201 protein-coding genes, 1 tRNA gene and 2 pseudogenes (1 of these 204 cut by a window edge) are annotated in these 230,686 nt (G+C 48.2%); 120 read left to right on the forward strand and 84 right to left on the reverse strand.

Annotated elements, in window-relative coordinates; genetic code table 11:
* The 3 genes in view from BQ8005_RS01050 to BQ8005_RS01060 are tightly spaced (at most 50 nt apart) and all read right to left on the reverse strand, a layout consistent with a single transcriptional unit that may run on beyond the window.
* Positions 1–284: the beginning of an efflux RND transporter permease subunit gene (locus BQ8005_RS01050; protein WP_075316777.1), read on the reverse strand. 2,851 nt of this gene lie to the left of the window's left edge; 284 of the gene's 3,135 nt are visible here — the first part of the coding sequence; it begins with the start codon at positions 282–284; its stop codon lies off the left edge, out of view.
* Positions 285–305: 21 nt separating this feature from the next.
* A complete protein-coding gene (locus BQ8005_RS01055) occupies positions 306–1,430 on the reverse strand; it encodes an efflux RND transporter periplasmic adaptor subunit (RefSeq protein ID WP_075316778.1) in 1,125 nt (374 codons plus the stop codon).
* A gap of 50 nt (positions 1,431–1,480) precedes the next feature.
* On the reverse strand, positions 1,481–2,644 hold the full coding sequence (locus BQ8005_RS01060; protein ID WP_075318825.1) for an IS4 family transposase: 1,164 nt from the start codon (positions 2,642–2,644) through the stop codon (positions 1,481–1,483).
* A gap of 386 nt (positions 2,645–3,030) precedes the next feature.
* Between BQ8005_RS01060 and BQ8005_RS01065 the strand changes: the two genes are divergently transcribed.
* The gene (locus BQ8005_RS01065) at positions 3,031–3,951 is read left to right on the forward strand and encodes a helix-turn-helix transcriptional regulator (RefSeq protein WP_075316779.1); all 921 of its coding nucleotides are present in this window, start codon (positions 3,031–3,033) and stop codon (positions 3,949–3,951) included.
* An 8-nt stretch (positions 3,952–3,959) separates the two neighbouring features.
* On the opposite strand, the gene BQ8005_RS01070 is transcribed toward BQ8005_RS01065, so the two are convergent.
* Positions 3,960–4,853, reverse strand: coding sequence for a sensor histidine kinase (locus tag BQ8005_RS01070; RefSeq protein WP_234983981.1), 894 nt, complete (start codon positions 4,851–4,853; stop codon positions 3,960–3,962).
* A 187-nt stretch (positions 4,854–5,040) separates the two neighbouring features.
* The gene (locus tag BQ8005_RS01075) at positions 5,041–6,375 is read right to left on the reverse strand and encodes a sigma-54-dependent transcriptional regulator (protein ID WP_075316781.1); all 1,335 of its coding nucleotides are present in this window, start codon (positions 6,373–6,375) and stop codon (positions 5,041–5,043) included.
* A gap of 461 nt (positions 6,376–6,836) precedes the next feature.
* On the opposite strand from BQ8005_RS01075, the gene BQ8005_RS01080 reads away from it, so the two are divergent.
* The 5 genes from BQ8005_RS01080 (at position 6,837) to BQ8005_RS01100 (ending at position 13,905) form a co-directional block, all read left to right on the forward strand.
* Positions 6,837–8,189 carry a TolC family protein gene (locus BQ8005_RS01080; protein WP_075316782.1) on the forward strand — a complete coding sequence of 451 codons (1,353 nt, stop codon included), beginning with the start codon at positions 6,837–6,839 and terminating at the stop codon, positions 8,187–8,189.
* 89 nt (positions 8,190–8,278) lie between these two features.
* Complete coding sequence (locus BQ8005_RS01085) at positions 8,279–9,484, forward strand: efflux RND transporter periplasmic adaptor subunit (RefSeq protein WP_394334109.1); 1,206 nt, start codon at positions 8,279–8,281, stop codon at positions 9,482–9,484.
* Positions 9,484–11,889: an ABC transporter permease gene (locus BQ8005_RS01090; protein ID WP_075316783.1), complete on the forward strand. Its 2,406-nt coding sequence runs from the start codon at positions 9,484–9,486 to the stop codon at positions 11,887–11,889. Before BQ8005_RS01085 ends, BQ8005_RS01090 begins: the two co-directional genes overlap by 1 nt.
* Before the next feature lie 140 nt (positions 11,890–12,029).
* A complete protein-coding gene (locus BQ8005_RS01095) occupies positions 12,030–13,193 on the forward strand; it encodes an IS4 family transposase (protein ID WP_075318825.1) in 1,164 nt (387 codons plus the stop codon).
* Between the two features lie 46 nt (positions 13,194–13,239).
* Positions 13,240–13,905 carry an ABC transporter ATP-binding protein gene (locus BQ8005_RS01100; protein ID WP_075316784.1) on the forward strand — a complete coding sequence of 222 codons (666 nt, stop codon included), beginning with the start codon at positions 13,240–13,242 and terminating at the stop codon, positions 13,903–13,905.
* Positions 13,906–13,958: 53 nt separating this feature from the next.
* On the opposite strand, the gene BQ8005_RS01105 is transcribed toward BQ8005_RS01100, so the two are convergent.
* A complete protein-coding gene (locus tag BQ8005_RS01105; protein ID WP_075316785.1) occupies positions 13,959–15,077 on the reverse strand; it encodes a glycerate kinase in 1,119 nt (372 codons plus the stop codon).
* A gap of 88 nt (positions 15,078–15,165) precedes the next feature.
* On the opposite strand from BQ8005_RS01105, the gene BQ8005_RS01110 reads away from it, so the two are divergent.
* The 3 genes from BQ8005_RS01110 to BQ8005_RS01120 are packed head-to-tail and all read left to right on the forward strand — an operon-like array spanning position 15,166 to position 17,511.
* On the forward strand, positions 15,166–15,765 hold the full coding sequence (locus BQ8005_RS01110) for an IMPACT family protein (protein ID WP_021847687.1): 600 nt from the start codon (positions 15,166–15,168) through the stop codon (positions 15,763–15,765).
* 37 nt (positions 15,766–15,802) lie between these two features.
* Positions 15,803–16,927 (forward strand): HpaII family restriction endonuclease, encoded by a 1,125-nt coding sequence (locus BQ8005_RS01115; protein WP_075316786.1) that lies wholly within the window; start codon positions 15,803–15,805, stop codon positions 16,925–16,927.
* A 20-nt stretch (positions 16,928–16,947) separates the two neighbouring features.
* Positions 16,948–17,511, forward strand: coding sequence for a nitroreductase family protein (locus BQ8005_RS01120; protein ID WP_075318827.1), 564 nt, complete (start codon positions 16,948–16,950; stop codon positions 17,509–17,511).
* Positions 17,512–17,612: 101 nt separating this feature from the next.
* Here the strand turns inward: BQ8005_RS01120 and BQ8005_RS01125 are convergent, their stop codons facing one another.
* From BQ8005_RS01125 to BQ8005_RS01150, 6 genes are all read right to left on the reverse strand, one after another.
* Positions 17,613–18,158 (reverse strand): NUDIX hydrolase, encoded by a 546-nt coding sequence (locus tag BQ8005_RS01125; protein WP_394334089.1) that lies wholly within the window; start codon positions 18,156–18,158, stop codon positions 17,613–17,615.
* A gap of 18 nt (positions 18,159–18,176) precedes the next feature.
* Entirely contained in the window at positions 18,177–21,026 is a 2,850-nt protein-coding gene (gene gcvP / locus BQ8005_RS01130) for an aminomethyl-transferring glycine dehydrogenase (protein WP_075316788.1), read from the reverse strand.
* Positions 21,027–21,081: 55 nt separating this feature from the next.
* Entirely contained in the window at positions 21,082–21,720 is a 639-nt protein-coding gene (locus tag BQ8005_RS01135) for an MBL fold metallo-hydrolase (RefSeq protein WP_075316789.1), read from the reverse strand.
* A gap of 48 nt (positions 21,721–21,768) precedes the next feature.
* On the reverse strand, positions 21,769–22,389 hold the full coding sequence (rsmG, locus tag BQ8005_RS01140; protein ID WP_075316790.1) for a 16S rRNA (guanine(527)-N(7))-methyltransferase RsmG: 621 nt from the start codon (positions 22,387–22,389) through the stop codon (positions 21,769–21,771).
* Between the two features lie 5 nt (positions 22,390–22,394).
* Positions 22,395–23,237, reverse strand: a complete 843-nt coding sequence (locus BQ8005_RS01145) for a DUF3298 and DUF4163 domain-containing protein (protein WP_075318828.1) — start codon at positions 23,235–23,237, stop codon at positions 22,395–22,397.
* Between the two features lie 130 nt (positions 23,238–23,367).
* A complete protein-coding gene (locus tag BQ8005_RS01150) occupies positions 23,368–24,201 on the reverse strand; it encodes a helix-turn-helix domain-containing protein (RefSeq protein ID WP_021847679.1) in 834 nt (277 codons plus the stop codon).
* A gap of 30 nt (positions 24,202–24,231) precedes the next feature.
* Between BQ8005_RS01150 and lipB the strand changes: the two genes are divergently transcribed.
* The 6 genes from lipB to BQ8005_RS01180 all read left to right on the forward strand — a co-directional run bounded on the left by lipB (position 24,232) and on the right by BQ8005_RS01180 (position 30,417).
* Positions 24,232–24,927 (forward strand): lipoyl(octanoyl) transferase LipB, encoded by a 696-nt coding sequence (lipB, locus tag BQ8005_RS01155; RefSeq protein WP_262484400.1) that lies wholly within the window; start codon positions 24,232–24,234, stop codon positions 24,925–24,927.
* A 129-nt stretch (positions 24,928–25,056) separates the two neighbouring features.
* Entirely contained in the window at positions 25,057–27,519 is a 2,463-nt protein-coding gene (gene pheT / locus BQ8005_RS01160) for a phenylalanine--tRNA ligase subunit beta (RefSeq protein ID WP_021847677.1), read from the forward strand.
* 47 nt (positions 27,520–27,566) lie between these two features.
* A complete protein-coding gene (locus tag BQ8005_RS01165) occupies positions 27,567–28,298 on the forward strand; it encodes a YebC/PmpR family DNA-binding transcriptional regulator (RefSeq protein ID WP_021847676.1) in 732 nt (243 codons plus the stop codon).
* A 9-nt stretch (positions 28,299–28,307) separates the two neighbouring features.
* Complete coding sequence (locus BQ8005_RS01170) at positions 28,308–28,553, forward strand: TIGR03905 family TSCPD domain-containing protein (RefSeq protein ID WP_021847675.1); 246 nt, start codon at positions 28,308–28,310, stop codon at positions 28,551–28,553.
* Between the two features lie 108 nt (positions 28,554–28,661).
* Positions 28,662–29,924, forward strand: coding sequence for an Nramp family divalent metal transporter (locus tag BQ8005_RS01175; protein ID WP_021847674.1), 1,263 nt, complete (start codon positions 28,662–28,664; stop codon positions 29,922–29,924).
* Positions 29,925–29,949: 25 nt separating this feature from the next.
* Complete coding sequence (locus BQ8005_RS01180; RefSeq protein WP_075316792.1) at positions 29,950–30,417, forward strand: C-GCAxxG-C-C family protein; 468 nt, start codon at positions 29,950–29,952, stop codon at positions 30,415–30,417.
* A 27-nt stretch (positions 30,418–30,444) separates the two neighbouring features.
* Here BQ8005_RS01180 and BQ8005_RS01185 read toward each other — a convergent pair whose 3' ends face one another.
* Positions 30,445–30,753, reverse strand: a complete 309-nt coding sequence (locus BQ8005_RS01185; RefSeq protein WP_021847672.1) for a hypothetical protein — start codon at positions 30,751–30,753, stop codon at positions 30,445–30,447.
* Positions 30,754–31,364: 611 nt separating this feature from the next.
* Here BQ8005_RS01185 and BQ8005_RS01190 point away from each other — a divergent pair.
* Positions 31,365–31,565, forward strand: a complete 201-nt coding sequence (locus tag BQ8005_RS01190; protein WP_075316793.1) for a winged helix-turn-helix domain-containing protein — start codon at positions 31,365–31,367, stop codon at positions 31,563–31,565.
* A gap of 86 nt (positions 31,566–31,651) precedes the next feature.
* Here BQ8005_RS01190 and BQ8005_RS01195 read toward each other — a convergent pair whose 3' ends face one another.
* Positions 31,652–32,554, reverse strand: a complete 903-nt coding sequence (locus BQ8005_RS01195) for a D-isomer specific 2-hydroxyacid dehydrogenase family protein (RefSeq protein WP_075316794.1) — start codon at positions 32,552–32,554, stop codon at positions 31,652–31,654.
* A gap of 115 nt (positions 32,555–32,669) precedes the next feature.
* Here BQ8005_RS01195 and lepA point away from each other — a divergent pair, with 115 nt between their 5' ends.
* The 4 genes from lepA (at position 32,670) to BQ8005_RS01215 (ending at position 38,013) form a co-directional block, all read left to right on the forward strand.
* On the forward strand, positions 32,670–34,451 hold the full coding sequence (gene lepA, locus BQ8005_RS01200; RefSeq protein ID WP_021847669.1) for a translation elongation factor 4: 1,782 nt from the start codon (positions 32,670–32,672) through the stop codon (positions 34,449–34,451).
* 46 nt (positions 34,452–34,497) lie between these two features.
* A complete protein-coding gene (gene nhaA, locus BQ8005_RS01205; protein ID WP_075316795.1) occupies positions 34,498–35,817 on the forward strand; it encodes a Na+/H+ antiporter NhaA in 1,320 nt (439 codons plus the stop codon).
* 167 nt (positions 35,818–35,984) lie between these two features.
* Positions 35,985–36,350 carry a BlaI/MecI/CopY family transcriptional regulator gene (locus BQ8005_RS01210; protein WP_075316796.1) on the forward strand — a complete coding sequence of 122 codons (366 nt, stop codon included), beginning with the start codon at positions 35,985–35,987 and terminating at the stop codon, positions 36,348–36,350.
* 7 nt (positions 36,351–36,357) lie between these two features.
* The gene (locus tag BQ8005_RS01215) at positions 36,358–38,013 is read left to right on the forward strand and encodes a M56 family metallopeptidase (protein WP_075316797.1); all 1,656 of its coding nucleotides are present in this window, start codon (positions 36,358–36,360) and stop codon (positions 38,011–38,013) included.
* A 106-nt stretch (positions 38,014–38,119) separates the two neighbouring features.
* Here BQ8005_RS01215 and BQ8005_RS01220 read toward each other — a convergent pair whose 3' ends face one another.
* Positions 38,120–38,779, reverse strand: coding sequence for a DUF1349 domain-containing protein (locus BQ8005_RS01220; RefSeq protein WP_075316798.1), 660 nt, complete (start codon positions 38,777–38,779; stop codon positions 38,120–38,122).
* Positions 38,780–38,942: 163 nt separating this feature from the next.
* Here BQ8005_RS01220 and BQ8005_RS01225 point away from each other — a divergent pair, with 163 nt between their 5' ends.
* A complete protein-coding gene (locus BQ8005_RS01225) occupies positions 38,943–39,662 on the forward strand; it encodes a response regulator transcription factor (protein WP_317044822.1) in 720 nt (239 codons plus the stop codon).
* 15 nt (positions 39,663–39,677) lie between these two features.
* Here the strand turns inward: BQ8005_RS01225 and BQ8005_RS01230 are convergent, their stop codons facing one another.
* The 5 genes from BQ8005_RS01230 to map all read right to left on the reverse strand — a co-directional run bounded on the left by BQ8005_RS01230 (position 39,678) and on the right by map (position 45,025).
* Positions 39,678–41,009: a nucleobase:cation symporter-2 family protein gene (locus BQ8005_RS01230; protein ID WP_075316800.1), complete on the reverse strand. Its 1,332-nt coding sequence runs from the start codon at positions 41,007–41,009 to the stop codon at positions 39,678–39,680.
* Between the two features lie 87 nt (positions 41,010–41,096).
* Entirely contained in the window at positions 41,097–41,663 is a 567-nt protein-coding gene (xpt, locus tag BQ8005_RS01235) for a xanthine phosphoribosyltransferase (protein WP_021847664.1), read from the reverse strand.
* A 4-nt stretch (positions 41,664–41,667) separates the two neighbouring features.
* Positions 41,668–43,170 carry a DNA recombination protein RmuC gene (gene rmuC, locus BQ8005_RS01240; RefSeq protein WP_075316801.1) on the reverse strand — a complete coding sequence of 501 codons (1,503 nt, stop codon included), beginning with the start codon at positions 43,168–43,170 and terminating at the stop codon, positions 41,668–41,670.
* A gap of 44 nt (positions 43,171–43,214) precedes the next feature.
* Positions 43,215–44,156, reverse strand: coding sequence for an eCIS core domain-containing protein (locus BQ8005_RS01245; protein WP_075316802.1), 942 nt, complete (start codon positions 44,154–44,156; stop codon positions 43,215–43,217).
* A gap of 14 nt (positions 44,157–44,170) precedes the next feature.
* A complete protein-coding gene (gene map / locus BQ8005_RS01250) occupies positions 44,171–45,025 on the reverse strand; it encodes a type I methionyl aminopeptidase (RefSeq protein WP_075316803.1) in 855 nt (284 codons plus the stop codon).
* 182 nt (positions 45,026–45,207) lie between these two features.
* Between map and BQ8005_RS01255 the strand changes: the two genes are divergently transcribed.
* The 4 genes from BQ8005_RS01255 (at position 45,208) to BQ8005_RS01270 (ending at position 50,033) form a co-directional block, all read left to right on the forward strand.
* Entirely contained in the window at positions 45,208–45,396 is a 189-nt protein-coding gene (locus BQ8005_RS01255) for a hypothetical protein (RefSeq protein WP_234983982.1), read from the forward strand.
* Positions 45,397–45,532: 136 nt separating this feature from the next.
* Positions 45,533–46,663, forward strand: a complete 1,131-nt coding sequence (locus BQ8005_RS01260) for a glycosyltransferase family protein (protein ID WP_075316804.1) — start codon at positions 45,533–45,535, stop codon at positions 46,661–46,663.
* Positions 46,664–46,707: 44 nt separating this feature from the next.
* Complete coding sequence (locus tag BQ8005_RS01265; RefSeq protein ID WP_075318829.1) at positions 46,708–48,801, forward strand: RNA degradosome polyphosphate kinase; 2,094 nt, start codon at positions 46,708–46,710, stop codon at positions 48,799–48,801.
* A gap of 326 nt (positions 48,802–49,127) precedes the next feature.
* The gene (locus BQ8005_RS01270; protein ID WP_075316805.1) at positions 49,128–50,033 is read left to right on the forward strand and encodes a Ppx/GppA phosphatase family protein; all 906 of its coding nucleotides are present in this window, start codon (positions 49,128–49,130) and stop codon (positions 50,031–50,033) included.
* Positions 50,034–50,044: 11 nt separating this feature from the next.
* Here BQ8005_RS01270 and BQ8005_RS01275 read toward each other — a convergent pair whose 3' ends face one another.
* Complete coding sequence (locus tag BQ8005_RS01275) at positions 50,045–50,563, reverse strand: DUF6515 family protein (RefSeq protein WP_159436188.1); 519 nt, start codon at positions 50,561–50,563, stop codon at positions 50,045–50,047.
* Between the two features lie 138 nt (positions 50,564–50,701).
* Here BQ8005_RS01275 and BQ8005_RS01280 point away from each other — a divergent pair, with 138 nt between their 5' ends.
* Positions 50,702–51,112 carry a hypothetical protein gene (locus BQ8005_RS01280; RefSeq protein WP_075318830.1) on the forward strand — a complete coding sequence of 137 codons (411 nt, stop codon included), beginning with the start codon at positions 50,702–50,704 and terminating at the stop codon, positions 51,110–51,112.
* 115 nt (positions 51,113–51,227) lie between these two features.
* On the opposite strand, the gene BQ8005_RS01285 is transcribed toward BQ8005_RS01280, so the two are convergent.
* Both BQ8005_RS01285 and rlmD read right to left on the reverse strand, forming a co-directional pair.
* Complete coding sequence (locus tag BQ8005_RS01285; RefSeq protein WP_075316807.1) at positions 51,228–52,136, reverse strand: RluA family pseudouridine synthase; 909 nt, start codon at positions 52,134–52,136, stop codon at positions 51,228–51,230.
* 12 nt (positions 52,137–52,148) lie between these two features.
* The gene (gene rlmD / locus BQ8005_RS01290; protein ID WP_075316808.1) at positions 52,149–53,591 is read right to left on the reverse strand and encodes a 23S rRNA (uracil(1939)-C(5))-methyltransferase RlmD; all 1,443 of its coding nucleotides are present in this window, start codon (positions 53,589–53,591) and stop codon (positions 52,149–52,151) included.
* A gap of 202 nt (positions 53,592–53,793) precedes the next feature.
* Here rlmD and ppdK point away from each other — a divergent pair, with 202 nt between their 5' ends.
* The 19 genes from ppdK to BQ8005_RS17295 all read left to right on the forward strand — a co-directional run bounded on the left by ppdK (position 53,794) and on the right by BQ8005_RS17295 (position 72,463).
* Positions 53,794–56,523, forward strand: a complete 2,730-nt coding sequence (gene ppdK, locus BQ8005_RS01295) for a pyruvate, phosphate dikinase (protein WP_075316809.1) — start codon at positions 53,794–53,796, stop codon at positions 56,521–56,523.
* A gap of 315 nt (positions 56,524–56,838) precedes the next feature.
* Complete coding sequence (locus BQ8005_RS01300) at positions 56,839–58,335, forward strand: tyrosine-type recombinase/integrase (protein WP_022162034.1); 1,497 nt, start codon at positions 56,839–56,841, stop codon at positions 58,333–58,335.
* A 1,122-nt stretch (positions 58,336–59,457) separates the two neighbouring features.
* The gene (locus tag BQ8005_RS01310; protein WP_075318831.1) at positions 59,458–59,850 is read left to right on the forward strand and encodes a plasmid mobilization protein; all 393 of its coding nucleotides are present in this window, start codon (positions 59,458–59,460) and stop codon (positions 59,848–59,850) included.
* 31 nt (positions 59,851–59,881) lie between these two features.
* Complete coding sequence (locus tag BQ8005_RS01315; protein WP_075316810.1) at positions 59,882–61,444, forward strand: relaxase/mobilization nuclease domain-containing protein; 1,563 nt, start codon at positions 59,882–59,884, stop codon at positions 61,442–61,444.
* Between the two features lie 214 nt (positions 61,445–61,658).
* Complete coding sequence (locus BQ8005_RS01320) at positions 61,659–62,363, forward strand: ParA family protein (RefSeq protein WP_083610473.1); 705 nt, start codon at positions 61,659–61,661, stop codon at positions 62,361–62,363.
* Positions 62,364–62,389: 26 nt separating this feature from the next.
* The gene (locus tag BQ8005_RS01325; RefSeq protein WP_022163571.1) at positions 62,390–62,803 is read left to right on the forward strand and encodes a hypothetical protein; all 414 of its coding nucleotides are present in this window, start codon (positions 62,390–62,392) and stop codon (positions 62,801–62,803) included.
* A 2-nt stretch (positions 62,804–62,805) separates the two neighbouring features.
* Positions 62,806–63,393 (forward strand): hypothetical protein, encoded by a 588-nt coding sequence (locus BQ8005_RS01330; protein WP_022163570.1) that lies wholly within the window; start codon positions 62,806–62,808, stop codon positions 63,391–63,393.
* Positions 63,394–63,405: 12 nt separating this feature from the next.
* A complete protein-coding gene (locus BQ8005_RS01335; RefSeq protein ID WP_022163569.1) occupies positions 63,406–63,858 on the forward strand; it encodes a hypothetical protein in 453 nt (150 codons plus the stop codon).
* 88 nt (positions 63,859–63,946) lie between these two features.
* A complete protein-coding gene (locus BQ8005_RS01340) occupies positions 63,947–64,303 on the forward strand; it encodes a DUF4134 domain-containing protein (RefSeq protein WP_022163568.1) in 357 nt (118 codons plus the stop codon).
* A gap of 18 nt (positions 64,304–64,321) precedes the next feature.
* Positions 64,322–64,606: a DUF4133 domain-containing protein gene (locus BQ8005_RS01345; RefSeq protein WP_075316811.1), complete on the forward strand. Its 285-nt coding sequence runs from the start codon at positions 64,322–64,324 to the stop codon at positions 64,604–64,606.
* A 13-nt stretch (positions 64,607–64,619) separates the two neighbouring features.
* Positions 64,620–65,975: a TraG/VirB4 family ATPase gene (locus tag BQ8005_RS01350; protein WP_075316812.1), complete on the forward strand. Its 1,356-nt coding sequence runs from the start codon at positions 64,620–64,622 to the stop codon at positions 65,973–65,975.
* A gap of 235 nt (positions 65,976–66,210) precedes the next feature.
* On the forward strand, positions 66,211–66,936 hold the full coding sequence (locus BQ8005_RS01355; RefSeq protein ID WP_048317560.1) for a helix-turn-helix domain-containing protein: 726 nt from the start codon (positions 66,211–66,213) through the stop codon (positions 66,934–66,936).
* Positions 66,937–67,275: 339 nt separating this feature from the next.
* On the forward strand, positions 67,276–68,415 hold the full coding sequence (locus BQ8005_RS01360; protein WP_048317558.1) for a site-specific integrase: 1,140 nt from the start codon (positions 67,276–67,278) through the stop codon (positions 68,413–68,415).
* Positions 68,416–68,440: 25 nt separating this feature from the next.
* The gene (locus BQ8005_RS01365; protein WP_048317556.1) at positions 68,441–68,890 is read left to right on the forward strand and encodes a helix-turn-helix domain-containing protein; all 450 of its coding nucleotides are present in this window, start codon (positions 68,441–68,443) and stop codon (positions 68,888–68,890) included.
* Positions 68,891–68,987: 97 nt separating this feature from the next.
* Positions 68,988–69,830 carry a hypothetical protein gene (locus tag BQ8005_RS01370; protein WP_048317554.1) on the forward strand — a complete coding sequence of 281 codons (843 nt, stop codon included), beginning with the start codon at positions 68,988–68,990 and terminating at the stop codon, positions 69,828–69,830.
* A 230-nt stretch (positions 69,831–70,060) separates the two neighbouring features.
* Positions 70,061–70,456, forward strand: coding sequence for a plasmid mobilization protein (locus BQ8005_RS01375; RefSeq protein WP_048317552.1), 396 nt, complete (start codon positions 70,061–70,063; stop codon positions 70,454–70,456).
* A complete protein-coding gene (locus tag BQ8005_RS01380; RefSeq protein WP_048317550.1) occupies positions 70,453–71,718 on the forward strand; it encodes a relaxase/mobilization nuclease domain-containing protein in 1,266 nt (421 codons plus the stop codon). Before BQ8005_RS01375 ends, BQ8005_RS01380 begins: the two co-directional genes overlap by 4 nt.
* 19 nt (positions 71,719–71,737) lie before the next feature.
* A complete protein-coding gene (locus BQ8005_RS01385) occupies positions 71,738–72,286 on the forward strand; it encodes a hypothetical protein (protein WP_048317548.1) in 549 nt (182 codons plus the stop codon).
* 21 nt (positions 72,287–72,307) lie between these two features.
* Positions 72,308–72,463, forward strand: a complete 156-nt coding sequence (locus tag BQ8005_RS17295) for a hypothetical protein (protein WP_153093198.1) — start codon at positions 72,308–72,310, stop codon at positions 72,461–72,463.
* 80 nt (positions 72,464–72,543) lie between these two features.
* Here BQ8005_RS17295 and BQ8005_RS01390 read toward each other — a convergent pair whose 3' ends face one another.
* Positions 72,544–72,906, reverse strand: a complete 363-nt coding sequence (locus BQ8005_RS01390; RefSeq protein ID WP_053078087.1) for a hypothetical protein — start codon at positions 72,904–72,906, stop codon at positions 72,544–72,546.
* A 119-nt stretch (positions 72,907–73,025) separates the two neighbouring features.
* On the opposite strand from BQ8005_RS01390, the pseudogene BQ8005_RS17155 reads away from it, so the two are divergent.
* Positions 73,026–73,406, forward strand: a pseudogene (locus BQ8005_RS17155) (hypothetical protein); the annotation flags it as partial.
* A 325-nt stretch (positions 73,407–73,731) separates the two neighbouring features.
* On the opposite strand, the gene erm(F) reads toward BQ8005_RS17155, so the two are convergent.
* The 3 genes from erm(F) to BQ8005_RS01410 all read right to left on the reverse strand — a co-directional run bounded on the left by erm(F) (position 73,732) and on the right by BQ8005_RS01410 (position 76,668).
* Positions 73,732–74,532 (reverse strand): 23S rRNA (adenine(2058)-N(6))-methyltransferase Erm(F), encoded by an 801-nt coding sequence (gene erm(F) / locus BQ8005_RS01395; RefSeq protein ID WP_075316813.1) that lies wholly within the window; start codon positions 74,530–74,532, stop codon positions 73,732–73,734.
* 299 nt (positions 74,533–74,831) lie between these two features.
* Positions 74,832–75,512: a UpxY family transcription antiterminator gene (locus BQ8005_RS01405; RefSeq protein WP_049129570.1), complete on the reverse strand. Its 681-nt coding sequence runs from the start codon at positions 75,510–75,512 to the stop codon at positions 74,832–74,834.
* Positions 75,513–76,227: 715 nt separating this feature from the next.
* Entirely contained in the window at positions 76,228–76,668 is a 441-nt protein-coding gene (locus tag BQ8005_RS01410; RefSeq protein WP_048316574.1) for a retropepsin-like aspartic protease, read from the reverse strand.
* Between the two features lie 748 nt (positions 76,669–77,416).
* On the opposite strand from BQ8005_RS01410, the pseudogene BQ8005_RS01415 reads away from it, so the two are divergent.
* The 12 genes and pseudogenes from BQ8005_RS01415 to BQ8005_RS01470 all read left to right on the forward strand — a co-directional run.
* Positions 77,417–78,973 (forward strand): annotated as a pseudogene (locus tag BQ8005_RS01415) (TraG family conjugative transposon ATPase); the annotation flags it as partial.
* Positions 78,967–79,707, forward strand: a complete 741-nt coding sequence (locus BQ8005_RS01420; RefSeq protein ID WP_022163566.1) for a hypothetical protein — start codon at positions 78,967–78,969, stop codon at positions 79,705–79,707. The pseudogene BQ8005_RS01415 and the gene BQ8005_RS01420, both read left to right, overlap by 7 nt.
* A 24-nt stretch (positions 79,708–79,731) precedes the next feature.
* Positions 79,732–80,433 carry a hypothetical protein gene (locus BQ8005_RS01425; protein WP_022163565.1) on the forward strand — a complete coding sequence of 234 codons (702 nt, stop codon included), beginning with the start codon at positions 79,732–79,734 and terminating at the stop codon, positions 80,431–80,433.
* On the forward strand, positions 80,423–81,106 hold the full coding sequence (locus BQ8005_RS01430) for a DUF5045 domain-containing protein (RefSeq protein ID WP_022163564.1): 684 nt from the start codon (positions 80,423–80,425) through the stop codon (positions 81,104–81,106). The genes BQ8005_RS01425 and BQ8005_RS01430 overlap by 11 nt, the downstream gene beginning before the upstream one ends.
* A gap of 47 nt (positions 81,107–81,153) precedes the next feature.
* Entirely contained in the window at positions 81,154–82,281 is a 1,128-nt protein-coding gene (locus tag BQ8005_RS01435; RefSeq protein WP_075316816.1) for a TraJ family protein, read from the forward strand.
* A gap of 18 nt (positions 82,282–82,299) precedes the next feature.
* A complete protein-coding gene (gene traK, locus BQ8005_RS01440; RefSeq protein WP_075316817.1) occupies positions 82,300–82,896 on the forward strand; it encodes a conjugative transposon protein TraK in 597 nt (198 codons plus the stop codon).
* An 11-nt stretch (positions 82,897–82,907) separates the two neighbouring features.
* Entirely contained in the window at positions 82,908–83,399 is a 492-nt protein-coding gene (locus BQ8005_RS01445; protein ID WP_022163561.1) for a hypothetical protein, read from the forward strand.
* Complete coding sequence (gene traM, locus BQ8005_RS01450) at positions 83,396–84,595, forward strand: conjugative transposon protein TraM (RefSeq protein ID WP_022163560.1); 1,200 nt, start codon at positions 83,396–83,398, stop codon at positions 84,593–84,595. Before BQ8005_RS01445 ends, traM begins: the two co-directional genes overlap by 4 nt.
* A gap of 49 nt (positions 84,596–84,644) precedes the next feature.
* Positions 84,645–85,532 (forward strand): conjugative transposon protein TraN, encoded by an 888-nt coding sequence (gene traN, locus BQ8005_RS01455; protein ID WP_022163559.1) that lies wholly within the window; start codon positions 84,645–84,647, stop codon positions 85,530–85,532.
* Positions 85,529–86,002, forward strand: a complete 474-nt coding sequence (locus BQ8005_RS01460) for a hypothetical protein (protein ID WP_022163558.1) — start codon at positions 85,529–85,531, stop codon at positions 86,000–86,002. Before traN ends, BQ8005_RS01460 begins: the two co-directional genes overlap by 4 nt.
* Positions 86,003–86,023: 21 nt before the next feature.
* Positions 86,024–88,348 carry a type IV secretory system conjugative DNA transfer family protein gene (locus tag BQ8005_RS01465; protein WP_022163557.1) on the forward strand — a complete coding sequence of 775 codons (2,325 nt, stop codon included), beginning with the start codon at positions 86,024–86,026 and terminating at the stop codon, positions 88,346–88,348.
* Between the two features lie 14 nt (positions 88,349–88,362).
* Positions 88,363–89,061 (forward strand): TraX family protein, encoded by a 699-nt coding sequence (locus BQ8005_RS01470; protein WP_075316818.1) that lies wholly within the window; start codon positions 88,363–88,365, stop codon positions 89,059–89,061.
* A gap of 57 nt (positions 89,062–89,118) precedes the next feature.
* Here BQ8005_RS01470 and BQ8005_RS01475 read toward each other — a convergent pair whose 3' ends face one another.
* Complete coding sequence (locus BQ8005_RS01475) at positions 89,119–90,168, reverse strand: Abi family protein (protein ID WP_022163555.1); 1,050 nt, start codon at positions 90,166–90,168, stop codon at positions 89,119–89,121.
* A 78-nt stretch (positions 90,169–90,246) separates the two neighbouring features.
* Positions 90,247–90,861 carry a glucosaminidase domain-containing protein gene (locus tag BQ8005_RS01480; RefSeq protein WP_022163554.1) on the reverse strand — a complete coding sequence of 205 codons (615 nt, stop codon included), beginning with the start codon at positions 90,859–90,861 and terminating at the stop codon, positions 90,247–90,249.
* Between the two features lie 83 nt (positions 90,862–90,944).
* Between BQ8005_RS01480 and BQ8005_RS01485 the strand changes: the two genes are divergently transcribed.
* From BQ8005_RS01485 to BQ8005_RS01535, 11 genes are all read left to right on the forward strand, one after another.
* On the forward strand, positions 90,945–91,724 hold the full coding sequence (locus BQ8005_RS01485; protein WP_200806319.1) for a DUF3945 domain-containing protein: 780 nt from the start codon (positions 90,945–90,947) through the stop codon (positions 91,722–91,724).
* 12 nt (positions 91,725–91,736) lie between these two features.
* Complete coding sequence (locus BQ8005_RS01490; RefSeq protein ID WP_022163552.1) at positions 91,737–92,978, forward strand: MutS N-terminal domain-containing protein; 1,242 nt, start codon at positions 91,737–91,739, stop codon at positions 92,976–92,978.
* Between the two features lie 55 nt (positions 92,979–93,033).
* A complete protein-coding gene (locus BQ8005_RS01495; RefSeq protein ID WP_022163551.1) occupies positions 93,034–93,264 on the forward strand; it encodes a hypothetical protein in 231 nt (76 codons plus the stop codon).
* Positions 93,248–94,582, forward strand: a complete 1,335-nt coding sequence (locus tag BQ8005_RS01500; protein ID WP_075316819.1) for an ArdC family protein — start codon at positions 93,248–93,250, stop codon at positions 94,580–94,582. The genes BQ8005_RS01495 and BQ8005_RS01500 overlap by 17 nt, the downstream gene beginning before the upstream one ends.
* Positions 94,583–94,618: 36 nt before the next feature.
* Positions 94,619–95,803, forward strand: a complete 1,185-nt coding sequence (locus BQ8005_RS01505; protein WP_022163548.1) for a DUF3991 and TOPRIM domain-containing protein — start codon at positions 94,619–94,621, stop codon at positions 95,801–95,803.
* A 20-nt stretch (positions 95,804–95,823) separates the two neighbouring features.
* Positions 95,824–96,540 carry a hypothetical protein gene (locus BQ8005_RS01510; RefSeq protein ID WP_394334110.1) on the forward strand — a complete coding sequence of 239 codons (717 nt, stop codon included), beginning with the start codon at positions 95,824–95,826 and terminating at the stop codon, positions 96,538–96,540.
* Positions 96,541–96,575: 35 nt separating this feature from the next.
* The gene (locus BQ8005_RS01515; protein WP_022163546.1) at positions 96,576–97,121 is read left to right on the forward strand and encodes a topoisomerase C-terminal repeat-containing protein; all 546 of its coding nucleotides are present in this window, start codon (positions 96,576–96,578) and stop codon (positions 97,119–97,121) included.
* Positions 97,118–97,660: a hypothetical protein gene (locus BQ8005_RS01520; RefSeq protein ID WP_022163545.1), complete on the forward strand. Its 543-nt coding sequence runs from the start codon at positions 97,118–97,120 to the stop codon at positions 97,658–97,660. Before BQ8005_RS01515 ends, BQ8005_RS01520 begins: the two co-directional genes overlap by 4 nt.
* Positions 97,661–98,043: 383 nt before the next feature.
* The gene (locus BQ8005_RS01525) at positions 98,044–98,529 is read left to right on the forward strand and encodes a hypothetical protein (RefSeq protein ID WP_022163544.1); all 486 of its coding nucleotides are present in this window, start codon (positions 98,044–98,046) and stop codon (positions 98,527–98,529) included.
* 19 nt (positions 98,530–98,548) lie between these two features.
* Positions 98,549–98,971 (forward strand): PcfK-like family protein, encoded by a 423-nt coding sequence (locus BQ8005_RS01530; protein ID WP_022163543.1) that lies wholly within the window; start codon positions 98,549–98,551, stop codon positions 98,969–98,971.
* Positions 98,972–98,974: 3 nt separating this feature from the next.
* Positions 98,975–100,249, forward strand: a complete 1,275-nt coding sequence (locus BQ8005_RS01535) for a PcfJ domain-containing protein (RefSeq protein WP_022163542.1) — start codon at positions 98,975–98,977, stop codon at positions 100,247–100,249.
* A 62-nt stretch (positions 100,250–100,311) separates the two neighbouring features.
* Here BQ8005_RS01535 and BQ8005_RS01540 read toward each other — a convergent pair whose 3' ends face one another.
* The 22 genes from BQ8005_RS01540 to BQ8005_RS01640 form a co-directional block, all read right to left on the reverse strand.
* Positions 100,312–102,459, reverse strand: a complete 2,148-nt coding sequence (locus BQ8005_RS01540) for a hypothetical protein (RefSeq protein WP_022163541.1) — start codon at positions 102,457–102,459, stop codon at positions 100,312–100,314.
* Positions 102,419–103,489 carry a hypothetical protein gene (locus BQ8005_RS01545; RefSeq protein ID WP_075316821.1) on the reverse strand — a complete coding sequence of 357 codons (1,071 nt, stop codon included), beginning with the start codon at positions 103,487–103,489 and terminating at the stop codon, positions 102,419–102,421. The genes BQ8005_RS01540 and BQ8005_RS01545 overlap by 41 nt, the downstream gene beginning before the upstream one ends.
* A complete protein-coding gene (locus BQ8005_RS01550) occupies positions 103,486–103,962 on the reverse strand; it encodes a DUF1810 domain-containing protein (protein WP_234983983.1) in 477 nt (158 codons plus the stop codon). The genes BQ8005_RS01545 and BQ8005_RS01550 overlap by 4 nt, the downstream gene beginning before the upstream one ends.
* Before the next feature lie 114 nt (positions 103,963–104,076).
* Positions 104,077–106,761, reverse strand: coding sequence for a calcium-translocating P-type ATPase, PMCA-type (locus BQ8005_RS01555; protein WP_022163538.1), 2,685 nt, complete (start codon positions 106,759–106,761; stop codon positions 104,077–104,079).
* 15 nt (positions 106,762–106,776) lie between these two features.
* Entirely contained in the window at positions 106,777–107,115 is a 339-nt protein-coding gene (locus BQ8005_RS01560; protein ID WP_390891789.1) for an SPFH domain-containing protein, read from the reverse strand.
* A gap of 103 nt (positions 107,116–107,218) precedes the next feature.
* Complete coding sequence (locus BQ8005_RS01565; protein ID WP_022163536.1) at positions 107,219–107,644, reverse strand: hypothetical protein; 426 nt, start codon at positions 107,642–107,644, stop codon at positions 107,219–107,221.
* A 33-nt stretch (positions 107,645–107,677) separates the two neighbouring features.
* Positions 107,678–108,076, reverse strand: a complete 399-nt coding sequence (locus BQ8005_RS17005; RefSeq protein ID WP_022163535.1) for a hypothetical protein — start codon at positions 108,074–108,076, stop codon at positions 107,678–107,680.
* A gap of 194 nt (positions 108,077–108,270) precedes the next feature.
* A complete protein-coding gene (locus tag BQ8005_RS01570) occupies positions 108,271–109,104 on the reverse strand; it encodes a hypothetical protein (protein ID WP_022163534.1) in 834 nt (277 codons plus the stop codon).
* A 1-nt stretch (position 109,105) separates the two neighbouring features.
* Positions 109,106–110,143 (reverse strand): PrsW family glutamic-type intramembrane protease, encoded by a 1,038-nt coding sequence (locus tag BQ8005_RS01575; RefSeq protein ID WP_022163533.1) that lies wholly within the window; start codon positions 110,141–110,143, stop codon positions 109,106–109,108.
* Positions 110,143–111,306 carry a DUF2569 family protein gene (locus tag BQ8005_RS01580; RefSeq protein ID WP_022163532.1) on the reverse strand — a complete coding sequence of 388 codons (1,164 nt, stop codon included), beginning with the start codon at positions 111,304–111,306 and terminating at the stop codon, positions 110,143–110,145. Before BQ8005_RS01580 ends, BQ8005_RS01575 begins: the two co-directional genes overlap by 1 nt.
* Before the next feature lie 4 nt (positions 111,307–111,310).
* Positions 111,311–112,810: a helix-hairpin-helix domain-containing protein gene (locus BQ8005_RS01585; protein WP_022163531.1), complete on the reverse strand. Its 1,500-nt coding sequence runs from the start codon at positions 112,808–112,810 to the stop codon at positions 111,311–111,313.
* Between the two features lie 12 nt (positions 112,811–112,822).
* Positions 112,823–114,391, reverse strand: coding sequence for a PP2C family serine/threonine-protein phosphatase (locus tag BQ8005_RS01590; protein ID WP_022163530.1), 1,569 nt, complete (start codon positions 114,389–114,391; stop codon positions 112,823–112,825).
* A 3-nt stretch (positions 114,392–114,394) separates the two neighbouring features.
* Positions 114,395–115,441, reverse strand: coding sequence for a TerY-C metal binding domain-containing protein (locus tag BQ8005_RS01595; protein WP_022163529.1), 1,047 nt, complete (start codon positions 115,439–115,441; stop codon positions 114,395–114,397).
* Between the two features lie 14 nt (positions 115,442–115,455).
* The gene (locus BQ8005_RS01600) at positions 115,456–116,109 is read right to left on the reverse strand and encodes an AIM24 family protein (RefSeq protein ID WP_022163528.1); all 654 of its coding nucleotides are present in this window, start codon (positions 116,107–116,109) and stop codon (positions 115,456–115,458) included.
* 13 nt (positions 116,110–116,122) lie between these two features.
* Complete coding sequence (locus BQ8005_RS01605) at positions 116,123–116,761, reverse strand: vWA domain-containing protein (RefSeq protein WP_022163527.1); 639 nt, start codon at positions 116,759–116,761, stop codon at positions 116,123–116,125.
* A gap of 61 nt (positions 116,762–116,822) precedes the next feature.
* Positions 116,823–117,461 carry a vWA domain-containing protein gene (locus tag BQ8005_RS01610; protein ID WP_022163526.1) on the reverse strand — a complete coding sequence of 213 codons (639 nt, stop codon included), beginning with the start codon at positions 117,459–117,461 and terminating at the stop codon, positions 116,823–116,825.
* Between the two features lie 6 nt (positions 117,462–117,467).
* Entirely contained in the window at positions 117,468–118,190 is a 723-nt protein-coding gene (locus BQ8005_RS01615; protein WP_022163525.1) for a TerD family protein, read from the reverse strand.
* A gap of 15 nt (positions 118,191–118,205) precedes the next feature.
* Positions 118,206–118,844: a stress protein gene (locus BQ8005_RS01620; protein ID WP_083610475.1), complete on the reverse strand. Its 639-nt coding sequence runs from the start codon at positions 118,842–118,844 to the stop codon at positions 118,206–118,208.
* 2 nt (positions 118,845–118,846) lie between these two features.
* On the reverse strand, positions 118,847–119,515 hold the full coding sequence (locus BQ8005_RS01625; protein ID WP_075316823.1) for a TerD family protein: 669 nt from the start codon (positions 119,513–119,515) through the stop codon (positions 118,847–118,849).
* Between the two features lie 3 nt (positions 119,516–119,518).
* Positions 119,519–120,091 carry a TerD family protein gene (locus BQ8005_RS01630; protein WP_022163522.1) on the reverse strand — a complete coding sequence of 191 codons (573 nt, stop codon included), beginning with the start codon at positions 120,089–120,091 and terminating at the stop codon, positions 119,519–119,521.
* Positions 120,092–120,237: 146 nt separating this feature from the next.
* A complete protein-coding gene (locus tag BQ8005_RS01635) occupies positions 120,238–121,632 on the reverse strand; it encodes a hypothetical protein (protein WP_075316825.1) in 1,395 nt (464 codons plus the stop codon).
* 432 nt (positions 121,633–122,064) lie between these two features.
* The gene (locus BQ8005_RS01640) at positions 122,065–123,273 is read right to left on the reverse strand and encodes a site-specific integrase (protein WP_022161830.1); all 1,209 of its coding nucleotides are present in this window, start codon (positions 123,271–123,273) and stop codon (positions 122,065–122,067) included.
* A 712-nt stretch (positions 123,274–123,985) separates the two neighbouring features.
* Between BQ8005_RS01640 and BQ8005_RS17570 the strand changes: the two genes are divergently transcribed.
* The 6 genes from BQ8005_RS17570 to BQ8005_RS01670 all read left to right on the forward strand — a co-directional run bounded on the left by BQ8005_RS17570 (position 123,986) and on the right by BQ8005_RS01670 (position 125,928).
* Positions 123,986–124,180, forward strand: coding sequence for a hypothetical protein (locus BQ8005_RS17570; RefSeq protein ID WP_075316826.1), 195 nt, complete (start codon positions 123,986–123,988; stop codon positions 124,178–124,180).
* Positions 124,181–124,191: 11 nt separating this feature from the next.
* Entirely contained in the window at positions 124,192–124,512 is a 321-nt protein-coding gene (locus tag BQ8005_RS01650; RefSeq protein ID WP_022161829.1) for a hypothetical protein, read from the forward strand.
* A gap of 1 nt (position 124,513) precedes the next feature.
* Positions 124,514–124,684 (forward strand): hypothetical protein, encoded by a 171-nt coding sequence (locus tag BQ8005_RS01655; protein ID WP_022161828.1) that lies wholly within the window; start codon positions 124,514–124,516, stop codon positions 124,682–124,684.
* Between the two features lie 2 nt (positions 124,685–124,686).
* A complete protein-coding gene (locus BQ8005_RS01660) occupies positions 124,687–125,049 on the forward strand; it encodes a hypothetical protein (protein WP_022161827.1) in 363 nt (120 codons plus the stop codon).
* 56 nt (positions 125,050–125,105) lie between these two features.
* Positions 125,106–125,468, forward strand: a complete 363-nt coding sequence (locus BQ8005_RS01665; protein ID WP_022161826.1) for a hypothetical protein — start codon at positions 125,106–125,108, stop codon at positions 125,466–125,468.
* 91 nt (positions 125,469–125,559) lie between these two features.
* On the forward strand, positions 125,560–125,928 hold the full coding sequence (locus BQ8005_RS01670) for a hypothetical protein (RefSeq protein ID WP_022161825.1): 369 nt from the start codon (positions 125,560–125,562) through the stop codon (positions 125,926–125,928).
* 15 nt (positions 125,929–125,943) lie between these two features.
* Here BQ8005_RS01670 and BQ8005_RS01675 read toward each other — a convergent pair whose 3' ends face one another.
* A complete protein-coding gene (locus tag BQ8005_RS01675; protein WP_022161824.1) occupies positions 125,944–126,198 on the reverse strand; it encodes a helix-turn-helix domain-containing protein in 255 nt (84 codons plus the stop codon).
* 596 nt (positions 126,199–126,794) lie between these two features.
* On the opposite strand from BQ8005_RS01675, the gene BQ8005_RS01680 reads away from it, so the two are divergent.
* Positions 126,795–127,376 carry a type IV toxin-antitoxin system AbiEi family antitoxin domain-containing protein gene (locus BQ8005_RS01680; RefSeq protein WP_022161822.1) on the forward strand — a complete coding sequence of 194 codons (582 nt, stop codon included), beginning with the start codon at positions 126,795–126,797 and terminating at the stop codon, positions 127,374–127,376.
* The gene (locus BQ8005_RS01685) at positions 127,376–128,260 is read left to right on the forward strand and encodes a nucleotidyl transferase AbiEii/AbiGii toxin family protein (RefSeq protein ID WP_022161821.1); all 885 of its coding nucleotides are present in this window, start codon (positions 127,376–127,378) and stop codon (positions 128,258–128,260) included. The genes BQ8005_RS01680 and BQ8005_RS01685 overlap by 1 nt, the downstream gene beginning before the upstream one ends.
* Positions 128,261–128,322: 62 nt before the next feature.
* On the opposite strand, the gene BQ8005_RS01690 is transcribed toward BQ8005_RS01685, so the two are convergent.
* From BQ8005_RS01690 to BQ8005_RS01705, 4 genes are all read right to left on the reverse strand, one after another.
* Entirely contained in the window at positions 128,323–131,556 is a 3,234-nt protein-coding gene (locus tag BQ8005_RS01690; protein ID WP_022161820.1) for a DNA primase, read from the reverse strand.
* Positions 131,553–131,756 carry a hypothetical protein gene (locus BQ8005_RS01695; protein WP_022161819.1) on the reverse strand — a complete coding sequence of 68 codons (204 nt, stop codon included), beginning with the start codon at positions 131,754–131,756 and terminating at the stop codon, positions 131,553–131,555. The genes BQ8005_RS01690 and BQ8005_RS01695 overlap by 4 nt, the downstream gene beginning before the upstream one ends.
* 100 nt (positions 131,757–131,856) lie before the next feature.
* Positions 131,857–132,168 carry a hypothetical protein gene (locus BQ8005_RS01700; RefSeq protein WP_022161818.1) on the reverse strand — a complete coding sequence of 104 codons (312 nt, stop codon included), beginning with the start codon at positions 132,166–132,168 and terminating at the stop codon, positions 131,857–131,859.
* 20 nt (positions 132,169–132,188) lie between these two features.
* Entirely contained in the window at positions 132,189–132,380 is a 192-nt protein-coding gene (locus tag BQ8005_RS01705) for a hypothetical protein (protein WP_022161817.1), read from the reverse strand.
* 146 nt (positions 132,381–132,526) lie between these two features.
* Between BQ8005_RS01705 and BQ8005_RS01710 the strand changes: the two genes are divergently transcribed.
* Positions 132,527–132,979, forward strand: a complete 453-nt coding sequence (locus BQ8005_RS01710) for a helix-turn-helix domain-containing protein (protein ID WP_022161816.1) — start codon at positions 132,527–132,529, stop codon at positions 132,977–132,979.
* A 439-nt stretch (positions 132,980–133,418) separates the two neighbouring features.
* Here BQ8005_RS01710 and BQ8005_RS01715 read toward each other — a convergent pair whose 3' ends face one another.
* Positions 133,419–134,582, reverse strand: coding sequence for an IS4 family transposase (locus BQ8005_RS01715; RefSeq protein WP_075318825.1), 1,164 nt, complete (start codon positions 134,580–134,582; stop codon positions 133,419–133,421).
* Between the two features lie 507 nt (positions 134,583–135,089).
* Here BQ8005_RS01715 and ileS point away from each other — a divergent pair.
* The 4 genes from ileS (at position 135,090) to BQ8005_RS01735 (ending at position 140,753) form a co-directional block, all read left to right on the forward strand.
* Positions 135,090–138,578, forward strand: coding sequence for an isoleucine--tRNA ligase (ileS, locus tag BQ8005_RS01720; protein ID WP_075316827.1), 3,489 nt, complete (start codon positions 135,090–135,092; stop codon positions 138,576–138,578).
* A 53-nt stretch (positions 138,579–138,631) separates the two neighbouring features.
* Positions 138,632–139,012 (forward strand): TraR/DksA family transcriptional regulator, encoded by a 381-nt coding sequence (locus BQ8005_RS01725; RefSeq protein ID WP_021846236.1) that lies wholly within the window; start codon positions 138,632–138,634, stop codon positions 139,010–139,012.
* A gap of 86 nt (positions 139,013–139,098) precedes the next feature.
* The gene (locus BQ8005_RS01730; protein WP_075318834.1) at positions 139,099–139,773 is read left to right on the forward strand and encodes a lipoprotein signal peptidase; all 675 of its coding nucleotides are present in this window, start codon (positions 139,099–139,101) and stop codon (positions 139,771–139,773) included.
* Positions 139,770–140,753: a DUF4296 domain-containing protein gene (locus BQ8005_RS01735; RefSeq protein ID WP_075316828.1), complete on the forward strand. Its 984-nt coding sequence runs from the start codon at positions 139,770–139,772 to the stop codon at positions 140,751–140,753. The genes BQ8005_RS01730 and BQ8005_RS01735 overlap by 4 nt, the downstream gene beginning before the upstream one ends.
* Positions 140,754–141,048: 295 nt before the next feature.
* Here BQ8005_RS01735 and BQ8005_RS01745 read toward each other — a convergent pair whose 3' ends face one another.
* Positions 141,049–141,822, reverse strand: coding sequence for an RNA methyltransferase (locus tag BQ8005_RS01745; RefSeq protein WP_075316829.1), 774 nt, complete (start codon positions 141,820–141,822; stop codon positions 141,049–141,051).
* A 297-nt stretch (positions 141,823–142,119) separates the two neighbouring features.
* Between BQ8005_RS01745 and tamL (BQ8005_RS01750) the strand changes: the two genes are divergently transcribed.
* The 6 genes from tamL (BQ8005_RS01750) (at position 142,120) to BQ8005_RS17840 (ending at position 151,066) form a co-directional block, all read left to right on the forward strand.
* A complete protein-coding gene (tamL, locus tag BQ8005_RS01750; RefSeq protein ID WP_075318835.1) occupies positions 142,120–144,429 on the forward strand; it encodes a translocation and assembly module lipoprotein TamL in 2,310 nt (769 codons plus the stop codon).
* Between the two features lie 25 nt (positions 144,430–144,454).
* Positions 144,455–146,122 carry a M23 family metallopeptidase gene (locus BQ8005_RS01755; RefSeq protein WP_075318836.1) on the forward strand — a complete coding sequence of 556 codons (1,668 nt, stop codon included), beginning with the start codon at positions 144,455–144,457 and terminating at the stop codon, positions 146,120–146,122.
* Between the two features lie 34 nt (positions 146,123–146,156).
* Positions 146,157–147,800: a C69 family dipeptidase gene (locus BQ8005_RS01760; RefSeq protein WP_075316830.1), complete on the forward strand. Its 1,644-nt coding sequence runs from the start codon at positions 146,157–146,159 to the stop codon at positions 147,798–147,800.
* A 78-nt stretch (positions 147,801–147,878) separates the two neighbouring features.
* Complete coding sequence (locus BQ8005_RS01765; protein ID WP_075316831.1) at positions 147,879–149,618, forward strand: phospho-sugar mutase; 1,740 nt, start codon at positions 147,879–147,881, stop codon at positions 149,616–149,618.
* Between the two features lie 104 nt (positions 149,619–149,722).
* A complete protein-coding gene (locus BQ8005_RS01770) occupies positions 149,723–150,811 on the forward strand; it encodes an aldo/keto reductase (protein WP_083610592.1) in 1,089 nt (362 codons plus the stop codon).
* Positions 150,812–150,829: 18 nt separating this feature from the next.
* Positions 150,830–151,066, forward strand: a complete 237-nt coding sequence (locus BQ8005_RS17840) for a hypothetical protein (protein WP_075316832.1) — start codon at positions 150,830–150,832, stop codon at positions 151,064–151,066.
* Between the two features lie 325 nt (positions 151,067–151,391).
* Here BQ8005_RS17840 and BQ8005_RS01780 read toward each other — a convergent pair whose 3' ends face one another.
* The 10 genes from BQ8005_RS01780 to BQ8005_RS01825 form a co-directional block, all read right to left on the reverse strand.
* Positions 151,392–152,303, reverse strand: a complete 912-nt coding sequence (locus tag BQ8005_RS01780) for a glycosyltransferase family protein (RefSeq protein WP_075316833.1) — start codon at positions 152,301–152,303, stop codon at positions 151,392–151,394.
* 120 nt (positions 152,304–152,423) lie between these two features.
* Complete coding sequence (gene tamL, locus BQ8005_RS01785; protein ID WP_075316834.1) at positions 152,424–154,787, reverse strand: translocation and assembly module lipoprotein TamL; 2,364 nt, start codon at positions 154,785–154,787, stop codon at positions 152,424–152,426.
* Between the two features lie 12 nt (positions 154,788–154,799).
* Complete coding sequence (locus BQ8005_RS01790) at positions 154,800–159,320, reverse strand: translocation/assembly module TamB domain-containing protein (RefSeq protein ID WP_083610593.1); 4,521 nt, start codon at positions 159,318–159,320, stop codon at positions 154,800–154,802.
* Between the two features lie 200 nt (positions 159,321–159,520).
* Positions 159,521–161,815: a hybrid sensor histidine kinase/response regulator gene (locus BQ8005_RS01795; RefSeq protein ID WP_075316835.1), complete on the reverse strand. Its 2,295-nt coding sequence runs from the start codon at positions 161,813–161,815 to the stop codon at positions 159,521–159,523.
* 3 nt (positions 161,816–161,818) lie between these two features.
* Entirely contained in the window at positions 161,819–163,156 is a 1,338-nt protein-coding gene (locus BQ8005_RS01800) for an MATE family efflux transporter (RefSeq protein ID WP_021848727.1), read from the reverse strand.
* A 129-nt stretch (positions 163,157–163,285) separates the two neighbouring features.
* Complete coding sequence (locus tag BQ8005_RS01805) at positions 163,286–163,702, reverse strand: DUF5675 family protein (RefSeq protein WP_075316836.1); 417 nt, start codon at positions 163,700–163,702, stop codon at positions 163,286–163,288.
* A complete protein-coding gene (locus BQ8005_RS01810) occupies positions 163,674–166,043 on the reverse strand; it encodes a BT4734/BF3469 family protein (protein WP_075316837.1) in 2,370 nt (789 codons plus the stop codon). Before BQ8005_RS01810 ends, BQ8005_RS01805 begins: the two co-directional genes overlap by 29 nt.
* A 105-nt stretch (positions 166,044–166,148) precedes the next feature.
* Positions 166,149–166,463 (reverse strand): hypothetical protein, encoded by a 315-nt coding sequence (locus BQ8005_RS01815; RefSeq protein ID WP_075316838.1) that lies wholly within the window; start codon positions 166,461–166,463, stop codon positions 166,149–166,151.
* Positions 166,464–166,677: 214 nt separating this feature from the next.
* Complete coding sequence (locus BQ8005_RS01820) at positions 166,678–167,142, reverse strand: hypothetical protein (RefSeq protein ID WP_075316839.1); 465 nt, start codon at positions 167,140–167,142, stop codon at positions 166,678–166,680.
* An 8-nt stretch (positions 167,143–167,150) separates the two neighbouring features.
* A complete protein-coding gene (locus tag BQ8005_RS01825) occupies positions 167,151–168,242 on the reverse strand; it encodes a hypothetical protein (protein WP_075316840.1) in 1,092 nt (363 codons plus the stop codon).
* A 651-nt stretch (positions 168,243–168,893) separates the two neighbouring features.
* On the opposite strand from BQ8005_RS01825, the gene BQ8005_RS01830 reads away from it, so the two are divergent.
* From BQ8005_RS01830 to BQ8005_RS01840, 4 genes are all read left to right on the forward strand, one after another.
* Entirely contained in the window at positions 168,894–169,388 is a 495-nt protein-coding gene (locus BQ8005_RS01830) for an HU family DNA-binding protein (protein ID WP_075316841.1), read from the forward strand.
* Positions 169,389–169,554: 166 nt separating this feature from the next.
* On the forward strand, positions 169,555–169,656 hold the full coding sequence (locus tag BQ8005_RS17300; protein WP_159436189.1) for a smalltalk protein: 102 nt from the start codon (positions 169,555–169,557) through the stop codon (positions 169,654–169,656).
* A gap of 527 nt (positions 169,657–170,183) precedes the next feature.
* The gene (locus tag BQ8005_RS01835) at positions 170,184–171,302 is read left to right on the forward strand and encodes an ImmA/IrrE family metallo-endopeptidase (RefSeq protein ID WP_075316842.1); all 1,119 of its coding nucleotides are present in this window, start codon (positions 170,184–170,186) and stop codon (positions 171,300–171,302) included.
* Positions 171,303–171,308: 6 nt separating this feature from the next.
* A complete protein-coding gene (locus BQ8005_RS01840; protein WP_075316843.1) occupies positions 171,309–171,794 on the forward strand; it encodes a DUF4411 family protein in 486 nt (161 codons plus the stop codon).
* 331 nt (positions 171,795–172,125) lie between these two features.
* On the opposite strand, the gene BQ8005_RS01845 is transcribed toward BQ8005_RS01840, so the two are convergent.
* The 5 genes from BQ8005_RS01845 to BQ8005_RS01870 form a co-directional block, all read right to left on the reverse strand.
* Positions 172,126–173,172: a PDDEXK nuclease domain-containing protein gene (locus BQ8005_RS01845; RefSeq protein WP_075316844.1), complete on the reverse strand. Its 1,047-nt coding sequence runs from the start codon at positions 173,170–173,172 to the stop codon at positions 172,126–172,128.
* A gap of 29 nt (positions 173,173–173,201) precedes the next feature.
* A complete protein-coding gene (locus tag BQ8005_RS01850) occupies positions 173,202–174,278 on the reverse strand; it encodes a DUF2971 domain-containing protein (RefSeq protein WP_075316845.1) in 1,077 nt (358 codons plus the stop codon).
* On the reverse strand, positions 174,265–177,705 hold the full coding sequence (locus BQ8005_RS01855; RefSeq protein ID WP_075316846.1) for an Eco57I restriction-modification methylase domain-containing protein: 3,441 nt from the start codon (positions 177,703–177,705) through the stop codon (positions 174,265–174,267). Before BQ8005_RS01855 ends, BQ8005_RS01850 begins: the two co-directional genes overlap by 14 nt.
* A 33-nt stretch (positions 177,706–177,738) precedes the next feature.
* Complete coding sequence (locus tag BQ8005_RS01860; protein ID WP_075316847.1) at positions 177,739–180,984, reverse strand: helicase-related protein; 3,246 nt, start codon at positions 180,982–180,984, stop codon at positions 177,739–177,741.
* 525 nt (positions 180,985–181,509) lie between these two features.
* Complete coding sequence (locus BQ8005_RS01870) at positions 181,510–183,432, reverse strand: fimbrillin family protein (protein WP_075316849.1); 1,923 nt, start codon at positions 183,430–183,432, stop codon at positions 181,510–181,512.
* A 179-nt stretch (positions 183,433–183,611) separates the two neighbouring features.
* Here BQ8005_RS01870 and metA point away from each other — a divergent pair, with 179 nt between their 5' ends.
* The 20 genes from metA (at position 183,612) to BQ8005_RS01965 (ending at position 208,610) form a co-directional block, all read left to right on the forward strand.
* Positions 183,612–184,532, forward strand: a complete 921-nt coding sequence (metA, locus tag BQ8005_RS01875) for a homoserine O-acetyltransferase MetA (protein WP_075316850.1) — start codon at positions 183,612–183,614, stop codon at positions 184,530–184,532.
* On the forward strand, positions 184,529–186,364 hold the full coding sequence (locus BQ8005_RS01880; protein WP_075316851.1) for a peptidase U32 family protein: 1,836 nt from the start codon (positions 184,529–184,531) through the stop codon (positions 186,362–186,364). The genes metA and BQ8005_RS01880 overlap by 4 nt, the downstream gene beginning before the upstream one ends.
* A gap of 95 nt (positions 186,365–186,459) precedes the next feature.
* Complete coding sequence (locus BQ8005_RS01885; protein ID WP_075318838.1) at positions 186,460–187,413, forward strand: hypothetical protein; 954 nt, start codon at positions 186,460–186,462, stop codon at positions 187,411–187,413.
* Between the two features lie 143 nt (positions 187,414–187,556).
* Positions 187,557–188,807, forward strand: a complete 1,251-nt coding sequence (locus BQ8005_RS01890; RefSeq protein ID WP_075316852.1) for an efflux RND transporter periplasmic adaptor subunit — start codon at positions 187,557–187,559, stop codon at positions 188,805–188,807.
* Between the two features lie 115 nt (positions 188,808–188,922).
* Entirely contained in the window at positions 188,923–190,227 is a 1,305-nt protein-coding gene (locus tag BQ8005_RS01895; RefSeq protein WP_075318839.1) for an ABC transporter permease, read from the forward strand.
* A gap of 6 nt (positions 190,228–190,233) precedes the next feature.
* Positions 190,234–191,544 (forward strand): ABC transporter permease, encoded by a 1,311-nt coding sequence (locus BQ8005_RS01900; RefSeq protein WP_075316853.1) that lies wholly within the window; start codon positions 190,234–190,236, stop codon positions 191,542–191,544.
* 493 nt (positions 191,545–192,037) lie between these two features.
* Positions 192,038–193,351: an ABC transporter permease gene (locus BQ8005_RS01905; RefSeq protein ID WP_075318840.1), complete on the forward strand. Its 1,314-nt coding sequence runs from the start codon at positions 192,038–192,040 to the stop codon at positions 193,349–193,351.
* Between the two features lie 153 nt (positions 193,352–193,504).
* Entirely contained in the window at positions 193,505–194,809 is a 1,305-nt protein-coding gene (locus tag BQ8005_RS01910) for an ABC transporter permease (RefSeq protein ID WP_075316854.1), read from the forward strand.
* 153 nt (positions 194,810–194,962) lie between these two features.
* Positions 194,963–195,628 carry an ABC transporter ATP-binding protein gene (locus tag BQ8005_RS01915; RefSeq protein WP_075316855.1) on the forward strand — a complete coding sequence of 222 codons (666 nt, stop codon included), beginning with the start codon at positions 194,963–194,965 and terminating at the stop codon, positions 195,626–195,628.
* A 30-nt stretch (positions 195,629–195,658) separates the two neighbouring features.
* Entirely contained in the window at positions 195,659–196,285 is a 627-nt protein-coding gene (locus BQ8005_RS01920) for a GIN domain-containing protein (RefSeq protein WP_075316856.1), read from the forward strand.
* 83 nt (positions 196,286–196,368) lie between these two features.
* Positions 196,369–197,661, forward strand: coding sequence for an ABC transporter permease (locus BQ8005_RS01925; protein ID WP_075316857.1), 1,293 nt, complete (start codon positions 196,369–196,371; stop codon positions 197,659–197,661).
* A 27-nt stretch (positions 197,662–197,688) separates the two neighbouring features.
* Positions 197,689–198,945: an ABC transporter permease gene (locus BQ8005_RS01930; protein WP_075316858.1), complete on the forward strand. Its 1,257-nt coding sequence runs from the start codon at positions 197,689–197,691 to the stop codon at positions 198,943–198,945.
* Between the two features lie 36 nt (positions 198,946–198,981).
* Entirely contained in the window at positions 198,982–200,265 is a 1,284-nt protein-coding gene (locus BQ8005_RS01935; RefSeq protein WP_075316859.1) for an ABC transporter permease, read from the forward strand.
* Between the two features lie 287 nt (positions 200,266–200,552).
* Positions 200,553–201,032, forward strand: a complete 480-nt coding sequence (locus BQ8005_RS17845; protein WP_317044823.1) for a hypothetical protein — start codon at positions 200,553–200,555, stop codon at positions 201,030–201,032.
* Between the two features lie 13 nt (positions 201,033–201,045).
* Entirely contained in the window at positions 201,046–201,720 is a 675-nt protein-coding gene (locus BQ8005_RS17850; protein ID WP_317044824.1) for an ABC transporter permease, read from the forward strand.
* A 30-nt stretch (positions 201,721–201,750) separates the two neighbouring features.
* On the forward strand, positions 201,751–203,100 hold the full coding sequence (locus tag BQ8005_RS01945) for an ABC transporter permease (protein ID WP_075316860.1): 1,350 nt from the start codon (positions 201,751–201,753) through the stop codon (positions 203,098–203,100).
* Between the two features lie 2 nt (positions 203,101–203,102).
* Positions 203,103–204,356, forward strand: coding sequence for an ABC transporter permease (locus tag BQ8005_RS01950; protein ID WP_075316861.1), 1,254 nt, complete (start codon positions 203,103–203,105; stop codon positions 204,354–204,356).
* A 36-nt stretch (positions 204,357–204,392) separates the two neighbouring features.
* Positions 204,393–205,883 (forward strand): TolC family protein, encoded by a 1,491-nt coding sequence (locus tag BQ8005_RS01955; protein WP_111936048.1) that lies wholly within the window; start codon positions 204,393–204,395, stop codon positions 205,881–205,883.
* 39 nt (positions 205,884–205,922) lie between these two features.
* Complete coding sequence (locus tag BQ8005_RS01960) at positions 205,923–207,275, forward strand: sigma-54-dependent transcriptional regulator (protein ID WP_021846963.1); 1,353 nt, start codon at positions 205,923–205,925, stop codon at positions 207,273–207,275.
* A gap of 12 nt (positions 207,276–207,287) precedes the next feature.
* Positions 207,288–208,610 (forward strand): sensor histidine kinase, encoded by a 1,323-nt coding sequence (locus BQ8005_RS01965; protein WP_075316862.1) that lies wholly within the window; start codon positions 207,288–207,290, stop codon positions 208,608–208,610.
* Between the two features lie 85 nt (positions 208,611–208,695).
* On the opposite strand, the gene BQ8005_RS01970 is transcribed toward BQ8005_RS01965, so the two are convergent.
* From BQ8005_RS01970 to BQ8005_RS02000, 7 genes are all read right to left on the reverse strand, one after another.
* Positions 208,696–211,143, reverse strand: a complete 2,448-nt coding sequence (locus BQ8005_RS01970; RefSeq protein ID WP_075316863.1) for a TonB-dependent receptor — start codon at positions 211,141–211,143, stop codon at positions 208,696–208,698.
* Between the two features lie 95 nt (positions 211,144–211,238).
* Entirely contained in the window at positions 211,239–211,547 is a 309-nt protein-coding gene (locus BQ8005_RS17880) for a type II toxin-antitoxin system RelE/ParE family toxin (protein WP_021846960.1), read from the reverse strand.
* Positions 211,541–211,783: a hypothetical protein gene (locus BQ8005_RS01980; protein ID WP_021846959.1), complete on the reverse strand. Its 243-nt coding sequence runs from the start codon at positions 211,781–211,783 to the stop codon at positions 211,541–211,543. Before BQ8005_RS01980 ends, BQ8005_RS17880 begins: the two co-directional genes overlap by 7 nt.
* 98 nt (positions 211,784–211,881) lie before the next feature.
* Positions 211,882–212,490, reverse strand: a complete 609-nt coding sequence (locus BQ8005_RS01985; protein WP_075318842.1) for a response regulator transcription factor — start codon at positions 212,488–212,490, stop codon at positions 211,882–211,884.
* Between the two features lie 20 nt (positions 212,491–212,510).
* Positions 212,511–214,193, reverse strand: a complete 1,683-nt coding sequence (locus BQ8005_RS01990; RefSeq protein WP_075316864.1) for an NAD(P)/FAD-dependent oxidoreductase — start codon at positions 214,191–214,193, stop codon at positions 212,511–212,513.
* Between the two features lie 6 nt (positions 214,194–214,199).
* On the reverse strand, positions 214,200–215,567 hold the full coding sequence (gene radA / locus BQ8005_RS01995; protein WP_021846956.1) for a DNA repair protein RadA: 1,368 nt from the start codon (positions 215,565–215,567) through the stop codon (positions 214,200–214,202).
* A 10-nt stretch (positions 215,568–215,577) separates the two neighbouring features.
* On the reverse strand, positions 215,578–215,790 hold the full coding sequence (locus BQ8005_RS02000; RefSeq protein WP_075316865.1) for a hypothetical protein: 213 nt from the start codon (positions 215,788–215,790) through the stop codon (positions 215,578–215,580).
* Between the two features lie 691 nt (positions 215,791–216,481).
* Here BQ8005_RS02000 and BQ8005_RS02005 point away from each other — a divergent pair.
* On the forward strand, positions 216,482–217,024 hold the full coding sequence (locus BQ8005_RS02005; protein ID WP_075316866.1) for a beta-class carbonic anhydrase: 543 nt from the start codon (positions 216,482–216,484) through the stop codon (positions 217,022–217,024).
* Between the two features lie 3 nt (positions 217,025–217,027).
* On the opposite strand, the gene BQ8005_RS02010 is transcribed toward BQ8005_RS02005, so the two are convergent.
* Positions 217,028–218,065 carry an asparaginase gene (locus BQ8005_RS02010; RefSeq protein ID WP_075316867.1) on the reverse strand — a complete coding sequence of 346 codons (1,038 nt, stop codon included), beginning with the start codon at positions 218,063–218,065 and terminating at the stop codon, positions 217,028–217,030.
* A 464-nt stretch (positions 218,066–218,529) separates the two neighbouring features.
* On the opposite strand from BQ8005_RS02010, the gene thrA reads away from it, so the two are divergent.
* The 3 genes from thrA (at position 218,530) to thrC (ending at position 223,620) form a co-directional block, all read left to right on the forward strand.
* On the forward strand, positions 218,530–220,962 hold the full coding sequence (gene thrA, locus BQ8005_RS02015) for a bifunctional aspartate kinase/homoserine dehydrogenase I (RefSeq protein ID WP_075316868.1): 2,433 nt from the start codon (positions 218,530–218,532) through the stop codon (positions 220,960–220,962).
* A 90-nt stretch (positions 220,963–221,052) separates the two neighbouring features.
* Positions 221,053–222,300, forward strand: a complete 1,248-nt coding sequence (locus tag BQ8005_RS02020; protein ID WP_075316869.1) for a cofactor-independent phosphoglycerate mutase — start codon at positions 221,053–221,055, stop codon at positions 222,298–222,300.
* An 18-nt stretch (positions 222,301–222,318) separates the two neighbouring features.
* The gene (thrC, locus tag BQ8005_RS02025; protein ID WP_075316870.1) at positions 222,319–223,620 is read left to right on the forward strand and encodes a threonine synthase; all 1,302 of its coding nucleotides are present in this window, start codon (positions 222,319–222,321) and stop codon (positions 223,618–223,620) included.
* 113 nt (positions 223,621–223,733) lie between these two features.
* Here thrC and BQ8005_RS02030 read toward each other — a convergent pair.
* A tRNA-Met gene (locus BQ8005_RS02030) sits at positions 223,734–223,810 on the reverse strand.
* 273 nt (positions 223,811–224,083) lie between these two features.
* Here BQ8005_RS02030 and BQ8005_RS02035 point away from each other — a divergent pair.
* From BQ8005_RS02035 to BQ8005_RS02050, 4 genes are all read left to right on the forward strand, one after another.
* Positions 224,084–224,470, forward strand: a complete 387-nt coding sequence (locus tag BQ8005_RS02035) for an START-like domain-containing protein (protein ID WP_075318843.1) — start codon at positions 224,084–224,086, stop codon at positions 224,468–224,470.
* 76 nt (positions 224,471–224,546) lie between these two features.
* Positions 224,547–226,451, forward strand: coding sequence for an LptF/LptG family permease (locus tag BQ8005_RS02040; protein ID WP_075316871.1), 1,905 nt, complete (start codon positions 224,547–224,549; stop codon positions 226,449–226,451).
* Between the two features lie 22 nt (positions 226,452–226,473).
* Positions 226,474–227,688 (forward strand): bifunctional 3,4-dihydroxy-2-butanone-4-phosphate synthase/GTP cyclohydrolase II, encoded by a 1,215-nt coding sequence (locus BQ8005_RS02045; RefSeq protein ID WP_075316872.1) that lies wholly within the window; start codon positions 226,474–226,476, stop codon positions 227,686–227,688.
* Between the two features lie 83 nt (positions 227,689–227,771).
* The gene (locus BQ8005_RS02050) at positions 227,772–228,965 is read left to right on the forward strand and encodes a pyridoxal phosphate-dependent aminotransferase (protein WP_075316873.1); all 1,194 of its coding nucleotides are present in this window, start codon (positions 227,772–227,774) and stop codon (positions 228,963–228,965) included.
* Positions 228,966–229,288: 323 nt separating this feature from the next.
* On the opposite strand, the gene BQ8005_RS02055 is transcribed toward BQ8005_RS02050, so the two are convergent.
* The gene (locus BQ8005_RS02055) at positions 229,289–229,621 is read right to left on the reverse strand and encodes a DUF4907 domain-containing protein (protein WP_075316874.1); all 333 of its coding nucleotides are present in this window, start codon (positions 229,619–229,621) and stop codon (positions 229,289–229,291) included.
* Between the two features lie 2 nt (positions 229,622–229,623).
* The gene (locus BQ8005_RS02060) at positions 229,624–230,685 is read right to left on the reverse strand and encodes a Kelch repeat-containing protein (protein ID WP_075316875.1); all 1,062 of its coding nucleotides are present in this window, start codon (positions 230,683–230,685) and stop codon (positions 229,624–229,626) included.
* Position 230,686 lies beyond the last annotated feature (1 nt).

The following is a 230,686-nucleotide window of genomic DNA, read 5'->3' on the forward strand; positions in this document are numbered from 1 at the left end:
AAGTAAACAGTGATGCTTCCCGAACCGTTGTTGGTGGCGGTAGAGGTCATGTAGGTCATGTTTTCTACACCGTTGATGGCTTCTTCCAGTGGGACAATGACACTCTTTTGTACGGTTTCGGCATTGGCACCTGTATAGCTGGTCGATACCGATACGGTAGGTGGTGCGATGTCGGGATATTGTTCCATAGGCAGATTGAACAGGCTGATGAGGCCCAGCATCAATATCAAAACTGATATGACGCATGCCAGAATGGGGCGGTCAATGAATGTTCTAAGTTTCATAACGTAATCCTCCTTTCAGATTTAATTGGCAGGTGCGTTATCGGCTGCTGGGGTACCTACTACGGTTCCTTCCTGAACCAGACCGGCCCCTTCGGCAATGATGGTTTCACCTTCTTCCAGTCCGCTTTCTACAATGTATTCTTTTCCATTGTTTACGGGGAATACGCTCACTTGGGAAGATGTAGCCTTTCCGTCTACTACTTTATATACGAATATTTTGTCCTGGATTTCGTAGGTGGCTTCCTGTGGTACGATAAGTACGTTTTCCTTTATATAAGGAAAGATGACGGTTCCACTTCCTCCGTTACGCAACATGTGTTCGGGATTGGGGAAAGTTGCTCTCAGACTTACAGCTCCCGTACTGGTATCGATTGTTCCACTTATGGCGTCGATGCGTCCCTTATGGGCATATGTCAAGCCATCGCTGAGTTTCAGTTCTACTTCGGGCATTTGTTTCATGGCTTCATCCAGTGTTTTGTACTGACGTATCAGTGAAAGTACCTGGCTTTCGGTCATGGAGAAATAAACATACATCTCTGTATCGTCGGACACGGTAGTGAGGGGTGTAGTGATCGATGCGTCTACCAAGGCTCCTACACGATAGGGGAGCATACCCGACACACCGTCTACAGGACTTTTCACTTCGGTATACGATAGGTTATTACGTGCGTTCACTTCTTCAGCTTTGGCTTGTGCCAGTGTAGCTTCGGCTTGTAGCAAACTGTTGCGTGCAGTTTGTAGATCGAAGGCTGATACTACGTTCTCTTTGAAAAGTTGTTCTTTACTGTCTGCTGTCAGTCGGGCCGTGGCTACCGAGGCTTCAGCGCTTTTGACGTTGGCAATGGCTGTTTCGAGGGCTGCTTTATAAGGCACTTGATCTATGATGACCAGTGTCTGTCCTTTTTTTACTTGAGCTCCCTCGGCAATACATACCTGGGTGATGGTTCCGCTAACTTGCGGGCGTATTTCTACACTTTGTCGTCCGTTGATGACGGCTGTATAACTTTGACTCAGTGTACGTGATCCGCGTGACACTTCCATTGTTTTGTAGTTTCCTCCGTTCATATTTAGAGGAGCATTCTTACATGCGGTGGCAAGCAGGAGGCAGAGGCTCCATGTGCTTGCGCGTAAAAACATTCTTTTCATTCTTAACTTAATTCCATTAGTGTCCCGTTAAAATGGGACGAGTTAAACAATTAATCAAAAAGCCCCGGAATCAGGGGATCATTTAGATCTTTGACATCATTGAAATTAGTCTTGTCGAACAGGTCACGCAAGTGGGTTTTGTCAGTCAATGATATACTGAGAATTTGCAAAACTTCATAGGTTGAACGTTTCAACTTCATATCATGTTGGACAATAGCCACAAGACAGTACGTGATAATAGCCACACTGATTTGTATGCGAACAGCGTTCTCTGTTGTGCCCCAGAATTTCTTTATCTTGAGATGCTGCTTGAGCCATTTGAAGAACAGCTCGATTAACCATCTTTTCTTATAAAGATTGGCGACATCCAGTGCAGAAAGTTGTTTTGCATTCGTCAAGAAAGTGAACTCACGGTCATCCTCTTCGTCGTAATATCGGACGAGTCTGAATGACTCCGGATATTTCTTCCCGGAGAGATAACCGGTCAGTTTCACTTCTGCATCTGTCATTATGTTCTTTGGCATTCTCCGCTTCCATTTGACTGTCTTATACTTTAAGTTCGTCTTGGCCCTGACAACAAAGAAAGAGTCTGTAAGATGTATCCTATAGAGCTCTTTAAAAGAATCATAAGCCCTGTCGAATATATAATAAGCATTTGGTTCATAATGGATTGAAGACATCGCTGTAGAATCATGCTTTGAGGCAGTGGTTACAGTATAGAAGGCAGGAACTTGTGCTTCAATGTCGTATAAGACATGAGCTTTCACTCCTCCTTTCTTGCTTCGGAACTTTGCCCACGGGAATGTTGCAAGACATAACGGAATCGTTGTTGAATCAAACGCATATTTCTTTCCGGAAATGTCAAGGATGTTGGTCGTCCGCTTCTCGCAGGCTTCCTTCATCATATAGAAAGCAAAGTCTTCGAAGATTCTGTAATCGCGGTTCTGGTTGGCTGTGGCAAGAGTTGTCTTGGCTATCGGTTCACGACCTAACCCAAGATGATATTGCTTGCCCCTATGCGCCTCGAAAGCAACGATTAAGTCTCGCAGGCTCTCACGGTTACTCAGTTGCCCAAACATCATTGCAAGCATCTGATTCCAGCAAGTGAAATGTTTCACATACCGGTTGCCATCATACTTGCGAACATAGTTGTTGAACTGAGTCCTGTTCAGAAAAGCGGTTAATTGAGAGAATACGTATTTGTCTTGGAACATAGCAGCCATTTGTATTAGACTGCAAAGTTGCAAAATCAAGTCCGTTTCATCTCAAGAAACCACGTAATTGACTATATTTCAATAATTTCAAAGAACTATTTATCCACTTTTACGGGACAGTAGTGACTTAATTCATTTAAATGATTATGGCCGCAAAGTTATCGGCAATGTGGGGGCTTCTTTTGGTTTGGTTTCACTTCAGATTGGTTTGAAATCACGTATTACCACTTTTTTGCTTTATATTTTTTAATAAGTGAAAAAAGGCTTCGGACTTTCAAGTCTTTCTTCTATATTTACCCTCGAAAAAGAGTAAGAGATGCTCTTGAACAAGGTTCGCTGGAAGAGAGAGAAAGCAGATGGTTTCATAATAAATTGATGAATGGAATATGGTAAATCTGAAAGAGTATGTTCTCGACTGGTTAGGACCGGATAGGGTGCAGGCCGGTATTGTGGAAATGGCGGCATGCGGTAGTGAAGTGATAATGGTGAAGTTGGCAGGGGCTTGTCTGACATTGGGTCGAAAGCTTCCTGATAGAGAACATCACGTTAGTATGCTGATGACCAGAGGTGAGCTTCGTCTGACATTGAACGGTGATCGCGTGGGGTTGTTTGCTCCGGCTTATATTGACTTTATTGCTTCTAACCAATGGAAAAATGTGACGGTAGAAGGAAATCTGGAAGGTTATCTGTTGGTGGTTGAACGGAATTTTTTTCTTGAAACGACTTCTAAATTGCGTTCTAGAATCTCAGAGAAGATGATGGCTTATGCTAAACGACCTTTTGTCTCACTGAACAGTGAAGAGGTAGTGGGACTTCAGGGACTCTCTTCTTCTTTATTTGCTTTGATGTCGGCAGAAAAGAATGGCATCTTTCATCGTGAATTAGTACAGAGCATGTTGCGTGCCTGTCAGTGTGAGCTATGGAATATTGTTTTTCGTCAGGGTGAGTCTGTAGAGAAAGCGGAAGAACCTTATCGTTTGGGAGAAATGGTTGCACATTTTCTTTATCTGGCTCACACCTATTGTTGCGAACGTCACGAAGTGAACTGGTATTGCGAACAGTTGGGTGTGTCGCCCAATGCCTTGATTGCAACATTAAAAAGATTTTATGGGAAAACAGCCCGTAGCATTATAGACGACTTGCTTATAACTGAAGCGAAGGTTGCTTTGAGAAACCCTGAATTAAGCGTGCAGGATATATCAGACAAACTTTGCTTCAGTGACCAGTCGGCTTTCGGCAAGTTCTTCAAGCGTTATTGTGGAATGTCTCCTGCTCTTTTTCGTCGTGAGCAGGAGAAGGAAAAATAGGTTGATCATTAATAATTGTTGAATATATTGTGATTGGATTTTTGTGGCAGAGAAATTGTAAACGAAGTTTTATGATAGGGGTGGGAGATTACAGATAATTCTCCACCATGCATACGTATAATTTGCCGGGATAAACTGAGGCCTATGCCTGTTCCATTCGTTTTTGTGGTAAAAAAAGGTATAAATATATCTTCAATTAGGTTAGATGGAATACCAGAACCGTTATCTGTTATCTTTATGAATAGTATCGTTTCTTTGCGATATATTTCTATATGTATTTTTTTATTAGATTGTTGTGTAAATGCTTGTATTGCATTTTTCAACAAATTGATTAAAACTTGCGATAACATTTTCTCATCTGCATAAATTTTTATTTCTGGTTGAAAAAGGTCAACCGAAAAATCGATATGTTGTTGTATTAAATCTTCTTTATATAGTGTCTGAATGCTTTCAATTAAATCTGTTAATGAAAAGTACTTCATTTCAGGATGTTTTAATCCTGAAAATTGTCTATATGATTCTGTGAAATAAATTAGATTTTGTCCCTGACTTTTGATGGTTTCGAGTCCACGTATTGTTTTTTCAATAGTGTGATCCGTAATGTGTTTTGTGTGTTCTGAAGTATTTTTTATTTGAAAATAAGAAAGAAGGGTTTCAGATAGTGAAACAATGGGTGTGATAGAATTCATTATTTCATGTGTCAAGACTCGCATTAGCTTTTCCCAAGACTCATATTCTTTTTGATGTAATTTACGCTCGAACTCAATCTTTTTATGTTCTGATATTAAAGTATATACTCTATTAAAAGATGCATATAAATATCGTTGTTCTTTGGATCCAATATTTTCTGGAAAATAAAGCATGGATTCATTATCTTCTATAGAATCAAAAAAAAATTTCATTTTCCGATTATAAGAATTCAAGTAATAAACAAGTCTCCCAATAAGGCCAAAAGCTATTAGAATCGTAATTGTTCCTAGTATTATAGCTTTTCTTGAAATAATACCTGCAAGCCCGAGCCCAAGTGTAAAGACTATGAGTAATACAAATAAAAGGATGTGTATGTATAAACGAGTGCTAAACATTTAATTAAAAATTGAAACGTGTTAATTTGTTATATAATGTTTGTCTACTGATACCTAATTGTTCGGCTGCTGCTGTTAAATTTCCTGAATTTTGAGATATAGCTGCTAATATAGCTTTTCTTTCTACTTCTTTTAAATTAGGAACTCTATCAAAAGAAAATGTATTATCTAAATGTATAGAGATATCAGATGGTTTTATTATATCTTTTTCTGCTAAGATCACAGCTTTTTCAATGGTATATTGTAATTCCCTAATATTTCCAGGCCAATTATGACTTTCCAGCTTTTGTATGGTTTTGGGATGTAAGGATAATCCTGTCCGTTTATACAAATTAGCGTATTTTTTTAAGAAAAATTCTGCAAATGTCGCTATGTCTTCTTTACGGTGTCGTAAAGGAGGAATTTCTATTTGTATAGTGTTTATACGATAAAATAAATCCTCACGGAAATGAGCTTGCTTTACCATTTCAAGTAAATTCCGATTAGTGGCGGCAATTAATCGTATGTCAATTGGAATCTTTTTATTACTTCCAAGTCGGGTTATTTCTCTATTTTGTAAAGCAACTAATAACTTTGCTTGCAATCCTAAAGATAAGTTTCCAATTTCATCAAGAAAAAGTGTACTTCCATTTGCCGCTTCAAATTTACCAATTCTACTCTCGTATGCATCTGTAAAAGCTCCTTTTTCATGTCCAAACAATTCACTTTCAAATAATGTTTCACTGATAGATCCCATATCAATATTAAACATTTCATACTGACTGCGAAGAGACAAACGATGAATCTCTCGAGCTAATACTTCTTTGCCTGTACCATTTTCACCCAAAATTAAGATGTTTGCATCTGTTTTGGCTACTTTAGTTACAAGTCTTATTATTTTCATCATCGCTGGAGAATGGCCAATAATCATTCCTGGTTCACTAGCTCCTTTAATAGAATTAGCAGGTAATTTATGTTTTGCTTCTTGTAATGTAGTTCTTATTTTTTTTATCAAGTTGTCATTATTCCAAGGTTTTAATACAAAATCTGCTGCTCCACTTTTTAATGATTTTACAGCAAGATCAATATCTCCATAAGCCGTTAGCATAATAACTGGTAGTTCAGGTCTAATTTCATGTATGCGCTGGAGCCAAAACAAGCCTTCATTACCTGTATTAAAACCAACAGAAAAATTCATATCTAAAATGACTAAATCAATTATGAATTCATCTAAAATAGAAAATATCTTATTGGGATCAGATACAGTCTCTATTTTCTCAAATTCTCTTTCCAAGAGAAGTTCTAGAGAAGTTAATACGCTTTTGTTGTCATCGACAATTAGAATAGTACCAGTTTGCATATGTTCTTTTTTTTAAAGGTAAAAATACCTGTTTTACAGATGTCGAACAAAAAAACGCCTAAATATTTGACACTTCAGAAATTTTATTTATGCCCCTTTCTTAATTTTTATAATTATAATGATGTTTTTGTGGAAGGATAACTAAAATAACACAAGTGGAATTATTCTTTGTGTACAAGAATTGTTTGTTGAGAAAAGACTAAATCAAAAATCCTATAATAAATATAAATGTTTAACTGAGAATCAATCAAAATGTAAGTCTTCCGAGATTTGTGGAGTTTAAGATAAGAGCGATATGTACATACATCATTCTTAGTGTCAAAAAGATAGACGTTTATACGTCAATAAATTGGACGTTTAGTTCTATTTTGATTTTATAAACATCTAGTTTCCAATGTATTATGATAGTGGCACACAATTTGTATCATATAAGCCAAATAGAATAATGTAAAGTAATCGATATGAGTTCTGAAACACCTATTAGGCAATGTTTATTGATTTTTTTATCGATTTGTTATTTCGTTTTGCCTGAAATTAGTAATGCGCAATCCGAATGGACCGAATCTGAATGTATACGATATGCAATTGAGCATAATTTACGGATACAAAATAAAAAATTGGATGCTAAAATTGCCAATACAGATATTATAGCTGCTTATGGTAATTTTTTACCTTCAATTAGTACTATCAGTGTATTGGGAAAGCAGTTTGGACATTCCATAGATCCATTAACAAACCAATATACTTCTGAGTCTTTTTTAGAAAATACGATCGGACTAAATATTTCTCTCCCTGTATTTGAAGGCTTTTCGCGTGTTGATAAATTGTTGTTTTATAAAATGAACAAAAAAATTAATGTGTTGTCAAGTAAAGTGGAAGAAAATAATTTGGCTTTTGAAGTTTTAGAAGCATTTTATCGTTATTCTTTCGATAAAGAAATGCACAAACTTGCAGTTGAACAACGGAAACTAAGTGAATATTATTGCAGGCAGATGATGGAATATGTTGATTTAGGAATACGTTCCCTTTCCGACTTACAAGAAGTAAAAGCACGGTTACAATCCGATGTTTATCAAGAAACGGTGAAATCTAATAATTGCAATCTTTCTCTATTAACTCTGAAAGAACTTATGAATATTAAAGAAACTGATACATTGTCTATTGTCATCACAGAGAGTAGGATGGATATAACTGACAGTCTTTTAAGCTTAAATGAACTATATTCCATTTCTGAATTAACTCTTCCAGAATATCATATTATGAATATGAAAGAAAAAGCTTCTCGTAAACTATGGTCTATGGCAAAAAGAGTTTTTTACCCTTCAATTCGTCTGGAATTTAATTTAAATACTGGATATTATAATACGGCAAAAAATAAATCTGGTGATATTATCCCCTATCGAGAACAATTAAATAATAATATGAATAGGTATACTGGAATATGCGTATCTTTACCGATATTCAATGGTTTATCTCGTTTAGAGAATATAAGAAAAGAAAAACTTCGTTTGCAGCAAGTACAGAATGAAAATGAACAACAACGTTTATCATTATATAAACAAATACATAATACATATCTTTCTTTTCAATCTGCACTTAAGGAATGTCAATTAGCTAAAGAACAACTTCGTGCGGATTCTATTACATGGAAAGAAAGTGAAGAAAAATGGAGGGAGGGTATGATATCTATGTTCGAATTGTTGGAAAAACGCAATCAATACATGCGGAGTAAAGCAGAGATAATACGTACCAAACTGCGATATAGTCTTCAAAAAAGAGTGATACGATTCTATCAGGAAGGAACATTTTTGTAATAAAAATTAATTATAAAATAAAAATGAAGCAGATTGATTATAACGGCATGGATACAAAAATTGAGAAAAAATCCAAATTTTCAAAGAAAATGATTTGTATTATAATTGGTTCAATTACTATTCTTTTGGGGGTATTATGGATAACATTTCGTGTCAATTCATCCTCTATGAATGTAAACAAAGATGGCATAACAATTTCTACTGTACAAAAGGGAGAATTTAATGATTACATAAGAGTAGTTGGACAGGTTATTCCGGATCATATCATATATTTGGATGCTATTGAAGGGGGACGAGTAGAGGAACGTTTGATAGAAGAAGGAACGCAAGTAAAAGCTGGAGATATAATTCTTCGTCTTAGTAATCCGCTGTTAAATATTGGTATTTTACAAAGTGAGGCAAACTTGGCTTATCAGGAAAATGAACTTCGTAATACTCGCTTGAATATGGAACAAGAGCATCTTAGTTTGAAGCAAGAACGTATTACACTGAATAAAGAATTAATACAGAAGCAACGTCGTTTTCAACAATACTCACATCTATTTCAAAAGAATTTAATATCCAGGGAAGATTATTTACAGTCACAGGAAGATTATAATTCAATTTCAGAACAAGTCAAAGTTTTAGATGAAAGGATCAAACAAGATGTACAGTTACGTGATAATCAATTACAAAGTCTAAATGAAAATATACGAAACATTAAAAAAAGTCTTTTACTTGTACGTGAACGTTTAGAGAACTTAAAGATAAAAGCGCCTGTTGATGGACAATTAGGAAATATAGAAGCTCAAATAGGACAATCTATATCTCAAGGTGAACGTATAGGACAAATTATTACTCCAGAATTAAAGGTAGAAGCAAAGATTGATGAGCATTATGTGGAACGTATACATTCTGGCCTTTTGGCTAATTTTGAGCGTGAAGGAAAAAAGTATAGTTTGAAAATAACAAAAGTATATCCGGAAGTACAAAATGGACAATTTCGCACTGATTTGCATTTTATTTCTGATAGACCTGTGAATATCCGTTCTGGACAAACATATCACTTAGATTTACAACTGGGTGATCCTATAGAAGCAGTTCTTATTCCACGTGGAAGTTTTTACCAGTCAAGTGGAGGGGAATATGTATATGTAGTAGATGAGAAAGAAAAAGTGGCTCATCTGCGCCAAGTTCGATTAGGACGACAGAATCCTTTGTATTATGAAGTTCTGGATGGGTTGAATCCTGGAGAGAAAGTTATTATTTCCGGATATGATTTATTTGGTAAAAATGAACACTTAAAATTACGATAATGGAATATTTTTCTCAAATTATTAAAAGTCAGAGGGTAAAGAAGTCTCTTACAGCCCTTAATTTATTGGGCCTTTCTGTGTGTATAGGTTCGGCTCTGTTGATTCTTTTTTATGTACGGTTTGAATTAAGTTTTGACACATTTCATGATGGTGATCGAATTTATCGTGTAGAAAGTCGTCTTTATGAAGGGAACGTTTTGACGGACAATTGGGCTACAACGACATTTGGCCACGCTCCTGTCATGTTTCGTGAGATTCCTGGCATCGAACAATATGTAAGGGTGACAGCACAAGACCGTGAACAAGAAGTTACATACAAGGATCGTCAGTTTATAGAGGAAAAATATTGTTATACGGAACCTGCCTTTTTTGATTTATTTAATTTCCCCATAATTAAAGGGGAGAAGGAAGGACAATTAGTTCGTCCAAATACAGTTGTAATTACGGAAAGTACTGCACATCGCTATTTTGCAGATAGTGATCCTATTGGTAAAATCTTGACCTTTAAGACACCTTCATCTGAACAGCATTTTGAGGTTACAGGAATAATTGCAGATATGCCATATAACTCTCATTTACGTTACGATTTTTTATTGTCGTATTCTTCTATTCCAGAAGCAAGACGTGACATTTGGTATATTCATGGTGTGTATACTTACATACGTCTTAAACCCGGTAAAAGTCCAAGCGATATAGAAGAAAATTTTCATTCTATATCAGAAAAATATAAGACATCTGCATTAAAGTATAAAGATTGGAGAGTTGAACTTATTCCTTTAAAAGATATACATTTGACTCCTCGTAAATCATATGAAAAGGAAGAAAAAGGTAGCAAAACAGCTGTCCAGATTCTTTTTATTATGGCTGTAGCTTTATTGTTAATCGGATGGGTAAATGCTTTGAACTTAACTATTGCGCGATATTTGGAAAGGGGTAAGGAATTTGGGCTTAGAAAAGTACTCGGAGCTTCTCGTCGGCAGATTGTAATACAAGGATTACTTGAATCAGGGTTATTCAACTTATTGGCATTGGTCTTAGCTTTGGGATGGATAGAAGTATTGTTGCCTATTGTTTCCCGTTGGGTTGGACAAAATTTTGCATTTGACGTTTTTAACTCATTAGAATGTTGGAGTATGGTATTAATGATATTTGTCTGTGGAACCTTTTTTATTGGTTTATATCCGTCATTTCTACTTACTCATATTAAGCCTTCAGACATCATGCGAGGTAAATTTTTACATAGTCGAAAGGGAAATAAAATTAGGAAAATATTAATTGTCATTCAATTTATAGCTTCTTTTATTTTAGTTTCAGGAACAATTGTAGTAATTAGACAAATACATTTTATACAACAAGAAACTTCTTCTGCTATGTTTGATCGAGTTTTGGTTTTGAAATATCCTGCTTTAACAGAAAATATGTCTGTACAAATGATGAACTTTAAGAAAAGACTGGAACAGGAGTCCTTTATAAGTCATGTGGCAGTTTCTGGTGCAGTTCCAGGTGCGGAAGTAGCAAATTATTTCACTAATCGTCCTTATGGAAGCGACATATCAGAAATAAAACTGATACAAATGTTTGCTGTAGATTATGATTATTTGACTCTGTATTCTCTTAAAATCATTTGTGGCCGTATTTTTTCTGAGAATTATGGAAATGAACTAAACAAGGTCGTCTTGAATGAGGAGGCTGCCAGATTACTTGGATACTCTTCTCCTGAAGATGCATTAGGCAAACAATTGGCCATGGAAGTCTTGGAAGAACCTCTTGAGATTATTGGTGTTGTGAAAAATTACCACCAACAATCACTTGCTGAACCATATAAGCCAATAATGTTTTTTATAAAAGAACGTGTTCCTTTTATTGCGACACCGTATATTTCTATTCAATTAAATACAGAAATTAATGCAAAACAAGTTGCAAAGATAGAGCAGATATATAAAACATATTTTCCTTCAGCCGTATTTTCATATTTTAGGTTGAGTGATTACAATGATGATTTGTATAAATCAGATCGTAATTTTAGTTGGATTTTTACATGTGCATCATTGCTTGCAATATTTGTAGCTTGTTTGGGGTTATGGATTATGACTCTTTTTTCTACAATGGCTCGTGTAAAAGAAATTGGAATAAGAAAGGTGTTAGGGGCTGATAAGATAAGTCTTTTTGGGGTTTTAACACGGGAGTTGATATTACTTACGATATTGGCTACAGTATTGGGAACTCCTCTTTCTATTATTTTGATGGATGAATGGCTTGGAACTTATGCCTTTCATATTGTTTTGCCTTGGTGGGGATATGTAATAGCATTTGTGTTAATGATATTTGTCGCTTTATTGACAGTAGCTCATCAAGTTTGGCGTGTAATTCGTTTAAAACCAATGCGTATCTTGAGAAATGAGTAATTTAAATTTTTAAAACACTACTGTCCCGTAAAAGTGGATAAATAGTTCTTTGAAATTATTGAAATATAGTCAATTACGTGGTTTCTTGAGATGAAACGGACTTGATTTTGCAACTTTGCAGTCTAATACAAATGGCTGCTATGTTCCAAGACAAATACGTATTCTCTCAATTAACCGCTTTTCTGAACAGGACTCAGTTCAACAACTATGTTCGCAAGTATGATGGCAACCGGTATGTGAAACATTTCACTTGCTGGAATCAGATGCTTGCAATGATGTTTGGGCAACTGAGTAACCGTGAGAGCCTGCGAGACTTAATCGTTGCTTTCGAGGCGCATAGGGGCAAGCAATATCATCTTGGGTTAGGTCGTGAACCGATAGCCAAGACAACTCTTGCCACAGCCAACCAGAACCGCGATTACAGAATCTTCGAAGACTTTGCTTTCTATATGATGAAGGAAGCCTGCGAGAAGCGGACGACCAACATCCTTGACATTTCCGGAAAGAAATATGCGTTTGATTCAACAACGATTCCGTTATGTCTTGCAACATTCCCGTGGGCAAAGTTCCGAAGCAAGAAAGGAGGAGTGAAAGCTCATGTCTTATACGACATTGAAGCACAAGTTCCTGCCTTCTATACTGTAACCACTGCCTCAAAGCATGATTCTACAGCGATGTCTTCAATCCATTATGAACCAAATGCTTATTATATATTCGACAGGGCTTATGATTCTTTTAAAGAGCTCTATAGGATACATCTTACAGACTCTTTCTTTGTTGTCAGGGCCAAGACGAACTTAAAGTATAAGACAGTCAAATGGAAGCGGAGAATGCCAAAGAACATAATGACAGATGCAGAAGTGAAACTGACCGGTTATCTCTCCGGGAAGAAATATCCGGAGTCATTCAGACTCGTCCGATATTACGACGAAGAGGATGACCGTGAGTTCACTTTCTTGACGAATGCAAAACAACTTTCTGCACTGGATGTCGCCAATCTTTATAAGAAAAGATGGTTAATCGAGCTGTTCTTCAAATGGCTCAAGCAGCATCTCAAGATAAAGAAATTCTGGGGCACAACAGAGAACGCTGTTCGCATACAAATCAGTGTGGCTATTATCACGTACTGTCTTGTGGCTATTGTCCAACATGATATGAAGTTGAAACGTTCAACCTATGAAGTTTTGCAAATTCTCAGTATATCATTGACTGACAAAACCCACTTGCGTGACCTGTTCGACAAGACTAATTTCAATGATGTCAAAGATCTAAATGATCCCCTGATTCCGGGGCTTTTTGATTAATTGTTTAACTCGTCCCATTTTAACGGGACACTAATGTTTTTAAAATATGATTAGAACAGAAAATCTTTCCATGGTCTTTACGACAGAAGATGTACAGACCAGAGCATTAAACAATGTAAATTTGGAGATTAAACAAGGGGAATTTGTTGCCATTATGGGGCCATCAGGATGTGGAAAGTCAACGTTGCTAAATATTTTAGGAACGCTAGACATACCTACGTCTGGGAAATATTTTATTAACGAGAAAGAGATGACCAAAATGAATGAAAATCAGTTGAGCTCTTTTCGTAAGAAAAATATTGGCTTTGTGTTCCAAAGTTTTAATCTGATAGATGAATTAACGGTATTTGAAAATGTTGAGTTACCATTAGTTTATCTGGGTATTCAGAAGAAAGAACGAATATCAAAAGTAATGGATGTATTAGAACAAATGAATATAGCCCATCGTGCCAAACACTTTCCACAGCAATTGTCAGGAGGGCAACAACAACGAGTGGCCATTGCTCGTGCTATAGTCACAGATTGTCCTTTGATATTAGCAGATGAGCCAACTGGTAATTTGGATTCAACAAATGGTATTGAAGTCATGACGTTACTACAACAACTTAACAAACAGGGAACAACAATTATAATGGTTACACATTCGGAAAGAGATGCTGGTTATGCCAATCGAGTGATTTATTTGTTGGATGGTAGAATAATAAGTAAGTAATGGTAATGTAATAATATATCAGTTAATTCTTAAAATATTCTATTATAGGAATTTTATTTCAGGAGGTTTTCTATGGTCCGGCTGATGTTTGTTTGGGCCACATCTTTCTGCATGGCAGTGCTGAGGGGCATATCCGGAGGGGTGGTGGCATATACTTGGCTGAAACCGGCCGAACGAAGTATTTCTTTGTCGGCTACTTGGCCGGCTATCAGAACGACAGGAATACCTGTTTGGCGGGATTCGTTCAGTACGCCTGCCGGAACTTTCCCCATCGTAGTCTGTTGGTCGGCGCGGCCCTCACCTGTAATGATCAGGTCTGCTCCCTTTATCTTGTCCCTAAATCCGTTGGCTTCCAGCAGCAAGCTGATGCCCGGACGGAGTTCGGCGTTCAGAAAGGCAGCCAGTGCACCGCCCAGTCCTCCTGCCGCTCCTGCGCCGGGTAGGGTGGCAATGTCATGTCCTGTCGTTTGTCGGTAGAGTTCGGCCAGGTGGCGCAGGCCTTTGTCAAGCAGTTGCACCTCGTCGGGAGTAGCACCTTTTTGTGGAGAGAAGATATAGGCTGCACCTTCGGGACCGTAGAACGGATTGCGGACATCGCAGGCGGCGGTACATCGGACGGTCTTTAAGGCTGGGTGGGCAAACGAGGTATCTATTCTGTCTGTTTCTTCCATGTCGCAACCCCTTCCTTCCAGTTCCTGACCCTGACGGTCTAGAAAACGGATACCTAAAGCGCTGAGCATGCCCATCCCTCCGTCGTTGGTAGCACTGCCACCCAGTCCGATGACCATGTGGTTGCATCCCCTGTCGAGGGCATCGCGCATCAGTTCGCCTGTCCCACGGGTAGTGGTTAGCAGAGGATTGCGTTGGTTTTCAGGCACAAGGGGGAGTCCGCTGGCCGAAGCCATTTCGATGTAGGCCGTTTGTCCGTCGGAACTTATCAGATAACGTGCTTTCACTTTCTCGTCCAAAGGTCCCTGTACACGGAGGCGCACTTCCTGTGCACGTAAGGCAGAAAGGGCTTCCAGCATACCTTCGCCACCATCGGCTATCGGGATACAGACGATTTCAGCTTGAGGATACACCCGCCGGATGCCTTCGAGAGCAGCGGCTTCGGCCTCGGCAGAGGTGAGGCTCCCTTTAAAGGAGTCGATGGCAAGGACTATCTTTCTCATGACTTCAGTGGATTGGTGTGTTGCAAAATTAGGATTTTTGTCGGGAATAGGCGAGGAGTAAGTGGAAAAATGCATTATCTTTGTCGGTATGAACGAAGACGTATACAGAACCATAGCCGCTCCTGCCGAGGGTATTTATACGGAGAAGCGGAGCAAATTCATAGCCATTGCCTTGCCTGTACGTACGGTAGACGAAGTGAAGGCTTTGCTGGAGGAGTATCAGAAAAAATATTACGATGCCCGTCATGTGTGTTATGCCTACATGCTCGGTCCCCAGCGCAAGGACTTTCGGGCGAACGACAACGGAGAACCGTCGGGTACGGCCGGAAAACCTATCCTGGGACAGATAAACTCCAACGAATTGACGGACATCCTCATCATCGTGGTGCGCTACTTCGGAGGCATCAAGTTGGGGACGAGCGGGCTGATTGTGGCCTATAAGGCCGCCGCAGCCGAAGCGCTTGCCGCCGCCGAGGTTGTGGAGAAGACGGTGGACGAATGCATCCGCTTCTGGTTCGAATATCCTTTCATGAACGACGTGATGCGGGTGGTCAAGGAAGAAGGTCCTGAGATTGTAGAGCAGGGTTACGACATGGATTGCCGCATGACACTCCGCATACGTAGCTCCCTGATGCCACGCTTGCGGGCACGGCTGGAGAAGGTGGAGACATTGAGGATAGAAGAGTAGGGATTTACATCGATAACTTTACACATTATATATAAGTATGTTCAAAGCAACAAAAAGAGAATTGGGCGAGATTTATGCCTTTTTCCGTCTGTTGGCGGATGGAAGCGTGTATATGGGTACACCTCAGGTACAGAAGGACATGAACCGTTGCTGGCCGGTAGCGCTGGTTCAGCGTGAGGAACACGACGGCACGCGTCGGTATTACATAGAAGAGGACGAAATCCGCATGGTATCGGGCGAGGTAGACCGTAGTGGGCAGTTTGTGCCGAAGGAGGAGGCTGAGTCGGTTACCTTTCCAAGGGCCGACTTTGGCGAGGCGGCCGACTATGTGCTCGATATCCTGAAACATTCGTCGGGCGAAGAAGTCGAAGTGCCCGACGGCTTGGAAGGTTTTCTCGACGCCGTACGCATTTACGACCTGGAAGCCAAGACCGATGACCGTACCGACTTCAAGATAGCTTTCTGGCAGAAAGACGCTCCCTTGACGGGCTTTTGTGTACGTTGTCGCCTGAGTCCCATGAATCCGTTGCTCGACGGCGGACGTACGGCCAACCTGAAGCTGGAGCAGACAGGCTTGAAATTTGCCGTGCCTACGGTCAACAAGGTGAACGCCCTGCCCGAATCGCCCAACGAAGTGGCCGAGCGTATGCTGATGATTGAGCGGCTGGGTGGTGTGCTGAAGTATAGCGACGTGGCCGACCGCGTGTTCCGTTGCAACCTGCTGATGATTGACCTGCACTTTCCCCGCATGCTGGCCGAGATGGTTCGCCTGATGCACCTCGAAGGCATCACGCGCGTTGCCGAACTGACGGAACGTATCAAGGAACTCAATCCGCTGAAGATAAAGGATGAGCTCATCCAGAAACACGGTTTCTATGAATACAAGATGAAGCAGTTCTTGCTGGCTCTGGCCTTGGGCATGCGTCCTGCCAAGATTTTCAGAGGTACCGATTCGGCTGTCGAAGGCATGTTGTTGGTTGATGGGCAAGGCGAGGTACTCTGCTATCATCAGTCGTGCCGACAGGACTTTGCCGAATTTCTGTATCAGAATACACGCTTCGAGAAAGGAGCGCTGGAGAAGGACAAATACGGCTTTCTGGAGCGTGAGAACGGCTCCTGGTATTTCAAGTTGAATGTCAAGATAGGACTGGTAAAACGTTGAACCTGATAAATAGAGGAATGATGAACGAAGTATTGCAAAACATCAAGGCACGCCGTAGTGTGCGTGCTTATACCGACCGACAAGTGTCGGCACAAGATCTGGATTTGATTCTTGAAGCTGCTGCTTATGCTCCCAATGGCATGCACTATGAAACGTGGCACTTCACGGCCATTCAGGATACAGCCATATTAACCGAATTGAACGAGGTTATCAAAGGAGCCTTTGCCAAGAGTGACGAACCCCGCTTGCGCGAACGCGGACAGAGTGAAACCTATTGTTGCTACTATCACGCCCCTACGTTGGTGATAGTTTCCAACGAACCTACGCAGTGGTGGGCGCCGATGGATTGTGCCTGTGCGTTGGAAAATATTTTCCTGGCAGCCCGTTCGCTGGGCATTGGTTCCTGTTGGATCAATCAGCTGGGTCAGACTTGCGATGATCCGGAAGTCCGTGCGTTGCTCACCCGTTTGGGAGTCCCTCAAAATCATAAAGTCTATGGTTGTGCAGCTTTAGGGTATGAGCCGGCCAATACATCTCAGAAAGAGAAGTGGATCAAGGAGGGGACGATCACAATCGTCAGATGAATACTCGAGTGATATCATTTATAGAAAAAGGTGGGCAACTCAAGATTTATATTCACTTGGTTTGTCCACCTTTTTTAAGTCATTTACAGAACATAGATTAACTATTTCCTTTCAGCAAAATATTTCCATAACGGAGCTGCCATGAGAGCCTGACGTATTTGGTCTTTTCGTAACAAGTCGAACACCTCATCTGCAGTGAGCAGATGGATGCTAATATCCTCTGTTTCTTCCAAATGTTGGGTAGAGATAGGTTCTACATCTGTTGCGATAAAGCAATGACAAAGGTTTGTCATGGTGCTGGTATTAGCTGATATTGTCAGATGGTGTGTCCACTGTCCACCACCGTAACCAGTTTCTTCATAGAGTTCGCGACGTGCGGCATCAATCGGCTCTTCGCCAGGCTCGCATACACCGGCACATATTTCATAGCCGGTGTAGCGTAGTCCATGACGATATTGTCGTTCCATGAGGAAGTGTCCGTCACGGGTTAGGGCGATGACATTTACCCAATCAGGGTATTCCAGTACGTAATATTCCGGATTTTCCACACCGTTAGGCAAGCGCACATGATCACGTCGTGCTGTTAGCCAAGGGCGACGGATCAGGTATTCACTGTGCAGGACTTCCCATTTCTTTTCGTCATCCATGATTCTGTTTTTTCCTTTTTATTCAAATTTTCCGTAGCGTGTAGGCAATAATTTGCGGTCACCTAATGTGTTGTCTACGCGGGCTACATTTATCCAGAACTTGTTTTCGCGGACAGCTTCTGTGGGGTAAGCGGCTTTCTGCCGTGTGTAACTGTGCTCCCATTGATCGGATACAACCTCATATTCAGGGTGAGGTGCATTGAGAAGGACATTATCTGTCTTGTCGGCACGTCCTTCTTTTACTTCCTGAATTTCTTCCCAAATGTGGAGCATTACGTCCACAAAATTGTCCAATTCTGCCAAGCTTTCGCTTTCGGTAGGTTCTATCATCAGGGTACCGTGTACAGGGAAGGAAAGGGTTGGAGCATGATAACCATAATCCATCAGACGTTTGGCTATATCGTTCTCACTGATACCTGTCTCTTCGTGTACCTTGCGGCACTCCAAAATCATTTCATGTCCTACAAAACCTTGTGCACCGCGATAAACAATGCCGTAAGTGTTTTGCAGGCAGGCGGCCAGATAGTTGGCATTGAGGATGGCTGTACGGGTAGCTCGTGTCAGACCTTCTGTACCCATCATGCGGATATACCCATACGTGATGGGGAGGATACCTGCACTGCCGAAAGGAGCTGCAGATACTTCATTGGTAGCGTTCCCAAATAGTACATGTCCGGGCAAGAAGGGAACGAGGTGGGCTGCTACACAGATGGGACCTACACCGGGACCTCCTCCTCCATGAGGCGAAGCAAAGGTTTTATGTAGGTTTAGGTGGCAGACATCGGCACCGATAAATCCAGGATTGGTTAAACCTACCTGTGCATTCATGTTAGCGCCGTCCATGTAGACTTGTGCGCCGCAAGCATGGATAATCTTGCATATTTCTACAATTTCGGTTTCGAAAATACCGTGGGTAGAGGGGTAGGTAATCATCAGGGCTGCCAGCGAATCCTTATTCTCTTCGGCTTTGATACGTAAGTCGGTCATATCAACATTGCCATGGTCATCACAAGCACAGGTGACGGTAGTAAAACCGGCTTGTACGGCACTGGCCGGGTTGGTTCCGTGTGCTGATGCAGGGATAAGTATCTTGTTTCGGTGTCCCTGACCGATGCTTTCCAGATAGGCGCGAATAACGCGTAGACCCGTGTACTCGCCTGCTGCTCCAGAGTTGGGCTGAAGGCTGACACCTGCAAATCCTGTAATGATTTTCAGTTCCTCGCAGAGATTATGAATCAGTTCATGATACCCTTGAGCTTGATCTTCTGGTACAAGAGGATGGAGGTTCATAAACTCAGGACGACTCAATGGAAGCATTTCTGCAGCCGCGTTGAGCTTCATGGTACAGGATCCCAGAGAAATCATGGAGTGAGCCAATGAGATGTCCTTGCGGTCGAGACGTTTGATGTAACGCATCATTTCAGTTTCTGTGTGATAACGACAGAATACTTCGTGTGTTAAATATGGGCTCTGGCGTCGGAATGTTTGAGGTAGGGTGCAAGCTTCGGTCACATCGGTTGTTTGTGGTGCTTCGACTCCAGCGGCAATGGCAAAGATAGCGAGCAGAGTGTTGATGGCAGCGATATCCGTTGTTTCGTCAATGCTCATGCCAACGTCGCCATTGTCAAAATATCGTAGGTTTACTTCTTTACTCAAAGCGATAGTACGTATCTGTTGGGCAGAAGTGCTTTCTGGTAGAGAAAAACGCAAGGTGTCGAAATAGACTGAATTCTTTTGCGTATAACCCAGTTTACTGAGTGATTTCTCCAAGAAAACGGCAATGCTGTGGATGCGGGTAGCGATAGCACGAATGCCTTCCTGCCCATGATAGACCGCATAAAATCCTGCCATGGTAGCTAGCAAGGCTTGTGCTGTACAAATATTTGAGGTGGCCTTTTCACGTTTGATGTGTTGTTCACGTGTTTGGAGTGCCATGCGGTAACATAATTTTCCATATTTGTCTTTAGACCATCCGATGATGCGTCCCGGCATGTTGCGTTTGTATTCGTCTCGGGTAGCGAAATAGGCTGCTGACGGACCACCATAGAACATGGGTGTACCTAGTCGTTGGGTTGAGCCGAATACGATATCTGCTCCCCATTCACCCGGGGGAGTGAGCAGGGCAAGGCTCAAAATGTCGGCAGCAACCGCTACTTTACATCCTGCTGTATGGGCTTGCTCTACGAATGTCCGGTAATCTTCTACATTTCCGTTGGCATTGGGATACTGGAGGACACAGGCGAATATGTCGGATGTCAACTCTGCCTCATTATATTTTCCTGTACGCAGAACCATGCCTTGAGGGATGGCACGGGTAGTCATGACTGCCAGGGTTTGAGGGAAAATAGATTCATCCACAAATACAACGTTGGCTCCATCTTTCTGTTGCTGGCGCGAACGGAGAGCGTACATCATAGTGACGGCTTCAGCTGCGGCTGTGGCTTCATCTAGCAGTGAACAGTTGGCTAAGGGCATTCCTGTCAGGTCTGATATAGCGGTTTGGAAATTCATCAGGGCTTCAAGGCGGCCTTGCGATACTTCGGTCTGATAAGGTGTATAGGAAGTGTACCAAACCGGATTTTCAAAAACGTTGCGTTGGATAACAGCCGGAGTAATGGTACCATACCATCCCATACCGATATAGGTTGTGTAGAGTTTGTTCTTAGAAGCGAGTTGGGCAATATGTTGTGCAAACTCGTATTCGGTCATGGGCTTGGGCAGATCGAGTGGCTCCTTCAGACGGATATTCGAGGGAATGGTCTTGTCGATCAGTTCATCTAAGCTGCTCACGCCTATTTTGCGAAGCATGGTCTCTTCATCTTTTGGGCCGATGCCATTATGGCGTCGGGATAAAAAGTCGTTTGTCATGGCGATATTATTTAAGATAGTAAATGTTTTATTGGTTATGAATTGTTTTTTTCTTTTATCTGAAAAACGGATTTTCTGCTTTCTCGATTCCAATGGTAGTCGGAGCCCCATGGCCGGGGTAGACAATCGTTTCGTTGGGAAGGACAAACAGGCGGCTGCAAATATGCTCGATCAGTGTATCGAAATTACCTCCAGCCAAGTCGGCCCGTCCGATGCTTCCTTGGAAAAGTACATCTCCAGAGAACATGCAGTGCTCTGCTGCACAATAATATACCAGGCTTCCAGGTGAATGTCCCGGTACGTGGATGCATTCTAATTGTGTATGACCGAAAGTGATAATATCACCGTCATACAGGTATTTTCCCAACGGTGGAAGCTCTTCCTGAAACTGGAAGCCGAACATACGACTCTGTTTGGGAGCGTTCTCTATCCAATATTCATCAGCCTGGTTGGCTTCTGCTTTCAATCCGAATTCTTTCAGTACGAATGGATTTCCAAAAATATGGTCTAGATGGAGATGCGTGTTGAGCAGGTGTTTTACTTGCAGATTGTTTCCCTGGATGAAGTTTTTCAGGGCTTGTTTCTCTTCTTCGTAGAAACAGCCGGGATCGATAACTACCGCTTCGTTGGTTTCATCCCACAGCAAGTAGCAGTTCACAGGAAACATATTGAATTCAAATCTTTTTATTTTCATAATTTGTACAGGTCTTATTCTTGTTGCTTGTTTCGGGCAAATTGTTTTTTATCCTGCCACGTATACTACTTTTTTTGTTTCAAAAAAATCTTCGTCAAAATAGTCGCTCAAATTCCACATTGTGGTCTTGTTTCGGAAGGGCATCGTTTCGTGTTCCAGTTCTCCCCCTTTCAGGCAGATGAGTCCATTAGGTAAAGCATTCTGTTGGTGGGTAGAGAAATTTTTCCGTATGATTTTCATCAGGTCGGTCAGTGGCATTACTGCGCGACTCACCACAAAGTCATACATGTCTTTTATCTCTTCGGCACGCGCATGGCTGAAAGTGACATTTTTTAGCCCGATACTGTTTGCTACTTCAGAAGCTACACGTACTTTCTTGCCGATGCTGTCTACCAGATGGAATTTGACTTCCGGGAAAAAGATAGCCAAGGGGATGCCGGGAAATCCTCCGCCAGTTCCCAAATCCATGATTTTGGTTTCAGGACTGAAATGGATTACCTTGGCAATGCCCAGCGAATGGAGTACATGATGTTCGTACAGGTTGCCAATATCCTTGCGTGAAATGACGTTGATTTTGGCATTCCAGTCTGTATAGAGTTCTCCCAGCGCTGCAAACTGTTCCTTTTGTTTTTCGTCCAGTTCGGGGAAATATTTTAATAACAGTTCCATAAAATTCAGTTGATTTGGCTGATAATGGTATTCTCGTTCAACAGATGTCTTACGGCATCGTAAGGCAGTTTGATTTGGATGGCTCCCATTACATACGGTGCAATATCGTAAATGTTATAATGGAAAGTGATACCATCGGAATCTAGGAAAAAGTTTTCAGTAGGAGTCAGTTCTCCTGTGCTGGTGTATCCCATGTTTTCAAGTTCTTCGTGGGTTGTAACCTGATTGTCTGCCATCAGTTGGTTCCAAAGCAGATCGGTCAGGGCATCCTTATAGTTGGGGACAAACAAGTCATCCAGGCGAATAGGGGTCAGGGTGTCCAGTCTTAGATTGAGGTAGGAGGTCATATAGACGCCATGTGCTCCACCTGTGTATTCGTTGTAGTCGATTCGGTAAACAAGTAAGTTTCCGTTGTAGAGTTGTACGTGTCCTTCCAAACCTTTATAATAAGAATACCATGCACCGATATTGGCCGAATCTTCTACGGATTCTTGTTTGTACATCGGTTCCAGATCTTTGCGGTAATTCTCAATATAAGTTTCCGCATATTTATCTGGTACGTTTTCTGGTGCTATTGTCATGTATTTGTCGCCAAAGCACATGGACAAGAAGTATTTGTTTACACTGTCCTTCATCTGTTCGTCAGACGATTTTGTGATATAGGTGAAATTGATGTTGATGTTACAGGCGGGTTTGGCTGTGTCTCCGAAGAGGTGTGCCGTCTGATTTACTTGAAGACTGTCGAAGGTAAAGTCGCCTGTATGTTGGTTCATTGTGTCATTGCATGAGAAGAAAAAGCTGCTTGCTGCAAGCAAAATGACAAGTAGAATGACAGAATGTTTTTTCATTTCGGTTTTCATTTATAAAACAATAATCGGTTGTTGAAACAGTACCTACAAATATAGAATTAATTACTCAATCCGTGTATAGCAGGAGGATTTTTTTTCTCATTGTTTTAGCACGTCTGTCGGCAATGGTTTAGCTGTTTCGATATTCCTGCGGACTCATTCCAACATGGCGCTTAAAGTATTTGCCAAAGAATGAAGCGTTGGGGAAGTTTAACGAATAAGCTATTTCCTGTACGGTCATGTCGGTCGACTTTAGTTTGGATTTTACATCTATCAGAACAACATGGGCGATAATGTCAAGAATGTTCTTCCCTGTAGCTTGTTTTACGGTGGTACTCAGGTGCTGTAGTGAAATACCCATTTTGTCGGCATAGAACTGGGCTCGGCGTTCGTGGGTATAGTTTTCGATGACAAGTTGCACCAATTTACGGCAGATTTCTTCTTTTCGGCTTTGCGTCCGGACGTCTTGCATGGGGACATCGCTGTATAGCTTGTCCACGCCATAGAGCATACCTTCCAGAATGTGTCGGATCATTTCTGTGTCCAGTGTATGAGAGCCGGTGGTAATGCGGCCCAGCAATGCAAAGTAATCTTGAAAGTAGGATGCTACGGCTGGGTCGATGTGGAGTACAGGTGAGCGTAGGATGGAAGAGAGGGAGTGGAAGGTCGATTGGACGACATTCACCTTTGTAATGCACTGCTCTGAGAACCCTACAAATCCGATACGGACTTTCTCCTGTTGGGAATAGAACTGGATGATGGTGCCGGGCAGGAGCACGACAAAATCGCCCTGCTTGATTTCTGTTTCCATCAGATTGATGGATACGGTGATGGTACCTTCGATGCACACGGCGAAAATACATGCTTTCAGACGGCATGATTGCTTGTAGATGTTCAGAATATCTTCGGTCACATCGGTCCATGCGATGATGTCTACCGGTAGGTCAACGTGAGGAAAATCCATAACGCTATCATATTTTTTTATGCGGCAAAGATAAGGTTTTTCTCGAAATCTTTTACCTTTGCAGACATGAAAACATTGGTAGAAAATTGGGGAATTATCTCCTATGAGCAGGCTTGGAAAAAGCAGGCTGAATACTTTGAAACGTTGGTACAGGCCAAGCAGTGTGGTCATGAGTATCTGAATCGTATTGTCTTCTGCGAGCATCCGCACGTCTATACATTGGGACGTAGCGGTAAAGAACGGAATATGCTCTTGAGCGAAGGGCAACTTCAGCGGATAGGTGCTACCTATTATCATATTGACCGTGGAGGCGACATTACTTATCACGGTCCTGGTCAGCAGGTGTGTTATCCCATTTTAAATCTGGAAGATTTTGGTCTTGGCCTGAAGGAATATGTTCATCTGCTCGAAGAGGCTGTCATTGGTGTGTGCGCTTCCTATGGTATTGTGGCCGGAAGGGTGGACAAGGCTACAGGTGTCTGGTTGGAAGGAGACACGTCGCGTGCGCGTAAAATTTGTGCCATCGGGGTACGTAGCAGCCATTACGTTACGATGCATGGCTTAGCCTTTAATGTGAATACCGATTTGCGCTATTTCAGTTACATCAACCCTTGTGGTTTTGTGGACAAAGGTGTCACTTCCCTGCAAAAGGAACTGGGGCATGATGTGCCGATGGAAGAGGCTCGTCTGCGCTTGGAGTCCGAATTGCAGAAACTTCTTTCATAGGGACGTATCGCTACGTTCATGACCTTGCATGGGCTTTTTGCGTATTTTCTTGGGGGATAATTCCCTACGAAATAAAAAATCTTATTAACTTTGCAGGTCACTTTTGGAAACAATAAAAAACATTACGATATGAATATCTCTTATAATTGGCTGAAAGAGTATGTCGATTTCGACTTGACGCCGGACGAAGTGGCCGCTGCGCTCACCTCCATCGGACTGGAAACAGGCGGTGTGGAAGAGGTGCAGACTATCAAGGGCGGACTGGAAGGTCTGGTGATTGGCGAAGTGCTGACATGCGTTCCTCATCCTAATTCAGACCACATGCACGTCACTACCGTCAATCTCGGTTCGGGCGAGCCTGTACAGATTGTGTGCGGCGCACCTAATGTAGCTGCCGGACAGAAAGTGGTAGTTGCTACACTGGGCACCAAGCTCTATGACGGAGAACAGTGCTTTACCATTAAGAAATCAAAGCTTCGCGGAGTGGAATCCAATGGAATGATTTGCGCGGAAGACGAGATAGGTATCGGCACCGACCATGCCGGTATCATCGTGCTGCCCGCCGATGTAGTTCCCGGTACGCTGGCCAAGGATTATTATCAGGTGAAGAGCGATTATGTGCTCGAGGTGGACATTACTCCCAACCGTGCTGATGCTTGCTCGCACTACGGTGTAGCTCGCGACCTCTATGCCTGGTTGATTCAGAATGGACGTACAGCTACCTTGAAGCGTCCGTCGGTAGAGGCTTTTGCCGTCGAAAACCACGACCTGGACATCAACGTGACGGTCGAAAACGCTGAGGCCTGTCCTCATTATGCCGGCGTTACAGTCAAAGGGGTTACGGTCAAGGAAAGTCCCGCCTGGTTGCAGGACAAGCTTCGCACCATTGGTTTGCGTCCTATTAATAATGTAGTCGATATTACCAACTATATCGTTCATGCTTTCGGCCAGCCGTTGCACTGCTTCGATGCCGATACCATCAAGGGGGGAGAGGTTATCGTGAAGACTATGCCCGAAGGTACACCGTTCGTGACATTGGACGGCGTGGAGCGTAAGTTGAGCGAACGCGACCTGATGATTTGCAACCGAGAAGAAGCCATGTGTATCGCTGGTGTATTTGGCGGACTGAACTCAGGTTCTACTGAAGCAACCAAGGATGTATTCCTTGAGAGCGCCTATTTCCATCCCACTTGGGTGCGTAAGACGGCCCGTCGTCATGGCTTGAGCACCGATGCTTCATTCCGCTTCGAGCGTGGTATTGATCCCAACAGTGTTATTTACTGCCTGAAGTTGGCTGCCCTGATGGTGAAGGAACTGGCCGGGGGTACCATTTCATCCGAGATTAAGGATGTGTGTGCAGGTCCTGTGGCCGACTTCCGCGTAGAGCTTCCTTACGAAAAGGTACATTCACTCATCGGCAAGACCATTCCTGTAGAGACCATCAAGAGCATCGTGAAGAGCTTGGAGATGAAGATTGTAAGTGAAACCTCTGAAGGACTGACGCTCGACGTGCCTCCCTATCGGGTAGACGTACAACGCGATTGCGATGTCATCGAAGATATCCTCCGTATCTATGGATATAATAATGTAGAGATACCTACGACCTTGAAGTCCAGCCTGACCACAAAGGGTGAGTGTGACAAGTCGAACAAGATACAGAACCTCATTGCCGAACAGCTGGTAGGTGCCGGCTTCAACGAGATCCTGAACAATTCGTTGACGCGTGCCGCCTATTATGACGGGTTGGAATCTTATCCGTCTGCCAATCTGGTAATGCTGATGAATCCGTTGAGTGCTGATTTGAATGCCATGCGTCAGACTCTCCTCTTCGGTGGTTTGGAAAGCATCGTGCGCAATGCCAACCGTAAGAATGCCGACCTGAAGTTCTTCGAATTCGGTAACTGCTACCACTTCAATGCCGAAAAGAAGAACGACGAGAAACCTCTTGCCGCCTATTCAGAAGAATATCACCTGGGCTTGTGGCTTACCGGTAAGAAGGTGTCCAACTCGTGGGCACATGCCGATGAAGACAGTTCGGTATACGAACTCAAGGCCTATGTAGAGAATATCTTGGCCCGTGTAGGTCTACACATGCACGACTTGGTTATCGGTAACCTGACCGACGATATCTATGCAGCTGCTTTGTCTGTAAACACACGTGGAGGAAAACGTCTGGCAACGTTCGGCGTTGTGACGCGTAAGATTCTGAAAGCTTTCGATATCGAAAATGAAGTCTTCTACGCCGACCTCAACTGGAACGAGCTGATGAAGGCTATCAAGAATATCAAGGTCAGCTATACGGAAATTTCCAAGTTCCCGGCTGTGAAACGCGACCTGGCTCTGCTGCTCGACAAGAAAATCCAGTTTGCCGAAATCGAGAAGATTGCTTATGAAACCGAGAAGAAGCTCTTGAAATCCGTTGAGTTGTTCGATGTGTACGAAGGCAAGAATCTCGAAGCCGGTAAGAAGAGTTATGCCGTCAGCTTCCTGTTGCAGGACGAAAATGCCACGCTCAACGAGAAGCAGATCGACAAGATTATGCAGAAGCTCATCGCCAACTTGCAGAACAAGCTGGATGCCAAACTGAGATAAAACTAATTGAACGAATCATTTAAAATCAAAATAAAAACATTACTCCCATGGGAAGAGCGTTTGAATATAGAAAAGCTACCAAGCTGAAAAGATGGGGCCACATGGCCAAAACATTTACACGTCTGGGCAAACAAATCGCCATCGCCGTAAAGGCTGGCGGTCCGGAACCTGAAAACAACCCTACATTGCGTTCAGTTATCGCCACTTGTAAGCGTGAGAACATGCCGAAGGACAACATCGAGCGTGCCATCAAGAATGCAATGGGTAAGGACCAGAGCGACTATAAGGGAATGACATACGAAGGCTACGGCCCTCACGGCATTGCTGTATTTGTAGATACGCTGACTGATAATCCGACCCGTACTGTTGCCGATGTCCGTTCGGTATTCAACAAGTTCGGTGGCAACCTTGGTACAATGGGTTCGCTGGCTTTCCTTTTCGACCATAAGTGCGTATTCACGTTCAAGAAGAAAGACGGCATGGATATGGAAGAATTCATCCTCGACATGATCGATTTCGATGTAGACGAAGACTACGAAGAAGACGAGGAAGAAGGCACTATCACTATTTATGGTGATCCGAAGAGCTATGCAGCTATCCAGAAACACCTTGAAGAGTGCGGTTTCGAAGATGTCGGTGGTGACTTCACCTATATCCCCAACGATCTGAAGGACATCGAGCCCGAGCATCGCGAGACGATCAATAAGATGATTGAGCGTCTGGAAGAGTTCGACGATGTACAGACGGTTTATACCAATATGAAGCCCGAAGAGGAATAATCTATTGAAATGACTTACCATTACAAAACAAAAGGTACGTGTAGTACTGATATCAATCTTGAAGTGGAAGACGGTATCATCAAGGATATCGAATTCTGGAGCGGTTGTAACGGTAATCTGCAGGGTATCTGTCGGTTGGTGAAAGGCATGCCTGTAAAGGATGTCATCAGCCGTCTTGAGGGTATCCGTTGTGGTATGCGTCCTACATCGTGTCCAGACCAACTTTGTCAGGCACTTCATGAAATGGGATATTGAACAATATACCTTTAATTTTTGTTTATAATTTAAAAGCCGGATGGAAATTATCCTTCCGGCTTTTTTTATCACATTATTTTGTATTTTTGCCGAGTATAATAAAGGGATATGAAGAACATTCTGAAGGATCTTAAACGGAAAGATCATAAACGTTATTTGGGTGGACTCGATGTGCTTAAGTATATCGGGCCGGGTATGCTGGTGACGGTTGGTTTTATCGATCCTGGTAATTGGGCATCCAATTTTGCCGCAGGTTCAGAGTTTGGCTATGCTCTTTTGTGGGTAGTGACCTTGTCTACCATTATGCTCATTATCCTGCAACACAACGTAGCCCACTTGGGTATCGTTACTGGTCTCTGCCTATCCGAAGCTGCTACGAAATACACCCCTGCCTGGGTCTCAAAGCCCATATTGGCAACAGCTGTCTTGGCTTCCATCTCCACATCTTTGGCTGAAATCTTGGGTGGAGCTATTGCTTTGCAGATGCTGTTTGGCATTCCCATTCCGTGGGGAGCAGTGCTCACTACCGTATTTGTGCTGCTGATGCTCTTCACCAATTCCTATAAAAAAATTGAGCGGGCTATTATAGCTTTTGTTTCCATCATCGGACTTTCGTTCATTTACGAACTATTCTTGGTAAAAATTGACTGGACGTTGGCGGCTGCTTCATGGGTTACGCCTTCGTTGCCTCAGGGTAGCATGCTCATTGTCATGAGTGTGCTGGGGGCCGTCGTCATGCCTCACAATCTGTTCCTGCACTCTGAAGTTATCCAGAGTCACGAATACAATAAGCAGGACGATGCTTCCATTCGTCGTGTCTTGAAGTACGAACTGTTTGATACCCTATTCTCCATGCTGGTAGGTTGGGCTATCAACAGTGCTATGATTCTACTGGCTGCTTCCACTTTCTTTCAGGCAGGCGTTCCCGTGGACGAACTTCAGCAGGCCAAGTCACTACTTGAACCATTATTGGGCAGCAATGCCGCCGTCATCTTTGCCTTGGCTTTGCTTATGGCAGGCATTTCGTCTACTATCACCAGTGGTATGGCGGCAGGTTCCATTTTTGCTGGTATGTTTGGTGAGTCCTATCATATCAAGGACAGCCATTCGCAGGTTGGCGTTGTGCTCTCGTTAGGTGTGGCCTTGTTATTGATATTCTTTATTGGCGATCCTTTCAAGGGATTACTGATTTCGCAGATGGTATTGAGTCTCCAGTTGCCGTTTACGGTTTTCCTTCAGGTTGGTCTGACCTCTTCACGTCGAGTAATGGGACCGTATGCCAATAGCCGGTGGAGTAGTGGAGTGCTCTATTTTATAGCTTCTGTTGTTACCGTACTCAATATTTGGTTGATTGTTTCAGAATTGTTGTAAACATAAATCTTGTGATAGAAAATATATGGAAGAAAACGAGAAAAGAATAGAAAAGGCTGTTGCTCTCTTCAAGAGTGGTTTTAATTGCGCCCAGTCGATAGTGACGGCTTTTGCCGACCAATACGGCTTTACCGAGGAACAGGCTTTGCACATGGCCGCTTCGTTTGGTGGCGGTATCGGGCGTATGCGTATGACGTGTGGTGCAGCCTGCGGCTTGTTCATGTTGGCTGGACTGGAGAAATGTGCAATTGAAGGAAAAGACCGTGAAAGCAAAGGAGCTAACTATGCCCTTGTACAGCAGTTGGCCGAAGAGTTCAAGAGACGCAATGGTTCGTTGATATGTGCTGAACTTTTGGGGTTAAAGAAGCCTGAAATTACAAGTATTCCCGATGAACGTACCAAGCAATATTATGCCAAACGTCCCTGTGCTTACATGGTCGAAGAGGCAGCTCGCATTTGGGTAGAGTATTTGGAAAGAAAGAATGGCATTTGATAATGCCTTAGTATTGGATACTTTCTATTAATCGTAATACTCTATTTCCAGTTCGTCGCTTACGTTGAAGTCTTCGTGATAACCGTCGTCATACAGATAGACAATGCGTAGGTTGCGATAGACCGACGGCACTTTTAGTGTGTCTAGTAGGTGCCATTTCGGTTTGCCGAAGTCATACGAACTTCTGTCAAGGATAATCCGGTTCGATACATAGTCAAAGCGGTAATAACCTCCACCGATACATTGGTCGCCTGCCTGTAGCAGGTCTTTATGTTGGTAAACCATTCCCAGGCGGAAATATCCGTCCAGCGTGATGATAAATTTGGGTTGTGTCATGCCGATGTCCAGATTAATAAATGATGGTATTTTTATTCACAAAGTAGCTTGGAGCAAAGTTATAAAAACTTTCAGATTCTGATTGGAAAATATCTGTAAATCGCATCTGCTTTTTTAGTTGTTGTCAAAATATCTACTTAAAAAAACTCTATTCAGGGTGATGATAAATTTGTATGGTGTTATGTTCGCGTCAAGATTGCACACTGATTGTTGCTTTCACCGTGAAAGATCTTGCTTTCACTATATCAGTCAGTAAATCATTGTGTTGTGATGGCGTGAAAGCGTGAATGATGAATATAGAACGTGAAAAAAGATAGTAGGAAAAAGAGAGATGGAGTCAGTTTGTTGGAATGGAAGAATTTTGATGTGTGGTTAGTAACATCCATATTGGCATTCATAAAGTGGCACTTTAGATTTCTAAAGAGGGACTTTACGCCGCTAAAGTGGCACTTGACGAACGTTGATTTACCTCTTTTTCTTACATAAACTTGAAAAAAAACAGTAATAATGTGCTAAATAACATAAAAATAACTATCTTTGCACGCAAAATAAAATCTGAAACCATCAGAGAGGTTCGATTTTATGGCATGTCTAACTTAAATTTGAAGAAAATGTTGAAAGAAAAAGCTGGTGAAACAGCAGGAAAAATTTGGAACGCACTGAATGAAACTGAAGGCTTGACTGCTAAACAGATCAAGAAAGCAACAAAGTTGGTCGACAAAGATTTGTATCTGGGTCTGGGATGGTTGCTGAGAGAAGACAAAATTTCTACTTCTGAAGTAGAAGGTGAATTGTTTGTAAAGCTGAACTAATTTTATCTGAAAGACTATAAAAAAGATGCGTTGGCGGGGAATACCCGTCAGCGCATCTTTTTTATATGCCTGTGTATCGCAAAGGTTTAATGCGTATTTAGATAGCTCTCTATATTATTCAAGGCCTTTTGGGATAGGCGTTCTATGCTTTGAATGGACTTACCGGAGATATAGGGCGTGTAAAGAACGTTGGGAAAGGGAGTGAGTTCTTCTGCCAATGTTCCCATACCCGTAGCGTCACATAGATAATAATTGGAAGAACACTCTTGAAGCCATTTCTTTAAAGCTTCTGTTTGAAAAGTGGCTCCAACGGAGGTGTTGACCAGTATTTTCCCGTTCCCCATCAGGTGGAACTCATTTTCGCCTAGCAGGTAGTTGTTACGAGGCAAGCAGGTACAAACAATTTCTGCTTCGTTTAATAGCTTGTCCAGTGGTCGGTATGTGACGCCTTTGGCTTCTGCATCGGGTTTACGGGTACGACTGTAGTAACACAGATTGGCTCCAAAAATTTGAAGGGCGTCTGCTATCATGCCGCCGGTTTTCCCCAAGCCAATGATGCCTACTTTTCTTCCTGTCAGTTCGGTACTTTCTTTTTCCCAGCGGATGCCTCCGAAACCATGGAGTAGCCGCACCAATTCGCTGATTACATATTCGACAACTCCTTCGTCGCCATAGTCTTTTACTCCTAATACGGTGATCCCCCTACGTCGTGCTTCGATGACATCGACATTGCTACTTTCCGGATTGTAGAGCGTACAACACATGCCGATGTAGCGCAGATTGGGGCAAGCATCAAGCACGTTGCGGCGGATAGGGGTACGAAAAGATACCAGCAGGCAGTCGGCAGCACTGATGCGGCGGATTATTTCACTTTCTTCGGTAGGGAAATCGTGGTAGATTTCTACTTCTTCACCTAATGAATGGAGACGGGCAAGAGCATTGGCATTGAGTAGGGTTTCGTCTACTGCTACTATTCTTTTGAATGTCATATCTTCTTCTGGTTAGTTTTTTGCAAAGTTAGCTTTTATCTCCTAAGAAAACTAATTTAAAAACTCGCTTTTTTTCCGTATATTTGTGCCCGCTTTTATTTATTATGACTTTCAAATGAAGAATATACGCAACTTTTGTATCATAGCCCATATTGACCACGGGAAATCGACACTGGCAGACCGACTGCTGGAATTTACCAATACTATTCAAGTGACCGAAGGCCAGATGCTGGACGACATGGATCTGGAGAAGGAACGAGGGATTACTATTAAGAGCCATGCTATTCAGATGGAATATGTGTACAAGGGTGAGAAATATATCCTGAACCTGATTGACACGCCGGGACATGTGGACTTCTCGTACGAAGTGTCACGCTCTATTGCTGCCTGTGAAGGAGCGTTGCTTATTGTGGATGCATCACAGGGGGTGCAGGCGCAGACTATCTCAAACCTTTATATGGCCATTGAACATGATCTGGAAATTATCCCTGTCATCAACAAATGTGACATGGCCAGTGCCATGCCCGAAGAAGTGGAAGATGAGATCGTGGAACTTCTTGGCTGCAAGCGCGAGGAGATCATTCGTGCATCGGGCAAGACGGGCATGGGTGTGGAAGAGATATTGGCTGCCGTTATCGAACGCATTCCCCATCCCGAAGGCGATGAAAATGCTCCGTTGCAGGCGCTGATTTTCGACTCGGTGTTCAATTCCTTCCGTGGTATCATTGCCTATTTTAAAATAGAGAACGGTATCATTCGTAAGGGAGATAAGGTTAAGTTCTTCAATACTGGCAAGGAGTATGATGCCGACGAGGTAGGCGTGTTGAAGATGGACATGGTGCCTCGAGACGAACTGCGAACGGGTGACGTGGGTTATATTATTTCAGGTATCAAGACTTCACGTGAGGTGAAAGTCGGCGATACCATTACACACATTGCCCGTCCGTGCGACAAGGCTATTGCAGGCTTTGAGGAAGTGAAGCCGATGGTGTTTGCTGGTGTCTATCCTATCGAGGCTGAAGATTTCGAGGACCTGCGTTCTTCGTTGGAGAAGCTCCAACTGAATGACGCGTCGCTGACTTTCCAACCCGAATCTTCGTTGGCCTTGGGCTTCGGTTTCCGTTGTGGCTTCCTTGGTCTGCTTCACATGGAGATTGTTCAGGAACGTCTGGACCGTGAATTCGATATGAACGTCATCACCACCGTGCCCAACGTTTCTTATAATGTTTACGACAAGCAGGGACATGTCATGGAGGTACACAACCCCGGCAGCATGCCCGATATTACGATGATAGACCATATCGAGGAGCCTTATATCCGTGCTTCGGTCATCACGACCACCGACTACATCGGACCGATTATGACTCTTTGTCTTGGCAAGCGCGGCGAACTGGTGAAGCAGGAGTATATTTCGGGCAACCGTGTGGAAATATACTATGATATGCCATTGGGTGAAATCGTTATCGATTTCTATGATAAGCTGAAGAGCATCTCCAAAGGATATGCTTCGTTCGACTATCATCCCAACGGTTTCCGTCCGTCCAAACTGGTGAAGTTGGACATCCTGCTCAATGGTGAGCCGGTAGATGCCTTGTCTACGCTGACGCACTTTGACAATGCTTATGAACTGGGCCGTCGCATGTGTGAGAAACTGAAGGAACTCATCCCGCGTCAGCAGTTCGAAATAGCTATTCAAGCAGCTATCGGTGCCAAGATCATTGCTCGCGAAACCATTAAGGCTGTGCGTAAGGATGTGACGGCCAAGTGTTATGGCGGTGACGTGAGTCGTAAGCGCAAGTTGCTGGAAAAGCAGAAACGAGGTAAGAAACGCATGAAGCAGATTGGCAACGTGGAAGTGCCGCAGAAGGCGTTCCTGGCTGTGCTGAAGTTGGATTAACTATTACTTTTATTTTACATATATAACCCCCTAATCGAGGCTATTTATGATTATTTTACGTTCCATGAAAAACATCTCGTCGCTCAATCTTGTGGCGAGTGTTTTGTTGTTTGTGACAGCTATTCTGGCTGCCGTAGTGGCTAATTCTTCGTTGGCACCTGCCTATAACAGCTTTTTGTCCCATGAGCTGCATTTACGAATAGGCGATTTCAATCTGTTTTCGCATGGAGGCCATCCGCTGACCATGTTGCAATTCATCAATGACTGTCTGATGACCATCTTCTTTTTGGCTGTCGGACTTGAAATCAAGCGTGAGCTGTTGGTGGGAGAGTTGTCTTCGTTTCGCAAGGCAATCCTGCCTTTTATTGCCGCATGTGGCGGTATGATTTTGCCGGTTGTCATTTATTTCCTTTTGGTAGAACCCAGTTCTCCAGAAATGCAAGGAATGGCTATTCCGATGGCTACTGATATTGCTTTCTCACTAGGCGTGTTGAGCTTGCTGGGTAAGCGTGTTCCCTTGTGTCTGAAGATTTTTCTCACGGCCTTTGCTGTGGTCGATGACATTGGTGGTATTTTGGTAATAGCTATTTTCTATAGCGGGCATGTGTCTTATTGGTATCTGGTAGCGGCTTTTATTCTTTATCTTTTCCTTTATTATATGGGACGCATGGGTGTGACAGAAAAGCTGTTTTATCTGTTTTTTGGTGTCATTATCTGGTATCTGTTCCTGCAGTCTGGTATTCACAGTACCATTTCGGGTGTGATTCTTGCTTTTGTGATACCGGCTCGTCCTCGTCTGGATGCAGGCAAATATATAGAGAAGATACGTGGTATCATTGATGAGTTTCCGGTGGTGAACTCGGATCATATTGTATTGACTAAAGAACAAATCGCTAAATTGAAACGGGTGGAAAGGGCTTCGGACCATGTCATCAGTCCCCTCCAGTCGTTGGAAGACAATCTGCATGGCCTTGTCAACTTTGTCATTCTTCCTTTGTTTGCTTTTGCCAATGCCGGAGTGGTTTTGGGTAGTGGCGATAGTTTGGTTGGAAATGTGAGTACGGCTGTTGCTGTTGGACTTCTGGTTGGTAAGTTCTTGGGTATTCTGGTCTTTACCTGGGCTGCTATCAAGTTTGGGGTGGCTCGTATGCCCGAAGGTATGAATTGGAAAAACCTGACGGGTGTTTCGTTGTTAGGAGGAATTGGTTTTACGGTTTCTCTTTTCATTGCCAATCTCTCGTTTGCTGAATGCCATCCAGAATTACTTAATCAGGCGAAATTTGGTGTTTTACTCGGAACGGTACTTTCAGGTTTTCTGGGTTATCTGGTTTTGAATAAAGTGTTACCTCAAAAGATAGAAAAATAATTCTTGAGGCTATTGTTTATAAGGTTTCTCAATAGGAATATTCGTTAGACTACTGCTAACTTTAGTTAATCTACTGCAATTTATAGTTGATAAACTAATATGTTTAGTTGTTTGTTTGAAAATAATTGTTATCTTTGCATTGTTCAATGATGTAAAGCAAGACGATTATGAAACGACTGACCGTAAAAGAAGAAGAAATCATGCGGATGTTCTGGGAACATGGTCCTATGTTTGTCCGCGAACTCCTGGTTTTCTATGAAGAACCGAAGCCTCACTACAATACCGTGTCTACGCTGGTGCGCGGGTTGGAAGAGAAAGGATTCGTGGGTTATAAGGCCTACGGTAATACCTACCAGTATTATCCGCTGGTGTCGGCGAAGGACTACAAGCGTTCGGCACTGAACGAGGTTGTGGCCCATTACTACGACAATTCCTTTGCCAACGTTGTCTCCGCCTTTGTCGAAGAGGAGGGCATGCCGCTCGACGAGCTGAAGGAGCTGATAGCGCGGATTGAAAACAAACGCCAAGCCTGACAGGGATATGGGTGCCTTTCTGTTCTATCTGTTCAAGTCTACGCTCTGCCTGGCGATGCTTTATCTGCTCTTCCGGCTGTGCTTCAGGGGTGATACGCTGTTTCGCACCAACCGCTTTCTGCTGTTGGGCGGTACGGCTGGCTGCCTGTTGCTGCCTTTGGTGCAGGTAGACGTACCGCAGGAAAGCCTGTGGCAACGCCCTTTGGTAGCGGTGGAAGCCGTATTGACGAAACCTTTGGCGGAGGAAGCCTCGGCAGAAGGTACGTTGTCCGAAGCAGATGCGGACTTGATGCGCCTTGCAGAGACCGCTGGGTTGACAAAGACATCGCGGTCGGAAACGTCGTTTGACTGGTTGTACATGCTGGTGACTCTTTATGCAGGTGGAGCGGTGATGACGTTGGGTTTCTTTCTGCTTTCGCATGGACGTATGCGGCAGTTGGTGCGCCGTTGTTCCGTTAGGGAGTGTGGCGGCTACCGGCTGGTCATCGGTCCGTGCGGACAACAATCCTTCAGTTGGGGGCGGACCGTCGTCCTCTCGCAGGAAGACTATGAGCAGAACCGCGAAACGGTGCTGCTGCATGAGCGGATGCACCTGCACTACTGCCACACGGCTGACCTGCTGTGGATGGAACTGCTGATTGTGTTCCATTGGTTCAACCCTGCCGCCTGGTTGCTGATGCGCGAACTGTGCGAAGTGCACGAGTTTGAAGCAGACAGCGGCGTACTTTCTCATGGCATCGATGCCACTCAATATCAACTTTTGCTCGTGAAGAAATCCGTCGGCACAAGGCTCTACTCTATGGCCAGCGGATTTGGACACAGCAAGCTAAAACAACGTATCAATATGATGTTAAAGAAAAGAACCAACGGACTGGCTCGACTGAAGCTGTTGCTTTTCGTGCCGGTGGTGTCGGGGACGCTCTATGCGTTTGCCCGGCCCGAAGTGAAGAACGCGGTGGAACAGGTGGTGAAGCCGCAAGTCTGCGAACCCTTGCAGGACACCGTCCGTCAGGACGAGCGCGAACTGTTGGAGCAATATTTTGCGCGGAAGTTCAGAGAAGGCGGAGGTAGCGTAGCTCCTGCCCTGGGAGAGGCGGCACACACGCTCTTTGTTAACATGAGAAATCAGATTATGATAGACCGGCAAGGGGCAAAGACTGATTGTGCCGACTTTATCCGCAAGCATCTGGCCGACGCCTTGCGGAAAGATTATCAACAGGCAAAACAGTCGGGACAGCCGTTCCGTTCCGATTTGCAGATACGCTACGACCGCGGGACGACTACCGAAGCCATGCGCCTCTATCTGCGTACGGTGAAGGAAGTCTATCAGCAGCTTCGCCGGGAGGTCGCTGTCGAGCTGGGTACAACAGATGAAGCCGCTCTGGACAAAGCATTCCCCATCCTTGTCACGTTTGCAAAGCCGAAGGAATATAAGAAAATGGTGGTGGACGCTGCGGAGAAACTACCGCTGGAAGTGACGCTGCTTGTTTCCGGCCAAAGCAAGACACTGAAGAACTTTTCCTTGGACGAACTTCGGAAAGAAATGAAGGCCTTCCGTTCCGGCAAGTCCGATATGACCATCTCGCTGAAGGTGGACAAGGACATTCCGATGGGGGTAGTGCAGGATGTGAAAGAAGAGTTGAGGAAAGGATTTAGGAAGTAGGTATGAGGTATGGATGAGCCCTGTCAGGCTGCCCTTACGGATGAATCAAGATCTTGTAATCTTCGTCCGAGGGGGCAGTGTGAAAGGGTTTTTACAACACGGTCTGTTATTGGTTTGAAGTGTTCTTCTTCAGCCATTCTGTTCGGCGCTGGTCGGGTAGATGTTTGATGGAAAAATCTTCAAATAGTGCGCTGAATCCATTGCCGTCGGGACTGGCTCCCATGATACCTACCATGACGGGACGGTTGTCTTGTAGCCAGGCATTTCGCATCATGGTATATTCTTTATCGTCGAAGGAATAGAAAATTTCTACGGCATCCAGCCTTCTGATCGCCTTAATCCAGATAAAGGGTATAGGTTTTTCCAGCGGAATGATGCTCCAGTCACTCGTATGATGGGTTACAACCGTACTCAGATTGTATTTCCCGTCCACAAACTCGATACCGGCCTTGATATAATTCTCATGATCGATACGCAGCATCAGTCCTGCCTGGTCGAAACGGGCCTGATAATCACCCGATATTTTCACCTTGACTTCAAACTCCCCTCCGCGCAACGCATACAGGAAAGGGGCATCATCTACGGTAAATCCATAATGGGATATCCGCCAATAGTCAGTTTGTGGTGTGACATCCATCAGGAGCGTGTTGTTCTTGATTTCCCACTGTTCCGGTTCGTTGAACCATTGCATCTTTTCCAATGATTGTGCCATGCAGACACATGAAGCGGCAACCATACATCCGCTTAACAACATTGACTTCTTCATATTCATATAAATTTTTATGTAATCTTTTCCGTTTACCGTGAATAACTATTCTTTTTTTACCTTTGCAAAGGTAAATCGTTGTAAACGAACCTGCAATGATTAATAATAACCATTCTTTTTCGGACAGATGGATACTGTGGATATATTGAACAAAGAATTTTCCATGCAAGACTTTACAGGAGACCAGCCCTATGATGAAATGCTGGTCAGATACAAGGATATTGCCTGTAACTATGCTCGGATGGAGAATGTGATTGCTGTATTGAGTGACTTGCGTACCCGATCCAGCTATATCTATTATGGTGGCTTCTCGCAAATGCTTGAAAGAGGAGGAAGGAAACGGGAGGATAAAGTTTCTTCCATTTGGGAAAAAGAACTTTTCGGGCTTATGCATCAGGATGATTTGGAGAACAAGCACTGGCAGGAACTTTGTTTCTACCATTTCATGAAACGGCAGCCCAAAAGAAAACGTTCCGATTATTATCTGGCCAGCAAGATACGAATGATGAGCTGCACGGGAAGTTATCTGTCTGTGTTGCATCGGATGTTTTATGTTCTGCTTCCTTCCAGTGACAGCCTTTGGCTGGCATTGTGCCTGTACGGTCCTCTAACCATTGAACTTCCTTCACAGTGCATGATAGTCAATTCTGTTACGGGACATGTCACAGAACTGGAAAAACAAAATAGCAAGAAGATATTGTCTGCCAGGGAAAGGCAGATATTGACTATGATAGACAAAGGTTTGACGAGTAAGGAAATAGCCAGACTGCTTTCTATCAGTATAAATACGGTCAGTCGTCACAGACAAGAAATTTTAGCTAACCTGCAAGTGAAGAATTCTATCGAGGCTTGCAGGATAGCTAAAGATCTGAAGTTGATTTAAGTAAGGTTTGTTCGTCTATTCCTTGATTCGTATCAGCGCATTCGCTACGATGGCAGTCAGGCCGCCCGTAGTGATGCCCGATGCGAAAATGTTGCGCAATGTTTCGGGGAGTTGGCACAGTATTTCGGGCACTAGTTCAACGCTCAGTCCCAGCGAGAAGCTGACGGCAATGACCAGCGTGGCCTTGCGGTTCATCTCCTGCGCGGCGATGATGCGGATACCTGCTGCTGCCACCGTGCCGAACATCAGCAGCGTAGCACCTCCCAATACCGGTTCGGGCATCAGCGAGAATACCAGTCCTACAGCGGGGAACAGTCCCAGTACAACAAGCATGCCTGCTATGTAGTAGCCCACGTAGCGGCTGGCTACGCCCGTCAGCTGTATCATGCCGTTGTTTTGTGCAAACACCGAATTGGGGAAGGCACAGAGCATGCCCGAAATCATGGAGTTGAAACCGTCGGCAAAGATGCCGCCCGACGCCCGTCGGATGAAGACTTCGCCCTCGACCGGTTCGCCCGAAATCATGGAATTGGCCGTGATGTCGCCGTACGCCTCGATAGCCGTGATGACAAAAATCAGTGCCAGTGCCAGTACGGCAGACAGGCTGATATCCAACCCGAAACGGAAGGGGTGGGGGACGGTGACACCGCCGAAACTCTGTACCAAATCGAAGTCAATCATGCCCATCAGCCACGCCACGACGTAGCCCGTAGCCAGGCCGATGACGATGGAGCTCATGCGCAGGTACCGGTTACTGCTTCGGTTGAAGATCAGAATAAGTACCAGTACCAAGGCTGCCAGGCCTACGTAGCGCAGGCTTCCAAATGTTCCGTCGGCCTGGGCTGCTGCACCACCTCCGCAGGCCGTGATACCCACCTTGATGAGGCTCATGCCGATGAGGGTCACTACGATGCCCGACACGAGCGGGGTGATAATCTTTCGTGTGTACTTCAGCAGGCGGCTGATAATCATTTCTACCGAAGCGGCTGCCATGCACGATCCGAAGACCAGTGCCAGTCCGCCCGTGGTGCCCGCAGCAATGATTGGGCCAATGAACGAGAAGCTGGTACCCTGGATGCACAGCAGCCCCGTACCAATAAAGCCGAAGCGGCGGCATTGCACGAAGGTGGCGATGCCCGAGGCGATGAGGGCCATGGATACGAGATAGCCCGTTGTTTCAGTATCAAGTTTCAGTGCGCCCGAGATGATGAGCGGCGGTGTGATGATGGCCACGAAGATGGCCAGTAGATGTTGCAGTGCGGCGAAGAAAGCTTCGCGGAAAGGTGGGCGGTCGTTCAGACCATAGATGAGGCCGTTCTTCAGCGTTGTTTGTGGTTGTTCTTCCATATATCGAAAATGTGAGAGGCGCGGATGGTACGGTTGCTTTCAGGCAAGCAGTCCGTGCGCTCCGCGCCTTTGATGATGAAAAAAGGTTTATCTGATCTTGATTTCGCAGTTGTCCAGACTTTCTATGATAGCCAGGCTCTCTACGTGGATGCCTGCCGCACGCAGTTCGTCGCCTCCGTGCTGGAAGGCCTTTTCAATGATGAAGCCCATGCCGACCAGCTCGGCGCCGGCCTGTTTCACCAGTTCGATGATACCTTTGGCTGCGTTTCCGTTGGCCAGGAAGTCGTCGATGAACAGCACCTTGTCGCCCGGACAGAGGAAATCGCGGCTGACACAGACATCATACGTGCGCTGCTTGGTGAAGGAGAAGACCGAGGTGGCCAGCATATTCTCCATCGTACTGGGCTTTTTCTTCTTGGCAAAAACGACGGGGAGTTCGAGCAGGTAGCCTACCATGATGGCCGGAGCAATTCCGCTGGCCTCTACCGTGATGACTTTGTTGATTTGGGTTGATGCGAAACGGCGTACGAATTCTACGCCTATACTTTTCATCAGGATGGGGTCCATTTGATGGTTGATGAAGTTGTCTACTTTCAGGATTCCTCCGGGGAAGCAGCGTCCGTCGCGAAGGATGCGGTCTTTCAATGTCTTCATTGCCTTATTCTTTTGTTGTTGTTTGGTTCAGTTCGGATGTTTCTTCTGTCTTTTCTTCCTCTTCTCCGGCCGGCAGAAGTCGGGGCGATATGCGCTTCTTGGGTGTCAGGCTCATGCCACGCAGCTGTTCAGCCTGTCGGACGACGCTACCCGCTCCGTCCGACAGCTGGTTCAAAGCTTTGTCGTAGTCCTTCTGAAGGCTGCCCAGACGGTCGCCCAAGGTGAGGAACGTGTCGGTGAAGCCGGCAATCTTTTCGTAGAGCGACGTGCCCCGCTTGATGATGGCCTGCACGTTCTTTACCTGATTCTCGCGTTTCCACAGGTCAAGCGAGAGGCGCAGGGCACTGATGAGGTTGGTGGGGCTCATCAGGACGACCTTCTTGTTATAGGCATATTCCCACAGGTTGGCGTCGCTCTGTACGGCCAGCAGATAGGCTCCTTCGGTAGGGATGAACATCATGACAAAGTCGGGTGCCTTGACGTCGTAGTGCGAGTAGTCCTTGCGGCTCAGTTCGTCGATGTGGGCACGGACGGACTGCAGATGTGCCTTCAGGCAGCGGGCTTGCTCTTCCTTATTCTCGGCGGCGGTATAGGTGGCGTAGGCCGATAGGGAAACTTTGGAGTCGATAATCATTTCACGGTCATCGGGATAGCGGACGATGATGTCGGGCTGCATGCGCTGACCGCTTTCTTCGTTGGTCAGTGCTTCACCCCGCTCGTCGCGCAGGAACTCCTGGCGGACGTAATGTTCGCCTTCGATGAGGCCCGATGCCTGGAGCAGGCGTTCCAGAATGACTTCGCCCCAGTTACCCTGCATTTTCGAGTCGCCCTTCAGGGCGCGGGTCAGGTTGTTGGCCTCTTCGCTCAGGCGGTTGTTCAGTTCCACAAGGTCCTTGATGCGTTCGCCCAGTGAGAAGCGTTCCTTGGCTTCGGTGTTGTATACCTGTTCTACCTTTTCGCGGAAGTCTTTGAGATTTTCACCCAAGGGGCGGAGCAGATTGCCGATGTGTTCGGCATTGAGTCGCTTGAAGTCGTCGGCCTTGTTTTGGAAGATGCGGTTGGACAATGCTTCGAACTCAGTGTTCATGCGGCGGTGCAGTGCTTCGGCCTCTTCACGCTGTTCGGCCAGGCGCTTTTCCAGTTGCTGCCGTTGTTCGGCCAGTCGTTCGGCGAATTGTTGTTCACGGCTGCTGTTCTGTTCATTGAACAACCTCTCCTGTTCAGCCAGGCGGTTGGCAAAAAGACGTTCCTGCTCGGCCAGTCGTTCACCAAACTGTTTTTCTTGTGCGGCCAGTCGTTCGGTGTTTTGCTGCCCGATGGCTTTCAACCGCTCCTCGGCAACCGCTTTCTCTCGTTCGATGCGTTCGTTGGTCGTACGGTTCAGCAAGTCTTCACGTTGCTGTGCGGCTTCAAGCTGCGCTTTCAGTGCGGTGGATTTACGTCCCGCAACCAACATTCCGATACCTGTCCCGACGCCCAGTCCTATAATCAGTAATACGATTTCCATGATGTACAATATTATGTCCGTTTGTTAAAACCAATCCCCGCCGGTTATCTTTGTGGCTGCAAAGCCTGCCGCATCTTTTCAATCAGTTCGGGAGTGCCGCTAACAGGCTTGCGGGTCAGCAGGAAGGCAAAGTTCTCGGCCAGTATTTCTTCGGGATTGATGATGTAGTTGGTATTCCTTCCTACCTGTTCAAAGAAATTCTCTGCATCCTTTATTCCGTATATCACCGTTTTTCCGTCTTTCTGTTCTGCCTTACCGTCTTTCAGCGGCATCAGGCCGATTGTCAGATAATTGAAGAAGCTGCCTCCTTCGTATGGCTTGTTGGCATAAATTAGCATCGCACAGGGACGTTCTTCACCCTTGATGCGAAAACGGGCGTAACTGTCGAAGCGGTTGACATCGGGATTAGTAATCACCACATCGCGCAAATCGGCCGGTACTTCAAATTCTTCAGGTACGATGTTGAAGCCGATGAGCTTGTACATTTTCTCACGGAAATCCGGATTGTTGCGTGTCAGCACATGGAAAAGTTCGTGTGCCAGCAGATAACTTGCTTGCTGGGACTTCATGCGGGCTATTTGTTCTTCCACTACGATGTAGTCCATACGAGTATATCCGCCTGCACCGCCTTCTTCGGCCATGGTTGTTTTCAGAATTCTGATTTCCTGCGGAAGAGTCAATGACAGGTTCAGGGCTTTGATGTGGCTGTTCAGTGAATCGGCCGCTTCTTGCATGCGTTGTTTGTCCTCCTTGCTCCAGTCGCGTGCCTGATCGGCAATGAAACGCATCAGCTCCTGCCGAGTGCCTCCTTTTTTGCCCAACCGGGCTTCGTAATCGAAACGACTCCACTGACGGGTGGTAGCATCTTCTTTCGAAAGCAGAGTACGGGCTTCGTTGGCATCTATGTAATGCAGATTGATTTGTGCATACATATCTGTTGCACAAAGGCTAAGAGATAAAAGTGCTGTAGTCAGAAATTTTTTCATGCGAAGATGTCTCCTTATTCTGTCAGCACTTCGTTTCCGTTCTCGGTAATCAGCACCATACTTTCCCACTGAGCTGAGGGCAGGCCGTCGTCGGTGCAGACGGTCCATCCGTCGGCTTCGTCGATGAATACTTCATAACTGCCCATGTTGATCATTGGTTCGATGGTGAACGTCATGCCCGGCACGATCATCATGCCTGTACCTCGTTTGCCGAAATGCTCTACGTCGGGCTCTTCGTGGAATTTGACACCGCATCCGTGGCCGCACAGGTCGCGTACCACACTGTAGCCGTTTTTCTCGGCATGTTCCTGGATGGCGGCACCTATGTCTCCCAGGCGTGTCCAGGGCTGTGCCATGCGTACGCCGATGTCGCGGCATTCGCGGGTCACTTCAACGAGACGTTTCATTTCGGGACTCACTTCGCCGATCATGAACATGCGTGAGGCGTCGGAGAAGTAGCCTTTGTAGATGGTCGATACATCGACGTTGACGATGTCGCCGCTCTTTAGGATTTCCTTGGTACTGGGGATGCCGTGACACACAACGTCGTTGATGCTGGTGCATACGCTCTTCGGGTAACCTTCGTACATGAACGGTGCAGGAATGGCATCGTGATCGGTTGTGAAGCAGTAGACCATGTGGTCTATCTCAGCGGTGGACATGCCTTCGCGGATATTCTCAGAAATATAGTCGAGCAGGGCGGTATTGATTTTGGCACTTTCACGGATACCAGCCAGTTGCTCTTCGGTACGGAGCAGGTGGCGTTGTGGCAGGCGGACGCCTTCATGTTTATACTGTTGTATTTTAGCTTCTACTTCATCGGAATAGTTTCTGGGAGTGAAGCGGGCTCCCTTTATCAGTTTCTTCATAGTGAAAACTCCTTTTTATTTAGTTGTGCAAAAGTACGTAATTCCTTTGGGAAACGGGCGGACTTGTGCAGGAAAATGATAGGTTTGTGTTTTTGGTCGCATTTAGCAGATTTGTAACGTCTTCTCAACACCGTTGCAATAAGGTTTGTGCACTTTTGCAATGCCAAATAAAAATAGGAGGAATGATTATGCAACTGAATCAGAATGATTACACTGTAGAAGCTGCCGCCGGCGGCGGATTCTTTGCTTACTACATGAACAACCTGTTGTGCAGCGCGTACGGCGAAACGCCGGATGAAGCTTGCGAGAACTTGGAACGTGTCGTAGACGATTTTGTCAGCGATATGTTCATGGTCGAAGAATATATCTGACCTCGATACGGAGAGAGGCATTTCTTACGTAAATTCATATATTCTCTTTTGGATTCCGCATCTGCGTGATGCAGGTGCGGATTGATTTGAAATCTTTATTTGTGGAATACACATCTATTATATACATTGAAGTCCTATGAAAGTATTGTTCATCATTCAGGGCGAAGGGCGGGGACATCTCACCCAAGCTATTACATTGGAAGGCATACTGCGCCGTAATGGTTACGACGTGGTCGAGGTGCTGGTGGGCCAGAGTAGTTCGCGTCGTCTGCCCGGCTTCTTCAACCGGAACATCAAGGCGCCCGTCAAACGTTTCCTGAGTCCAAATTTTCTGCCTACACCGGCTAACCGCCGGGTAAGCCTGACACGCAGTGTGGTTTACAACCTGTTGCGTTTGCCTGCCTACTTCCGCAGTATGCGTTACATAGATCGTCGTATTCGAGAAACGGAAGCCGAACTTGTTGTCAACTTCTATGAGCTGCTTACGGGACTGACTTATTTCTTTTTCCGTCCATCGGTGCCGCAGGTCAGCATCGGACATCAGTATCTTTTCCTGCATCCTGAATTTCACTTTCCGCAAAAAAGTGGATGGAGTCTTTCTCTGTTGCGCTTCTTCACCCGTCTGACCAGTATCGGAGCCTGCCGCAGATTGGCGTTGTCATTCCGTCCGATGGATGACAGTCCGGCTTCACGCATTCGTGTGGTTCCTCCGCTGCTGCGGTCGGAAGTGTTGGCTTGTGAGAGCGAAAGGGGCGACTACCTGCACGGCTACTTGCTTAACGCGGGTTTTGCCGACGACGTCTTGGGGTGGCACAGCCGCCATCCGCGTGTACCTCTCCATTTCTTTTGGGACAAGCCTGGTGAAGAAGAGACGTGCTGCATGGACGACACGCTGACTTTCCACCAGATAGACGACATGAAGTTTCTGCGCTACATGTCCGGCTGCCGTGCCTACGCCACGACGGCGGGGTTCGAGTCGGTCTGTGAAGCCATGTATCTGGGAAAGCCGCTGCTGATGGTGCCTGCCCACATCGAGCAGGACTGCAACGCCTACGACGCCGCACGGACGGGAGCGGGCATCGTGGCCGATTCGTTCGACCTGCAACGTCTGCTTGACTTCGAACGCAACTATCGTCCGAACGTGGAGTTCCGCTATTGGGTGCGGAGTGCCGAGCGCATCATCCTGGAGGCGCTGGAGGAAGCTGTACATTCCGGTCGGTTACCTCTGGGAGTACCGTATGAATATTGTAACGGATTTGAAATCTGAATGTAATACCCGTCCTCTACTTTTGCGGAAAAATAATGAAACTTATGGCAAAAAGGACGGTCAACAAGAAAAACTTGTCGGAGGCATATGTGGAGCGTGATCTGAGTTGGATGTATTTCAACCGACGCATTTTACAGGAGGCCACCAAGCAACAGATCCCGCTGCTGGAACGGTTGGGATTTCTGGGTATTTACTCAAACAATCTGGACGAATTCTTCCGCGTGCGTATGGCGACGCTGAGCCGCATCGCCGAGTGTGAGGACCGGAGTGTGAAGGCCGAACGCGAACATGCCCGGCAGCTCATCAAGCAGATCACCAAGCTGAACAACAAGTACGCCAAGGAGTACGAACTGGCCATTCGTGATGTCACCCAGCAGCTGCGTGCCGAGCATATCTGCCTTTTGAAGGAGGATGAACTTGACGAAGAGCAGCAACAGTATGTGCGTACGTTCTTCCGCCAGCAGCTGAGCGGATTTGTCAGTCCCGTGTGGATTTCGGCGGTGAAGCAGCTGGCCGACGAAACGGACGAGAACATCTACCTGGCCGTCAAGATGCAGGCCGAACATAAGAAGCAAGCCGAGTATGCTTTGATCGAACTGCCTGTTTCGGTCTGCGGACGTTTTGTGCGACTGCCCGACAAGAACGGCAACAACTACCTGATGTACCTGGACGATGTCATCCGGTTCTGTCTTCCGATCATCTTCAGCGGACTGAACTACGACCACTTCGAAGCGTATGCCTTCAAGTTTACGAAGGATGCCGAGATGGAGATAGACAACGACCTGCGCAACGGCATGTTGCAGAAGATATCCAAGGGAGTGAAGAGTCGGAGGAAAGGCGATGCCTTGCGCGTCATCTACGACGCCGCCATGCCGAAAGACCTGCACAAGCGTGTGATGAACATGCTGAATCTCGACAAGCTGGACACGGTGCTGGCCGGAGGTCGTTATCATAACCACAAAGACCTGATGTCCTTCCCCGATTGCGGCCGGAAGGACTTGAAATACCCACGTTGGGAACCCTTGGTACGTCCTGAACTGGATAGCGGCGAGAGCCTGCTGCGGCTGGTGCAGAAGGGCGACCGTTTCATCCACGTGCCTTACCATAGCTTCGACTACTACATCCGCCTCTTGCAAGAGGCCGCCATCCATAAGGAGGTGAAGAGTATCAAGACCACGCTCTACCGCCTGGCCAAGGACTCGAAAGTGGTGCGCGCCCTTATCTGTGCCGCCCGTAACGGCAAGAAGGTGACGGTCGTCATCGAATTGCTGGCCCGCTTCGACGAGGCGTCCAACATCAGCTGGTCGAAGAAGATGCAGGATGCCGGCATTCATGTCATCTTCGGCGTGGAGAACCTGAAAGTGCACTCCAAAATCACCCACATCGGCATGAAGAACGGGCTCGACATCGCCTGCATCAGTACGGGAAACTTCCACGAAGGCAATGCGCGCGTCTATACCGACTACCTGCTGATGACGGCTGCCCGCAACGTGGTGCGCGATGTCAACTCCGTCTTTACCTTCATCGAGAAGCCCTATGTACCTGTCTCCTTCAAGGAACTGCTCGTCTCGCCCAACGAGATGAAGAAACGTTTCCTCCGTCTGATAGACAACGAAATCAAGAACCGCCAGCAGGGAAAGCCCGCCTATATCCGTGTCAAGATCAACCACATCACGGACACGGACATGGTGCGGAAGCTCTACGAGGCGTCGGCCAGTGGCGTGCCTGTCGACCTGCTTGTGCGAGGCAACTGTTCGCTGGTCACCGGCATCCCCGGCGTGAGCGACACGATACGCATCTGCGGCATCATCGACCGCTATCTGGAACATTCGCGCATCTTCATCTTTGCCGCCGGAGGCGAGGAAAAATGCTTCATCGGTTCGGCCGACTGGATGCCCCGCAACCTGGACAACCGCGTAGAGGTCGTGGCGCCCGTCTACGACCCCGCCATCAAGGCCGACCTGGCCCGTGTCATCGACTACGGCTTGCGCGATACGATGCAGGGACGCATCGTCGACGGCAGGGGAAGGAACGAGCCTTGGACGACAGGCGAGGAGAGTCCTTTCCGTTCGCAAGAGGAGTTGTACCGGTATTATAAGGAGGCGAACCGGCTCCTGCCACTCGATCCGGCCGAATAATCTGCTGCGAAAGCTTCCCGCAGCGTGCAGGACGGAATCGCGGAGCGCGAAAGCTTCCCGCAGCGTGCAGGACGGAATCGCGGAGCGCGAAAGCTTCCCGCAGCGTGCAGGGCGGAATCGCGAACTGCGAAAGCTTCCCGCAGCGTGCAGGACGGAATCGCGGAGCGCGAAAGCTTCCCGCAGCGTGCAGGACGGAATCGCGGAGCGCGAAAGCTTCCTGCAGCGTGCAGGACGGAATCGCGGAGCGCGAAAGCTTCCCGCAGCGTGCAGGACGGAATCGCGAAACAGGCAAATGATGTTCAACCTGAAAGAAATAAGAAAAAGATATGTGTAAGAAATGTTATGCCGCCATCGATATCGGCTCGAACGCCGTGCGGCTCCTGATTAAGAAAGAAGAAGAAAACGAAAACCTGGTCAGCCGTCGGCTGTCGAAGGTGATGATGCTCCGTGTGCCCCTCCGTCTGGGTTTCGACGTCTTCTCGCTGGGCGAGCTTTCGGACGGCAAAGCCGTGAAACTGCGTCGCCTGATGAAAGCCTTCCGCCAGCTGATGAAGATATACGAAGTGACCGACTATCGCGCTTGCGCCACCTCGGCCATGCGCGACGCCCGTAACGGCAAGGCCGTCATCAAGAAAGTACTGAAAGATACGGGTATCCGCATCGAAATCATCGACGGACAGGAAGAGGCCCGCATGATTTACAACAACCACGTGGAGTGCCTCGAAGACCGTACCGGCAACTACATCTACGTCGACGTGGGCGGTGGAAGCACCGAAATCAATCTCCTGACGAACGGCGTGCTGGTACAGTCGCTTTCCTACAACGTAGGTACCGTGCGCATGTTGAGCAACGCAGTGCGCGAAGAGGTCTGGGAACAGATGAAAGACGACCTGACTCGCCTGACTGCTGACTTCCCCGACATCAACATCATCGGTTCGGGCGGCAATATCAACAAGCTTTATCGTCTGGCCACCAAGAAAGACAAAAAGCTCCAGCGGATGCCCATTGCCTCCTTGCAGGAACTCTACGACCAGCTCAGCCCCCTGACGCCCGAGCAGCGCATGAAGGAATTCAGCCTCAAGGCAGACCGTGCCGACGTCATCGTCCCCGCCGCGCGGATATTCCTGACCATTGCCGAAACGGTAAAGGCGCAGTACGTCCACGTGCCCGTCATCGGTTTGGCCGACGGCATCATCGACAGCCTCTACTCCAGCAACAACCTGCCGGAGTAAAGGCTGCTCCGTTAGAGGAAACCTACAATCTTGAAGTGCAGGTTTCCTCCGGACTTGAAGGGACGGTAGAGGACATCGTGGCAGACATACAGTATCTCTCCTTTTTTCTTAATCCGGTACACGCCGGTTTCTGGCAAGAGAGGCACAATCATGCCTGTTTCGGGGCGTACCACGACGTAACTTGCATTGGCATAGCGGTAGAAAATACCTTCTGCAAAAAAGTAGGGTGCATGATTGAAGCTGATACTTATGCAGTGCTGGGGACGTTCCCTGTAATGTGTCCCTACGGGCGGCATCGGTCTTCTGGGTGGACGGTGACCGTGAACTTTGTGAGGCGGCTCGGGTTTCCGGTGATGGACTTTATGAGGCGGTTCGGGCTTCTTGTGGTGAGGTTTCTTTGTTTTGTGGTCTTTAGGATCTTTATCAGTCACGGCAGTCGGATTAGAGGCCTCGACACTCATCGTACAGGTAGGCAGGTAGCCGAAAGAAAGCGCAGCTGCCAATAAAAGGATAGTTGTAGATTTCTTCATAATCGTCATTTTTTAAGTTAAGTTTCTTATTTTGTTAGACAATGTCATCGTCGGAAAGTTTAAATGCCTTTGGCAAAAAGCTTGTCTCATCCTGTTTTTTTCATTATGTTTGCCGCCGTTATCAATAAAAACAGATTTATGAAAACTTGTAATTTTGTGAAAATGCTGACAGCCTGCATGCTGTCATTCCTCTTTCTGTCGTGTGGTGACGATATCGTCTATGAAACCATTAAGAATACAGATGAAGGCTTGTGCGACAAGACTTGGATCATGCAGACCGAACAGGATGGTGCCGTAGTGCGCCAATATAAGCTGACTTTCTATTCGAAAAACCAGAAGGGACAAGAATTGACCGTGACGTACGACGAAGATGGAAAGACTTCCGTAGATCGGGAATTTTCATGGAGATGGGTAGATAATAGCAAAGAAGCTTTGCTCCTGACATTTACTACCGGCGAGAAAGTGTTCGAAAACGTATGGGTACGCGAACATTACCTTTCTGGCAGATTGGACGGAGAAATCATCGTGCTGACAGAAGAAGGTTATTGACGGCACTCTATCATCATTCGGCTTGAAATACGAACGCCATGGATTTACACTTTTCAATCCTGTAAATCCATGGCGTTTTTTATATCTGGGAAACCGTTGGGATGGTCGTGTCAGTTCATTTCTTTACCAGCAGGTTCTTGAAGCTGGGTGGATAGGGCGTTTCAAATTCCATCTTTTCTCCGGTGACGGGATGATAGAAGCAGAGCTTGAATGCATGGAGCGCCAAACGGCCGATGGGGTTGAGGTCTTCGATGCCATAACGTCCGTCACCAATGATGGGGTGTCCCAAGTCCTGCATGTGGACGCGTATCTGGTTCTTTCGCCCTGTTTCAAGATGCAGTTCGACGAGTGAATATCCGTTGGCCCGCTTGATAGTGCGGTAATGTGTGATGGCTTCCTTTCCGCCGTCATCCGATGGACTGGAGTAAACATACAGTGTTCGGTCCGTCAGCCAGGAGCGGACGATGCCGCTGTCTTTTTCCATTTCACCTGCCACGACGGCCACGTAACGGCGGTCAAATACAATCTGATGCCAATTGTCGCGCAGTGTATGCTGCGTCTTTTCATCTTTGGCAAACATCATCAGTCCGGAAGTGTCACGGTCGAGGCGGTGTACTACGTAGACGCGGTTGTTACGTCCCGAACGCTTCAGATATTCGTTCAGGATGGTACAGGCGGTACGCTCCTTCTGCCGTTCGGTACTGACCGAGAGCAGCCCTTGCATTTTCTCTACAACGATGAGATAGGCGTCTTCGTAGACAATTTTCAGCAGCTTGTGGCGGAACTCACGGTTGCCCTTGTCGCGGCTGATTTGTACCTTCATTCCTGGTTGCAGGGGAAAATTATATTGGGTGGTGATGACGTTGTCTACAAACACAATACGTTTGCTCAGAAGCGATTTCAGCTTGGTACGGCTTGCCTGAGGCATCTTGGCTGCCAGAAATTCCATCAGTTCCATCGACTCTTTGACAAAGTAATCCGTATATTGGGCACGAGCCCTTGCAGTTATTTTTTCTTTTGACACGTGAAGAGATTTTTATTGGTTTTCAGTTGCAGATTGTTCTTTCAGTTCAAGCAGTACAACATTTTCCACATGGTGTGTATGGGGAAACATATCAACGGGTTGTATGGCTTTGACGCGGTACTTCACATCCAGCAGTTGCAGGTCACGGGCTTGTGTAGCGGGGTTACAGCTGACATAGACAATGCGTTGGGGTTGTGCTTCCAGAATAACGTTGATGACGTCGGGATGCATGCCTGCGCGGGGTGGGTCAGTGATGATGACATCGGGCCGTCCGTACTGGCTGATAAAGTCCTGTGTCAGGATATCTTTCATGTCGCCGGCAAAGAAGAGTGTATTGTCGATGCCGTTGATTTCTGAATTTACTTTTGCATCTTCGATAGCTTCGGGCACGTACTCGATACCGATGACTTGGCGTGCCTGTCGGGATACAAAGTTTGCAATGGTTCCTGTGCCTGTATAAAGATCGTACACCAGTTCGTTACCGGTTAGTCCAGCAAAGTCGCGTGCTACCTTGTACAGTTTATAGGCTTGTTCTGAATTTGTTTGGTAGAACGATTTGGGCCCTACTTTGAAGCGCAACCCTTCCATCTCTTCGAAGATATGATCCTTGCCCTTGAATGTTTGCACATCGAGGTCGGTAATTGTGTCGTTCACCTTATTGTTTATTATATATAATAAGGAGGTGATCTCGGGGAACGAGTCGGCCACGTATTGAAGCATCGCTTTGAACTGTACCATTTCTTCGTCTCGTTCGATGCGGCACACTAATATAACCATCAGTTCACCTGTCGAAGAAGTACGTATGATAAGGTTGCGCAGCATACCTTCGTGGGTACGGATATTGTTGAAGGTATAGTTATGTTCGTATGCGTAGTCGCGGATTGCATTACGGATACGGTTGGATATATCGTCCTGAAGCCAGCATTTTTCAATGGCCAGTACCTTGTCAAATGAGTTGGGAATATGGAAGCCCACAGCGTTCATCTGTTCATACACCACGTCTTGTTCTACCTCTTCAGTTGTAAGCCAACGTTTGTTGGAGAATGTATATTCCAGTTTGTTTCGATAAAATTCTGTCTTGTCTGAACCTAAAATGGGAGAAACTTCCGGTAATTGCACTTTCCCGATACGCGTCAGGTTGTCGGTTACCTGTTTTTGCTTATACTTGATTTGTTCAGCATAAGGAAGTACTTGCCATTTGCATCCGCCACATACGCCATAGTGCTGGCAGAATGGAACGGATCTTTTGGGGGAGTATTCGTGGATTTTTACCGCTTCTGCTTCGGCGTAGTGATGTTTCTTTCTTTTGATTTGTAAGTCGACTATATCTCCAGGTACAACATAAGGTACGAAGATAACCAGATCATTTACTTTTGCGATGGCTTTTCCTTCGGCAGCCACGTCTGTTATTGTTACCTTTTCCAGTAGAGGAAGTTCTTTTCTCTTTCTTGCCACTTTTACACCAGTCTAATAAATTCTGCTGCAAAAATAGCTATTTTTCGGTAAATATTAATGTTTTGGAGAAATAATAAAGATTGCAATGTCGAAATTGCATTTTTATCTAAAATTCTTGTGCAAAAAGTTTTATAGTATGTGAAATATATTTAGCTTTGCGCACATGAATTGAGAAAAGCACATTCAAAACCTTTTTAATATTATGGATAAAAAAAGAGTTTATACCTTTGGAAATGGCCATGCAGAAGGCAAGGCCGACATGAGAAATCTGTTGGGTGGTAAAGGTGCGAACCTGGCCGAAATGAATCTGATTGGAGTGCCGGTACCTCCGGGATTTACCATTACAACAGAAGTTTGTACTGAGTACAACGAAATGGGACGCGACAAAGTGGTTGAATTGTTGAAAGAAGATGTTGAAAAAGCCATATCACATGTGGAAAGCCTGATGTCTTCCAAGTTCGGTGATGTGGATAATCCGCTGTTGGTATCTGTACGTTCGGGTGCCCGTGCTTCTATGCCGGGTATGATGGATACTATTCTGAACCTGGGTTTGAACGATGAGGTTGTGGAAGGCTTGACCCGTAAGACGGGTAATGCGCGTTTCGCATGGGATTCTTATCGTCGTTTTGTACAGATGTATGGCGATGTTGTGTTGGGTATGAAACCGACCAACAAGGATGACATCGATCCGTTTGAAGCTATTATTGAGGACGTGAAGCACGCAAAAGGCGTGAAGCTGGATAATGAATTGGAGGTGGAAGACCTGAAAGAACTGGTAAAGCGCTTCAAGGCCGCTGTAAAAGAACGTACCGGACAGGACTTCCCGACATGTGCTTACGAACAGCTGTGGGGCGCTATCTGTGCAGTATTTGATTCTTGGATGAACGAACGTGCCATCCTCTATCGTAAGATGGAAGGTATACCCGATGAATGGGGTACGGCTGTTAATGTCCAGGCGATGGTATTTGGTAATATGGGTGATACTTCAGCTACAGGTGTTTGTTTCAGCCGTGATGCCGCTACGGGTGAAGACCTGTTCAATGGCGAATATCTGATTAACGCGCAGGGCGAGGACGTGGTAGCTGGTATACGTACGCCGCAGCAAATCACTAAGATTGGTTCACAACGTTGGGCTGAGCTGGCAGGTATCAGCGAAGAAGAACGTGCATCCAAATATCCTTCCATGGAAGAGGCTATGCCTGAAATCTATAAAGAACTGGATGCTCTGCAGACGAAGCTTGAAAACCACTATCGCGATATGCAGGACATGGAGTTCACTGTACAGGAAGGCAAACTCTGGTTCCTCCAGACACGTAACGGTAAGCGTACAGGTGCTGCTATGGTGAAGATTGCTATGGATTTGCTTCGTCAGGGTATGATCGACGAAAAGACAGCTTTGATGCGTTGTGAACCCAATAAGCTTGATGAGTTGCTTCACCCTGTATTTGATAAGTCTGCTTTGAAACAGGCTAAGGTGCTGACTCGTGGTTTGCCTGCTTCTCCGGGTGCTGCTTGTGGTCAGATTGTGTTCTTTGCCGATGATGCAGCTGAATGGCGTGCTGCCGGTAAGCGCGTGGTGATGGTTCGTATCGAAACATCTCCCGAAGACCTTGCTGGTATGGCTGTGGCCGAAGGTATCCTGACAGCTCGTGGCGGTATGACTTCGCATGCTGCTGTAGTAGCTCGTGGTATGGGCAAGTGCTGTGTATCAGGTGCAGGCGCATTGAACGTAGATTATAAAGCTCGTACAGTGGAAGTAGACGGTGTCGTTTTGAAAGAAGGCGACTTTATTTCGTTGAATGGAAGTACGGGTGAAGTATACAAAGGAAAGGTGGAAACGAAGGCTGCCGAGCTGTCCGGCGATTTTGCCGAGCTGATGAAGCTGGCCGATAAATATGCTAAGTTGCAGGTACGTACAAATGCCGATACGCCTCACGATGCTACCGTGGCTCGTAACTTTGGTGCTGTTGGTATCGGTTTGTGCCGTACGGAGCACATGTTCTTCGAAGGCGAGAAGATCAAGGCTATGCGTGAAATGATTCTGGCTGAAGATGCTGAAGGCCGTCGTAAGGCGCTGCAAAAGATTCTGCCTTACCAACAGGCCGACTTTAAGGGCATCTTCAAGGCAATGGCGGGCTATCCTGTCACTGTTCGTCTGCTCGATCCGCCTTTGCATGAGTTTGTGCCCCACGATCTAAAGGGACAGCAGGAAATGGCTGAAGCCATGGGCGTTAGTTTGCAATACATCCAACAGCGTGTTGAGGCTTTGTGCGAACACAACCCGATGTTGGGTCACCGTGGCTGCCGTCTGGGTAATACTTATCCTGAAATCACTCAGATGCAGACACGTGCTATCTTGGGCGCTGCTCTTGAACTGAAGAAGGAAGGTGTGGAGACACATCCCGAAATCATGGTGCCGTTGACCGGTATCCTCTACGAGTTCAAGGAACAGGAGAAAGTAATCCGTGCTGAGGCTGCCAAACTGTTTGAAGAAGTAGGTGACAGCATCGAATTCAAGGTAGGTACGATGATCGAAGTACCGCGTGCAGCCCTGACTGCTAATCGCATCGCTTCGTCGGCTGAATTCTTCTCATTCGGTACGAATGACTTGACACAGATGACGTTCGGATACTCACGTGATGATATCGCTTCTTTCTTGCCGGTTTATCTGGAGAAGAAGATCTTGAAGGTAGACCCGTTCCAAGTACTCGACCAAAATGGTGTAGGTCAGTTGGTTCAGATGGCTACTGAGAAGGGTCGTGCCATCCGTCCGGATTTGAAGTGTGGTATCTGTGGTGAACATGGTGGTGAACCGTCATCCGTGAAGTTCTGTCACAAGGTTGGCTTGAATTACGTAAGCTGCTCACCGTTCCGTGTACCTATCGCGCGTCTGGCTGCGGCGCAAGCTGCAATCATGCACACTGACAAGTAATCATTGCTTACTGTAGGCTTAAACCAAATAGCTAAGTTTTTGATTATCAGTACACATATTATGTGGCGCAGGCTGCAATAGAGCATTCGCAAGAATAGCGACTTTATAAAATTAAAACTTGATATCAGGCTGTAATTCACTGCTTTTAGTGGTAATTACAGCCTGAGTTGCGTTTAGGCGGTTCGTACATTTGACCGCATAAAATGAGCCAAATGAACGTATTTGCTTACACTCTGCTTACACCAAATCCCTGTATTGTTTACACCTGCTTACACCAACTTAAAAGGCTATAGCAGCTATAAAATTAAAGTACATATGACAACATTAAAAGTAATGGTGAGAAAGCCAAGAATTGATGGTCTCTATTCCGTGTACATACGGATAGTACACAATCGTAAACCTGGATATATCAAGACCGATAAAATTGTGGACAAGAATCATATTACGAGCAATGGGGAATTGATTGATCCAGTAGTAAATGAATACTGTTCAATGCTCATAAGGCAATATACAGATAGACTAAATCGAATAAATACATCTTTATGGGATGTTAAGGAAGTCATTGATTATTTGCTTAAAACAGCAGAAGAAGTTTGTTTCAGTGAATATGCCAGAACCTTTGTTAGTTGCATGGAAAAAGAAGGCTTTGAAAGAAATGCAAGAAATTATCAACTTGCCGTAAACCATTTGGAACGTTATTTAGGAACAACTCGTATAATGTTCAGCCATCTAACTACAGCAGTTTTGAAAAAATGGATAGAAAATTTGTCTCATACAAAACGAGCAAAAGAAATGTATCCAACTTGTATTCGCCAAATTTTCAAAAAGGCCATTATAGAGTACAATGACGAAGAAAGAGAAATTAAACGTATAAAATTCAATCCGTGGGAGAAAATTACTATTCCAAAATCAGACAACGGTGTACAACGTGCCATCAGTGCCGAAGCCTGCCGTGAGTTTTTCAACCGGCCACTACCGGAAACGAAGATGATTTCTTCCCTACCGGAACTTGCCCGTGATGTGTCGCTTCTCTCCCTTTGCCTTGGTGGCATCAACACGGTTGACTTGTACGAACTCAAAAAGGAGAATTATAAGGATGGTATTATCGGTTACAAACGGGCAAAGACCCGCCACAGCCGCAGGGACGAAGCGTATATTGAAATGCGTGTCGAGCCGTTCATCCAGTCCACATTTGACAAATACCTCTCCCATGATGAGAACGAGGAATACCTGTTCAATTTTCACAAAAGGTACAGTAATTCAGACAGTTTCAATGCAAACGTAAACAACGGAATCCGAAAGATCTGTGCGGATATGGGAATGAAGAAAGAGGACTACTACTGCTACTATACGTTCCGTCATACATGGGCGACCATTGCACAGAATGACTGTGATGCCAACCTTTATGAAGTGGCATTCGGCATGAACCACAGCCACGGACTGAATGTAACGAGAGGGTATGTGAAAATAGATTTTACTCCAGCTTGGGAACTTAATGCAAAAGTAATAGACTTCATCTTTTTCAGCAGTAAGAAAAGTAAGCAAGGCAAAGCCCGTGATATAGAAGAACCGGCAGACAAGATGTTCCGCATATCCAAGAAAATGATGATTTATGGCCGCGCCTATTTTAAGGGTGATGTCGTCAGTGAACTTACTGATATAGGGTTCAGCAATGTGGATCAAGTCATAAGTAAATTGGCAGCAAAACTTCCGAGTGATATTCCAACGGGATGTACAGTACAATTCCGTCTCATGAATTGTGATTCCAAAAAGGAGGTCGTATATGAACGTAGCAAAGGCAAGGGGTTTTAGCAGGCAGTCAGCCAAAGAATTATCAACGTAAAGGGAAGAACTTACCCACCGTTCACAGAGCCGTATCGGTCATACCCGGCAGGTACGGCTTTATCTTTCCCTACCGGTTGAAAATCCTACCCGTCATAATCAGCGTGAAAGCCCGTGTCAGACCTTTGCCCAGCAGGACAAAGAAGTTCCTCACAAACCACCACAGCAGCCTGAATGTATTTCGGACAAGCCATCTCGCCAGCCTGAACAGCAGTATTACTATCACTACTATCGGAAACAGGTATATCAGCAACAACAATTCAAACATACAAGGTTACTTTTTTAATGAAACTTGATATTCTAAAATCCCGGTTCTATAGTATAAAGGTACTGAAAAATAGTCATATATCAAAGCATCATCACCTTTATATTCAGTAAATTACAAAGAAAAATATAAGAAAATGGGTAACCGAACAAACCGAAATATTCGGATATGGGAAACTGTGGGACTATCATAAGAACAACCCATTTATCAAAGTCCGTAAGTCATTTCAAAACACATTTTTCAGTAAACAGTCCATTGCCTGATACTGATACCGAACTCTTCATTTCCCCTGATGTCCTGATTACTCAAACTCCCGAAAACAGCTTCAACATACCGCCAAACTTGAAACATCCGCTCATTTCAACTTCTATTCTCACATCACTTGATGCCCTAATATTATGGCTGTACGTATCCGTCTGTATTACTTATCCGACTATTCAAATTCTCACAAATCAGGTGAGTGAACTTTCATTATATCACAGATATTTTTTTCGGACTATCTCGAAATGAAGTATTCTTATTATCAATGACCGGGTTATCCGTCATATCGGATTATCCGTGTTCCGGGACTTCCGGGTGGAAACCTACAATTCTGTTGTGCATTTCTCCGCAAGGCGTTTTATTCGGTAATTTTGGTGCAAGAATGAACCCCGGAGGACATCGAACTGCGTTGCAGGATTTGTCAGGCAAGTTGTACCTTTGTGGCCACAAAACTCCGTTTAGCTTCCACAAAGGTAACTTGCCGACTGCTGCGCATCGGAGCGGCAATGCCGCTGTTTCGCCCTGCGAAAGAAGTTCCGGGAAACCCGAAAACAAGTTATCATCGTATGAAGAAGCAAATGACCAAGTACATCAAGGTACGAATGACATTGGAAGAAGTGGAACTGTTTAAGAAAGAGGCTTCTTCTTCCGTCTATAAAACAGTGAGCAGTTATGTGCGCAAGGCACTTGAAGAATACACCCGTGTCGATGTGAGACAGAAACTCAAACTCATCCAGGCACTCGGTGAGTTCTACCGGAAGTACCATAACGAGCTTTCCCATATAGGCGGCAACCTGAACCAGTCGGTCAAGAGAGCCAACGAACTTTCGGTTGCCGGGTTGCTGCCACCGGAATATCTCCGTGAGGTGCTGATGCCGGTTATCCGTGAGACACAGGACACCCTGAACGAAATAAAAAGGGAACTGGAAGAAGTCACCAAAAAGGCCGTCAAGCTCTGAATATCCCGAACTCCCAATCAATCCAACCCAAATGATAGCAACCATATTACCCGGAAGCCCGAACTTCCACGCAGTCGGTTACAATGAGCGGAAAGTCGCGAAAGGTGTAGCCCGTTTACTCGAAATCCAGAATTTCGGGGCACTCGGAACATTTGGTAGACCCACCCCCGATGAACTGGTCAAGTATCTCCGGGAATATACCTCCCGGAACAGCCGGATACAGAAGGCGCAGTTCCATGTGGCCATATCCTGCAAGGGACACGAGAAGTCGGAAACCGAGCTGCTGGAGTTCGCCCACCAATATCTCCGGGAAATGGGCTATGCGGAACCCGGACAGCCGCTGCTTGTCTATTCCCACTATGACACCGACAACACCCACCTGCACATCGTCACCTCTCGCATCGCACCCAACGGCAGGAAGATTGTACACGACCACGAGCGCAGACGCTCGCAGGAAGCCATTGACAAGATATTGGGAACCAACAGGAAACAGAAGACAGACAAGGATATGGAGACTGCCAGACAGTACACTTTCTCCTCCTTTGCCCAGTACAAGGCGGTGATGACCTCCATGGGCTACGAGGTCTATCAGAAAGACGGAACCGTATTCATCAAGCACGGCGGAAAGGTGCAACACAAGCTTCCCCTCTCCGACATAGAGGCGTTGTATAAAAGAGGCCATACGGACAGGGCACGATGTCGGCAATTAAGAAGCATCCTCAAAAAATACCGGGACGTGAGTACCAATAAGGAAGAGCTGCAAAAGGAACTGAAAGGCAAGTTCGGCATTGACATCGTGTTCTTCGGCAAGAAAGACGCGCCTTACGGTTACATGGTAGTGGACCACCATAACAAGACCGTCATCCACGGTGCAAGGGTGCTGGCCGTGGACGAGCTGCTGGACTTCGCCACCCCCGAACAGCGGTTTGACCGCATCGAGGACTACATAGACCGCCTGCTCACGCTCAACCCCAAGATAACCCAGGGCGAGATTTACGGCAAGATACGCAGGCAGCACGCCTACATCAAGAAAGGTGTCATCTATTTTAACGGGCAGTCACGTCCTCTGAAACCGTTCATGGCGGAAGCCATCGACCGCAACAACCGTATCGAACGGGTTGAAAAATTCAAACCGGCCACCGAAGCCGAACGGGACATGCTCTGCAGGATATTCAAGGTGAACCGCCCCGACCTTGTTACCCTCACTCCCGAACGTACCCGGTCCCACACGGATGCCGTCAACCAGCTGAGAGAGATTTTCAGTGACGATACCACCGGTTCCGTCAAGGGAAAGCTCTTCGAGGAAGGCTTCACCATACGGGAGGACGGGAACGGCACTTATGCCGTCAACTTCAAGGAACACATAATCATTAATCTGACAGAAGAAGGCTTCAATCTTGAACGGTTGAAAAGGAAATCGCATAAGTCACAAACCGACAGACAATCCGTCCACAAAAACATCGGACATAAAACAGGCGGACATATCCGGCTGCGTGATGCAGGAGGAGGTAGCCAGAGCGAGAAACGTGAATGGGAAGTCGGCCAGAAAGGTAATTATGACGACATCGACGACGGACGCACATTAAAGCGATAACAGAACGATATATGATAATACTAAAAGGTTACGGTACAAAGTCCCTGACAGACTTCCTGCCGTAACCTTTTCGGTCAGCATGAACCCTGATTTCCCGAATTTCATAATTCCGGACACCTTAGTCTGAACTACCCGGAGCATATAAGTGTTGCGCATTTCGTTTTTCAGGTTGTGCGGATGATAATTTTGGAGCATAACCAATTATCGCACGGACATGATACAGACACCGGTCATCGTAACATTCGCCAACCAGAAAGGAGGCGTCGGCAAGACGACGCTCTGCGTGACATTCGCCAACTACCTGGTGACAAAGGGAAAGCGCGTGCTCGTAATAGACTGCGACACCCAGCAGTCCGTGGCCAAGTGCCGCAAGGCCGACATCCGCAAATATGGAGAGGAACACATCCCATACGATGTGCTGGCATACGGTGCGGACGACAGGCAAGCCATGACCGCCCTGATGGAAAGGCTGCGCAACGAGCCGGGCATGGACGTGGTACTCATGGATTCTCCCGGCAGCCTAAAGGCGGACGGACTGATTCCCATGTTCGTCAACTCGGACATCATCATCGTGCCGTTCCACTACGACCTGGTGACGGTTCCCTCCACCGCCAGTTTCCTCATGTTCACCGACCGTCTGCGCAAGGCCGCCGCCGGACAGATGAAGGCGAGGTTCTTCATCGTTCCCAACCTGAATGACGGCAGGGTCGGCAAACGCTCCGAACTGGCCATTTGGGAGAGCGCACGGGAGACCTTCTCCAACTACGGACGGGTAACGGGAAAAATCCCCAAGCGTGCCGACATGGAGCGTTTCAGCACCATGGCCGCCCTCGACATGCAGGCCGGCATCGTGGCATCCGTATTTGAAGAAATCTATGCCGACATTTTCGGCAATAACGAGAATCAGAACGAACAATAATCAGTAACCATCAAACCCATAACGCAATGGCAAAAAACATTCCGGAAATAGACGACCTTATCAAAGGCATCAACGACCCAGAAATAACCCTGACCGACAAGCGTCAGGAAGAATCTGATGTACATGAGACAGGAAAGGCTGAGACAACGGCCGGACATACAACAGCCCCCGTTTCCCTGAGCGGCGGCCTTGAAAAGTGCTGGGAGGATTTTCTCTCCTTCCTTGAAGACACGGGCACCCACGACGACAAGAAAGAGCGGCTGGTATGCAAGCTCGACCGTGACCTTGCCGACTCGCTGGACGACTGCGACATCCGTGGCCGCTGCCGTTCCGACCTGGTGAACGCCATCGTCCGTGCCTTTTTCGGCGCGTTCCTGCCGCAGCTCGCCCGCTACCGCCGGGAGAACAAATCGCTTTTCATGAACCTGAAAGAGATATAACCATGGGAAAAGAGAAATGGAACGAAAACAGGCTTGCCCTGCTTGCCGAACTCTATCCGGTAGAGACCACAGCCTACACAGCCGGCATACTCGGCATGAGCGAGACGGCGGTGAAGAACATGGCACGCAGGCTGGGCATCGTGAAAATAGCCAAGTCCGGGTGGATGGAACGTGCCGGATATATCCGCAGCCACTTCCATGAGTATTCCTTCTCTGAAATGGGCAGGGAACTCGGCATCACCAAGACAAGCGTCAGCCGCATTGCGGCCAGGCTGGGACTGAAACGTACCGGGGAACAGGCACGCAAGGTGCTGTCCCGTGTGCGGAACGAACTCATACGGAAAGAGAGGCGGCGTGTCATCTTCGGACTTGAACCGCTGACACGGCTGAAGGTCGTGTCCAACAGGGCACGGGTCAGGCTGCGCTCCCGGCTGAAAAGCACCGGCTATATCGTGGGCGACGAGCGCAACATCCTTTATTATAGCGACACGCTGGTACGCAGGGAACAGCTGGAATCAAGAGGCGGCAAGCTGGGACTTCATTTCCTTCCCCTGCCGGAAGACGGAATACCGGGTATGACAACCATATAATATGTACACACCATGCAATACGGACAAATAGTATTCCTCCTTTTCACCACCCTTGTCCTTTACTATGCGGCACTCATCGTGCTTGACATACAGAAAGCCAGGGCCGCACAGGCGGCGGAGCAGGACGACAATGCGGAAGAGGACATCGACATATCGGATGAAGCGCAAACCTTCAAGGCTGTCAAGGTCAGTCGGGATGAACCCGAAAAGCAGCAGGAAATTTCTCAGGAAGAAAATACGGAAGCATCTGACCAAGCATCACAGTCTGATGATACGAAAGCTGCCGGTAACGAACCGGAGCAACATTCTGAAAGTGAAAAGCCTTTCCGCCGTCCCGGTTACAGGGAAGCCGTCATGACGGACGGCATCCTCGTGGAAGACCTCCTCACCGAGATAAACAGGCTGGCGGAGACCGGCAGCTGCGATTTGGGTGCGCTTATCTTCACCTGCGAGAATGCGAGGTAATGATTCATTACAGAAAAAATATCACGGGACTTTCACCAGAAAGCCCGACGTTCCTTTAGTGATAGAACTTCATAAACATGTTTTGAAAATGCAAAAGTTAAGAAAACAATTACATCGTGCGGCAAACCGCATCAAATGTTCCCGTTTTGCACAGAAGAGTGTACTGGCCGCCATCGCCATAACCGTTTCGGTGAGCGAGGCCATGGCAGGCAGCAAGGGAGCGGCAGGTTTCACCAAGGCCACCCAGGAAGTCAGTTCCTACCAGGAACCCGTGTCGAACCTGATGAAGGCCATCGCCGCCGTCATCGTCCTTGTCGGTGCGTTCAACGTCTATTTCAAGATGCAGAACGGAGACCAAGACGTGAAGAAAACCATCATGCTGACCATCGGAGGATGTATCGCGTTCATCGCATTGTCAGAGGCTTTGCCCTTGTTCTTTACATAACAGGCTTGACAGAATCCTATGGACAAGGAAGGCTATCCGGTATTCAAGGGGCTGCAGAAACCGCTGGAGTTCATGGGCATCCGCGGCCGCTTCCTCACGCTGGCGGCGGCAGCCATCGGCGTGTCCTTTGTCGGCTTCATCGTCTTCTCCATCGCCTTGGGAAAGATAGCGGGCTTCATCGCCATGCTCGTCATGGCGGTAGCCGGGCTGGTCGTCATCTATGTCAAGCAGCGCGGCGGACTGCACAACAAGCGGCGTGCGAAAGGAATCTATGTTTACAAAAAACTGAAAGCGAACTCCTAAAACCGGTAATCTTATGGCACACACCAGAAAAAGAGTATTTGACGGACTTTACGCACAGTTGGAAGAGACGGACGGCCATGTCGTCCTCTTCTCGGCCGGCGGGAATCCGTCCGTCATCTTCGGGATGACCAACCCCGTGCAGCAGCTGTGTACGGATGCGGAGCAGTACCTACGCTTCCAGGACGTGCTTTCCAATGTGGCGCAGACGCTCGGCGAGGGCTATGCCCTGCAGAAGCAGGACATCTTCTGCAAGCAGACCTACCACCACGACGTGCCGGAAGACGCGGAGTTCCTGAACAGGAGCTATTTCCGTTACTTCGAGGGAAGGGAGTTCACGGAGATACGCACCTACCTTATTGTCACGCAGGAGGCGCAGCACGGCCAGTTCGTGCAGTACGACCCGAAGAAATGGCAGGACTTCCACGCCAAGGTCAGTAAGGTGGCCGACATCCTGAAGGAGAAGGACATCCGGCATTGGCTGCTGACGAAAGAGGAGGTCAACGAATACTGCCACCGCTTCATGGCGTTCCGTTTCCGAAGCGGCCCGTTCTCCATGACCAACTTCAAGGCCTCGGACGAATACCTGAGAACCGGCGACCGCATCATCCGTTCCTACCCGCTGGTGGACATCGATGAGATTAACCTGCCCTCGCTGGTGAAGCCTTACACGGAGACGAGCATCAACGGTTATGCCGTCGCCACCGACCTGCTCTCGTTCCTGTCAAACGTGCCCCATGCAGACTGCGTGGTGTACAACCAGGCCGTGCAGATACCCCAGCAGCGCAAACTCCTTAGACAGCTGCAAGCCAAGGCCAAACGCCACGGCTCGATGCCCGACCCGAGCAACAGGATAGCCAAGGCCGACATTGAGGAAGTGCTGCACCGGCTGGCCGTGGACAGCACCCTGCTGGTGTACTGCAACTTCAACATCCTCGTGAGCTGCCCGCCGGACAAGGTTACATCCGTGACCTCGTATCTGGAGACCAGGCTCTACGAATGCGGCATCATGCCCTCCCGTACCGCCTACAACCAGCTGGAGCTGTTCACGGACAGCTTCCCCGGCAACGCCTACGCCTTCAATCCCGACTATGACCTCTTCCTTACCCTCTCGGACGCCGCCCTGTGCTTCTTCTTCAAGGAGCACATGAAAGAGTCGGAAGACACGCCGCTGACCACGTACTACACCGACCGTCAGGGGCTGCCCGTCTGCATCGACATCACCGGCAAGGAAGGAAAGGTAAAAATGACGGACAATGCCAACTTCTTCTGCATCGGGCCTTCGGGCAGCGGGAAGAGCTTCCACATGCATGTCATATGGACTAAAACGCATCGAAAAGAACTCCAAACAAAACTTAGAGAAACGTCATAAATAGCTCATTTTCAATACATATTCATTAACATAACGCTCCAACCGCCTATTGCGAGTTTCATCCGTTTATAGTAATTTTGTACCACGGTTGTACCATGGGCAGAGGGACACACGGTTCTTAATGAGGGTTCTTATTTCCTCTTATTTCCTCTTATTTCCCCTTGTTTCCTCTTAAAAGTTTCCGTCAAGGACCATCCCCCATGAGTCACTGCAAAATTCAAAAATAACGGTAAAAATGAATACTACAACTCGCATTCCAATCGTGCTGATGTCCGTAGAGGAAACAGCGCAGGCAGTAAGCATCAGCGTCAAGACAGTACGCAGTCTTATTCGTCAAGGCAGGCTAAGAGCCGTAAATTTCGGTACACGCATGACCAGGATCTATTTGCAAGACCTTCTTGAAATAGCCAAGGGACAAGGTTATCAGGTGGTTCTCCCTTCTTCCCTATCGTTAGAAGGAGCAACGTCCAAGAAAGCACAGAGGCTAAAAGATGCCGAGACTGGCTCAGTCAACAAGTTGGCAAAGTGTCGCAAGACTCCCAGGGCTGGTGAAAGAGCACCTGATGGAGTAACCCACGACACCCATTACACAATGGCAGAGGTGTTGAGCACCTTTAATATCAAGTATGGAAGATTCTATGAAGTCCGCAATCGTTACCAACTCCAGTCAGTTCACGCATGGGGAACGACCTGCTTCAAGAAAGAAGACGTGGAAAGGGTTATCGGGCTTTATAATGAAGAACAGGGTAAGAACATTTCCGATGACTGGTACACCTGCTTCGACATCATGAAACTCTACGGATTAGGCAAGACACAGGTACGCAGATTTGCGGAGACCCATGGAGTGAGAATCCGAAAGTTCAAAGGCGGAAGAGCCAACTACTATCTGAAAGCAGACTGGGAGGCTGCACGCAAGAAGGCAGAGAAAAGCAGTACTACGACCAAGGCAAAACGGAAGTGAGACACAAGTCAAGAGATGGTTCAAACAAACTCATATACGACCCATGCCGTTGCAATTGCTATGCAGCACCCATCCATGTCGGTCGAAACAAACCCACAACGCAGAGTAACGGATATAAGACAAAAAACGCATCCAATACCTGCTTTTAGTCTGATTTTGAGCGTAAAATCATACTCAAAAGCAAATTCAGGTTAAATTCTGGCTGTATTTGAAGCCATCTTTGCTTTTCTCTTTTCACGGCAATCTAACTTTGCATCGGATTTGAGAGTTAAAGCGTTGCGACCATGGCTATTCGCATCCACAGATACACATCGGTAAGAATAATAAAAGAATAACAATATGACGAACATTTGTACAAAGGTCACCGTGCGGAAACGACCTATCAAGAACGGACAGACTTCCCTCTATCTGGATTTCTATCCTCCAATCCGCAACCCGAAGACAGGCAAGCTCTCACGCAGGGAGTACCTTGGTCTTTACATCTACACCAACCCTGTTGAACGCTTTCAGCAGGAGTACAACAAAAGTATGATTCAGAAAGCGGAAATCATCAAGTGCCGCAGGACTGAGTCCATCATCAATGAGGAGTATGGCTTCCTCGACCGCAACAAGGGCAAGGAGAGCTTCTTGGAATATTTCAAGAACCTCATGATTGAGCGTGGCAGCAGCCAGAACTGGGCAACCGCCTACATGCACTTCCACAATTACACGCATGGCGAGTGCCGCTTCTGCGACCTTACCGTTCCGTACTGCCAGGGATTCCTCGACTACCTGTTGTCGGATGCCTGTATGCACAACGGCAAGCGCATGATGGGAACAACAGCCAACAACAACCTTACCAAGTTGAAGTGCATCCTTGCCATCGCATACGAGGACGGACTGCTCAAAGAGAATATCGCCAAGAAACTTGTGCGTGCCAAGGCTCATGGCAACAAGCGGCAGTTCCTCACCAAGGAAGAGTTGTTGCAGTTGTCTCAGACTCCTTGCAAGAGTGATGTCCTTCGCCGTGCAGGTCTCTTCTCCTGCCTTACAGGTCTTCGCCTTTCTGACTGCATCAGACTCCAGTGGGAGAATATCGTCAAGTTGGCTGATGGCGGCTGGGGAATGGACATTATCACAAAGAAGACTTCCACCGCTGCAATCCTGCCTATCAGCGAAGAGGCTTTGCAGCTCTGTGGCGAGCGAAGCACTGGACAGGTGTTCAAGAATCTCACGAACAGTACAGTGGCATTGTATCTCAAACCGTGGATAAAGGCTTCCGGCATCGAGAAACACATCACCTTCCACTGCTTCCGTCATACCTTTGCCACCTTGCAGTTGGCAGAGGGAACGGACATCTACACCGTGAGCAAGCTGCTTACCCATAGCAATCTTGCCACTACTCAGGTGTATGCCGATGTGGTGGACGAACTCAAACGTGATGCGGCAGAACGTATCTCGCTCAAAATACCAACAAAGGAAGAGAGTGACCAGACATAAGTGAAAAACATAATCAGGATAACAAATGGAAGAAAACAAATCATTATCGTTCGACCAACTGCCCAGTGCAGTTGGCGAACTTCTGACAAAGGTCAATACGATGATGACTCGTCTTGATGACATTGGTCAGAGAATAGGCAATGCTCCGAGCGAGAATGACCATGTTCTTATGGACATCAGAGAGGCAAGTGCCTTCGTCCGAAAGAAAGTCTCATCGCTTTATGCTTACACATCTGAAAGGCGCATTCCTTTCTACAAGAGAGGGAACACGCTCTACTTCTTCAAAGACCAGCTGATAAAATGGATTGAGGCAGGTGGCTCATGGGACAAGCCTTACGAATCGACCCAGGAGGAACAGGCAGACTTCGAGGCTCATCTGGCAATGTTGCAGAAAAGCAAGAAGAACAAGCCTGCCTCCATGAAGAGGGTCAAGGGCGAGAAAAATCCTGATGGGGAAGAATGGCATGACGGATAAGAGAATCATGTAATCTACTTTTTACGAAAGGGGAAAGAGAAACTATTCATTCTTTCTTTGCTGAGTAATCCGTTTCACTAATAATCAGTTTTTCAAGATGAGTAACCAAAGCATAAAATACGGAATCCTGCTGACCAAGGAACAGCTCGATTTCTTGAAGGATGACAGGCAGGGCTTCCACCGCATGACCGCCTTCGGCACTTTTGTATCAATGGCATCCACCAAGCCAAGTGTTTATCTGAAGACAGGCTTCTCCGCTTCTCTCTCCATCGGGCAGTTTGCCATCTCTACCGTTGAGCTGTCTGCCCTTTGGAAGTGTGACCGCAAGACAGCGGCAAAGGTGGTGGAACTGTTCAATCAGGTGGGCATCCTCTCAACCGAGAGGAACAACCGCACCTCCATACATACGATACTATGCATCGCCTTCTGGTACGTTGACGGCATCAAGGAAGCCATCAAGAACCCCTTCTACAACCGTCAATCCGTGACTTCCGCCACCCAAGAGGAATCGGTGTCCAATGTCCCATCCGATACCGCTTGCTCTTCGGAAGGCAATCTTTCCAATGGCATAGGTCAGCAGAAAGACAGCAGCGTCAATCCTGCCACTACTGACATTCTGCAGCCCCATGTTCCTGCCTCTTATAATACCTCTTCCCCTTTCGTTAATTCTCATGTTATCGGGGATGGACTTTCAGATCCTTCTCCGATACCACAAGACTTCAAACAAAGGGAAAAGGAAGGTGATGACCATTTTGAGTATGAGGTTGGACAGCCGTCAGAAGATGACTGCAATCAAGGAGAAGGGGCATCACCCATTGAGTTGCTGCCGTCTCCTGTCTATGATGACGAGGGCAACCTCTTGCAGCCACCGCCCCATGAAGGACGATGCGAGGATCACACGGAGAGACATGGCGCGCATATCACCCCAAGTCACTCATGATGTCATCTCTACTTTTCCCTTATTTCGACTATTGACGTTCCCGACAGGCAAGCTATCCAGAAGCCGCTACCTCTATTAGCCGTAGTTTTTTTTCGGAGGTCTAAACAAGAAGTACCAGTGTCAGACGGTTTCGCTTCGCCCACCGCTTCCTACTGGCATTCTTGAATGTTCGCAGGCTCACATTGGCTGTCCTGTTATATCAAGTATAAACTTTATAAACCCCATCTACAATGACAAAAGACAAGAATAACAACACGGAGAAAACCTCAAGGAAGAGACCTCCGAAGACCAGACACATTGACGTTCGTTTCACAGAAGAACACTACGACTTGGTAGTACATAATGCCCGACTGTCAGGCAGGAGCAAGAGCACATATCTTCATGACTTAGGCATCGGACACAAGCCATCCCTACCCATGACCGCAGAGCAGGAGGAAGCCTTGAAGGGCTTAATCGGGGCAAGGTCTGAACTGGTTTATGTGCGCAATGCGCTTCATGCCCTGCCACAGACCGAGAGACTAAAACTCTTCAAGAGAGCCGACTTCATGGAACGTTGGCTTCAAGGCATCAACACCCTGATAGAGGAATTGAGCCGCATTAGAGACAAATTCTTGGATATGTTATGATAGCAAAAGCGTCAGCAATTCAGCATGGTCAGGCAATGACCAATTACGCAACCAAAAACAATCGCGCGGACATCGTCAAGACCAACCATCTCAGCGAGGGTCTGCCGCCGATGGGCATGTGGGACGAGATGGTGCTGCATCAGTCCATGTTCAAGCAGAGGTATGCCAAGAAGCCCATCGAACTGACGTCCATCCGCTTTGAGCTTTCCCCATCTGAGGAGGAGGCACGTAACTGGACTATGGAGGACTGGAGAAGATTCCTTGACGAGTTCATTCGTGAGATGGATGGTATCTCCAAGGTGAACCACATCGGCAAGAAGAAAGGCAAGGCTGCAACTTCGGTCAAGCCGACCAACATAGCCAACTCCCAATATTTTGCCGCCCTTCACCGTGACTCCAAGAGTGGCATTCCCCACCTGCATCTGGTAGTGAACCGCATCGACATGGACGGTAATCTCAATGATGTGAAGTTCATCGGTGAGCGTGCCGTGATGGCTGCGAAAGCCATCAATCAGCGTCATGGTTGGAAGGATGCCATGGATATTCGTCAGGAACGCATTGCAGAGGTGACCAAAGCCTGTATGGATGTGCTGCGTTCAATGCCGTTCTTTGATTGGGATGAATATGCCGACCGATTGAGGGCAAAGGGATATGACATCGAGCTTATCCGTGACAAGAATGGTCAAGGCAGGGTGCATGGCTACCGCTTCAAGTTCGGAAAAACTACCATCAAGGCTTCCGAACTGGGTGTAGGAAGGAATCTCACCGCATCGAAAATCGGGAATACCTTCCGCAAGCTGCACCCTCAGCCAACACCTGTTGCAGTTGGTCAAAGACCTTCTCCTTCTGTTTCAAACGCTACCACATTGGACAGCAGAAATACGGCATCGCAAGGTGGTCTGTCTCGTACAAGCAATGTTGCCAAACCTGACCTTCCTGCCGGATTGAGAAAGATTATTGAAGTCGATGGTGAGCGTTTCAGCATAGTCATGCCGAGAACTGCTTACGACACGATGAACAGTTGTATCGAAGTTCCCGAGAATGGATCCGCAAGCCACACTGACATTCTGAATGTAGCCATGCTGCTCTTCATGAACTACCTTGATGCTGCCACATCGATGTCTGAGTCATGTGGTGGCGGTGGCAGTCCTGGCAGTGGCTGGGGACGTGATAAGGACGATGATGACCGTGAATGGGCAAGACGTTGCGCAATGCAAGCAAACACACTCTGCAAGCCGATAAAGAGAGGCATGAAACGATAACTTTTCAAACAAGAACGGTATGGGAAGAAACAAGAAAGATGCCACACAGGATGTGCTTAACCTGTACAATCAGATGCAGGAGGACGAGAACATCGAGAGTGGCAAGGAAGAAATCAAAGTGACCCTGAAAGAGATTGAATCAGCCAAGAAAGCACTCTATGAGGCAAAGGAGGAACTGGGCAATGCCTATCGGAGGTTGGAATCAACGAAAGTGGCACTTATGGCTGCCCACAGGAGCACGGACAACATCGTGGATAGTATATGCCATGCCATAGTCAAGGCAGAGCAGAGCAACCTCAAAGTCGGCATCAACGATGAAGGAGTTGCCCAGTTGGATAAGCGGAACAACACCGCCATTTCTGCTTTCAAGCAAGCCCTTGACGAGCATGAGAAGCGGATAAACGACCTGTTCACTCACCAGCAGAAAGAGCTTAAACGAATCCGCAATATCGAGGAGGGTGCATACTTCAACGGTAGCACCTATGCCTGGATGTTCGGCTTGGCTTTCCTAAGTTGGTCTATCATCTTTGTTGAAATCACCATTTGGATATGCATCACACTTTTTTAGAAAACTCAAAACATCAGAATCATGACAGACAACGAATACAGCAAGGCAAGAAAAGCCGCTGTTGATGCCCTTATCTACTGGGCAAAGACAGGCATGAGAGAGTTCACCATGCGTGACGCAGTAAACGACTATCTGGAGGCGAGCGGTGCTAACCGCCCCTCCATCGGTGGCGAATAGACCATCCTTGCACACAGAAAAAATGCAGCCAACCGACTGGCGATTGACTGCATATACAATTCATTTTGCAATAAGATTACTTACTTTCCCTCTTTTCCATCGGTTTTATTAGATGAGTTTGTTTTTGTAGTTGCTGTTTTTGATGAGGTTGCTCGTGGAAGAAGAGTTGGATTAGAGCCTATTGACCAACGATTATTCTTCGGTTGCGACGGAGGAACATTTGTGTTTGTGCGACTGGTTTCTTTTCGCTTTTGTTCCGCTTTTCTTTTTTCCTCTGCTCTTCTCCTCGCATTTTCCCGTTCTAAAGCAATGCGATTACGTTCATTAATCTCATGAAGACGTTGATTGTTTATCCTTTGTTGCTCTTGTTGGAATCGTCTCTCATTTTCTTTTCTAATTTGTTCATTACGTTCTTCTTCAAGATATCCTAAATTCCGCAGCATTTTAGTTTAACTTATTTTATAAGTACCTGAGCAACAAAAAGTTGCTCAGGATTTTGCTATGTCAGATTTTTCACCTATCTTAGTGTTGCAAATCAAAATATGTATCAAACCCGACAGACATGGCAAAGGTAGCAATAAAATCTGAGAACCTCTCTCCTTTTGAAGGAATTTTTTCAATAATGGAGCAATTTGACTCCAATCTCTCATCTGTAATCGACTCAACCCTCGGTATGAGATGCAGGCTGTATGGTTATCAATACAGCGAAATCATCCGTTGGATTTTATCCGACCGTTTCTCGCCATGACAATGCCCGAGCAAGCTCATCATTGCTCATCTGGCTTAACGAAACCGTTCGCTTATGAGCGTTTATTTCTGTGGCGGCTCATGCATAGAGGATGTCACCACTCATCTGATGTACCATCTCTCGCTTCATCCGACACTTCGCACATGCAGTGCCGACACGATTCTCAGAGCCATAAAGGAACTTACCCAGAATGACTTTGGATGACACCGACAACTTATGGTCGTGATTTTGCGTATTGCCTCAAGTCGCATGGTGGGGTAAGGGGCATTTATATGTCTTTATGGTGACTGCACTGTGCCCCCTTTTACTAACGATGCAGATTCTTTTCGCTTCTGTATCATTTAGGCGCGTAGTTGCGGATTTGAGGTTGAACTTTTGTGCAATGTTGAAGATTAGTAATTCTATTCAACATTTGTGCTAAAAGTCGGCTCCATCGCCAATTTGCCAGCCGTTATGCGGCAGCTTAAAAAAAGACGACACCAAACCAAAAAAATCATCTTGACAACCACCCGACTTTGAACTACGAAGGATGAAATTTTTCAGGGACAACTTCCAGCATTTCCAAAAAACAGTTTAACCATTGACTTGGAGACAAACAAACAATTTGAGCATTAAGGTTTAAACCGAATTTTTCCGAAATTGACCTGACCTGACTTTTCCTGAAAATCGACTTTAAAGCTGTTTTTACAGATAAATCAGGTTTCTCTAACAGACAGGAAATAAATGCTAAGTATTTGGCTTTAAACTTAAAATCAAAAAATAAGTGTTTTCTTTTAATGTTTAACAGGGCTGATTTGACAGTTGGCGGTGGCAAGAAACTTTCAGGACCTACCTCATAGACAAGTTTCAAATCAAAAAAAGTATGATAGAAAACGGTATATGGATTGTAAAGCTTCCTCGAAAATAACTTTTGTGCAGGTTCTAATTGAAGGACAATGGAACCTCCCAGAAAATTTCCAAGACTCTCAAACATCAGGATTTTGAAAATATCGGAAGTAATGCCATAAGGAATATTTGACACCACTTTGAAAGGAAATTTCGGAACTGCAAAATTCCTAAAATCACAACCGACAACTTGAACATTTCGGGCATCAGAAAATAATTTTCGTAAATGTTCAACCAAAGCTGTGTCGTTTTCAATAGCAACAACATTGTTGGCGATTTTTAATAAATGAACAGTAAGAAACCCCTTGCCTGCCCCAATATCTAAAACCGTATCCTGATTACTTATATCTGCTTGTCTTATTGCATCTTTTATTAGCACTTTATCAATAGTAAAGTGCTGACCCGTAAAACGAACGGGCAATTTCTTTTTTGTCATCCTTAATTCCGCAACACTTTGATTTAACTTTATTTATAAGTACCGGAGCAAGTTCTGCTACAAGTACCATGACATGTGTTGAAGCAACTGTTCATACAACGGTTGTTACATCCTGCGCATGACATTGCATTTGCAGTTTCTGACAAGATAGGACTTGACAGGAGAGCTGCACCAGCCAAAATAGGCAGAGCACCTTTAGCGGCTCTCTTAAAGAACTCACGACGAGACTGAAGTTCTTCATTCTTACCATTTTTCTTCATAAAATAAAAAATTTAAATTAAACAATATGCCTTTCGGCATTATTTGACAATCTCAATAAAATCAGTAGGAATATACGCAGTAGCGACAAGGCACAATCCCGAGATCTCAACAACAATTCTTTGTTGTCCTGCTATTCTGGCAACTTTTCCAACCACTCCCTTGAAGTCACCAGCTATTACTCGTACTTTATCTCCACTTTTATAGTGACACTGTTCCGCTGTAACAATGCGTACATGCTCACTATCAGTACTTGTTGCTTTGATAAAATTTATCATTGCATTGTATGGTATAATAAGCGGAGGATTTTTACCGTTTGCCTCTGGAGGAAGCGTCTTATCCAAATAATATTTTATAAAAGAGATTGGGGCATCAACTGTCTTTTTCACAAAACTGTCTGATTGTTCCCTTGTGGCGTATATAAAAAGAAAGTTGGGAAGAAGAGGCTGTTGTATTCGCTTCTTCTTCCCAGCAATCACTTTTAGTACATAGTGCATCGGCACGTATGTCTTAATATCATTCTTCTTTGCTTTCTCTACGGCTGCATTTACCCTGTTATAAGTAGCACGAAGAACAAACCAGTTGTAACCTTCCTGCTGGACATATTCCGAGGACACCCCTGTTTGTGAGCTTTGGGCTTCGGGGGAGACATTGGAGGCAAATCCAATGTGAGGAGGTGAATCGCAACCTCGTTTGGTATGCGCATTAAGCAATGCGTTCATATCGGCTTATATGTCGTTGCTCGTTAATAGCAATATAGACATAAAAAGAGCGTGGAAACGTCTGTTGTCTATTCCACAGTCTGAGGCTCTAGCAATTGCCTATCATAGTTGAACAGACAACGTCAGAGCCCACGCCGATATGAATAATCATTTCCATTAGGAGACCATAATAAACAATTGTTGTGCCCGAAAAGGTACAATCCGTGCTTACAGGTCTCCGCAGGAGCGATATTATCACACCCGGGACATCTACCGTTGGCTTTGCTCAAGACTATGATAACTGTTAATTTGCTAGATTACAGACTGTCTTAAACAGAGCGTTAGTAAACGCCTTCATTATGTCTGGACTATCTTTCCCACCCAATGCCCGCTTTGTACCGCTTTGTCATTATGACTCCGCCATACTCAGCACGGCGTAGGCTGCCTTGTATGCCATCACGAAAGAACACGTCTAACCTCAATGGCTATAAACATGGCGATAATAGTCCGCTGCAAAAGTACAAAGAAAATCTCAATACAACCTCATTTTGTTATGGAAAAGTATGTATAAACCTTAAATTTAACCATAATTAACTAAATTCTTGCTCAAATCTCGTATATTTTGTGTAAGGAAATGGCCTCTTATTGGCGTAAAAAGCAAAAGACAGATGCGAATGTCACATCTGTCATTATTGTTGTCGCACATGTCTTTCTTGAAAGAAAGCCTATGGCTGGTTTATTTCAGAATGATTTTCTCCTTTGCTGGATGACATAAGGAGAATGTACTTTTGCCGTCTTTGTTTGTATAGCAGAAGTCGCATGAATTTATAATATCCATGCCAATCACCACATCATAGTCTGAATTGTCGTTAAGCAGAGCCTGAACATTCAACTCTGCTGTTCCTGTTGGAAGGATAACATGAACAAGGTAAGTCCAGGATTCGACATCACCTCCTGCACTCGAAATAAGAGCCTTGTTCTTCGGTTGTAACCCTAAAGCATTTACAACTTCCTGTGAAATCAATGTATTGGTCGCTCCTGTGTCCCACAATACATTTTCAACTTGGCAATGAACAGGAACAGCCACGTTTGCCGACAAATCTACGGCTGGACAGATAATGACGTTTGTAAGAATAGCCTCTGGCTGGGATTCGTATTCTTTTGTATATACAGCCATTCCTACCTCAACTCAATTTTTCCCGTATATGAAGTTTGTTGAGGAACAGGCTCGTCAGTGATAAGGCGAACCAAACGGACATAACCTGTCCGTGCAGCTCTATTTCCGTTAATGACGGGAGCCTGAACTGCGGTTGCAAAATCTATTGTCTTGTTCTTTATAACTTTCATATACCTACAATTTAAAAAATGTCCCGCTGGGTACGCTGTTCTTATGGGAAGCGAGCGGGATTTGTCAATGCAAAGGTAGGCATTCAATTCCAAAAAACCAAACAATTGGAAGAAAAACTAATCTAACTACCCTAAATTTAACATTTTATCAGGAAAACTACTAAACAATGAATACGTCTTTCAAACGCTATTCTATTGCCGCCGAATTATTAACCTGCATTGTCTATCAGCAATATATGCCGACTGAGATACAACTGAGGTACAAGACATCCATTTTCGCCCAATGTTGAAGCCACCAAGAAGGCTCTCTCATCCCTCTTTTTCTTTTTCGACCGTCTCACTCTTTATGGCTGATGAAAGTGGGACTTTTCATCAAAAATGCGCTCTTTGGATAGCAACCAGCCAAAATTGCCCAAAATATTTTCATAAATAATCTTAAAACTGCTTTTTGCCCCTGTCATAGTTTTTTCTCTTTGCCGAGTGCCTTGAACTATAGATTTCCCCTGTTCAAAATTTGTACCGTTTTGAATTTGTTGTTTTTAAGAGAGTGCTGTGGCTCAGCGTGTTAGGAAATACAAAAAGGCTTCCACATGAACTCGGTCGTGCGCCAGCTTCTGGAACAGAATACCGATGTGGTCATGGTGGATACGGGTGATTCCTACGAGGGAATATGCGGCTACTACAAGGGCACGTACATCGCCTATTCCAAGGAGAAGCCCATCTCCATGAACCCCTTCAAGGTAACGAGGGAGGAATACGAGCAGAACTTCGGCGAGAAGAAGAATTTTCTCAAATCACTGATATTCCTGATTTTCAAGGGCAACGCCTTCCCCGACAAGATAGAGGACATGCTCGTCAACCAGACCCTCGTGGAATACTATGAAACCTACTTCCACCCGTTTGATGGGTTCAACGACGATGAGCGTGAGGCATTAAGGCAGAAACTGCTGGTGGCATCCAAGATGGAGGAAGACCCCGACAAGTACAACAAGGGCATGGAGGACATCGAGCGGCAGATCAACGAGCCGCCACCGCCGGAGGAAACGGAGAAACGGGCACTGATGCTCCCGGCGGAAGCCCGGAAGGTGAAGCTGCTACGACAGTGCCGTTCCCTGCTTGCGCTGGCACGGGACGGGGCCGCCAGCAAAGGAGAGCGGGAACGCGCCCTTGCCATCGTAGAGAAGTACAAGCAGGAACTCTACGAGAACACACAGCTGGTGAAGACGGACCGGCAGATAAGGCATATCGAGCAGCAGAGGCGCAGGCTGAAAGTCAGGGAGCTGTCCTTCAACTCCTATTACGAGTTCGCGCTGGAGCGTATCCCCCAGATTATGGCCATGGACAAGATCAGCTTCGATATCCATAATTTCGCCGCCATCCTGAAACAGTTCTACCGGGGCGGAGAGCTGGAGGCCACGCTGAACTCCGACATGGACGTGAACCTCTTTGACGAGCGGTTCATCATCTTTGAAATCGACAAGGTAAAGGATGACCCCGTGCTTTTCCCCATCATTGTGCTGATCATCATGGACGTGTTCCTGCAGAAGATGCGCATCAAGAAAGGGCGCAAGGCACTGATCATCGAAGAAGCGTGGAAGGCCATCGCGTCCCCGACCATGGCCGAGTACATCAAGTATCTCTACAAGACCGTCCGCAAGTTCCACGGCATCGCCGGGGTGGTCACGCAGGAACTGAACGACGTGATAGACTCGCCCATCGTCAAGGAGGCCATCATCAACAACTCCGACGTGAAGATACTGCTCGACCAGACCAAGTTCAAGGACAGGTACGAACAGATTGCCGCCATCCTGGGACTTACGCCCGTCCAGCGGCAGCAGATATTCACCATCAACGCCCTGAACAATCACGAGGGACGCAGCTATTTCAAGGAGGTGTGGATATGCCGGGGACAGAACTCGGATGTCTATGGCGTGGAGGAAGCCCCCGAATGTTACTGGGCCTACACCACCGAGCGTTCGGAAAAGGAAGCCCTGAAAACCTACATCGCCCACTACGGCGGGTTGCAGGAGGCCATCATACGGATAGAGGAAGACCGCCATAAGGCAGGAAGTCCGCTCTTCCGTGAGTTTGCAAGGAAAATAAACGAACATAAAAAGGTAATGTCGCTATGGTAAAATCAAGGTACATATTCATCACATTCTTATTGGCAACCGTCTCCATGCAGGCATTTGCCGGATGGCGTGTCGTCATCGACAAGAACTGCATCAAGGTGGTGGCCGCCAACACCGCCTCGCAGAAACTCATCGAGGACCAGCACAACTTGCAGCTGGACTCCATCGCTGCCAGGAAACAGAAGGTGGAGCTGTACACGGTCAGCATGGCCACCATCAAGGAACTCTACAAGCTGACGATGGAAAACGTGTCCGGTTTCGGGACGGAAAGCCTGTATTACAAGGAAATCGGCTCGTGCGCCTTTGACATCCTCAAAGACGTGCCGGAACTGGTCAAGACCGTGAATGAAGCCAAGTTTACAAATAAACTTTATTGTTTGACAGAGTTGGGTGGCCTGGTGGCGGAGACACAGCAGCTCGTGGGCGATTTCGTGAACATCGTGAACAATGCCGAGGTGCAGAATCCTCTCAAAGGACAGGGCACGGCGGAAAGGAAGAAAGACGGATACAACCTGCTCGACCGTTATGAGCGGCTAACGCTGGCCAACCGTATCTATACCGGCCTGATGAAGATACGCTACAAGGTGGACGGCATGGTACTGATGGCGCAGTTCGCCACGGCAAACGACCTGTTCTTTGCCATCGACCCGGAGGGCTGGGCCAACGTGGTGAGCATGAAAAGCCATGTGGGCGGCCTGATACAAAGCTGGAACGGACTGGTGGCTGCAAATTATTGACAATACATTATAAATCATTCGGGTATGGCACATAGAAAAGCAAAAATACAATTAGCGTGTGTGATAGTGGCACTCATGTTGTTTCCGGCCAAAAGTTTCGCATTCATTATCCCCAAAGACCTTCCGACCATCGAGGCTCTGATTGCGCTCCACAAGGCCGTGAAGAAGGACGAGGACCAGGCGTTACAGAGAGTGGCCACCAGTTTCGGCGAACAGTCTTTAATCACGAAAGGAGCCGTCAGGTTCAATGACGTGCGCACCACGCTGAACACAAGGCTTGACAACGCCCATTCCTACCTGGTGCTGGCCGGAGCCATTTCTTCCACCGCCAACTCCCTGTACCGGCTGGTAAGGGAATACAAGGACTTCACGGAAAGCACTTTCAAATATGTGAAGGACAAGCCTTTCGTGGCATGGTACTACACGGATGCCAACCTCGCCATATCAAGGGAGATAAAGCACTGCTACAAGCTCTATGCGTCCGTGGCCGCTTCGGGCATCAACCTGATGAAGGCGAGCATGGACGAGAAACTGAATCTGGTGCTGACGCTCAAAAGCACCGTTGACAAGGCACGGTACATCATTGACAACGCAAACCTGTACTGCTATCTTGTAACGGATTGCGGTTGGAAACCTGATTACATCTGGGAGATTTTGAACTCGGAGGTAAAGGATGCGATAGCGGAAAATGTCATCAACAAATGGAACGAAGGATATGCAGGTTAGAAAGACAATTATCATGGCTGTAATCATACTGGCCGGCATCCCGCTTGTCTCCAACGCCCAACGGCCTACAAGGGACAAGGAAAAGGAACGGCAGTGGAAGTCGATGGAGAACGGCCCGTGGGACTTCGCTCCCGACTGGTACTACTATTTTCTCCACAAGCGGTATTCCGGTGCGGACATGTACTGGAAATGGGCGGGCTTCCATTCCGGCTTCCGGGTGCGGTTCAGGGAGAAGGACTCCAACATCAAGCGTATCATGCCGGTGCGTGTCACGGCCGGGGAAACCCAGCGTCAGAAGGCGGAAAAGGCGGAAGAGGAACGCAAACACATCGAAGGACTGTACAGGGAGGAACTGGCACGGGAGGCGGACCGCAACGTGGATTTGAGTTACCCTGCCTACAAGGACGAGTTCAACCGGATGCAGGACTGCATCACCGACGGGCTGCTCTACTGCATGAAGAAAAGCGATGGCAGGCTCAAGTACCAGGTGAACGAGCTGAGCCGGCAGAATGAGATCCTCTGTGCGGACATCGCCTACATCCACAAGACCGGTGTCGGCTACGGGCTGGAGAACGCCAAGAGGCAGCAGGCCTACGAGGAAGCCAGGAAGAAAATGGAGGAACTGGTCAGCCGGACGGCGCATCTCTGTGCCGTGGCCGCCACTCATTATTAAAAAGGGAAACAAGAAACTGTAAAATATAAATATAAAGTAAGAACGGTATGAATATAATGTGTACACTCCTGACCATCGGTCTGCCCGCCATCGACGAGAGCCTTGACAAGCTGCTGGTCGCCATGGAGACATTCCCCAACGTGGCGGTGCTGGGTGATGCGGTCTCGCTGGCCCGTGCCCTCGGACTCTGCCTCGCCCTCTGTGTCGGCTCTTACGAGTGCTGGATGATGATGCTCGGACGGCGCGGCATGGACGTGATGAAGCTCCTACGCATCATCGGCATCTCCATCTGCATCTCCTCCTCGTCATGGATATGCGAGGCGTTGCAGGTGCCCGGCAAGAGCCTGGAGTCAGCCACCAAGGCCATGGCGCAGGCCAAGAACAAGGAAGTGGCCGCCTTCGAGCTGAAGGTGGCGCAGAAACAGGGGGATTACCTTGACCGCCTCCGGACGGTGCAGGACTCCATCGCCACCGCCAAACAGGTGGCAGCCATCGGGCAGGATGCGGCCTGGTGGGACAAGTTCATCTACAACGTGGAGAACCTCGGCACCACCATCAACAACTACGCCCAGCGTGCCGCCGTGGCCGCCGAGACCAAGGTCAGCGAGTGGATTAACGACGTCATACGCTTCATCGGCGAACTGATTTTCCAGATGTCCTACTACGGCATCCTCGTGGCGCAACGCATCTTCATGGCCATCCTCATGATATTCTGCCCCATCATGTTCGCCCTGTCCCTCGCCCCGCCGTGGAACTCGGCCTGGAGCCAGTGGATGTCAAAATACCTTTCCCTCTCGCTGTGGGGATTCGTGACCTACATGTGCCTGTACTACATTGACTTCATCCTCCTTTACAACCTCCAGCAGGACCTGGTGGCCTACGACCACCTCCTGCACGGCTCGGTGAACTCGTGGGAGCAAATCGGCGCGCTCGGCCTCCAGGGCATCGGCTCGAACTGCATGTACGCCATGGGTATGCTTGTCGGTGCCTACATCATCCGCTTCGTCCCCGAAGTGGCCTCTTGGCTGATACCGGGCGGCGTAAGTTCGGGAGCGGGTTCCGTGGCAGGCTCCACCGCCATGGGAATCACGAGCGCGGCAGGCTCGATGGCCGGAAGTGCGGTCGGCTCGACAATCGGTGCGGCAGGCTCCATGGGGAAATCACTCGTAAAGTAAACTTCAAAACGACAGTATATGCTTATAGAATCCCTTGCACAGAAAACGAAACTCGCCATGATGACGGTGCTGGCCACCATAGCTGGCTGTGCCGTCATCTGCGGGTTCACCGTCTGGTGCTGCGTCTCCCTCGTAAGCGAGGAGCGGCAGCAGATTTATGTACTCGACGGGGACATCCCGTTCCTCGCCGAGCGTGCGAAGCTGGAGGCCAACTTCACCATGGAGGCGAAGGCGCACATCCAGCTCTTCCACCAGTATTTCTTCAACCTGCCGCCCGATGACGACTACATCCGCTGGACGCTCGGCAAGGCGATGTACATGGCGGACGGCACGGCCTTGAAACAGAAACAGGCCATGGACGAGAACGGCTTCTACTCCGACATCATCTCCTCGTCGGCGGTCTGCACCGTCATGTGCGACTCCATCCGCTTTGACGGGAACGAACGCAAGTTCACCTATTACGGAACGCAGCTCATCAAGCGGCGTTCCCGTGACCAGAAACGTTCGCTGGTGACGACCGGGTACATCGAGAGCGTGCCCAGGACACAAAACAATCCCCACGGGCTGATGATCACCGGCTGGAGGACCATCGAGAACAAGGATTTGGACTATTAAAAATATCGGATATGAAATCATTTGGTAAAAAATTGCATGAACAGAGGCTTAAAACGCACCTGCTGATCAGGGCGTGGTTGCAGCCCAGGTTAAGTTCGGTCGGCACGAAATGCCGGTTGCCGGGGCGCATCCGGCTTGCCAACGCATGGGCTAGGAAACATCCCAAAAGGACGTTCGCCTGCGTGGTCGGTTCGTTATCCCTGTTATTGGTCGGAGGCATTGTCTCGGATTTCCTGACCGGCAGGAACGTGACGGAACCCGATGTGAGTGCCATTGCAAACATGGAACCGCTCTTCAGCGGTTTCCGCACCATTCAGGCGAACAAGGACGCGCATCGACGTACACTGCTGGAACTGACCGCCGAGGGGCAGGCCGTCCGCAAGGAACTGGACTCCCTGATTGCCGTCCCGAAGAAATCACGCGCGGATTCCGTCCGTATCGTGCGGCATTACAAAAAACTGGAAAACATCGTCAAATCCCTTAAAAACAATGACAACTCATGATCAAGATTAATTTCAGACAACCCAAGTATATCTTTCCGCTGGTCGTCTTCGTTCCGCTGTGTGCCATGGTTTACTTCCTGATGCAGACATTCGGCGGCGACGGTGAGACAGCGGAGGCGGTGGCCACGGACCACATCAACATGGAACTGCCGGAGGCGCAAACTCAGGAAACCGGAGATAAGATGTATGAGATGTCACGCCGTTTCGACGACGAGGATGCCTTCACGGCAGTCGGTGCGCTCGGGGAGGAAGAGAAAGAGAATGAAAAACTGGGTCACGGCTACACCGAGGACGAGCTTGACAGCATTGACGCCGCCGAAGCCGAGCGCATCCGCCGGCAGCAGGAAATGGAGGAACTGGAGCGTTCACTGGCCGAATCAAGAAAGCACATCAACTCCTACGCTTACGGCGACGGTTCTTCCGGTGGTGGTTCAGAAAACGGTTACACCTCGCAGGATGACTTTGCCCGTGACCTTGAAGAGATACAGAAACGGAGCTATGAACGGCAGAAGGCCATTGAAGCCGGACTCGGTTACGGCAAGTCGGAAGCGGAGAAAATTGCGGAAAAACAGCGTGCGGACTCCATCGCCAGGGTACGCAGGGAGGAAGCGGAACGCAACCGCCCGAACCTTGTCCTGAAATCCTCCGACACCAATGCCGGCAAGTTCCATACCGTCACGGCCTCCAATGAAGCAGCGGAAGCCAGGCTGATACGGGCCATGATAGACCAGACCACCAAGGCACGGGAAGGCACGCGCCTTCGCTTCAAGCTGCTTGACGACGTGACCGTGAGCGGAACCCGGTTGAAGAAAGGCACATACCTTTACGGTACGGTGACAGGATTCGGGCAGCAGCGTGTCCGGGCTGCCATCACCAGCATCCTTGTGGGAGACAGGTTCATCAAGGTCAAGCTCTCTGTCTTTGACAATGACGGCATGGAGGGGTTCTACGTTCCCGAATCCGAGTTCCGTGACTTCGTGAAGGACGCAAGCTCCAGCACGGTACAGCAGAACATCAACTTCGAGTCGGAGGACGGCTACGGTTCCGGCATATCGGGAGAGGCCATCGCCCTGCAGGCCTTGCAGAACATGTACAACTCCGCCACTTCCGCCATCTCTTCCGGCATCAGGAAGAACAAGGCGAAAATCAAGTACAACACCATTGTCTATCTGATCAATTCGGATGACGCACGGTAAACTATCAAATACTTTACACACCGAACAAGAAATCATTAAATCGCATAATATGAAAGTCAGGATTCTTTTACTTTTCATCAGCATCTTCTGTCTTACCGGCAACATATTCGCCAACAGGAGGATTTACGTCAACCGGGAAGTGACCACGCACATTGTCATGCCCGAAAATATCAAGATGGTGGACATTTCCACCCCGAAGATTGCCGGCAACCAGTGTACCGACAACATTGTACGCATCAAGCCTTATCACGAGAATGATTCCCTGCCGGACTTGGGTTATGATGACAACGAGCTGCTGGGTACGCTGACCCTTATCGGGGAACGGCATATCGCACAGTACGATGTCCTTTATACCCAATCTCCCGGCATGGCTTCCAATATATATAATGTGTCATACGACGACCTGCAGTCGTACATCAACCCGGAGGTTTCCATGCCGATGGCGGAGATGGCACGCTATGCGTGGGCGGTCTATGGCAGCGACCGCAAGTTCAACCAGATTGTATCGAACGAGCACGGCATGAAAGCCGTTGTGAACAATATCTACTCCGTCGGGGACTATTTCTTCATTGACTACTCGCTTCGCAACCGGACGAAAATACCCTATGACATCGAGGAGACGAGGATAAAGCTCACGGACAAGAAGGAGACCAAGGCGACCAACTCGCAGACCATCGAGCTGACGCCGGTCTTCACGGTCAACCACGTGAGGAAATTCAAGAAGGACTACCGCAACGTGCTGGTACTGCCGAAGCTCACCTTCCCCGAAGAGAAGATTCTGCGGCTGGAAATTTCCGAGAACCAGATCAGCGGGCGTGTCATCACGCTGACCATCGAGTACAAGGACATCCTCAATGCCGACGGCTTTGATTCGGACATTTTGAAAGACACGCCGTACTATCCCTATTATCACATCACTTATACTGACAGGCCATGAAAAAATTATTGTTTATTCTCTTGTGTGCGGTAGCCTCCATGAGCGCGTCCGCACAGGACGGCAAGCTGACGCTGAACGCCGGCTTCCTTTTCCCCTCCACGTTGAATGCGACCCTCGGTTATGAATATCCGCTGTCCTACGGCAATGCCGTGGAAGTATTCGGCGAGGCGGGCACGCACTGGCACAGGCCCGTTTCCAAGAACTTCTGGAAGGATTATTACTGGGACGGCGGTCTTCTGTACAAGCACCGCCTTGTCCGCTACAAGAACGGGATGCTCCGTTTCCGCTTCGGCCCGCAGTTCGGTGCGGTGAACCGGAAGTTCTTCCTCGGTCTGGAGGGAGGCTTCGAGTACAGCTACGTGCTGCGAAGCGGAATGGAGTTCTCAATTATCCAGAAGAACAACGTGAACTTCCTGCACGGGGACACTTTCCGCAACGGGTTGTTGCTGGGAATAAAAATACCGTTTTGACAGAATATAAATTTATAGCTTATGGCATTTGAGGAAACGAGGGAACAGCAGCAGATGTACAGTTATTTCCGTAGCTGTATCTACATCTTTCTCATCATCGAGATCGTGATGAACCTGCCGGTAACGGCGGACAACCGCGTCACGCAGTTCATTCTTGACATACTGGGACGTTTCAAGGTGTTCAACTCGGTGGCGGGCTGCAAGGTGACGGAACTGGTCTGCATCTGTGTGGTGTGTATAGGTACGAAGGCGAAGAAGGCGTTGAAGTTCAACGTCAGGACGATGGTCATCTACCCGGTACTGGCGGGACTGACCCTTGTCGGGCTGTGTTTTGTCTTTCACGGGATGGACTTCGGCGTCAGCTGGATGGGTTTCCCGGCAGGCCGTATCCTCTATGCCCTCTGCTCGGTGGCAGGCACCATGCTGGTGCATCAGGGGCTGGACGGCATCGCCAGGTATTACAACTACAAGGTGGGCGAAGACCGTTTCAACTTCGAGAACGAATCCTTCCAACAGTCGGAAGTGCTGGTAAACAACGACTACTCGGTGAACATTCCCATGATATATTACTGGAAACAGAAGATGCACAGGGGCTGGATCAACATCATCAACCCGTTCCGTGGGACTATCGTGCTGGGTACGCCCGGTTCGGGTAAGTCGTTCGGCATCATCGACCCGTTCATAAGGCAGCACTCGGCCAAGGGTTTCGCCCTCATGGTATATGACTTTAAGTTTCCGACACTTGCCAAGACGCTTTTTTACCAGTACTGCAAGAACAGGAAAGCCGGAAAACTTCCTGATAATTGCGGATTCAGGATAGTGAACTTTACCGATGTGGAGTATTCCAACCGCATCAACCCGATACAACGGAAGTATATTCCCGACCTGGCGGCGGCATCGGAGACGGCGGCTACGCTGCTCGCCTCCCTGAACAAGGGCGGCGGCGAGAAGAAAGGCGGTTCGGAGGCCTTCTTCACCAACTCGGCGGAGAACTTTCTGGCGGCCATCATCTATTTCTTCGTGAACTTCCACCCGGTAGGGTTCAAGGACGGAAAGAAGCTGAAAAGATTCATCTCACTGGAGGGAAAGGAACACATGGGCAGGAAATACGAGGTGGTCATCCGCAACTGGGACGACTTCAACGCCCTTGACGGCAAGGGCAGCGTGGTGCTGGACTTCGTGGACGAGAAAGGCAACGACGTCTCGACCGATGAAGACCGCATGTTCGTGGAGTTGGAGGGCTTTTCCTACAAGGACAGAACCGGCAAGGAGATAAGGATAAGCCGCTGCTGGTACGAGGACGACAAGGGAAACGAGGTGGAGCCGGACACCGTGACCGGGGAGTATTCCGATATGCCGCACGTGCTGTCCTTCCTCGGGAGGCCATACGACCAGGTGTTCAACATCCTGATGCAGGACGAGAGGATTGCCTCGCTGATGGCTCCGTTCAAGAGTGCCTACGAGAACAAGGCCAACGACCAGCTGGAAGGCATGGTGGGCACGCTCCGTGTCAATGCCGCCCGGCTGGTATCACCGGAAGCCTACTGGGTGTTCACCGGGGACGACTTTGACCTGAAGATTTCCGACAGGGAACATCCGAGCTATCTGGTCATCGCCAACGACCCGGAGAAGGAACAGGTCATCGGCTCGCTGAACGCACTGGTGCTGAACCGACTGATTACCCGTGTGAACTCCAAGGGGAACATCCCGGTGAGCATCATCGTGGACGAGCTGCCGACCCTGTACTTCCACAAGATAGACCGGCTTATCGGCACGGCACGCTCCAACAAGGTGGCCGTGACGCTGGGCTTTCAGGAACTGCCACAGCTGGAGGCGGACTACGGCAAGGTGGGGATGCAGAAGATTATCACCACCTGCGGCAACATCTTCATGGGGGCGGCACGCAACAAGGAGACGCTGGAATGGGCGCAGAACGACGTGTTCGGCAAGGCCAAGCAGACCTCACGCTCCATTTCCATCAACGACAGCAAGGTGTCGACCACCATTTCCGAGAAGATGGACTACCTCGTTCCGGCGGCGAAGATTGCGGACATGGCCACCGGCTGGCTGGCCGGGCAGGCGGCGCGTGACTTTACCGCAACGGACGACAGTATGCTGGAGCGATTCGACATCGAACGGTCCGAGGAGTTCAAGACCACCAAGTACTTCTGCAAGACGCACTTCGACATGAAGAAAATCAAACGGGAGGAGGATCACTACGTGCCGCTTCCCAAAATCTACGAGTTCCGGAATGACCGGGAGAGGGAAATCATGCTCAACCGCAACTTCAAGCGGGTGAACCAGGAGGTCGAGGACATGGTAAAGGAACTGTTGGGCATGAGTTGAATGACTATACGATTATGGATACAAAATTCTGCTTACCGGGATGGAGCGGCAGCGCATTGAAAGTCATCGCCATGGTTTCCATGGTGACAGACCACATTGCCCTCTATTTTTTGAAAGATGATACTTTCCTATACGGGGTGATGCGTTGCGTGGGGCGTATCGCTTTCCCGGTGTTCGCTTTCCTAATAGCGGAAGGGTTCACTCATACCCGGAACAGGATGCGGTATTTCCTGACACTGCTGGGGTTCGCTGCTGTTAGCGAACTGCCGTGGCATCTGCTGAACGGGAGTGACGGAACGCACAACGTGATGTTTACGCTGGCTTTGGGTGTGGCGGTACTGGCGGCTTTTGAAAGGCTGGACGGGCATAAAGTCATTTGCTACTGCACAATCCTTCTGACAGCATGGTTGGCCACATGGTCAGGTGTGGATTATGAGTGGAGAGGTATTCTGATGATTGTAATCTTCTATCTGTTTCAAAAGTGCGGGAACACTTTCCCTTCCCACTTATGCAGAATGGCTCAATTGCTTTTTACTTTTCCCTTGATGATGCACTATGGAGTGATTGGCGCAATGCTCGCCTGCACCGTTATTCTGTTTTATAATGGCAGAAGGGGATTTATACAAGGCAATGTGGCCAAGTATGGATTCTATGCTTTTTACCCAGCGCATCTGTTTATACTTGTCATCATTGTAAAACACCTAAATTTATAACAAACTGACATATAGATATTTTTCAAGATAAAATTCATGTTGTTTCATAAATACCGATTATTTCCACAAATCTTCACTTCTCCAATTTGGGCTGAATCCCATTGCAGCAATATCTATTGAGGGAAATTCGTTCAACAAGACTGATAGTTTTTCATTGAAGTTGTTATTTGGAGAAGCCGAAGCAAGAAAATACCGGATTATACACAAGCGATAGTAAATCCTTTTCTTATCCACATTTGAGGCGTCAATCCATGCGTATGTGGTCTTACGTGGCTCGGCAGGATTCAACATGAAATCACGATTCCATACCCTTGCGTGGTGACAGCACATATTACGAAGATTGGCAAGCACCGTCAGCCAAGAAGTAAATACCTGTGGTTTCAACCCAAAATAACCGGCAATACGCTTCATCAGTTTGTTACTCGCTATATTTGAGTAAATATAGTTAAGGTTGCCGAATGAAAGCACTTCAGTTATCATCCATGCCGGAGGATAGTCTTCAATGTAATTCTGCCGAAAGTCCTCTATGTAATCTTCCTTACTCGATACCAACTCCTTTTCTATGATTGCCAAAGTCTGGTTGAACTTGTCAGGGTTAGCGAAGTATTCGGATTTGGTAATCCAATACTTATCACCTAATTCCTGACATCCTATATTGGCCAATACACTTCGTATAGCAACCTCTATCTTTTCAATTTCATTGAAAAGCAGAATACGCAGTTTCTTGTCAAATCGGTACAAGGTCAGTATCTGCCGGAAAGATATGCCTTCCTTCAAGACCCTATCACTCTTTGGAATCCGATAAAAGGGGAAAATATATGCAGTAAGCCTATGATAACCAATATTCATCAAATAATTTTCCACTTTCTGATCATCGTCCATGAGCATACCACGGGATTTTAGAATTTGAGCAATCTCTGCCGGGGAAGAATATGGTTTGGCAAAACTTGTTTTCATATAGGTATAATAAAAAAACGACCCGCCGATTTGAGCATTGTAAAGAGGCTTGGCAGGTTCTAATGCCGCAAAGGTAATAAAACAATTTTGATTTGCAAAACATTTAATAGATTTCCACACGATTTCCACACGATAATCTGTTGATTTCATGTTTCTTGTCTGTACAAAAAAGTTATCTTGTCCTACATAAGCTTCGCTTTTTGCATTTTTGATTTGTTCTTTTCCTACCTAAAGTTGTTTCAGTACACGAATAACGGAGCGAATATACCCGGGGTCTTCCGCATATCCAATTTCATCAAGCCATAGCAAATAATTGCCACCCTTATATCTGTATTGCACTTTCGTGTAATAAGCCCGGACACTCTCCGTCCAATGCCCGAACTCATAGTATTTCCCTGTACGGGGATTGGTCAGCCCGAAGAGGTTGTGCTTGTTCCGGCATACGGCAGAGCGGAACCAGCCCGTTTCGAGGATGGCCTGCGCCAGCACGATTTTCGGATGACGAATACCGTTACGGAGAATTTCCTCATAGAGATTAGGGATAGTAAGTTCGGGAAGCTTTTTATCCGGCTTTATCTCGCTTAACTTTTGGGACGTGCTTTTGTCACTGTTTCGGCTTTTCCTGTTACTGTTTTCCTGACCGACAACTGTAAGGTTCAATGTATCTTTAGCCAATGAATTTATTGAACCAGCCTCCGTATTCCATTTATTATCAACATATTCAATGGTATCTCTTACAAAAGGAGGCATGATTTTCGACTCTTTTGTAATCGTATAGAACTGGGCGGATGCCGCTACCGGCATGAGCGTCAGCATGAATACTATAAGAATAGTGTTGCGCATTTCTGTTTCAGGGATTTGATGCGGATAAATTTGTGGCAATCAGACGGCCACGGCCGCAAAATTAACAGCTTAACAACCATAAAATGGAAATGCACAACAGAAATCAACCCGAACCGCTGCCATACGAGAGACTGGCAGCACTGGGCATCGACCGGGAAAAGGCCGACCTTCTGCCGCAGGAAGTGAAGGACAGGCTTGTTTCCGGCGAGGTCACACCGCTCATGCAGGTGTCGATAAGTGCCCGAAACGGTGACGTGATCACGTTACCGCTCAAACTGCAGATGACCGCTGACAAGAACGGCAATCCCGTACTCATGGCCTATCCTGTCCGTGCCGCTCTCGAAGCGGAACGTAGCGGCATCCTCCGACTGACGGAACAGGAAGCCGCAAGGCTCAATAGTGGTGAAGTCATCCAAAAAGCCGTGGAAATCAACGGCGAGAAGACACGGCAGTATCTCCAGCTTGATCCCGAAACGAAGTCCGTCATACACCGACGGGTAACTGATGTTCAGATTGAACAGAAGCTGAAGGACATGGAGAAGGTGAATGACATCGAACTGGGGACACAGCAGAAGCAGCAGGTACGTGAGGGAAAGCCCGTGGAGCTGAACGTGGGCGGTGAAAAGGTCTCCGTCGGCGTGGACCTTAAAGAACCGCAGGGGTTCAAGGTGATACAGGGCGACTTGAAAGAATGGGAACGGCAGCAGAAACTCCGCTATGACGAACGGCATCCCGAATACCTCGGACTGGTGATGACGGACAAAAACCGCTGGGAATACCTGAAGGTGGTTGACCGTCAGTCACAGGAGCGGGCGTTGAAGTTCCATTCCTCCCCGAAAGAATCCAAGGGTCTCAAAATCTAAAACCAGTTTCCCATGGCCAAGAAAGAGAATACAGACAAGGATACCACCCTTCTCGGAAAGTTTGACGCATTGAAGAAGAAGCACCCGGACGCGATGCTGCTTTTCCGCAACGGGGACTTCTATGAGCTGTACAGGGAGGATGCCGTCAAGGCTTCCGTACTGCTTGCCTTGAAGATTTCGGAGAAAATCATTCCCGGCGAGAAAGAGCCTGTCAAGCTGGCCGGGTTTCCCCATCATGCCCTGGACACGTATCTGCCCAAACTGATCCGTTCGGGGCAAAGGGTCGCCATCTGTGATGCGATTGAAGACCCGAAGCTGATGAAGAAAGCGAAAACGCAAGAAGAAATAACTCCAAACAATGAAGCTATGGCAAAGAAAAAGAAAGAGAAGGCTACGCAGGAAGAGCCTGCCAAGACAGTGGGAAACGCTGCCGTGGAGAAACCTGCCGACGAGAAGAAGGCCGAGACGAAAGTCGAAGCCGGGAAGGAGCGCAAACCCCGTGAACCGCAGATGGTGACGGCCAACGGTGAAAAAGTGACGCACGGCCATGCCTACCAGAGCAAGGACAACCCGGAAGACTGGTATTTTACAGCCAAGATTGACGGGCAGCAGCTGAAACCGCAGAAAATGGATGCGGCTGACCTTGCCGCCTACCAGAAGAAGGAGATGACCGTACCCCAGCTGATGGAACGCTACTACCCGACCAAGCTCATGCCCAAAGTGCCCGAAGAGGCTTTCCGGATGCCTAAGTCGATTGACGGGCCGGAGGGCAGCGTCACGGTGGAGAAGTTCAACGTGTACAAGGAGAAGGACGAGCAGCGTCCCGATTACGGCAAGTACAAGTTTTACGCGCAGGTCGGCGATACCAAGATGTCGGCCGTCGCCTCCCGTCAGGATTTGAACGCCTACTTCGACCGGGTGATGACACCAGAGCAGCTGTTGGAGAGGAACTTCGGCGAACGGCTGCACCTGAAATCCGCCTACGAGAAATACCGGCTTCCCGAAGGCATCGACCCCAAGGGTGTCCGTGTGGCCAAGGACCATGCCGACAACAAGTGGAAAGTGTCGGTGGACATGGGCGACAGGGGCAAGACCTCCCGGCATGAAATCTCCTTCGACGACGGCTATTCGCTCTTCAAGACCAAGACCGCCACACGGGAGCAGATAGCGGCCAAGTACCTGAACACGGAAATCACCGATATGCTGGCGGGCAACACCGCCAGGGTGGAAAAATCAGCTTCCATGAAAATGTAACTGAATGAGAAAGAGTAATTAATAATTCATATCACATTAAAAACAGTAAACGATTATGTCAAAAGCAATGAGACACGAGGAGCTGGTGGAACTCCTCCAGGAAGGCAAGATAGGTTTCCTCCGCTTTGTCATGGAGGGAGAGAACGCGCAGGACTACCTCGACTGGTGCCGTGCCCACGGTACGGACCCGTCGGACGAGTCGGCGGAGTTTTATGTCGAACAGACGGACACCGAGGGGATGGACCGCCAGCTAACGGACGACGAGGACTATGGCATATGGAACTAACTCACTGTCGTCATCGGGCGGTTCCGGCCAGGCAGCTCTGGAACGGTTTACGGCAATGATGATCGAGCGTATGCGGCAGATGAAGGAAACCGGCTGGAAGAAAGGCTGGATAGGCGGCGAGTCGGGCTATGCCGGGCTGCCGCAGAACGTGGGAGGACGCAACTATTCCGGCTCCAACTCTTTCTTCCTGCAATTGCACACGGCCGCCATGGGGTATCAGCTCCCGGTCTATCTGACCTTCAAGCAGGCCCATAACCTGAAAGCCCATGTCCTGAAAGGCGAGAAAGCCTTCCCCGTGGTGTACTGGGACATGCTGGTAAAGGACAGGGACGGCAGGCGCGTCAGCTCCGACGAGTACCGTGCCATGACGAAGGAGGAACGGCAGGGGCTGGAGGCCATCCCGTTCGTCAAGTCCTTCCCTGTCTATAACGTGGCGCAGACCAACCTGGCCGAGATGCAGCCGGAAAGGATGCAGAAACTCCTTGACAGGTTCAAGGTGCCCGAACTCCGGGACACGGAGGGAATGTACGCCCATGCCGCCCTCGACCGCATGGTGCAGACGCAGCAGTGGCTCTGCCCGATACAGGCGGACAAACGTGTGGACGGGGCTTTCTACTCTCCCTCGCAGGACCGTATCGTGGTGCCCATGAAGGCGCAGTTCAACATCGGCAGCTCGCCGGAGGAGACTTACCGGGGCGGCATGGAGTATTATTCCACCATGCTGCACGAGATGACGCACTCCACCATGACACCCGAACGGCTCAACCGTGAAACGGGCGGACGCTTCGGCGACCCGAAGTACGCCAAGGAGGAGCTGGTGGCCGAACTCACGGCTGCCATGATCAGCCACTCCATGGGCTTTGACTCCAAAGTGACCGACAACTCCGCCGCCTACCTGGACTCGTGGATAGGCACGCTGAAACAGGAACCGAAATTCATCGTCTCCGTCATGGCGGACGTGAACAAGGCGTCGGACCTGATTCTCGACCACGTGGACAAGCAGCGGCTGGCACTCGGCGAGCAGCCGTACCTGGCCAAGAACGACCCACTGGCCCCGTTGGATGCCGGTGAGGAGGTGCCTTTCAAGAATGCGGCCATCGTCAAGACACGCTCCGGTGACTATGCCATCCGCGCCTCCTACGACGGGGTGGAACTGGGACTGAAGAAAGTGTCGAAAGACACCGCAAAAACCTTCTTCCAGCTCACCGACATGAAGGACAAGGCGGCGTTCCTGAACATGACGGCACGCAAGACCTACGGGCCGGAACTGGCGGTCATGCAGCGCACGCAGAAAGCCGGTACGGGAATCAGCATTTAACAAGAATATGAATATCACCGTAATACGGACGGGCTTATGACGGACTACAAGGTAAACTTCAAGGAACTGAAATCCCGTGTGGGCATTGACGACATCGCCTATGCCCTGGGCTACCGTCTGGACCGCAAGGCCGGTGTGGGAAGGTACATCGAGCTGGTGCTGGGCGAAGGCAGGGACAGGCGTGACACCATCATCGTCAGCCACCCGAACGACAAGGCGGCGCAGACGTTCTTCCGCAGGAACGGCTCGAAAGGCGATGTGGTCACGCTCATACGGGAGAACCTTTCCTCCTTCACGGTGTCGGGCAAGGACGAGTGGCAGAAAATCGCCAAGGTCATGGCACGCTTTGCCAACATGCCCGAACCCGAATACCGGGAAGACCGCGAGTATGTGAAATCCGCCATGCACACTGCCGTATTTGACAGTTCACGGTATGAGGTGAAGCCTGTCGATACGGAGAAGACACCGGGACTGTTCGCCCTCAGGGGCATTTCCGCCGAGACGGTCAGGGAACTTTCTCCGTTCGTCTGCCTCATACGTGACCGCCGGAACGGCAAGTTCGACGGCTACAACATCGGTTTCCCCTACACGGACGCACGAAATGATGAAGTCAGGGGCTACGAGATACGGGGGCACAGCGGCTACAAGTCCAAGGCGGCCGGCACCGATTCCTCCTCCTCGGCATGGGTGGCCGACCTGACGGGCGGCAACCGTGAGGCGGTCCGGAGCGTGTTCTTCTGTGAGTCCGCTTTCGATGCGATGGCATTCTACCAGGTGAACCGGGCACGGATAAATGCGGAAGTGGCACTGGTGTCGCTCGGCGGCACGTTCTCGGACAGGCAGATAACCGGTGTCATGGAGCGTTTTCCCCATGCCCGTGCCTTCGACTGTTTCGACAACGACCTTGCCGGGCGCATCTACGGGCTTCGCATGATGGCCCTTCTGGAAAATATCCCGATGAAAATCCATAAGGCGGAGGACGGCATACGGATAGAGGCGAAAGGAAAATCCTTCACACTGGACACGGAACGCTCCCTTACGGCACAGGCCGGCGAGCGTCTGGGCATCCGCTACCGCATGGGACAGTGGCTGCCTCCCAAGGCTTTCAAGGACTGGAACGACTGCCTGATGAACAGGCCTTTACAACCAGTCCTTTCCCCCAACAAGGATGACCGGGAACGGAAGCTGGCCGAATATCGGAATACTGGACTTAAAATGTAAGGTATATGGAATCATTGAAAATGAAACTGAAAATAATCGCCGTCATTTGCGGTTGCATGACAGGAAATCTGCCGGTATTCGCCCAGCAGACCGACCCGGCACTGACCGGGGCGGTCATCGCGCAGACAGCCGAGCTGAAAAGCATCCACAAGAAGCGCAAGGAAAGGCAGGAGAAAATCATTGCGGCAGAGACCGCCGTAACAGTGGCTCTTGACCGGGTACATAACGTGGAGGACAAAATGCTGGAATACCTTTCCAATGCCCAGGGTGCGGTACAGAACCTGTACCAGATCAAACGTGCAGGGGAACTGGTGACGACGGAAATCCCCAGGAACTGCGACCTGCTCCTGAAATCGGTGGGCGGAAACCTCAAGGGCACGGCCATCGCCGCACTGGTGTCGGACGAGCTGGCGGATGCCGCCACGCAGATGGCTGCACTCTACCCGTTCATGAAACAGCTCGTGACATCGGGAAGCTATGACGTGGGCGGCACGGACGGCAAGAACGGGAAGCACAAGGTGAACCTGTTGAGTTCCTCCGAACGCTACTACATCGCCAACGAGGTGGTGACGAGGCTGGAGGCCGTCAACACAGACCTGTTCATACTGGCATGGCAGGTGCGAACGCTCTCGTGGAACGACCTCTGGTTCTCGCTCGACCCGGAAAGCTGGGCAAGCGTGATGTCCGGCAAGAACATCGTCGGCGGCATCGTGGCCGAATGGAACCGGGGTTTCTGAAAAGATAAAAAAATAACAAAGTAACATCAACAATCATGGAAACTGAAAAAAGAATCATCGGACGCTGCCCCCTGTGCGGCGGGAACGTGGTAAAGACCTGCAAGGGCTACCGCTGCGAGCATAACATCGGGGAACAGCCGTCCTGCGTGCTGAACATCAACGGCATCATCGGCAACCGCAAGATGAACGATGCGGAAATCACGGAACTGCTGGAGAAACGGCATGTCCTGTTGGACGGCTTCACCTCCAAGGAGGGCAAGGCGTTCCCGACCGTGCTGGAGCTGGCGGACGACGGCAGCGTGCCGATGCAGCCGGTCATCGGCAAATGCCCGCACTGCGGCGGAGAGATACGTGTCGGAAGCCGGGCGTTCAACTGCTCCAACTACAACAACGAATCCGCACCGTGTTCATTCTCCATCTGGAGGAACATCGGAGGGCACCAGCTTACACTCGACGAGGCGAAAGAGCTGTGCGAGAAACAGATTACGGCATCCGAACTGGAAATGTACCGGGAGGACGGCACCGTGTACCGTAAGCGGCTCGGAGTGTCTCCCGACAAACTTCAAATCATCAAGGTATGAGACAGGGTACGTTATTAATTGTGATACTGATTACCGGCATCCTCTTCTGGGGCGGCGTGTTCTATTTCATGTTCCGGCCAGACAACCCCGGCAAGAGAGCCGTGGAGGTGGCGGAGCTTGCGCTGAAAGCCTCGGTGGACAACCCCGAATCCGTCAGGGTCATCGGTATCAGCAAGGCGGATTCCGTCTTCGGCAGGGAGTACGTGAACATGGAGGAAAAGATGGCACTCTCCATGGCGATGATGAAAATCAACGAAAAAGTAATGAAAGAGACGAATGGGCTGGAGAATTTTAACCCGGACAACAGGGATATGGCCGGGCTGATGGAGCGGCAGATGGAAGCTATGGCCGTCCTGCGGTCGCTCACAATTCCCGGTGGTCAGAACGGCAAGACCCTAAAACCTTTCAACGGGTGGAAAGTCAAGATTGAGTTCGAGGCGAAAACGGCGGAAGGAAAACCCTACCGCTCCGAATACTGGTTCATTCTTGACAAGGAGGCCCGTTGCGTAATCAAGTCGTTTGAGATCCCATTGGTTTAAGCATACTTTAATTTTATGTACACTTTCAGAGTCCCGGCACGTCGGTGTCGGGATTTTTTTGTGCCGTCATTAACTGAATGAATACAAGTACATCCCTGTCTGCCTCAAGGCTTGGCGCATCTGTGGATTTTCCGATACAAAATAACGGAGGGCCGTGGCGACGGCAAACACCGCTATGCTTGGCCGCACGGAAAACGACCGGCAGCCTTCCGCAATTTGTGCCAAATTGGGTATTCCGTCCGCTTTCCGCTTGCCATGTCCGCCTTTTGCCACTTCAAGCCCTCCGTGTGGGTAAGTATCGTAAAAATCCCCCGGATGCGAGAAGCCGTAAGGCTTCAGACAAGAGGGAAAAGAATTAAGAATTACATAAATATATTAAAATTATGTTTAGCACTATTTTTCAACTCAGCAACAGACCAATAGAAAAAAGGGAGTATATCGGCATCGAACACGTGGGACAGGGCGACATGGTCTTTATGGACTACACCTGCGAGATTGACAACGAAGACCGCAAAAGGGAAATCAAGAACCTTGCGGGGCGCATTTTGCCCGAGGGCATGTTTACCCTCAATGCGGACGAGACGCTGGCCTATAACGGGGGCTTCACGGAGTGGCGAAAGACTTATCTTGACCTTATCCGCAAACGGACGGACGCACTCACCGAGAAGAACATCATGGAATGGGCAGGGACTGCCTACCACCTTCAGAAAGCCATACTCAATCCGCTCGCCACGGACTGCCTTTTCATCACGGAGTTTTGTGACGGACACGGAACGGCTGAACGGTCAAGGGAACTCATGCGGTTGGTTGAAACGCTTGCAGCAGGGGAAAAACTATATATCGGGGCGGTAATCGGCTATCGCTTCTAATACTTAAAACGGAAACATCATGAAAGGAACGGAACATTTCAAGGAAATCATCAGGAACTATCTTGACAAGAGGGCAAAAGAGGACGAACTCTTCCGTGCCAAATACGAGACCACGACACGCACCATTGACGATGTGGTTACGTTCATACTCAACGAAGTGCAGAAATCCGGCTGTTGTGGCTTTGCAGACGAGGAAATCTATTCCATGGCAGTCCATGCGATAGACGAGCCGACACTGGACATCGGCAAGCCAATAAACTGCTCGGTCGTTGTCAATCACCACATTGAACTGACCGAGGAGGAAAAGGCGGAACAGCGAGCCATTGCGCTCAAACGCTACCAGGACGAGGAAATGCGCAAGTTGCAGCAACGCAACTCCAAGCCCAAGGCTGCAAAGAAGCCCGAACCCAAACAACCCGAACTCTCACTTTTTGATTTTTGAGCCATGAAACCGAGAACGAAATTTGAAAAGACGGTGGCAGCCTCCAACGAGGGGCTGTCCGCCATCAGCCCGAAAGCCGTGGAGTGGGCTGTCAAAAACGTGGTATCGCATATTGCTTTCCGCACTTCCGGCCACAAATGCACGTGCAGCGATTGCGGAGGAAAGTTTGACTACAAGGGAAAAGGAAAGTCTGTACGCTGCCCCCATTGCGGACACCGCTTGCAGGTTACTGACACGATGAAACGGAAATGCAGGGAGACAAGCTATTTTTCCACTCTTGAAGCCATTGACGGGTTGCAGGTGCAGCGTGTGTTCCTGCTGAATGTCTGTTACAGGAAAGGCGAGCCAATGAGAACTACCTGTTGGGAGGTGTGCCGTCTGTGGCTTGGTGGGGACGGAAAGACTGCCGTCACTTCAAGGGCGAGGACGATAGGCTATTATCAGGACAGCTTCAACTGGATGACCGATATTGAGTTAAGGCAAATGTCCGATGTGCATTGGGTTATCTCAAACACGTATGTCTATCCCCGTTATTCAGTCACGGCAGGACTGAGACGCAACGGCATGAGAGGCAGGCTTCCCGACTGCCACCCCATGCGTCTTGCAAAGGCTCTTTTGTCAGACCACCGCATCGAAACCATGATGAAAACCAAAGACCGCAAGGCGGTTGCCTATTTCGTCAGCAATACATTCGAGCTGGACAGGTGCTGGCAGTCATACAAGGTTGCATCACGGCATCATTACCGGCCTGTTGATTACAGCATGTGGTGCGACACCGTCCGTCTGCTTGAACGGTGCGGAAAGGACACACGCAGCCCGAGGTATATCTGCCCGATAAACCTCAAAGCCGAGCATGACAGGTGGCTGGCCAAAGTAAACGGCATGGAGGAGAGGCGCAGGAACAGGGAGCGGATGCAGAGAGCCAAGGAGCATGAAGCCGAGTTTTACAGGGACAAGTCCTGTTTCTTCGGGATTGTCATCAGCGACAGCGACATTGAGATTTCCGTGCTTGACACCATTGAAGCCTACAAGGAGGAGGGCGAACACATGCACCATTGTGTGTTCCAGTGTGAATATTATGCAAAGACGGACAGCATTATCCTTTCGGCACACGACCGACAAGGCAACCGCATAGAGACCGTGGAGTTCTCATTGAAAGAGGGTAAGGTGATACAGAGCCGTGGAGTGTGCAACTCCAACACGGAATATCACGAACGAATTGTCAAATTGGTCAATGATAACGCACACCGCTTCCTGGAGGCAAGAAAAACAGCATGATTTCTGATATATGTTCCGAACCCCGTTCTACGCTGGGAAGCGTGGAACGGAGTGCCTTTACATCATAACCAGGAATGCCAATTATCGCAAGACTTCTTGATGTATCGTGCAGTAGTGGTATTACCATAACACTTTATAATTGTGCGAAGATTACCCAATATATATTCTGCTTCGGCTTTAGCTTCCTCAGATTGGAACATTTCCAAAGCCTTTTTAATTTCTGCCTGATAGATTTCTTCTGTTTTTTTATGCCCGACAGAATGCTTGTAATCGTATAGGATGTCATCATAACCTTTTATATAATCAATTGACCAATAATCCAATCGAGGCTCAAACAAGCCGATATATTCTCCACGCCAATATTGGGTTAAAGCCCAACACTCTTCAAAAGAATTACGACGGCCTATGGCATATTTGAACCGTGCCATACCTCGTATGTCGGCAGTCTTTCCGTATTTCATCTGGTCTTGCAATTCCAACATTCTTTTGGCAAACCTGTATTTAATTCTTTGGGAGTCTTGCAATGGTTTATTGACAGTTTGTGCCTCCCATTCCCATTCTCCGCTTTTAGACCATCTGTCCGGATAAGCATAGAAAGGATTCCGATTAAGATAGCCTCCCTTATATACATTCATGGCTTGCAAATATTCATCAGAAACACTGGTAAAATATCCGACAGCCCTTTGATAGTTTTCCTCACGGAGGGCAAGAGTCCCTATAAGTTCATTGAAATAGTCTGAATCGTGCCGGATATACTTTTTCAGATAAGTAAACAATTTATTTTCAGAAGCAATACCCCGCTTCACGTCTATAAGTTGACTGGACGAAAGAGACCCCATCAACTGAAAAGAAAGAGAACTGTAATCTTGCGTATTCCAAAATCGTTCACTTCTTCTCATTTCTTCAATTGTCTGTGTTTGGGTAGCTCCTCCCCAAAAAGCGCATGTATAATCTGTCTCTATTTCATCATGGCGTTGCTTGGTGGCAAGCAGATTGTCTGCATAACCGCATAGTAATATAGCTGTAGTATAGTCCTTATTATTCCACAAGTTCGGAATCAGGCTGGCATAAACTATGTTCTGCATCATTCTGTTCCATTCCACAGCATCTGGCAAAAATATGTCAATCTTTGATTCCATCCATTTCAAATCAGACAAAAGTGATGAATTATCATCGTTCTCTGCATCTATCTTCATGCGATAGGCACGGGCATGGTCGTGTAAATCGTCTGATGAAAACGTGTGCCGCAAAGCCTTACGGATATACTGCGAGGCTTTGCGACTGTCAGAGTAAAACTCTCCGTACATATATGCCAAAGCAAACTCCCAGTCACCACGATTGTTTACTTTCTTCTTGCTTAGCACATTTTCTGCAACAGATTTTATTGCACAAAACTCGGCAGAATCATTTGAGATAGTCTGGATGTATGATAATAATTCCGGGTTGTCTGGATTGCGTTCTGCCATGAACGCAACAGGATTGTCGGTTTTGATAGAATAAAAATCACCAGATTGGGCGAAATATTCATTTGCCATATCAACATTTCCCAGCCGGTACCAACATCCGGCTACATACCCCTGTGCCATACGCTTGAACAGGTTGTCATCAGAAATTTCCTGAAAAGCCTCATTGAAATATGCCACACATTTATCGTAACAACGTGAAGCAAAAAGTGCCCGTACCACTTGCAAGGCATAACGGTCCTTGATGCGGGTTCCGGTGTAACTCTTGCACTTGTCAATTATATCCTGGAAATCACCTGTTACATCACTTGAATCTCTGGATGATGGGTAGTACCACGGTGAATTGATTTCATTTCTGCGTTTTTCCAACTCTTTGGCTGTACTCAAAAAATCAGCTAATTCCGAATCGTGAGTATTTTTCAGATAGATATAGAATAAATTATCCGTGCTTACACTTTCGTCATAACTGAACATTATATCATTGACTGTATCACTGTTATCTTTATATACCGCCTGCTCAATGTCGTTTAATGGTATTCTTTCAGAAGTAAGTTTTTGCCACAACCGCAAGTTCTCCTGCTTGTAAAAGTCTTTAGTAAGCAAGCCGTCCCAATTGGATGTGAAGAACTTGGGTGTTGGTATTATCGGAGGATACGGACCGCAAGCATTGGCATGGAATGATACGGAAAATACTATTATTACTATGCTACTTAACTTCAGAAGTAGAGAGTATTTTTTTGATTTCATCGTCTGTATATTTTGAGAGATTGCGTAAATCGAAATGATATAAAATATTACTGTGCGGATTATTGGATAGCTCTTGCTCTATCATGGACTTTACGCTTATTATGTCCTGATATTTGGAGGTTTCTACTCTAATCTCGTCTCCTTTCCGGATTATCATTTCTTTATAAGGAATATCTTCAAGACATTGGTAAGTATGATGATTCTTAGTGTTTTTGAACTTAGTGGAATCCTGTACGTTTATCCCATTCAACAGACCGACAAACTGGCGTTTATGAAACAACAACTGCCATGAATAGGTGGGATAGGCTACATCAAGGTGCAATGGATAATCGCTCAGATATTTCAGATATGGCTTTATATCTTTTGGGTCTAAGATGGAATTTGCCGCATCCGGGTCACTGAAATCTCCGGTATTATAAACCATCAGCACACCGTAATCAACCGGTGGAACCTTCTGTGCCAGTTGATGTAGTCTGATTGTCGAATTAAGATTCCAAGTCAGGTTCTGCTTGCGGATTTCATGTCGGACAGAATCACATAACGCAAAAAACGAACGTTCAGTAGAAGTTGTCCAATCACAATCCAACTGTAAGCCGGACACATTTGACAATCCGTTATATGAACACATATTCTTGACGCGCGTCACGATATTTTGGGCCAACTGTCCTTCATGTCCTTTTGCATCTTTCATTGCATCCAATGTAATATACACCACAGGAACAAATTCTATAAAGCCCAAAGAATCGTTTAATATATAATAAGTCTTTTCCGGAATCCTCATAGTGGCATTTGGCACAGTACGGTTTCCGTCAATCGTACCAACGTTATCAACCGACACATCAAACATACGCAAATAAATACGTCCAATATCGTGCTTGCGCATGAATGCGAAATCGGACGAATCCGGTGCAAATACTGTTTTCCAATAATACACACTATTTTTCTCTTCATGAGAAAAATCTGTTTTATTTACATGGCGACAGCCACTGAGTATTGCAAATAAAGCGAGAAATAAGAGAAGGTGTTTCATGTACTCAAATGATTGATTATTTTAATTGTACATTTGTCTTGCTGCCCATTGAAATACTTGTCTATAATTCGGGCAAAGACTTCATCAGGCGAAACGATGTCAAAGAGCGTCATGCAGGAACAGAGTTTACGGCTGTCAATGCCTCCGAATACTTCAACAGCATCATTGGTAGAAAGATGAAGTATTGTTTCTGAAACTTCTCTTAACCGTTGGGCGAGAACTGGATTTCCTAAATATGCAGTAGCTTCCTCTATTCCGGATATTCCATAAAACTTTGAGTTAAAAGAATACCCGAGCTGTTTGAGTTGCGGAAAGATATACCACATCCAATGCCCTCGTTTCCTGCCTTCCTGTAACTCTTTGAGAACTATTGGATATATCAAATCCTGTGCTTCTATAAAGCGTTGAAGATTATAGTTATCTTGCTCCATATCTTTGTTTTGCTTATGCAATACCCAATAGCTCTTTTCCATGAAGGAGGAGAATCAGGAATGCCTGTATTTGATTTTTACCATATTTAGATAAAATTAAAGGGTTGGAATAACCCCGGTATGATGTATGGAGCTATTCCAACCCGTAATATTTAGTTATCGCTTAGTTATCAGATGCCATCCTTCACGTACCCAAAGTACAAGGGAGGAACCAAGAATAATAATTATCCAATCTTGCAAACTCAATCCTTGAACATTGAAGAATTGTTGAATACCAGGTATTTCCACCATTGCCACTTGCCCTATCATGATAATAGCCACAATGATAAGTAATCCCTTACAACCTTTGAAATGTAAAGCACTACGACCAGTCTCGAATGCACGCGCATTGAAGAGATAGAAGAAATGGGTCATCACAAAAATAGTGAAGAGCAGAGTCAACTCATACGTAGATACATGGCCTTTTTCACCCAATTGAAGTGATAACAAATCTGTGAGTTGGTGAATGTCTGCGTGTTGGAATATATAAAGCAAACCGAGTAACATTGCAAAAAAGAATCCACCTACACCGATAATGTTAGCAATCATTGATTTATTAAGAATAAAAGCATTACGGTCGCGGGGTTTGTCCTGCATTACGCTCTCTGAAGGAGGAAGTGATGCCAATGCCATTGCTGCAAAAGTATCCATAATAAGGTTTATCCACAACATTTGAGTTACAGTCAATGGACTTTCTGTTCCCATAAATGCGCCGCAAAGAACTAAGAAACAAGCTGTTACATTTACAGTAAGTTGAAATAACAGGAAACGCTGAATGTTTTGATAGAGTGAACGTCCCCACATCACAGCCTTACCAATGCTTGAGAATGAGTTATCGATGATGGTAATGTCAGATGCTTCTTTGGCAACAGATGTACCATCGCCCATTGACAGTCCCACATGAGCAGTATGTAATGCAGGTGCATCATTTGTTCCATCACCAGTAACAGCTACTACCTGATTTTTCTTTTGCAAGGCTTCTACCAACCGTTTCTTGTCCATAGGACGTGCGCGGGCGATAATCTTTAGATCCTGTACACGGTCAAGCAATTGTTCCTCTGTAAGTGCAGCAAAATCGGGGCCAGTAATGATGTTGCGTTCTGTATCTGTAGAAGTCCAAAGACCTATTTGACGACCTATTTCCTTTGCCGTACCCGGAGTATCACCAGTTACAATCTTTATGTTTATACCTGCATCCAAACATTCTTTTACTGCATCAGGGACATCTACACGAACAGGATCTGCAATAGCAGCAATACCAATGAAATGAAGTGATGTAGCAACCAGTTTGCCATTTTCAATCACAGCATTATCGTTTTCCAACACTTGATAGGCAAAACCAAGTGTACGCATGGCTCGTTCCTGATAGGAAATTAACTGCTTATCAACAATAGTTTTATCTACATTGGTGACTTTGCATAAGTCAAAGATTATTTCCGGAGCACCCTTCACATAAAGTATTTTCTTGCCTGGTATGACAGCAGATTCAACAACAGTAGCCATATATTTACGCTCAGTAGAGAATGGAAGTTCTTGTACAACATTTACACTTTCACGCAGCATACGATAGTCCACCCCTTTGTTGTTTAACCAAAGTAGTAATGCCCCCTCTGTCGGATTACCCAGTACTTGAGGTTTCTTGACGTCTGAGAAATCAATAGATGCGGTGGAGTTTACTGCCATTCCTTCGTTGATAACACTATCGGAAATATTATCTGCATAAACTTTTATATCGTCCACTTTCATTTGATTTTGAGTCAGTGTACCTGTTTTATCTGTACAAATTACGGTAGTTGCTCCCATTGTTTCGCAAGCGTGCATTTTACGAACAAGATTATTTGTTCGAAGCATTCTTCTCATAGAATATGCCAATGAGAGTGTAACAGCCATAGGCAACCCTTCAGGTACCGCTACAACAACCAATGTAACGGCAATCATCAATGTTTGTAGAACATATGCTATAAAAGGAGCAATTTGTTCCATTGAGCCAAAACAATCTGTTCCGTTGCTGATTAAATAACCTGCAATACGTCCAATTATAATCAATGCAGCAAAACCATAGCTCAATTTGGTAATCCAAGCACTTAATCCGTCAAGTTGCTCGTTAAGCGGAGTTTTCACACTGTCATCAATCTGTGCTGCCTCAAACACTTTGCCTTGTTCGGTTGCATCACCAACTGCAAGTACACGGAATATACCATGCCCTTCCATTACCTTTGTACCTTTCATTACATGATTGGTTGGGTAAGTAGCATTCTTATCAAACTCTTCTTCATTGATACTCTTACCACATACAGGTTCTCCAGTTAAGGTGGATTCATCCAAATGTAATTGTACAGCTTCTATCAATTCGCCATCAGCAGCAACTTCCTCACCGGTATTAAGAATGACTATATCGCCTACAACAACATCTTTTCGAGGTATTTGTGTGGCATTCCCGTTACGGATTACCTCAACAGGTTCATCATCGTTTACTTGATTAAGAATTGTAAATTCTTTATCAGCTTGGAGCTCAAAATAAAATGCCAAACCAGTAGCAAGCAGAATAGCAACAAAAATTCCTGCCGGTTCAAAGAAGACTTCTCCACCTTCTCCCAATCCAAAATATTCATAAAATGAGATTCCAATAGAAAGCACACCTGCAATCATCAAAATTATGATAAGAGGGTCGCCAAACTTTTCAAGAAATTGTTTCCATAACGGGTCTTTCTCTGGAGGTGTCAAAATATTAGCGCCATGTTTTTTACGGCTTTCGAGCACCTCGGCATCGGTTAAGCCTGTGAAATGATGTTTTTGTTCCATATTATTCTTTATAAATTAATTATTCTTCGGTATCTGATTTATTCTTGCAGATTCAAGAATAGGTAAATTTGATTCTGTTGGTACATATATTACAGTCTTATCGCTCAAATCTGATTGTTGGCGAACCCAAAGATATTGGATGTAAGTAGGAGTAATACTACCGTTCTCTATTTTAATCGCTTCAGCAGCCCCTTTAGCTCTCTCTATTTCTGCTTGTGCATTCAATTTCTCTGCTTCAAGATTTGCTCGTGCTTCCTCTATCTTTATTTTACGATTCTGTTCGGCTTTGGCAAATTCTGCTTTACCTTCCATTTCCTGCGACCAAACATTATACCAAGGTTTGATAAAAGCCATACTTACCGTTAATAATATTACTGTTAAAATTCCCCATAATGCTTTTTTAATAAGACTGGGGGTGAAATCTAAATCCATATTCATACGATATCAATATTAATACTTATTCATTACTTTCAAATTCTTTAGCTGATATAGATGGCCCAAGACCACTGCCATATGTTGACATTTTGAAAACCATTTCTCCTTCCGTCCATTCGGTTTCAGTAGATGTTACAGAGAACTTTCCCCCATCGTGATATGAAGATTGTCCGTATGAGGATGTAGCTTTGATTTTCAGCTTAAATGTGCCACTTTTATTAAAGTTTACCGTTCTTGATGAATGTGCAGGTAAAGACACAGTCGTATATAGTCCTCCAAAAGAGTAGATAACCTTCAATGTCATTGTATAATCTGAACTGTTCCTAAATGTGATCGAAGCGTTTTTCTTTTGACTGTTATACTCATAATCATACACAGATTGAGCCATAGCTGTTGGTGCAACTAATAACATCATAGTAAACACAACATATAAAAATTTTACTTTCATATTTCCCTCGTTTATTATGCTTTATGAAATAAATTATCTTCTCTTAGGTACATATGTTTTGTTACCCTTACTATTTATATAATATTGTCCACCACGACTACCGGTATGAATAGTGCGACCTGATCCATAATTGTATGCATTGGAAGAGTAATCACGGGCATGGGTTCCAATAGTACCCGTAAAAGTGTTAAGATTTCCACTGGTTGAAAAATTATCATGATTAGTCGTATTAGTAGATGTCTTGTAATGCCCTTGTACATAAGTACCGTCCTTTCGGGTATATCCCTGTTGGTATCTTACAGAACTATTCGTTGTGCCGATACTCAATGAAGAGGTTGAATTACGTTTGGACGAAGTTCCGTAGATATTTTGAGCGTGAACTCCAAAAGTTGCGCAAATAGCAATTGCTGCTGTCAAAATAATATTTTTCATTTTCTTCGAATTTTATTTGTTATACATTTGATTTCCTTTTGATGCTGCAAAGTTAGTTTCAACTTTACGGAGTTTTTGGATTTCCAAAACATTACAACACCTTTACATTATTGCTATCGCTAAAGGGTTGCAAGGTTATAACATCGTCATGTTACGACTATATTTCAGAAATGTAATATTTTACATCTATGCCTCTATACATGTCTTAAATTCATTATTACATTATACACAAACCAACTATTTATTCCTTCCAAGAATATAGGTTTGCTGTTTGCCCCATCTTTTTGTAGACCAACTCCATTTGAATATGTATCAATGTTTATAATTTTATCAAATGACAATCTGAAACTCTTCTCTGGCGAAGAAAAGTAAATATGTTTATCTGTCAGACAAACACTACCTACTGAAATCCTCTGCATATAAGTAGTTTCTACCGGGTGTCCCCTAAAGCCTCCTGTCCTATAATAAATACCTTTCGCCACCCTTACACTAATACCACTACTTCTTCCGACATATTCTCTTTTTATTTTTTGCTCATAGAATATTATGTCTCGGAATAACCATATCATAGTTTCATTTCTTGAAAGCATAAATGGAAAGTTTCCGGCAATAGTTATTTTAGGTGATGGTTTGTTTCCATTCAGTATATCCTGAATAACATCTGCTTGCAACATTTTTTCTATGGAATGATGCTGGTTAAGTATCGCTTGTGGAATTTGAGAAAATTGTATAAAACGGGCTACACTTTGTTTTTCTGCATCATTTATAATATTGTCTTCAAGATATTTCTCTATTACATCGTCTAATACATCTACAAAAATTTTTTCTTTTGTTGCTTCATCAATGTATGAACTACTTATTATTTCATTTATTTCTTGTTCTCTACAATAAAAATCCTGAAGATTAGAGAAACAAGACATTAGTATATTGCGAAGTTTTAATTTCCCGTCGTTATATTTTTTCTCACATTCTGAATGCGAATGTTGAAACCATCCCGCATCTCTATGGCAATATTTACATTTTCCCATATTAATTTCGAAGTTTTGATTGATAATTTACGCTTTGTTTTAAGTAAGTCATAAGCATGATAACTCCTATAAAAGTAATAGGCAATGCTATTAACATTCCTAATGAGCTTCCACAGAATGTATCATATAAACCATGAATAATGGCTGGAATTGCAATTGCTAAGAAATACAAGGATATTCTATATTTGGGATATAAATTTGCAAAGGCTATAAAATAGCCTGCTATACCACACCAAATAGCATGAAGAAAAGGAAGACTTGTTAAACGAGCTATATTCATAAAAAATGCTCCGGTATAATCCAATTGAGTATTTACTTCCATTTGGTATTGTACTCCTTCAAAAACGCCAAAAGCAATACCTGACATTAAGCCATAATATACTAATGTCTGTGGCAATAACGGTTCTTTTGTTTTTCTATAAATAACAAACAGAGGAATTGCTTTAGCCAATTCTTCCATTAAACCGACTCCCAAGGTATATCCAAATAGATTCAAAGGGAAAGATAAATCTATCAATCTATAGAATGGATTTATACGTGGAATACCTAATACATCCCAGGCGACAAATACGAATAACTGAGTCAAGAAGAATATTGAAATAGTATTCTTTATAGATACTTGCGGTGTCTTGAAGAGGTAATAAAAGAAAAGTCCCCATATACATGAAAAGTACAAAGCAATCGCATAGAATACGCCAAAATTCCACATTGGTATAACCATTAACATACTAGGAGACAATCCAACTATAGCCAAGGTTAACAAGCGTTTCTCCGAAAGCCATTGCTTGTTGATAAAACTATTCTTTGGTATAATAAGTTCTGTTCCTATTTTGCGTAGCTGTGCTATTAAATCGCCACCATGAGATACTTTTGGCTTCAATCCAGCCCTATGCAAAAAATAATATACTGTATTTACTTCATTTGTAGATACACTTTTAGCTTTGTCATGAAGTAAAATTTGCCCATTGTTTACATATGACAAGAGAGTATTCTCATCGTATGGGCCATAATCTTGATTATTTCGTACAATATATACCATTAGAAACGGATGGATTTTAATAATGTATCAAGATAGTTGTAACCATCCCCAATTTGATAATATGATACTACGCAAACTTTTTCCGTTCGTTCATTAAATAATAGCACATAATGCCATTGAATAGGAGTTTCTGTTTCATATTGAATCGTTTTAATAAAATATGGATTGTCATTAACAAAACGCTTTTCATTTAGGATTTCCTTATAAGAATATTTTTCAAGTTCTGAGTCTTTCCAATTTTCCCAATAAGAATTGAAATTATCGGTTGTAATATCGGAATCATAATCGCTGCATATTCTTACCCAAGCACAATCACTAAGTTCCAAATCAAACAGAGTGATTTTGGGTTCATCTATTTCTTGTTTTTCACATATAAATCCATCAGGTTTTGTGAACACTATGCGTCCATCTGTGTATTCATTATATGCTAAATCTACCGATGAAATGAATTGAGCTTCTTTTTTATCGTATTGTGACTGTATATCTGCGATACCAATGCCAAGCATAAATAGGGGAACTATAACAAATGCTGCTGTAATATAATAGTCACGACTATATATTTTACGGTATGTTTTTGGAATGATATTATTGACCTGCTTAGAAGTTGTCAGATACAAGAACCAAACGATACTCCATATCAAAGAACGTATAAGACGAGGCATACTCCCCATACCAGATTCCTCAAATTCACCACTAAATAGAGTTATAACATTTGATATAAAGACAGCAGCTATATATACCTTGGCTAAATAAACTGCATTTGGCTTTCTTTGGAGGAAAGCATAGATAGTGTAAATGGCTAAGGCTAATAACATTATACCCAAAAACACATCTGCAAGTGCTAAAAAATGACTCCCATATTCTTCTATATTATAAGTAAGTATAGGATATAAAGCACTTACCAGACCACCAAGACCAATGGAAAAAAGTAGAAATCCTAACCATCCATGAATGTTATCATTGGGATTAGGATAATCTATTTGAGGGCACGATGCTTTTTCCTGTTGATTGAAATTTGCATTGTCATGTATGACTTGATTTGTTTTTTTCTCCAAATTTATACGCTTTATATAATGGTCACATGACTGCCCATTAAATTCTATATTTTCTATACAAGTACTATTATATTTCTTGCATTGTTCGCATTGATCCTTTATAGCCATAAATCTAATTATTAACAAGTTGAACAATGACTAATCTACCTCCTTGACTTTTGTCAAGGAGAATCTGCCGACCTTCTGTAAGTGGAACATATCCGCCGATTGGAATATCTTTTTGTTCAGTAATGTCACGCATATCAGGGAGACGCCTATTGATAAGTATCCATTGTCCATTATGGAAATGAAAGTCTCCGACTGGCTTCTTATCATTATCGCTTGTCTTTTCATTTGCTGATACCAAGTTGTTGGAGTGCCACCGATAAAGAGTCTGCTTATCATAAATCATTAAGCGATAGTTTTCCGAAATGAACTTTCCATGAGCAGGTGCATAATAAAAGTTAAGAATTGGTAGCTGTCCTTTATATTCTCTACCACAGAACGGACAGTGAGGCTTGGTAGTATTGTCGAAAACATACCAGTGAGCCTGACAATCTGGATTTTGGCATGGCTGTACCAAATCACATGTCTTGATAAGTGCATCTTCCCATTCAGCCGCACTGGGACGCATAGATGGATTGTGCAGCCCATCAATGAATGCTTTGTCGAACAATTTTTTCAAATACGGACCACAAATAGTATAGGGGAGCCGATTTGGATCGCCTTGTGGCAATTGGGACGGTGCCAGCTGGTTAGGTTTAACGCGATTGGTAGAATCAGTGGGATGTTCAATGAACAAGGCCTTTGCTCCATAACGCATATCATCGTCTTTTTGTGGATCGTCTATATTCCACACTTTTCCACCGTCCAAAGGATGGCGGTTGAGCAGAAAAGTATAGATGAGTACTGCAAGTGCGTAGCGGTCTGTAGTAATCTTAGGCAAATTTTTTTTTGGATCGTCTATTTTTAGTGTCTTTGTGGCGAGAACTTCGGGTGCTATAAAACCAGGAGTACCTACCACCTCTGGCGGGAACTTGCCGGGTACAACCAATCCATCATCATCAATAATGCAGGCCGAACCAGAAAGGGGGTCAACAAGTACATTATTGTAGGAAAGATCCGAATGAGCTAGTCCTGCGGCATGTATGCGGCGAATACCACGTGCTATCTTCAAACACATATGCAAACGCGACAGAAATGTACCTTTCTGATCGGCAGGAACGAACTTGTTGATGAGTTTTGCCGAAGAGAACCATTTGCCGTTCTTTTCCTGACCGTTCTTAATGAAAGGCCATTGGGCATCAATTCCTGTAAAGAAGAACTTTTTGTTATAGAAAGGAATAACAATACCCGTGAGTCCTTTCCATTCCACCATTTTAGTAGGCCATGCAAATATGTCATTCCAGTAATCTCCATCTGAGTTCTGAACGAAAATCTTTTCGCGATACACCCCAACAATGTTTTCCAATCGGGCTTTGTCGTTGGCATTTGTAGGATTACGGTAGAATGCCACAACATAAGTTTTATCGGTTGAGAAATATACATCCTTAACTCCGCCTTGAGCCTTAATCTCGTCATAGAACTCAACGGTAGAACCGTCGGATGCAGTCAGTTTAATTATATTAGCCATAACTTCTTCCTTTTAAGATTCTACATTGATTTTATCAGAAGAAATAGTTCCTGTTTCATTTGTATCGGAGATTTCTTTTGCCATTTGTTCTGTTACTTCTTCACATTTTGGATCAGTCTCTTCACCCTCATATAAAATGGCAATAGTGCGGTCATCGTGATTTCCTGGCGACCAAAAGTCAAGCCAATTCAATAATTGCTCTTTTGATGATTCGTTGTCGTCAGTAAGTTCCACTCCATTCTCTTTAAGGTCGTTCCACAAAGCATCCCATCTGTCAGGATTGTTCAGATTGACATCTGTTTCAAACTTCGGGTCACTTACACCATCTGTCATCATAAAAAGAGCGGTGAAGTCATCTACTATATTGAAACGAAGTCGCTGGTATAAACTTTTGGCATCCTTGAAAATGTCCGGCATGGTGAGAAATCGAGTCTGCCCTGCAAATTCTCCTTCGTCCGGTACACCAAGTATTTTAGCCGTATGTGTATGTTTGTCATAAAGACAAATTGCACCATCACCCACCCAAAATGAAGCTAGAAACCATCCAAAAGAAAATTTTTTACTAATGACAAGCAAAAGTGTTGTCGCATATTGTTTAGGTTGATTGTTGACGGTGGCCGCTTCAGCGTTAATCGCACGATGAGCCTTAAACGCTGCAGTTCCAACAATCTTATATATATGATCTCCAACTTGTTTGCGTGCATCGCTTTCGCCGTCACCCATCTGTTCGTTGTATTTCAATATTGCATTTTCAAAATCTTTATTGCCATTAAGTTGTACAATACAATAGTTCACTGATTCCTCACATGCAATACGAGAACCTTCACGTGAAAATTTAGCAGAACCGGCACCATCAGCTACGGCCATAACATACCATCCATTGTCCATATGAGCCATTTTGAAATGGTCATCGCGAGGTTTAGCTTCTTGTGCATGGCTACGTCCACGCTTACTGGCTGCCACAATATCTTTCTGAGGTGTTCCGTCAGCAAGGGCTTCTACTTTTATATACTCTACCTGAATATCATTATTTTGATACTTTGGTTCAGGCATATTTCCCCAATCCACAGGTAGGTCTTTCCACAATTTACGAGGATCTTGATTAATTACGAAAGGCACTTTCCGTTCCAAAATAGGATGTTCTTCTGGCATATCCACACCTACAAACTGATAGCGTATAATCAAATCAAATGTTGATTGAGCTGTTGCACCATTTTTACGGAAATATTCCAAAGACGGGCATCCTGAGATAGTAAAAGACTTCCCATCTGCAGCTGTTACAAGGCTCAACCCATGAATATTTTTATCGAGTCCAGATACGCTTACGAGAACAATCTCCATACCGTCTAATCCATCGGGATCTAAAACAGGCATATCTACAGTCACTTCATATTCCTGATTTTCCTTTGCATTAGGTATATTAAGATCCCACACAATTTTATTCTCTGCCATTTTTATTTTATCCATAAGATAGTCATTGTATAAATTCCACAATTTGTCTGACAAAAAACGGAGAAAATTTTCTACTTTCTTATCATCTTTATTTCCAATGAGAGTGTCTATGATTTTATCAATATCCATATTTTACCCCCTTCCTCTTGTAATGTCTATTCCTCCTTCAGCAATTTCACCTAAAGTTCCTTCCATACCACACCAAGGACAAGCTGTCGTTTGACCGCCCGAACACATAATGTTACCACATTCACAAACTACTACTCCGAGCTGATTTCCACAACAGGGACAAGTCGGCACACCCCGCAATGACATCGTATTGATATTACGGTTCGATTTTCCATCACTCAAATCATTGTAATTTTCTTCATCAATAGGATAGGCTCCCACGAGTTTGAAGTCTGTTGTTTTTATATTCAGAGTTTCAAGCCCTTCTATATTAGCAAGATGCTTTGCATATTTAACCAAATAAAGTCTCTTGGTATTGGAACATTTACCAAGCAATACTACATAATTTTCATCCACCATGCAGGGCTTGGTTGTATCAACTTTTTCCAAATTAATACCATTGGTAGAAGCCAATTTTACATCATCATCTCCTACATCGGTCACTGATACACTGGTAGCCTTAATGGAAGCCGTCACCCACTTAAAGAACGCTTTGAATGATATATCATCTGTCTTATTTAGCCGAAGTACATTGTCAGATATTTGTCCTAAAAGTTGAGTATTTACATTGTCTCCAATGGATATGGCTACAATATTTGCCTTTCTGCGATATGAATTGTTCCAGCGAGCAAAAGCAGAAGATGGATTATCAGTTGGTGTACCGTCAGTAAAAAGAAAAACTATCGGCTTCCAATCCCCTTTTTGCTCCGTTGTGGTTTTAACTAAATTCTTATCCATATCATCCATCAAGAAATTCAGAGCAACACCGAGAGACGTGCCACCACCTATAGGAAATATAGGTGGATAAAACTTATATAACTCTGTCAACGGTGAAATACATTTTGCCTTTCCTGCAAAAGCAATAATAGATATAAACGCAGTTTCAAGAGCATAGGGATCTGTACGCAATTCCTGTACAATCATTCTCATGCCATCCTGAACTTGTTGGATAGGGGCACCAACCATTGATTCTGAAACGTCAACAAGGAAATATACGGGTAATCTTCTCATTGTTTTATACTAATTTAATTTCGATTGATAATTATAGGTAAAGGACTGAGATAGATTTTCCCAGGTCCTGTTATTTTCATAAGACTTAATCCTTCTCCTCGCAAAACATTACCGACAGACCATCCTGCCTGTATCTGTGAAGAAGAAAATCCGTGTAAGGCAATGATGTGATTTTCATCCACTTCTATAGTTTCACCATTCCTTAACTGCTTTTCAATGGGATTTCCCAACGAATTGAGAAAGACGGTTGCATTACCTTCAATTTTTTGAAATAGTCCAATACCTCCAAGTAGACCTTGGAGATTCAGATTGAGGTTCAAGGATACCCGACCAGTTGAAGCAACATAATGTCCTCGACGACATATAAGATTTTCTCCTTGTAATTTAACAGGAAGTAAAGCACAAGAAGAACCTGACAACACAAGTTTCTTCTCCGTATTCGTTGGATTAGAAAAACGGATAATCAATATGGACTCGCCAGACAAAGCTGATTTAACCACTCCACCAATAATAGTTCCTAAACCGGTACCACCATTTGTAAATTCAACTTCGCGCTGCAATGATTCCTCTACATAAACTATACTGCCACGTTCTGCATAAAATTCCTCTCTTGGAGCCAATGAGACTTCAAGTGTCTTAAATTCATATCCAACAAATTTGCAATTCATATCATTGTTTCTATTAAATTACCAAGTTGACTTCTGCTGGTGGAGGCGGTAATTCAACCTGATCCGTCACACCCATTGTTCGCCCTCCTTGTTGTACATTGATAGTTACCCATTGAAAAAACTTCTTGAATGTATTACTATCCATTGTATCAAGCGTAAATACATTGTCGGTAAGCTTTTTCAAAGGTTCTGTCTTTGCTTTCGGGCCAGCTGCACAAGCTACGATATTAGTAAACTGATGGCGTTTCACTTTCTGTATAGCTTCATCATATGCCATTAAATCTGCAGGCTTCCCATCTGTCAGAACAAACATTATAGGCATCCAATCTCCTTTCTGCTCACGTGATCCCATATTGACTTCTTCATCATAACGTTGGCACATCAAATTCAATGCTGCTCCCAGAAATGTAGCACCTGAGTCTGGCACATGAATATCAGGTAGCTGGAGATTTTCCAATTCTGTCAAAGGAAGAATTTGCTCAACCTTACTGTCAAACGTAATAATACTAACACAAACTGTTTCCAATGCATAGGGATCCAATCTTAATGACGCAATCATGTCTGAAAGTCCGACCTTGACGCTCTCAATAGGTTCACCCCTCATGGAACCACTTGTATCTATAAGAATATATACTGGTAATCTTCTACTCATGATTTTAGTTTTTATACCCGAAAGGCATTTGACTTATCAATGTCTTTCGGGTCAATGTCCATTATACAACAATGTTTACTTCTGGAGGGGGAGGTGGAAGTTCACTCATTGTAGTAGCTTCTGCCGCCGTTTCCTCAACAGATTTACTACTTGTACTGATGCTGGCAGATACCCACTTAAAAAATGCTTTGATTGTGGCACTGTCCGCAGTATCCAGTTGAACCACATTTTCTGTGATTTGCTTTAAGGTATCTGTACTTGCTCCTTGTCCAGCTGCACAAGCCACAACCATACCACATTTGCGTTTCTTAAATTCAGCAAGTCCTTTCGACATATCATCGGTAGGCACACCGTCAGTCATAATAAAAACCAAAGGCCGCCAGTCACCTTTCACTTCTGCGGTTGTCTTGGTAATCTCACTATCAATTTTCTTGGCTAAAAGATCTAATGCGCCTCCTAAAGCAGTACAACCACTCGCATCAATATTAGGTTGCTGGAATGCAGCCAATTCTGTCAGCGGTGTTACTTGTTGAGCCGAAGAATTGAATGTTATGATACTGATATAAGCAGTTTCCAATGCGTAAGGATCGCTTCGAAGCGTAGAGATCAAAGTCTGAACGCCATTCTTTACAGCTTCAATAGGCTCTCCGTACATCGAACCCGATGTATCGAGCAACAGATAAACAGGTAATCTTCTCATTGTTCGTTATTTTGAATAGTTTTCTATGATTCGTTTGATTGTTTTACGAAGATCATTATTATCTCTATATGCATCACCTATTGCAGCAAACTTCCAATTATTGCTTCTTCGATAAAGTTTTCCCATTATAAGAGCATCGGTTTCTGTGAACTGAGCATTCTTTGCAACATCATACTGAGCAAAAACTGATGTTACTTTTTCTGGAGTTCCTTCATACATGCGAATAGCCACATAAGGAATTTTCTGAAAATCAATGTTTTTAGGTGAATAAATGTTTAGAAAGAAAAAGATTTGGTCAATTTGAGGATTTACTTTTGTTAAATCAACAGTTATTATTTCATTGTCTAATCCATCATCTCCACCTTTGTCTCCTTCTGTATCATCAGGAGTATGATACATAGCTTTATCAGTTGACCAATCTTTTCCTATAGGCAAGCCAGCAGAAGTGAAGAACTCTTTTTTGTATAATGGAGAATATAATGTATCAACAAGTTTCCCATTAGTATCAAGCATGATACAACTCAAGTCAATATCTACATCTATTTCTTCTTTTACAGGACGCATTTCTGTTTTTCGTCCAAATCCTAAGAAGCCCTCATTTACGACAATTTCTTTCATTTTAGAGACTTCTATTGCTCCCCAATTACATCCCACACAAAAATTTGTGAGTTTTGCACCAGATTCTTTTTCAAGATTGATACGTTGTCCTTTTTCAAGTTTTATTGCCATAATTTTTTTATTTTATTAATCTTTACTACCCGGTGAATAATTGAACCCCCATCCATACTGCATATCACAGTCACGATGACCATCATGAAATGTAACGAGTTTCTTCACGGTTATGGAATTATCACCTCCAAAGTTGAGTTCTGCTATTGCACAAAACTTTTTGTTACTGAATTGCTGTCCCATTTCTACGACAATATCTTCATAACCTGGAACTTTAACCTTGACTACAGCATTTGTTTCAGACCATTTTGCAACACCCTCATATATAAAAGTATAGACAATGATACGCTTGATGTTATTTACACCGGCAGAATTAATTAATATTGTTTCACCGGATGAAGAACCACCACCTCTGTCATCCCCTTGATGCCATATATAAGGCGCATTATCGTAGCAACCCTGACGGGTAACATGATGGCGGTCGCCACCACGACCATGTGAGAATTGCAAACCGTCTATTAAACTTTTTTGTCTATTACACAATTCATAAAAGCAGCCAAGGTCAAGATCTACAGCTTTACCCAATAGGCCTTTGAAAAAACCGCCTTTATTCCAATCAAGATTGACGACAATTTCACCAATCAGAGGTTTACCTGCGCGTTTTTCCAAATTGATACGATGTGTATCCCCACCTTTTTCAAGAATGATAGCCATGTCTACATAAATTTAGAAGCATATTTCTTACAAATAGGTTCAAGTCCATCCGTATGAGCATCCCCAACAGCTTGGAATTTCCATTCAGTTCCACGACGATACAATCGGCCGAACTCAACGCCTTTGTCTGTAGAAAAATCTTCATCTAGATCATAACGGCAAATTATTTCTCCAGTTAGTGCATTTTTAATCTGGATAAAAGCATCACGAACTTGACCAAAATTATATTTGCGACGTGGGTCATTGAGGTTATTAGGATTCCAATAGATACTTACAGTGAAGAGTATTTCTTTTACAGCTGAAGATGTTTTAGTCAAGTCAACATCAATTTCTTCGCTTCCTTCACCTGTATCGTCTTCATCATCACCAAGATCGTCAATAGAACCAAGCACACTTTTATCTACTGAGCATGGGCGATAGACAGGATTACCATTCCCGTCATATATTTGTTTTTCTTCATTATCCAAAGCAGGAACTTTGTTTGAAGAACCGTAAAATACAAAATTGTACTCATGTTCAATTTGTCCGCTATTACCTAACAAAAATGTAGAAGCGTCCAAATCATAAGGCGGATTGGCATTGGGATTGACTTTCCAGCCCATTTCTACTTTCAAGTGGGATAAGCTGTTGTCTATTTCTACCCGTTGTCCTTTTACAAGATTGATAGCCATGGGTTATTCGTATTTACTCGCATATTTATGAACGAGTGATTGCATTCCTCCTTTATTACCTGTCCCCATAGCCTCAAATTTCCATTCAGTACCACGACGGTATAAACGCCCAAATTCTACAGCTGTTTCAATTGAAAAATCCTCATCTAGGTCATAACGAGCGATTTCCATATTTGTTTTAGCATCATATATGCGAATATACGAGTTGCGTACTTGTCCAAAGTTTTGCCTACGTTCTTCTGCCTTATAAATAGTTGCAGTAAATATAATTTCTTGTATATTTGAGCTAACTTTGGTTAAATCAACATTTAATGTCTCGTCATCACCACCATCGCTGTTTCCTCCAGTTAAATCATCACCACTCGATTCTACAGAACCATCGGGTGATTTTTGATTACCATAGAACACAAAATATTCTTGTGCTGGAACTTGCCCATCACTACCAAGCATAAATGCCGAAGCATCCAAATCAAAATCATAGCCTGTTCCTTTATTGGGATCCCATCCGAGACCAACGCCCACCAGCGTAAGACCTTTGTCCATGCTGATTCTTTGTCCTTTTTCAAGATTAATCATAATACTGTTGTTTTAATTTTGAATTTCTTTTGATGCAAAATTATAAATGACTTCTCTTATATTCTTGGTTTCAGAAATGTTACAACTGTTATCACTCGAAATACAAGAACTATGGTTGCAACCTTTGAACCCTATTTAACCACTACCTATAATGCCGCTATCTTTATCCAATCTTCCGATTCAGTGAAGAGTTTGATATCGTTTTTCTCAGCCCCACAACAAAGGCATAATGAAGAAGATATATTCACGGCATAATTACCATATATATTCCGTTGTATCATATAGTCATCTACATGGTACAGCACATTATCTAATTTTGAGAGTTGCCGTTTCAATAAACTTATCATAGGAAGCCGAATTTCTGGAACTCCAATATTAGGGGCTTTATCTTCATCTCCTCCGAACATTCTATAAATTAATTGATACTTATGTATAATTGCTTTCATGCGTTTCTCATATCGCTCCATTTGTTTGGGAGATTGCGGCTGATTGAAATTAATTCCTCCACTGGCAGACTCCATTAGAAATAAAGCATATAGAGCTTTCTCACGTCTATGTACTTTCTCTAACATAACATCCGCTTCAGGAAAATATATTCGTTCTCGCATAGGATCTACCACAACACTACTTCTTACACTTTTCCTTAGCATTAGGATATCAAAAATCAGTTTATAATAACCTGTAAAAACGAATCTTCCTTTGTCCTCTTGTATATAATTCAAACGTAGGTTATGATAACTCTCGGCAAATAAATCCAAGATCATTCTTATCGTAAATAATGGATTATCCACTATCTCTACTAATAGAAAATTAGAGATATTTTTATCGTTAACAATCGATTCCCCTATTTTAATAAGAAATGACGGATTGATAACACGAAGTTCTTTAATAGATAATTTAGTTGCCAAATGATCACAGCAAAAAGATGCGGTAGATAAATTTTGCACCTGTTTTACAATAGTATATATACGTTCATTACTCACTTTTGGATAAAGGAACTTTGCAATCCGAAGTAAATCGGCTTCCAAAATACTATTATAGTGTTCTGAGAGTTTGGGTAGATATACCAATTCAAAGCCAGCCAATCTCACTTCCGTACATAATTCCCGATACAATAGCTTCATTTGATTATTCGTTACACTATTATATTCGCTTTCCAAATATAAAATCTGCGATTTCTCGAAATTTAATGTAGAGGATTCAACAGAAAGAACAGTAACTTCATTAGGTATTTTAACAATGAGATTTAGGCGTAAGGCAAGTAGTAATAAGGCTTCTTCTTTTGTACAAAAATCGTCAGACATGGTAGTCTTCCAAAAGTCGTTCATTAAAGAATGTCTATCTTTTTCATCAAAATTGGCTATAACACTTAAAGATTGGGACAAAGTACATGATTCAGCAAATATTTCATCCTCTTCTATAATGCCATATTTCTCTTTAAGGGCATCAAAAAAATCTATTTCCCTTATATCTATTATGCCATCTGCTTTTATTAAATCAGAGACGATTCTTACAACACTTGCTCTTTCTATCTGCCTCATATCTTTTTTGTTTATTAACCCAAGATGTAAAAGAAATTTCGATAAGACTTAAATAATAGAGCTGCCGCTTTTACATGTCAGACTTTGATATTCAAGCATTTTCTTTTTTAATTTCTTATATTATTCCCATAATAATACTTTCCTATTATTGGGGAAAAGATGGAAAAAGTTGTTTTTAACCATCTTGAGTGTACTTCTCTTTTTAAGAGACGGACATTGTAATAAAATCCACTGATTATTAAATATATAAATAATTTAGAATACTCTTTTACTCAACAAAGTGCTGAATATTTTTTGTTTGATATACTTGTTTTTCTAAGAAATAGCATATTTTCGTCTCAATTATAAAGTATTCTCATTATATTTCCATAACTTTGTACTCGGTGTACTTCTCTTAAAAAGAGAAGAGCAAATTTGCTCAACAAATTAAGCTTACAATAAATTAAGAATAGTACTATTTGCCTTATCCACAATAGATGTATCAAGAGAATCAAGATAAATACGTGTTGTTTTTTCCGAATCATGTCCCATTGCTTTGCTTATGGTTGCAATAGGAATCTCTTCTTTTTGCGCAATGCTTGCCCATCCGTGACGGGCTACGTAGGTAGTAAGTGGTATAGAAAGATTTATGAGTTTGCCAATCTTCTTTAGATTCCGGTTAATTCGATGACATTCATTTTCATATTGTTTTCGATCATTTTGGTCTTTATTTCTGATAATAGGTAGCAAGTAATTAGTGTTAGAAGTGTCGTATTTGTCAATGATTTCTTGCATTTGTTTTTCCCATTTAATGAACAATAACTGGTTGGTCTTATGGCGACGATAAGTTAAAACTCCATTTTGTAAGTCTTTTTTCAACAGAAATGCCATATCTACAAAGGACATACCACGAGTGTAAAATGAAAAAAGAAACATATCTCTCGCATATTCCATCGAAGGATGCAAGGTTAGATCTAAATCTCTTATTTGCCGAATAACCTCTATCGATACTGCACGTTTCACTGTTTTGTCGATACCTGTATAGACTTGTTTGAATGGAAATCTTTGAACGGTTAGTTCTTTGGCTACGGCACGGTTGTAGATTGCTCGTAAATTACGCATATAGAACGAGATAGTGTTTGGACATACTTTTACGGATTCCAGATACGTTTCATATGCTTCTATTATATCAGAGTTCACTTCTTCTGGTAATAATTCCTTGTCATTACGGAATCGGGAGAAACTTTTCAATGTAGTAGTATAACTCTTTACTTTACTTTTTTTTCCTATCTTTTTAAGATTTTCAATTTCTTGACGAGCAAAAGCGATAAAACCATGTCCTATTATCGGATGTAAAAATAGATATACAATTTTATCTGCCGTATACACCTCGCCACTCCGTTCTAGTCGGTTGATAATACTTTTCAGTTGTTTGGTATCATCTAATAAAGTTTCCTTCAGCGAAACCAAATAGTTTCGTCGTATAGAATCTGATTCTACTGGTAAAACGAGGCATTCTTTTTCAGCGTTCCATTCTTGCGGAAAGACTTTATACCCTGAACTAATTTGTCGTACTATCCGATTATGTGTTACTCGATAAAATAAGGTACCCTCATTCTCTGTGGAAGAGGATGCACGAAATTTGATTTTAATTGTTGCCATACTTCTATTCGATTGAGTTGCTATATAATATATAGAATATTAGGTCAGCTGGCATCTGACTATACATATATCACTATAAATCAGTATTTTGTCCTAAAGGTATGGCTTATGAAAATTGCTTGCAATACATTAAACATTGGATTATGTGAGAGGTTATGAGATTTTGTGATACTATGAAAATTCGTTTGCTGACTTACTCCGTGTCTATGACACCAAGTAAGTTCCAGCTGACAGGTTACTACGATTGATGGAAGTTTCCAGTCCGTTGCCATAGAGAGAGCCTGCAAGACTACGCTTTGCTCCATTTTACAGGCTCTCACAACGGCAACGGCGTTTCAGAATATTCTTCATATATATGGATACTTGCCTGCAAGGTGATAATCTGTTCTCCGAAAAATGTAAGACGAATGTGGCTTGACAACCATTTGAGTCTCGTAGTCGGGAGCCGTTTTTTACGTGCAAAGCTACTGCGGACAGGGAGAACGTCAAGTGTCGCTGGCGCTTTCGGTCGGAGGGCTTGACGGCAGCCTTCCGCAAATTTTCCCGTTCCTCCAAAATTTGGGTATTCCGTCCGCGCTCTCTGATCTCACACTTGCCTTATCTCCCTTTACGTCCGCAGTCCGGCCTGCACGAAAAACGGTTTTCCCGACCACGAGGCTCAAAGGAGCTTCACAAGAGGGAAAAGAATTGAAACCTCCAAACTTAAAGGATTATGCGAGTAAGAAAAATGACTATCGAGCAAGGACGAAGAGTTGGCATAGACCGCTTTCCCAACTTTCACAGGACAGGAAGTGTCCGAGGCATGAAGAGGCTCTATTATGGGAGCAGGTGTTTACTGGTGCGGTGTGGCGATTATATCTACAACGTGTCACCCGAACCTTGGATTTATTATCAGGCAACCATTTAAATTGTAACAATATGGACTATCAGGAATTTTCAGGAGCGACAGTCTCCGGGCAGGACGAGGCTTTCGCCCAAGAGTTTGCAAACTTCGTGAACGGACGGATGTGTTCCGCCGACAAGACCGGCAGGGAACTGACCAGAGCGCACCGCTACCTCCAGCAGCAGATGTTCAAGGTATTCATCGGCTTCATGCGGCAGTTGGCGCACAATTACCAAAATGGCTTTTATGACGAACGCAACGAGTGGGCTTCACGGCTCGCTTCGGAAGCGTACCAATATCTGATTGAAAGAGAACTTATTTATGACCCCGAATTTTCAAACACTAAAACTTACTGATATGTGGGACGATACAGATTTTCCGGAATACGGACAGCAATGTGAGCTGATAGCACCGTGGCGTGGCTATCATCGTGGTACAATCATCGCCAAAACCGCAAAAGGCTTTACCGTGCAGTTCAGCAGCGGAGCGGAAATAGACGTTTACGAGGACGAAATTAAATTTGACTGATTATGTGCAGGCTTATGACACCCATGTTGGAGGAAGCCTTGAAAGGCTATCCCCTTTATTCCCAAGACGGCAAGGGAAAGGACGCTGTTTGCCGTGCGGTTTTTGCCCTCGGTTCTGTCCGCTGGTTCATTCTTGAAGGAGAGACAGAAGGTAATGACACCATTCTTTTCGGTATAGTTGTCGGACTTATGGAGGACGAGTACGGCTACATTTCACTGAACGAGCTGTCGGAAGTGGAGCTTGACCTTACGGCACAAGGCCTTGGCAAATTGCAGGTACGGCAGCAAATGAACTTCCAGCCTGCACCGCTTTGCAGGCTGAATGACCACCGTCTGCAACGTTTCCTTGCGAGATTTGAAGATTGAGTTTATAAACCGTCAGCCGTGGCTTGACACTACGGCTGACATAAAACAAAAACGATATGCGCAAAAAAGACAGAATAGATACAGTTGTCCGATGCGGTGAAACGAACGGCTGGAATGTAAGTGCGGATGCCGGACAGAAGAATGGGATAGTCATCTTCGAGTTTTCAAAATTCACTCCGGCAGGGCAGAACTTTTCCTTTACGGCTACAATGAAAGGCAAAGACCTTGACAGTCTGATAACGGACATGGAGAACTATTACGATGACTTCGACGTGGACGAGGAAACGTATCTGTGGCTTGACAACAGGGGACACGGAAAAAACGGAGCACCTTACCGTATGAGAGATGTACTTGAAGACATGGAAGCGGCAGAGAAAATGGTGGAGGACCTTCTTGACGCAATCAGAGAAATAGCATAGGACTAAGACTATATTAAGCAGCCTGCCATGTTTCAAAGGGAATATGGCGGACCGGCTTATGTTTGTTTCATAACAACTGACTCATACTGACATGACAGACGACCAAATTATTCACATTGCAGCCATAAACGGCTGGAATGTATCAACGAGAATGGAAAACGGCATTCGATGCTTCAATTTTAAGCGGAAAACACTTGGCGGTGTAGCGTTCTGTTTTACCGCTGAAATGAAGAATGGCAAGATGGAAAATCTTATATCGGAAATAATGTCCTTCGTGGATGCCATCAACCCCGAAGTGTGTGCGTGGGAGTGGATGATAAAGTCCGGAGCGACATCCCCGGCACGCTACCTGCAAGCCGTTGCGGACATGGAGGACATACGTACAAAGGTATGGCTTCTTGCCTGCGACTTGTCAAAGGCAACAGGTAAAAGTCCGTTTACGCATCATTGGCTAAATTGACCGGAACGGAAAGCGTCAGTGGCATCCGACCCTGCCGTCTTTCCGTCTGCGGCCTTTCTTCGGGAGACCGGCTGCTTTATAGGCTATCAAGTCCGCTCCACGAAACATAAGTTTCGTCTTGTCCTGCATTTTCACAAAAGGCAAAGGCCTTTCGGGATGACTGATATAGGCATAGACAGTACACCTGTGAACACCCAAATAACGTGCGGCTTCACTGACGGAGTATATCCGACCGGGAAGAACTTCCAAAAACAACTTGTGTAAATCCATATCCAACTTCGCTTTGCCATAAAGATAAAATCGGAATACATATATATCAATACGTTAGATATTGGAATATCAGCTATTTAATGGGATTTTCAAGAAATATGTGTTATCAAACGCTGTAATGTTTAAGACTACATTGAGAAATGTATGCGTTACAAGAAAACAAGAAGGGCATATATTTAGAGGTTGACAGCGTTGACAAGGGAGCCAACGTCAAACGTATCTTATAAGGTTTGCCATAAGCTACTATCATACAATATATTATCTTTTTCTTTATTAAAAGAAGAAATAAATAGTATATCGTGATTTGTCAACCTTTGGCTCCAAATATCTTGGGTTTTTCTGAAAGTGGCTACCTTTGTCAACGTTTGTCAACGCTGATTTTCAATATAAACTATTTGGTACTAAATGTATTATGCTTTGTCAACGCTGTCAACATGAAAATATGTGCAGATATTTTTTTGAAAGTTATAGGAAGTCTTAGATAAGATTAGATTCTAGTATAGGGGATTTAATTACGGAAAATATTTATATTATCCGTAGATAAATACCCATTATTCGGATAAATTCAATAACTTTGCAATAGAAAATACCAAGATATGGAAAATATAACAGATATGTTGGCAAACAAAGGTGGGGTTCTGTCCGTAAAAGATCTTTCTAATCGCTCTGAATATAAACGAGTACTTCGAGCTGTAGAAAGAGGCGAACTTATACGGGTACGCCAAGGGGTTTATGCTGAGCCAACAGCTCTTTTCAGCACGATGGTAGATATAGAGCGAATAATACCTGGCGGTGTTGTATGCCTATATAATGCCTGGTCTTATTACCAGCTTTCAACAACTGTCCCCCCCGCATTTTGTATAGCCATAAGAAGTAAAAGAAAAATTGTTCTTCCAGATAGTATTCCTATACAACTTTATTATTGGAAGGATGAGTATTTTGATATTGGTGTTATTGAACAAAATGTTTCCGGTCACACAATACGAATGACAGACTTAGAAAGAAGTGTTTGCGATGCCATCAAGTATCGAAATAAAATTGGTATGGATATATGTGCAGAAGTCGTAAGAACATATCTGAAACGGAATGACAGAAATCTTAGTCGCTTATATGATTACGCTAAGAAATTGAGAGTATATAAAACACTTAACTATTTCATTGAAATAACATTAGAATAATGAAAAGAAAAATAACCAATTACGGGAAGTCCGTCAGAGAAAAGCTCCTGAACTTGAAAAAAACTTCCGGCCATGAATATATGTATTTATTAGCACGGTATTTTAACGAACGGCTGCTGTATCGTGTTTCAGTAAGTCAGTTTAAGGACAACTTTCTATTGAAAGGTGGTTCGCTTTTGTATGCAATGGATGGATTGGATGCCCGACCTACCGTGGATGTTGACTTTATGGCAAAAAGAATAAGTCGTGACAGGAAACATTTGGAATCTGTATTCAAAGAAATTCTAAGTATTCCTTGTGAGAAAGATGGTGTTGTATTTAATGTGGATAGTATCAGAGCAGAACCTATTACAGTGGAAAAAGAATATCCCGGGACCCGCTTTTATTTTACCGGATATTTGGATACTATTGAACACAATATGTCTATTGACATCGGTTTTGGAGATGTGGTTACGCCATGTCCTGAAACTGTGGATTTTCCATTACTTCTACCTGATAATCCATCCATTAATATTCAGGCATATTCGATAGAAACCGTAGTAGCTGAGAAATTCCATACAATGATAGATCGTGATGTACTGAATAGTAGAATGAAGGATTTCTTTGATTGCTATCAGATTCTTACAACAAAGGATATAGATAAGACTACATTACAAGAAGCAATCAATGCAACTTTCGAAAACAGAAAATTGGAATATAATCCCAATTTGAAACTGTTTACTGACGATTTCAAAACAGATCCTGAGCGAATTAAACGCTGGCAGTTGTTTTTGAAAAAAATCAAATGGAAAGTCAATATTCCTTTTGAAGAAGTCATGTCAGTTATAGAGAACAATCTGAAAAGTTTAATGGAAACCTATTTCCAGAAAGACAGATTAGAATAATCTATTTAATGCCAAGTGTTTAATCCGAAATCAGATGAAAACACTTGGCTTTAATGTCACATTCAATATCCTTCTAATTCTGTATTATCAGATACAACTTCCGTTTCAAGTTCAAGTCCGAACGTATCCTTTAATTGCTGGTAGTCAAAACACAATGCTTTCGGACGGTTCACCTTGACCTTCCTGACCTGCTCGCCATTGACAATCTCAATGGAATATTCCGGCAGACCACTTGGAGACAGAATCGTAAACCTATCCTGTTTCAGACCGAGATACGACGGATGTGATTTCAGATACGACAGGATGGTGGACCAGTTCGATCGGTTGGCCGTAGCGTTCATGTTCCGGCTGTTGAACAGGGAGGCTATGGCCGCCATGTTCAGGTAGAGGATAGGACGGGCCTCGTTGAACTCGATGTCTTCCCTGACAGAAAGAGGTCGGAACGATTTCATGTAACGGATACGGTAGTGAACCCGGTCAATGCACTTCCCTGATGTCTGGAATCCCTGAAGCATGTTCCAGAAGTCGGCAATCTCCGAACTCTCCTGGGCCAGCTCGTTCTGAACACGTATGCCTTTTATGGCCGTATCAAACAGTTCCGTATAGGTAAATGGAACGTCTATCACTGTTTCTAACGTGCGGAAAGCGGCCAGCGGAATGACCCAGTTGCCGAAAATACGGTCATGGATGGTCTCGTTCTCTAACTTCGTGGCCAATTCACGCTTCGTGATGGAATAGATTTCCGGAAAATTCTTCTCGAACAGCTCCCGATGGTTCAGTATTTCCAGCGTGAGATGCGTCAGCCCCAAATTACAGAGAGCCACCAGGTCTTCATAATGTTTCTTCTCCGCCTGGCTGAAAGAGGTTTTCGAGAAGGTAAGGAAGATGACACGGGTATAAAGTGCCATGTCCTGCGTGGGCTTGTCCTGACCGCAAAGCACCACGCCGGTAGTGACGATGGTCTGTGCCGCCATCCCGTCCGTGCCCGTATTCTTCTTGGTCTGTCCGCCGCCTCCCCACAGTCCTTTCAGATAGGCTATCTTGCGGATGTCAAGGTCGTTCTTGTATTCGTCCAGCACGACAAGGGTATTGACCGCCTGCGATACACGGTCGTTCATGGCAGGAACGGAGGTGACACCCAGGTTGGGCGGATCAACCCCGTGCAGGAAGAAGGACTGGAGGGAGGTGGCGAGCGTGGTCTTGCCGGTTCCCTTCTCGCCAAACAGGTTGAGTATGGGGAAATGACGAGTACGGCTGAATATGATGTCACGGAACAGGGTGGCAAGCAGGTAGCAGAAAGCGACGTTCGCGTTCTCTCCGAATACCTCTGTCAACCTTGACACATAATCATACAGCTTTACCCCGTTGCGGTTCTCGTGTACCATCAGCCGCTCGAACTGGAAGATTTCCTGGTTGTGAATGTAGATTTTGGATGTGGCCGGTATATAGAAAGCCTTGCCGTTATCACCCCTGACGATGCCCAGTTCATTGACAGCCCTGAACGAGCCGCCGGCGAATATGCCGTTGCCAAAGGCAAAGAAACCCTCTGTCGCATTCCAGCCCAGTTTCCGGACACGCTCTGCCGTATCGGTCTTTGAATAGAGGTATTCCTTGACACGATTGAGCCTGTCTATCTTGGCCAGCCATACATAGTTGCCTAGTGAACCGACCTTCTGCTGGAAGTTGCTTAGTGAACACAGTTCAGACTCCTTCAGCTCGACGACACGGCAGACGTTGTACATGTTCCTCATACGGAAAATACGGGTACCGTTGTTCTCGTCCTCGATATGAAACAGCGGTTCCATGACAAAGTTGGATATTCTGACCGGCTCGTCATCATCCTCGCCGACGGAATAATAGCAGTTCTCACGTACAAATAGGCCGAACTGGCGCAGCAGTTCCGCCTCACGCTGCATCTCGTTCATGGAATCGGAGCGGTTGCTTTTCCTCCGGGCTTCACCCCGTGCCTGTGATACGGCATCACGCCACAGCTTTACCTTGCCGTGCAGCTTTGAAAGCTGTTCGACGCACTGGTCAAACACCAGCTGGTCCTTCACGTAACGCAGCAGGTCGGCTATTTCAGAGACACATTTCCGTTCCTCCACCAATGACGAAGCCACGAAGAAACGCTTTTGTGCCAGCCAGATGATGAAATGCTTCTCGGCCAGTGAGGTATAGTCCTCCCGACAACGAATGAAACTGTCGGCATCGTTCTTGCCGTATTTTTCTTCACCCGTATCATTTGCTATTTTTGCGAACGGAAGTTCCCTGACCGTCACATGGAAGCCTTTCCTGATTGCGGCAATTCCGTTTGTCATGACCGCCTCGAACCCTGGACCGTATGGTTTACCCTCTGCCACATCCGAATCCGGTATGAAGCATAGGGACGAGGTGAACTTTTTCAGTTGGTCGAACTGACCGTCCGTCCATGCCGTACCGAGAGCGGCCACCGTATTCTCATACCCCACGGACTGCATTCGGAGTACGTCCGGCGCACCTTCCACGATGATAAAGTAGTCCGCATCCCGCTGGCGGCTTGCCCTGTCAATGCCGAAAATCGTCTCACCTTTGAAATACACCACGCTGGTGGCCGAGTTGATATACTTCGGAGCTTTCGGATTGTCACCGATGTACCTAGCCGTATAGGCGATGATGCGTCCCCACCTGTTCCGTACAGGAATCATGATGCGCTGGCGGAACATGGCATACACGCTGCCGTCCTCGCCACGCCGGAGCATCCCAAGCTCGAACAGCTTTTCCTCGGCAAGAGACTTCTGTCGGCAATACTCCATGAATGCGGAACCGTCCTTGGGCGCATAGCCGATGCCTGCCACGGAACAGAACTCCTCCGGCCATCTTCCATACGCATATTCACGTGCCTTGGAACACTCCTCACTTGTTCCGGCTCTCAGTTTTTCAAGAAAATAGCTTTGCACGCAGTCCAATGCAGCCAGCAAGGACTCCCGGTGCTTTGTCTCTGCAACCTGTTCATGTGTACGTTCCTCGTCTGTGTATTCTACCGGAATATTATTATTTTCAGCTATGAACCTGACCGCTTCGATGAAGGAAAGATTCTCCTTCTCCATAATGAAAGTGATAGCGTCACCGCCACGGTTACAGCTGAAGCAGTGGAACAGGTTCCTGTGTGGGGACACCGCGAACGATCCGGTCTTCTCCGCATGGAAAGGACAAAGCCCCATCAGTGTCGAGCCTTTCCTTGAAAGGCTGACATAAGGTTTGAGAACATCCTCTATGGCAAGTTCCCTGACTTTGCTTATGGTGGATTCGCTGATCATAATGTCTTCATAAGATTCCAGCAGTCGATGATGGACTGCCCGGAGAATTTCGGCCGGCACGGGTTGTTCGGGTTAAGCGGCGTAATGTAGCCGTTGTCCCGGTACTTTCGGAGCGTCTTATGGCTTATGCCCAGTTCGGCACAGGTCCGCTTGGCAGAATAGACTCCTTCGGGGTCGCAGGTTGGTTTCAACTCTTTCATTTGCGATACGTTTATATGGTTATACGTGCCACCCCGAAAAGAATATTCCGTGACTATATTGCCGGGGCCGGCTTTCTTTTCAACATAGCCACAACATTGTTTACTTTTTCGGTTCCTTTCCGCATCCTTTTTCCGTATGTCCGTTATCAAGATAATCCTGTACCGTGCGTTGCAGGAGGCGGAGGTCGGCCGTTCTGTACTCTACCTTGCCGGGCCTCTTGTATGCCTCGACCTTTCCCTGGCGTCTCCATCTTTCCACGTTCCTGCGCCCGAAGATTTCATAAGCCTTCCTCTGGCTGACAAACTCCGGGTCGTCACGGTCCGTTTTCAGCATTCTGACAATCCTTGCGGAAAGGTCGTTCAGGAAGGTGTCGTATGGAATCAGGTGATCCACAAACTGAAGCAGTTTCATATCCGCATGATTTTAATCCTTCACAAAATACGTTTGACTGTAATCGTATGCTTTTCCCTGTCAGTCCTGGTCTTGAACTGGCGGTTGTAGATGGCACCCAGTTCGGATGCCTGGGTACGGACGCTCTTCAAGCGTGAAATGGGGAACGTGACGGTGTCGCCGACTTCAAGCGCCACGAGGGCGGGGCGAATTTTTTCCATGTTTTCTGCCATAATTGTTGGATGTTTAATATTTAATGTTTAACTTTGTCCTCAATAAATGAGTGTTTTAACGCTCACAAAATAACACAAAAAGGTTTATATAGCCAAATATTTGTTTGATGAATTTTGATTTAAGGTTCAATTATTGATTTAATCTTATGACAATAGATATAAAAAACGTGCATGTGGGAGAGGCCATCGACAGGCGTCGCAACGAACTCGGGCTTAGTAAATCCGAGCTTGGGCGAAGAATCGGTGTTCCCCAGCAGCACATCAACCGCATTCTCGAAAGGGAGACGATGGAGACCAACCGCCTTTTCAAAGTGAGTGAGGCACTGGGCTTCAATTTCTTTTCCCTTTTCTGTCCCGTGCAGCATCAGATTTCCGCATACCTTGCGGCGGTAACACTGGACGGGAATGCAAACAACAATATCGGAGATACCGAAATTGCTGCACAATTGACAAAGGAACAGGCTGTCGTAGAAAGCCAAAAGGAGACCATCAAACTTCTGAAAGAGCAGATAGACAGCCTGAACGCACAGATTACACGTCTTGATTCCAATCTGAAGGACAAGGACGCTATTATTGAACTATTAAAAGAAAGGAGGTAACAATAACAAAACTATTCAATCTACCTATTTTGTTAAAAGTAATATTTAAGTAATAACCCAGTAAACAATTCCAAGGGGATTAGGAAATTAAATATAATTTATAAGGTAGTGTTGTACAGAAGTTTACAATAAAGTTGTAAATTACTGATTATCAAGTTGAAATTACTGCGGCGATCGCTGCCGTAAAAGATATAAACTCTAAGCCGATACCCCATAATCAAAACAACATTAGATAAATATTCGCTTACTTTAGGCTTACACTAAATACATAAGTATCAGAATATTAAATCTATATCGGTATGGCTCAAGCTGCCATTGAAGGATGACATTAGATAGATAATCATCAATAAATTAAGGGAATTCGCTTTAAGAGTGAATTCCCTTTTTGTTTTACATATCGAAACATTAGTGTCCCGTTAAAATGGGACGAGTTAAACAATTAATCAAAAAGCCCCGGAATCAGGGGATCATTTAGATCTTTGACATCATTGAAATTAGTCTTGTCGAACAGGTCACGCAAGTGGGTTTTGTCAGTCAATGATATACTGAGAATTTGCAAAACTTCATAGGTTGAACGTTTCAACTTCATATCATGTTGGACAATAGCCACAAGACAGTACGTGATAATAGCCACACTGATTTGTATGCGAACAGCGTTCTCTGTTGTGCCCCAGAATTTCTTTATCTTGAGATGCTGCTTGAGCCATTTGAAGAACAGCTCGATTAACCATCTTTTCTTATAAAGATTGGCGACATCCAGTGCAGAAAGTTGTTTTGCATTCGTCAAGAAAGTGAACTCACGGTCATCCTCTTCGTCGTAATATCGGACGAGTCTGAATGACTCCGGATATTTCTTCCCGGAGAGATAACCGGTCAGTTTCACTTCTGCATCTGTCATTATGTTCTTTGGCATTCTCCGCTTCCATTTGACTGTCTTATACTTTAAGTTCGTCTTGGCCCTGACAACAAAGAAAGAGTCTGTAAGATGTATCCTATAGAGCTCTTTAAAAGAATCATAAGCCCTGTCGAATATATAATAAGCATTTGGTTCATAATGGATTGAAGACATCGCTGTAGAATCATGCTTTGAGGCAGTGGTTACAGTATAGAAGGCAGGAACTTGTGCTTCAATGTCGTATAAGACATGAGCTTTCACTCCTCCTTTCTTGCTTCGGAACTTTGCCCACGGGAATGTTGCAAGACATAACGGAATCGTTGTTGAATCAAACGCATATTTCTTTCCGGAAATGTCAAGGATGTTGGTCGTCCGCTTCTCGCAGGCTTCCTTCATCATATAGAAAGCAAAGTCTTCGAAGATTCTGTAATCGCGGTTCTGGTTGGCTGTGGCAAGAGTTGTCTTGGCTATCGGTTCACGACCTAACCCAAGATGATATTGCTTGCCCCTATGCGCCTCGAAAGCAACGATTAAGTCTCGCAGGCTCTCACGGTTACTCAGTTGCCCAAACATCATTGCAAGCATCTGATTCCAGCAAGTGAAATGTTTCACATACCGGTTGCCATCATACTTGCGAACATAGTTGTTGAACTGAGTCCTGTTCAGAAAAGCGGTTAATTGAGAGAATACGTATTTGTCTTGGAACATAGCAGCCATTTGTATTAGACTGCAAAGTTGCAAAATCAAGTCCGTTTCATCTCAAGAAACCACGTAATTGACTATATTTCAATAATTTCAAAGAACTATTTATCCACTTTTACGGGACAGTAGTGATATCGAAATAGAGAGTGGTTGTGTCATACAGTGCTTCATGAGGGGCTGACGAAGTGCTCTGTGAGGGTGTCATACAGTGCTTTGTGAACTACTGAGGAAGCACTGTGTTAGGGATTCAGAAAGCACTGTGTTAGGTGGTGAAAAACTATGCTTTCGGCTTGTAAAGTCAGCCTTTTGTCTGATAAAAGGCATTTTGGAGGTTGTGTCAGGATGTGTCTGTTCTTGGCATACAAATGTTTTTCTTCTCTAAAACAACGCTTTTCTCCACTTTTTTTATAATTTTGCAGCCTTAAAACAGGAGGTTTGGTTCGAAGTATCTGAAGGGAGCGTGACCGGTAGCCTCCAATAAGCAACGTTCAAAATAAAAACAAAAATAAAACCATGGGTAAATTTGCCGAACATTCAAAGTTTAATCTATCGGAAATCAACAAGGAAGTGTTGAAGAAATGGGACGAAAACCAGGTTTTCGCCAAGAGTATGACAGAACGTGAAGGATGTCCTTCCTTCGTATTCTTCGAAGGACCTCCCTCGGCCAACGGTATGCCGGGCATTCACCACGTCATGGCTCGTACCATCAAGGACATCTTCTGCCGCTACAAGACGATGAAGGGCTTCCAGGTGAAGCGCAAGGCCGGATGGGACACGCACGGACTTCCCGTGGAGCTGGGCGTGGAGAAGGCGCTGGGCATCACGAAGGAAGACATCGGCAAGACTATCTCCGTGGCCGACTACAACGCCGCCTGCCGCAAGGACGTGATGAAGTTCACGAAGGAGTGGGAGGACCTGACGCACAAGATGGGCTACTGGGTGGACATGAAAGACCCTTACATCACTTATGACAACCGCTACATTGAGACCCTCTGGTGGCTGTTGAAGCAGCTCTACAAGAAGGGCCTGCTCTATAAAGGCTATACCATCCAGCCCTATTCGCCCGCCGCAGGTACGGGACTGAGCTCTCACGAGCTGAACCAACCCGGCTGCTACCGAGACGTGAAGGACCTGACGGTGGTAGGCCAGTTCAAGATGAAGAACCCGAAGCCCGAAATGGCAGAGTGGGGTGCACCTTACTTCATCGCTTGGACCACCACGCCCTGGACCTTGCCCAGCAACACAGCCCTCTGTGTTGGCCCGAAGATTGACTACGTGGCTGTGCAGACCTACAACGGCTATACGGGCGAGAAGATGACCGTCGTACTGGCCAAGGCTTTGCTCTACACGCACTTCAACAAAAAGGCCGAAGACGTTGCATTAGAGGACTATAAGCCAGGCGACAAGCTGATCCCCTTCAAGGTGGTAGGCGAGTATAAGGGTACGGACCTCGTAGGCATGGAGTACGAACAGCTCATCCCCTGGGTGAAGCCCACCGAGCTGGACAACGAAGGCAACTGGCAGGAAGCATCGGCCAAGGCTTTCCGCGTCATCCCCGGCGACTATGTGACGACAGAGGACGGTACGGGTATCGTACACATCGCCCCGACCTTCGGTGCCGACGACGCCAACGTGGCACGTGCGGCCGGCATCCCCTCGCTGTTCATGATCAACAAGCGTGGCGAGACCCGCCCCATGGTGGACCTTACGGGTAAGTTCTACCTGCTGGACGAGCTGGACGAGAAGTTTGTGGCTCAATGCGTCGATACTGAGGCCTACAAGGAATACCAGGGCCGTTGGGTGAAGAATGCCTATGACCCGCAATTCACTGTGGACGGCAAGTACGACGAGAAGGCCGCCCAGGCAGCTGAGTCGCTCGACTTCTACATCTGCATGATGATGAAAGCCGCCAACCAGGCCTTCAAGATAGAGAAGCATGTGCACAACTATCCGCACTGTTGGCGTACGGACAAGCCGGTGCTCTACTATCCGCTGGACAGCTGGTTCATCCGCAGCACTGCCTGCAAGGAGCGCATGATGGAGCTGAACAAGACCATCAACTGGAAGCCCGAGTCGACGGGTACGGGACGCTTCGGCAAGTGGCTCGAGAACCTGAACGACTGGAACTTGAGCCGTTCGCGCTACTGGGGTACGCCGCTGCCCATCTGGCGCACCGAGGACGGCACGGAAGAGAAGTGCATCGAATCCGTAGAAGAACTCTACAACGAAATAGAGAAGTCCGTGGCTGCCGGCCTCATGAAGAGCAATCCCTACAAGGACAAAGGCTTCGTGCCGGGCGAATATACGAAGGAAAACTATGACAAGATAGACCTGCACCGTCCTTACGTGGACGACATCATCCTCGTTTCGAAGGACGGCAAACCCATGAAGCGCGAGACCGACCTGATTGACGTTTGGTTCGACTCCGGCTCCATGCCCTATGCGCAGATACACTATCCGTTCGAGAACAAGGAACTGCTGGACAGCCATCAGGTATATCCCGCCGACTTCATCGCCGAAGGCGTTGACCAGACGCGCGGCTGGTTCTTTACGCTCCATGCCATCGCCACGATGGTGTTCGACAGCGTTTCCTACAAGGCTGTCATCTCCAACGGTCTGGTGCTCGATAAGAACGGCAACAAGATGTCCAAGCGACTGGGCAATGCCGTCGATCCCTTCTCGACCATCGAGAAATACGGTTCCGACCCCTTGCGCTGGTACATGATTACCAACTCTTCGCCGTGGGACAATCTGAAGTTCGACGTCGAAGGTGTGGAGGAAGTGCGCCGCAAGTTCTTCGGTACCTTATATAATACGTATTCCTTCTTCGCCCTCTATGCCAACGTTGACGGCTTCGAGTACAAGGAAGCCGACGTGCCCATGGAGAAACGTCCCGAGATAGACCGCTGGATTCTGTCCCTGCTCAATACGCTGGTGAAGAATGTGGATGCCTGCTACAACGACTACGAGCCTACCAAGGCTGGCCGACTGATATCCGACTTCGTCAACGACAACCTGTCTAACTGGTATGTGCGCCTCAACCGCAAACGCTTCTGGGGTGGTGGTATGACTGAAGATAAGCTCTCGGCTTATCAGACCCTCTATACTTGCCTCGAGACGGTGGCCAAGCTGATGGCGCCCATCGCACCGTTCTATGCCGACATGCTCTACAGCGACCTGATTGCCGTGACTGGCCGCGACCAGGTGGTTTCTGTCCACCTCGCCAAGTTTCCCGTCTGCGACGAGACATTGGTCAATACCGAACTCGAAGCTCGTATGCAGGTGGCTCAGGACATCACGTCCATGGTACTCGCCCTGCGTCGCAAGGTGAACATCAAGGTACGCCAGCCGCTGCAGTGCATCATGATTCCTGTGGTGGACGAAGAACAGCGTGCCCACATCGAAGCCGTGAAGACACTCATCATGAACGAGGTGAACGTGAAGGAAATCAAGTTCGTTGACGGAGCCGCCGGCGTACTGGTGAAGAAAGTGAAGTGCGACTTCAAGAAGCTGGGTCCGAAGTTCGGCAAGCAGATGAAGGCCGTGGCTGCCTCTGTAGCAGAAATGTCACAGGAAGCTATCGCCGAGCTGGAAAAGAACGGCCGCTACACCTTCAATTTGGACGGTGCGGAAGCCGTAGTCGAGGCTGCCGACGTGGAAATCTTCAGCGAAGACATTCCCGGCTGGCTGGTGGCCAACGAAGGCCGACTGACTGTAGCACTGGAAGTTACCGTTACCGAAGAGCTGCGTCGCGAAGGTGTGGCCCGCGAGCTGGTGAACCGCATCCAAAACATCCGCAAGTCCAGCGGCTTTGAAATTACCGACAAAATAAATATTACATTGTCTAAAAATACGCAGACAGATGATGCGGTAAACGAATATAAAGACTATATTTGCAACCAAGTTCTGGCAACCTCACTTACGTTAGTTGATGAAGTACAAGAAGGTACCGAATTGAACTTCGATGACTTCTCGCTCTTTGTGAAGGTTGAAAAGAACTGATAGAGATTGGAAAAGATAATTTAATACCGAAACAAACTAAACACATTACAATTATGGCAGAAAAGACAAGATACTCAGATGCAGAATTGGAAGAGTTTCGCGCCATTATTTTGGAAAAGTTGGAGTTGGCGCAACGTGACTACGATTTGCTGAAAGCCAGTCTGACCGGAGCCGACGGCAATGATACAGATGATACGTCTCCTACATATAAGGTATTGGAGGAAGGGGCCAATACGTTGTCCAAGGAAGAGACTACCCGCTTGGCTCAACGCCAGCTGAAGTTTATCCAAGGACTTCAGGCTGCTTTGGTGCGTATTGAAAACAAAACTTATGGTATTTGCCGTGAGACTGGTAAACTGATACCGAAGGAACGCCTGCGTGCCGTTCCTCATGCTACTTTGAGCATCGAAGCTAAGAATAGCGGTAAAAAGTAATTTGAAACATTAACAGGCTATGGGCTGCGCAAGGATCTGTGTCTTTGTGCTCCTATAGCTTGTGCTTTTTTGGAATGCATAAGGGAATGAAGAGCTTTTGGACAAAAGGGCGGATAGCTTTGTTTGTGATATTCTCGGTATTGTTGGTAGACCAGTTGATAAAAGTGGCTGTAAAGACGGGAATGTATTGGCATGATAGTATTAATGCTATCGGCTGGCTATACGACAAATTGGGCATTCAAGCCGAACCTCCTACATGGTTTTATATATTCTTTACAGAAAACAACGGAATGGCTTTTGGAATGGAGATTGTCGGAAAGTTATTCTTGACTTCATTTCGCATTGTTGCAGTAGCTGTTATCGGGTGGTTCCTTTATAAATTTGTACAGCATAAGATGAAGACTGGCTTCATTGTATGTGTGTCATTGGTTTTGACGGGAGCCTTGGGTAATATTGTTGACAGTGTATTTTACGGCGTACTGTTTAGTGAAAGTACCAGTTACCAACTGGCTTCATTTCTGCCAGAGGGAGGAGGATATGCTCCTTTGTTTTACGGCAAGGTAGTAGATATGTTTTATTTCCCTATTATCGAAGCTAATTGGCCTTTATGGATGCCTTTTGTCGGGGGAGATCATTTTATTTTTTTCAGTCCGATATTTAATTTCGCGGATGCTGCAATCAGTTGTGGCATTGTCGCCTTGTTGCTGTTCTATAGCAAATATTTGAATGAAGCTTATCATGAAGTGACAAAGAAAGGATGAAACGTAGCAATCAAATTCAACGGTATGGTCTGTTCGTTTTCTTAGTCTGGACATTATTTGCGTGTCAGGTAAAACGTCCTGAAACGGTATTGTCGGATAAACAAATGGAGAACGTACTTTATGACTATCATATAGCCAAAGCATTGGGTGAAGCATTATCTTATAATGAGAATTATAAGCGTGTACTTTACGTGGAGTCTGTTTACAAGAAATACGGAATAACAGAAGCACAATTTGATTCATCAATGGTTTGGTATGCTAGAAATCCAGAAGTCTTAAGTAAGATTTATGAAAATATCAATGCACGGCTGAAAGCAGAAAAAGCAACTGTTGAGGATTTGTTGGCTTTGCGTGAAGGTAAGCCTCAAACTTCAGCTCCCGGTGATAGTGTGGATGTCTGGTTTGGACAGGAGCTTTATCGGTTGTCAGGGATGCCGTTGAATAATAAAGTGACCTTTTCGCTGCCTGCAGACAGTAACTTTTTCGGTCGTGATACGTTACGTTGGAATATCCGTTTTCTGTATCCTGACAAGGAGTTTGATAGTATTTCTGCTCCTATCATGGCCATGTCCCTACATTATAAAAATGATAGTGTAATTAGTGCTTTTCGTAAGATTTTCACTACGGGTGATTATTCTATAGCTTTACAAAGCGACACGATGGGAGAGCTTAAAGAAGTGAACGGTTTTGTCTACTATTCGAGTTCGGAGAAAAAGTCTTTGTTGCTTGATAAGATTTCTCTCATGCGTTATCATAGTGCCGATTCTGTAGCTGTTGCAGTGACAGATACTTTGAAAGCTGCTGAAAAGGATACTTTGAATGTGAAAAAGGAACCGGAGAATATAGATAAGGACAGCTTGGAGTCGGATAAGAAAGAGCTGAATGCTGTACCTCGCATGCGACCTAAACCATCGTCTACGTTGGTTCAACCACAAAAACAAGAAGCTCGTCCTCGTTTGCAAAAAAGAAGGGTAAATTAGGCTGAAAGGATTTGAATGATGAAACGGTATGCTTCTCATTACCTGTATTTGCCAGGACATGGCTTTTTGTGGCATTATGTTGTGCAGATGCACGAAAATTGTGTGGAAGCTCTTTTCCCCATGTCTGACGAAATAGAAAGTACAGAATGGAAACCGGGGGTTATTGCTTTAGTTCCTTTGGAGGCAGATGTATCTGCGCTTTCGTTCAATTTTAAGGATATTCTTTCTGAAGTTCCTGTAGAAGTTGTGGAGCGTATGTCGTGTTTGGTGCCTGTCCTTTTGTTTCCTTTTGATTTTACAAGGATGGAGCCTGTCTCCGAAACTCGGCACAAACTACTGCAGTAGCGATGGCTACGTTGAGCGATTCCGAAGTTTCCCGTCCGGTCGGATAATTTGGGATATAGAGCCGACGGTTGATCAGGCTGCCTACTTCCGGACTGATACCGTTCCCCTCGTTGCCCATCACGATCAGACCGTTTTTCGAAAGCGTTTCTCCGTACATGTTCTCTCCATCCAGAAAGGTTCCGTATATCGGTATGTCTGTTTCTAAGTTTCGTATCAGGTCAGGCAGGGGAGTGTAGTGTATTCTTACATGTGCAATGCCCCCCATAGTGGCCTGCATAGCTTTAGGATTGTAGATGTCTGCCGTTTGGGGTGAGCAGAATACGTCCTCAATACCAAACCAGTCGGCCAGGCGTATGATGGTCCCCAGATTTCCAGGATCCTGTATGTCATCCAGAGCCAGGCATAGAGAATGGCCGATAACCGACGGATCTGTCGGATATTCCGGTTGGTCGAATACAGCTAGTACTTGTTGCGGTGTTTTTAGCAGGCTGGCACGTGACAGCTCTTCTTCGTTTACTATCAATGTTTCACCAACATCGTTTAGTTGTAGTTCTTTATTGTTTATGAACCATTTGTCTGTTGCAGCCAGTAATCTGCAATGAAAATGTCCCAATAAATCTCCTACGAGTTTGTGACCCTCAGCTAAAAATGTCTTTTCTGTTTTTCGGTTCTTTTTGAGTTCCAGGGAATGGATATATTTAATTTTGTTTTTGCTCAGTGCCATATTCCGCTTCTTTATCTTTTTCGCAAATGTACGTCATTATTTTCAGATAATCAAAACAATGTGCATCGTGAAGATATAAGTCGTATGTGCTGTTTTTCAGGCCTTGTTTTGTAAACATGGACTTTAGCTCCGTAAAGTGGCACTTTAGCGCGCTAAAGAGGGACTTTACGAAGCTGAAGTAGTACTTTATTTTCTGGAACAAAAGATGGTATTCGGATGATGCTCTTTGGGGCCCATTTGTTTTTGCAAACCGAAAAAATAAGGTATATTTGTCGCAGTTTATATGTGTGTGCTGATATGAAGAAAGGCTTGTATTGTGTAATATCCGTTCTCGCTTTGTTGCTGTCGGTCTCTTGTTCGTCTACTAAGTATGTGCCCGATGGCTCTTATTTGCTGGACGAAGTGAGTATACATACGGATAATAAAGAGGTAAAGCCTTCCAGCCTTTCCATGTATGTACGACAGAATCCTAATGCCAAATGGTTTAGTTTGTTCAAGACTCAGCTGTATGTCTATAATTGGTCGGGTGCCGACAGTACTCGGTGGATAAACCGAGTGTTGCGTAAGGTTGGGGATGCTCCTGTGATTTATCGGAAAGAAGATGCGGATCGTACTCGTGAAGAGATGACCAAAGCTGTTCAGAATATGGGCTATATGGGAGCTTCTGTTGAGACGGAATGTCATGTGAAAAAGAAAAAGATACGGCTTGTCTATAACGTGACTACAGGAAAACCGTACATTGTGAGAACTATCCGTTATGATATTCCCGACGACAATATTCGTAATTTAATGCAGCTCGATTCGGCGGGTACCTATTTATCTGAAGGTATGCGTTTTGATGTGAATCAGCTGGATGCCGAGCGGCAACGTATTACAAATAATTTGTTAGGGAATGGTTATTATAAATTCAATAAGGATTTTCTTTCTTATACTGCTGATACTGCACGCAATACTTATCTTGTGGATTTGACTCTTCACCTTTTGCCTTACAGGCAGCGGGGAGGAACGGGAAGCCAGCAGCATCGTCAATATATGATCGGAAAAGTAGGTTTTGTGACTGACTACAATGTGTTGCAGTCTTCCGCTAATAGTATTGAAGTGAATGATTCTCTTCATTACAACGGTCTATCGTTTTATTATAAGGATAAATTATATCTGAGGCCTCAACTTTTGGAGAATAATCTTCATATTTTGCCGGGTGATTTATATGATGAACGGAAGGTTCAGCGCACCTATTCTAATTTTGGTCGTTTGCAGGCATTGAAATATACCAATATCCGTTTTGTCGAAGAACGTGAGGACAGTACTCGTTTGGATGCCTATATTATGTTGACCAAAAGCAAACACAAGTCTGTTTCATTCGAGCTTGAAGGTACAAATTCAGCGGGTGATCTGGGTGCAGCGGCAGCAGTGTCTTTCCAGCATCGTAACTTGTTCAGAGGTTCCGAAGCTTTGATGCTTCGTTTTCGTGGAGCCTATGAGGCTATTTCACCCTTGAAAAGTGGATATAATCAAGAAAATTATATGGAACTGGGGGCTGAAGCGACAATCAATTTCCCTCGTTTCATGTTCCCTTTTTTAAGCAGAGATTTTAGACGTACGATTAGGGCAACTACTGAATTTGGATTGCAATACAATTATCAGATGCGTCCAGAGTTCACTCGTATTGTGGCATCAGGTAGTTGGAGCTATCGCTGGGGAATGCAACGGCAGCGTTCGCAACATCGTATAGATTTGCTCGACATCAATTACTTATATATGCCATGGATCGATCCTGCTTTTCGTGAAATCTATCTTGACAAGGAGCAGAATTATATATTGGCTTATAATTATGAAGACCGTTTTATTGTTCGTTCGGGTTATAGCTATACTTATAACAGTGCTGGCCAGGCATTGATGAATAATGCATTGTTGGGCAATTCTTATTCTGTGCGTATCAATATAGAATCTGCAGGTTCTTTACTGTATGGCTTGGCCAAGCTGACCGGGATGAAAAAAAATGAGTCAGGTGAATATACATTGTTAAATATTCCTTTTGCTCAATACATAAAAGGAGATATCGATTATGCGAAGAATTTTGTAATTGACAATCGTAATTCGTTAGCATTTCATGTAGGTGGAGGTATTGCCGTCCCTTATGGAAATGCTAGTGTTGTTCCATTTGAAAAACGATATTTTTCTGGAGGAGCTAATAGCGTACGTGGATGGTCTGTTCGAGAACTGGGGCCTGGTTCCTATGTTGGCGATAGAAACAATTTCTTAAATCAGTCGGGAGATATCAAACTGGATGCCAGTGTGGAATATCGTACGCATCTTTTTTGGAAACTGCATGGGGCATTGTTTGTTGATGCTGGCAATATTTGGACTTTGCATGAATATGAAAGCCAACCGGGGGGACAATTTAAATTTAATACTTTTTACAAGCAGATAGCTGTCGCTTATGGTATGGGAATCCGTTTGGATCTGGATTTTTTCGTTTTACGTTTTGATGCTGGTATGAAGGCTATCAATCCTGTTTACGAAAGTGGGCGGAATCGTTATCCTATTGTTCATCCAGATTTCAGTCGTGATTTTGCTTTTCACTTTGCGGTAGGTTATCCATTTTAAACAAATAAATATGAGACGATAAATGATGAAATATATTTTATTATTATGTGGACTGTTTGTCTACTTTGGGAATATCTCTGCCAAACTATTTGCAGTATCGGAAGATACTGTTCGTTTTATAAATCCTTTTGCTCATTCTATTACTTTTAGTGGCAATTTTGGCGAACTTCGTGCTAACCATTTTCATGGGGGGCTTGACTTTAAGACGGGAGGGGTGACAGGAAAGCCTGTACGTGCATTGGCTGACGGGTACATTTCACGTATCCGTGTAACACATGGATCAGGCTACGTGCTTGATGTCGTCTATAACAATGGTTATTCTACTATTAACCGTCACTTGGAAGCTTTCATCGGTGATATTGCTCGACGTGTGGAGGATTTGCAATATGAGCAGGAGAGCTGGGAAGTAGAGATTGTGCCTGAGGCAGGGGAATATCCCGTCAAGACAGGACAAATCATTGCTTATAGCGGCAATACAGGTTATTCGTTTGGACCTCATTTACATTTGGATGTTATCGAGACGGCCACGGACGACTATGTAGACCCGTTGCCTTTCTTTGCCGGACAGGTGAAGGATCACACGGCGCCGCGTGCACAGGGCATTATGCTCTTTCCGCAACGCGGACGGGGTGTGGTGAATGGCAAGACGACGAGACAAACTTTTGGTCTGAACCAGACGACGGGCATCACGGCTTGGGGTGAGATAGGAGCAGGTATCCGTGCCTATGATTACATGGACGGGGTGCATAACCGTTACGGCGTACATACGGTGATTCTCGAAGTGGATGGGCAGGAAGTTTTTCGTAGTGTAGTGGATCGTTTTGCCTACGATGAGAATCGCTACATTAACTCTTGGACTTATGGGCAATATATGAAGTCGTTCATCGACCCCGGTAATCGTCTCCGTCTGCTACATGCCTCGAATGGCAACCGTGGGTTGGTGACCATCGACGAGGAGCGGCCCTATCGCTTTGTCTATACGCTGCGCGACGCGCTGGGCAACGAGTCGAAGGTGCGCTTCACTGTGCAGGGCCGTCGGAGTGAGATTCCTGTGGTGGAACATCGCGAGAAGTATCATTTCCGTTGGGACAAGGTGAACTATCTGCAGGAACCTGGCCTCGAGCTGGTATTGCCCCGCGGCGTGCTCTACGAAGATGCTTATCTGAATTATGCGGTTTGTGGCGATAGTGGTGACATAGCCTTTACCTATCAGCTGAACGATCGCAATATTCCCTTGCACAAGGCATGCAATCTACGTATCGGATTGCGCCACCGTCCGTTGGCCGACAGCACGAAGTACTACGTGGCGAGTGTTAGTGCTAAAGGCAGTAAATACAACATGGGTGGCCACTACGTGAACGGCTACATGGAGGTGAAGGTGCGCGATCTGGCTACCTACACCGTGGCTATTGATACCGTTCCACCCATACTGACGCCTGTAGGGCAGGCCGGTTGGGGACGTACGGGACGTATCGTTTTTAAGGCAAAGGACGCACAGACAGGCATCGCCTCCTATCGTGGTACCATCGACGGAAAATATGCTCTCTTCGGCAAACCGAATTCTGTGAAGGGAGAGTTGGTGTGCCAACTTGACCCTCGTCGGGTGAAGAAAGGCGGTAGTCACGTGCTGGTGATGAGTGTCACTGATGGTTGCGGCAACGTCACTACACGTCAGTATCGCTTTGTGTGGTAAATACTTAATATTCAAATAATAAAAGTTATCGATTATGAAGATTAGAAGATTGACCCTTGCTGTCGTTTGTATGGCAGCAGCCGTAGCTGATACACTGGCTTGTACCAATCTTATTGTGGGCAAGAACGTGTCGGCCGACGGTTCGACCATCATTTCCTATTCGGCCGACTCCTATTCGCTGTTCGGCGAGTTGTATCATTATCCCGCAGGTATGCACAAGAAGGGAACGATGATCAATGTTTATGAGTGGGATACGGGTAAGTACCTGGGACAGATAGAACAGGCTCGTCAAACCTATAATGTAGTGGGCAACATGAACGAATTTCAGCTGACGATTGGAGAGACCACTTTTGGCGGGCGTCCCGAGTTGGTGGACACGACAGGTGTTATCGACTATGGTAGCTTGATTTATCTGGGCTTGCAACGTTCGCGTACGGCACGTGAGGCTATCAAGGTGATGACCGAGCTGGTGCAGGAGTATGGCTATTATAGCAGTGGCGAGTCTTTCACCATTGCCGACCCCAATGAAGTGTGGATTATGGAGATGATAGGCAAGGGTCCCGGCGTACGTGGTGCCGTGTGGGTGGCTGTTCGTGTGCCAGACGATTGTATCTCGGCTCATGCCAACCAAAGCCGTATCCATCAGTTCGACATGAACGACAAGGAAAACTGCATGTATTCGCCTGATGTCATTTCTTTTGCCCGCGAGAAAGGCTACTTCAATGGGGTGAACAAGGACTTCAGCTTCTCCAAGGCCTATGCACCTCTTGATTTTGGTGCACGCCGCTATTGCGAGGCCCGCGTGTGGAGCTACTTCAACATGTTCACTGATCGCGGCGAGGAGTTTCTGCCCTATATCCAGGGTACGACCGACGAGCCGATGCCCCTCTACGTGAAGCCCAACCGCAAAATCTCCGTACAGGACGTGAAGAACGCCATGCGCGACCACTACGAAGGCACGGCACTCGACATCACAAAGGATTTTGGTGCTGGTCCTTATCATACTCCCTACCGGCTCTCACCACTGGAGTTTGAAGTGAACGGACAGAAATACTTTAACGAGCGTCCCATCTCCACCCAGCAGAGCGGTTTCGTGTTCGTGGCACAGATGCGCGAAAACCTGCCCGACGCCGTAGGTGGCGTGCTGTGGTTCGGCTTGGACGATGCCAACATGACGGTGTTCACGCCTGTCTATTGCTGCGCTACTCGTGTACCTGAGTGCTACACACGTGTGGACGGTGCCGATTATATTACTTTCTCCTGGAAGTCTTCCTTCTGGATATACAACTGGGTGGCCAACATGGTATATCCGCGCTATGATCTGATGATGGATGATGTGCGGGCTGTACAGAACGAAATTGAGACTACCTTCAACCAGGCACAGGAAGGTATCGAAGCTGTTGCTGTGAAACTGCTGGAAACCGATCCTGCCAAAGCCAAGGAATTCTTGACGAACTACACCGTGATGACGGCTCAGAGCACACACGACGCTTGGAAACGCCTTGGTGAATTCTTGATTGTTAAATATAATGACGGTGTGGTGAAGCGCGTAAAGGACGGTAAGTTTGAACGTAATTCCATCGGTCAACCGGCCGGTGTCATCCGTCCAGGCTATCCGAAAGAGTTTCTTGAAGAATATGTGAAACAAACAGGAGACCGATATAAAATTCCTGAATAATTTGTTTCTTCATTTTATCTGATTATCTTTGTCGGACAGTAAAACAGATAATGTATTAACCTATAAAATAATAGATTTATGGAAAATCAAGATTTGATTAAATTGGTTACTGAGAAAGCTCAAGAGTGGCTGGGACCGGCTTTTGATGCTGAGACTCAGGCCGAAGTGAAGAAAATGCTGGAAAACGACGATAAGACGGAGCTGATAGAAAGCTTCTATAAAGATCTGGAGTTTGGTACGGGTGGCTTGCGCGGTATTATGGGTGCCGGTAGCAATCGTATGAACATATATACTGTGGGTGCCGCTACGCAAGGTTTGGCCAACTACCTGAACAAGTGTTTTGCTGGTCAACCTATTTCTGTCGTTGTAGGTCATGACTGTCGTAACAACAGCCGTAAGTTTGCTGAAATCTCAGCCGACATTTTCTCGGCTAACGGTATTAAGGTCTATCTGTTCGACGATCTGCGTCCTACGCCTGAAGTGTCCTTCGCTATTCGTCATTTGGGTTGCCAGAGCGGCATCAATATCACGGCTAGCCATAATCCACGTGAATATAACGGCTATAAAGCTTATTGGGACGACGGTGCACAAGTGCTGGCTCCGCACGATACCGCTATTATCGATGAGGTGAACAAGGTGAAGGTGGCCGACATCAAATTCAACGGCAATAAGGAACTTATCCAGATTATCGGCGAGGATGTGGACAAAGCATACTTGGAGAAGGTACATTCCATTTCTATCGACCCCGAAGTCATCAAGCGTCAGAAGGATCTGAGCATCGTCTATACGCCGCTCCATGGTGCTGGACGTGCGCTCATTCCCGCTTCATTGAAGCTGTGGGGTTTTGAAAATGTACATTGCGTGGAGTCACAGATGGTGAAAGACGGTAACTTCCCGACGGTTGTTTCGCCCAATCCCGAGAATGCTGAAGCACTGACACTGGCCATTAAGCTGGCCAAGGAAATCGATGCCGACATCGTGATGGCCAGTGATCCTGATGCTGACCGTGTAGGCATGGCTTGCAAGGACGATAAGGGCGAGTGGGTGCTCATCAACGGTAATCAGACTTGTCTGCTCTTCCTTTACTATATCATCAAGAATCGTCTGGCTACGGGCAAAATGCAGCCGGGCGACTTTATTGTGAAGACCATCGTTACGACCGAACTTATTAAGGCCGTGGCTGACAAGAACAAGGTCGAGATGCTCGACTGTTACACGGGCTTCAAATGGATTGCTCGCGAAATTCGCCTGCGCGAAGGCAAGCAGCAGTACATCGGTGGCGGTGAAGAAAGCTATGGTTTCCTGGCTGAAGACTTCGTGCGCGACAAGGATGCTGTTTCGGCCTGCTCGCTGCTGGCTGAAATCTGTGCCTGGGCTAAGGATCAGGGAAAGACGCTCTACGATGTGCTGATGGGTATCTATGTAGAATATGGTTTCTCGAAAGAAACTACCGTCAACGTGGTGAAACCGGGCAAGAGCGGCGCCGAAGAAATCAAGGCTATGATGGACAACTTCCGTGCTAATCCGCCGAAGGAAATCGGAGGATCGAAGGTGTGTGTAGTGAAGGACTACAAAACGCTTGAGATGACTGATGCTGCTGGCAAAATAAGCAAGCTCGACATGCCTGAATCATCGAACGTGCTCCAGTATTTCACGGAAGACGGTACGAAGATTTCTGTCCGTCCCTCAGGTACGGAACCGAAGATCAAGTTCTACATTGAGGTGAAGGGCGAAATGGGTTGCCCGAAGTGCTATGCCGGAGCTAATGCCGATGCTGAAGAAAAGGTGAAGGCAGTGCGTGCATCGCTGGGCATTTGAATGATATAAGTTTTTGACATCATAAATTCCTTCCGCTCCTGTTCTAGTTTGAATGTTGCAGCGGGAGGAATTTTTCTTTTTGTGGTATAATAGCATTTATGATAATGACAGAGAATAATTATAGACCTGTTGATACCCGTTATGAGGCAGGGATGAAATATCGTCGTGCAGGCCACAGCGGAATTCAGTTACCGGAAATCTCGCTTGGGTTATGGCATAATTTTGGCGATGTAGATACATTGTCTGAAAGCCGTCGTAAGCTACATCATGCTTTTGATTGTGGAATCACCCATTTTGATTTGGCTAATAATTATGGACCTTCTCCTGGCAGTGCAGAGGAAACGTTCGGATATGTGATGAAACATTCTTTTGCTTCGTATCGTGACGAATTATTCATTTCTACCAAGGCAGGACACGACATGTGGCCTGGACCGTATGGTACATGGGGTTCGCGCAAATCTCTTATGGCGAGTCTTGATCAAAGTCTCCGCCGTATGAATCTTGATTATGTGGATATTTTCTATTCGCATCGTTACGATCCGTATACGCCGCTTGAAGAAACAATGCAGACATTGGTGGATATTGTTCGTCAGGGAAAGGCTCTTTATGTAGGCATTTCCAAATATCCTTTGGAAGAGGCGCAGAAAGCTTATGATTATTTGAAAAGCCATGATGTCCATTGCCTGCTTTATCAGGGAAGATATAACCTTCTGGACAGAAAAGTGGAAGAAACAGGAATCTTGAAGCAAGCAGCGGAAAATGGTACTGGTTTTATAGCCTTTTCGCCATTGGCACAAGGATTGCTTTCGGGACGTTATCTTGATGGCATTCCTGCCACTTCGCGTATAGCTCGGGGCGGTTTTCTGAAACAGGAGGCATTGACAGAAGATGTAATGCACAAAGTGAGAGCTTTGAATGAGGTCGCCCGGCGTCGTGGACAGACCTTGGCTGAAATGGCTTTAGCTTGGCTGTTAAAAGACAACTTGGTTACATCTGTGATTGTTGGCGTTAGCTCTGTGGAACAATTGGATGATAATTTAAAGGCCTTGCATAATACAGCTTTTAGCGTTGAGGAACAGGATGAAATTGAAAAAATGAAAGTGTGTCAAAAAGCACACCTTCTTTGTTTAGCACAAAGCCCCGACTTTCACAAGCTGGGGCTTTGTTATTACCTAAAGATTTTGTATCTTTAAGCCTAAAGATTTATACATATGGCAAAGATACATTTTCGTCCCTACACTCCCAACCAAACGGTACTATTTCCGCAAAGAATCGATGAAGATATTGCAGAAAACGATCCTATACGCATGGTTGACGCTTTCCTCGACCCCGAGACGGAGCGCACGCTCATCGCCCGCCTCCGCCGCCACGCCGCGGGACGGACGCTGCTCTTCGTCACCCACCATCCGGCGCTCGCGGCGGAGTGTGACGCGACGCTGCGGCTATAGAAACATTCAAATCAAATAATCATAACAACCGCTGTAATACAGCATACATATCTTAGCGAGAATATGCAATTTATCAATTCAATGTATATTCTCATCTCTGTTGGCCATTCTTATGATATGACCTTCTGACAAAACACTGCATGACACTCTAACAAAGCACTGCATGGCATCCTAATAAAGCACTGCGTGGCACCTTAACGAAGCACTGTGTCAGGGAGTCATACAATATCGTGTTAATATGTCACGTAATAAAATGAAAAAAGCCACGGCTGCATGTCTGCAACCGTGGCGGCTCTATATATAAAGGTATAAATCCCTTGCCCGTTTAGAACAGCTTGTTGGGATATTCGCCGGCGTCTACCAGTGCCTTGATCTTGGCAACGGTGTCGGGACGGTCTTCGGGATAGGTCACACCGAACCACTTGCTGTTGGTGTCGAGTACCTCGACCGTAGCCGTGCCGTCGTTGATGAGCTTGTCCACCATCAGCGGGATAAAGAATTCGCTCTTCAGGTTCTCCATGTTCTTCGGGTCGGAGAGGAAAGTCTTGAAGAATTCCTTGCTGTACGCGAAGTAATCGGGAGTAAAGCCCCAGAAGTTCATGCTGACGGGAGTCGTCTCGGGCGTAGCGGTCCATTCGCCGTTGTCATCGATGTACTTCACTTCGCCGTCCATGCGCTGGATTTTGGTGCGTTCTACGACGGAAGTCAGCAGGTGCTTCTCGTTGGTGGTGCAGAGTCCGCGGCTGACGGTACCGCTTTCGCTCAGTGTGTTTCCGATGCGGAAGCCTACCATTGAATAAACGTTTTTCGAGCCTTCGGGCAGATTGGCCAGGAACTTGCCCATCACCTGGAAGGAGTCGCTGCCGTAGAAGTCGTCGCAGTTGATGACGGCAAACGGTTCCTTGATGGCATTCTCGCCCATCATGACGGCGTGGTTTGTTCCCCAGGGTTTCGTACGGCCTTCGGGGCAGGTGAAGCCTTCGGGCAGTGCGTCGAGGGCCTGGAATACAAGTTCGCAGGGGATGTGTCCCTCATACTTGGAGAGGATTTTCTCGCGGAAGTCCTGTTCGAAGTCTTTGCGGATAACGAAGACGAGTTTGCCGAATCCGGCCTTGATGGCGTCGTAGATGGAGTAGTCCATGATGGTTTCGCCGTTGGGACCCAGTCCGTCCAGCTGTTTCAAGCCTCCGTAGCGGCTGCCCATGCCGGCTGCCAATAAGAAAAGAGTAGGTTTCATAATCAATTAATTATTTAAAGGTTAGTGTGTTCTTGCTTTTTCACTTGGCAAATGTAAGAAATAAACGGCAGGAAGAGGAATAAAATGATACATTCTTTGGCAATATCGTACAAAATTCTTCTAAAACGGGTAGCCGATGGCGAAATGCAGGGCCAGGCCGTCCTTGAACTTGCCGATGTTGTAATATCCGTTACGATAGAGTTTCGACGGATCATGGAGGCCGACGCCGCAGTCGAGGCGGAAGACGAGAAAGTCCAGGTCGTAGCGCAGACCGAGGCCGGTGCCCAGGGCGATCTGTTCGGGAAATTTCTTCAGCGTGAAGGCTCCGTCGGGGCGTCCTGCATCGGGGCGGAGTAGCCAGACGTTGCCCGCATCGAGGAAGACGGCGCCGTGGAGGTCGGCGATGAGGTGGAAGCGGTATTCTACATTGGCTTCCAGGCGGATGTCGCCCACGTGGTTGATAAAGCCGTACTTGTCAGTCTCAGCGTTGGCAGGGGCATAACCACCGGGGCCGATACTGCGGGCGGCGAAGGCACGGACGCTGTTGGCACCACCGATGTAGAACTGTTCGGTATAGGGGGCGGAGAGCATGTTGCCGTACGACCAGACACAGCCAGCTGCTACACGTGCTGCCAGCGACTGGTTACGGTCGATGCGGTAGTTGTAGCGGAACTCGCTGTTGAGTTTGGCGAACTGGGCGAAGGGTACACCCAGGAGTTGTTTTTCCTGCTTGTTAAAGGGTTGCCCTGCCAAACGATAGATGCACGAGGTCAGGTTGCCCGCCGAGGTTAGGGTTGTCTGCCACCAATGACTGCTGCGGCGGTTCTTGCGCTGAGACAGGTTGTCGTAAGTATAGGTATACTCCATGGCGGGAATGAACTGGTCGCGCAGGCTGACGTAGAGGGCGGGATTTTCCGCCTGCAGGTCGAGGAAGGCCTGTGTCGGGTCGCGCAGCACGTTGAAGGTCAGGCGGAAGGGTGTCAGGCTATGCTTGCTGGTGGGCTTCGGCTGGAAGTTGTAGGTGGCGTTGCCGCCGAAAGCCAGTAGCTTGTAGTATTTGGCACGGTTCATTTGGTCGGCATAGAGGCGGAAGGTGGTCGTGGCGGGGAAGTCATACTCGCGGTCGCCCATGCGGGGGAAGACCACACGGGGGAAGACGAGCGACGTAGAGATGCCGTACTCGTAGCTGTTCATCAGCGACGAGTGGTCGGCACCCGTCTGCCATTCGTACGAACCTGTCAGTTCTACATTCCAGCTTTCGCCACCGCCGAAGACGTTGTTCTTGGTCAGCGTGAACGACGCACCAGGACCTACCTGGTTGTTGCTCTTCAGCTTGATGTTGAAGTCCAGTTCGGCGTCGTAGGGCTTGTCCAGTGCCAGGCGGATGTTCAGGTCGAGTGTGTCGGAGACGAAGGCCGTGTCGCGTGGGGTGAACTGCATTTCCAGCAGGCGGAAGATGCCCACATTGCCCAAGCGTTCCTGCACACGCGTCTGTTTGTAAAGGCTGTAGAGATTCTCGGCAGAGCGCTGGCGGCTGATGCCGGCGCTGTCCTGCACTTGGCGCTTGAGGCGGAAGCCTTTGTAGTCGGTCCAGCGGTAGAGCATGTTGGGGCGTACGCGAAGCTTGTCGTGGTAGTAGATGCGCAGGCCCTTGTAGTCCACGCTGTCGTTGGGCGCCTCGCCGTTCTTGCCCAGGATCTCGATGGTCTTTCGACCCAGGTAGAAAGGTTTCTCAGCCACAGGCGGCATACCCGGCACGGGCACCATGCGCATGCTGACGTGTCCGCCCGGCACCAGCGTGGTGTCGGCCTGGTAAGTTAGGTAGTCGGGGCGGAAGTAGTAGCAGCCTACGTTGCGCAGTAGGGTGCTGATACGGGTGCGTTCGCCGTCGAGGTCGAGCACGTTAAACTGTTCGCCCGGACTGATGAGCGAGCGGCGCCTTCCCAGCTCCATGATGCGTTGGGTACGGGGACTGAAGCCACGAAAAGTCACAGTGTCTATCACGTAGGGATTACGCATGTCCACCGTGTATTGTATCTTGGCCTTGAGCGAGTCTTTGGGGTCGGTGAACGTCTCGTAACTGACTGTCCCGTTGAAATAGCCATAGTCGCGTAGCAGGTTGGAAGCCGCTTTGATGCGGATGTCGGGGCTGACGGCAGACATCAGTACGGGTTTGGCGGCGAAGCGGTTGAAGATCCATTTACCCAGCCCCTTTTCGTATTTCTGGAAGCCGTTGTAGACCCACAGGCCGAAGGGAAAGGGGATACGCACGGTCGAACTGCCCAACAGGGAGTTGTTGGGAGCAGTCGCCAAGGCGGCTTCTACTTCTTCGATGGCGGTTTCGCCCACCTTGGTCGGGGTGGGATTGTGCACAATCATCGCTTTCTGCCCTGTGTAGAGCACTTCTCCTTCGGGCAGGTGCTTCGTGGTGGAGCAGGCGGCCAGGAGCAGAGCGATGGTCATGTATGCTGTAATCTTCTTCATAAATCCAATTTCTTACAAGCGGTTATCGGTTTCGGACGTGGGGCGGACAGGCGTCTCGGCGGGCTCCTCAGGCTTGGGTACCTGCGACTTTCTCCTTCGGAAGATGAAAAGTTCGCTCAGGCGGTCCATCTTGCGGCGCAGGACGAGGCCCACGCCGGTCTCGGTAATCTCCCCTTCGAGCACGCTCTCGTAGTTCTTGTTGTGGAAGGCACGGATGTAGCGTGTGCCCGAGGGGTCGAGTCTGTACTCCAGCGAGATGTTGTCGATGAAAGACTCCACGTCGTTGGTGGCATTGGCGCCGGTAGACACCTTGCCGCCGATGATGATTTGTACGCGATCGTTGAAGAGGCGTTGCGAGTAGCGGAAGCTGTAGTCGGTCTGCTTGTCGCCAGTCTCGGCAGAAGTGCGGTCTTCGATGCCGACGCTGAAGCTGGCCCCTTTCATGCCGCCTGCCAGGGCGTTGATCTGGCTTTGCAGCACGCTGTTCAGGGCGCTGCCCATCGTCAGGCCTCCTCCTTTTCCACTGTCGTTCAGGTAGATGCCGGTAGCCATCATGGTGATGGCCTGTTTGCTGCGTTCTTCAGCTCCCATACTTTGTAGCTGGTTTTCAACGGTCGCATCTTCGGGCGCAGTGAGGTCAAACACCAGTTCGGGGCTTTCCAGTCGTCCTTTCAGGGCGATGGACACGTCGAAGTTCACCATGCGCGATCCGCTGCCGTCGTCGCCGTCAGACACGGAGGCACGCATGCGCTCTTGGGCTTTCAGGCTCAGCGTCGGATTCATGACGTCTCCTCGCCAGTCCACGTAGCTGCCGTTCACGATCTGGAAGGCTTTCAGCGGGATGACAGGCAGAGAGAACTTCATGACGCCTCCGCTGAAGGTATAGCGTCCCGTCAGGCTCATGTCGCCCTGAGGGGTATATTGCCAGGAGAGGTCGCCGCCGCCTTCCAGCTCGATGTATTGCGAGCGGTCGGGACTGAGGTCGGCCCGCAGACGCACGGCATCGTCGATGTGGACAGACATCAGCATGTCCATGCCGCCAAGCGGCACGTTGGCCACGGGAGTCGATGCTGCCGACAGCGTGTCGCGGAAGGATACGAACGATACCAGTCCATCCAGACGATCCTCCACGGTGAGGGGTGAGTCGGTCAGTACGTAGGTGACGTCGGTCGTGCCGAGCAGGTTCATGTTGCCTCGCATCTTCAGTGCGTTGAGCGGACCGCTGACTGTACCCGTCAGGTCGACCTGCACTTTACCATAGACCATGCTTTCACGGGTCCGTTTGGCGTTGAGCAGTGTATAATTGCGGGCCTGTAGGTTGAGGTTGGCTGTCGGCCGTTCCATGTTGCGGAAGTCTACATAGCCATTGATGGCGAAAGGATTGTTGCTGGTGGTGTAGATGGCAAACTTGTCGAACACCAGGCGGTTGTTCTCCAGTCGGAGCGGACGGTTGTCCATCCAATAACGTGCCCCCAACATTTTGACGTAGACGTTGGCGCTGTCCAGTGCCAGGTTGCCGTTCACTGTCGGTTGATCCATGCTTCCACTGATTTGTAATTCGCCGTCTGCCTTGCCGCTGAGGGTGGCCATCTGGTCGGGCACGAAAGCATTGGCCATGGCCAGTGGCAGGCGGGTGATATTTGCGCTGATGTCCATCAGGCTTTTTTCTCCCTGTTGCATCAGGGCCCCGTCGGCAGTCAACACGTCCTGATTGTTATACAGGAGGTAAGTACTCAGGTAGTGTGTCTTTCCTTCGCCAGGCAGCCAGGTCACTCCCAGGCCGATGTCGCCTACCGGCTGTTTCTCGTAAGTCAGTTTTTTTATGTCTGCTTCGGCAGATACCTGTAGGGAATTTTCTGTCTGTATGTAATGGGCTTCGGCGGAGAAGAGGCCTGTCAGTTGTGGCAGGTAAGGCATTACCTTACTCAGTTCGCTTAATCGGAAACGCCTCAGCTCAACACCGATGTTCTGCAGGGAAACGGTATCTTCACGGTCGGACTGCATGCGGAAACAAACTCCGTCATCGCTATCCATGTCTACGTTGGCATAGACACGCATGTTCTTGTGCAGGTAGATCCAGTTGGCCTGGTCTGCAAACGAAAACTTGCGGTAAGCTATGATAGGATTTTCAGGTGTCAGGTTTAGCAATACGCCGTTTCCCTTTCCGTTCCCTTCGGTCAGGGGGCGTGCGTTGATGCCGAATAGGATGCCTTTTTCGCCCTTTTCGTCTTCGAAGTCCAGTGTCAGTTCGGCATCCTCACTCCGCACTTCGCCCGTCAGCAGGGAGCGGAATGCGATTTGTGGGTTCTGCGGTGTGTTGATGACGCCGCTTTGCAGCCTGATGCGGGTGGTGTCCTGATGGACAGCGAAGAAAATGGTATCCAGTTGCAGGGAGTCTGTGTGGAAACCGTCGATCGATGCACGTCCGTTGATGCCCCAGTCGGGGGTAAAGCCGAAGCCCAGCTTGAGTTCGTTGAATCCCATGTGATGCTGTTCCAGCAGGTCGTTCACGGGGTTGTCTTTGCCGGCTTTGACAAACATGCCTGCCGACGGAAGCGCACGACGCAGGGCGGCGTGGTCCAGTTTTCGGTCGTCAATTTGTTTCATCAGGAGAGCGACGAACTGGTTGCTTTGCTCTATCAGATGGTTGACGGTCCCTTGGGCGCGCAGCCACATGTTCATGTCGCCGGCCTTCATTTCCATTCTTACTGTGTCGCGTCGCACTTCGGCTTCCAGATTGAAGGCTAGCGGTCGGGTTAGGGGAGCCGACAATATTCCCAGCTGATACAGTCCTACATCGGCTACGTCCATCTGCAGCTGTCCGTCCATGTATCTCCGTCCGAGGCGCATGCTGGCCTGGGTGGTCATTTTCAGCAGGGCGTTGTTGCTGGTCAGTTGGGCTGTGGCCAGGGCCGATTTCAGGCTGGCCTTCAGGTCTACGCCGCTCAGGTGCCAGCGTCCGTATTGGATGCCGTCCAGACTGACGGTTACGTCGGCATGGGTGCGTGGCGAGGTGAAGTCCGTACCCTGTCCTCTGGCTCCTGCGTGCAGGGTCAGCATGTAGAGACTGTCTTTGGGCAGGAAGTGGTGGAGTTGCAGGGAGTCGATGGCCAGGTCGGCGTGGTAGGCTTCCGATGTCAGGTCATACGAAGCGTCCATAGCCATTCGTCCCTTTCCTTCGTTCAGTTCCAGCAGGGCGGACAGGCGGCTTCCTTCCAGACCGAGGTTGGCTGTCAGTTCCATGCTGTCGGGGATGGCCAGGCTTCCTTTGTTGGCTGTACCTGTCAGCGCCGTGAGGAATCCGATGTTTTGCGTTTGCATGTTCAGGTCCATTTTGGCCGATCGGCGCAAGCTGTCCGTCAGGTTCCACAGTTCTCCTCCGCCTCTCAGCGAGAAGGCGCCCGGCAGGTCTGCCATGAAGCGCGAGATTTGCATCTGGCTCAGGTTGCCTTCTGTTCCTGCCCGTATTACGAGCGGGCGGAAGGGATATGCTTCTTTGAAACTTTCGGGCAGGTTGCCTGCAAACAGCATGACGTCCTGCTTGCCGATGTAAGCCTCCAGATGGGCCGAAAGATGTCCTGTTGTAGGCATTTCCACCAGTTTCCAATAGGATTGCGCTCCCAGCTTGATTTCGCTGTGAGGAGTGAGCAAGTGCAGTTCGGGTATCTGTATCAGGGTAGAGTCGGCAAAGATCCGTCCGCTGAACGACGACAGGCTGAGGCCCGACCGTTCGTTCAGGGTACACTCCTGGATGACAGCATTCAAGTTACGTCCGTAGTAGAGGACCGAGTCGATACCCACCCTGATGTCACGCAGGGCGATGTGCGAGGCGTCGAAGCCCTCAGCAGCCTCCCCTGTTCCCACGTCGTAGTGGAACGAGGCACCTGCCAGCAGGAAACGTCGCCAGCCGTATCGTTGTTGCCCCAAGTCGGCTTCGGCATTGGTGATGCCCAGCTCGTCGATGTAGGCCGACAGCGAAGTCGTGTCCTGTGGCAGGACCAGGGTGGCGGCTATGTTCTTCAGCTTCAGGTGTTGTAGGGCCAGTTTCCATTTTACGGGTGTTGAGGTCGTGTCTTCGGGTTCAGCGTCCGTCGTGTCTTTCAGCTGTACCATCAGTTGCGAGTCCTCCAGCTCCACGTCGTTCAGGGTCACTTCTTCCTTCAGCAGGTCGATGCCGTGGCTTCTCAGGAAGAAACGCCCTAAGGCACCTTTGATCAGCATTCCTTTCACGAGGTCAGCCGAGTTCACTTTGACGCCGGTCAGGGTGATGTTGTCCACCTCGACCTTGCCCCTCAGCAAGGGCCATGCCTGGATGCGTACGTTCAGGCTGTTGAGGCTGAGCAAGGTGTCGGGCTGTTGTGTCGCCGACGAGTCAGCGGGCTGTACTACCTGTGCGCCGCTTACCAGCAGGTTCAGGGGGAAGCGCAAGTCGATGCGCTCCACCGAGATGTCCATGCCTGTGGCTTCGGAGGCCAGGGCTGTGGCCTGTTTGCGCAGGAAGTTCTGCACAGGCGGAATGTAGAGCAGCACCATCAGCACGGCAAACAGGACAATCGGAGTGGATACCACCCAGAGGGTTGCCCTCAACCATTTTCTTCTTTTCCTCTTCGGTTCTGTATTCTCTATGGGGTTTTCTTGTGTCACGATCTTCAGAGACTTGTTTTTGACTACAAAGTAAACAAATTCCAGCGAGAAATGTTGGTTTGTTTCCGATTAATTCAACAAATGTTTTCTCAGGAAGGAACGTTTTCCAGCACTTCGGCTGTCAGCGTCAGGATCGTGCGTATTTTTTCTTCCCATTCAGCCGAGAAGGGTGCGTCTGCCGCCGCTTCCAGTTCCCTCAGGACCGCTACCAGACGGTGGGCTTCCAACAGCACGAACAGGGGAATCATCTTGTGGGCCACGGCGGCCGCTTCCTTCATGTCGGCCTTGTCCAGTGCCTGCTCCATTCGTTCTCGGTTCAGGCGTGTTTCCGTCGTAAAGCTTTCGAGGATGGTGCGCGAAGCCTCCGGGTCGTTCTCCGTAAAGGCTGTCAGTGCAGCGAAGTTATAGGTCCCTTCCGAAGTCGGTTGCACAGTCTGCCTAGGCTCTTCTTCCTTCGGTTGTTCCTGTGCCAGTTCGGCCAGCAGTTCGGCCACGGTAAAGGGCTTGTGCAGGCAGCCTGCAAACCCATGTGCCACGAATTCCTCGCGCTGCATGTCGCTGCGGGCTGTGACGGCAATGATGGGGATGGTGCGTGCCTGCGGGATGTTCGATGCCCGTAGCAGGCTCAGCAGGTCGAATCCGCTGATGGCCGGCATCTGTACGTCCGTCAGCAGCACGTCGAAGTCTTGTGTACGCAGGGCGTCGAGCAGCTCGTCTACCTGTTGGCAACAGACTGCCTCCAGGCCCCCCTGTTTCAGCATGGCCTCCGTCAAGGTCAGCTGGATGCGGTCGTCGTCGATCAGCACCACCCGTTTCGTTGCCGTGGCAGGACTTCCGTCCATCGCCTCGGTTGGTTCCTCGGTTGGGGTGGGGGTGCTTGCCTCGTTGCTGCCGGTCTGTACAGGATAGATGGGTACACGCAGCGTGAAGGTGCTTCCCTTGCCGGGCCTGCTGTCCACTTCGATTTCGCCTTCCAGCAGCTGCACCAGCATGCGTACGATGGAGAGCCCCAGGCCGAATCCCTCCTTGCCTTGTGCTCCCGGCAGGCGTGTAAATTCCTGAAAGATGCGTTCGCGGTCGCCCGGCTCCATGCCTTTGCCCGTGTCGGTCACGGCCACTACCAGCCGTCGTTCCTCGTAGCGGGCGCTGAGGGTGATGCTTCCCTTTTCCGTGAATTTTACGGCGTTGGACAGCAGGTTGTTGATGATCTGCCGCAGGCGCAGCGGGTCGCAGATGTAGGTCCCTTCCAGCTCGGGCGCCGTCTCGCAGTGCAGGGCCAGCCCTTTGGCGGCCGTCAGCGGTTCGAAGCTCACCCTGATCTCTTCCAGCAGGCGTGCCGGGTGGAAGCTGACGCGGTTCACCTCCGCTTTGTGCAGGTCCAGGCGGTGGAAGTCCAGCAGGTCCACCACCAGCTTCAGCAGATGTTCCGACGATGTCTTCATGTTGTCCAGGTAGAAGCGCTGCCGTTCGTCCACGGTCAGCCTGGAGAGCAGGTCGGCATAGCCCATGATCGAGCCCAGCGGCGCCTTGAAGTCGTGCGTGATGGCCAGCATCAGTTTTTCGCGCGTGGCCAGCAGTTCTTCTGCCCGTCGGCGTGCCTCCTCCAGTTCGCGGCGGTAGCGGTTGCTGCGCGTCACGTCACGTCCTATCAGTACCAGGAAGAAGGCTGCCAGCAGCACGGCTCCTACGGCGATGCCTCCGATGATACGTGCCGAGTGCTGCCTCATCTGCTCCTGCTTGATGTCTGTCTCGCGTGCCACCCTCAGCATCTCCCGTTCGTAGCCCTTCAGCAGGCTGTCGATACGTGCGTTCAGCATCTTGTCCAGGCGGCGCAGGTAGCGTTGTCGTTGCTGCAGGCCCACCTGCCTCTCTTGCCTCTTCTGGGTCACGGCCTTCAGCCGTTCCTGCAGGGAGTCCACGGGGTTGTACGTGTCATACACCGTGTCCATGGCCACTTCCGTCGTCGTGCGCACCTGAATGGTCGTATCCTCCTTGGGGGGTACGAAAGCCTCGCCTAGGCGGCGGAAGAAGCTTTTCTTCTTCTTTTTAGGAGTACGGATGGTGTCCTGTCGTTTTACGACGTGCTGTTGCACGCGTTGTCGGATGATGATGGTGTCGTGCTGCGCTATCACCTGTTCGATGTCGTTGGTCGACATCAGGCTGTCGCTGGCGGCACTCAGCATGCGCAGCAGTCTGATGGTGTTATTGTCCTTCTCGCGCAGCAGCGTCATCAGGCTGTCCTCCCATTGCATGTCCCGGTCTGTCGAGAGCGTCAGGTTTCCCATCTCGCGGTTGACGAAGAACAGCGAGAACAGCAGTACGGCCAGCATCAGGGCATAGCCCAGGCTGATTTTCACGCGCGATACGTTTTTCTTGTTTCGCATAGTCTACTTGGTTTGTTGGCGGAATCTCAGCCACAGCATCAGGCCGGCGCTGGTCAGTCCGAAGGGGAAAGCCATCCATACGCCCGGCAGCCCCCAGCCCAGCACGAATCCGCAGAGGTATCCTACAGGCAAAGATATGACAAAATACGCAATAAATGCGATGAACATCATCGGTTTAACGTCTGCGATGCCTCTCAGGGCGTTGGCGAAGTTGATTTGCAGTCCGTCGCCCAGCTGGTAGATCAGGAAGGGGAAGAACAGGGCCGACACCAGGGCCGACACCTCGGCGTTGTCCGTAAACCATCCTCCCACGTGGCTTCGGCAGGCGAAGACGATGCTCAGCAGTACGATGCCCATGCCCACGATGAGGTGGAATCCGGCATACGCCGCCCGTCGCACGTTGGTCGTGTCGTGCTGTCCGTTGAAGTTGCTCACCCTCACGGCCACAGCCGCCCCCATGCCATAGAACATCATGAACGTAAACTGCGAGATGGTCAGCATGATCTGGTGCGAAGCCAGCGCCAGCGTGCCCAGCCATCCCACCATCACTGTGCTGAGGCTGAACGAAGCCGTTTCCATCCCCATTTGCAGTCCGACAGGCCATCCCAGCGCGTTCAGCCGTCGGAACACGTCCGCCGCCCACGGCCTTCTGAGCATGCCCACCCGGTAGCGTGCGAATCGTCGGCTTCTTCCCACGATGGCGGCAAACACGATGACCATGCCGATGCGCGAAGCCAGTGTACTCAGTCCTGCGCCCAGCAGTCCCAGTTCGGGCAGTCCCAGTTTACCGTTTATCAGCACGTAGTTTCCCGCTATGTTCAGGGCGTTTCCTCCCAGCAAGATCCACATGGCCGTCTGCGTGTCCGTGATGCCGTCTGTGAACTGTTTGTATCCGTTGAACAGCAGTACGAACGGCAGCGATGCCAGCAACACCAGGTAATACGGCCTGATGAGCGGCAGCAGTTCCTCCGGCTGTCCCAGTCGTCCGATGTTCAGGTAGAGCGCTCCCATGAGCAGCACCAGCACCCCCGCCACCAGTGTGTTCGCAGCCAGGCTGCATTTCAGTGCCTGTCCGGCTTCCGCCAGGCGTTTGTTGCCGTAGAGTCCTCCCACGATGGGTGTCAGTCCGTAGCTGAATCCCGTGCTGAAGATGATGCACAGGTTGAACAGGTTGTTCACAAACGATGCCGCTCCCAGTTCCGTGGTACTATGGTGTCCTATCATCAGGGTGTCGGCAAATCCCAGCACGATCATGCCCAGCTGTCCCACCACGATGGGCAGTCCCAGTCGGATCAGGGCGCGGTAGTGTCCTCCGTAGGTGGCTATCCAGTGTTTCGTCATTCTTTTCTTGTTTAGGTTTGCTATAGTGGGGCAAAGATAAGGAAATGGGGCCATAGAAAAAAGGAATAGTTGCTTTTGTAAAGGATGAGGCTGTTTCATGCAATTTTTTGAAACAGCCTCGTTCTCATTTTATTTTATCGTAATCCATACCCCCTCGCCTTGTTCCTTTGCCTCGACGATGCGCCGTTTCAGCAGGGCGACGTAGCGGGTAGAGTGCAACACATGCCCCACCTTGCGATTCTCGCCCACGAGGATACAACCCGCCGTGTCGGCGGGCGTGTTACCCGCATGGATGCGGATGCCCTCGAACAGGGGGACGTGGAGCAGCAGAGGCAGCCATTGGCCGAACTTGGGGCTCCAGGTGATCACCACGGGGTAACGCCCCTCGGGGATGGCTGTACGACCAGCTATCTTATGGCCAGGACAGCTTGGACCCAGGTCGCGCCATGTGGGCTCCAGCGTGTCGCAAAAGTATTCGTCGTCTATGTTCAATGCCCCTATGGTATAGTTTTTCCGTTTAGCGGTTCTTGTCAATGTCATTTCCATCTTTTCTGAATTTTAGTTTTTTGTAATTGTCAACTGTCAGCTGTAAGGCGTATCCTCTATGAATCCATTGCCATAGCATATTTTTTGTGCCTTCTGCATTTTTCCCTTCTTGCTGTCGTACTAGAACGGCTTGTTGATAGGTAAATTCATCGGGCAGCAGCTCCAGCAGGTTGCGTGGTCCTCTTGTGTTGTGCAGCCCATCTGCCGCCTGCGCCTCCTCGATGGCGCTGCCGAAGAACTCCATCTTGCAAGCCAGGTCGTACTGCAACGACCAGCGGATGAAGTCCTCGAACGTCTTGTCCCACTGGCAACCGTTGGCCACGAAGAGCACGCACGCCTTCAGCCAGGCGATGACGTTGGCACGAAACGAGAGGTTTTCGTACACGCGGCTCTGCGAGAGGCGGGCGAAGTCGGCGCACTCTTCCTTGAGCTTCTGCGCGAGCTTGTAGGCCTGCGGACAATCTATCAACCCTTGCGCTTTGACGAGGTTCTCGATATAGGGACGGAGCTCCTCGTCGAAAGCGGCGTCGTAGGTGCCATAGACAGGCATGTCCGCGCCGATTTCGCGCTCGGGGATGGTGCAGAAGTTGATGCGCGAGATGGGACCGTCTGTCAATACTTTTGAGAAGTACCGCCGCCCTTTTTGGATGGTCGTGGCAGCATTCCAGTTGAAGCGGATAGTCACCTTCTCCGTCACGCTCTGCACGCCCACACGCGTCTGTCCGTAGCGGTTGCCTGGGTCGAAGGCGAGGCACATGATTTGAAATTGCTGGCCGCCCCGTCCGCTTCCACGCAACGCGTCGAACTGGTCGATTTCGTTCAGCTTCGTATAAAGAAAATGCCCGTCCGCCTCGGCCATACGCATCACGAAGGCGGGGTTCGTCATGTCCGCGTCAATCTCTTGGATAATCAAGCCTTCAGGACGCTGGCGCTTGTCCTTATTGGCGCCCTTCGAGGTGACTTCGTTCTTCCACTCCCGCTCGCGGCGCAGGTTGTCCTCGTCGCGGCGGCGGATGTCGGCCATGATGCGGTTGATGGGTTCGGAGATACAATCTTTTCCTGCGCCCGTGCCAGCCATGAGGACATTCATTAAGGTGGCTTCGTGCTCTACGTTGTCGATGTATTTAAACCTTACGCGATGCAGGTGTGCCCCCAGCGAGGGGAAGACGGCATGCGCCACGGCGGGCTTGTAGACATCGGGCGTACGGCTCACCAATAGTTTGATTAAGGCGGGCAAGCGCTTTGGTAATGAAGAATGAAGAATGTCGGCTTCGCCTCCAAATGAAGAATTTTCATCCTCCGCAGGCCATTCTTCATTCTTCATTCTTAATTCTTCATTTCTCAAAGATTCTTCATTCTTCATTCTTCGTTCTTCATTTTCAAGCGCTTGTTGCATCATCTTCGGCATCGAGTACCACTTGGCCGAGCAGGCGGAGTGTATCAGCCCCTTCATCTCTTCTTCGGAGAGGCCGTAGCGGGGCATCACTTGCAGGAGCAGCGCCTCGTCGTTGTCGGCGATATAGCGCAGGTGCGAGGCCAGTCGATGGAGCTTGTCGTTGCGCTCGCCCTGCACGGGTTCGCCACCCGCCAGCTTGAACCATTGTTGAATAATCTGACTATATGGCATCCCCTTAAATGTAGGGACGCACCGCGGTGCGTCCGCCTGGGGCGTATCGGCGGCATGGACGTTGTCGTCGGACGCACCATGGTGCGTCCCTACGGGAGGATTGGTGGAAGCAGGCAATTCTCCATTTTCAATTTTCAATTCTTCATTAAAAAGCCTCTCCTCGTCAAGGTAGAGCACATACCCCTCGGGCACTACGAACGACGAGCGCGCATAGTCCTTCACGCTGACGTCATAGTTTTCGTCGCCCATCTGCTGGGACATCCACCGCTGCGCCTCGGCCAGGTCCATCCCCGCGGGGATGATGAAGAACAGACGCAGGCCCTCCGTGCTGGGCGTGATGTGGGCCAGCACCACGTAGCGCATCACACCCCTGGCCTCCAGCTCCTGCCGCTTCTGCTCCCAGTAGCCGCGGGGGTCGTTGATGTGGTCCACGTCGTACATCGACAGGCCGCTGGGGATGGCGTCGGCGTTCAGTCGCCGCCCGTTGCGGAACGTGGCGTGCGGTGTGAAAATGGGCAGCCGCTTCTTCAGCCCCGCTTTCAGTGTGTCATACTCTTCCTTCGTCAGCTCGCCGCGACGCAGCCGCTCCAGTCCGTCCGCTATCTCGGCGCAGACCTCCGCCACCAGCTCCGAACGCATCGCCTGGTGGAACAGCTCGGGGGTACACTCCCGCACCACCCGGCTCTTTACGTTATTGCTTATTCCGAACTTCATTTTAATTGAGAATTGAAAATTGAGAATTGATAATTGAGCATGGAGAATTGAGAATTAATTTCGGCCGCATTCTTAATTTTCAATTTTCCATTTTCAATTTTCCATTTAAATAAGCTCTGTGTCGAACACGCGATCCACAAAGTCACTCGCCTGTCGGCTTTCGTCCATGATTGCGTCTGCGGGCGTGATATCCGCCTCGTCCAAGGCGATGCGCAGGGTCAGCCGCACATGGCTGTCGCCCACGCTGGCCCGTCCGTGGGGCAGTTTGATATACTTGTTGCCGGGCCTCGACGCGCTGCGGCGGTAGGCGTTGAAGTTTCCCTCCGTGGGGCTCACCAGTCCCAGACTGCCTTCCAGACGTCCGTTTCCGTTCACTAAAGTCTTGTAAGCTTCGTCGCTCAGCTGAATTTTTACGTTCATAGTCGTGTCAATTTTTAAAATGTTGTGAATAGGTTGTATAAAAAAACTCCCGCAAACAAGGGATTGTTTTTCCCTTGATTGCAGGAGCAAAGTTAGTGTAGGTGAAGCAGATTTACCTACTACGTAGGTGCTACGGCGTAGTACCTACATTTTATATAAAACATTGATTGATAGACGTATATAAATGGCTGTTTTTTTAGATGCAGCTGTGTCGTCACTCTTCCATTACCCTCTTCACCCGATCCATGAACGCCGTCGTCTTACGCTGTCCCATTCCCTGGTTATACGCCGTGCGTAAGGTTGCCGACTTCATATTCCACAACCGCCCGAAGGTCTGCCAGGGTGTGGACAAGTGCAACCGGTCGGCCAGCAGGGAGGCCAGCACGCCCTTCTCCGAGCCCGACAGCCCCAGCGGCCTCCAGCATTCGTCCACGATGCCGGCAGCTGTCAGTTTCTTCAGCAAGGCTTCCGCCTCCTGCGTCTGTAGCTGGGGTGGCATGTCGTACTCCTCCTGTGGTGTGGCAAGAGCTGCGTCCCTTCCTTCATCCTCCTCCGCCTCCACGTGCATGTCGCCCTGCACGATGGTCTGAAACTTGATGTCCGTCATCTGGCAGCGGTCGAAGTAGATGCCACCGTAGAAGTTCTTCACTTCCGTCTGTTGTTGCTTGTTGTCTTCCATGTCTGTTGTCAATTTTGGGGTAAACTTTGGCTGGCAGGCTCCGCATGGATGCTGACACCCTTTATCTGGTTTCCGCTGAAGTGGTTGGCGCCTTCGTAGTAGTTGTACTGCGTGTGTGGCGCCCGGTCGACAGGCTTCTTTATGGCCCTGTCCACCCGTTCCACATGCTCTTTGACGCATTCCGAGTACTTCATGGTTGTCAGGCACGAGAGGAGCGCCACCAGCCCCGCTTTGCTGAACACCTCCAGCGCCCTGTCTATCAAGGCGACCATCAGCTTCGACCCGGGTTCCACCTCCACGGCTGTCTCTATCTCCGTCCGGCAGAGGTCGAAATCTTCGGGCATCACCTGCGGCTTTTCGGCTTCACCCGACGGAGATGTACCGGGTGGACACTCTTCCCTCAGGTTGCAGTAGGATGTCTCGATGCATTCCAATATCTGCAACCGCTCGTTTTTCTTGTTCCAACGGAAGATGATTTCCTTGATGTATGCGCAGTTGAAATGGTCCGTTGCCAGCATCCAGTCCTCGGTTGTCATGTCGGCACACACATGATGAGCCGGCTCTGGCAGCGGAGCGTCCACATCGAAACTTGCCAGGTTGAACACATGATCCCAGTCGGGCGCTCTCAGAAAACCCAGAAACCAAGGTCTCGATCGTTTTCTCTCTTTCTGCCACAGAATGACAAATACGCTGTGAAAGAATGTAGAAGGCTTCCCGTGCTCGTCCATCAGATGTTTTTCCCTCAATATCTGCAAATGTTCCACAGCCTGCTCGATGGGTATTCTCATCAGGCACAGCGCCGCATAGACCAACGACAGACACAGTTGGGTGGCAGAAGAATCAGACTTCAGGTGCCTGCTCCGAAAGACGTACCCCTCCCAGATATCTTCTTCGTCAGCATGCTTCACCAGAAAAGCCCGCATACTCTGCAAGTATACTTCATTCAAAACCTCTATGGCGGGGATGGACAGTTTATGTTCTTCTTTTAAAGTCCGGAAGATGGAATAAATTTCGTTCCACAACTTGTTGTCACCGATAAGGTGGTCGATGTCTGCAAATTTACGACAGACTATTGATCGATATTGAAGATATGCTTTCATAGTTATGCCCTCCCTTATTTTATGTTTGTCAACAAATATACAAATCCTATTCAAGTAAACAAAGCTAAATGCGGTTTTTAACACAACATTTTAATAGTCTATTACGAATTACAGATTACAGTTAGCCAAATCGAAATGTGCGCGCCACTTATACAGTTATATTATATATATATATATTTATATATATAATATAAAATTCTGTACATATTTTTTCAAACTGAAATTCGCTTACTGTAATCTGTAATTCGTAATAGCACGCTGTCTTTTCTGAATTCAAAAAACGACTCTTACGAATTACAGATTACAGTTACCAAACAATCTTTTCATGCTACTTCATAAAGAGCGTAAACAAAAGAGAACATCATGCCATCTATAGAAAAACAATGCTTTTCGCGCGCGAAAACACCGTTCTACATCCTGTAAATCAACGCATTATTTTTATTAACACGATTCTTTAATCCGTTAACATGTTTTCACTTCCCAGCGGCCCGATTTTTTTGGCCGGCCGGAAAAGACCCCTTATCTTTGCCTTTGTGAATGAGGAATGAAGAACGAAGAATGAAGAATTTGCCTGCGGCCGAGGCACCATCCATTCTCAATTATCCATTCTCAATTATCAATTAACCAAACACAATTTAAAACAACAAAGCTATGTCAACAATCGGAACATTGAAGTACAGACGTTACGCGGCCAAGTCGCCGCAGGACCCCGACGCACCCGCCAAGTGGTACGCCCGCGCCGTGCAGGACCGCACGGTGGAATTCGAAGACTTCGTTACCCACATTTCTGAACACAACTCGCCCTACTCGCGCGGCGTCATCCACGGCGTCCTCATCGACATGCTCGCCTGCCTGAAGGAGCTGGTGCTCGACGGAAAGTCCGTCCGCCTGGGCGACCTGGGCCTCTTCTCCGTAGGCATCTCCTCGAAGGGCGCCGAGACGGCCGAGGCGTGGACCACCAGCCTCATTACGGGCGTCCATCTGAACGTGCGCAACACCAAGACCTGGAGCAACGCCGAGCTGCGCAAGTCCGCCCGCCTAACCGAGCTGACCGTCTACACCGCCGGCGGCGCCCTCGAAGAAGACACCACCCCTGAACCCGAGCCCGGCGGCGAGGACGAAGAAGAAGGAGGCAGCCCGCTGTAAGAATGGAGAATTGAAAATGGAAAATGAAGAATGCGGCCGAAATTAATTTTCAATTTTCAATTAGCTTCGCTCAAAACCTCCTTTAATATTTACACTAAGGAATAGTCTCAACTTTCAATTGAATTAAAATTTTCAACTTTCAATTTTCAATTCTCAATTAAAGAAGATGGACAAGAAAACAATCTGGAAAACCATTATCCAGACGCTGGTCACTATTCTGACCGCTATTGGAACTACGCTGGGCGTCACCAGCTGCATGGGGCTGTAAACGAAGCGCGCAGCCCACGACAACACAAGCACGAATAAAACACCCGCTGCCTCAGAGAAGAATGAGGGGCGGGTGATTTGTTTTTAACGCAGGAGTTCAAATCCTCCCACCCGGTGATGAGTTGTTAATTTTTATACTTTTTATTAAATATCCACCCATTCCATCTATGCACCAGAATTTACTGTACATTTTTTATCTTACCCGATGGTACATATTCAATCAATTGAAAGATGTTATTCGCCCCACACTATTAACTTTGAAAAAAGTTGTCGTATTTGATGGGAAGTTTGATTTGCTTCCTACATAAGAATTTAGCCACCAGATACCCATTTCCCTATAAGTGTTAGCGTCGGCATTTTCAGGCAAGGTACCTTTGTATTTAACGATCTTATCGATCCCTATAAGTCCTCCCACGCTTACAATTTCCATCTTTAAATGTTAAATGTTTGCAGCCGTATAGTTGCTTTATGATAAAATGGTCTGTTCATTCATTTTTTTCTGTAAATTTGCAGAGCAAATTGTATATTATGGCAGTAGAAAGATTAAATGTTCAACCCCAAGTGCTTCGTTGGGTAATACAGCGAGCAGGGCTTAGCGAAGAAAAAGCTATAAAAGCTTTTCCTTTGCTTGCTGGTTGGTTGTCTCAAGAAAAACAGCCAACATTAAGCCAATTGAAAAATTTCGCTGCAAAGTTCTATGTCCCATTTGGATATTTGTTTATGAGTAACTTGCCCATAGAAAGTATACCATTTCCCATGTTTAGAGGTGAAGCTGGACAACAGGATCATTTCAACTTGAATGTTTATGACACGGTAATGAACGTACAAGCAAGACAAGAATGGTTGGAAGAATATCTTAATGAGAATGAAATAGATACATGCAAATTTGTCAGTTCAATAAACACTAGCACTTCAATAAGTGAAGCTGTATGTAGATTACGTTCGATACTGGAACTTGAAAGTAGATGGGCATTTAGTCTATCGACGCCAGATGCTGCAGTTAGTCTTCTTGGACAGAGATTGGAAGATGCTGGAGTCTTTTTAGCATATAATGGTGTCGTAGGAAATAATACTCATAGACCATTGAAAGTAAGTGAATGTAGAGGCTTTGCATTGGTAAATGAAAAAGCGCCGTACATATTTGTTAATAGTGCGGATAGCAAGAGTGCCCAACTTTTTACACTCATTCATGAAACTGCACATCTTATGCTTGGCGTTAGTGCAGGCCACGCAGGTAGTGAAGTATTATATCGTGAAGCTACTGAGAGATATTGCGATCTGGTAGCAGCAGAGTTTCTTGTTCCTGCGTCAGTATTGCGAGAAATATGGAACAACGACATTAAATCGGTTTCACGAAGATTTAAGGCTAGCGAATTAGTTATCGCAAGACGTGCCCATGATTCAGGACTTATGTCTGATATGGATTACAAAGCATTTTGGACATTGTATAGCCAACGGAAGATTTCAGCGAAAAAGAATCCTTCAGGAGGAAGTTTTTATCTAACAAGCGTCAAACGTGTAGGGCGTAGTTTTGCCATTCATGTTAGAAATGCAGTCAACAATAGACAGCTTAGTTATACGGAGGCATATCGTTTGACTGGGTTATACGGAAAAACGTATGATAATTTTATGACAAATAACATTTAATTCGGCATGGAATATTTATTCGATACAAATATATTCGTAGAATCCAAGAAAAACATGCCAATGGATGTGTGGCCAACATTTTGGACAAAAATGATTGCGTTAATCAACTCTGGCATAGTTCACTCCATTGATAGAGTTAAAGAAGAAATTGATAGAGGTGGAGATGAACTTACAGATTGGATTCATAACAATGCGCCACAAGGATTCTTCTTAACGCAAGATTCTGAGGTGCTAATTAAATTGGCAGAAACAATTACTTGGGCCCAGAATAGTCCTATAAATTTCACTCAGTCCGCTATTTCAGGATATTCGAATGTTGCAGATTCTTATCTTGTTGCAACAGCAGCTGCAAAGAATATGATTCTAGTCACATATGAGAAAAGTAATCCACAGCGTAGAAACCGTGTTATGATACCTGATGCTTGCAATGCAATAGGCGTTAGAAGTTGTGATTTGAATACAGCATTAAGAGAACTTGGGATTCTCATATAATCAAAAGAACTTTTTTTGAGGCAGTTCTCTTATTTTGCTTTAAGAGAAACAATAATTGGTTGCAATTTTTAGGTTGCAGCCGATTTGTCTTTTTTATTTATCAGATTTTTTGCAGCACACCGGTTATTGACATCGGCATGAAGCGATATTGGTTACCTATATTGTTGTATAGATAGAATTCGAACCATCATCCTCTCTGAAATGAATGCTGAGTTTTTCTACCCAGACAAAACATGACATACTTTGCCACGAAAGGTCTGGGTGGGAGAACTGCTTTCCAGCCTAAAGCTGTATCCATTCATGTATCGTGGAGGTTGTAGTCCTCCCACAACTATTTCAATTCATTTTCTATCTCTTCGATGCTTGGCAACGTACCTTTAAAGTCTGTCGGATAGAGTTTGGACAGTTCATATTCTGAAATACCTATAGGCTGATTGGACGACTCCAAGGCATATTGAGCCAGCACATTGTCTTTGGACTTGCAGATCAGAAGCCCCAACGTAGGATTATCAATATCTTTTTTCAGCAGATGGTTTACAGCAGCGACGTATGTCCCCAATTGTCCGATATACTCCGATTCAAATTTGCCAGTCTTTAGTTCGACAACCACATAGCAGCGGAGATTCAGATTGTAGAACAGCATGTCTATAAACTTTTCGGTCTGACCTATCATAAGGCGGTATTCACGCCCCATATAGGCAAAGCCCGTCCCAAGCTCCAAAAGGAAATTGCGGATATTCACCTCCAGTGCATCTTTCAATTCCTTTTCACGATATCCTTCGGTCATCGTAAGGAAGTCGAACTTATATGGGTCTTTGGTCATTTCCTGCGCAAGGTCACTTTGCGGAACAGGCAGTGACGCCTTGAAGTTGGTAATGGCCTTCCCCTGCCGTTCGAAGAGGTCTGTATCCATAAAGTTCAAAAGGACATTCCGGCTCCAACCGTTTTCGAGCGTCTTCCTCACAAAGAACATCGCCTTCTCAGGCTCGTTGAAACATTTGTCTATGATATATCTATGATGCCCCCAAGGGATACGCCAAATGGCGCTCTCCTGTAATTCACCCACAACTTGTGGGTGAATTGTAAACCACTCATTATAAAGCAGATAAAATCTTTTGGCGTATCCAATACTTGTTTCCGACAGTCCCTTAATTCCTGGTAATTTTGTCTGCAAATCGGAGCTTAATAATTTCAGTATTTTATCCCCCCATCGGCTCTCTGCATGAAGCGTCACAATATCCTTTCCCAACGACCAGTAAAATTGTAGCATTTCACTGTTCACATGGGTTGCCGCCTTTATCTGGCTATGCTTGTACCTCTGGCTGAGTTCTTCAATCCAGGAGGCGTAATCTTTATCTATGTTTACTAAGTGGGTCATGATAATTTATAAAATTATTCCAATAATCTCTATACATACTCATTTGTTATAGGTATGTTCAAATGTGCAGCTGTATTACTTAAAATTCTATGCAATTCATCAGATGCTTTAACTCCTACAATAATTCGTTTTATAAACGGGAAATAGATTTTATGATCAGTTTTTTTACTTATATTTGAATCAACAATCAATCTCCATTCCTGTTCATATTTCCACGGCAGTAACTTTGTGATTAAAGCTCGAAAACTTTTTATTTTTAAATTATTAAATTGCTTGTTTGTACATTTATTTTGGGATATTGCATAACACAAACTTTTAGAAAGTTCGTTTTTCCGAGACGAATATTGTATAGGGAAAAAGCCATTAATCATCATCTTCCTTTGTACAGAGGGTAACAAATATTCATCTCTTTTATTTGCAGAATAAATTGTAAACAAATCCCCATCTTCTATAGCATTGTCAAAGAGAGGTGAAATATCATATTCTACACAAAATCCTTTATGGCTTTGTGCATAATGAGCCCACATTAGCTGCTCGTTTTGTTGTGAATTCCAGGAGTATGAGGAAAAACAAGCTATTCTATATTTATTTAAAAATAATGTTTCTATATAATTTCTTACTAACATTGTCTTCTCCCATAATTCGTGTTGAAAAGAAATAAGTTCTTTTTTCGTAGAGTTTCGAACCATATTTTCAAATTTATATGAAAAAGAATCCATATAGAAACCAGACCTTGTGAGTGACGCATTATATATCATCTTCTTCTCTTCTTCTGAAAACATAGAGTTACTCTTAAAAGACCTTATAGTATAATATTGTTGAAAAGCTTCATAATCAAAAGAAAGCCTACAATCATATGGGTCATTAAATGTTTCCGGAGATGAAAGCCATAATAATTTGTTCTGAACATCTGAAATATTTTCAATGGTCGGAGTGTAAAATTTATACAATGCAGGTGGGTATTTATTTTTTTTCATTTCATATATATCATCATCTATCATTTCAGATAATGAACAATTATTTATTTCTTGTTTTGAAAACATATTGTTTATAAGCGTGTATTGCCACGGTATTCTCTTATCTTCATGATTATTAAGCCTTTTCATATTCTTTACGTATGATTGGAGTTTGAGGATCGACAATTAAAATTTCATCATAAGTAAGTTCGTAAAGTTTATATATAATACTATCTATTTGAGATACGTACGTGGAAACGGCAATTTCATTACTAAATTTCTTATTATCGATAATTTTGTCAACAATATTGGCAATCAATGATTGTTGTTCTTTAGACACTTGGGGAACAGGTATAGAAGAAAGCCCTTTAACTCCAACATGGGGTGTAGCCTTATTTCCTTTACGAAGAATTTCTTTTCTAAGGGCATAGAAAGTTAACAGCTTAGAATTTAATAAAGCACACGCATATTTCAAACTTTTTGTGTTAGTATCTACAGCAGTTCCTACCATAAGCCCATATCCTGAATAATACTCCTCGTCACAATAAGCTGCAACAAGAGTTTGGCTAGATTCTGGAATAAACAATCTGGGTTTATCATATCGACTTGGATCACCCAAAGCTAAGGTTTTACCTGCTAACTTTAATTCACGTTCAATTTGTTGGTCAAATTTAGCCCAGCCATCCGATTCTTCCCATCTATATGTATAATAAGAAATATTCGCAGTTCCAGGAAGGTAGCGTCTATATAATTTGCCTTTACAAGTAGTTGAAAGAAACGAAGAAAAGCACCCACCGATATTCATCCCCCTATTTACAATTAAAATATTACATAATTTCAACGGTTGTTTCTCTATTTTTTTTATAATTGTAATATTATCCGACACGATAAACTCTTTCAATCTATTTTCTCTTACAAAACTGATTGAGGCAGATTTACTCGTTTTCAAATCTGGGCTAACAAGTCTCATTTTATAATCTGTATTATAAGAATAATTCTTTATTCCAATAACAATACAGTCCACAATCGCTTCAAATGGAGAAAGATCCTGAACTATATATTCAATTTTATAATTCTTTATTATATACTCTCTTACATTGATATAAGAAGGGAGAACAGAAAAAGTTTTGTTTACAATATACGATAAGTTTCCATTTAAACACAACAAAGACAGCCCTCTTTCTATCATAAGATTCATGCTGTTTATACGGTCATTGCTTTTGGCGATACTCTTATATTGTGAAACATATGTTTTTCGTTCGAATATAGTTAATTGACTACCGGTATTACTATAATATGAAATATACGGCGGATTCCCAATCACAATATCAAAACCATCCTTTACCCCAAACATCCATTCCGGGTCGAAGAAAGGCGATGAAGCATTCTGGTCGAACATATCCCACGATGCCAGCTGACGGGCTTCATCATTTCCCACAGCACCATTTGCATACAGCATATCGGCTATCTCCTGGCGAAGGTCGTTGACGATGTTCTTGTATTTCCGTTTGGTTTTCACGGTTTTTGCCCCAAAAATCTTGTGCTTGGCTATCTTCAGTTCGTTTTCTTTTGCCTTAATCTCCGCACTATCGAACAAGGACGCATCTTTCTTGATCAATCCTATCAGCGTGTTGGCAGCCACGAATTTCGCTTCGAGGTTGGGGAGCGGACGGATACCAAAGTTATCGGTAGGGTCGGCGTTGGTATTTTGATCGACTACCAACGAAATGAAGAAACGCAATTTGCTGATCTGTATGGCAATGGGCTGAATATCTACTCCATAGATACAGTTTTCGATGAGATAGAGTTTGCGGGCGTAGTCGGGGCGGTTGATGCTTTCATCGAAACTACGCTCAATGTCGGCAATCAATTCTTTACGTTCATCATCGGAAGCATTGAAATAAGCTTCGGATGTTTTGTTAATGGCAACAGCACGCATCATTTCTTTCCATTGCTTATTGCCGGGGTCAATACGGTTGAGGATATGTACCATCTGCTGGAGGATGCCCATAGGAAAGGCACCCGAGCCGCAGGCAGGGTCGAGTATCTTGCAATTGTATAAGGATTGCATGATGCTTTTGCGTTGTTCGGCGGTCAACTCCACGTCATCGTCCGAGTATTGCATGAGCTGGCGGTACTGGGGCTCCAACTCCTCTCCTACCGTACGCTTTAGGTGTGCTACCAGGCTTTCGTCCACCATGTACTGCACAATTTCGCGCGGCGTGTAGAACGAACCTGTCTGCTTGCGAGCCGTTGTTTGCGTTTCGGGGTTGAACGACGCCAACAGGTTCTCGAAGACTTTGCCCAACAATTCGGGGTCGAGTGACACCTCCTTATCAAAGGGGGTATTCTCTTCGACGGTAAAGTTGTAGCGCTTCAATATCTGTATCAAGCCTCTGACCTTCACTGCTTTTTTCCTTTTGTCATTATACCATATCGACAAATCCACCCCAGTCTCGGGAATAAAGAATAAGAAATCGGGAATATACAATGACTTCATGGATTTTTCGCTATCACTAAATCCATCGTAATATATTCCTTTATCTTTTTCATCTAAACAATCAAACAAACCTCCATTTAAAAATGGAACAGTCCTGTTTGCCAAGTCAACAAACAATTGAGGATTCTTGAAGTATGATTCGTAACGCATTAACTTATTGTTGTCATAATCCGAGCGGTCAGGCTTTCCTTGCTCGTTTAGTTTACGAAAATGTCGTTCAGCAACATCTTTGCTTCCTTCCGCAGTAATAGGACTATTCAGCATGGCAAAGAACAAATTCTGTAGAATGGCCGTATAATACTTAACTTCACCTCTGTCATGCAGTAATCCTCCCATCTGATACGGTTTAAAATTCTTAAGAAGATTCTCTTTCAGATAACTTTCGTCAAAAAATTCCTCTGGTATGAGATGCCTCTGTTTCAAGAACCATACAAAAATGAGGCGGGTAATGAGGCGGATGGCGCCTTCATTGTTGAACTTGGCATCGTCGTCCTTGTCATCGATGTTATTGGGGAAACGTATAATTTTGATAGCCCAGGCATACCAGTCGCTCAACTCCTGATAGAATTCTTTGGTCAATACTTCGACAGAGAAGCGGCTCAACAAGTCCTCCTTGCTTGCCACCCGTCCCTTTTCGTTCAAGTATTTGTTGGGGGTATAGTAGGCTATTCCTTCACCCAGAAAATAACTGTATCTGCGCGGATTGCTGTATCTTTTGGTGACCCGAGCGGAGTCGTCTGCCGCGTCGAGCGTAATCTCGATCAGCGAGAAACGATAGTTTTCATTGCTGTCTTCGGGCACAAAGACAACCAGCGCCCTGTCCTTCATTTCATCGGCAAGCATTCGGAATGCTTCCTTGGAGAGCGACACGCGGGCATTGTGCTTGGAACGATGTTTCACCTCATAGACTACCAGTTCGAGCGACGGACACGTGCCGAGCTTCACGGCTTCGGTGGAATAGGTCATTTTGGTTCGGAACCATACTTCCTCTTCGGAGGGAACAAAATCCTCGGGCAGGAAGCTGTTTTGCAGAAATCGTACAAACTCTTGGCGGCTATATGCTTTGTTGAATTCCATAATCGAATCTTTTATCTCTTTTATTTATAAGGTTTATTGCAGTTCTTCGCTTAAAATCAATGTTTCTTCTCCATCGTCCACATTGTTTTGATAGCTGATGATGCGTGCCAGGTATTCAGCGGAGATTTTCAAGGGCAATTGGGCGGCATCCTTTGGTGCCAGTTGATTAATGAATCGTATCTCATAGCCGGACAATGCATCGGCTCTCACCACTTGCGCCAAATCTTCAAGATAGTCTTGTGGCAAGGCTTGTTTCGACATCAGCACTTTTATTTTGGCCAATGCATTTATCTGCTCCTTCTCGTTTCTGTCCTTAACATCGCTGTTGAAGAGTGATGATTTAACCCGCTGATAGATGGTATCAAAGTTGTTGCTCAGTTCGACTGGCTCCTCGTGCCTGTCTGCTTCGAACAGCGAAATGGCCTCTTCTGCCGAAATCATGGCAGGGGGATTGGCCGCATCACCTATCTTGAAAACGAAGTCGTCACCTTTGCGTCCGAACATCAGGACACCTTTCTTTGGCTTTTCCGCCTTTCTTGCCGTTCGGGCACGATGGGGCATCTCCAATGCGGCATCGTAATCTTTTGTCCCCTTCAGGCCATTGAGCAGCTTGCGGTAGGGCGTGTCCCACGAAGCCTCTTCGCTGCGGGCAAACTCCTTGCGATAGCGTTCCTTGAAGAATGCCTTCACCTCTTCTTCTTTGGTCAGCGCCTTTGTGTCTTCGCCCATGATGGCGTGAATCATGGCCATTTTGAGCGTGGAGATTTCTTTGGTTCTTGTTTCGGCTTCGCCTACATCGGTAGGGAAATAGTTGTATATATACAGGTGCTCGAATACTTTCTTGTTGACACGATTGATACGCCCGATGCGCTGGATGACGCGGGTCGGGTTATAGGGTATGTCGTAATTGAAGATGGCGCCCGCACGATGCAGGTTGTAGCCTTCGGATATGGCATCGGTAGCTATCAGAACCTGATAATCGTTTCTCTGCAAGGCAGGTTTCATACCTGCGTCGAAATTGGCTCGGATAAGGTCCTTGTTGGCAGGGGTGGCGTCGGCTGAGGTATATTTCATCACTGGCAACCCCGCTTTGGCAAGCGCGTCGCCCAGATAGTTAACCGTGTCGGCAAATTCGGAGAACACAATGAGTTTACGCTCTGGCTCGTTCTTCATTTTCTCTTGGACGATACGGATGAAGGAGTCCAGCTTGGGGTCGTTCTTGATTGTGTTGTCCTTGCCAAACCATTGTTCGCGCAAACTCTTGAGCAATCGGATGTCTGACTCAACATCTGCCACAAAATTGTCTTTCACATATTTCATGTCTATCTCAAAGAACCCACGGGCTTCGTACTTTTCGAAGAGTTCCTCGATTTCTTCCATGCCGTCGTCGCTTGTATCATAGAAAGCAGACACATCCGGCAGGTTCCCTTTCTTGAACACAGGTATCTTATGTCGTTTCTCAATCCATCGGAGCATGTGCTCGGAGGACTGAATCATGTATCCCAACGAAGCCTGGAATGCCGCTACCGAACTCTCGAAACGGGCTACCAGCAGGTGGCGCATAAACTTGGAGATATTGGTTTGTCGTCCAATCAAAAGATTGAAATTGACACCTGTCTTGTCTTCGAGTTCTTTGGCCAGCTTTTCTTGCAAATCTTCGTGAATATAGAGAGCTGGCGAATAGCGGGCTGCCTTGAAATGGTAAACGTTACTGCCTTCTTCAGATGGACTGATCCGTTCCAACGTAGAAAGATACAAGGCTTTCAATCCGCTCAAATCATATTCAAGTTCCTCGGGGTCGTCGGGCAAAACCAGCTGAATGTGCTGCTGCTTCAAATCTTCGGCGTATTCAGGAATGTCCAGCAGGTCCAGACGTGAGCGGCGAACAACCAGCGGGCTGATGATGGAGCGGATTTTCTTGGCCATGTCGCTGACCTGCGTTTTGATTTCTTCGTCAGTCGTTTTACCTTCTCTTTGCTCTTCACGCAATTTTTTGTACTTGCCTATCAGGTCCTTGAATGAAGCGCCCAAGTTCTCGACGGTCTTCAATGTGGAGTTTGAAGGTATCTGGAAGAGTTTTATCAACGCATAAATGTCGGCAGGCTGGTTGTTGAAGGGAGTTGCCGTCAGCAACAAGACTTTGTTGTTGCAACACAGATTATGCAACAGGGCATAATCCTGCGTATATTCATTGCGGAAACGATGTGCCTCGTCAATGATAATCAAGAATTGCTCGCCAGGTTTGACCAACTCCTGATAATGCAAAAGGGCTTCTTCTATTTTTCCTGAACTGAACACGGTAGCGGTAAAGCCAAACTCATCGCGATAGCCTTCCCACTGCTTGTACAGATGCGGAGGACACACAATGATGGTCCGCAACTTCAGATTGCGGGCGATGGTAGAGGCAATCACACTTTTGCCCAGACCTACCACATCGGCCACAATAGCGCCGTTATGGTTGTGCAAAGCGTTCAAAGCCATCTGGACAGCATCCGTCTGGTATCTTAAATTCGAATACTTTCCTTCCGTAATATCATGTGGGGTCAGGATATTGTTGGAGGTTGGGATATTGAAGTATTCTTTCAGAACTCGGATGTACATGAGGTATGGCGGATAGAGCTGTTCGTACCAGATGCGTTTCATTACCTTGTTTTCCCATTCGTCCAAATTGTCTTTGCTTGCAATGGTCACAGAGTTGTCCCACAATTCATCAAACAGCTTTTTCCCCTCTTCGTATTCCAGCTTGTCATTGAAACGGGCGTTCAGTTCCAAACGTCCTTTCAGTCCCTGATAAGACAGATTGCTTGAACCTGTTATCAATACTCCAGGCAGTTCTCCGCCTTCGTTCATCAGGTCATTGTAGGCAAACAAATACATCTTCGAATGACAGGGTTCGAGAGTCTTGCGTATCTCCAAAGTGCCATCGAGTATTTTGCCATAGAACATTTTGAATTGTTCCAATTTGTCAGCAGAGTCAAGGAGGTCTGAATCATTAAATAGTTTAATAAACTGTGTATAGTATTCTTCTTTCACCAAATTGCGTGACACAAAACCTTTCCGAAAGTTTTCTACCTCGCTGATACGCTTGGATATATGCAGGTCAATATCCAGTCCTACAAGTATTCTGATCTGTTTGTCTTTCAGTTTTTCGGATAGTTGGATATAACCCGAATAGTAGAAATAGCCGACCAGTATATCGACTGCATTTGTTTTGGGCAGAATGCCGTTAATAATATCGGATAGGAATTTTTCCTTATTTGTTATGAAACTGTTGCTCATTCCTCTTTGATTATCGAACAGGGTCCTTTTTAAACTAAGCGCACTTGGCGTTTTCTTTATCGTTTCGCAAATATAAGGAAATATTTATTCGAAGAAGAGCTGTAGAAAGAATAAATTACATTCTACTCGACCTAAAGCTACAAGTAAAAATGTCGTCAGCTATTCCCCACCTCCTCCATCCACTCCTGATAAAGGGCTACCGGCCCAAAATGCCAACACTTGGTAGATTCGTCGGCCAGACGCTTGTAGGTTTCCGAACGATAGAACAGGAGCAGGGCGTCGACATAGCTGGCGTAGGTATAGACAAATCTGTTTTGAAAAGTGCGCCTTACAGCTGACAGTTGACAGTTTATGAAAATCGATTCTCAGTTTGTCTTTTTTATCTCAGTAAACAAAAATAGCTGTATTGGGCCGAGTGTATAATATTCCTGTCGACAAAGGGAAGTCCCAACGGATGTTGGCCCGTCGGGACTTCTAAAATGAGAGGATAAACAGGAATAATGGACACAAACTAAATTATAGGGGTTACTTCAAGATGCAACGGATGGATGCGGTTTTGTAGTAATCTTTCCCGCTTGCGATCGGATCGGACAGGTAGAAGTTGTTGCTGCCTCCAGTGAAGAATATCATTTTGTCGGCTATCTCCGTACTGCCTTCTTTCAGTGCCCAATATCCGTTCAGGCGGCCATTATTATTGTGCTTACTACTGAGCCAAGTACCGTGTGGATAGACGCTGAACCCGGTCAGGTTGTTGACGGGAGCCACGTCTCCTTCTTGCTCCTGCCCGGCATTGTCCGTCTCAAGCAGCCACGTGCCTGCTTTCAGTAGCGAAGTGTTGTCGCCTGTGTAGCTCTTTAGGGCCTCCCAGTCTTTGTCGCTTGGAATGCTCCAGCCTTCGGGACTTAATTCGCCGGCCAGAACTGCTTCGCCATTGTAGAAATAGTACTCCAGTCCTTCCGGCTTGAAGTAGGCGGCTTCTGTGCCGAGTTTCTCCAATTTCTTCAGGGGTGTTCCGTCCTTATAGCAGGTTGCCCGTAAATCTTCTTTCATCCAGTACTGCGTTCCTATTTTGACGATCGGGTAGGAGGACGGTTGTGCGTCGCGGGTGTCGCGTATGGTCAGGCTCACGACGTCGCAGCTTACGGCATTGCTGCCCGAGGTCAGGCTGATCGTTCCGTCTTCGGATACGTAAAATTTGTTGATGCTCGTTTGGCTCCCTTGGTTGTAAGTGAAGCTGTTTGCTTCCGTATTCCAGACGATTGTTCCTCCGCAGATGGCATCGGGCGTGTCCATCAGCCGCAGGACAGTTCCTCGTGTCAGGTCGGGCCGCCCTGTTTCCTCCGATATGGGATAGTAGACGACAGCGCTGGAGGTCAGTTCGTCCGAGATTAAATATTCCTTGCACACGTCTGCCAGGGCCTTCCCTTCGTGGTAGATGCGATAAACGTCAGACTCTCGGAAAGACAAGATGGCCGTGTGGATGGCTACGTTTTCCTGGGTGTTGTCCGTCGTTTGCCCGTCGACGGTAGTCCAGTCGCTTACGGTACCTGCTATACCGGTCAGAAATTCTCCTCCCTGTTGGGTGGCGGTGATGGATATTTCGCATTGAGTACCTGTCTTCATCACTTGTTCCGGCATCAGGCAGGTGTATACCCTTCCGTTCCATTCCATAAGAATGCTATTGTCCGTTTGTGTCAAGCTTTGCGGAATGATGATTATTTCTTTGCCTGTGAGTTTTTCTCCGCTGTTGCTCCACGAACCGTAGGTGAGGATATCTGTAGGCTCCTGCGGATTGGTGATGCTTTCGTCCGTCAGGTTGTAGCTGGCTTGCGAGTAGATATTGGTGACGATAATGTTCGGATCGTCCTCCAGAATGCTCACCGCATCCTCGCCTTCGCCAGGGATAATGGTAAATTTCAGTTTGGCAAATCGATGCTTGAAGTTCAGTGTCACGTCGTTTTCGCTGCTTCCCACGTTTTGTTTTTTGGCAGTCAGGAAGTCGCTTGCCGAGAAATTCTCAGGTGTGCTTTGGTCGGACTGGATGCTGACAGATAGAGTAGTACTCCCTGCTTGTAGCCCTTCTTTTTGGTAAGGGTGATAGCCTACGAAGTCCAGTGTCCCTCCTCCTTCGGGATAAAAGACCGTCCGCGCTGGCGTGAAGGAGCTGCCGTTGCTGTTGCATGTCAGTTGCAGGTTGTCTATATATCTCTTCCCATCGAGAGAGTTGGGTGTCAGCGTGGCAAACAGGCCGATACGGTCGTTTGTTTCGAAAGATGTTGCGGTAACTTTTGTGAGTAATTGTCCACTGATAGTGCCCGAGAACGTGATGGGGATGTCGCCAGGTTGCATGTCAAATGCATTGTTTTCAGTACTACAGGATAGGAAGAGCAATAAAATTCCTCCCATTAAACGATAGACTACACCTGTAAGAATCGGATGTCTTTTCATGGTATTAATTTTTTAGAAAGGTTATCGGTGGCAAAAGTAAAAAAATAAAAATATTAAAAAGTGAAAATGCCGTTTTTTTCTTCAATACCTCATCTAAAAGCCTGAAAACTTCGTTTTCGCTTTGTGCTTCTCTCAGTTTGCACTATCTTTGACCCTCTGAAACTAAAGATGTAAATGCCATGCCACTCAACTTGCCCGATAAACTGCCCGCCATCGAACTGCTGAAGCGGGAAAACATATTCGTCATCGACAATTCGCGAGCTACGCGACAGGATATACGACCCCTGAAAATCGTCATCCTCAACCTGATGCCCCTGAAGATAACAACGGAAACGGATCTCGTCAGGCTGCTGTCTAACACGCCGCTACAGATAGAGATCTCTTTCATGAAGATAAAAAGTCATACGCCCAAGAATACGCCCATCGAACACATGAAGGCTTTCTATACGGACTTCGAACTCATGAGGAACGAGAAGTATGACGGCATGATTATCACAGGGGCGCCCGTGGAGCAGATGGACTTCGAAGAGGTGGGCTACTGGAACGAGATTACGGAAATATTCGACTGGGCACGCACACACGTGACCTCGACGCTCTATATCTGCTGGGCGGCACAGGCGGGACTCTATCACCACTATGGCGTGCCGAAATATCCGCTCGAGAAAAAGATGTTCGGCATCTTCGAACATCATACGCTGCAACCGCTGCACCCTATCTTCCGAGGATTCGACGACGTGTTCTACGTGCCTCACAGCCGGCATACGGAGGTGAGACGGGAGGATATCCTGAAGGTGAAGGAACTGACACTGCTCTCGGAGTCGGACGAGTCGGGAGTATATATGGTGATGGCACGCGGAGGAAGAGAATTCTTCGTGACAGGACACTCGGAGTACTCGCCCCTGACGCTGGACACGGAGTACAGACGAGACCTGGGCAAGGGACTGCCCATCGACATGCCGAAAAACTACTATCGGGACAATGACCCCGAAAAGGGAGTATTGGTGCGCTGGAGGGGGCATGCGAACCTCCTCTTTACAAACTGGCTGAACTACTTCGTCTATCAGGAAACGCCGTATAACATCAACGAGATCGGGGAATGAAGGTACTGAGGAAAATAGAACTGCTGGCACCGGCACGGAATCTGGAGTGTGGCATCGAGGCGGTGAACCACGGGGCCGACGCGGTGTATATCGGTGCGCCGAAGTTTGGCGCCAGGGCGGCTGCTACGAACTCGATGGACGACATCGGACGCCTGACAGACTATGCCCACCTCTACGGAGTGCGCATCTACGTGACGGTGAACACCATCCTGAAGGACGAGGAGCTGAAGGAGACGGAGGACATGATCTGGGAACTGTATCGCAGGGGTGTGGATGCACTCATCGTGCAGGACATGGGCCTGACACGCCTGAACCTGCCACCCATCCCGCTGCATGCCAGCACGCAGATGGACAACCGAACGGCCGGAAAGGTGCGCTTTCTGGCGGAGGCCGGCTTCCGACAGGTGGTACTGGCACGCGAGTTGTCGCTCGACGAGATAGCCGCCATCCACAAGGCCTGTCCCGACACGCCGCTCGAGGTGTTTGTGCACGGGGCTTTGTGTGTAAGTTATAGCGGACAGTGTTACGCCAGCCAGGCTTGCTTCGGGCGCAGCGCCAACCGTGGGGAGTGTGCCCAGTTCTGCCGCCTGCCTTTCTCGCTGGTGGATGCCGACGGACGGGTGGTGGTGAAAGACAAACACCTGCTGTCGCTGAAGGACATGAACCGCCTGGACATGCTGGAGCAGCTGCTCGACGTAGGAGTTACCTCGCTGAAGATAGAGGGACGGCTGAAGGACGTGGCCTACGTGAAGAACGTGACGGCTGCCTACAGCCAACGCCTGGACGCCATCCTGAAGCGCAGGAAGGAATATGTGCGTGCTTCGTCGGGCACGTGCCGACTGGACTTCCGTCCGCAGCCGGAGAAGAGCTTCAGCCGCGGATTCACACACTACTTTCTGGAGGGAAGGGGAGAGGATATCGCTTCGTTCGACACGCCCAAATCACTGGGCGAGGCCATGGGTACGTTGAAGGAACAGCGTGGCGGATGGGTGAGCGTGGCGGGTGTGAAGCCTTTCCACAACGGTGACGGCGTGTGCTACCTTGACGAGCAGGGGCGCCTGCAGGGCTTCCGCATCAATCGCGTAGAGGGCAACAAGCTTTTTCCGGCAGGCAACGTGGCGCGCATACGGCCGCGTACGCCGCTCTTCCGCAACCTGGATCAGGAGTTTGAACGGGCCCTGGCACGCAAGTCGGCCGAGCGGAAGATAGGGGTGCGCCTCAGGCTGGAGGAGAATGCCTTTGGCTTCTCGCTGACGGCAGACGACGAGGACGACAACCGCGTGACGCTGGCTTTCGGCTATGCCAAGGAGCGGGCACGCACGCCGCAGGTAGAGAACCTGCGCACGCAGCTGGCCAAGCTGGGCGGTACGCCTTATGAACTGACGGAACCAGCCGACATCGCCCTGACGGAAGAGTGGTTTGTACCCTCGTCGGTCGTGGCCGACTGGCGTAGGCAGGTGGTGGAACGGCTGACGGCTGCACGCCGCATCAATTACCGTCGCGAATTGGCCGTGTGGAAGCCGACGCGTCATGCTTATCCTGCGGCCACGCTGACCTACCTGGGCAACGTAATGAACGACGAGGCACGACGCTTCTACCTGGATCATGGAGTGAAAGTTGTGGCGCCTGCCTACGAAAAGCAACCTGCGGACGGGGCGGTGCTGATGTTCTGCCGTCACTGTCTGCGCTACAGCATGGGCTGGTGTCCTGTTCATCAGAAAGGACGTTCGCCCTATCGGGAACCGTACTACCTGGCAAGCTCGGACGGACGCCGCTTCCGGCTGGAGTTCGATTGCAAGAACTGTCAGATGAAGGTGTTGGCTAATGAATAAATGGTGAGTGGAGCATGGAGAAGGAAGAATTAAAGATAGATGGCCTTGGAAGAAAGCGCGGGACGGTTCATGCCCCTTGGCGCATCGGATTCTTCATGCCTCATTTTTTATTCTTCATTTTATTCTTTTTTTCTTCCTGTCATTACTCCCGCCCCAATCTGGAAGACGAAGGCCTGCCGCAGCAGATGCGCGACTCGCTGACCTACCTGTACGAACGACACTATACGTGGGACACCAATCTGGAGGTGAATACCGACTCCGTCCAGCTGGAACTTCTGCCCGTGAAAGGGGCTTACTACCAGCTGCATAGGGGCGACCGCGTAGTAGTAGCCGAGTTTGCAGTCCATCCGGCCGACTCGATAGACTCCGTCTGGGTGAAGCTGGCCCACTCGCAGGAGGTACAGGGGTGGCTGCGCGAAGTCGACCTGAAGCGCGCCTTCGTGCCTACGGACAGTATTTCGCAGGCCATCTACGTGTTCAGCGACACGCATGCTTCGTACTTCATCGTGGTTTTTGCCATTTTTGTGGCTGTCTGGCTGGTGCGTGTATTCCGACGCAAGCAGTTGCAGCTGGTCTACTTTAACGACATCGACAGCCTTTATCCCCTGGCGCTGTGCTTGCTGATGGCTTTCTGTGCGACGGTCTACGAGTCGATACAGGTTTTTGCACCCGACACGTGGGAACACTACTATTACAACCCCACGCTTTCGCCTTTCAAGGTGCCCTTCGTGCTTTCGATGTTTCTGGTGGGGCTATGGCTGTTTCTGGTTGTACTGCTGGCCGTGCTCGACGACCTTTTCCGCCAGCTTTCGCCCGCGGCGGCGGTGTTCTACCTGCTGGGCTTGGCTTCGTCGTGTATCTTCTGTTATTTCTTCTTTATCCTGACTACGCACATCTACGTGGGCTATGTTTTTCTGGCGGCTTTTATCTGGATTTTCATCGGAAGGCTGAAGCATTCGCTTCATTCGCCCCGCTACCGTTGCGGCCGTTGTGGCGGCAAGCTGATGCACAAGGGTGTGTGTCCGCATTGTGGAGCTGTGAACGAGTGAAACTGTCCGCCCGAAATCGGACACCTGTCCGAAAATGAACACCTCTGAATAATGACTTATCTTTGAAAATCAGTGAATTGTGGTTTTGGCATAATAGTTGTGGGCTGTGTATGGATTGAAACAGCTAATTCAAAATTATTGCCATGGATAGAGAAATTCCCAAAGAAGAGCGCCGTAGAGAGCGCAACAAGAAACTGATTCGTTATGGTGTAGCAGGAGTCGCAGGCGTGGTGGTGCTCAGTGTGCTCATTTCGCTGATGCGGACAGGCGTGAAAGAGAAAGATCTGGTGTTTTCTACCGTAGACCAGGGGACCATTGAGGTCAGTGTCAGCGCCTCGGGCAAGGTGGTGCCTGCTTTCGAAGAAATTATCAATTCGCCCATCAATACGCGCATCCTTGAAGTGTACAAAAAGGGAGGTGACAGTGTGGACGTAGGTACGCCCATCCTGAAACTGGACTTGCAGAGCGCCGAAACCGAGTACAAGAAGCAGCTCGACGAGGAACAGATGAAACGCTACCAGCTGGAGCAGTTGGAGGTGAACAACAGCACCTACCTGAGCGACCTGGAGATGCAGGTGAAGGTGGCCGAGATGAAGGTGAACCGCATGGAGGTGGAGCTGCGCAACGAACGTTACCTGGACAGCTTGGGATCGGGAACGACCGACCGTGTGCATCAGGCGGAACTGAACTTCAAGACTGGCAAACTGGAGCTGGAACAGTTGCGTCAGCAGCTGGCCAACGAGCGTAAGGTGAAAGCCGCCGACCTGAAGGTGAAGCAGCTGGAGTATGAGATCTTCCGCAAGAGCCTGGCTGAAACCAAACGTACGCTGGACGATGCGCAGGTACGTTCGCCCCGCAAGGCCATCCTTACCTATATTAATAACCAGATTGGCGCGCAGGTAGGCGAGGGCACGCAGATAGCCGTCATCTCTGACTTGAGCCACTTCAAGGTGGAGGGTGAGATAGCCGATACCTACGGCGACCGTGTGGCAGCCGGCGGGCGGGCCATCGTGAAGATAGGCAGCGAGAAGCTGGAAGGGCAGGTGAGCAGCGTTACCCCGCTTTCGAAGAACGGTGTCATCTCCTTCACCGTGCAGTTGGAGGACGACAGCAACCGCCGCCTGCGTTCGGGCCTGAAGACCGATGTCTATGTGATGAACGCCGTGAAGGAAGACGTGATGCGTGTGGCCAACGCTTCGTACTATGTGGGCCGTGGCGAGTACGACCTCTTTGTGCGCGATGGCGAAGGTCAGCTCGTGAAGCGCAAGGTGCAGCTGGGCGACTCCAACTTCGAATATGTCGAAGTAGTTTCGGGCCTCAAGCCGGGCGACCAGGTGGTCGTCAGCGACATGAGCCAGTATAAGAACAAGAACAAGCTGAAACTGAAAGACTGACCCACCGCAAGTTGTACCCGAAAGTACCCCACCCGTGGGGTATGACGGTACCCCTACGTGGGGTGCACCGGCCGGAAAACAATGGGAATGGAACAAACTAAAAGTACATACAGATATGCTGAAAAACTACTTTAAACAAGCCTGGACCCTGATGCGGCAGAACCGCCTCTTTACAGGCATCTATGTGGTGGGCACGGGCCTGTCCATTGCGCTGGTGATGACACTGTTCATCATCTTCTACGTCAAGTTCGGCCCCGTCTATCCCGAGTATAACCGCGACCGCACGCTGGTGTTGAAGCCGATAAAGCGCTACCCGAAGGACAAGCCCGAGAGCTGGACCATCAACGGTGGCGTGGCCTATTATGTCGTGGACCAGATGCTGCCGGGGTTGCCTCATGTGGAGCAGGTGGCGGGCAGTGTGATTGATTTTTGGGGAGATTATCAGGTGTCTGCCACAGACGTAAAGCCCTTCAAAGCTACTCCCCGTTTTGCCAACGGCGCTTTCTGGAAAGTCTTTTCCTTCCGTTTTGTTGACGGCCAGCCATTCACGCAGGAAGATGTGGAGGCCAAGGCGCAAGTGGCCGTCATCGGTGAGTCGCTGGCCAAGCGGTTGTTTGCCGCCGTCGAGGGAGTGACGGGCAGGCACTTCGCCTTCAACGGGCGCGACTACCGCGTGTGTGGCGTGGTGCGGGATGTTTCCAATGCCACACCCGAAACGGCAGGCGACCTGTGGCTGCCCTTGCTCAATGCGCAGTATATCTCCAAGGAGCTGGACAGGCAGGGATTGCTGGGCAATGTGTTTGTATCGCTGCTGGTGGACGATGCGGAGAACTTCGAAACCGTGCGCAGCGAGGTGCAGGATGTGTTCCGACGCTATACCCTGCAGGACAAGGACTATGAATACGACGTGATGGGGCAGCCCGATCCTTACTGGCTCAGCACATTCCGCCAAGATGTGGATAAAACACCCGATACCATGGAACTGGCCAAGGGCTTCCTCTATATCCTGCTGGCCCTGCTCTTCATCCCTGCCTTGAACCTGAGCGGCATGATTTCCTCGCGTATGGACAGCCGCATTGCCGAGCTGGGCATCCGCAAGGCCTACGGGGCTACGCGCCGCCGCCTGCTGGAGCAGGTGCTCTGCGAGAACCTGTTGCTCACGTTGCTGGGCGGTCTGGCAGGCCTGTTGTTCTCCTACCTGATTGTGTTGACGGCCAGCGACTGGATTCTGACGCTGTTCGACAAGAACATCTACGATACTTCGCTCTCCACGTCGCTCACGCCCGAGATGCTGTTCAATCCCGCCGTGTTCGGCTGCGCGCTGGCCGTGTGTGTGGTGCTCAATGTGGTGTCGGCCCTTGTGCCCGCGCTGGGGGCGATGCGCCACCCGATTATGGAATCGTTGAATACGAAAAGATAAAATCTCATGCTTCAAACCATCTTACACCAACTATGGAACCAGCGTCGTCAGAACGGCTGGATATTCCTGGAACTGCTGGTCGTCAGTTTCTTCCTTTGGACCGTCATCGACCCTATCTATGTATTGACCGCCAACCATGCCATCGACCGTGGCTACGACCCCGAGGGGCTTTACGTGGTGAACATCGGCATGTACGACGAGACGAACGGCAACTTCGACCCCGACATGGCTTCCGACTCGATGAATCTGGTGGCCTACACACGCCTTGCCCGCATCGTACGCGAGCAGCCCGAGGTGGAATGCTGGGCCATTGCCGGTAATCAAAGTTTCCCTTGTAGCAACTCGTGGAGCGGTAATCAAATCTATGCCGATACCGCCTCTTTGCACAAAAGGGAAGGTTTCGTACATGCCCAGACTTATAGTTTTGTGGCAACCGATGGCAGCAATATGCTTCATACCTATGGCATGAAGGATGCCCGTACGGGTGGTGACATCCGGCTGCCTGAACAGGTGGAGGACAAGGCATTCATCTCCGAGCGGCTGGCCCTACTGCTCTTCGGCACGGCCGATGCCGTGGGGAAGAAGGTGTACCAGAGCGACGAGCCGTTGGAGGTGGCGGGCGTGTTCCGCGACTTCAAGCACCGCGACTACGAGCAGCCTTATCCGCTCATTGTCACCATGTACAGCGAAATGTATGGAAGTCCGTATATGCCGTGGTGGTACAATTTTGTCATCCGTCTGAAGCCGGGTGTGGACGTATCGGCCTTCAAGCAGCGTTTCCAGCAGGAAGTGGCGCCGCAGCTCTCCGTAGGCAACTTCTACTTCGACAGCCTGAAGGAGTTTTCGGAGCTGAGCGAGGACTATGCCATGAAGAGTGGTGTCACCAACAAGCTCCGCTTGCAATATGCCCTGACGGGTTTCGCCCTGCTCTGCATCTTCCTGGGCATGGTGGGCACCTTCTGGATACGCAGCAACGCCCGTCGCGGCGAGATTGGGGTGATGCGCAGCATGGGCGCTTCGCAGGGGTGCATCGTGCGGCAGTTCCTCATCGAGGCCTGGCTGTTGCTGACGGTGGCCTTCGTGCTGGTCATTCCATTCCTGCTCTATCATGCCCATGTCAACGGCCTGTACATGGTAGAGATGGGGAGTTATTTTGTGCCCAATCCCGCCTACGGGCAAAACCGTTTCGGCTTCCACTTCACCGTGGTACTGGCACTCAGTTACGTTGTTCTGATGCTGATAGCGCTGGTCGGAACGTATGTCCCTGTGCGCCGTGCGGCCCGTACGCTGCCGGTAGAGGCGTTGAGGGATGAATAAAGCCTCAGCCCCGAAGCAAGGGGAAGCGGCAGGCCGAAACTCGGGAGTTTCTACCCGTCAACCGTGGTAAACGGGGCAAAACTCGGGAAAGTCGCCCGAAAACCGTGGTAAATGGCACGAAACTCGGGAGTTTCTGCCCGTCAACCGTGGTAAACGGGGCAAAACTCGGGAAAGTCGCCCGACAACCGTGGTAAACGGTACGAAACTCGGGAGTTTCTGCCCGTCAACCGCGGTAAACGGGGCAAAACTCGGGAAAGTCGCCCGAAAACCGCGGTAAACGGCTCGAAACTCGGGAGTTTCTGCCCGACAACCGCGGTGGATGCGGAGGCTGGACCGAATGGATGATGGATTTTGAGGGGCGTCGGCTGGCGACACTTCGTCTGACAGCCCCGCACGATAAAGGATATATTATAGAATGTAACAAATAAAATGACCGCCCTATCCTTCCCCCATCCTTTTGGGAGAGGGGTCGGGGATGAGGCTTTTGATGATTATGCTAAAGACCTATTTCAAACAAGCCCTTGCGTTGTCCAGGCAGAACTGCCTGTTCAGTACGCTCTACATTGCCGGCACGGGGCTGGCTATCGCCATGACGGTTGTGATGGCGCTGGTTTATTACGTGAAGCTGGCACCTGTGTATCCCGAGGAGAACCGGGAAAATACGTTGTATCTGACTCATGCCAGTTTTCGTTCGGAGGGATATACCGTTCAGGCTGGACTGTCGTTTCAGGCTGTGCAGGAGTGGATGTATCCGTTAAAGAACGTAGAGGCAGTTTCTGCCATTGTGGACTATGGCATGGATGAATCCTTTTACATACAGCCTACCGATTTGAGCGGTGACTTTAAAGTGGCTTTAAAGCTTACAGATCCAGCCTTTTTCCGCATCTACTCATTCCGCTTTTTGGAAGGAAATCCTTTCACCGATTCCGATTTGGCAAGTGGCATCCATACGGCTGTGATCTCCGATGACCTGGCGCGTCGTCTGTTCGGTACGACCCAAAATGTTGTCGGACGTTCGTTTTCGTTGGATTATGTCAACTATCGTGTGTGCGGTGTGGTATGCGGTGCCAGCTATCTCACCTCGAAGTCGTATGCTCAGGTCTATTTGCCTTATTCGGTTTTCGGAAATTATACGAAACCGTATTCAGACAAGTTCCCGTATAGTGGCATTTTCTCCGTCACTTTTCTTGTGAAGGACAAGGCACAGGCTGATGCTTTGCGGGCAGAAATCAGAGACCTGACGAGGCGGGTGAACCTGCAGTACAAGGATCAGTGGCAGCTGGAGTTGTGGAAGCAGCCAACTTCGCACTGGCTCAGTGTTTTCCAAAGTCATCCATCGGATGCAGGTTTCAATCCTTGGAAGACGGCGGGTTATCTGATCGTCGTGGTACTGGTGTTGCTATTGGTGCCTGCCCTCAACCTGAGCGGACTTATTGCCAGTCGTATGGAGAGCCGCTTGCCCGAGATGGGAGTGCGTAAGTCGTTTGGCGCAGGACGCAACATACTGCTTTCGCAGGTGATGTGGGAAAACTTCTTTCTGACACTGACAGGTGGTCTGCTGGGATTGGTATTGGCATGGATCGTTGTCTATGTAGGACGTGAATGGGTTTTCACGTTGCTCGACCAGTGGCCTGAAGTTGTGCCGCAGGGTGTCGATGCCTATGTATCGGGCGAGATGCTTTTTGCACCTGCCGTCTTTGGCATCGCTTTCCTGCTCTGCCTGGCACTGAACCTTCTGTCGGCCCTTCTGCCGGCGTGGCTGTCGCTCCGCAAACCGATTGTTTATTCGCTGTATGAAAAAAGATAATTATTTAATGAAGAATGAAGAATTAAGAATGAAGAATTGCCATGCGGATGCTGACATTGACATTCCTCATTCGTATAAATTCTTCATTCCTCATTTCTATAAATTCCTCATTCGTATAAATTCTTCATTTTTCATTCTTCATTCTTCATTCTTATGTTTACCCTTATCTTGAAAACCCTATGGGCCCGTCGCCGCCGCAACGGCTGGCTGTTGGCCGAACTGATACTGGTCGCTGTCCTTTCGTGGAGCATCTTCGACCCCGTCATTGTGGTGACCTACGACCGTCACCTTCCGCTTGGCTACGATGCCCACCGCCTCTGCATGGTGTCCGTCGGTATGTTGCAACCGCAGGCGCCGGGCTATGATGCCCAGGCTACCGACTCTGCTTCGCTGATGCAGGCGTATCTGAATATCGTGGAACGTGCCCGCCAGCATCCCGATGTAGAGCAGGCCACTCCCGTACTTTCTTTCATATATCCCGGTTCGCAAGGAAGCAGTACTTCCACCCTGATGGCAGAAGGTGATACAGTGGGACTCGACCTTATGTATGTTGAGTTTCTGCCACATACCCATTTCTTTGAAACATTCGGCTTCAGGCCCGTGCAGGGCAGCATGACGCCCGAAGAATTGTCGGACCATACGTATGGCGGGATGAATGTTGTATTGAGTGAGTATGCACAGGAAGCCTTGTTTCACACCCGTGTTTACAACAAGAATCTGCGTTGCTGGATGACGAACGAGACGGATACGATCTATTTGCCCGTTGTCGTAGGTGCGGTAGGAACTTTCAAGTACACCAATGACTGGCGTCCTGTTCCTGTCGCCTTCGAGCCGATATTGCATCCCGATATTCTTTCCAGTGTGAACGATATGCACGTAGTCATCCGTTTGAAGGAGGGTGTCAGCATGGACCGCTTCCTGCATGAGTTCCGTCCTTGGATGGTTCGCCAGATGCGGGTTGGTAACCTTTATGCACGCGATTTGCAGTCGTACGACAGCATCAACCGGATCAGTGAGTTTGGTACTGCGACGTCACTCTATCGCCGCAACCTGAGTATAGCCCTGTTCTTCCTTGTCAACCTCTGTTTAGGTGTTGTCGGTACCTTCTGGCTACAGACCCGTACACGGCGCGAGGAGGTAGGCATCATGCTGTCCTACGGTGCTACGCCGCGCCGCATCCGGCTCCAGTTGCTGGGCGAAGGTGTGGTGCTCACGACGATAGCTACCCTGATAGGCTGCTTCCTCTACCTGCAATACGGGCTCAGCGAGGGACTGAGCAAGGGCAGCGCCTGGATGAAGAGCACCATGCCCTGCTGGGTGGACCACTTCGGGCAGCACTTCGCCATCGTGTCGCTCATCATCTACCTCATTCTGCTGGTTGTGGTGCTGGTGGGTATTTACATCCCGGCCCGCCGCATCAGCAGCATTCCGCCTACCGAGGCGTTGAGAGACGAGTGAAATCGTACGCTAAAAACGGACAGGGTGTTCATTTTCGGACACCCTTCTTTTTGCTAAAATACAGATAATCAGTGATGCGTGATTTTGGCACGACTTTTGAGTTAAGTTCACCACAGAGAATACAATAACTATAAACAACATACAATTATGGACATGATCAAATTAACAGGTATCAACAAGATTTACCGTACAGACGAGATTGAGACACAGGCATTGGAGAACGTGAACCTGACTGTAGAGCAGGGGGAATTCCTCAGCATCATGGGACCTTCGGGTTGTGGCAAGTCCACGTTGCTCAACATCATGGGGCTGCTCGACACACCCACCAGCGGCACCATCGAAATAGCCGGTACCCGCGTGGAGGGTATGAAAGATAAGGAACTGGCTGCTTTCCGTAACCAGAACCTGGGCTTCGTCTTCCAGTCGTTCCATCTGATCAACTCGCTTAACGTGATAGACAATGTGGAGCTTCCGTTGCTCTACCGTAAGGTCTCTGCCAAGGAACGTCGTCGTCTGGCCGAAGAGGTGCTGCGGAAGGTAGGGCTCAGCCATCGTATGCGCCACATGCCCACGCAGCTTTCCGGCGGTCAATGTCAGCGCGTAGCCATCGCCCGCGCCATCATCGGCAATCCTGAAATCATCCTCGCCGACGAGCCGACAGGTAACCTGGACTCAAAGATGGGTGCCGAGGTCATGGACTTGTTGCATCAGTTGAACGAAGAAGACAAGCGTACCATCGTCATGGTGACGCACAACGAAGACCAGGCCAAGCAGACGAGCCGCACGGTGCGCTTCTTTGACGGCCGTCAGGTGGGATGAAGGATTGGTAGAACAGAAACAGACACGGATATGAAAACAAACATCATAGGAATCATGATTGCACTGGTGCTGGCATTTGCCGCGGCAGTAGGCGCATGGGCGCAGGACGAGAAGGTGAGCGAGGTGCGCAAGGTGGACGATTTCTCTTCCATCAAGATAACGTCGGTGGCCAATGTCATTTTCACGCAGGGCGACCGGTATTCGCTCCGCCTGGAGGGCAAGGAGAAATGGGTGAAGCTTACCACCACCGAGGTGAAAGGCGGTTGCCTGATCATCGCTTTCAAGAAGGGGGAGAAGAGATCTGTCAAGAACATTGACGGCCTGAAGCTCTATGTCACCGCTCCTACGCTGGAGGCGGTTGAGCTGACCGGCGTAGGCAGCCTGGAGTGTAAGGAGCCTTTGAAGCTGGACGACTTCACGCTTCGCATCAACGGCGTAGGCTCTGCCGAAGTGGCCGACCTGACCTGCCGCCGCTTCACCGTCAGCCTGAACGGAGTGGGCGATGCCGAGGTGAACGTCGATTGCGACTACCTGAAAGCACGCATGGGCGGCGTAGGCAGCCTGGAATTGAGGGGAAGTGCCGATGAGGCCGACATATCGCGCAGCGGCATCGGCAGTGTGAATACGAAACGATTAAAAATTAAGAATGAAGAATGAGGAATGAAGAATTGGCTCTTCCTATGCCACCTTTCTTATTCATTAAATTCTTCATTCTTCATTCATAATTCTTCATTAAAAAGATGATCAAGCAATATTTCCAACAAGCCTGGGCGCAGCTCCGCCAGCAGCCGCTTATCAGCGGGGTGACGGTGGCTGGTACAGCCCTTTCCATCTTCCTCATCATGCTGGTGGTGATGATGCAACAGGTGCAGGTCGAACCTTTTGCGCCTGAAAGCAACCGCGACCGCTTCCTGCACGTGAAGTGGGGCAGCATCGCCAACGAAACGTGGGGTGACAGCAACAGCAACGGTCCGTGGAGCGCAGCTTCGCTGAAAGAAATCTACGGCAAGCTGACGACGCCCGAGGCCGTCACCGTCTATGTGGTCTATTCTTTGCCCAAGCCGGTCAGCCTGCCCGGCCAGCCCACTACGGCGGTCGATGTGCGCGAGACGGACAGCCAGTTCTGGACGGTGTTCGACTTCGCCTTTACCGACGGTAAGCCTTTCGACCAGGCTACGTTCGATGCCGGCAGGCCGGTGGCCGTTATCACCGAAAGCGTGGCGCGCCTGCTGTTCGGCACGACGAAGGCCGTGGGAAAAGAATTCCTGCTGGCTCATGCGCCCTATCGGGTGTGCGGCGTGGTGAAGGACGTATCGACGCTGGCCGAAACGGCCTATGCGCAGGTGTGGATTCCCTATACCTCGACCGACCAGGTGAACAACACGTGGGAGCACGGCGTGATGGGCGACATGAGCTGCACCATCCTGGCCCGCGACCGCAGCGACTTCCCCGCCATCCGTGAGGAGGCTGCCCGGCGGTTGGACGAATTCAATAAGGTGATAGGCGAGAACGGCTATCGAATCATCAACCGCAACCGTCCCTACGACCAGGAGAAGAACGCCCTGACATCCGGCGCCAATGTGGAGCCGGATGTGACGGCTGCCCGCCGGACCCGTTTCATCATCTTCCTCATCCTGCTCATCGTGCCTGCCATCAACCTGAGCAGCATGACGCAGAGCCGTCTGCGCCGTCGCGTGGCGGAAATCGGGGTGCGCCGTGCCTTTGGCTGCACGCGCATGGAACTGCTGGGGCAGATACTGGGCGAGAACTTCATCGTCACCTTGCTGGCAGGTGTGCTGGGGCTGATAATCAGCTTTCTCTTTGCCTTCCTGCTGGGCGATACCCTCTTTGTGCAGGACTGGACTACTGCGCTCAATCCGCCCGTGGTCGATGCCTCCATCCTGATACATGCCTCCACTTTCGGCTGGGCGTTGCTCTTCTGCTTCGTGCTCAACCTGCTCAGCACCGGCATTCCCGCCTGGCGGGCGTCGCGGATGAATATCGTGGAGGCGATTAACGGCAAGGCACAGTGATGTGAATGTATAAAATAGGATTACATTATGAACAAGAAACTATTTACCCAAATACGCAACGAGTGGCGCAGCAACCTGTGGCTGGCGCTGGAGTTGCTGGTGGTGAGCGTGGTGATGTGGTACATCATCGACCTGCTCTACTGCCGCCTGGCCACCTATATGGAGCCGCGCGGCTTCGATACGGAGCACTGCTACCTGATAACCATGGGCGTGCTCACCGACAAGAGTCCCGACTATACCCCCTATAGCGATACCCACAAACAGACCGACGAAGTGCGCGAGCTGGTGGAACGCCTGCGCCGCCGCCCCGAGGTGGAAGCGGTCAGCCTGTCGCAAAATTCCTATCCTTATAATGGTAGCAACGGTTCTGCGGAAGTGGATTACGACACGCTTCATGCGCCCCGCTGGACCATCCGCCGCATTGTGACGCCCGACTTCGTACGCGTGTTCCGTTACCGGGGAACGCGTGGCGAGACGCCCGAGCAGCTGGCTGAAATATTGGAGCGGGGTGACTTCCTGGCTTCGGACAACCTGTATCGCAAGTACAGCGTCCCGATGACGTCGCTGGTAGGCAAGAAGGAATTCTATCTGTTCGGGGACACAACCCAGACGTTTCGCCTGGGCGCCGTCTTGCAGAATGTGCGCTACGACGACTTCAGTCAGGCACGTTCCAGCTATTCCATGGTGTTCAACATGAACCTGCTGGACGAAGGGTGGTGGAACGCCGACCGCGAGCTTTGCGTCCGCGTCCGTGCCGACCGTGACCAGAACTTTATGGAGAACCTGAAGGCCGACAGCGAGAAGCAGTTCCGCATCGGTAATCTCTACATCAGCGACATCAAAAGCTTCAAGGACATCCGCCACAGCTTCCAGCAAGGCGAGACCAGCGAGATGCGCAACTTGGTTGTGGGCATGGGCTTCCTGCTGCTCAACATCTTCCTGGGGCTGCTCGGCACGTTCTGGTTCCGCACGCAGCAACGGCGCGGCGAGATTGCCCTGCACAAGGCGATGGGCGCCACGGACGGTGCGGTGTTCGGCCGCCTGATGAGCGAAGGCATGTTCTTGCTGCTGATCGTCACCGTGCCTGCCGTCATTATCGACGTCCTATTGGCCCACTTCGAACTGAACTCCTGGCGCAACGGCACTACGCTGGAGTGGCCGCGCCTGCTGTTCTGCGTCGCCGCTACGTTTGTCCTTATCGCCGCCATGATCGGTATCGGCATCGGACTCCCAGCCCGGAGGGCGATGCGGGTGCAGCCGGCGGAGGCGTTGCACGATGAGTAAGGCCTCTAACTATTAACCGTTAATCACTCGCTGAACATGATACGATTCTATATTCAACAAGCTATTTATCACCTGCGCGAGAATCCCGTCGTCAGCTGGATCTCCGTGCTGGGCACGGCGCTGTCCATCTGCATGATCATGGTGATCGTCATCACCCTGCGCGTGCGGACGGCGGATTGCGAGCCGGAAGTGAACCGCAGCCGCTCGCTCTACGTGCCCAACATGTCCTACCGTGCCAAGGGCGACCTGAGCGGCAGCTCCGCCAACTCGAGCATGTCGGTGCAGACCGGGCGCGAATGCTTCAAGGCGCTGACTACGGCCGAGGCTGTCACCCTGGCGTCGAAACCCGGCAAGGTGCGCGTTTCGCTGCCTGCCGGTGCCAAGCTGTCGGCCGACATGGTGCAGACCGACGAGGACTTCTGGCAGGTTTTCCAGTTCCGCTTCCTCGACGGAAAGCCCTTCACGGAGGCCGACGTGAGCAGCGGACTGCCCCGCGCCGTCATCGCCGCTTCGGTGGCGCGCCGCCTGTTCGGGCGGACGGACGTCAGCGGGCAGCACGTGGAGCTGAACCACGTGGACTTCCATGTGTGCGGCGTGGTGGCCGACGTCTCCATGCTGGCCACCGACGCCTACGCCCAAGTGTGGATCCCTTATACGGCCGGCAACGCGGAGGCCAACTCGTGGGGCTACAACCTGATGGGGCCGATGCGCGCTGTCATCCTGGCCCGCAGCCGGGCGGACTTCCCCGCCATCCGCGAGGAGTGCGAGCGCCTGCGACAGAAGTACAACGACGCGCAGGAGGGCGTGGAGGTGTTCTACCGCGGCCAGCCCGACACGCAGTTCACCCACCTCTACCGCACGTGGAGCCAGGAGCCCGACGTGCAGGGCGTGGTGCTGCGCTACGTCGTGGTGATGCTCATCCTGCTCATCTTGCCTGCCATCAACCTCTCGAGCATGACCCTCTCGCGGATGCGCCGGCGGATGGCGGAAATCGGAGTGCGCAAGGCCTTCGGCGCCACGGCGAACGAACTGATGCGGCAGGTCTTCCTGGAGAACCTGCTGCTGACCTGCCTGGCGGGCCTGCTGGGGCTGGCGCTGAGCTACGCCGCCACCTTCGTGCTGAACGGCTTCCTCTTCGGCAACTCTACCAACGCCTACTTCGCGGGCGAGACCAGCCTGACGGCGGGCGCCCTGCTCAGCCCCTGGATTTTCCTGGCGGCCTTCCTCTTCTGCCTGCTGATGAACCTGCTCAGCGCAGGCATCCCCGCCTGGCGCGCCTCGCGGATGAACATCGTGGAGGCCATCAACGGGAAGCGGTAGGCGGACAGGCCGAAACTCGGGAGTTTCTACCCGTCAACCGTGGTGGATGGGGCAAAACTCCCGAGTTTCGCCCGAAAACCGTGGTGGACGAGGCAAAACTCGGGAGTTTCTGCCCGTCAACCGTGGTAAACGGGGCAAAACTCGGGAGTTTCTGCCCGTCAACCGTGGTAAACGGGGCAAAACCCGGGAGTTTCCGCCCGACAACCGCGGCGGACGCGGAGACTTGACAGAATGGATTACTAATTTTCCCCCTCCCCACGGCGGGAGGGGGGCGAACGAAAGAAACGATGATGAAAAAACTCTTTACTCAACTGCGAAACGAATGGCGCGGCAACTTTTTCCTCGCGCTGGAACTGCTGGTGGTCTTCGTGGTGCTGTGGTACATCGTGGACTGGTGCTGCGTGACGGCGCGCGTCTACTTCGCCCCGATGGGCTTCGACACGCGTCACTGCTACTGCCTGATGGTGAACCGCCTGACGCCGAACTCCGCCCTCTACACGCCCGGCCGCACCGTGGGCGACGACATGGACGACCTGCTGGAGATAGCCGAGCGCCTGCGCCACCGTCCCGGCGTGGAGGCGGTGGCCATCTCGCAGAACTGCATCCCCTACGGCGACGGCAGCAACGGCATTGAGGCCTTCGTGGACACGGTGCCCGTCTACGCCATGCTTCGCCTGACGCAGCCCGACTACATGCGCCTGTTCCGCATTCGCGGCGTGGCCGTGCAGGGCGCCGACGGGCGTGTCCTTGTGGAAGCCGGACACTGATAACAGCCTGCGTGTGGCGGGCGTTGCCGAGCCCATGCGCTGGAGCCACTTCACGACCGCCGACCAGTGGGGCGGGCCCTTCCTGGCGACGGACTTCCCGCGCGAGGTGATGGTGGAGTACGAGAACCCCGCCTACCTGCAACTGAGCGTGCGCGTCACGCCCGAGGCCGACCATGGCTTCGCCGAGACGCTCATGGCCGAGGCCGACCGCCTCTACCGCGTAGGCAACGTCTACGTGCTCGACGTCCTCTCGTTCGACCAGCTGCAGCACATCGAGGAGCTGGAAGACGTCAACGAAGTCAAGACGCAGCTCTGCATCCTGGGCTTCCTGCTGCTGAACATCTTCCTGGGCGTGGTCGGCACCTTCTGGTTCCGCACGCAGCACCGCCGTCAGGAGGTGGCGCTCCGCATGGCGATGGGCAGCACGCGGCGGGGCATCTTCGTGCGACTGATTACCGAAGGGCTTTTGCTGCTGACGCTGGCTGCTGTGCCTGCCACGGTTATTGCCTTGAACATTGGCGTGGCCGAATTGGTGGACGTCAATAGGTTGCCTTTCGATACTCTGCGTTTCGTGCTCGCCCTCGCGCTCTCGTGGCTGCTGATGGCGCTGATGATTGTCGTGGGCGTGTGCTATCCCGCTCGCCGCGCCATGCAAGTTCAGCCCGCCGAGGCGCTGCACGACGAGTAATCATGAATCTCTGATAAACCGCTTTTTGACATGAAACATTCTTTGTTACATAACCTGCGTTCGTTCTTCCGCCTGCTGGGCCAGCACCGCTTCTACACGGCGGTGTGCGTGGTGGGCACGGCGGTGACCATCGCCTTCGTCATGGTAGTGGTCATGGTCTACGACTTCCGCACGGCGGACGTGGCTCCTGAAACCCGACGCAGCCGCGTGATCTACAACTACGGCACCCAATGCATGCGTCCCGATGGTTCGAACATGTGGGGCTACCGCGCCTTGGGACCGACGGCCTTTGCCGCCTTCTTCGACAACCTGCCCGGCGTGGACGAGCTGACGTGGCATGGCGGACTGAGCAAAGCGGTCTGTGCTTTACCCGCTTCGTCCGACCGTCAGTCGGTGATGCTGCGTCCCGTGGCTGCCAACTGGTTCGATTTCTTCCGCTACGACTTCGTGGCGGGCCGTCCCTTTACACAGGCTGAATACGATGCCGGTCGCGCCGCTTTCGAGCAGGCCGATGACGAGTGGCGGCTCGTCCGCAATCGTGAGGACGGCGTGGTGCGGCGTTTCATTGTCATCAGCGAGCGCCTGGCACGCCAGCTGTACGGCGGAGCCGCCGAGGCGGTGGGCAAGCAGCTGTTGCTGGACTTTCAGGAGGCTCGTGTGGTGGGCGTGGTGGCCGACGTCAGCTCCATCTTCCAGACCGCCTACGCCGATGTCTGGGAACCTTTCACCCTGATGAACGAGGACAACCTCGATCCGAATCTCGCCACCGCGGGCTTGATAGGGTTCCGTTACGCCGTCCTCCACCTTTCGCCCGGCACATCGGCGGCCGCCGTCCGCGCCGAGGTGGACCGCCGCCTGGCACAGCTCAACAGTCAGGGCCTGGAATACATTCTGAAGGATCCGAAGCTCTATACGCATACGGAATACACTTTTTTCCGCGACGGTAACATCAGTGCGGGACTGGTCTACGTCTTGCTGCTGGTAGTGTTGCTGGTCGTTCCCGCGGTGGGCATCTCGGGGTTGGTCCATGCCCAGATGCAGAGCCGCCTGGGCGAGATTGCCATCCGCAAGGCGTATGGTGCTTCGAATGCCAACATCATCGGCCACCTCTTCATCGAGAGTCTGGGCACCACGCTGATAGGTGGCGTGCTGGGCTACGCCCTGTCGTGTGTCTTGGTCGTGGCGGGTGGCACGTGGCTGTTCGGCACGGGTGGTGTCGAGTTGCAGGGCATTGTGCTAGGAAGCGACCTGCTGCTGCGTCCGTCGTTGTTCTTGGCGGTGCTGGCGGCGTGCCTCGTCTTCAATGCGCTGTCCACCCTGCTCCCGGCCTGGATGGCGGTGCATCGCAGTATTTCGTACACATTAACCGGAGGAGAATAAACATGTGGAGACAATTGTTCAATCAGATATGGAATCAGCGCCGCGCCAACGCCTGGCTGTGGACGGAGCTGTGCATCGTGACCATACTGTTGTGGTATGGCATCGATCTGGTCTATAATTACGAAGGGGCGGCCTGGCAGTCCAAGGGGTATGACACCTCGTGCGTCTTCGACCTGACGGTGGCAACGAAGCCCCTGGAGGTCATCAACGACGCCGACAACCGGCGGGCGGGCGAGGACTTCACCTACTTGTATAACTTGATCAAGGATTATCCCGGCGTGGAGGCCGTCTGCGCCTACCATGGCAGCATTCCCTATACGGACGACGCCATGTTCGAGGGTTATGCACCGCACAGCGACTCGACGCACGTGGTGCACAGCTACATTCGCTACGTTACGCCCTCCTACTTCGATGTGTTTCGTCTGAAGCCTTTGGCCGGGCAGCCCGACGAGGCGCACTGGTCGCCTGCCGAATATCCCATGCCGGTATGGATGAGTGCCGACCTGGCCGATTCGCTGTTTCATCTGCCCAATGTGGCCGACGCCGTGGGTAAGACCTGCTTTAACCCTTACTTCTTGAAGTCGGCCCGCCCGCAGACCAATTATCGTGTGGCAGCCGTCCTGCCCCGCCACAAGCTGAGCGACTACGAACGCTACGAGCCGTTCATCTATCTGCCTGCCCAGAAGGCGCTCTTCTGGCAGAACGTGGCGATACGTGTCGCGCCCGACCAGGTGGCCGGTTTCGCCGAGCGTTTCCGCCGCGACATGCAGCCGGTGTTCGACCGTGGCATCTTCTACCTGAACACCATTCGTTCGTACGACGACATGAAGGCGGCTTACGACGTGCAGCAGGGTACGGTGAACTACCTGAACACGGTCTATGCCGTGGCGGCCTTCTTCCTGTTCAACGTCTTCCTGTGCGTCTTTGCCACATTTTGGTACCGCACGCGCAAGCGCCGTTGCGAGGTGGCACTCCGCATGGCGATGGGCAGCAGCCGCCGGTCGGTGATGGCCTATTTCCTGTTGGAGGGTCTTCTGCTCCTGTTGATGACTGCCGTGCCCGCCTTGGTCATCGCTTTCAATATCCAGTTGGCCGACCTGACCGTTCACACGCTGATGGATGCGACGGGCGGACGTTTTGTGGGTTGCTTTGGCTTGGCACTGTTACTGATGGCACTGATTATCATGGCCGGCATCTGGTATCCGGCCCGTCAGGCCATGAAGATACAGCCCGCCGAGGCGCTGCACGATGAATAACTTTAGCTAACGATTAATAGTATATATGATATGAGAATGAAATTCTATTTTCTGTTGATGACATGGGTGCCGCTGGCATCTTTCGCCGCCGCTCCTGCTGCTGCCGACAGTGTGCATCATCGTCCCATCACGCTGGATGAGGCTATCCTGCTGGCTCGCGTGCAGAGTGTGGATGCTGCTGTGGCCCTGAACGAACTGAAAACCGCCTACTGGGAGTACCGCACCTTCCGTGCCGACTTGCTGCCGGAAGTGAACCTGACGGCTACCCTGCCTTCGTATAACAAGAGCTATAACTCCTACCAGCAGGACGACGGTTCGTACACCTTCGTGCGTAACAACTACATGCAGATGAGCGGCCAGCTCTCTATCGACCAGAATATCTGGCTGACGGGCGGTACGCTCTCGCTGAACACGTCGCTCGACTTCCTGCGCCAGATGGACGGTACCGTGGGCAATCGCTTCATGTCCGTGCCCCTGGCCCTGACGCTGAATCAGCCTATCTTCGGCGTGAATACCATCAAGTGGGACCGCCGTATCGAGCCCGTGCGCTACGCCGAGGCCAAGGCAGCTTTCCTCAGTGCTACCGAAGAAGTTACGATGACTACCATCAATCATTTCTTCAACCTCTTGCTGGCTCGCGAGAACGTCAACATCGCCCGTCAGAACCTGGCCAACGCCGAGAAGCTTCACGAGGTGGCGAAGGCCAAGCGCCGCATGGGACAGATCAGCGAGAACGATCTGCTGCAGCTGGAGCTGAACGTGCTCGATGCCCGCTCCACGCTGACTTCGAACGAAAGCTCGCTGAAGAGCAACATGTTCGCCCTGCGCTCGTTCCTGGCCCTGGGCGAGGACGAGGAGTTGGAACCTGTGGTACCCGACTCCGTGCCTGATGTCCTGCTCAACTATGACGAGGTGCTGGACAAGGCTTTGAAAAACAATTCTTTTGCCCACAACATCCGCCGCCGTCAGTTGGAGGCCGATTACGAGGTAGCCAAGGCAAAGGGCAACATGCGCGAAATCACCCTCTTCGCTCAGGTGGGCTTTACGGGTACGGACAATCGCTTCGACAGTGCCTATCGCCGTCTGAAAGACAATCAGGTGGTGGAGGTGGGCTTTAAGATACCCATTCTGGACTGGGGCAAGCGTCGCGGTCAGGTGAAGGTGGCACAGAGCAACCGCGAGGTGACCGAGAGCAAGTTGCGCCAGGAGTCGATGAACTTCAACCAGAACATCTTCATCCTGGTGGAGCAGTTCAACAACCAGCAGGCCCAGCTCCACCTGGCCGACGAAGCCGACCGTATCGCCCGCAAGCGTTACCACACCAACGTGGAGACTTTCCTCATCGGCAAAATCTCCACCCTCGACCTGAACGACTCACAGACACAGAAGGATGAGGCGCGTCGCAAGCACATCACCGAGCTGTTCTACTACTGGTACTATTACTACCAGCTGCGCAGCCTGACGTTGTGGGATTTTGTTGCCGGCACGGGTATCGATGCTGACTTCGACAAGATTGTGCGCCGATGAGGCGGTGGTTCGCAGAATAATGTTTACTTTTGCGCCATTATGATACTAATTGTAGACGACGACAGTGCCATCCGTTCTTCGCTCAGCTTCATGCTTAAGCGGGCGAAGTACGAGGTGAAGGCGGTCTCCGGTCCCAAGGAGGCCATCGAGGCGGTGCGTTCCACCACGCCGCAACTCATTCTGATGGATATGAATTTCAGCCTCTCCACCAACGGTCAGGAGGGGTTGACCTTGTTGAAGCAAGTCAAGTTGTTCTGCCCCCAGACGCCTGTGATTTTGATGACGGCATGGGGCAGCATTCCCCTGGCCGTGCAGGGCATGCAGGCAGGTGCCTTCGACTTCATCACCAAGCCGTGGAACAACGCGGCCCTGATGCAGCGCATCGAGACAGCCCTTGAACTAACGGCAGGAGGACAGGAAGCCGACGAGCCCCTGACGGACAATGACGGCTTTGACCGCAGCCACATCATCGGGCGCAGCAAGGCGTTGATGGACGTGCTGGCCACGGTAAAGCGCGTGGCACGGACGAACGCCTCCATCTTGGTGACGGGCGAGAGCGGTACGGGCAAGGAGTTGATAGCCGAGGCGGTGCATCGCAATAGTCCTCGACGTGGCAAGCCTTTTGTCAAGGTCAACCTAGGCGGTGTGTCGCAGACGTTGTTCGAGAGCGAGATGTTCGGCCACAAGAAGGGTGCTTTCACCGATGCTGTGTCCGACCGTAAGGGACGCTTCGAACTGGCCGACAAGGGTACCATCTTCCTTGACGAAATCGGTGAGCTCGACCTATCGTGCCAGGTGAAGCTCCTGCGTGTGCTTCAGGAACAGACCTTCGAGCCTTTGGGTGACAGTCAGCCTCGCAAGGTGGATGTCCGCGTGGTTTGTGCCACCAACGCCGACCTGGAGCAGATGGTGCGTGAGCATACCTTCCGCGAAGACCTTTTCTATCGCATCAACCTGATAACGGTTCACTTGCCAGCTTTGCGTGAACGGCGTGAAGACATCCCTCTGCTGGCCCGCCATTTTATAGAAAAACGTTGCCAGACTGATGGTTTCGCACCCGTCCGCCTGACTGACGATGCTTTGGACTACCTGAGCAGCCTGCCCTATCCGGGTAATATTCGCGAACTGAAGAACTTTGTGGAGCGGACGTTGCTGGTATGTGGCAAGGAGGTGTTGACGGCAGACGACTTCAAGCAGCAGTACCACCCCACAAGTGCACCGCAGACCGTTTCTCTGCAAGGCATGACGCTCGAGGAGATGGAGCGGCAAACCATCCTTCAGGCTCTCGAAAAGCATGGGAACAACCTTTCGCAGGTGGCCCAAGCCTTGGGCATCAGCCGTGCGGCACTCTATCGCCGTCTGGAGAAATACGGTATCAGCACCAACGATTAATCCTGCTGTGCCATGCGACTGAAAACCTTGTTCTTCCTCTTGGCCCTGCTGCTGATTGTGGTGTGGGGCATTCTGCTTATGCTGGCGCTTGAGTCGGGAAAGACCTTGTTCTACGTGGGCGAGGGAGTGACTACGCTCAGCCTGATAGTGTTGGTCTATTTCTATCGCAAGCTGGTGATGCCCCTCAACAGTATTGCCAACGGTATCGACCTGCTACGCGAGCAGGACTTCAGCAGCCGCCTCTCTAAAGTGGGGCAGACGGAGGCCGATCGCATTGTGACCATGTTCAACGGCATGATGGACCAGCTGAAGAACGAACGCCTGCGCCTGCGTGAACAGAACCATTTCCTCGACCTGCTCATCAGCGTGTCGCCGATGGGCGTTGTCATTCTCGACTTCGACGGCAAGGTGTCGATGCTGAATGCCGCCGCACTCCGTTTCTTGGGCTATACGTCGCAGACCGATTTGATTGGCAAAAACTTCAGTGCGCTTGATGCTCCGCTGGCAGAAGAAATCAACCGGCTGGACAAGGATTCTACCGATACCATTCGCCTGAACGACTCCATGATTTATCGCTGCTCGCGCCTTTCGTTTGTCGATCGTGGCTTCCCCCATCCGTTTATCCTCATCGAGAGTCTGACGTCGGAAGTGGTGAAGGCGGAAAAGAAAGCATATGAGAAAGTGATTCGTATGATAGCCCACGAGGTGAACAACACGACGGCGGGTATCACATCCACACTAGAGACCGTTAATGAAGCGCTGGAGGAGATGGACGACACCGCCGACCTACGCGACGTGATGAAGGTCTGTGTGGAGCGTTGCTATGGCATGAGCCGCTTCATCACCAACTTCGCCAACGTGGTGAAGATACCCGACCCGCAACTGGAGCAGGTGCGCCTGAACGATCGCGTGTCTGCCTGCAAGCGGTTTATGGAGACCATCTGCCGCGACCGCGACATCACCCTGCACAATGAATTGTGTGCAGACAATCCTTTGGTGTGGATGGATACTGTCCTCTTCGAACAGGTACTGGTGAATATCATCAAGAATGCGGCGGAAAGCATCGGCCGGTCGGGCGACATTTACATTCGCACGTCGGCCTCACCTGCCGTCTTGGAAGTGGCAGATACAGGTGCAGGCATCTCACGCGAGGTGGAGGCGAAATTGTTCAGTCCCTTCTTCTCTACCAAGCCCAACGGACAGGGCATCGGACTTATCTTCATCCGCGAAGTGCTCAGCAAGCATGGCTGTACGTTCTCGCTTCGCACCTGGCCCGACGGGCTGACACGTTTCCGCATCAATTTCCCTGAAAAGAAAGCTGGTGAAACATTATAAAATTTTCCCAGTTAAGAAATGGTTTTTTCTTAACTGGGAAAAAATAAATCCTTGACTGGGGAAGAAAAAGACCAGGCAGGGGACATCAGAAGCGGCAACGCAGGTCGATGCCTACCTGTATGGGACGTCCCATCTGGGCAAAGCCGCGACTCATGGTTTCGAACCAGAAGGCCTGATAGCGCTTGTTCAGTGCATTGTCCACCCACAGGGCAATCTGCCCGTTGCCTTTATTGAGACTCAACCGTCCGTTCAGCGTGCCGTAGAGGGCCTGGCTGGCATTGTTTGCCTCCGTCCAGTAGATGCGGCCTGCAGCCTTATAGTGGGCGTCGAGGGTGATGTCGTCCAGCCATGCGCCTGCCTTCATCGCAAAAATGTATTGACCACCCACGTTGAACGTGTGCTTGGGAACGAAAGGCACATATTTCCCGTTATAATTCACTTCGTTGCTCACCACGTAGTCGGTAAATGTGGCGTACGTATAGCCATAACTACCGCTCAGGCTTAAGGCATCGGTCAGTTGGGCACGCAGGGCGGCTTCGGCACCCAGACTGCGACTCTTTCCGGCGTTGACGGTGATGCGTCCCAGTCCGCTGGCGGCGAAGCGCGAAATCTGCTGGTCGTGCGTGTCCATGTAGAAGGCTGCAAGGTCGGCCTGCAGGCGGCCGTCGCAGAGGGTCAGATGAGAGCCTACCTCGTAGTTCCATGAGTATTCGGGGCGGTAGAGCGTGGCCTCCTGCACGTTTGTCTCGGTCTTCTGTGCCATGCCGTTCAGTATGCCGATGATTTGCTGCTTGGTAGCGTCGTCAATCATGCCCACGCCTTCGATGACAGGGATGGTGGCTTGGGCCACATCGCTCATGTTGGCACTGCGCATGTCGGTCTTGAGCAGGTCGCTGAACATCTGTATGTTGTAACCTCCCGAACGATAGCCTTTGGAGACGGTGGCATAGACGTTGTTACGGCGGTCGAAGTCGTATTGCAGGGAGAATTTGGGCAGCAGCTGGATGTAGTCATGTGTCAGGCTGCCACGATAGGACAAGTTCTGCTCGAAGGTTGTTTCCTTGACCATTGGGATGGTCATGCCCATGGGTTTCAGCTCGCCGCTTAGTGAATAGGTGTGGGTGTAGCTGCATCCTGTGTTATAGTCTAGCTTCAGGCGTTCGTAGTCCATGCGCAGGCCGACGGTAAACGACAGGCCTTCGGCGCCGAAGAGGTCGTTGAAGGTGGACTGGTGGAAGAGGGCTGTGTTCAGCACAGGCGTCTTGAACGCCCCGCCGATGGGTAGGGTGCTGCCGCCGATGAGGTCGCTGAAGACAAACTGCATCGTCATGGGACCTTGCGAGATGGTGGGCAGGTATTTGTTGGCGTTGTCGTTGGTCAGGGCGTTGAGCCATGCCAGGCCGTCTTCGTGGAAGGTGACGGGCGCGTCGGTATCGAGCCACTGGTAGAAGGCGCTGGCGCCTGTGGCCCACTGCCAGCGGCGGCCGGGTTTGGACTTCAGCACCAGTTCCTGGCTTACGGTCTTGGAGTTCTGCTTCTGCATCATGGTGTAGATGTTTTGTTCCGTGAAGTCTTGGTCCAGGTCCATGTGGTCGTCCAGAAACTGAAAGCCCGTCACGCTGCTCAGGATGAAGTTGTCGGTCTGATGCTCCAGGTTGAGGCCGCCGTTCAGCAGGTTGCGCCTGTAGCCGCTCTTGTGGTTGTAGGCGATGCGGCCGATGTAGTCGGCACGGTCTTCCTCGCCCTCGGTCACGCCGGTATATTCATACGGGTATCCGCCCTGGTTGGTATATTCATAGTTCAGAGTGAAATCCAGCTTCAGGTTCTCCTTGGGCAGGTAGATGGCACGGAAGCGGCCGCCGAATTCGTCGTCCTTGTCCACGCGCTCGTTCAGGTAAGAGTTCTTGAAGAAGCCACCCTTGTGTTCGTAGAAGAAGTTGGCGGAGAAGGCAAACTGGGGGCTGATGCGGTGGTAGTGGCTGACGCTGGCCTTATAGTTGTTGTAGGTGGCGGCACTCAGTGTGAGGTCCGTCCCCTGATAGGTGAAGGGTGACTTGGTGAAGACACGTATCAGTCCGCCCATCGTGTTGCGTCCGTATAGTGTACCTTGCGGGCCGCGCATCACGTCGATACGCTCGATGTCGGAGTAATTGAAGTCGAAGGCCGACTTGTCGATGAAGGGGATATTGTCCACGTAGAGGCCCACGGCCGGCGTGTTGATGCGCGAGCCGATGCCACGCACATAGACCGAGGTTGTCAGTTTCGAGCCATAGTCGGGTATAAAGAGGTTGGGCACCAGTGACGACAGGCTCTTGACCGAGCGGACGGCATTACCCCGCATGTCGGCCTGCGAGAAAGAAGTGGCCGAGAGGGCTTGCTGGCGCAGGCGGCTGTTTTCCTTGGGCGTGGCGATGACCACCACTTCTTCGATGTCCACTACTTTGGTAGAGTCTTTGGGGGCTTCTTCGCCCCAGGCTGTCTGCGTTACTCCGACGGTCAGCAACGCGAGGAAGGTCCAAACAGATTTCTTCATTGCAGTCTTATTTTTTCGGCCGCAAAGTAAGGGCAAATCCACGGAACGTGCAATCCTCACTTATGAGGAAATCGAGAGGAGAAAAAGAGGAAGGTTTATTGGTTTAGTAAGCTTTCCAGATATTGCGGATTGCGTCGTGTGTCCCATATAAAAGCAATGAGGACATGGTCAGCATAAATTAGGTAGAAAATCTTGCAATGATGTTTGACGATATAACGGTAGTCCGAAGGCTGTCCGTTTATGATTTCACGACTTCCCATTTCTGGAAAGATAAGTAGATAGCGTGTTTCGTTTCGAATCTCCCCGACAATTCTACGGGCTGTATCAGCCCCAGTCTGAGGTTGATAGAAGCGGAAAATGTTCCTTAGGCTTTCAATAGCTTGTTTCGACCAGCGTATTACCATGACTGTATTTCTTGAGCCAGTTCTTTGTCACTTAAGCTTTCTCCTTGTTTGTCCTCACATACAGCCTTGTCCATTAGTTTGTACAGCAAATCGGAGGGCATGGCTGCCAGTTGTTCGCCTGCTTCTTCGTTACGTATCAGGTGGCAGGCTGCAGCCAGTTTGGTCAAGGAAGCTTCGCTATTGAAACCATTGATGATTTCACGTACCAGTTCTAATTTGTATGCGTCCAGTTCCATAATCAGGTGTTGCTTGGGATTTTGTTAGATACAAAGATATGCAAAAACTTTGATATCTATGTGTTGTGGCTTGTCTATTTAATGTTTACTTTATCTTTTCAGATCTGGTCCGCTTCCACATAGCCGTGCATCACAGCATAGATGGTAAGGCCCGAGACAGACTTGATACCTAGCTTCTCCGTAATGTTCTTGCGATGGCTGATGACAGTAGTCAGGCTGATGTTCAGGCGGTCGGCTATCTCCTTGTTGATAAATCCCTTGACCACCAGCACCAGCACTTCTATCTCGCGTGCCGTCAGTTCGTGACCGGCAGGCACATTGGTCGGCTGGTCGGTGGGAGCAGGCAGCTTGCCGGGGTGACCATGCCGATGGCCATGTCCATGCAGTTGGACGATGCTCCGCACCAGTTCTTTTTCCGGCTGACAGATGTTCAGTGTCAGCACGCCTGCCAGTTGCGGACCGGCTTCGCCCGCGGCCAGCACGATGGTCTTGGGCCGTCGCGGCAGGAAGAACGCCGTATGCTCGAGGTACACCTGCGACGAGATGAAGTAGTGGGCATACATGTCGGGCGTGTCGTCCATAAAGGCTGCAAACGAGGGGAACGTACGGATGACGGCGCCAGGGATCAGCTCTTCGAGCAGGTCGCTCAGCCCCAGGTTGCTCAGGGTGTTGGAGCCGATAATGGCGATTTCGGGAGTGGATGTCATAATCAAGAGTTAAGTTATGGTTATTTATTTCCTTCGCAATATTCTGCCGCAGCCTCGGCACACCGTTCGCCATCCACACCAGCCGAGACGATGCCGCCGGCATAGCCAGCTCCCTCACCGCAGGGAAAGAGGCCGCGCAGGCGGACGTGCTGCAGGGTGTCGCAGTCGCGCACGATGCGGACGGGTGCCGACGTGCGGGTCTCTACGGCTATCATCACGGCGTCGTTGGTCAGGAAGCCATGGGCGTTGCGGCCGAACTGCTGGAAGCCTTTGGCCAGACGGCCGGCGATGAACGGGGGCAACCAGAAGTGCAGGGGCGAAGCAATCAGGCCGGGGGCGTACGACGTCTCAGGCAAGTCGGCACTGAGGCGGCGGTTCACGAAGTCGGCCATGCGCTGGGCGGGCGCCGTCTGCCGGCGGTTGCCCTGCTGCCAGCAGAGGCGTTCGAGGTGTTCCTGGAAGGAAAGCATATTTAATGAAGAATGAAGAATGGAAGCTGCGCTTCCGAATGAAGAATTTCTATCATCGCCCAATAATTCTTCATTCTTCATTCTTAATTCTTCATTTTCCAGGTCTTCCGGCCGTATCTCCACCACCATGCCGCTGTTGCTCCAGCGCGAGCCGCGGTTGCTGGGACTCATGCCGTTCACCACAATCTGTTCGGGACCGCTGGCGGCGGGCACGATGAAGCCGCCGGGGCACATGCAGAAACTGTACACGCCACGGCCGTCTACCTGCGTGACGAAGCTGTATTCGGCGGCGGGCAGGTACTTGCCGCGTCCGTTCTTGTTGTGATACTGTATCTGGTCGATGAGGGTGGCAGGATGTTCCAGGCGCACGCCCACGGCGATACCCTTGGCCTCAATTTCCACGCCGTTGGCAGCCAGCCAGCGGTAGACGTCGCGGGCAGAGTGGCCCGTGGCCAGGATGACGGGGCCGAGGAACGTCTGACCCGTGTGGGTTTCGATACCCTTTACCTCGTCTCCCTCGATGAGCAGAGCGTCCATGCGTGTCTGGAAATGAACTTCGCCGCCACACTGAAGAATGGTGTTGCGCATGTTCTCGATGACGCGGGGCAGCTTGTCGGTGCCGATGTGCGGATGGGCGTCCACCAGGATGGAAGTGGAGGCGCCGTGCTGGCAGAAGACGTTGAGTATCTTGTCCACATTGCCGCGCTTCTTGCTGCGGGTGTAGAGCTTGCCGTCGGAGTAGGCTCCCGCGCCGCCTTCGCCGAAGCTGTAGTTCGACTCGGGGTCCACGGCCTGTGTGCGGCCGATCTGGGCCAGGTCTTTCTTGCGCTCGCGCACGTCCTTGCCGCGCTCCACCACCACGGGGCGCAGGCCCAGCTCGATGAGGCGCAGGGCGGCAACCACCACCACGGGGCGCAGGCCCAGCTCGATGAGGCGCAGGGCGGCAAAGAGGCCGCCGGGACCGGCACCCACGACGATGACCTGCGGGCGTCCTTCCACGTTGGGGTAGTCCGTATGCTGGTATTCGTCGTCCTTGGGCACTTCGTTGACGTAGGCCCGCACGGTGAGGTTCACGAAGACCGTCCGTTGGCGGGCGTCGATGCTCCGCTTCAGGATGCGGGTGGCGTTGAGGGTTCTCTCGTCAAGGCCTTTCTCGCGTACGAGATAGGCTTTCAATCGTTGTTCGTTGGCTGCTACCTCGGGTAGCACTCTGATCGTATATTCGTATGTCATAGGTCCTTATCCAAAAAGTGTTCTGAAAGCTTCCTCCACCTTTCTCACCGGCACCAGCTCGATGTGCAGCTTCCGCGTGTCCAGTCCCTGCAGGTTGTGCTTGGGCAGGATGAAGCGCTTGAAGCCCAGCTTTTCGGCCTCTCCGATGCGCTGTTCGATGCGGTTCACGGGGCGTATCTCGCCCGAGAGTCCTACTTCGCCCGCCATGCACACTTCGGCTTCGATTTCCGTGTCCACGTTGCTCGACAGGATGGCGCTGATGACGGCCAGGTCGATGGCAGGGTCGTTCACCTTCAGGCCGCCGGCGATGTTCAGGAAGACGTCCTTCTGTGCCAGCTTGAAGCCTACGCGCTTTTCGAGCACGGCCAGGAGCATGTTCATGCGGCGCAGGTCGAAGCCCGTGGCCGAACGTTGAGGATTGCCGTAGACGGCGGAGCTGACCAGTGCTTGCGTCTCGATGAGAAACGGACGTACACCCTCGATGGCCGAAGCGATGGCTACACCGCTCATGCCTTCGTGGTCCTGGCTCAGGAGCAGTTCAGAAGGGTTGCTCACTTGTCGCAGGCCGTCCTGACGCATCTCGTAGATGCCCAGTTCGGCAGTGCTGCCGAAGCGGTTCTTGATGCTGCGCAGGATGCGGTACAGGTAGTGCTGGTCGCCCTCGAACTGGAGGACGGTGTCCACAATGTGTTCCAGCACCTTGGGGCCCGCGATGCTGCCTTCCTTGTTGATGTGGCCGATGAGGATGACCGCCGTATGCGTTTCCTTGGCAAAGCGCAGGATGCTGGCGGCACACTCGCGCACCTGGGCGATGCTGCCGGGCGAGGACTCCAGCGCTTCGGTCGAGATGGTCTGTATGGAGTCGATGATGACCAGGTCGGGACGGGTGTTCTTGATGTGGACATAGATCTGTTCGAGCGACGTCTCGCAGACGATGAGGCAGTCGGACGACTGCTTGGTCAGGCGCTCGGCACGCAGCTTCAGCTGGCGGGCACTTTCCTCACCCGAGACGTAGAGTACGCGCTTCTCCGTCAGTCGCAGGACGGTCTGCAGCACCAGGGTCGATTTGCCGATACCCGGCTCACCGCCTATCAGCACCAGCGACCCCTGTACCAGTCCACCGCCCAGCACGCGGTTCAGCTCGGCGTCGTGCAGGTCGATGCGTGGTTCGTCTGCGGCCTCTATCTCGTCCAGCGTCACGGGTTTGGCTTTCGTCGGCGCGATGCCTGCCTCGGGCCGTCGGGCTACGGGTTCCTTGCGCACGATTTCCTCGACGAAGGTATTCCACTGCCCGCACGCAGGGCACTTTCCCTGCCACTTGGGCGACTCCTGTCCGCAGTTGCTGCACACGTACACGGTTTTTTCTTTGGCCATATCAGAACGTTTAAAAAGATTGTGGCTTCAAAGATAGTGCAAACCGGGAGAAGCACAAAGCGAAAACATAGTTTTCGGCTTTTTCGCCTTTTTCTTGTTTGGCTGCACCTTGCCAGCTTTTCTCTTTCTGTTGTCCCGATTGTTGACGGACATTTGTTGCTTTTTCTGTGTATATGCTTTCGTTTCCACTCTTTTTCTCGGAGAACTCCGCCGGGGCCGGCATCCGTCGTTGTTTTCCGTTATCGACGCTGTAAAGATACTCCTTCTTTTTGTACGGTCCAAAATTTGCCCCTCTGTAATCGCTAAAAATCTGTTAACAAAAACCTTGTTTTTGTGTTAATAAAACTAATTCGCTGGTTTCCAGTGTGGAAAACAACGTTTTCGCGCTGGCAGGACGTCGTTTTCTTTTCGTTACTCCGTCGCTATGTGTTTTAGGAATGGATTGCATTTGGTGTGTGAATGAGAAAACGAGAACTGTCAACTGTCAACTGTAAGGCTGAAAATTGCAGGATTTCCCTTACAGCTGACAGTTGACAGTTTTCTAATTTCAGTCTGGAAAAAAGCGCTTACAACTTTTATATTATATATATAAATATATATATATAATATAAACTATAATTATCAATTTTTCTCTCTGTCTCTTCCTGATTTTATAAACTGTCAACTGTCAGCTGTAAGGGGTGTGTGGAGTGGGCGTGCTGCTTGTTCTTGTAGATCAATGATTTAGTTTTTGTTAACATGAAATTCGGTTTTTGTTAACAGATTTTTAGGGGTTATAGGAGGCTTGTTTTTGGTCGTTACGTAGTGAAGCTTTAATTTTGCTGTATCGACGCAAGGGGAGAAGTGTGGCGGATGCCGGCCTGCCGAAGTATTCTCTCCGAAACAGTTTTCACTCAAAAAAGGTAAGGAAACGTATGATTGATGAAATTCTGAAATTCAACAAGCAGTTTGTGGCCGAAAAGGGTTATGAACGGTTTATCACGACAAAGTATCCCGACAAGAAGATAGCCATCCTGTCGTGCATGGATACGCGGCTGACGGAGCTGCTGCCCGCTGCACTGGGCATCAAGAACGGCGACGTGAAGATGATCAAGAATGCGGGAGGCATCATCTCACATCCCTTTGGGAGCGTGATTCGCAGTCTGCTGGTGGCCATCTACGAACTGGGTGTGACGGAGGTGATGGTCATTGCCCACTCCGACTGCGGGGCGTGCCACATGAGCAGCGAACAGATGATAGCCCACATGAAGGCGCGGGGCATCAAGCAGGAGACGATTGACATGATGCGCTTCTGTGGCGTGGACTTCGAGTCGTGGCTTTATGGCTTCGGCGATACGGAGAAGTCGGTGCGACAGACGGTGGACGCCATCCTGAACCATCCGCTCATCCCGCACGACATACGTGTGTCGGGCTACATCATCGACTCCGTGACGGGCAAGCTGACGCCGGTGGAATAGGGGTCAGACGGTGATTTCGCCTGCCAGGGGGACAGTCATCAGGCGGCGCACTTCGTCGGGGCCGTAGTTGTGGCCCAGGAGGAACATCAGCTTGGTGACGGCCGATTCGGTGGTGCTGTCGTAGCCGCTCACCACGCCGGCCTGCATCAGCCAGTAGCCCGTCTCGTAGCGTTCCATCTCGACCATGCCGGCATGGCATTGGGTGACGTTGACAATGACGATTCCCCGCAGGCTGGCGGCTTGCAGAAGGCGTAGGAACCACTCCTTGCGGGGGGCGTTGCCCGAGCCGTAGGTTTCGAGCACCACGGCTTTCAGCCCTTCGGTGGCCAGCAGGGAGGCTACAATGTTTTCCTGAATGCCGGGGAAGAGCTTCAGGATGGCAATGTTGGTATCCAGCAGGTAGTGGGGTTTCAGCGCAGCTGCGCTGGGATGGGCGTGGATTTGCACATTATTATATTTGATGTGGATGCCGGCCGACGCCAGGTTGGGGTAGTTGAACGAGCGGAAAGCATTGAAGTTTTCGGCGTTCATCTTGGTGGTACGGTTGCCGCGCATCAGGTGGTTTTCGAAGAAGATGCAGACTTCGGGTACCACGGGGCGTCCGTTGGGATGGCAGGCGGTGGCTATCTCGATGCTGGTCAGCAGATTTTCCTTGCCGTCGGTACGCAGGACGCCGATGGGCAGCTGCGAGCCGGTCAGGATGACGGGCTTGTTCAGGTTTTCAAGCATGAAGCTCAGTGCCGAAGCCGTGTAGGCCATCGTATCGGTGCCGTGCAGGATGACGAAGCCCGTGTACTGGTCGTAGTGGTCGCTAATGATGCGCACCAGTCGTTGCCATGCCTCGGGATCCATGTCCGACGAATCCATTGGAGGGTCGAACTGATATGTGTCGATGCAGAAACCGAAGTTTTGCAGCTCGGGAATGTGCTTCTGGAGCTGCTCCATGTTGAAGTTTTCCAGTGCACCTGTCTCGGGGTTTTCTATCATTCCGATAGTACCGCCGGTGTATATTAGCAAAACGGAAGTATTATTGGCGACCATACAATGTTTTATTTCACGATTTCTCTGCAAATATAGTTATATTTCTTTAAAGTGCTGACAAAATGAAAGAAAAGTAGCGCGGAATGTTCTGTTTTCCGCCTGTGGAAATAGAAAAATAGAAGGGCGCTTTCGGACATTTGTCTTGACTTTTGGGGTGCTTTCTGCACTTTTATCGCAAAAAAGTGGGGAAAAGTGTTAGATTGAATGTTTTTATTGCTATATTTGCGGCAACCTATCAAAAAACAACGAAGGAACAGAGACTATGAACGGATACTATTTTTATACAGGGACATCCATGTGTACCATGACCCTTAGGGGTTAGGGGATAGTATTTGTGTTTCTACGTGTTACACTATTTTTCAGCAGTTTTTTCAATTTTACATTTTCAGGAACGTCAGTGCAGACCCTTTCGAGGTGTTTGCTTCCGACACATTGTATCACCCTTTCAATCTATATACAGAGAAATGAAAGTTATGAAATTCGGCGGAACGTCAGTAGGTTCCGCAAAAAGCATTTTGAGCGTCAAAAAGATAGTAGAGGCCGCAGACGAGCCGGTGATTGTGGTTGTTTCGGCTTTGGGAGGCATTACGGACAAGCTGATAGATACTTCCCGCAAAGCGGCGGCTGGTGATGCCTCTTACGAGGATGGTTTTCGTGAAATCGTATTCCGCCATGTGGAGATGATCAGAGAGGCTTTTCCGGCCGGTCCTCAACAGATGGAATTGCAACATAAGGTGGGCGAACTGCTGAACGAGCTGAAAGATATCTTCCAAGGTATCTACCTCATCAAAGACCTGTCGCAGAAAACGTCGGATACCATCGTGAGCTACGGCGAGCGCATTTCGTCTATCATTGCAGCCCAGCTGACGGGAGCCGAATGGTTTGACTCGCGCCAGTTCATCAAGACGGAAAAGAAGTTTTCCAAGCATGTGCTCGACAAGGAACTGACCAACCGACTGGTGCGTAGCACCTTTGCCAACCTGCCCAAACGTTCGCTGGTGCCTGGCTTCATTGCCACCGACGTGACGACAGGCGACGTGACCAACCTGGGACGGGGCGGGTCTGACTATACGGCCGCCATCATCGCAGCTGCTCTCGATGCCGACTCGTTGGAGATATGGACCGACGTGGACGGCTTCATGACTGCCGATCCGCGCGTCATTTCTACTGCCTACACCATCAACGAGCTGAGCTATGTGGAGGCTACGGAGTTGTGTAACTTCGGCGCCAAGGTGGTCTATCCGCCCACGATCTACCCCGTTTGCCACAAGAACATCCCCATCCTTATCAAGAATACCTTCAACCCCGAAGGCGAAGGAACCATCATCAAGCAGGAGGTGTCCGATCCGCAGAGCAAGCCCATCAAGGGTATCTCGTCCATCAACGACACCACGCTGATCACGGTCCAGGGTCTGGGTATGGTAGGCGTTATCGGTGTGAACTACCGCATCTTTAAGGCGTTGGCCAAAAACGGCATCAGCGTGTTCCTCGTGTCGCAGGCGTCGTCGGAAAATTCTACTTCTATCGGTGTGCGCAATGCCGACGCCGATCTGGCTTGTGCCGTGCTGACCGAAGAATTTGCCAAGGAAATCGAGATGGGTGAAATCTCGCCCATCCAGGCGGAGAAGAACCTGGCGACGGTCGCTATCGTAGGCGAGAACATGAAGCATACGCCGGGTATCGCAGGCAAGCTGTTCGGCACGCTGGGACGCAACGGTATCAATGTGATAGCTTGTGCGCAGGGTGCTTCGGAGACGAACATTTCATTCGTAGTCGAAAGCAAGTCGCTTCGTAAGTCGCTCAACGTCATCCACGACTCGTTCTTCCTTTCCGAATACCAGGTGCTCAACCTCTTCATCTGTGGTATCGGCACGGTAGGTGGAAGTCTCATCGAACAAATTCAGAGTCAGCGCCAGAAGTTGATGCAGGAGAACGGCCTTCAGCTGAATGTGGTGGGTATTGCCGACGCTTCGAAAGCGCTCTTCTGCCGCGAAGGCATCGACCTGGAGCACTATCGCGAGGACTTGAAGCAGAAGGGGATGGACAGCTCGCTGGGCGTGTTGCGTAACGAGATTATCGGCATGAACATCTTCAATTCGGTGTTTGTCGACTGTACAGCCAGTGCGGGTGTTGCTTCTCTCTACAAAGACTTGCTGCAACACAACGTGTCCGTGGTGGCCGCCAACAAGATTGCCGCCTCGTCGGAGTACGAAAACTATCGTGAACTGAAGCAGATAGCCCGCCAACGTGGGGTGAAGTACCTCTTCGAAACCAATGTAGGCGCAGGTCTGCCCATCATCAATACCATCAACGACCTTATCCATAGCGGCGACAAGATCCTGAAGATCGAGGCCGTGTTGAGCGGAACGCTGAACTATATCTTCAACAAGATCAGTGCCGACGTGCCCTTTAGCCAGACTATCCGCATGGCGCAGGAGGAGCGCTACTCCGAACCCGATCCGCGCATCGACCTCAGCGGCAAGGACGTTATCCGCAAACTGGTCATCCTGGCGCGTGAAGCCGGTTACCGTCTGGAGCAGGACGACGTGGAGAAACACCTCTTCGTGCCCGACGACTTCTTCGAAGGTTCCTTGGACGACTTTTGGAAGAAAGTGCCTACATTGGATGCCGACTTCGAAGCCCGTCGCCAGGTGCTCGAGGCCGAAAAGAAACATTGGCGTTTCGTGGCCCGTCTGGAGGATGGCAAAGCTTCGGTAGGCCTGCAGGAAGTGGGCATCGGCCATCCTTTCTATGGCTTGGAGGGCAGCAACAACATCATTCTGCTCACCACCGAACGCTACCGCGAATATCCAATGATGATTCAAGGCTATGGCGCAGGAGCCAGTGTGACGGCCGCTGGCGTCTTTGCCGACATCATGAGCATTGCGAACGTTTAATAAATGGAAAATTGAGAATGGAAAATTGAAAATGAACGTATAGTCACTTCGCAATTCTCCATTTTCAATTTTCAATTATCCATTAAAGAAATGAAACACATCATTATATTGGGCGACGGCATGGCCGACTGGCCTGTCAAGTCGCTGGGCGGCAAGACGTTGCTGCAGGCCGCCCATACACCCTACATGGACAAGCTGGCCCGCATGGGGCGTACAGGACGTCTCGTTACTGTGGCCGAAGGCTTTCATCCGGGCAGCGAGGTAGCCAATATGTCGGTCATGGGTTATAACTTGCCCAAGGTGTACGAAGGACGTGGCCCGCTGGAAGCCGCCAGCATTGGCGTCGACCTGAAGCCGGGCGAGATGGCTATGCGATGCAACATCATCTGTATCGAAGGCGACCTGCTGAAGAACCATTCGGCTGGTCACATCACAACACCCGAAGCCGACATACTGGTGAAGTATCTTCAGGAGAAGTTGGGAAACGAGCGGGTACACTTCTATACAGGTGTGCAATACCGCCATCTGCTGGTGATCAAGGGAGGCGACAAACGTATCGATTGTACACCGCCTCACGACGTGCCGCTCAAGCCCTACCGCCCTCTGATGGTGAAGCCTATGCCAGGTACGGAACACATTACCCAGCCCGAAGGCGGTGCCGAACTTACACCCCAGCAGACAGCCGACCTGATCAATGAGCTGATCGTGCGCTCGCAGGAATTGCTCGAAGACCATCCGCTCAACCTGAAGCGCAAGGCCGAGGGGAAGGATCCTGCCAACAGCATCTGGCCATGGAGTCCAGGCTATCGTCCGCAGATGGAGCCGCTGGCCGAGAAATATCCCCAAATCCGCAAGGGCAGTGTCATTTCAGCCGTCGACCTGATCAATGGTATCGGTTACTATGCAGGTCTGCGACGTCTGACAGTAGAGGGCGCCACCGGCTTGTATGATACCAACTACGAAAACAAGGCTGCCGCTGCGCTCGAGGCGCTGAAGACCGACGACTTCGTTTACCTTCATGTGGAGGCCAGTGACGAGGCGGGCCACGAGGGCGATGTGGACTTGAAGATACGCACCATCGAGAACTTGGACAGTCGCGCCATTGGCCCCATCTACGAGGTGGTGAAGGATTGGGACGAACCGATAGCCATTGCTGTCCTGCCTGATCATCCCACGCCCTGCGAACTGCGCACGCATACGGCCGAACCTGTACCTTTCCTCATCTGGTATCCGGGCATCGAACCCGACGAGGTGCAGACCTTCGACGAAGTGGCGGCCTGCAACGGCGCTTATGGCCTGATGAAGGAAGACGAGTTTATGAACGAATTTATGAAATAACCCAAATACCGAAAAAACATGAAATACTATAGCACCAACCAACAGGAACGCAATGTCAGCCTGGAAGAGGCCGTTGTCAAAGGACTGGCCGCAGACAAGGGACTTTACATGCCCGATGTCATCAAGTCGCTGCCCGCATCGTTTTACGACCACATCGAGGATCTCAGCTTTCAGAAGATTGCCTGCCGTGTGGCCGATGCCTTCTTTGGCGAAGACGTACCGGCCGACACCTTGAAGCAGATTGTCTGCGACACGCTGAGCTTCGACGCACCGCTGGTGCCCGTGTCAGACAACATCTATTCGCTGGAGCTTTTCCATGGCCCTACGCTGGCTTTCAAGGATGTAGGCGGCCGCTTCATGGCACGTCTGCTGGGGCACTTTATCCGCAAGGAGGGCAAGCGGCAGGTCAATGTACTGGTAGCCACTTCGGGCGACACAGGCAGCGCAGTGGCCAATGGCTTCTTGGGGGTGGAGGGTATCCACATCTATGTGCTCTATCCCAAAGGTAAGGTGAGCGAGATACAGGAGAAACAGTTTACGACCCTCGGGCAGAACATCACCGCCCTCGAAGTGGACGGCACTTTCGACGATTGCCAGGCGCTGGTAAAGGCAGCCTTCATGGACAAGGAGCTGAACGCCCACATGCAGCTGACGAGCGCCAACTCCATCAACGTGGCTCGCTTCCTGCCGCAGGCCTTCTATTATTTCTACGCCTACGCTCAACTGAAGAAGGCGGGTAAAGTCGATAACGTTGTTGTCTGTGTACCCAGCGGCAATTTCGGAAACATCACGGCAGGGCTCTTTGGCAAACGCATGGGGCTGCCCGTAAAGCGCTTCATCGCCGCCAACAATCGTAACGACATCTTCTACCAATACTTGCAGACAGGTGTCTATTCACCTCGTCCGTCGGTAGCCACTATTGCCAACGCCATGGATGTGGGTGCGCCCAGCAACTTTGCCCGTGTGCTCGATCTTTATGGCAATAGCCATGACGCTATCTGTGCCGACATCAGTGGGGCTACCTATACCGACGAACAGATAGCTGAAACGGTGAAGAACGTATGGCAGGCGCATCATTACCTGCTCGACCCGCATGGCGCTTGTGGCTATCGTGCCCTGTCCGAAGGATTGAAGTCGGGCGAAACAGGTATCTTCCTGGAGACGGCCCATCCCGCCAAGTTCAAGGATACGGTAGAGAAAATCATCGGTGAAGAAGTGGATATACCTGCCAAATTGCAGGCTTTCATGAGAGGCGAAAAGAAAAGCGTAGCGATGTCGAAAGAGTTTGCTGCGTTCAAAAACTATCTGATGAATAGATGAAAATCATTCCCTGGAGTTTGTTATGTTGAGCCGAGTTTGTATATAAACTCCAGGGAGTTGTCATAAAAAAAGACCGCCAAGTGTGGAAGCCACTCAACAGTCTGAATTTTTTGTGGTAGCGGGACCCGGGATTGAACCGGGGACCTCATGATTATGAATCATGCGCTCTAACCAGCTGAGCTATCCCGCCATCGTTTCTCGATTGCGGGTGCAAAGATACGACTTTTATTTAAACCTCCAAAATATTTCTCTCTTTTTTCTCCTTTTTTTGTGCTTTGTGGCACAAAACGATTGGGCTGGAGATGATTATTGAGAAAAGTTGGTTCTTTATGAATGAGTGTATGTGGTTTACAATCAGATTACTATGTTGTTTGTGTGATAGCAGGGATTATAAAAATGCAAAATAGTTTTCCGTAATTAGAAATAAAGTTATATCTTGGCGACGCAATTGAACAATGAAATCATGGAAAAGCAGAAAATACATTTGCAGTATCCGTTGAATGCGACTTCCAAGACAATTCTTTGGAATGCAATCAGTACTCCAAGTGGCCTGGAAGGCTGGTTTGCCGATGGTGTTCAGTCGGATAACAAGACTGTGACTTTTTTTTGGGGAAAAACAGAATCGAGAAGTGCTGAAATAATAGCAGTACGTGCTTATTCTTTCATTCGTTTTCGGTGGACAGATTTGAAAAATTCACGGGATTATTTTGAATTCAGAATGTCCAACAGTGAACTGACTAATGATTTCACACTTGAAATCATAGATTTTGCGGCTGAAAACGAAGTGGATGATATGCGTGAATTGTGGGATTCGCAAGTGGAAACCTTGCGTCGGGTATGTGGCTTTTAGTTAACTTTCAATTAAAAATTTCACATACTCCCATTTTTATACTACTTTTGTGCCTTCATCGTATGAGATAAGTAACATGCTGCGCATAAAAAAGTTAGATATATTTATTCTGAAGAGTTTTTGCCTGCTTTTTGCCGGTACCTTTTTCATTTGTCTTTTCATCTTCATGATGCAGTTCCTATGGAAATATGTGGATGAAATGGTGGGAAAGGGATTGGAAATGACGGTACTGGGACAGTTCTTCTTTTATTCGGCTTTGACACTGGTTCCTGCGTCCTTGCCGCTTGCTGTCCTGTTGGCGGCTCTTATCACTTTCGGTAACTTTGGTGAACGCTTTGAATTGCTTGCCATGAAGGCGGCTGGTATTTCTTTGGCTAGGATTATGAGGCCGCTGATTGTTTTCATAACGTTCATTTGTTGTGTTTCCTTTTACTTTCAGAATGTCATAGGTCCTAAGGCTCAGACAAAATTGTGGACCTTGGTAATTTCCATGAAGCAGAAATCGCCCGAATTGGATATTCCTGAGGGTGTTTTTTATGATGAAATCGATGGTTATAATTTGTATGTAAAGAAGAAGGACCGCGATACGGGTATGCTTTATGATGTGCTGATCTATAATTTTGAGAAGGGATTCGAGAATGCACAAATTATTAAATCCGATTCAGGACGTCTGGAAATGACAGCTGATAAGCAGCATTTGTATCTGCATCTATATAATGGCGAACAATTCGAGAACCTGAAATCTCAGAACATGAGTCAAAAGAATGTTCCTTATCGTCGGGAGACATTTAGGGAAAAGCATGCTATTATTGAGTTCGACTCAGACTTTAATATGGCCGATGAGGGAATTATGAGCGGACAGTCGAACAGTAAAGACATGCGTATGCTTCAGGCGGGTATTGACTCGATGACCGTGCGCAATGATAGTATCGGAAGGGCGTATTATAAGGAGGTTATGGCGAATACGTACAGTGTTTCTACATCATCGCTGTCGAAAGCGGATACGCTGAAGATTCAAGAAGCTAATTTGGCCTATTACGATGTGGATAGCTTGTATGCCTCGAAGACGTTGGCAGAGAAGCAGACGATTGTAAATGCGGCAATCAACCGCGCACAGAGTGTAGGGAGTGACTGGAGTTTCAAAAGCTTCAATATTTCGTCTACTGACACCAGCTTGCGTCGTCACATGACTGCCTGGCATGAAAAACTGACGCTTTCGTTGGCTTGCCTGATATTCCTTTTTATTGGAGCTCCTTTAGGAGGCATTATTCGTAAAGGAGGACTTGGTATGCCGGTTGTAGTGTCAGTGGTCATATTCATTATCTATTATATCATAAACAATACCGGTTATAAAATGGCTCGAGACGGTAAGTGGATTGTCTGGATGGGTATGTGGACCAGTACGGCTGTCTTGGCACCTCTTGGCGCATTCCTTACCTATAAATCGAACAATGACTCTGTGGTGTTGAACGCAGATGCCTATATCAACTGGTTTAAGAAAATTGTCGGAATACGCAGTGTACGTCACTTGTTCCGTAAGGAAGTCATTATCCATGATCCTGATTATAACCGTTTGCCTGCCGATTTGGAGGCATTGTCTGCACAATGTCGTGAATATTTAGAGAAACGCAATCTGAAACGTGCGCCGAATTATCTGAACTTATGGATGTCGGAAGGACGTGACGAAGAAGTGGAAAAGATCAGTGACCGCATGGAAGAGTTGGTTGAAGAAATGGCAAATACCCGTTCGGTCAGCCTGCTGATGGTGCTGAACAATTATCCGATCATTCCTGTTCATGCACATACGCGTCCTTTCCGCAATTATTGGCTCAATCTGGCTTGCGGTATTGTTTTGCCAGTGGGACTTTTCTTTTATTTCCGCATTTGGGCTTTCCGTTTGCGCTTATACAAGGATCTGGAACGTATCATCAAGACTAACAATGACGTGGTCTTGCTGATAGAAAAAGACAAGAATAAATAACCATTATATATTGACGAGAGGTATGGAAAAAGTAAAGCTGAATACCATTGAAGAAGCCATTGAAGACTTCAAGGTTGGTAATTTTGTGATAATAGTGGACGATGAGGACCGCGAGAATGAGGGCGACCTGATTATTGCGGCCGAGAAGATCACGCCAGAAAAAGTGAACTTCATGTTGAAGCATGCGCGTGGTGTGCTTTGTGCCCCGATCACCATATCGCGTTGCAAGGAGTTGGATCTGCCTCACCAGGTGGCTGACAATACTTCGGTACTGGGAACTCCTTTTACTGTAACTATTGATAAGTTAGAAGGATGTTCTACCGGCGTTTCTGCTGCCGATCGAGCAGCCACTATCCAGGCACTGGCCGATCCTGCGTCGACACCTGCCACTTTTGGCCGGCCGGGACACATCAATCCGCTTTATGCACAGGAAAAGGGTGTTTTGCGTCGTGCAGGACATACAGAAGCTACTATCGACATGTGTCGTTTGGCCGGGCTTTATCCGGCTGGAGCTTTGATGGAAGTGATGAGTGACGACGGTACTATGGCTCGCTTGCCTGAGTTGCGTAAAATGGCTGATGAATATGGTCTGAAGCTGATTTCCATTCATGACCTGATTGCTTATCGCCTGAAGCAGGAGTCTATCGTTGAGAAAGGAGTAGAGGTGAGCATGCCTACTGCGTATGGTGATTTCCGTTTGATAGCTTTCCGTCAAAAGTCCAATGGCCTGGAGCATGTAGCTCTGTTTAAGGGAACGTGGGCGCCTGATGAACCGATTCTGGTTCGTGTACATTCCTCGTGTGCGACAGGCGATATCTTTGCATCCAAACGTTGCGATTGCGGTGAACAGCTTCATAAGGCTATGGAGATGATCGAAAAGGCTGGAAAAGGAGTGGTGGTGTACCTGAATCAGGAAGGTCGTGGTATCGGACTGATGGAGAAAATGAAAGCTTACAAGTTGCAGGAAGACGGCATGGATACTGTAGATGCCAACATTTGTCTGGGCCATTTGGCTGATGAACGCGATTATGGTGTCGGAGCCCAAATCCTTCGCGAACTGGGTGTGCATAAAATGCGTCTGATGACTAACAATCCTGTGAAGCGTGTCGGTCTTGAGGCTTATGGACTGGAAATAACGGAGAATGTTCCCATTGAGACGACACCGAATCAGTATAACGAACGCTATTTGCGTACGAAGAAGGAACGCATGGGGCATACGTTGCATCTGAATAAGTAAAATGCCTTTTTGTTTTCCTGTATCAGAGAAAATCTGTTATTTTGCAGCTGGAAAGCTAATAACTATATAAATATAGAAACAAAATGAATCAATTATCAGATCGTTTGAACAGTCTGTCGCCTTCCGCGACACTGGCTATGTCTCAGAAAAGCGCCGAGCTGAAGGCTCAGGGCGTAGATGTAATTAACTTGAGTGTCGGCGAACCTGACTTTAATACGCCTGACCACATTAAAGAGGCTGCCAAGAAAGCAATTGACGAGAACTACTCGCGTTATTCTCCTGTTGCCGGTTATCCTGCCTTGCGCAATGCCATTGTGGCTAAACTGAAGAATGAGAACGGTCTGGAATATACGGCCGCTCAGATTTCTTGTGCCAATGGTGCTAAGCAGTCAGTGTGCAACACGATTCTGACGCTGGTCAATCCTGGCGACGAAGTGATTGTACCGGCTCCCTATTGGGTTAGCTATCCGGAAATGGTAAAGTTGGCCGAAGGAAAGCCTGTCATTGTGACTGCAGGTATCGAGCAAGAATTTAAGATTACTCCTGCTCAGCTGGAAGCTGCCATTACACCGAAGACCAAGGCTCTGATTCTCTGTTCTCCATCGAACCCGACAGGTTCTGTTTACAGTGCTGAAGAACTGGCCGGACTGGCTGCTGTACTTGAGAAGCATCCGCAGGTGTATGTCATCGCAGATGAAATTTATGAGCATATCAACTATATTGGCCGTCACCACAGCATAGCCCAGATTCCGTCGATGAAGGAACGTACGGTCATTGTCAATGGTGTGTCGAAAGCGTATGCTATGACAGGCTGGCGTATTGGTTTCATTGCTGGTCCCGAATGGATTGTGAAAGGCGTGAACAAGCTGCAGGGACAGTATACGTCTGGTCCTTGCTCCGTGTCACAGAAAGCTGCTGAGGCGGCTTACACAGGCACACAGGTGCCGGTAGAGGAAATGCGTCAGGCTTTCCAACGTCGTCGCGATCTCATTGTGAAGTTGGCTAAAGAAGTGCCGGGCTTCGAAGTGAATGTTCCCGAGGGTGCTTTCTACCTCTTCCCCAAGTGTAGCTCGTTCTTCGGCAAGGCAGCTGGTGAGCGTAAGATCAATAATTCTGATGATCTGGCTATGTACCTGCTTGAAGTGGGTCATGTGGCTTGCGTGGGCGGAACTTCGTTCGGTGCTCCTGAGTGTATCCGCATGAGTTATGCTACGAGCGACGAGAACATCGTGGAGGCTATTCGTCGTATCAAGGAGGCGTTGGCTGCATTGAAATGATAAAGTAAGGGGGAGTTTAGCTTGTTCCCTTTTAGATAAAAAGTTTTCCCAGTTGGAGATATCTTTTTCTCCAACTGGGAATTTCTTTTTCTCTGACTGGAGAAAAATGTTCCCGAACGGGATACTGCGCAAGAGGTTGCGCAGGGTCTTGTTCCCGAACGGCAGGCTTCGCAAGGGGTTGCGCGGGGTCTTGTTCCCGAACGGCGGTTCTCACAAGGGGTTGCGCGGGGTGCTGTTCTCGAACAGCGGGTTTCGCAAGGGCTTGCCCGATATCCTGTTCCCGAACGGCTGGTTTCAGTGCTTGTTTTCCTCTTGCTATAAGATTAATGGCTGTTTTTGTTTAAGCAGTTCTGTACTTCTTCGCGAGTCAGCGTAGGCGATTTCCCCTCAGAGAGCTTTTGTACGACCAGCTGACCGGTGTTCTTTGCTTGTGTTTCTGTCGGAAAGGCCCTACGTCCTCCAATGGCTGGGATGAAAGGCTGATAAATCAGGGTATCGCTGCCTTGTAGTATTACGTAACCATATCCTTGTGCTGTAGGGAAAGGGCTGCAGGTGAAAAGTTGCTGTCTGTCCTGCATCTTTCGCCCTGTACAGAAACACAGGCATAAGCTCATTAAGAGCAATATGCCTGTAGATGCCTGGTGTGTTTGTTTCATGGTCAGACGTCTTCTTCTTCATCAGGGAGTAGTTCGTAAATGTCGTCAAAGTAACTGCTTCCGCTTTGTCCTGTCAGGATGAAACCACGGCTTCCGTTGGAAAAAGCAACTGCCCCGTCGCGTGAAGAGGCTCCCGAAGCATAGTTGTGCACGTTGGTCAGTGGGGTGAAGTCGTCGTCGGAGTCACCGTACCATAAATCCTGGTCGGGGTCGTACATCCAGTAGTCGCTGGTCACGCCGCTACGGTATCCTGTTGCGATATAGCCCAATCCGTTAATGCTGAAGGAAACAGTATTGTATCGGGTGATGGCATAATCGTCATCATAGTCTTCGTCTTCGTTTGTATTGGCAATGTCGCGTAGTTGTGTCCAGGTGTTTCCGTCGAATTTCCAGAAATCTACCAGGTTGGTTCCATTGTTTTCGCCGCAGCAGATGTAGGCTACGTCATCAATGACGAAGGCGGTTCCATAACGCCGTTTCTCACCTCCATATCCGTTGACAATCTCCCATTGAGAGCCGGCTGCCGCGTTGGGGTTAAAACGATAGAAGTCGAGCATCCAGCCTATTGTATCATCATTGTATCCTGTCCCGACATAGCCGTATCCGCCTATGGCGAAAGCCAGGGCTCCTTCGCGTGCTCCTCCCTTGAAGTCGTCTTTCTGTGTCCAAGTGTCGGTGCTGGGGTCGTATTCCCAAGTGTCGCTGACGTACGTTACCATGGTTCCGTCTTTTTTGCCGCCTGTGGTGACATATCCTTTTCCGTTCAAGGCAAAGGCGGCCGCATATCTGCGTCCCTCTACAGGCATGGTTTCGCATTGCGTCCATGTTTCGCTGTCCATGTCAAATTCCCAAAGATCATTTAGAAATTCTTTGTTGGCGCCACGATATCCAGTGCATAAGTATCCTTTATTTCCGATTGTGAAACTGCAGGCATACGATCGGGCATAGCCGTTGTAGCTGACTTTCTTGATCCATTGTCCTTGTGTGGTTTCATCGTCTTCCGTACAGCCTGCCGCAAGGCAAATGACTGCCCATAACATTGTTCCTAATAATAGTCGGTTCATT

Source organism: Bacteroides togonis, assembly GCF_900130135.1.
Classification (GTDB): domain Bacteria; phylum Bacteroidota; class Bacteroidia; order Bacteroidales; family Bacteroidaceae; genus Bacteroides; species Bacteroides pullorum.

Coding starts and splice junctions, on each gene's coding strand:
- BQ8005_RS01055 (WP_075316778.1), bottom strand. CDS start 1,430: ATGAAAAGAATGTTTTTACGCGCAAGCACATGGAGCCTCTGCCTCCTG.
- BQ8005_RS01060 (WP_075318825.1), bottom strand. CDS start 2,644: ATGTTCCAAGACAAATACGTATTCTCTCAATTAACCGCTTTTCTGAAC.
- BQ8005_RS01065 (WP_075316779.1), top strand. CDS start 3,031: ATGGTAAATCTGAAAGAGTATGTTCTCGACTGGTTAGGACCGGATAGG.
- BQ8005_RS01070 (WP_234983981.1), bottom strand. CDS start 4,853: ATGAAATTTTTTTTTGATTCTATAGAAGATAATGAATCCATGCTTTAT.
- BQ8005_RS01075 (WP_075316781.1), bottom strand. CDS start 6,375: ATGCAAACTGGTACTATTCTAATTGTCGATGACAACAAAAGCGTATTA.
- BQ8005_RS01080 (WP_075316782.1), top strand. CDS start 6,837: ATGAGTTCTGAAACACCTATTAGGCAATGTTTATTGATTTTTTTATCG.
- BQ8005_RS01085 (WP_394334109.1), top strand. CDS start 8,279: ATGATTTGTATTATAATTGGTTCAATTACTATTCTTTTGGGGGTATTA.
- BQ8005_RS01090 (WP_075316783.1), top strand. CDS start 9,484: ATGGAATATTTTTCTCAAATTATTAAAAGTCAGAGGGTAAAGAAGTCT.
- BQ8005_RS01095 (WP_075318825.1), top strand. CDS start 12,030: ATGTTCCAAGACAAATACGTATTCTCTCAATTAACCGCTTTTCTGAAC.
- BQ8005_RS01100 (WP_075316784.1), top strand. CDS start 13,240: ATGATTAGAACAGAAAATCTTTCCATGGTCTTTACGACAGAAGATGTA.
- BQ8005_RS01105 (WP_075316785.1), bottom strand. CDS start 15,077: ATGAGAAAGATAGTCCTTGCCATCGACTCCTTTAAAGGGAGCCTCACC.
- BQ8005_RS01110 (WP_021847687.1), top strand. CDS start 15,166: ATGAACGAAGACGTATACAGAACCATAGCCGCTCCTGCCGAGGGTATT.
- BQ8005_RS01115 (WP_075316786.1), top strand. CDS start 15,803: ATGTTCAAAGCAACAAAAAGAGAATTGGGCGAGATTTATGCCTTTTTC.
- BQ8005_RS01120 (WP_075318827.1), top strand. CDS start 16,948: ATGAACGAAGTATTGCAAAACATCAAGGCACGCCGTAGTGTGCGTGCT.
- BQ8005_RS01125 (WP_394334089.1), bottom strand. CDS start 18,158: ATGGATGACGAAAAGAAATGGGAAGTCCTGCACAGTGAATACCTGATC.
- gcvP (WP_075316788.1), bottom strand. CDS start 21,026: ATGACAAACGACTTTTTATCCCGACGCCATAATGGCATCGGCCCAAAA.
- BQ8005_RS01135 (WP_075316789.1), bottom strand. CDS start 21,720: ATGAAAATAAAAAGATTTGAATTCAATATGTTTCCTGTGAACTGCTAC.
- rsmG (WP_075316790.1), bottom strand. CDS start 22,389: ATGGAACTGTTATTAAAATATTTCCCCGAACTGGACGAAAAACAAAAG.
- BQ8005_RS01145 (WP_075318828.1), bottom strand. CDS start 23,237: ATGAAAAAACATTCTGTCATTCTACTTGTCATTTTGCTTGCAGCAAGC.
- BQ8005_RS01150 (WP_021847679.1), bottom strand. CDS start 24,201: ATGGATTTTCCTCACGTTGACCTACCGGTAGACATCATCGCATGGACC.
- pheT (WP_021847677.1), top strand. CDS start 25,057: ATGAATATCTCTTATAATTGGCTGAAAGAGTATGTCGATTTCGACTTG.
- BQ8005_RS01165 (WP_021847676.1), top strand. CDS start 27,567: ATGGGAAGAGCGTTTGAATATAGAAAAGCTACCAAGCTGAAAAGATGG.
- BQ8005_RS01170 (WP_021847675.1), top strand. CDS start 28,308: ATGACTTACCATTACAAAACAAAAGGTACGTGTAGTACTGATATCAAT.
- BQ8005_RS01175 (WP_021847674.1), top strand. CDS start 28,662: ATGAAGAACATTCTGAAGGATCTTAAACGGAAAGATCATAAACGTTAT.
- BQ8005_RS01180 (WP_075316792.1), top strand. CDS start 29,950: ATGGAAGAAAACGAGAAAAGAATAGAAAAGGCTGTTGCTCTCTTCAAG.
- BQ8005_RS01185 (WP_021847672.1), bottom strand. CDS start 30,753: ATGACACAACCCAAATTTATCATCACGCTGGACGGATATTTCCGCCTG.
- BQ8005_RS01190 (WP_075316793.1), top strand. CDS start 31,365: ATGTTGAAAGAAAAAGCTGGTGAAACAGCAGGAAAAATTTGGAACGCA.
- BQ8005_RS01195 (WP_075316794.1), bottom strand. CDS start 32,554: ATGACATTCAAAAGAATAGTAGCAGTAGACGAAACCCTACTCAATGCC.
- lepA (WP_021847669.1), top strand. CDS start 32,670: ATGAAGAATATACGCAACTTTTGTATCATAGCCCATATTGACCACGGG.
- nhaA (WP_075316795.1), top strand. CDS start 34,498: ATGATTATTTTACGTTCCATGAAAAACATCTCGTCGCTCAATCTTGTG.
- BQ8005_RS01210 (WP_075316796.1), top strand. CDS start 35,985: ATGAAACGACTGACCGTAAAAGAAGAAGAAATCATGCGGATGTTCTGG.
- BQ8005_RS01215 (WP_075316797.1), top strand. CDS start 36,358: ATGGGTGCCTTTCTGTTCTATCTGTTCAAGTCTACGCTCTGCCTGGCG.
- BQ8005_RS01220 (WP_075316798.1), bottom strand. CDS start 38,779: ATGAAGAAGTCAATGTTGTTAAGCGGATGTATGGTTGCCGCTTCATGT.
- BQ8005_RS01225 (WP_317044822.1), top strand. CDS start 38,943: ATGCAAGACTTTACAGGAGACCAGCCCTATGATGAAATGCTGGTCAGA.
- BQ8005_RS01230 (WP_075316800.1), bottom strand. CDS start 41,009: ATGGAAGAACAACCACAAACAACGCTGAAGAACGGCCTCATCTATGGT.
- xpt (WP_021847664.1), bottom strand. CDS start 41,663: ATGAAGACATTGAAAGACCGCATCCTTCGCGACGGACGCTGCTTCCCC.
- rmuC (WP_075316801.1), bottom strand. CDS start 43,170: ATGGAAATCGTATTACTGATTATAGGACTGGGCGTCGGGACAGGTATC.
- BQ8005_RS01245 (WP_075316802.1), bottom strand. CDS start 44,156: ATGAAAAAATTTCTGACTACAGCACTTTTATCTCTTAGCCTTTGTGCA.
- map (WP_075316803.1), bottom strand. CDS start 45,025: ATGAAGAAACTGATAAAGGGAGCCCGCTTCACTCCCAGAAACTATTCC.
- BQ8005_RS01255 (WP_234983982.1), top strand. CDS start 45,208: ATGATTATGCAACTGAATCAGAATGATTACACTGTAGAAGCTGCCGCC.
- BQ8005_RS01260 (WP_075316804.1), top strand. CDS start 45,533: ATGAAAGTATTGTTCATCATTCAGGGCGAAGGGCGGGGACATCTCACC.
- BQ8005_RS01265 (WP_075318829.1), top strand. CDS start 46,708: ATGGCAAAAAGGACGGTCAACAAGAAAAACTTGTCGGAGGCATATGTG.
- BQ8005_RS01270 (WP_075316805.1), top strand. CDS start 49,128: ATGTGTAAGAAATGTTATGCCGCCATCGATATCGGCTCGAACGCCGTG.
- BQ8005_RS01275 (WP_159436188.1), bottom strand. CDS start 50,563: ATGAAGAAATCTACAACTATCCTTTTATTGGCAGCTGCGCTTTCTTTC.
- BQ8005_RS01280 (WP_075318830.1), top strand. CDS start 50,702: ATGAAAACTTGTAATTTTGTGAAAATGCTGACAGCCTGCATGCTGTCA.
- ppdK (WP_075316809.1), top strand. CDS start 53,794: ATGGATAAAAAAAGAGTTTATACCTTTGGAAATGGCCATGCAGAAGGC.
- BQ8005_RS01300 (WP_022162034.1), top strand. CDS start 56,839: ATGACAACATTAAAAGTAATGGTGAGAAAGCCAAGAATTGATGGTCTC.
- BQ8005_RS01310 (WP_075318831.1), top strand. CDS start 59,458: ATGAAGAAGCAAATGACCAAGTACATCAAGGTACGAATGACATTGGAA.
- BQ8005_RS01315 (WP_075316810.1), top strand. CDS start 59,882: ATGATAGCAACCATATTACCCGGAAGCCCGAACTTCCACGCAGTCGGT.
- BQ8005_RS01320 (WP_083610473.1), top strand. CDS start 61,659: ATGATACAGACACCGGTCATCGTAACATTCGCCAACCAGAAAGGAGGC.
- BQ8005_RS01325 (WP_022163571.1), top strand. CDS start 62,390: ATGGCAAAAAACATTCCGGAAATAGACGACCTTATCAAAGGCATCAAC.
- BQ8005_RS01330 (WP_022163570.1), top strand. CDS start 62,806: ATGGGAAAAGAGAAATGGAACGAAAACAGGCTTGCCCTGCTTGCCGAA.
- BQ8005_RS01335 (WP_022163569.1), top strand. CDS start 63,406: ATGCAATACGGACAAATAGTATTCCTCCTTTTCACCACCCTTGTCCTT.
- BQ8005_RS01340 (WP_022163568.1), top strand. CDS start 63,947: ATGCAAAAGTTAAGAAAACAATTACATCGTGCGGCAAACCGCATCAAA.
- BQ8005_RS01345 (WP_075316811.1), top strand. CDS start 64,322: ATGGACAAGGAAGGCTATCCGGTATTCAAGGGGCTGCAGAAACCGCTG.
- BQ8005_RS01350 (WP_075316812.1), top strand. CDS start 64,620: ATGGCACACACCAGAAAAAGAGTATTTGACGGACTTTACGCACAGTTG.
- BQ8005_RS01355 (WP_048317560.1), top strand. CDS start 66,211: ATGAATACTACAACTCGCATTCCAATCGTGCTGATGTCCGTAGAGGAA.
- BQ8005_RS01360 (WP_048317558.1), top strand. CDS start 67,276: ATGACGAACATTTGTACAAAGGTCACCGTGCGGAAACGACCTATCAAG.
- BQ8005_RS01365 (WP_048317556.1), top strand. CDS start 68,441: ATGGAAGAAAACAAATCATTATCGTTCGACCAACTGCCCAGTGCAGTT.
- BQ8005_RS01370 (WP_048317554.1), top strand. CDS start 68,988: ATGAGTAACCAAAGCATAAAATACGGAATCCTGCTGACCAAGGAACAG.
- BQ8005_RS01375 (WP_048317552.1), top strand. CDS start 70,061: ATGACAAAAGACAAGAATAACAACACGGAGAAAACCTCAAGGAAGAGA.
- BQ8005_RS01380 (WP_048317550.1), top strand. CDS start 70,453: ATGATAGCAAAAGCGTCAGCAATTCAGCATGGTCAGGCAATGACCAAT.
- BQ8005_RS01385 (WP_048317548.1), top strand. CDS start 71,738: ATGGGAAGAAACAAGAAAGATGCCACACAGGATGTGCTTAACCTGTAC.
- BQ8005_RS17295 (WP_153093198.1), top strand. CDS start 72,308: ATGACAGACAACGAATACAGCAAGGCAAGAAAAGCCGCTGTTGATGCC.
- BQ8005_RS01390 (WP_053078087.1), bottom strand. CDS start 72,906: ATGCTGCGGAATTTAGGATATCTTGAAGAAGAACGTAATGAACAAATT.
- BQ8005_RS01405 (WP_049129570.1), bottom strand. CDS start 75,512: ATGAACGCATTGCTTAATGCGCATACCAAACGAGGTTGCGATTCACCT.
- BQ8005_RS01410 (WP_048316574.1), bottom strand. CDS start 76,668: ATGGCTGTATATACAAAAGAATACGAATCCCAGCCAGAGGCTATTCTT.
- BQ8005_RS01420 (WP_022163566.1), top strand. CDS start 78,967: ATGGTAAAATCAAGGTACATATTCATCACATTCTTATTGGCAACCGTC.
- BQ8005_RS01425 (WP_022163565.1), top strand. CDS start 79,732: ATGGCACATAGAAAAGCAAAAATACAATTAGCGTGTGTGATAGTGGCA.
- BQ8005_RS01430 (WP_022163564.1), top strand. CDS start 80,423: ATGCAGGTTAGAAAGACAATTATCATGGCTGTAATCATACTGGCCGGC.
- BQ8005_RS01435 (WP_075316816.1), top strand. CDS start 81,154: ATGAATATAATGTGTACACTCCTGACCATCGGTCTGCCCGCCATCGAC.
- traK (WP_075316817.1), top strand. CDS start 82,300: ATGCTTATAGAATCCCTTGCACAGAAAACGAAACTCGCCATGATGACG.
- BQ8005_RS01445 (WP_022163561.1), top strand. CDS start 82,908: ATGAAATCATTTGGTAAAAAATTGCATGAACAGAGGCTTAAAACGCAC.
- traM (WP_022163560.1), top strand. CDS start 83,396: ATGATCAAGATTAATTTCAGACAACCCAAGTATATCTTTCCGCTGGTC.
- traN (WP_022163559.1), top strand. CDS start 84,645: ATGAAAGTCAGGATTCTTTTACTTTTCATCAGCATCTTCTGTCTTACC.
- BQ8005_RS01460 (WP_022163558.1), top strand. CDS start 85,529: ATGAAAAAATTATTGTTTATTCTCTTGTGTGCGGTAGCCTCCATGAGC.
- BQ8005_RS01465 (WP_022163557.1), top strand. CDS start 86,024: ATGGCATTTGAGGAAACGAGGGAACAGCAGCAGATGTACAGTTATTTC.
- BQ8005_RS01470 (WP_075316818.1), top strand. CDS start 88,363: ATGGATACAAAATTCTGCTTACCGGGATGGAGCGGCAGCGCATTGAAA.
- BQ8005_RS01475 (WP_022163555.1), bottom strand. CDS start 90,168: ATGAAATCAACAGATTATCGTGTGGAAATCGTGTGGAAATCTATTAAA.
- BQ8005_RS01480 (WP_022163554.1), bottom strand. CDS start 90,861: ATGCGCAACACTATTCTTATAGTATTCATGCTGACGCTCATGCCGGTA.
- BQ8005_RS01485 (WP_200806319.1), top strand. CDS start 90,945: ATGGAAATGCACAACAGAAATCAACCCGAACCGCTGCCATACGAGAGA.
- BQ8005_RS01490 (WP_022163552.1), top strand. CDS start 91,737: ATGGCCAAGAAAGAGAATACAGACAAGGATACCACCCTTCTCGGAAAG.
- BQ8005_RS01495 (WP_022163551.1), top strand. CDS start 93,034: ATGTCAAAAGCAATGAGACACGAGGAGCTGGTGGAACTCCTCCAGGAA.
- BQ8005_RS01500 (WP_075316819.1), top strand. CDS start 93,248: ATGGCATATGGAACTAACTCACTGTCGTCATCGGGCGGTTCCGGCCAG.
- BQ8005_RS01505 (WP_022163548.1), top strand. CDS start 94,619: ATGACGGACTACAAGGTAAACTTCAAGGAACTGAAATCCCGTGTGGGC.
- BQ8005_RS01510 (WP_394334110.1), top strand. CDS start 95,824: ATGAAACTGAAAATAATCGCCGTCATTTGCGGTTGCATGACAGGAAAT.
- BQ8005_RS01515 (WP_022163546.1), top strand. CDS start 96,576: ATGGAAACTGAAAAAAGAATCATCGGACGCTGCCCCCTGTGCGGCGGG.
- BQ8005_RS01520 (WP_022163545.1), top strand. CDS start 97,118: ATGAGACAGGGTACGTTATTAATTGTGATACTGATTACCGGCATCCTC.
- BQ8005_RS01525 (WP_022163544.1), top strand. CDS start 98,044: ATGTTTAGCACTATTTTTCAACTCAGCAACAGACCAATAGAAAAAAGG.
- BQ8005_RS01530 (WP_022163543.1), top strand. CDS start 98,549: ATGAAAGGAACGGAACATTTCAAGGAAATCATCAGGAACTATCTTGAC.
- BQ8005_RS01535 (WP_022163542.1), top strand. CDS start 98,975: ATGAAACCGAGAACGAAATTTGAAAAGACGGTGGCAGCCTCCAACGAG.
- BQ8005_RS01540 (WP_022163541.1), bottom strand. CDS start 102,459: ATGAAATCAAAAAAATACTCTCTACTTCTGAAGTTAAGTAGCATAGTA.
- BQ8005_RS01545 (WP_075316821.1), bottom strand. CDS start 103,489: ATGAAACACCTTCTCTTATTTCTCGCTTTATTTGCAATACTCAGTGGC.
- BQ8005_RS01550 (WP_234983983.1), bottom strand. CDS start 103,962: ATGGAAAAGAGCTATTGGGTATTGCATAAGCAAAACAAAGATATGGAG.
- BQ8005_RS01555 (WP_022163538.1), bottom strand. CDS start 106,761: ATGGAACAAAAACATCATTTCACAGGCTTAACCGATGCCGAGGTGCTC.
- BQ8005_RS01560 (WP_390891789.1), bottom strand. CDS start 107,115: ATGGCTTTTATCAAACCTTGGTATAATGTTTGGTCGCAGGAAATGGAA.
- BQ8005_RS01565 (WP_022163536.1), bottom strand. CDS start 107,644: ATGAAAGTAAAATTTTTATATGTTGTGTTTACTATGATGTTATTAGTT.
- BQ8005_RS17005 (WP_022163535.1), bottom strand. CDS start 108,076: ATGAAAAATATTATTTTGACAGCAGCAATTGCTATTTGCGCAACTTTT.
- BQ8005_RS01570 (WP_022163534.1), bottom strand. CDS start 109,104: ATGGGAAAATGTAAATATTGCCATAGAGATGCGGGATGGTTTCAACAT.
- BQ8005_RS01575 (WP_022163533.1), bottom strand. CDS start 110,143: ATGGTATATATTGTACGAAATAATCAAGATTATGGCCCATACGATGAG.
- BQ8005_RS01580 (WP_022163532.1), bottom strand. CDS start 111,306: ATGGCTATAAAGGATCAATGCGAACAATGCAAGAAATATAATAGTACT.
- BQ8005_RS01585 (WP_022163531.1), bottom strand. CDS start 112,810: ATGGCTAATATAATTAAACTGACTGCATCCGACGGTTCTACCGTTGAG.
- BQ8005_RS01590 (WP_022163530.1), bottom strand. CDS start 114,391: ATGGATATTGATAAAATCATAGACACTCTCATTGGAAATAAAGATGAT.
- BQ8005_RS01595 (WP_022163529.1), bottom strand. CDS start 115,441: ATGAGAAGATTACCCGTATATTTCCTTGTTGACGTTTCAGAATCAATG.
- BQ8005_RS01600 (WP_022163528.1), bottom strand. CDS start 116,109: ATGAATTGCAAATTTGTTGGATATGAATTTAAGACACTTGAAGTCTCA.
- BQ8005_RS01605 (WP_022163527.1), bottom strand. CDS start 116,761: ATGAGTAGAAGATTACCAGTATATATTCTTATAGATACAAGTGGTTCC.
- BQ8005_RS01610 (WP_022163526.1), bottom strand. CDS start 117,461: ATGAGAAGATTACCTGTTTATCTGTTGCTCGATACATCGGGTTCGATG.
- BQ8005_RS01615 (WP_022163525.1), bottom strand. CDS start 118,190: ATGGCAATAAAACTTGAAAAAGGACAACGTATCAATCTTGAAAAAGAA.
- BQ8005_RS01620 (WP_083610475.1), bottom strand. CDS start 118,844: ATGGCTATCATTCTTGAAAAAGGTGGGGATACACATCGTATCAATTTG.
- BQ8005_RS01625 (WP_075316823.1), bottom strand. CDS start 119,515: ATGGCTATCAATCTTGTAAAAGGACAACGGGTAGAAATAGACAACAGC.
- BQ8005_RS01630 (WP_022163522.1), bottom strand. CDS start 120,091: ATGATTAATCTTGAAAAAGGACAAAGAATCAGCATGGACAAAGGTCTT.
- BQ8005_RS01635 (WP_075316825.1), bottom strand. CDS start 121,632: ATGAGGCAGATAGAAAGAGCAAGTGTTGTAAGAATCGTCTCTGATTTA.
- BQ8005_RS01640 (WP_022161830.1), bottom strand. CDS start 123,273: ATGGCAACAATTAAAATCAAATTTCGTGCATCCTCTTCCACAGAGAAT.
- BQ8005_RS17570 (WP_075316826.1), top strand. CDS start 123,986: ATGCGAGTAAGAAAAATGACTATCGAGCAAGGACGAAGAGTTGGCATA.
- BQ8005_RS01650 (WP_022161829.1), top strand. CDS start 124,192: ATGGACTATCAGGAATTTTCAGGAGCGACAGTCTCCGGGCAGGACGAG.
- BQ8005_RS01655 (WP_022161828.1), top strand. CDS start 124,514: ATGTGGGACGATACAGATTTTCCGGAATACGGACAGCAATGTGAGCTG.
- BQ8005_RS01660 (WP_022161827.1), top strand. CDS start 124,687: ATGTGCAGGCTTATGACACCCATGTTGGAGGAAGCCTTGAAAGGCTAT.
- BQ8005_RS01665 (WP_022161826.1), top strand. CDS start 125,106: ATGCGCAAAAAAGACAGAATAGATACAGTTGTCCGATGCGGTGAAACG.
- BQ8005_RS01670 (WP_022161825.1), top strand. CDS start 125,560: ATGACAGACGACCAAATTATTCACATTGCAGCCATAAACGGCTGGAAT.
- BQ8005_RS01675 (WP_022161824.1), bottom strand. CDS start 126,198: ATGGATTTACACAAGTTGTTTTTGGAAGTTCTTCCCGGTCGGATATAC.
- BQ8005_RS01680 (WP_022161822.1), top strand. CDS start 126,795: ATGGAAAATATAACAGATATGTTGGCAAACAAAGGTGGGGTTCTGTCC.
- BQ8005_RS01685 (WP_022161821.1), top strand. CDS start 127,376: ATGAAAAGAAAAATAACCAATTACGGGAAGTCCGTCAGAGAAAAGCTC.
- BQ8005_RS01690 (WP_022161820.1), bottom strand. CDS start 131,556: ATGATCAGCGAATCCACCATAAGCAAAGTCAGGGAACTTGCCATAGAG.
- BQ8005_RS01695 (WP_022161819.1), bottom strand. CDS start 131,756: ATGAAAGAGTTGAAACCAACCTGCGACCCCGAAGGAGTCTATTCTGCC.
- BQ8005_RS01700 (WP_022161818.1), bottom strand. CDS start 132,168: ATGAAACTGCTTCAGTTTGTGGATCACCTGATTCCATACGACACCTTC.
- BQ8005_RS01705 (WP_022161817.1), bottom strand. CDS start 132,380: ATGGCAGAAAACATGGAAAAAATTCGCCCCGCCCTCGTGGCGCTTGAA.
- BQ8005_RS01710 (WP_022161816.1), top strand. CDS start 132,527: ATGACAATAGATATAAAAAACGTGCATGTGGGAGAGGCCATCGACAGG.
- BQ8005_RS01715 (WP_075318825.1), bottom strand. CDS start 134,582: ATGTTCCAAGACAAATACGTATTCTCTCAATTAACCGCTTTTCTGAAC.
- ileS (WP_075316827.1), top strand. CDS start 135,090: ATGGGTAAATTTGCCGAACATTCAAAGTTTAATCTATCGGAAATCAAC.
- BQ8005_RS01725 (WP_021846236.1), top strand. CDS start 138,632: ATGGCAGAAAAGACAAGATACTCAGATGCAGAATTGGAAGAGTTTCGC.
- BQ8005_RS01730 (WP_075318834.1), top strand. CDS start 139,099: ATGAAGAGCTTTTGGACAAAAGGGCGGATAGCTTTGTTTGTGATATTC.
- BQ8005_RS01735 (WP_075316828.1), top strand. CDS start 139,770: ATGAAACGTAGCAATCAAATTCAACGGTATGGTCTGTTCGTTTTCTTA.
- BQ8005_RS01745 (WP_075316829.1), bottom strand. CDS start 141,822: ATGGCACTGAGCAAAAACAAAATTAAATATATCCATTCCCTGGAACTC.
- tamL (WP_075318835.1), top strand. CDS start 142,120: ATGAAGAAAGGCTTGTATTGTGTAATATCCGTTCTCGCTTTGTTGCTG.
- BQ8005_RS01755 (WP_075318836.1), top strand. CDS start 144,455: ATGAAATATATTTTATTATTATGTGGACTGTTTGTCTACTTTGGGAAT.
- BQ8005_RS01760 (WP_075316830.1), top strand. CDS start 146,157: ATGAAGATTAGAAGATTGACCCTTGCTGTCGTTTGTATGGCAGCAGCC.
- BQ8005_RS01765 (WP_075316831.1), top strand. CDS start 147,879: ATGGAAAATCAAGATTTGATTAAATTGGTTACTGAGAAAGCTCAAGAG.
- BQ8005_RS01770 (WP_083610592.1), top strand. CDS start 149,723: ATGACAGAGAATAATTATAGACCTGTTGATACCCGTTATGAGGCAGGG.
- BQ8005_RS17840 (WP_075316832.1), top strand. CDS start 150,830: ATGGCAAAGATACATTTTCGTCCCTACACTCCCAACCAAACGGTACTA.
- BQ8005_RS01780 (WP_075316833.1), bottom strand. CDS start 152,303: ATGAAACCTACTCTTTTCTTATTGGCAGCCGGCATGGGCAGCCGCTAC.
- tamL (WP_075316834.1), bottom strand. CDS start 154,787: ATGAAGAAGATTACAGCATACATGACCATCGCTCTGCTCCTGGCCGCC.
- BQ8005_RS01790 (WP_083610593.1), bottom strand. CDS start 159,320: ATGGTGCTGCTCTACATTCCGCCTGTGCAGAACTTCCTGCGCAAACAG.
- BQ8005_RS01795 (WP_075316835.1), bottom strand. CDS start 161,815: ATGCGAAACAAGAAAAACGTATCGCGCGTGAAAATCAGCCTGGGCTAT.
- BQ8005_RS01800 (WP_021848727.1), bottom strand. CDS start 163,156: ATGACGAAACACTGGATAGCCACCTACGGAGGACACTACCGCGCCCTG.
- BQ8005_RS01805 (WP_075316836.1), bottom strand. CDS start 163,702: ATGGAAATGACATTGACAAGAACCGCTAAACGGAAAAACTATACCATA.
- BQ8005_RS01810 (WP_075316837.1), bottom strand. CDS start 166,043: ATGAAGTTCGGAATAAGCAATAACGTAAAGAGCCGGGTGGTGCGGGAG.
- BQ8005_RS01815 (WP_075316838.1), bottom strand. CDS start 166,463: ATGAACGTAAAAATTCAGCTGAGCGACGAAGCTTACAAGACTTTAGTG.
- BQ8005_RS01820 (WP_075316839.1), bottom strand. CDS start 167,142: ATGGAAGACAACAAGCAACAACAGACGGAAGTGAAGAACTTCTACGGT.
- BQ8005_RS01825 (WP_075316840.1), bottom strand. CDS start 168,242: ATGAAAGCATATCTTCAATATCGATCAATAGTCTGTCGTAAATTTGCA.
- BQ8005_RS01830 (WP_075316841.1), top strand. CDS start 168,894: ATGTCAACAATCGGAACATTGAAGTACAGACGTTACGCGGCCAAGTCG.
- BQ8005_RS17300 (WP_159436189.1), top strand. CDS start 169,555: ATGGACAAGAAAACAATCTGGAAAACCATTATCCAGACGCTGGTCACT.
- BQ8005_RS01835 (WP_075316842.1), top strand. CDS start 170,184: ATGGCAGTAGAAAGATTAAATGTTCAACCCCAAGTGCTTCGTTGGGTA.
- BQ8005_RS01840 (WP_075316843.1), top strand. CDS start 171,309: ATGGAATATTTATTCGATACAAATATATTCGTAGAATCCAAGAAAAAC.
- BQ8005_RS01845 (WP_075316844.1), bottom strand. CDS start 173,172: ATGACCCACTTAGTAAACATAGATAAAGATTACGCCTCCTGGATTGAA.
- BQ8005_RS01850 (WP_075316845.1), bottom strand. CDS start 174,278: ATGAAAAGGCTTAATAATCATGAAGATAAGAGAATACCGTGGCAATAC.
- BQ8005_RS01855 (WP_075316846.1), bottom strand. CDS start 177,705: ATGGAATTCAACAAAGCATATAGCCGCCAAGAGTTTGTACGATTTCTG.
- BQ8005_RS01860 (WP_075316847.1), bottom strand. CDS start 180,984: ATGAGCAACAGTTTCATAACAAATAAGGAAAAATTCCTATCCGATATT.
- BQ8005_RS01870 (WP_075316849.1), bottom strand. CDS start 183,432: ATGAAAAGACATCCGATTCTTACAGGTGTAGTCTATCGTTTAATGGGA.
- metA (WP_075316850.1), top strand. CDS start 183,612: ATGCCACTCAACTTGCCCGATAAACTGCCCGCCATCGAACTGCTGAAG.
- BQ8005_RS01880 (WP_075316851.1), top strand. CDS start 184,529: ATGAAGGTACTGAGGAAAATAGAACTGCTGGCACCGGCACGGAATCTG.
- BQ8005_RS01885 (WP_075318838.1), top strand. CDS start 186,460: ATGCCTCATTTTTTATTCTTCATTTTATTCTTTTTTTCTTCCTGTCAT.
- BQ8005_RS01890 (WP_075316852.1), top strand. CDS start 187,557: ATGGATAGAGAAATTCCCAAAGAAGAGCGCCGTAGAGAGCGCAACAAG.
- BQ8005_RS01895 (WP_075318839.1), top strand. CDS start 188,923: ATGCTGAAAAACTACTTTAAACAAGCCTGGACCCTGATGCGGCAGAAC.
- BQ8005_RS01900 (WP_075316853.1), top strand. CDS start 190,234: ATGCTTCAAACCATCTTACACCAACTATGGAACCAGCGTCGTCAGAAC.
- BQ8005_RS01905 (WP_075318840.1), top strand. CDS start 192,038: ATGCTAAAGACCTATTTCAAACAAGCCCTTGCGTTGTCCAGGCAGAAC.
- BQ8005_RS01910 (WP_075316854.1), top strand. CDS start 193,505: ATGTTTACCCTTATCTTGAAAACCCTATGGGCCCGTCGCCGCCGCAAC.
- BQ8005_RS01915 (WP_075316855.1), top strand. CDS start 194,963: ATGATCAAATTAACAGGTATCAACAAGATTTACCGTACAGACGAGATT.
- BQ8005_RS01920 (WP_075316856.1), top strand. CDS start 195,659: ATGAAAACAAACATCATAGGAATCATGATTGCACTGGTGCTGGCATTT.
- BQ8005_RS01925 (WP_075316857.1), top strand. CDS start 196,369: ATGATCAAGCAATATTTCCAACAAGCCTGGGCGCAGCTCCGCCAGCAG.
- BQ8005_RS01930 (WP_075316858.1), top strand. CDS start 197,689: ATGAACAAGAAACTATTTACCCAAATACGCAACGAGTGGCGCAGCAAC.
- BQ8005_RS01935 (WP_075316859.1), top strand. CDS start 198,982: ATGATACGATTCTATATTCAACAAGCTATTTATCACCTGCGCGAGAAT.
- BQ8005_RS17845 (WP_317044823.1), top strand. CDS start 200,553: ATGATGAAAAAACTCTTTACTCAACTGCGAAACGAATGGCGCGGCAAC.
- BQ8005_RS01945 (WP_075316860.1), top strand. CDS start 201,751: ATGAAACATTCTTTGTTACATAACCTGCGTTCGTTCTTCCGCCTGCTG.
- BQ8005_RS01950 (WP_075316861.1), top strand. CDS start 203,103: ATGTGGAGACAATTGTTCAATCAGATATGGAATCAGCGCCGCGCCAAC.
- BQ8005_RS01955 (WP_111936048.1), top strand. CDS start 204,393: ATGAAATTCTATTTTCTGTTGATGACATGGGTGCCGCTGGCATCTTTC.
- BQ8005_RS01960 (WP_021846963.1), top strand. CDS start 205,923: ATGATACTAATTGTAGACGACGACAGTGCCATCCGTTCTTCGCTCAGC.
- BQ8005_RS01965 (WP_075316862.1), top strand. CDS start 207,288: ATGCGACTGAAAACCTTGTTCTTCCTCTTGGCCCTGCTGCTGATTGTG.
- BQ8005_RS01970 (WP_075316863.1), bottom strand. CDS start 211,143: ATGAAGAAATCTGTTTGGACCTTCCTCGCGTTGCTGACCGTCGGAGTA.
- BQ8005_RS17880 (WP_021846960.1), bottom strand. CDS start 211,547: ATGGTAATACGCTGGTCGAAACAAGCTATTGAAAGCCTAAGGAACATT.
- BQ8005_RS01980 (WP_021846959.1), bottom strand. CDS start 211,783: ATGGAACTGGACGCATACAAATTAGAACTGGTACGTGAAATCATCAAT.
- BQ8005_RS01985 (WP_075318842.1), bottom strand. CDS start 212,490: ATGACATCCACTCCCGAAATCGCCATTATCGGCTCCAACACCCTGAGC.
- BQ8005_RS01990 (WP_075316864.1), bottom strand. CDS start 214,193: ATGACATACGAATATACGATCAGAGTGCTACCCGAGGTAGCAGCCAAC.
- radA (WP_021846956.1), bottom strand. CDS start 215,567: ATGGCCAAAGAAAAAACCGTGTACGTGTGCAGCAACTGCGGACAGGAG.
- BQ8005_RS02000 (WP_075316865.1), bottom strand. CDS start 215,790: ATGCCGGCCCCGGCGGAGTTCTCCGAGAAAAAGAGTGGAAACGAAAGC.
- BQ8005_RS02005 (WP_075316866.1), top strand. CDS start 216,482: ATGATTGATGAAATTCTGAAATTCAACAAGCAGTTTGTGGCCGAAAAG.
- BQ8005_RS02010 (WP_075316867.1), bottom strand. CDS start 218,065: ATGGTCGCCAATAATACTTCCGTTTTGCTAATATACACCGGCGGTACT.
- thrA (WP_075316868.1), top strand. CDS start 218,530: ATGAAAGTTATGAAATTCGGCGGAACGTCAGTAGGTTCCGCAAAAAGC.
- BQ8005_RS02020 (WP_075316869.1), top strand. CDS start 221,053: ATGAAACACATCATTATATTGGGCGACGGCATGGCCGACTGGCCTGTC.
- thrC (WP_075316870.1), top strand. CDS start 222,319: ATGAAATACTATAGCACCAACCAACAGGAACGCAATGTCAGCCTGGAA.
- BQ8005_RS02035 (WP_075318843.1), top strand. CDS start 224,084: ATGGAAAAGCAGAAAATACATTTGCAGTATCCGTTGAATGCGACTTCC.
- BQ8005_RS02040 (WP_075316871.1), top strand. CDS start 224,547: ATGCTGCGCATAAAAAAGTTAGATATATTTATTCTGAAGAGTTTTTGC.
- BQ8005_RS02045 (WP_075316872.1), top strand. CDS start 226,474: ATGGAAAAAGTAAAGCTGAATACCATTGAAGAAGCCATTGAAGACTTC.
- BQ8005_RS02050 (WP_075316873.1), top strand. CDS start 227,772: ATGAATCAATTATCAGATCGTTTGAACAGTCTGTCGCCTTCCGCGACA.
- BQ8005_RS02055 (WP_075316874.1), bottom strand. CDS start 229,621: ATGAAACAAACACACCAGGCATCTACAGGCATATTGCTCTTAATGAGC.
- BQ8005_RS02060 (WP_075316875.1), bottom strand. CDS start 230,685: ATGAACCGACTATTATTAGGAACAATGTTATGGGCAGTCATTTGCCTT.